Origin of the sequence: Inquilinus ginsengisoli, assembly GCF_050434925.1 — a bacterium.
Lineage (GTDB): Bacteria > Pseudomonadota > Alphaproteobacteria > DSM-16000 > Inquilinaceae > Inquilinus > Inquilinus ginsengisoli_B.
This window is the reverse complement of record NZ_JBNDJK010000001.1, coordinates 3468033-3691455: the sequence shown is the minus strand read 5'-3', so window position 1 is coordinate 3691455 and position 223423 is coordinate 3468033. Positions and strand designations below refer to the sequence as shown.

Here is a 223423-nt window from a genome sequence, read left to right as displayed (position 1 = left end):
GGGTAGGACTCCGGCGTGGTGCCGAGGCGCACCACCTCCTGCGCCGCGACGGGGCCGGCGAGACCCGCCAGGGCCACCACGGCCAGGCAGGCGGAAAGGATCGGACGGCTCATGCTCTTGCGCTCCCTGTTTCTTGCTTCGACGGTACCGGCCCCTCAGGGTTCGAGGGGGCCGGGCCTGGCGGTCGCGCTCGGCGAACCGCAGACCAGCTTCATCAGATCGTCGCCCGGGCGGGTCCGGCGATGCGCCCGGCGGGTCAGGACCACGCCCGGCTGCGGCGCCAGCACCGGCACCCCGCCCCCCTCCTCGCCCGGCCGGACCAGGATCGTCGCCAAGAGGTCTCCGGCCTCGACCCGGTCTCCCGGCCTGCGGGCGAAGGAGATTGCCCCGCCCGCCGGCGCCTTGATCATCTCGACCCAGTCGAGCGGCACGGCCGGTCCCGACCAGTCGGGCATCGGCCCCGCATCGCCGGCGATCACGCCCCGGCCCGCCAGGAAGCGGAACAGCCCGGCCGCGTCGGATTCGGCGAGGCCGGCATCGACATCGCCCATGCCACGCAGTTCGACGGTCGACACGGCCCGCCCGGCCAGATCGCCGCTGCGCAGCCAGGGATTGATGCAGGCATCGTCGAAGGCCCCACCGCCGTCGCCATCCCAGAGCAGGACGGTGTCCGCCCGCATCGCGGCGGCAAGATCGGTCATCGCCGGCCACACTGCCGAAGGGATGTAGAGGTAGAGCGGCGATTCATCGTCGCAATGCAGGTCGAGCACGATCTCGCAGGGCAGCGCCAGGCGCAGCAGCCGGGCCTTCAGCCGTTCGGTCGCGGTGACCGCGGCATCGTCGTCCGGCAGCAGCGACGGGTCGGGCCGGTCCAGCCGGGGGAAGCCGCGGTTGAAGTTGACCCGGCTGTCGAAATCGTACCGCCCCTGGCCGGAGCCGTGCAGCCATTGCTGCTGCCCGATCGGGTTGGCCCAGGGCACGATGGTGATGTCGCCGCGAATGTCGCCGGCGGCTTCGGCCCGGCGCAGCTTCGCGCACAGCGCATCGAGGGCGATGACGCCGGGCAGTTCCTCGGCATGCAACGCCGCCTGCAGATAGGCGGAGGGTCCACCGCCGCCGCCGCGGAAGCGCAGCACGGGGATGCGCCATTCGAGCCCCGGCATGTCGCCGGGAATTACGTCCCAGGATCGGTCCATGCCTGCCCTGCCCCGTGGTCGGATGGGACCTCGATCATGCCGCGCGCCTCAGCCGCCGTCGCTTGAAATCGGCCAGGATCTCACGCGCCGCGTTGTGACCCGGCGCCCCGGTGACACCGCCGCCCGGATGGGTCCCCGACCCGCACATGTAGAGGCCGGGCACCGGCGCCCGGTAGTCGCCATGGCCCAGCACCGGCCGGGCCGAGAACATCTGGTCCAGCGACAGCGCGCCGTGGAAGATGTCGCCGCCGATCAGGCCGAAGGTGCGTTCGAGGTCGAGCGGGCTGTTGATCTGCCGGCCCAGCACCGAGGCCTTGAAGTTCGGCGCCCAGGCATTGACCGTGTCGATGATCAGGTCGGCCGCCGTCTCGCGATGGTCATCCCAGCTGGCCCCGTCCGGTAGCTTCGGGTCGAAATGCTGGCAGAACAGGCTGGCGACGTGCTGGCCCGGCGGCGCCAGCGTGTCGTCCAGGGTCGACGGGATCAGCATCTCGACGATCGGCGTCTTCGACCAGCCGCCGGCCTTGGCGTCGAGATAGGCCTTGTCCATGTAGTCCAGGCTGGGGCCGAAGATGATGCCGCTGGTGTGGTGGTCGGCCAGCGCTTTGCCCGGCAGGCAGGTGAAGTCCGGCAGCTCCGACAGGGCGACGTTCATGCGGAAGGTGGCGGAGCCGCATTTGAAGCGGTCCATGCGCTCGCGGAAATCCTGCGGCAGCGCCGCCGGGTCGACCAGCTTGCCGTAGAGCAGCTTGGGGTTGAGGTTGGAGACGATGCAGCCGGCACGAACGATGTCGCCGGCCTCGGTCACCACCCCGACGGCGCGGCCGCCCTCGACGATCACCTCGCGCACGCCGGCATCGGTGCGGATCACCGCGCCGCGCGACGCCGCCGACTTCGCCATCGCCTGGGTGATCGCGCCCATGCCGCCGATCGCGTGGCCCCACACGCCTTTCTTGCCGTTCACCTCGCCGAAGACGTGGTGCAGCAGCACATAGCCGGTGCCGGCATGGCTGGGGCTGGCGTAGTTGCCGACGATGCTGTCGAAGCCGAACAGGGCCTGCACAACCGGCGTTTCGAACCAGCCTTCCAGGATGTCCGTCGCCGATTTGGTGAACAGGTCCAGCAGGTCGCGCCGCATCACCATGTCGAGCTTGCGCAGCCGGTTGCCGAGCGAGCCCGCCTTGATCAGTTCCGGCAGCGCGCCGGACCAGCCGCCGGACGCGACATTCGGCGGGGTGCGCAGCACGATGTCGCGCAGCACGTCGGCGATGACGTCGAGACGGTCGCCATAGGCGTCGTAGCGCTCGGCATCGCGGGCCGAGAATTTGGCGATCTCGGCCTTGGTCCGGCCCGGTCCGGACAGGAGATAGCGGTGGTCGTCGACCGGCAGGAAATTGGCCAGCCGCCGCTCCACCACCTTCAGCCCGTGGCCCGGCAGATCGAGGTCGCGGATCACCTTCGGGTTCAGCAGGCTGACCGTGTAGGAGGCCACGGAGTTGCGGAAGCCGGGATGGAACTCCTCGGTCACCGCGGCGCCGCCGACGACGCGGCGGCGCTCCAGCACCGTCACCTTCAGCCCGGCGGCCGCCAGATAGGCGGCGCAGACCAGCCCGTTATGGCCCCCGCCGATGATTGCGACGTCGAAGACCTGTGTGTTCGCCATGAAGATCCGCCCGGCTCTGTCGTTCTGAACGCTATTCCGCCGCGAAGGCCGGCGCCTGCGAGGCCTCGCGCCGCAGGCTCCAGCCCGGCGGCGGCGGCCGGTGCAGCCGGCTTTCCGGGATCAGCCGGCGCATCGCCCGGGCGAAGCTGCGCAGGCAGACCTCGGTGGTGCCGAGAGGGCCGACGGTGTAGCTGGAGGAGCCCATGCCGGCCTGCACCCGGTCGATCAGCGTCTTGTCCTCGAGGCTGACCGAGCGGTTGATCCGCCAGTTCAGGTAGCGCGCGGCCTTCATCTCGGGCCGATGGTCCGGATGGACATAGGCGATCTCGCGGATCATCGTCTCGGTCGGCGAGACCGGGATGAACTGCATGAAGTCGATCTGGTCCGGATAGATGTCGAAGGCGATGTTGGGCCAGAGCTTGAAATAGGTCCACAGCCGCTGCCGCTCCGGCGGCAGATGCGGCACCTCCGGCAGGAAGTGCTTATAGGCCCGCTCCGACAGCACGGCGGACGGCCGCTCCTGCAGCTGGCCCCACATCTTGTCGACCCAGGGCCTGGCTTCGACGCCGTAGCCGCGGCCGAACAGCCGGGTCAGCCCGGGATGGGCGACGGTGATGTGCAGCCCGTCGGAATAGTTGTCGGCGACGTTCTTCCAGTTGACCGCGCGCGGCCGCAACGTCACCCGGCCCAGCGGCACCATCTCCTCGATCCGGTAGGCCGCCATCTCCTCGCCATAGCCACCCATCATCTCGGTCACGCTTGGCGTGCCGGGGGCGAGGCGGATGAAGATGAAGCCGCAGAACACCTCGTGCTCGACCGGGACCAGGCCGTGGCTGCCGAAGTCGAAATCGCCGTAGCTGGAGCGCTGCGGCATGCCGATCAGCCGGCCGTCATGCTCATAGGTCCAGGCGTGATAGGGGCAGACGATGCGGCTGCCACACTGGCCCTTTGGCCCGTCGAGCAGCCGCGCGGCGCGGTGCCGGCAGACATTGTGGAAGGCGCGCACCTGCCCGTCGCGGCCGCGCAGCACCACCACATTCTCGCCCAGGAACTCGAAGGTGTGGAAGTCGCCCGCCTCCGGGATGTCGTTCAGATGGCAGACCACCTGCCAGGAGGTGCGGAACAGCGCCTCCTGCTCGACCGCGTAGAACTCCGGATCGCGGTAGATCCAGGCCGGCAGGCTGACATCGTCATCCGGCAAGCTCGCATCGGACGGCGGCGTCTCGGCACGCCGGTGCATCGCTTCGATCATAGGCTGGCCTCCCACGGCCTTCAGGCCACCTTGTTATACGACCGTATAACAGCTATCGAGGGGCGGTCAACCGTCAAGCCGACCGGCGCCGGGCAGAGCAATCGCTTTGAAGCGTGCGCCGTGTTGGGAAGGCGGATGACCTCTCCCGCAAGCGAGGCCTTTTCAGAATGTCCGCTGAATGATCCCAAAGGCCGATCTGGGACAAAGTCCCAAACTCAACGAGTTTCCCCTCTGGGTTCAAGCTCTCCCGAAAGGTCTCGCTTGCGAGAGAAGGCCGGCAATCTGTGGTGATTTCCTTCAAGCCATTGCCCGGCAGGCCGGTCTGGCCAGGCGCTGCCAGAAACGGCGACACATTGCTTTCCCCAATCCGCCTCAATTGATCAGTTTTTCGGTCTCCTTATCAAACAGTCGCAGGCAGTCGGCCTCCGCACCGAATGCGACCGCATCGCCGGGCTTGAAGGCAATGCTCGAAGGCGCGCGAGCGACGACGTGCCCTTGGGGCAGATCGAGCAACAGGAATGTTTCCGAGCCGTGCGGCTCCGCCACCCGCACCGTGCCCGCGATCCGGATGGGGAAATTGTCCTGCCCGTCGGCCAGCAGGGTGAGTTCCTGCGGTCTCACCCCCAGGACGATCGATCGGCCGGTGCCGATGTCCGAGGGCAAGCCCGGCACCTTGGACAGGCGAACCGACGCGGCGTTCGCTCCGAGGTTCACCTGCCCGCCATCGATCGTCGCCTCGATCATGTTCATTTCCGGCGTGCCGATGAAACGCGCCGTGAAGATATCCGCCGGCCGATTGTACAGCTCCATCGGCGCGCCGACCTGGAGGATGCGACCTTCGCGCATGACGACGATTCTGTCGGCGAGCGACATCGCCTCGACCTGATCGTGCGTGACAAAGACGATCGTGGTGCCGAGCCGCTGGTGCAACTGCTTGATCTCGAGCCGCATCTGCCCGCGCAATTGGGCGTCGAGATTGGAGAGCGGCTCGTCGAACAGGAAGGCCACGGGGTCGCGCACCATCGCCCGGCCGATGGCCACACGCTGCCTCTGCCCGCCGGAGAGCGCGGCGGGACGGCGCTCGAGATAGGGATCGAGACTTAGGATTCGGGCAGTTTCACGGATGCGCGCCTGCTTTTCCGCCTTGGGGAGCTTGGACCTGTAGAGCCCGAAGCCGATGTTCTGCGCCACGGTGAGATGCGGATAGATCGCGTAGTTCTGGAAGACCATCGCGATGTTCCGATGCTTGGGTTCGTGGTCGTTGACCACCTGGCCGCCGATGCGCAGCGTCCCGCCGGAAATCGCTTCCAGGCCCGCGATCATGCGCAGGGTCGTGGATTTGCCGCAGCCCGAAGGACCAACCAGCACGACGAATTCGCCGTCTTCGACGGTAAGGTCGATATCGTGCACGGTCCTGATGCTGCCGTAGCGCTTGGCGATCTTCTCGAGCTCGATCCTGGCCATCATCCACCTTTCGCGACGTCTTGAATGCGGCGTTTGAGTTCGTCCGCCGCAGCGGCCTCCCGCGCGGCGATCGCCGCGGCACGGGCCGCGAACGCGTCCAGCGCCACGCGGTAGCCCGCAAGGGCCGGGTCCATGGCGGCGGGGGCCGGACCGCCGAAGCGATCGCGCACCGCGACAAAGTGCTCGGGCGAGACCATCCGGGCGAATTCGGCCGCATCGGCCACTGGCTTGCGCCCGACATGGCGCTCGAAGGCCAAGACGAAGGCCGGATAGCCGTCCGTCGGCAGATCGCCCGACATGGCCACGACGGCGCGGGCGACCTCGGCGGCGATCTCATGCCCTTGTCGGAAGGACAAACCCTCGCTGCGCACGAGCCAGTCGGCCAGCTCGGTTATGGTGGCGCAGGACCGGCTTAGATTGGCGGCGACGCGTTCGGAATCGATGCGGCAGGCCTGGAGGGTGGCCGTCAGGAGATCGAGCACGCGCTGAGCGACGTCGAAGACCTGATAGCCCATCTCGTGCGTCTCGGCCTCGCTGTCGGTCATGTCGGTGAACGGCGTGTTGTGCATCACGTCGACGACCGCCCGAGCGCGCCCGACAGCCTGGCTGGACAGATGCCGCAGATGCTCGAGCGGCACCGGATTGCGCTTCTGCGGCATGATCGACGAAACCTGTACGAAGGCATTCGGCAGATAGAGTTGGCCGACCTCGAAGCTCGACCAGAACTGAAAATCCTGGATCGGGCGGCCGAGATGCAGGAACAGGAGCACGATCGCGCTGTAGACCGACGTCAGATAGTCCGTCGCGGCAATGCAGGAATAGGAATTCCGCTGCGGCGCCGCGAAGCCGAGAAGTTCGGCAACGCGTTGCCGGCTGATCGGAAAGCCCGAAGTGGTGATCGCCGCCGCCCCCATCGGGCAAAGATCGACGATCGCGCGGGCGGCTTCGAGCCGCTCCATGTCGCGGATCAGCACCTCGCTCATCGCGGCGAGGTAATGTCCGTGGGTGGTGGGTTGGGCCGGCTGGCCGTGGGTATAGGCGACGATCAGGACATCCCGGTCGCGAGCGGCCACCTCGATCAGCGTGGCCAGAAGCTTCCGACAGGCCGCCAGCAGGCGATCGACGCGGGGCTTGAGGCCGAGCTTGAGAAAGGTGTGGTCGATATCGTTGCGCGAGCGGGCGGTGTGCAGCCGGCCGCCGATGTCGGGCCCGACGCGTGCCTTCAACTCACGCTCCATATGGAAGAAATAGTCCTCGACGTCGCCGCCATAGGCGAGGTCGTCCAGGCGGATCTCGCGGTCCATCGCCTGCAACGCTCCGGCGATGGCGGCGCCCTGCGCCGCGCCGAGGATGCCGGTCTCGACCAGCATGACGAGATGAGCCCGGTCGATCCGGCGCAGCGCCTCGGCATGGTAGCGTCGGGCGCCGTCGAACAGCGGCCGCAGCACGGTCTCCCGGTAGACCGGGTCGGGGAAGCGTGACCCGTCCTTGGCCTGCAGAGTGCTCATCATTTAGCCTTTGACTCCCGCAAGCATCACGCCGCGCACGATGTAGCGTTGGAAAAACAGGAAGATCACCAATGTCGGGATGGTCGCGAGAGCCGCCCCGGTCATGATCAGCTCCCACTGGATGGATTGCTCGACCGCGAAGCTCGAAAGACCGACCGGCAAGGTGTAGAGCGACTGATCGGTGGTCACGATCAGGGGCCAGAAGAACGCCGTCCAGTTGCCGAGGAAGGTGAAGATCGCCAGCGCCGAAAGCGCGGGCGTGACCAGCGGTAGCGCGACCTTCCACCAAATCGCGAACTCATTGAGGCCGTCGACCCGCGCCGCTTCGAGGAAGTCGTTCGGGACCGTCTCGAAGAACTGTTTCATCAGGAAGACGCCGAAAGCGGTGATCATGCCGGGGAACATGATGCCCCAGTAGGTGTCGATCCAGCCGAGTTTGCTCGCCATCAGATACCAGGGGATGACCAGCATCTCGGTCGGAATCATCAGCGTCGACAGGATCGCCAGGAAGACCACCCGCCGGCCGGGGAAGCTGAATTTGGCCAGCGTGTAGGCGACGAGACTGTCGAAGAACAGGCACGACAGGGTGACGATCGTCGCGATCAGAGTCGAGTTCAGGAACCAGCGGCCGAAGCGCCCATCGGACAGAACCTTGACGTAGTTGGCGAGCGTCGGCTGATCGGGGATCAGGCGCAGGTCATAGACTTGGCCGGCCGATTTCAACGAGGTCGAGAACATGAACAGGAGCGGCGTTATCATAACGACGCCGCCGAGGAACAGGACCGTCCAGGCCACGACGCGGCCGGGACGGACGGCGCCGTAGGCGGAAGCGGGCTTCTCGTTGTCGCTGCTCAAGTCAACGGCTCCTCAGGATCCAGAGTTGCGCCATTGAGATCGCGAACAGAATGGTGAACAGCACGACGGTCTGGGCCGCCGCATAGCCCATCTGATAAGACGAGAATGCCGTCTGATAGATCATCAGGACCAACGGCTTGGTCGAGTTGAGCGGGCCGCCGGGATCATTGCTGGTCATGTTGTAGACTTGATCGAAGATCCGCAGGAACCCGATCGACGAGAACACGACGAGGAAAACCGTGGTCGGCTTCAGCAGCGGTATGGTGATGCGAGCCAGGATCGCCCCCTCGCCCAGCCCGTCGATGCGTGCCGCCTCATAATAGCTCGTCGGGATTGCGCGCAGCCCGGCCATGAAGATGATGATCTGGAAACCGAGATGCGCCCAGATCGCGGTCAGCATGATCGCCGGCAGCGCCTGGTCGACCGAGCGGAGGAAGGGCTGCGCCGGCACGCCGGCGAAGCCGAGGATGCTGTTGATGACGCCGATCGGTGGGGGCTGGTAGAACCAGCGCCAAACCCAGGCCATCGCTGCGGCGGCCGTGAGGTACGGCAAGAAGTAGAGTGCGCGGATCAGACCGTGCAAAAACCTCACGCGGTCTAGATAATAGGCGATGGCGAAAGACAGCAGGATCGCGATCGGCGTACCGAAGATCAGATAGGCGAAGGTATTGCGGAAGACCTGCCAGAATACCGGATCGGCGAACAGCTTCCGGTAGTTGTCGAAACCGACGAACCGCGCTTCGTTCAGCAGGTCCCAGTCGGTCACCGACAGGTAGAAGGCTTCCAGCGTCGGATAGAAGCGGACGACGGCGAAGAAGGACACGGGCAGGGCGAGAAACACCCAGGCCCAGACGATCTGCTTCGCCGATATGGTCAGCCGCCCCCAGATGCCGCTGGAGCCGGTGCCCCGGGGCGATAGCGTCGTCGCGGTCATATGCCCCCCCTACTTCGCCTTGAACTTATCGAGGATAGCTTGCTCGCGGGCGGCTGCCGCGCTCAGCGCGTCGTCGATCGGCTGGTCCTGCAGCAGCACGCCGTTGATCATATCGATCGAGACCTGGCGCTGGGCCGCCTCGTCGACCATCGGCGGCGTCGCCGCGTAGTCGAGCGCACGGATGAAGGGGCCGTAGATCGGGTCCTTGATATTGGCTTCGGTCAGCGCCACCGCGCGGCGGGCCGGCAGCTCGCCCACCTTCTCCAGCCAGATCGCCATCGCCTTCTCGGACGAGAGGAACGCAAGGAACTTCTCGGCCGCCGCCAGCCTCTCGCCCTCAGCCGACGCGCCGATGGCGTTGGCGAAATAGCTGCCGAAATTGGCCCGCTTGCCGTCATGGGTGGGCAGTTCCGCGACGCCCCATTCGAAGCCCTGGATCGTCTTGTAGGAGGCGACGCGGAATGTGCCGTCGACCACCATGCCGGCGAGGCCGGCGCGGAACGCCGCTTGGCCCTCGTCCATGAAACCCACCTGACCGACGTGATGCGCCTTCTGCAGACCCGTGTAGAATTCGAGCGACTTTCTACCGGCCTCGGTGTTGTAGGCGACCTTGCTGCCGTCCGCCGAATAGGACTCGCCGCCATACTGACGGACGAGGATCTCGCGCCACCAATTGTGGTCCTGCCGCGCAATATCGAGCGCGATGCCGACCTGCTGGTAGTTTCCGGCCGCGTCGCGCTTGACGATCGCCTTGGCGGCCGCGACGAGCTCGTCCAGCGTCTGCGGAGGCTTGTTCGGGTCGAGCCCGGCCTCTTGGAACAGGTTCTTGTTGTAGAAAAGCGCCATGGCGCGCACCGCCGTCGGCAGGCCGTAATATTGGCCGTCGCGCTTCATCGCCGAGACGATGGGGAAGAAGTCCCGTTCGATCTCCTCATCCCTGAACGCCGCCTTCGATAACGGCTGGATCAGCCTGCCCGCGATGAACGTGTCGAGCCAGCCATAGAAAAGCTGCATCACCTCAGGCCCGCGCCCGGCCATCTTGGCCGCGATCAGCCGCGTCTGGTAATCGGCGTAGGGAAAGGTCATCTGCTTGACCGTGATGTCAGGATTCTCGGCCTCGAATTGCTTGATCAGCTCAGTCATCGCCTGGACACGAGTGTCGAAGACGTACTGCCAGTACTGAATCTCGACCGCGTGCGCCCGGCTGGAGACGAACGCGAAGACGCCAAAGGCCGCGGCCAAGAGCGACCGACGAATCGAGGATCGGGCGATTGCCGACAAGCTCATCAGGGTTCCTCCCGTGCCAGAATCGTTTGCTCGCGTTTAAGCAAGCGCTTGCGTAACGCGAGGTATCGTACGTGAGCATTGGCGTTTGTCAACTGGGGCCACATCAGCTAGACCTGGCTCTTCGCTGGCCGTTTTGGCCGTATCCACAGACCGATTCCGTGGACGGCTCCAGGTGCATGAGAGAAACAAGCGCTTGCATAGAACCACGATGGATCTGAAGACGCTCGCCCTTGAGCTCGGTCTTTCGCAATCCACCGTGAGCCGAGCCCTACGGGCCCATCCCAGCATTCCGGAGACGACGCGGCGACGGGTCGTTGCCGCCGCCGAAGCCGCCGGGTACCGGCCGAACGCGCGGGCACGCAGCCTCGCGATCGGCCGGGCCGAGGCGATCGGGCTCGTCTTCCCGCTCGAGCGGCTTCAGCTGCCCGAGACCAATTTCGTGGATGTGTTGGCGGGCATTTCGACCGCTGTCACGCGCCGCAACTACAATCTGCTGCTGGCGCCGTTCGAGGATGATGAGGCGGCTATCCTGCGCAAGCTGGCGTCATCAAAGGCCGTCGACGGCGTCATCATCACGCGCCCCCTCGTCGACGATCCGCGCATCGCCCTGCTGAACCAACTTCGCCTGCCCTTCGTCGTGCATGGCCGCAGCGAGGTGAAGGAGCCCTATTCCTTCGTCGACACAGACAACGATACGTCGTTCGAACGCTTGACCAGTCTGCTCCTCGATTACGGACATCGGCGCATCGTGGCCGTGAATGGCCTCGAGAAGTTCCGTTACGCCGCGGCACGCGCCGCGGCCTTCCTGCGCGCCTTCGCCGCTCGCGGGCTGACCCCGCTGCCGGATGCCATCGAGTTCGTCTCGATGACGGAAGCCACGGGCTACGAGACCGCAAGGCGCCGGCTCGACGGCCGAGAGCGGCCGACCGCCTTTGTCTGCGGGTCGGTCTTTCAAGCCCGCGGCGTCTATCGCGCCATAAGGGAGCATGGGCTGAAGATCGGGGCCGACGTTTCGGTGGTCTGCCATGATGACGGCGTCAGGGGATGCAGCGCCGCCGAGTTTGTACCGCCGCTGACGGCAACTGCGACCTCGATCCGCGGCGCGGGCGAACGGCTCGCCCTGATCCTGATCGAGTTGATCGAAAAGAACGTCTCGGAACCTGTCCGCGAGATCCTGCCCTTCGAACTCATCCTGCGCGATTCCGTAGCCTTGGCGCAGCCGCAACCCTAGGGTCCGCTGCTTTATGCGGTGGAGTCGATGCCTGGGAGGTCACGCGCCGCCCCGCCCTCACCGCTCGCGGGCGGCGCCCTCCGGCGGACGGTCGATCAGGCGCTCGATCTCCGCCATCGCCTCGGCCGGCAGCGGCCCCTTCTCCAGGGCGCCGACATTCTCCCGCACCTGCGCCACCGACCGGAAGCCGGGGATCGGCAGGGTGCGCGGCGACTTGGCCCAGAGCCAGGCGAGCGCGCCTTGGGCCGGGCTGCGGCCGCCGGCGGAGAGCAGATGCCGGATCCGCTCCAGTTTCTCGGCGAAGCCGGGCACCACGCGGCCGTCCTTGAAATAATCCATCCAGTCGAAGGTGTTGACCCGGACGTCGCCCGCCGGCAGCGCCTGGCCGGCCGCGAACTTCCCAGTCAGCAGCCCCATGGCCAGCGGCGACCGGTTGATCGAGATCAACCCGTGCCGCTCGGCCACGCCGGACACGCTCGGCGCGTCGAAGAACAGGTTCATGCCGTGCTGCACGGCGACGAAGCCGTCCCGCCCGGCATGGGCGGCTGCCCGCTCGGGATAATCGGTGCTCCAGCCATAGGCGCCGATGGTGCCGGCGGCCCGAAGCTCGTCGAGCACGTCGAACACCTCGCCGGCCCGGTCGATCGCCATCGTGTTCAGGTGCAGTTGCACCAGGTCCAGCCGGTCGCGCCGCAGCCGGCGCCGGGAGGCGTCCACCGCGCTACGGATCTCACGGCGCAGGTCGCCCTCCTCGATACTCCCGCCATACTGCTTGGTGGCGGAATCGAAGCGGTTGCCGAGCTTGGTCGCGATCACGACCTCGTCGCGGCCCTCGAGCGCCTGGCCCAGCACCTCCTCGGAATGGCCGGCGCCGTAGACGTCGGCTGTGTCGAAGAAGCGGATGCCGAGGTCGACGGCACAGCGGATGGCCGCGGTGGATTCCGCGTCGTCGACCGTGCCGTATCCCAGCGGCGTGTCGCCGGCAAAGAACGGGCCGCCGATCGCCCAGCAGCCAAGGCCGAGGCGCGGCACCTCGCGCCCATCCCACAGGCGGATCACCGGGATCTGGTGCGTCTCGGCTCGGTCGGTCATGGCGTTTGCCTTTTCATCGTCGAAAAGAATGTGGATCTACCGGAGAAAGGCTATCGGCTATGATCCGACCCTGGAACAGACAGCACTGAAACAAGCGTTGCAGGAATGAAAAGCTCCGTCGACTGGGAGGACATCCGCCTGTTCCTGGCCGTGGCCCGCGGCGAGGGGCTGAGCGCCGCGGCCCGCCAGGCGGGCTCCAGCCCGGCCACGCTGGGGCGGCGGATGACGGCGCTGGAGCGCAGCCTGGGCCAGCGTCTGTTCGTGCGGGAACGGCTGGGCTACCGGCTGACCGAGCCCGGGCGCCAGTTCCTGGCCCAGGCCGAGGAGATGGAGGCGGCGGCCACCGGCATCGAACGCTGGCGCGACGGCCTGTCGCCGCGCCGCACCGTGCGGATCTCGGCCGGCACCTGGACCTCCTGGTTCCTGGCCCGGCACATCGACGCGCTGTGGTCGCCCGGCGAACCCTGGACGATCGACTTCGTCGCCGCCAATGCCCGGCTCGACATCGCCCGCGGCCAGGCCGATATCGGCGTGCGCAACCGGCGGCCGGAAGAGTCATGGCTGGTCGGGCGGCGCACCGGCGACGTTGCCTTCGCGGTCTACGGCCGGCGCGGCGATGCGCTGGAGGAGCGCTGGATCGGCGTCACCGGCGACGGTGCCGTCACCCCCTCGGCCCGCTGGGTGGCGGAGCGGCATGCCGCCGCCACCGTGGTGCGGGGCAACGACCCGCGGCTGATCCTGGACCTGCTGCGCCGCGGCGTCGGCCGGGCGGTGCTGCCCTGCTTCGTCGGCGACGCTGACCCGGAGCTCGGTCGGCTGCAGGAGATCGAGGAGCTGCGCCACCAGCAATGGCTGGTGCTGCACCAAGACGAGCGCCGCCATCCGGCGGTGCGCGCCGTGATCGAACGCATCGTCCGGCTGATGCGGCAGAATCGGGCGCTGCTGCGGGGCGAGAGCTAAGTGTCCGCCGCCAGCCCCATGGCGTTGCCGGAGAGGAGGCCGTCGACCCAGCCATTGGCGATGCGCACGGCATCGTCCGGCGTGAACACCGAGGGGTCGAGGCAGAGCTCGAGCCACAGGCCGTCGAGCATGGCGGTGAAGGCCAGTGCCGCCAGCGCCGTGTCGACCGGGCGCGACCCGGCGGCCTCGGCGATCAGCCCCTCGAGCCGCCGACGATAGGCGGCGTAGACGTCGCGGTGGATCTGGCGGATCGCCTCATCGCGGCGCACCAGGGCCCAGAAGGACAGCCAGATCGACAGCAGGTCGGGGTCCAGCACCGGCGGGCGGAAGCTGGCGTCGATGAAGGCGCGCAGCCGAGCTTCGGGCGTGGCGTCCGCCGCGTTCAGCGCGATGACCAGGGTCTCGGCAACATGGCTGCCGATGGATCGGTAGGTTTCGGCGATCAGGGCGTCGATGCCGCCGAAATAGTGGCGCACCAAGCCGGGCGACACGCCGGCACGGGCGCACACGTCGCGCACCGATGTGGCTGCGTGGCCGCGTTCGGCCAGGCATCGGGCGGTCGCTTCGATCAGCGCCCGGCGTCGTACCGCCGGCAGTTCGCGCGTGAATTTCGCGCGGGGCCCTGTTTTATCGTCGGGCACGCGATCAGGTGGGGCGGAGCGAGGCTCGGCCACGAAAGGCAACGGCCCGGGGTCGCCCCCGGGCCGTGTCCGTCGTCACAGCAGCTGGACGGCTTCCGCCATCGGGCCTTTCTGGCCCATGCGGACCGTCAGGCGAACCCGCTGCTCGCTGTTCAGGCTCGGCAGGCCGGCCTTCTGCAGAGCGCGCGAGGCGACGTAGACGTCCTTGCCGCCGTCATCCGGCGTCACGAACCCGAAGCCCTTCTCGGCATTGAAGAACTTCACCGTGCCCTCGACCTCGGTCGCCGGCCCGCTGAAGCCCCCGCGATCGCCGCCGAAACCGCCGCGATCACCGCCGAAGCCGCCACCGCCACCGAAGCCGCCACCACCGCCGAAGCCGCCGCGATCACCGCGGTCGCCGAAGCGGTTGGGCCGGAAGCCGCCGGCGCCGGCGCCGGCACCGCCGCCACCGGCGGGCGGTGCGCCGAGCTCCTCGACACGATGGATCACCGCGACCTGCGGGCCCTTCTGACCTTCCGCGATGTCGCAGACGATCTTCGTGCCCTCATACATCTCGCGATGGCCGGACTGTTCCACGACCGAGGCGTGCAGGAACGCATCCGGCGAACCGTCCGTCACCTGGACGAAGCCGAAGCCCTTCGTCGCATTGAACCACTTGACCACTGCCGTCACGTCACGGCGATATTCGCCGCCTCCGACGCGCGGCGGATGACGTCGGTTCATCATTGAACTGAAACTCCAAGAGAAAGTGCTGCACCAGGACCAAGGGTGCGGCTTCCGCGAGCGGAAACCAGAATCTGTCCGCTCGCAACCGGATTTGCGCCGGTGCTGGACGGTCTGAACGTTTTTGTCGAGACGACCATTCGTTACCTAGAGACAACCAGCCCGCGCGTGACGACCACCCGCGGGCGAAGTAACGTCTCTTTACCCCTCAGCCGAGCCTACAGAAGACACCCGGCCGAACTATAACCTCAGGCCGAGCGCCTTGACCATAGGCGTTCGGCCGGGGTCGGAGAGAATCTTTCGCAGGACAATTCGAGGATGACTCAGCGCGCGAGCCGCACCGGGGCGCCGGTCTTCACCGATTCCCAGGCCACGTCGGCGAGCAGCAAGGCGCGCTTGCCGTCCTCGCCGCCGGCCCGCGGCGCCCGCCCCTCCAGCACCGCGTCGATGAAGTCGTCGAGCTCGCGCCGATAGGCCTCGGCGTAGCGCTCCAGGAAGAAATGCAGTGGCTTGTCCCGCACCACCCCGTCGGCGCCGGCATATTCCACCGTGGTCGCGGCCCGGTTCTCGGCCCGCAGCATGCCGAGCGAGCCGAAGGCCTCGACCCGCTGGTCGTAGCCGTAGACGGCGCGGCGGCTGTTCGAGATCTGGGCGATGGCGCCGCCCGCGGTCTTCAGCGTCACCACCGCGGTGTCGACGTCCCCTTCCGCACCGATCGCCGGGTCGACCAGGTTGCTGGCCGTCGCATAGATCTCCACCGGCTCCTCGCCCAGCAGCCAGCGGGCGATGTCGAAGTCATGGATCATCATGTCCCGGAACAGCCCGCCGGAGACGCGGATGTAGCTGGCCGGCGGTGGTCCGGGGTCGCGGCTGGTGATCGCCACCAGTTCGACCTTGCCGATGCGCCCCTCGGCGATGCCGGCATGGACCGCCTCGAAGCTGGGGTCGAAGCGCCGGTTGAAGCCGAGCGCCAGCGGCACCCCGGCCCGGGCGACGATGTCGAGGCAGCCTTCGACGCGGGCGCTGTCGAGATCGATCGGCTTCTCGCAGAAGATCGCCTTGCCGGCCTTGGCGGCCGCCTCGATCAGGTCGGCATGGGTGTCGGTCGAGCTGGCGATCACCACCGCGTCGGCGCCGTCCAGCGCCGCCAGGCCGTCGCCGACCGCGGCGCCATGCTGCTTCGCCAGCGCCTCGGCCGACTCGCGATGCACGTCGACCACGGCGACCAGCTGGGTCCGCGGGTTCCGGGCGATGTTGTCGGCATGGATCTTCCCGATCCGTCCGGCACCGAACTGGCAGATCTTGAGCATTGAGTCCTCTCCCTCACGACGCGCCGGATCATCGGCCCGGCCGCGGTCGACCGCGACAGAAAAATCAGAATTCTGAGGTTGCAGTCAAATGGAATATTTGTTCTATTTGACCGAAATCGCCCTGGGAGGACCAGCAATGACCCGCCATCTGACCGGCCACCGCGGCGGCTTCGGCCCGGGGCTGACGCAGATCACCCGCTTCGACGAGCCCGAGGACGACACCGGCATTGCGGTGTCCGTGCTGAAGCTGGCGCCGGGCGAGAGCCGCGAGATCGAAACCGCGAACGAGACCGCCTGGCTGCTGATGTCCGGCACCGCCGAGGTGACCGCGGACAACCAGTCCGTGCGCTTCACGCGAGCCTCGCTGTTCGATGAATCGGCCAGCGCCGTGCATGTCGCCGCCGGCGCCCGGGTGCGGCTCTCGGCCGAGGCCGAGACCGAGGCCGAGGCCGAGTTCACCGTCTACGAGACGAAGAACGCCAAGCCCTTCCCGTCCCGCCTGTTCCAGCCGGCGGACGTACCGAACGAGCACCGCGGCAAGGGCCAGGTCGACGACGCCTGCTACCGCTATGTCCGCACCATCTTCGACCTGCGCAACAGCGACCCGAATGCCGAGCTGGTGCTGGGCGAGGTGGTCACCTTCCCCGGCCGCTGGTCGAGCTATCCGCCGCACCACCACCCGCAGCCGGAGATCTACCACTACCGCTTCACCGATCCGCGCGGCTACGGCCATGCCGAGCTGGGCGAGACGGTGCTGAAGGTGCGGGGGAACGACACCATCAAGATCTTCGACGGCTTCGATCATGCGCAATGCGCGGCGCCCGGCTACGGCATGTACTACGCCTGGGTGATCCGGCACCTGCCCGGCAACCCTTACACCGTGCCCGAGTTCACCGAGGAGCATCGCTGGACCATGGACGCCCAGGCCGGGTTCTGGCGCCCGGAGGGGGTTTCGCGTCATGGCTGAGCCCACGCTCGACGTGATCTGCATCGGCCGGTCCTCGGTCGACCTCTATGGCGAGCAGGTCGGCGGCCGGCTGGAGGACATGGCGTCCTTCGCCAAATATGTTGGCGGCTGCCCGACCAACATCTCGGTCGGCGGCGCCCGGCTGGGCCTGCGCACCGCCCTGCTCACCAGGGTCGGCGACGAGCATATGGGCCGCTTCATCCGCGAGCAGCTGGCGGCCGAGGGCGTCGACACCAGCCATGTGATCACCGACAAGCAGCGCCTGACCGCGCTGGTGATCCTGGGCATCCGCGACCGCCACACCTTCCCGCTGATCTTCTACCGCGAGGACTGCGCCGACATGGCGCTGTCCGAGGACGACATCGACGAGGCCTTCATCGCCTCGGCCCGGGCCGTCGTCGTCACCGGCACCCATTTCTCCACCCCCTCGGTCGCGGCGATGAGCCGGAAGGCGATGAGGCTGGCCCATGCCCATGGCCGCAAGGTGGCGCTGGACATCGACTACCGCCCGGTGCTGTGGGCCCTGACCGGCCACGGGCTGGGCGAGGAGCGCTTCGTCGAGAGCTCGGCCGTCACCACCCATCTGCAGGCGATCCTGCCGGACTGCGATCTGATCGTCGGTACCGAGGAGGAGATCCACATCGCCGGCGGCGCCACCGACACGCTGGCGGCGCTGCGCCGGGTGCGCGAGCTCAGCACCGCGACCATCGTGGTCAAGCGCGGGCCGATGGGCTGCGTGGTGTTCCCGGGAGCGATCCCGGACGACATCGAGCAGGGGGTGAAGGGCCCCGGCTTCCCGGTGGAGGTCTACAACGTGCTGGGCGCCGGCGACGGCTTCATGGCCGGGTTCCTGCGCGGCTGGCTGCGCGACGAGCCGGTCGAGGCCGCCTGCCGCTACGCCAATGCCTGCGGCGCCTTCGCCGTATCGCGGCATGGCTGCGCGCCCTCCTATCCGAGCTGGACCGAGCTGTCGCAGTTCCTGGCCGAAGGCAGCGCCCATCACCGGCTGCGCGAGGACCCGGCGCTGAACCAGGTGCATTGGGCGACCACCCGGATCCGCGACTGGCCGGAGGTCCACGCCATGGCCTTCGACCACCGGTCGCAGCTGGAAGAGATGGTCGCGCGCCATGGCGTCGATCCGGAGCGGATCGGCGACTTCAAGCTGCTGGCCTGGCAGGCGGCGAAGCAGGCCCATGGCGACCGGCCCGGCTTCGGCGTGCTGATCGACGGCCGGCTGGGCAGCGAGGCGCTGTTCGCCGCCGCCGGCAGCGGCGCCTGGATCGGACGGCCGATCGAGCTGCCGGGGTCGCGCCCGCTGCGCTTCGAAGGCGGGCCGGATGTCGGCGTCACCCTGCGCGAATGGCCGCTGGAGCATGTGGTCAAGTGCCTGGTGCAGTACCACCCGGACGACCCGCCGCAGATCCAGGCCGAGCAGGACCGCCAGCTGCTGGCCCTGTTCGACGCCAGCCGCGCCACCCGGCACGAGCTGCTGATCGAGGTCATCCCGCCGAAATCGATGCCGGCCGACGACCGCACCGTGGCCCGGGCGCTGGATCATCTCTACGGCATCGGCATCCACCCGGACTGGTGGAAGCTGCCGCCGCCGCCGTCCGAGGCGGCGTGGCAGGCGATCCAGGAGGTGATCGCCCGGCGCGATCCGCATTGCCGCGGCGTGGTGCTGCTGGGCCTCGAGGCGCCGGAGGAGGAGCTGACGGCCGCCTTCGCCCTGGCGGCGCGCCAGCCCTGGTGCCGCGGTTTCGCGGTCGGCCGCACCATCTTCGGCCGGGCGGCCGAGGACTGGATCGCCGGACGCATCGACGACGACGAAGCGGTGAGACGGATGGCCGCCAGCTATGGCAGCCTGATCGCCGCCTGGGAGAATGCCCGCGCCGCGGCGCAAGCCGCGGCCTGAAGGAGCGATAGGGATGGGAACCGTGCGTTTGACCATGGCGCAGGCCCTGGTGCGCCACCTCGCCGCGCAATGGACCGAGGACGACGAGGGCCGGCGCGAGCGCCTGTTCGCCGGCTGCTGGGCGATCTTCGGCCACGGCAATGTCGCCGGAATGGGTGAGGCGCTGTACGCCCATCGCGAGGAATTGCCGACGCTGCGGGCACACAATGAGCAGGCGATGGCCCTGTCCGCGGTCGCCTATGCCAAGGCCAAGTTCCGCCGCCGGATGATGGCGGTCACCACCTCGATCGGCCCAGGCGCCACCAACCTGGTGACGGCAGCGGCCCTGGCCCATGTCGACCGGCTGCCGGTGCTGCTGCTGCCCGGCGACATCTATGCCAGCCGCCGGCCGGATCCCGTCCTGCAGCAGGTCGAGGATTTCGGCGACGGCACGGTCAGCGCCAATGACTGCTTCCGCCCGGTGTCGCGCTATTTCGACCGGATCACCCGGCCGGAACAGATCCTGACCGCCCTGCCCCGTGCCCTGGCGGTGCTGACCGACCCGGCGGAGTGCGGGCCGGTGACGCTGGCGCTGTGCCAGGACGTTCAGGCCGAGGCCTATGACTATCCGGCCTGGTTCTTCGAGGACCAGGTCCACCGCATCCGCCGCCCCGGCGCGGACGAGGCCGAGCTGGCCCAGGCCGTCGCGGCGCTGAAGAAGGCCGAGCGGCCGCTGGTGATCGCCGGCGGCGGCGTGCTGTATTCCGGCGCCGCCAAGGCCCTGGCCGGTTTCGCCGAGCGCCACGGCCTGCCGGTGGCCGAGACCCAGGCCGGCAAGGGCAGCCTGCCCTGGAACCACCCGGCCAATGCCGGCTCGATCGGCGTCACCGGCTCGAGCGCCGCCAACGCGCTGGCCGCCGATGCCGATGTCGTGCTGGCGGTCGGCAACCGGCTGCAGGACTTCACCACCGGCTCCCGCGCCCTGTTCCGGGCGCCGGGGCGGACGCTGATCCAGTTGAACGCCGCCGTGTTCGACGCCGGCAAGCACGGCGCCCTGCCGCTGGTCGCCGATGCCCGCCGTGGCCTCGACGAGCTGTCCGAGGCGCTGGGCTCCTGGACCGCGCCGAAGGCCCAGTCCGACCGGACGAAGGGGCTGATCGCGGAATGGACCGCCTCGGTCGACCGCGCCACCGCCGCCAGCAACGCCCCCCTGCCCTCCGACGCCCAGGTGCTGGGCGCGGTCAACCGGGCGGCCGGGCGCGGCGCCATCGTGGTCTGCGCCTCCGGCGGCCTGCCGGGCGAGCTGCACAAGCTGTGGCGCACCGACGCGCCGGGCGGCTATCACCTGGAATACGGCTATTCCTGCATGGGCTACGAGATCGCCGGCGGCCTCGGGGTCAAACTGGCCCGGCCGGATCGCGAGGTCTATGTCCTGGTCGGCGACGGCAGCTACATGATGATGAACTCCGAGATCGCGACCGCGGTGCAGCAGGGCGTCAAGCTCACCATCGTCGTGCTCGACAACCGCGGCTTCGGCTGCATCAACCGGCTGCAGAACGCGACCGGCGGTGCCTCGTTCAACAACCTGTTCCGCGACATCGACGGCGCCCAGCCGATCGACTTCGCCCTGCACGCCGCCAGCATGGGCGCGGCGTCGGAGAAGGTGGCCGGGATCGCCGAGCTCGAGGGGGCGCTGCTGCGTGCCAAGGCGACCGACCAGACCAGCGTCATCGTCGTCGACACCGACCCGATGGTGACGACCGAAGCCGGCGGCGCCTGGTGGGACGTGGCCGTCCCCGAGGTCTCCGACCGCGACCAGGTGCGCCGGGCCCGCGCCGGCTACGAAGAACAGCTGGCCGGCCATCCCGTCACCGGGCACGACGCCTGATCCATCAACCATCCGACCGCACGAGACCGCCGCAATGACCGTCACCCTCGGCACCAACCCGATCGCCTGGAGCAACGACGACCTGCCGGAGCTGGGCGGCGAGACGCCGCTCGAGACCTGCCTGTTCGAGGCGCGCGAGGCCGGCTTCACCGGCATCGAGCTGGGCAACAAGTTCCCGCGCCAGGCCGACAAGCTGCGGCCGATCCTGGAGGTGCACCGCCTGTCCCTGATCTCCGGCTGGTACAGCGCCAACCTGCTCGACCGCTCGGTCGAGGATGAGATCACGGCGATGGAGCCACACCTCGCCCTGCTCGCCGCGCTCGGCTGCAAGGTGATGGTGTTCTGCGACACCTCCGGCGCCGTGCATGGCGACCGCGGCACGCCGCTGTCGCAGCGCCCGACCCTGCCGGCGGATGCCTGGCCGGAATTCGGCCGCAAGCTGACCGCCGTCGGCGACCACATGGCGAAGCGCGGCGTCCGGCCGGCCTATCACCACCACATGGGCACGCTGGTGCAGAGCGAGGCCGAGGTCGACCTGCTGATGCAGCACACCGGCCTGTCGGTCGGGCTGCTGCTCGATTCCGGCCACATGACCGTGGCCGGCGGCGATCCGGCGGCGCTGGCGAAGCGCTACGCCAGCCGGATCAACCATGTCCACGCCAAGGATGTGCGCCGCGACGTGCTGCAGAAAGTGCGCGACGAGGATTGGAGCTTCCTCGACGGCGTCATCGGCGGACTGTTCACCGTGCCGGGCGACGGCATGATCGACTTCCCGCGAATCTTCGACGCCCTGCCGAAGAGCTACAGCGGCTGGATGGTGGTGGAGGCCGAGCAGGACCCGGCCAAGGCGCATCCGCTGACTTATGCCCGGCTGGGCTATCGCAACCTGTGGAAGTTCGCCACCGGCGCCGGCTTCGAGGTGAAGAGCTGAGGCGGCTGCCCGTCAACACACTGTTTATGCAGATTTCTCCATCCGAGCGAAGCGGTTGATGTCATAGTGTCGCATCGAATCAACTCACCCGGATGGTGAAATGTCGGCCTTCTCCTCTTTCTTCGCCTTCTTCGCCCGCATCTTCCTCGCCGTCCTGTTCGTGTTCTCCGGCTGGGCCAAGCTGACCGGCTTCGAGGGCACCGTCGGCTACGTCGCCTCAAACGACCTGCCGGTGCCGCAGCTCTTCGCCGCGCTGACCATCCTGATCGAGCTCGGCGGCGGCATCCTCTTGGTCCTCGGCCTGTTCTCGCGCATTGCTGCCTTCATCATGGCCGGCTTCGTCCTGCTGACCATCGTCCTGGTGCATCATTTCTGGGCCATGGGCGACGCCGAGGCCGCGGCCAACCAGCTGGCGGCGATGAAGAACCTCGCCATCGCCGGCGGCCTGCTGATGGTCACCGCCTTCGGCCCCGGCGCCTGGGCGGTCGGCCCCGGCCGCGACTGACGCGCAGGCACTGGAATGACCGGAAACGGCGGGCTCTCGGGCCCGCCGTTTTCGTTCGGGTCAGCGGTGCTTGAACGCTGCTGGCCGCTTCTCGGCGAAGGCGGCCATGCCCTCGCGCCGGTCCTCGGTGGCGAAGGTGGCGTGGAACAGCCGACGCTCGAACAGGATGCCCTCGGCCAGCGGCGTCTCGTCGGCGCGGTGCACCGCCTCCTTCGCCATCATCGTGATCGGCAGGGAATAGCCGGCGATCGTCTCCGCCGCCTTCACCGCCACGTCCAGCAGCTCGGCCGCCGGCACCACGCGGGCGACCAGGCCCGACCGCTCGGCCTCCGCCGCATCCATCATCCGGCCGGTCAGCACCAGGTCCATCGCCTTCGACCGGCCGATCAGCTTGGTCAGGCGCTGGGTGCCGCCGGAACCCGGGATGGTGCCCAGCTTGATCTCCGGCTGGCCGAACTTGGCCGTGTCGGCGGCGATGATGAAGTCGCACATCATCGCGATCTCGCAGCCGCCGCCCAGGGCGTAGCCGGCAACCGCGGCGATGATCGGCTTGCGCAGCTTGGTGATGCAGGTCCAGTTCTCGATCAGGTTGCCGCGATAGGCGGCGATGAAGTCCTTCGACGCCATCTCCTTGATGTCCGCCCCGGCGGCGAAGGCCTTTTCCGACCCGGTCAGGACGACGGCGCCGACACCGTCATCCGCGTCGAAGGCCGTCAGGGCCTGGGCGAGATCCCGGAAGATCGCGTCGTTCAGCGCGTTCAGCGCCTGCGGCCGGTTCAGGGTGATCAGGCCGACCCGCCCCCGGGTCTCGACCAGGATGGTCTCGTAGCTCGCGGTCATGAAACGCTCCTCCGCATCTTCGATTGATCGAACGCCCGGTCAGCGCTGGCAGACCGGGCAGAAGAAGGTGCTGCGGCCCGACTGGACGAGACGCTGGACCGTGCCCCGGCACTTCGGCATGCGGCACGGCTCGCCCTCGCGGTCGTACACCGACCAGGAATGCTGGAAATAGCCGAGCTCGCCGTCGACCTGGACATAGTCGCGCAGGGACGACCCGCCGGCCTCGATGGCGCGGGCCAGCACCGCCTTGATCTCCGGCACCAGCCGCGCCGCTCGCACCCCGGCGACCGAGGCGGCGACTCGGCGCGGCGAGATATGCGCCGCCCACAGCGCCTCGCAGACATAGATGTTGCCGAGGCCGGCGACAACGCGCTGATCCAGCAGCGCCGCCTTGATCGGCGTGATCTTGCGGGCCAGCACCTGGTCCAGATAGGCGGCGTCGAACTCGTCCGACAGCGGCTCCGGCCCCAGCGCCTCCAGCGCCTTATGGGCGTGCAGCGCGTTCTGGCTGACCAGGTCCATCATGCCGAAGCGGCGGGCATCGTTGAAGGTGACGACCGATCCGGCCTCGGTCTCGAACACCACATGGTCGTGTGGGCTGACGATCTGCGGCCGGCCCTGGGTGACCATCATCCGCCCGGACATGCCGAGATGGATCAGCAGCACCATGCCGTCGTCGAGATGGATCAGCAGGTATTTGGCGCGGCGGTCCAGGCACACGACCCGGCGGCCGGTCAGCCGCTCCACCATCCGCTCGGGCAGCGGGAAGCGCAGGTCGGGGCGGCGCTGCTCGACACGGGCCAGGCGCTGGCCTTCCAGGACGGGCACAAGGCCGCGGCGAACGGTCTCGACTTCGGGAAGCTCGGGCATGGCCGGCACACTGGCACGACCCGGCGCCGGACGCTATGGTCCCGGCCATGAGCGACGCGCCCCACAATCCCGAGTCCCGCTGGTTCGGCGACACCGAGGTCGACCCGACGGAGAAGACCCACCGCGTCCACGGCGTCTTCAGCAGCGTGGCCCAGCGCTATGACCTGATGAACGACCTGATGAGCGGCGGCGTCCACCGGCTGTGGAAGGCCCAGCTCATCGCCGCGATCCGCCCCCGCCCGGGCGAGGTCCTGCTGGACGTGGCCGGCGGCACCGGCGACATCGCCTTCCGCTTTCTCGACCGCGCCGGCGTCGACAGCACAGGCCAGGGCGCCCGCGCCATCATCTGCGACCTGACCGAAGGCATGGTCGCGGTCGGCCGCGACCGGGCGATCGACCGCGGCCGGGTCGGCCCGATCCTGTACATGGTCGGCAACGCCGAATCGCTGCCGGTCGCCGACCGGTCGATCGACGTCTACACCATCTCCTTCGGCCTCCGGAACGTGACCCGGATCGATGATGCGCTGCGCGAGGCGCGGCGGGTGCTGAAGCCCGGCGGGCGCTTCTTCTGCCTGGAGTTCAGCAAGGTCGTGCTGCCGGGCCTGGACCGCGCCTACGACCTCTATTCCCGCGCCGTGATCCCGCGCATGGGCAAGGTGGTGGCCAAGGACGAGGACAGCTACCGCTACCTGGTCGAAAGCATCCGCCGCTTCCCCGACCAGCCGAGCCTGGCCGAGCGAATCGAGGCCGCCGGGCTGGAGCGGGTGCGCTGGACCAACCTGTCGGCCGGCATCGCCGCCATTCATACCGGCTGGCGGATCTGAAAGCTCCGGATCGGGGATGCAGGTCCCCGATGATTGCATCGGCCCAGGACTGCGCATAAACTTCACACATCTTATGCGCATCGAACGGATGAAGAGATGCTCACCCGCTATCGCGAAGACGCTCCGAAGAAGCCCGTCAACTGCAGCATGAACAGCGATCTCGTGGCCCGGGCGAAGGCCATGGGGATCAATGTCTCCGCTGCCGCCGAAGCCGGTCTCCTCACCGCCGTCGAACAGGCCGAGCGCCGTCGGATTCAAGAGGAGACCGATGCCTTGATGAGGTTCTGGAACGAGCATAGGGCCCAATTCGGGACGCCCGCGGACGAATATTGCGAAATCTGAACATCGATGCGGCAATTCGATGTGCATCGGAATCTGGGAACGACGAGAGCCGGATATCCCTATCTGGTCATCCTGCAGTCCAGCCTCTTCCGAGAATCAGATCGCCGCGTCGTCATCCCACTGGCTCGAACCGCACGCCGTTCTCCTGGAAGCGGGCAGTTGCACCCCGTGTTCGAGATCGAAGGCCAATCCTGTTCTCTGATGACATTGGATCTCCTGGCTGTTCCGACGGATCGCCTGGGGCCGCTGGTGACGAATCTCGTGTACGAGAGCGACGCCATTATCGCCGCTGTGGACTGGATGATGAACCGGGGCTTCGGCTAGTATTTCACTCCCCCTGTCGCGCATTTCGTCGCAAGCGGCGATTGTAGGGCTTGCCGAATCCGGCTGAGCGCCCTAAAGAACATTCATGCGATGTAGTTCGCCCTCTGCCGCCCCTGGGGACCTGCCGTGACGCTGACGCTGCGTGACCGCCGCATCCTGCTGGTCATCGCCGGCGGCATCGCCGCCTACAAGTCGCTGGATCTGATCCGGCGCCTGCGTGAGCGCGGCGCGCGGGTGCGCTGCATCCTGACCCAATCCGCGACCGAGTTCGTCACCCCCCTCGCCGTCTCGGCCCTGACCGAGGACAAGGTCTATGGCGCGCTGTTCTCGCTGACCGACGAATCCGAGATGGGCCATATCCGGCTGTCGCGCGACGCCGACCTGCTTGTGGTGGCTCCGGCCACGGCGAACATCCTGGCCCGGATGGCGGCCGGCCTGGCCGACGACCTGGCCACCACCGCCCTCCTGGCCACCGACAAGCCGGTGCTGGTGGCGCCGGCGATGAATGTCCGGATGTGGGACCACCCGGCCACCCGCGACAACCTGGCGCTGCTGCAGCGCCGCGAGGTGCGCCTGGTCGGCCCGAACCAAGGCGAGATGGCCTGCGGCGAGTTCGGCTTCGGCCGGATGGCCGAGCCGCTGGAGATCGTCGCCGCCGTCGAGGCCTATTTCACCGAATTCGACCGCTTCGGCACCGGCGGACCGCTGCAGGACCGCCACGTCATCGTCACCAGCGGCCCGACGCATGAGCCGATCGACCCGGTGCGCTACATCGCCAACCGCTCCTCCGGCAAGCAGGGCCACGCCATCGCCGCGGCGCTGCGCCAGGCCGGGGCGCGGGTGACGCTGGTGACCGGCCCGACGCACGAGCCGGCGCCGCACGGCGTCACATTGGTGCCGATCGAGACGGCGGACGAGATGCTGGCCGCCTGCCGCGCCGCCCTGCCCGCCGATGCCGCGGTCTGCGCGGCCGCCGTGGCCGACTGGCGCGTCGCCACGCCCTCCGGCCGGAAGATCAAGAAGGGCGCCGGCGGGCCGCCGGCCCTGGCCCTGGCCGAGAACCCCGACATCCTGGCGACGTTGAGCGCCCCCGGCCCCGACCGGCCGGCCCTGGTGGTCGGCTTCGCCGCCGAGACCGAGAACGTGATCGCCCACGCCCAGGCCAAGCGCGCCCGCAAGGGCTGCGACTGGATCCTCGCCAATGACGTGTCTCCCGGCACCCAGGCCTTCGGCGGCGATTCGAACATCCTGCATCTGATCACCGCCGAGGGCGCCCAGACCTGGCCGCGGCTGACCAAGGCCGATATCGGCACCCGCCTGGCCGGCGCGATCGCCCGCCATTTCGAGAAAGGCTGATCCCGAGCCGATGACCGAAGCCGTTTCCATTGCCGTCACCCGACTGCCGCATGGCGCCGACCTGCCCCTGCCCGCCGCCGCCACCGCGCAATCGGCCGGGCTGGACCTGCTCGCGGCGGTGACAGAGCCGGTGACGGTGGCGCCCGGCCGCCGGGCGCTGATCCCGACCGGCATCGCCATCGCCCTGCCGGGCGGCTGGGAGGCGCAGGTGCGCCCGCGCTCCGGCCTCGCCCTCAAGCACGGCATCACCATCGTCAACGCGCCCGGCACGATCGATTCCGACTACCGGGGCGAGATCGGCGTGGTGCTGATCAACCATGGCGACGAGCCGGTCGCCATCACCCGAGGCATGCGCATCGCCCAGATGGTCGTGGCCCGCCACGCGACCGTGGCCTGGGACGAGCGGCCGAGCCTCGACGCCACTGCCCGCGGCACGGGCGGCTATGGATCCACCGGAACGGGAGCCTGACGGATGTTCCGCCTGCCGAAGAAGATGCTGTTCGCGATCGAAGCGGTGCTCGACATCGCCTACAACGCCGTCGACACCCCGGTGCAGAGCGCCGAGATCACCAAACGCCAGGGCATCCCGCGCCGGTATCTGGAGCAGGTGCTGCAGCAGCTGGTCCGGGTCGACATCCTGACCGGGGTGCGCGGGCCGCGCGGCGGCTATCGCCTGGCGCGGGAACGCCGGCGGATCACCGTCGGCGAGATCGTCCGCGCCATCCGGTCGCTGGAGACCGCGGCCGATGACGAGGAGGCGCTGCCGCCGGGATCCCGGCTGGGCCAGGAGGTCGTCCGTCCGCTCTGGGCCGAGCTCCAGGAGGAGGCGGTCAAGAGGCTCGACGCCCTGAGCATCGAGGATCTGGCCAACCAGGCCCGCGAGAAAGGCATCCCGCGCGAGCGGGCTGCCCCCGTCGACTTCTCGATCTGAGTTCCGCCCGGGTTGATCCGAGCGGCTGGCCTTCCCCAGGGTCGGCGCGTATAAATGTCGATCAACCTATTTACGCTCCTGGAGAGTAATATGTCCGCTTCCACCGCCGGGAAGACCGAGTTCCGAGGCAAGATATACGACTCGATTCTCGACACCATCGGCGCGACCCCGTTGGTGCGGGTGAAGAAGCTGGCCGAGGCCCATGACGCCAGGGCCGACATCCTGGCCAAGCTGGAGTTCTTCAACCCGCTGTCGAGCGTCAAGGACCGCATCGGCCTGGCGATGATCGAGGCGCTGGAGGCCGCAGGCAAGATCAAGCCGGGCGTCAGCACCCTGATCGAGCCGACCTCGGGCAACACCGGCATCGCGCTGGCCTTCGTCGCCGCGGCCAAGGGCTACCGCCTGATCCTGACCATGCCCGAGACCATGTCGGTCGAGCGGCGCAAGATGCTGAAGCTGCTGGGCGCCGAGTTGCACCTGACCGAAGGCCCGAAGGGCATGAAGGGCGCCATCGCCAAGGCCGAGGAACTGGTCCAGAGCATCCCGAACGCGATCATCCCGCAGCAGTTCGAGAACCCGGCCAACCCGGAGGTCCACCGCCGCACCACGGCCGAGGAGATCTGGAACGATACCCAGGGCGGCGTCGACATCCTGATCTCGGGCGTCGGCACCGGCGGCACCATCACCGGCGTGGCCGAAGTGATCAAGCCGCGCAAGCCGAGCTTCAAGGCGATCGCGGTGGAGCCGGAGGACAGCCCGGTGCTGTCCGGCGGCAACCCGGGCCCGCACAAGATCCAGGGCATCGGCGCCGGCTTCGTGCCCGGCGTGCTGAACACCAAGGTCATCGACGAGGTCGTGCGGATCTCGAACGAACGCGCCTTCCAGATCGCCCGCCAAGTCGCCAAGCTGGAGGGAATCCCGGCCGGCATCTCCTCCGGCGCCGCCCTGGCCGCGGCGCTCGAGGTCGGCGCCCGGCCGGAGAACGAGGGCAAGAAGATCGTCGTGATCGTGCCCTCGATCGCCGAGCGCTACCTGTCGACCGCGCTGTTCGAAGGGCTGGATTAAGCTCCGCCTTCTCAGTGCGTGCGGGGGAAGCGGGCCTTCGGGCCCGCTTTTCATTTGTCCAATGCGACGACCCGGCCGATGCCGACGGCGGCGAGGAAGTCCGGGTCGTGGCTGGCCACCAGCAGCGCGCCGTCATAGCCGGCCACCGCCCGCTCGATCGCCGCGATCGAGTCGAGGTCGAGATGGTTGGTCGGCTCGTCCAGGATCAGCAGCCGCGGCGGCCGCGGCCCGTCCAGCACGCAGGCCAGCGCCGCCCGCAGCGTCTCGCCGCCGCTGAGGTCGCCGACCGGGCGCAGCGCCGCGTCAGCCCGGAACAGGAAGCGCGCCAGCGCCGCCCGGCAGGCATTGTCGTTGGCGTCCGGGTGCATCGCCCGGAAATTCTCCAGGATGGTGCGCTCCGGCCGTAGCCCGCCGGCCCTCTGGTCAAGCATGACGATGCCGCCGCCGAAGCGGCGGACCCGGCCCTCATCCGGCTCCATCTCTCCGGCCGCGAGGCGCAGCAGGGTCGACTTGCCGGCGCCGTTCGGCCCGGTCACCGCCACCCGCTCCGGCCCGGTCAGGGCGAACGACAGATCGCGCAGCACCGCCCGGCCCGTGCCTGACGGCGTCCAGGAGACATGCTCGAAGGCGAGGACGGAGGTGCCGGCAGCCAGCCCGGTCGATGGCAGCGACGCCGCCAGCATCTCGGTCCGCTCGACCGCGGCCCGCGCCTCGGCGAGCGCCACCTCTGCCCCCTCCTCCCGGCGGTCGCGCAGGGCAGTCTGGCGCCCCTGGCTCTGCCCGGCCTGCTCCTTCTTGAAGTCCAGCAGGATCTTGGCCTGGCCGCCACCGGCACGGGATTTCCGGCCGCGGGAATCGCTTCGGGCCTTGCGCTCCACGGCCGCTTGCCGCTCCCGCGCCAGCCGCGCCACCTCCTGCTCGGCCTGCGACAGGCCGCGTTGCGCCGCCTGGGCGTCGGCCTCGCGTCGGGCCCGATAGTCGTCCCAGTTTCCGCCGTAGCTGCGGGCGCCGAGGCTGGAGAGCTCGACGATCCGGTCCATCCCGCGCAGCACCCCGCGGTCATGGCTGACCACCAGGGCACCGCCGCGCCAGCTTTCCAGCACGGCGCAGACGGCATCGCGGCCATCGGCGTCGAGGTTGTTGGTCGGCTCGTCCAGCACCAGCATGTCCGGCGGGTCGACCAGCAGCCCGGCCAGGGCCAGGCGGGTGACCTCGCCGCCGCTCAGGGTGCCGAGCGGCCGGCGCAGGTCGAGGTCGGCGGGCAGGCCCAGCCTGGGCAGCGCCGCGGCCGCGCGCTCCTCCACCGTCCAGTCGGCGGCGGCAAGGTCCTCCTCGTCGCCCTCCCCCGCCAGCAGCCGGTCGAGCCGGGCCAGGGTCGGGGCGATGCCGAGCGCGTCGGCGGCGGTCATGCCGGGCAGGACCCGGACGGCCTGGGGCAGCAGGCCGATGCGGCCCTGGCGCAGGATCCGGCCGGATTGCGGCGGGATCTCGCCCAGCAGCAGGCGCAGCAGCGTCGACTTGCCGACGCCGTTTCGGCCGACGAGGCCCGTCCGCTCCGCCCCGAAGGCGATCGTCAGGTCCTCGAACAGCGGGCGATGGTCAGGGGTGTGGTGGGACAGCGACTCGGCGGCAAGGAGAGGCATGGCGGCTCGACGGAGGCAGCGTGACGGGGCGGGTGAAGTGCCGGTCCGTGCTGCGATCCATCGGGGCCTCTCCTGCTGTGTGAGGCCGGCAGCATAACCCGCAAAAATTCTTCCGGCAAACCAGGACACAGGCGCGCATCCTTGCGGCAGCATGGGAGGGAGGCCTGAGGTGGCGGATGAGGAAACGGTCCGGCGGGCCGCGCTGGCCCTGCCGGAAGTGACCGAAGAGGCGCATTGGGAGCGGCCGTCCTTCAGGGTCGGCGGCAGGATCTTCGCCGTGCTGCGCCCGGCGGAGCGCCGGGCGGTGCTGAAGCTGCCGCAAGACCATCAGGAGATGCTGTTCACGGCTCGACCCGAGGCTTTCACCCCGGCGCGCTGGGGCCGGCTGGTCTGGACCTTCGTCACGCTGTCCGCGGTCGATGACGAGCAGATGGCGGCGCTGGTCGCCGAGGCCTGGCGCGAGGTGGCGCCGAAGCGGCTGGTCCGGTAGCGGCCGGCCTGACCGGCATGGACAGACCAGCCCCGCCGCGCTAGCCCGAAGGACGACGCAGCCGAGGAGCCGACGATGACGCAAAAGCCGCGGGCCCGGGAGCTGGGCATCCCCTTCGACGGTGAGCCCGGCCCGCTCAACGCCATCACCGACATCGCCGGGATCGAGATCGGGTTCGCCACAATCGTTACCGGCGACGGCAAGCTGGAGATCGGGCGTGGGCCGGCGCGCACCGGCGTCACCGCCATCCTGCCGCGCGGCCGCGTCTTCGACCCAGTCTTCGCCGGCACCGCCGTGCTGAATGGCAATGGCGAGATGACCGGCACGATCTGGATCGAGGAATCCGGTTTCCTCGAAGGGCCGTTGATGATCACCAACAGCCACAGTGTCGGCACCGTGCGCGACGCCGTGATCGGCTGGCAGGGCCGAAACGGCCTGGTGGCGCCCCTGGCCAACGACCTCTATTGGTGCCTGCCGGTGGTGGCGGAGACGTATGACGGGACCCTGAGCGACATCAACGGCTTCCACGTCACGGCGCAGCATGTGGTCGAGGCCCTGGACGGCGCCCGGCCAGGCCCGGTGGCGGAGGGCAATGTCGGCGGTGGCACCGGCATGTCGCTGTTCGGATTCAAGGGTGGTACCGGCACCGCCTCGCGTCGGCTCTCACCCGAGGAGGGCGGCCACACGGTCGGCGTGCTGGTGCAGGGCAATTTCGGCCGACGCAAGAACCTGATGATCGCCGGCGTGCCGGTCGGGCGCGAGATCCCCGACCTGCTGCCTGACCTGTCCTGGGACCGCGACACCGGCTCGATCATCGTGGTGATCGCCACCGATGCGCCGCTGCTGCCGCATCAGTTGAAGCGCCTGGCCCGGCGGGCGCCGATCGGCATCGCCCGCACCGGCGGCTATGGCGCCAATGGCAGCGGCGACATCTTCCTGGCCTTCTCAACGGCCAATCCCGGCGCCTTCAGCCGCAGGGACAGCCGGCTGGTGCAGGTGCTGCCGAACGACGCCATGGACGGGCTGATCGAGGCCGCGGCCCAGGCAACCGAGGAGGCGATCATCAACGCCCTGGTCGCGGCCGAGACCATGACCGGCCGCGACGGCAACACGCTGCATGCCATCCCGCATGAACGGCTTCGGTATATCTTGAGGAAATACAATCGGTTGACAGAATAACCTGAAGTGGCGGCGCCTCAGTGCACCGCCATCTCGGCCCGGATCTTCTGGCGCAGCAAGTCAATCGGGGCCAGACGGTCGCGCTGCGCCTCGTAGTGCCAGAAGGTCCAGCCGTTGCAGGAGGGCGCGCCCTGCAGCGCCGCGCCGACCCGGTGGATCGACCCGGCATGGTCGCCCTCGCTGTTGCTGGCGATCAGCGTGCCGTCGGCCCGCACCTTGGCGACGTAGCGGCGCTGGGTGTCGAACAGCCGGTCGCCCGGCCGCAGCATGCCGCGCTCCAGCACCCAGCCGAAGGGCACGCGCGGCGCCTGGCGCTTCGATAGGGTGTCGAGCACGCTCGGGTCGGCCGGCGATTCGATCGCCGCGATGCGCTGGGCGGCGACGCGGGCATAGGTCTCCTCGCGCTCGACGCCGATGAACTTGCGGCCGAGGCGCTTGGCCACCGCGCCGGTGGTGCCGCTGCCGAAGAACGGGTCGAGGATGGTCTCCCCCGCCCGAGTCGAGGACAGCAGGACGCGCCACAGCAGGGCCTCCGGCTTCTGCGTCGGATGCGCCTTGCGGCCGTCGATCTTCAGCCGCTCGCCGCCGCTGCAGATCGGCAGCGTCCAGTCGCTGCGCATCTGCAGTTCCTCGTTCAGCGCCTTCATCGCGTCGTAGTTGAAGGTGTAGCGGCTGTCCGGCGACTTGGCGGCCCAGATCAGCGTCTCATGCGCGTTGGTGAAGCGGGTGCCGCGGAAATTCGGCATCGGGTTCGACTTGCGCCAGACGATGTCGTTCAGGATCCAGAAGCCGAGATCCTGCAGGATGGCGCCGACCCGGAAGATGTTGTGGTAGGTGCCGATCACCCACAGCGTGCCGTCGTCCTTCAGCGCGTGGCGCGCCGCCGTGAGCCATTCGCGGGTGAAACGGTCATAGGTGGCGAGGTCGCTGAACTTGTCCCATTCCGCATCGACGCCGTCGACCCGGCTCTCATCCGGCCGACGCAGTTCGCCCCCCAACTGCAAATTGTAGGGTGGGTCGGCGAACACGCAATCGACCGAGCCGGCGGGCAGCGACCGCATCGCCGAGACGCAGTCGCCGAGGACGATCCGGCAGCCCGGCGGCAGGCGCTCGGTGATGATGGGTGATTCGCTCATAGGGCGACGATGAGTCGCGAAGGACTCGGCGTCAATACCCCTTCGAATCAGCCGGTTATGGCGAGTCGCTGAAACACCGGGGCAAACGATCGGCGGTGATGCTCGCATATCCCGATCCGGTCGAGCGCGGCGATATGCTCGGGCGTGCCGTAGCCGGCGTTGCGTTCCCACCCATAGCCGCGATGGAGGGTGGAGAGACGCAACATCTCGTGGTCGCGCACAACTTTTGCGAGGATCGAGGCCGCCGCGATCGACAGCGACAGGGCATCGCCGCCGACCACCGCGCGGCCGTCGCAGGGCAACCCGTCGGGCACCTTGTTGCCGTCGATTAGGGCGAAATCGGGACGCTCCGGCAGGGCGTCCAACGCCCGCCGCATCGCCAGCATGCTGGCTTGAAGGATGTTGATTCGGTCGATCTCCTCGACCGAGGCCCAGCCGATGCCGACCTGCGCCACCGCCCGGATGCGCGGCACCAGCGCCTCGCGCCGCTGCGCCGTCAGCACCTTGCTGTCATCTATAAGACCCGCGAGATCGGGGTCGAGCGGCCGGGTCAGCACCACGGCTGCAGCCAGCACCGGGCCGGCCAGCGGCCCGCGGCCGACCTCGTCCAGCCCGGCGACGTTCCGCACCGGCGCGCCGCACTCGATCTCGAGACTCCAATCCGGCATGCCGCCCCTCCTGCCCCCAGGGCATAGCGCCGGCGGGGCGAAGAGCCAAGCCCGTAGCATCCTCCAGCCCGAATGCGGCTAAGCGGGCTGATCCGAAAGGTCGAGGCGACGCTCGATCCGGTCGAGCCGGTCATGGATGCGATCGAATCGTCCACCGATTTCGGCGCGGAACTCGGCACCGTCGCGCTCCAGATGCGCCAGATGCCGCTCGATCGCGGCAAGACGCACGCGCTGTTCGTGCTGTTCCGACCGCATCTCCGCCACGTCGGCACGGACGGCGCGCAGCAGCTCGATGACGACCGTCATCCAACCCTCCTCAGAACAAACTCATCTGATCCCCCGGCCGCGGCGGCGGGGAGAACTGGGTGGTGTCGAGGGTCCAGCGCTTGCGGTCGAGGCCGAGCCGGCGGACGGCATGGTTGAAGCGGGCGCGGATCAGGTCGGCCACCGGCCCCTCGCCGCGATGCCGCTCGCCGAAGCCCGACTTGTAGAGCCGGCCGCCGCGGGTCTGGCGGATCAGCGACATCACCCGCCCGGCCCGGTCCGGCGCATGCGCCTTGAGCCATTCCTCAAACAGGCCGGCGATCTCCAGCGGCAGCCGCAGCAGGGTCCAGCCGGCCGCCGTGGCCCCGGCCTTCACCGCCGCCTCCAGCACCTGCTCCAGCGAATGGTCGTTGAGGCCCGGGATCATCGGCGAGGTCAACACGATCACTGGGATGCCGGCCTGGGTCAGCTGGCGCATCGTCTCCAGCCGGCGCGGCGGAGTCGCCGCCCGCGGCTCCAGTGTCCGCGCCAGCTCGCGGTCCAGCGTCGACAGCGAGATGCAGACCGCCGCCAGCCCCTTCGCCGCCATCGGCGCCAGCAGGTCGATGTCGCGGGTGATCAGCGCCGATTTGGTGACGATGCCGAGCGGATGGTTGAAGCGCGACAGCACCTCGATCACCCGGCGGGTCAGCTTCAGCTCGCGCTCGATCGGCTGATAGGGGTCGGTGTTGGTGCCCATCGCCATCACGGCCGGGACATAGCCGGGGCGCCGCAGCTCCGCCTCCAGCAACTCCGGCGCGTCCGGCTTGTAGAACAGCTGGGTCTCGAAATCGAGGCCGGGCGACAGGCCCAGCCAGGCATGGGTCGGCCGGGCGAAGCAGTAGATGCAGCCATGCTCGCAGCCCCGGTAGGGGTTGATCGAGCGGTCGAACATGATGTCCGGCGAGTCGTTGCGGGTGATGATGGTGCGGGCGGTGTCGACATGCAGCTGCGTGCGCAGCGGCGGTTCCCCCTCATCCTCCGGCACCATCCCCACCCAGCCGTCATCGACCCGGTGCCGGGTCGCGGCCTCGAAGCGGCCGGTATGGTTGCTGACCGCGCCGCGGCCCTTGCGCGGCTGGTCCGGCAGTTCGTCGAGTTCGGGGGGCTTGATCGACATAGGAACAAACATAGAACATTGAAGCCGGCTTGCCAATCCCCGCCGAGCGGCCCACGCCTCCGCAGCGTGAGGCGCCGAGACTCGTCTTGACGCCCGGGCGCGGAGGGACTATCAAGCGCCCTCGATTTTCTTGGGGCCGTCGTTGGCCCGAACTGGGACCGACAATGGCCAACCACAAGTCCGCCGAGAAGCGCATCCGCCAGACCGAGCGTCGCACGGTCGTCAACCGCAACCGCATCAGCCGCATCCGCACCTTCGTCAAGAAGGTCGAGGTGGCGATCGAGTCCGGCGACAAGGCCGCCGCGGCCGAGGCCTTGAAGGCGGCGCAGCCGGAGATGCATCGCGGCGTCACCAAGGGCGTGCTGCAGAAGAATACGGTCGCGCGCAAGCTGTCGCGCCTGTCCGGCCGCATCAAGGCCCTCTAGGCCAGAATTATGTGAGGAGCCGTTCCGCGGCGGCAGCCGCGGAACGGCTTTTCTCATGTCCGGGGAACGGTGGATGCGGCACAACCTGCCGCGGTCCGGGACCGTTTTTTGCGTTTTGTGGTGGTCCGGATTTGTTCCGTTGCCAGCCCTCGCCCACCCTGCATATGATTGCCTTTCGCCTGCTGTCGGCAGGTTGAAGATCGCCTCAGGACACAACCTGCCCGACTACCGGCCTTCATCACGAAGACCGGCGGAAGTCCAAGAGCGCACCTCGGCGGTATTTATCTGACCTTTATTTGCATCTTCGTTAGCTTCGTAAGTGGCTGCGAGGAATTGTTCCTGCACGTCGGTCGTGATACTGTGATTATTACGGTTTGAGTTCTGGAGCATGGCAGCCGCGCATCGGACATCGGGTGCCGCTGATGGTAGGAACAGGTACAGTCCGGGTCGTGGATGGGCAGCGCGTCGCGGCCGCCGGAGTCAAAGAGGGGTCGGAAGGCAGCATGTCGTCGATGGGGGGAGTCATCGCATCGATCGAGCAGCAATGGGCCCGGGTCTGCGGCCGCATGCGCGACGAGGTGGGCGAAGGCGCCTTCAAGAGTTGGCTGCGCCCGGTCGTCGTCGTCGATCTCGAGGGCGGCGAGGTCCGCATCGCCGCCCCCACCCGCTTCATGCGCGACTGGGTGGCCGCCCATTACGCCGACCGCATCCGCAACCTCTGGCATTCCGAGAATCCGGACATCCACAGCGTGGACGTGATCGTGGTGCCCGACCGTCTGGCAGCTAAGCCGGTCGCCGCAGCCACGCCCGCCGCGACCGCACCGGCCTCGCGCGCCGAGTCGCCGGCGGCAAAATCGGAGCGCCCGCCCGAGTCGGCGGCGGAATTCGGCGCCGTGCTGGACCAGCGCTTCACCTTCGACAATTTCGTGGTCGGCAAGCCGAACGAGCTGGCCCATGCCGCCGCCCGCCGGGTGGCGGAGGCCAACAGCGTCACCTTCAACCCGCTGTTCCTCTATGGCGGGGTGGGGCTGGGCAAGACCCATCTGATGCACGCCATCGCCTGGCACATCCGGCAGAAGCATCCCGAGCGGCGCGTGCTCTACATGTCCGCCGAGAAGTTCATGTACCAGTTCATCCGTGCCCTGCGGTTCAAGGACACGATGACGTTCAAGGAGATGTTCCGGTCGGTCGACGTGCTGATGATCGACGACGTGCAGTTCATCTCCGGCAAGGACTCCACCCAGGAGGAGTTCTTCCACACCTTCAACGCCCTGGTGGACCAGAACCGCCAGGTGGTGATCTCGGCCGACAAGTCGCCCTCCGATCTCGAAGGCATGGAAGAGCGGCTGCGCTCCCGCCTCGGCTGGGGCCTGGTCGCCGACATCCACCCCACCACCTATGAGCTGCGGCTGGGCATCCTGCAGGCCAAGGCGGAGACCGCCCGGGTCGACATCCCGGCCAAGGTGATGGAGTTCCTGGCCCACAAGATCACCTCCAATGTGCGGGAGCTGGAGGGGGCGTTGAACCGCATCACCGCCCATGCCGAGCTGGTGCACCGGCCGATCACGATGGAATCGACCCAGGAGCTGCTGCACGACCTGCTGCGCGCCTCCGACCGCCGGGTCACCATCGACGAGATCCAGAAGCGGGTGGCGGAGCACTACAACATCAAGGTCGCCGACATGCATTCGGCCCGCCGCGCCCGCACCGTGGCCCGGCCGCGCCAGGTGGCGATGTACCTGTCGAAGCAGCTCACCCCCCGCTCGCTGCCGGAGATCGGCCGCAAGTTCGGCGGCCGCGATCACACCACGGTGATACACGCCGTGCGCCGGATCGAGGAGCTGTGCAGCGAGGACCGCTCCTTCGCCGAGGATGTCGAGCTGCTGCGCCGCATGCTGCAGGTCTGAGCCGGTCCCAACCTGGAGCTGGACCGGGCGGCCGGAGAATCTGTCCGAAGCCGTGTCCGGCCCTGCGCCTGCCTCTCGCCACCGCCGCAAGCTTTCGGCTATAGTGCGCCCCCGCCGCGTCGGCCGGGCCCCTGGCCCGCCCCGATGACCCAGTCCGGCGGCCGGCATCGTCGAAGTGGAATCGGGATGAAGCTGATCATCGAGCGCGCTGCCCTTCTCAAGGGCCTGAGCCATGTGCAGAGCGTCGTCGAGCGGCGCAACACCATCCCGATCCTGTCCAATATCCTGCTGCGCGCCGAGGGCGGCGCGCTGCGCCTGACGGCCACCGACATGGATCTCGAGATCGTCGAATCCGTGCCGGCGGAGATCCAGGCCCCGGGCGGCACCACCGCCCCGGCCCACACCCTGTACGACATCGTCCGCAAGCTGCCGGACGGCAGCCAGGTCGAGATCGAGACCAACCCCGACGGCGGGACGCTGACGCTGCGCGCCGGCCGGTCGAACTTCCGGCTCGGCTGCCTGCCGGTCGAGGATTTCCCGAGCATGGCGGGCGGCGAGCTGAGCCACCGCTTCACCATCGCCGCCGGCGACCTGCGGGTGATGATCGACCGGACCAAGTTCGCGATCTCGACCGAGGAGACGCGCTACTACCTGAATGGCATCTACCTGCACGCCGCCACGGCCGACACGGTGCCGGTGCTGCGCGCCGTCGCCACCGACGGCCACCGCCTGGCCCGGGTCGAGATGCCGCTGCCGGACGGCGCCGACGGCATCCCCGGCGTGATCGTGCCGCGCAAGACCGTGATGGAGCTGCGCAAGCTCTTGGACGAGAGCGGCGAGACGGTCGAGGTGCAGCTGTCCGAGACCAAGACCCGCTTCACCCTGCCGGGCAGCGCGGGCGACGGCGTGGTGCTGACCTCGAAGCTGATCGACGGCACCTTCCCGGAATATGAGCGGGTGATCCCGAGCGGCAACGACAAGATCCTGGAGGTCGACGCCAAGGAGTTCGCCAAGGCGGTCGACCGCGTCTCCACCATCTCGACCGAGAAGAGCCGGGCGGTGAAGCTGACGATCGAGAACGGCTCGCTGACGCTGTCGGCCAATTCGGCCGAGCAGGGCAGCGCCACCGAGGAGATCGAGGTCAGCTACGAGGCGGCGAAGATCGAGATCGGCTTCAACAGCCGCTATCTCCTGGATATCACCCAGCAGATCGAGGGCGACGGCGCCCGCTTCGCCATGGCCGATGCCGGATCGCCGACCATCGTCCGCGACACCGCCGATTCCAGCGCGCTGTACGTGCTGATGCCGATGCGGGTGTGACGGCTTGACCAAAGGACAGCGGGCGAGTGGAGCGAAGCATCCGCTTCGGATGCCTTGAGCCACATGTCCCAGGCCCCCATGCCGGAGCAGGCGCCTGCCTCCGGGCGTCTCGCCCGGATCGCGGTGACGCGCCTGACGCTGACCGAGTTCCGCTGCTACGGCCAGCTGCGGATCGAGCTGGACCCTCGCCCGGTGGTGCTGACCGGGCCGAACGGCGCCGGCAAGACCAACCTGCTGGAGGCCGTGTCCTTCCTGTCGCCGGGCCGCGGCCTGCGCCGGGCACCGCTGCCGGAGGTGACGCGCCGCCAGGCCACGGGCGGCGCCGGCTGGGCGGTGGCGGCCAAACTGCTGACCCCGACCGGCGAGATCGCGCTCGGCACGCAGCTGGAGCCCGGCGAGGGCCGCCGCGCCGTGCAGATCGACGGCCGGCCGGCGCCGAGCCAGGCGGCGTTCGGCGCCCGGGCGCCGATGGTCTGGCTGACGCCGCAGATGGACCGGCTGTTCGGCGACGCCGCCAGCCAGCGCCGCCGCTTCCTGGACCGGCTGGTGTTCGGCTTCCACCCGGACCATGCCGGGCAGCTCGGCGCCTATGAGCGGGCGATGCGCGAGCGCAATCGCCTCTTGAAGGAACTCCGCGCCGACCCGGCCTGGCTGGCGGCGCTGGAGGACACGATGGCGACCACCGGCACCGCCGTCGCCGCCGCCCGGCGCGAGCTGGTGGCGCGGCTGCGCGGCGCCGAGTCGCTGATGATCGAAGGCCCCTTTCCCCGCGCCGAACTGGCCGTCGAAGGCCGGATCGAGGCGTGGCTTGAGGATCGGCCGGCGGTCGATGCAGAAGAGGCTTTTCGTAACCTTTTGTGCGATAATCGCCGCATCGACGCTGCGGCCGGAGCCGCGACGGAAGGTCCGCACCGCAGCGACCTGTCCGTCCATCACCGGGCCAAGGCGATGCCGGCGGCGCAGTGCTCGACCGGCGAGCAGAAGGCGCTCCTGATCGGCATCGTTCTTGCCAATGCGCGCCTGCTCGCCGGGGAACGCGGCGCCCCGCCCCTGCTGCTCCTCGACGAGGTGGCAGCGCATCTCGACGAGGCCCGTCGGGCGGCGCTGTACGAGGAGATCCTGGCGCTCGGCGCCCAGGCTTGGATGACCGGCACCGATCCGGCGCTGTTCGCGCCGCTCGGGAACCGGGCCCGTCACCTCGGCGTCGACGACGCCCGGGTGACGGTCCGGGAAGCCGTTGGAAATGGATGAGAAGTATGTCGGACTCTGCGATCCCGAACAACGAAGCCGCCTATGATGCCGGCTCCATCACCGTGCTGCGCGGCCTCGAGGCGGTGCGCAAACGGCCGGGCATGTATATCGGCGACACCGATGACGGGTCCGGCCTGCACCACATGGTGTACGAGGTCGTCGACAACGCCATCGACGAGGCCCTGGCCGGATACTGCGACACCGTCACGGTGACGCTGAACGCCGACGGCTCGGTCCAGGTGACCGACAACGGCCGCGGCATCCCGGTCGCGATCCATGAGGAGGAGGGCATCAGCGCCGCCGAGGTGGTGATGACCCAGCTGCATGCCGGCGGCAAGTTCAACCAGAACTCCTACAAGGTGTCGGGCGGCCTGCACGGCGTCGGCGTCTCGGTGGTCAATGCGCTGTCGGAGACGCTGGACCTGCGGATCTTCCGCGACGGCCATGAATGGTTCATGCGCTTCCACGACGGCGAGAGCGAGGCGCCGCTGGCCGTCGTCGGGCCGCAAGGCCAGAACCGCGGCACCCACGTCACCTTCCTGCCCTCGACCAAGACCTTCACCAAGACCGAGTTCGATTTCGGCACGCTGGAGCACCGGCTGCGCGAGCTGGCCTTCCTGAACTCCGGCGTCGCGCTGACCCTGACCGATGCGCGCGGGCCGGAGCCGCGGGTCGTCGAGATGCATTACGAGGGCGGGCTGAAGGCCTTCGTCGCCTATCTCGACAAGGCCAAGCAGCCGCTGCATGGCGAGCCGATCACGGTGACGACGGAGCGCGACGGCATCACGGTCGAAGTGGCGATGCAGTGGAACGACAGCTACCACGAGACCATGCTGTGCTTCACCAACAACATCCCGCAGCGTGACGGCGGCTCGCACCTGGCCGGGTTCCGCGGCGCGCTGACGCGGCAGGTCAACGCCTACGCCACCGAAAGCGGCATCCTGAAGAAGGAGAAGGTGGCGCTGACCGGCGACGACGCCCGCGAGGGCTTGAGCTGCGTCCTGTCGGTGAAGGTGCCCGACCCGAAATTCTCCAGCCAGACCAAGGACAAGCTGGTCTCCTCCGAGGTCCGGCCGGTGGTCGAGTCGGTGGTCAGCGAGATGCTGGCGACCTGGTTCGAGGAGCACCCGAACGACGCCAAGCGGGTGATCCAGAAGGCGGTCGAGGCTGCCACGGCCCGCGAGGCGGCGCGCAAGGCGCGCGACCTGACCCGGCGGAAGGGCGCGCTCGACTTCGCCTCCCTGCCCGGCAAGCTGGCCGACTGCCAGAACCGCGACCCGGCGGAATCGGAGATCTTCCTGGTCGAGGGCGACAGCGCCGGCGGCTCCGCCAAGCAGGGCCGCGACCGCAAGTTCCAGGCCATCCTGCCGCTGCGCGGCAAGATCCTGAACGTCGAGCGGGCGCGGATCGACAAGATGCTGGGCTCGGCCGAGATCGGCACGCTGATCACGGCGCTGGGCACCAGCATCCGCGACGAGTTCAACGCCGACAAGGCGCGCTACCACCGCATCATCATCATGACCGACGCCGATGTGGACGGCAGCCATATCCGCACCCTGCTGCTGACCTTCTTCTACCGGCAGATGCCGGAGCTGATCGAGCGCGGTTACCTCTATATCGCCCAGCCGCCGCTGTACCGCGCCGCCCGCGGCAAGGAGGCGGTGTATCTGAAGGACGATTCCGCGCTCGAGGCCTATCTGATCGACAGCGGCATGCGCGACCTGGTGTTCACCCCGTTCGACGGGGCCCAGGTGGGCGGCAACGACCTGCGCGACCGGATCGTGCAGGCGCTGGAGGTGAAGCATCAGCTGACCCCGCTGATCCGCAAGGTCGGCAGCCGCATGGTGGTCGAGCAGGTGGCGATCGCCGGCGCGCTGGCCTCGCGCATCGTCAACGACCCGACGCTGGCCACGGAGACGGCGACCTACATCTCCAACCGGCTCGACGCGCTGGAGCCGGAGTTCGAGCGCGGCTGGCAGGGATCGCAGCTGCCGCCGCAGGGCAACCAGCCAGGCGGGCTGGCGTTCCGCCGCACCCTGCGCGGGGTGACCGAGGGCCGGATCATCGATTCCGACATCATCCGCTCGATCGAGGCGCACAAGCTCGACCGTTTGGCCGGGGAGCTGCAGGCGCTGTACAAGCGGCCTGGCGTGCTGACCTGGATGAACCCGAAGGGCGCCGCCCAGGAATGGCCGATCACCGGCCCGATCGACCTGATCGACCGGGTGCTGGAGCAGGGCCGCAAGGGCCTGGCCGTGCAGCGCTACAAGGGCCTGGGCGAGATGAACCCGGACCAGCTGTGGGAGACCACGCTGGACCCCAACGCCCGGGTGCTGCTGCGGGTCGAGGTCAAGCACGCCGACGACGCCGAGGAGGTGTTCTCCACCCTGATGGGCGACGTGGTCGAGCCGCGCCGCGACTTCATCCAGGAGAACGCGCTGAAGGTGACGAACCTGGACGTGTGAGATGATGAGGCCCGGCCTGCGCGAGGGCGCGGAATTCTTCCGGTTCCTGAAGGAGCGCAAGCCGGCCTGAGAGACCATTCCTCTCCCGCCTGGCGGGAGAGGTCGGGCTGGCGCAGCGAGACCGGGTGAGGGTGGGTCCCGGCCTCGACGCCCTCCCCTCACCCGGAGGCGCAAGCGCCTCCGACCTCTCCCGCAAGCGGGAGAGGCAAAACACTCGGTTCTCTTTGGAATAATTGGCGTTTCGCACGACGAACTGCGCCCTTACCCCGTATCCGGCGGCTTCGGCTTGCGGCGGCCGGCGCCGGCCGAGCGAGGCTCAGGCGGATCCTCCGGATCAGCCTCATCGCCATCCTCCGGCGGGATGAAGCCGTAATGCTCCATCGCCTCGTCGGCCATCTCCAGCCAGCGCTCCACATTCGGCGGGAAGCCCCAGCGCCGGCACAGGGCGGCCACCGCGACCTCCGGCCGGCTGGCTGCGATCAGCTCGGCCACCTCCGGCCGCTCGACCCGCTCGCAGACTTCGGCGACGCGGCGGTCGACCTCCTCATCGTCCTCGGACACCTCATAGGCGGCGGCCAGCATCGCCAGCTTCACCCGCAGGTCGTGCCAGTCCTCCTGGGCCGATTCGCGCTTCGCCGCGGCCTTGCGCCGCTCGTCGCGATGATTGGCGAACTTGTCCTCCAGCAGCAGGGTCAGCCGCAGCGACTTGGCGACCGCGGCGATCCGCTTGCAATAGTCGGCGCCGGGCTGCGGCGCCTCCACCGCCTCGGTGCGGGTCGCCTCCATGATCTCCATCTGGATCTCGGCCGCCCGGGCGAGCATGCGCAGATGCCGCGCCGCCCGCTCCTCCTGGGGAGTGGCCGGGGCTTCCGACATCCGATCGGTCTGCGCCTTGTCCATGGAACATAGCATGAACGAGGGCGTCAGTTAATACAACTGCACAATGTGTTAATTGACTCCGCCCGATCAATGTTCGCTCTTTGTTCTTGACGCGAGGCTGCGTCGAACCGCATCATTCGGGCAGAGTCGAAGAGTTGCGCCCGCCCGGCCCCGCCGCGGCGGGCTTTTTCATGCGAGGTCGAGATGCGGAAGACGATGAGGCGACGCAAACGGGGCTGGATCGGCCTCGCCGGGCAGCTGCGCGGCGGTGCCGGGGCGGTCATCTTCGCCCGCTTCGATCGCGGCAATGCCGGAAGGCGGGGCCGTGCGATGCCGAAGCGGCCCGACACTCTGATCCTGTGCTTCGCGGCGGCGGCGGGGCGGCAACGCCGGGGAGAGCCCGGGCCGAGGACGGTGCGCCGGCTGACCGACGCGGCCAAGGCCCGGCTGCGCCCGGTCGGCGCCCGCGCCACGGCCGACCAGTTGCGGCTGGATCGGGTGTATCGGCAGTTCCGCGGCGGCCAGGGGCCGGACGGAGAGGACGCGCCGGCCGCCCTGCCCCCGCCCGACCTGCCGCCCGCCTTCGAGCCGCTGCTGGAGCCGTCGCGCTACAAGGCCGCGTTCGGCGGCCGCGGCTCGGGCAAGTCGCATGCCTTCGCCGAGCTCTTGGTGCGGCGCTGCATCGAGGCGGCGCCGCTGCGGGCGGTGTGCATCCGCGAGGTGCAGCGCTCGCTCGACCAGTCGGTCAAGCGGCTGATCGAGGACAAGATCCAGGCGCTGGGCGTGGGGTCGGCCTTCACCGTGCAGGCCGACCGCATCCTGACGCCCGGCGGCGGCCGGATCATCTTCCAGGGCATGCAGAACCACACGGCGGAGAGCATCAAATCGCTCGAGGGCTATGACATCGCCTGGGTCGAGGAGGCGCAGGCGCTGTCGATCCGCAGCCTGGACCTGCTGCGCCCGACCATCCGCAAGCCGGGGTCGGAGCTGTGGTTCTCGTGGAACCCGACCCGGGCGGACGACCCGGTCGACGCGCTGTTCCGCGCCGGGACGCCGCCGCCCGGCTCCCTGCTGGTGCCGGTGAAATATTCCGACAACCCGCATTTCCCGGAGGTGCTGCGGGTGGAGATGGAGTGGGACCAGGCGCGCGACCCGGACAAGCACCAGCATGTCTGGCTCGGCGGCTACCAGACCTTCAGCGAGGCCCGGGTGTTCAGGAACTGGAAGGTGGAGGCGTTCGACACGCCGGCCGATGCCCGCTTCCTGTTCGGCGCCGACTGGGGCTTCGCCCGCGACCCGACGGTGCTGGTGCGCTGCTTCGTCCAGGGCCGGACGCTGTTCGTCGACCACGAGGCCCATCAGGTCGGCTGCGAGATCGACCGGACGCCGGCGCTGTTCGACACCGTGCCGGGGTCGCGGCGCGGCCCGATCATCGCCGACAGCTCCCGGCCGGAGACCATCAGCTACATGCAGCGCAACGGCTTCGGCAGCATCGCCGGGTCGACCAAGGGGGCCGGGTCGGTCAAGGACGGGGTCGAGTTCCTGAAGGCGCACGACATCGTGGTGCATCCGCGCTGCCGCCACCTGATCGACGAGCTGGCGCTGTACAGCTATCGCACCCATCCGAAGACCGGCGAGATCCTGTCCGAGCTGGAGGACCGCGAGAACCACGCCGTCGACGCTCTGCGCTATGCCGTCGAGGGGCAGCGGCACAGCACCTATGACAGCTCGATGAAGTGGGTGCGATGAGGGGGGCGCCGCCTGCTTCAGCGAAGGCGAGAAACTGCTGGAGTCCTGGGCTGGTCGGGCATTCACCCTCAGATCACTTATGCCGCCGTAATTCTGCTGTCTCGGTCCAGGGCGCAGTCCACGACTGTCTTGCCTGCATTTCAACCATACGCTATCAATATCATGCTAATCCGGCGTCGTAGGGTCCGGCCGGTTCACTTTCCGATCATTTACCACTTTTGAGGCCGCATTATGGCTACAGCTACTGAGATTGCTGCGGAATTACAGAAAAGCCTAATGTATGTCACAACAGGACTGGAAGGGGGACAAAGTCAGGAGAACAAGCAAAAGGGCATGACAGTTTTGATGAATCTTGCGTATAACGTAGGTTATAGCAATATAACGGATTACGACTCGTTACTATCTGCAATAAAGACGTCATATACGAGCGACTGAACGATATAAATACTGCACCACTGCAATTCTGTTCTGATAAAATCAGGATATCCGAACTATTGGCTTGGCAAACTGCAAATCGCCGTTGAGGCCGACTCTCCCACATCTTCCCGTCATGGCGAGCGAAGCGTGGCCATCCAGTCCCGAAGCCGGGACAGGCCCAGCCATCCTGGATGGCTACGCCCCTTCGGGGCTCGCGATGACCACGGCGGATTTCGTGCTGCAGGGGTGCGGAGGTGGAGGTCGGCCAGACTGGACTGCACCCCAGGACTGAGACAGAAGAATTAGGGTGACATGGGCGATCGGAGGCTGAATGCCCGACAAGCCCGGGTGGAGAAGGATAGCGATCTGCAAACGACCAACCTCGTCCAGCTAGGATGTCGGCGCGTCTTGCGCCAAAGGCCGAGTTTCGCTTGGCGGATCGCCTGGAACCCTGGCGATTCTTCGACGCGCGAGTAAACGCACCCACGGCGGGAGATGCGCGACAGCCATCAGCGCGTACATCGCCACCATGCCGCTCCATGGCGAGCCGCCGGCGGCGCCACACAGAACGTCGCGGGCGTCATTGCTTTGCGCCGCGATCAGCGCCATGAACGCAAAGACAGGAGTAGCGGCCAAGGTGAGGCTGTCAGCCGTCCGCATACTCCCGCGATGATCGTTCGAGCGCGCTTCTTCTGTCGGTGCCGACCTCATGATCGGTCGTACTCACCGCGTTTAAAAGCCTCGACGCCGGCGGAGGACACCTTGTCCCACTCGGGATCGATTTTGCCGTCAGGTGAGTAGCTGTCGTGCCAGTTCTGCCATTTGTAAGGAGGCGTCTGCGGATATCCCTTCGGCGAGTCTTCCCACACTTCCTGGCGACCGAGCGGCGCCATGTCGAGATAGCTCCAGAGCGTGCCGATGGCCTCGTCGCCGCGACCGTTGATGAAATAGGTGCGGTAGATGTTGGCGCCGTCCTGGATGAACGCGTTGTGGCCGTGCCATTGATCGACACCGAAATCGGCATCGAAATTGTCCGCGAGCGTGTACCAGGGAATCTGCTCCCAGCCCATGCGCGCCTTTTGCCGCTCGATATCCGCCTGGGGAGCGCGTGACACATAGGCGACGGTTACGTCGCGGGCGTTGACGTGCGCCAGATGAGACACCTGATCGGCAACCATCGAGCACCCGACACAGGCGTGGTCAGGCCAGCCGTGGACCTCAGATTCGAAGAAGGCGCGATAGACGATGAGCTGCCGGCGGCCTTCAAAAAGGTCGAGCAAGCTGGCCGGCCCGTTCGGGCCCTCGAATTTGTAGTTGCTCTCGACGGCCATCCACGGCATGCGGCGTCGCTCGGCCACCAACGCGTCGCGCACTTTCATCTGCGCCTTTTCCTTTACCAGCATGGCACGATGGGCTTTGCCCCACTCATCTCGCGACACGATCGGAGGATGATCCTTTGGGAACACTCCATGAGCATTGATTTGATCCGATTTATCATTCATTGGATGCCTCCATATCGCGTGCGGTTAAAACAGGGTGTCATCACGGCGTAATCGCCGACGACTGCATTCGGCATGTTTGCGGCGGCAATCTTCTCCACCCGGCGGCTTCGCAAGAGTCCGGAGCTTGGGAGTCGAGACCTGAACGTTCTGAAAGGGTATTTGTTGTCGAGGGTGACTGCCAATGTTGGGCGATTTTCTGCCAAAGGCGCCCGAGGCGTCCCTGAGGCCAGCGCTGAATTACCAGGCGGCGCCTGAGCCGGCGATTGCCGGGCCCTTATTCACTATGGATCCGAGTGCATATCCCGGAAGAGCCCCGGTGCAATACCGAAGCGCCGCTCGAAGGCATCCGCAAATCGGCTGGGCGGAGAGAGGCCAACCTTGGCGGCGACGGATTTGAGGGGAACGCTGCGCGACAGCAAAAGGCGCGCTTCATTGAGCCTCAGCTTCTCCACGAACTTCGCCGGCGTCGTCCCGGTCGCCTCGACGAACTTCCGGTGGAAGGAGCGATCCGAGAGATTGGCGCGGGCGGCAAGGGACCGAACATCCAGCGGTTCGTGAAGGTTTGCCCGTATCCAATCGATCAGGTCGGCGAAGCGGCCGTTCGCTCTCAGCTGCGCCTGCAGCACGGGGCTGAACTGAGACTGGTATCCGGGCCGTCTTGCATCGAGGACCAGGCGCTGCGCGATCTCAACGGCGATCGTCGAGTTAAGGTCGTTCGCGACCATCGCGAGCACCATATCGATCCCGCATGTGACACCTCCTGATGTCCAAAGCCTTCCATCGACGACGTAGAGCGCCTCGGGATCGACCGACACATTTGGAAAGAGCTTGGCGAGCGGGCCGGTCGCATCCCAGTGTGTGGCGACGCGGCGGCCGTCGATCAGCCCTAGCGCGGCCAGAAAAAATCCGCCGCTGCAAACGGAGCCAAACCTTTCGGCACCGGCGACCAGCCTCGGAATCTCGTCCATCAAGGTTGGATCGGACAGCGCAGGCTCGAGGTGTTCGCCTTCCGCTCCGGCAATGAGCAGGGTTTGCGCTTCAGCGGGCTGAAGACCAGCAAGCGACTGCGCCTCGATCGACACGCCGCTGCTGCTTCGCACTGGCCCAGGGTGAGGCGAAAACATGCCGACGTTGTAGAACGGCGACAATCCGCGCTGGCCTAGCGCGCGATTTGCGACATTGAACACCGATGCCGGACCCGACGCATCGAGGAGCTCAAAGCCCGGATAGACGATAATCGCGACGTGGTGCATCGGCAGAGAATACCGAAACCTCTCTATCTCTGCCAACTGGTCGAGATCATCGGAGCAATTCAGCGCCGGCTGAAGCTGCGGCTCTCCCGCTTGGACATCGGTTCTCCTTCTCAGAGAACTGTCCCTATTTTCACTGCCTCACCAGCGGGGTCCACTTCACTACAGTCGGGCATTCAGCCTCCGATCGCCCATGTCACCCTAATTCTTCTGCCTCAGTCCAGGGGTGTAGCCCAGTTCCTCCCAAACCGAGAGCACCATGGGTGCGACTCCAAGCAGTCCTTCCGGCGAATGCTTAGGCCTTCCCGTTTGTAGGCCGCAGAAAGCCGAGATCAATCTCCTGCCGGCTAACGCCAATGTCTTTCAGCAGATGGTCATCCATAGCCGAAAGTGCATGGGAAGCGCTCCGCGATGCCCTGCGGCCACTAAAAGCTCCGATGCCGACTCGCAATATTCTGAGTGGAACCCACTGCGCCCGGAACTGCGATTTTATTGCTGACGCCATCGTTGGTTTCTCCGGTGTGGTTGCCTGGATCTACGATCTTCTGGCAAAGAGCCGCAGTTGGGCCGTGCCTTTGCAGGACAAGGACGGCAGCGTCCCGCGCGGCGGTGTCCCGGCAGATGCTCCCAGTGAAGGAGCATCTGCAGAACCTGTGTGGATCGCTGCCGCTGAAGCGGGAAGGCGTGAGAGCGCCGCGGATCAGAGCCGTGCTTCGAGGATCAGGTTGAACGGCGTCTCGAAAGCACGACGAAAGCGGGTGAAGCCCGCCTTGCGGAATACGCCCGCCAGCCGGGCTTCGCCGGCCTGCGCGCCAAGCACCATACGGCCGCCGTCCGAAACCGCATGGGCACAGCAGATCGTGGTAGAGGCTGCGTAGTACATCCTCGCCACGGGCGAGATGTTGTCATCGACCTTGTCGTTGGCGAAGGGCTCGACAAGCATCACCGTGCCATCCGGCGCGAGCGCCTTGGCGGCCTGCGCCGCGGCGGCGACCGGATCACCCATGTCGTGCAGGCAGTCGAAGAAGCAGATCAGATCATAGCCCGATCCGGGATAGTTGTCCGCACGCGCGGTCGAGAAGCTCGTGCGGTCGGCAACGCCGGCGCCGGTGGCCACATCCTGTGCCTCGACAATGGATTCCTGGTGCGTGTCAAAGCCATGGAACTTCGAGGCGGGGAAGGCTTCCGCCATGAGCACGGTGGAATGGCCGTGGCCACATCCAACGTCGGCGACCAGCGCTCCGGCCTTCAACTTGGCAACAACGCCGTCGAGCGCAGGCAGCCATTCCGGGACCAGGCTTGCCTTGTAAGCATTGCGGTAGAAGGCGGCGACGCCGCAATAGAGCCGGCCGTCGTGGTCGCCCCAGGGGATTCCCGATCCGGTGCGGAAGGCTTCGATCGCCTTGTCCTCGTCCGCCCACATCGATGCGGGTACCGACCAAGCGTTGGGGATAAAGACCGGGCTGTCCTCATTGGCAAGAACGAGTGCCTGCTCCAGCGTGAGCTCATAGGTGTCGCTGATCGTGTGGTAGGTGGCGTAGCCTCCTGCCACCTGCGAGCCCAGCCATTCTCGAACGTAACGTTCGGCGCAGCCAGCCCGCTTGGCAAGCGCGCGGGACGTGACGGGGCCGGCTTCGGCCATCGCCTTGTAGAGGCCCAGCCGGTGCCCAAGGCTCACCATCACGCCGCCGTAGCCGGCAGATAGATCGCTTACCGCGCGCCCGACCATCGCATCGAGTTTGGCGGGATCGACCGTCCTGGATTGCACGAAGTCCATCTGCGTCTCCTTGTTTCCAAACCTCCAACTCGAGGTTGGCGGGAAGATCGCACCGGAAGAGACCGCACGGCAGAGCCGCGCTGACCAGAATCGGGCCATTTGCGCCAAGTCAGGCGAAAGATGCAGGTCCGGCAGGCGCCGATCAGGGCGGCATCGTGGCGGTGCTCAGGGTTTGCCGCTATTCTGCCACTCCAATCCGAGGCCGAAGATGCCGTCTCCCAACATTCAGACAGGGCCCGAGCCGCTCCACGTCAGCCTCGTGGCGATCCCCGAGGCCGTGGTGTCGACGCTCAGCGGTATCTTCGACGTCATGAATGCCTTTTCGATGATTGATGTACCGGGTCGCACTCCCCTACAGGCGCCTCCATTCCGTCTGGAAATAGTCGGCCAGCAGACCGGTCCGCTGCAACTGGCCAGCCGGGTGCCCGTCACTGTGGAGCGCCCCGTCACCGAAATCACCGCCACGGACATCGTCATCGTCCCATCGGTACTGCTCGGCCTCAACGGCTGGACCAAGGGACGGTATCCGGACCTGGTCGACTGGCTTCGCGCCATGCATGATCGTGGCGCTCTCCTGTGCTCGGCCTGCTCAGGCATCTTCCTGCTCGCCGAGACCGGCCTCTTCGACGGTGCCGATGCGACGGTCCATTTCGGCTACGCCGGCGCTTTCGAAACAGCCTTTCCGCAGGTTCCGATCCATCCGGAGCGAGTTTTGGTCGTTTCGGGGAAGCGGGATGAGCTGATCACGTCGGGCGCCTCCATGACCTGGCACGATCTCGTCCTTTACCTTATCGCGCGGCACGCCGGTGCAACGGCCGCCCAGACCGTAGCGCGAATCTTCGCGCTGCAATGGCACCAGGATGGGCTTGCGCCCTACATGGTCTTCGACGGCCGCAGGGATCATGGCGACGTTGCAATCCAGACAACGCAGGATTGGTTGGCCACACATTTCTCGGTAGCCAACCCGCTGGAGGAGATGATCAAGCGCGCCGGCCTCGCCGAGCGGACCTTCAAGCGCCGGTTTACCAATGCGACGGGCTTGAGCCCGATCGCCTATGTGCAGCGCCTGAGGATCGAGGAGGCCAAACGGCGGCTCGAGCGGACGGAGGCATCGGTCGACGAGATCAGTTGGCAGGTCGGTTACGAAGAATCGGCTTTCTTCCGCCGTCTCTTCAGGCGCGTTACGGGATTGGCGCCGGGGGCTTACCGCCGGCGGTTCGGAATTCCCGACTACGCGCAGACCCGGGTCAAGAATTAGCGAGTCGATCCGTATCATAGCCGAACCAAGCGCATCCTGCGTCCATTGCGCGCTGCGGTGAGACAGAGAAAATGGAGACAATTCTCGGCGAGGGCGGCAGCGGCCGGGGCGAGCGCGCCGCGACTTCATCCAGAGGAACGCGCCGGGGGTCACCGGCCCGGACGTGTGACCCGCCGGCCTCCCGTAACCCGGCGGCCCGCTTCGGCGAACCGGCTGTCGGGGCCCATGGGCCCGAACGGGAGATCCGGATCGTGATCAAGCGCTTTCCTTCCCTGCCGGCGCTGGCCGGCGCCCTGTCGCTGCTGGCGGTCGCCGCCGGGCTGGCGGTGACCCAATCCTCGGCCGAGGAGGCGCGGCTGGTGCCGCCGCCGGCGGTCGACGAGACCGCGGCCCCCGGCGGCGCGGCGTCGGAGACCGCGGTGCTGGCCGGCGGCTGCTTCTGGGGCGTGCAGGGCGTGTTCCAGCACGTCGAGGGCGTCACCGGCGCCGTCTCCGGCTATGCCGGCGGCGATGCGCAGTCGGCGCAGTACGAGACGGTCAGCGGCGGCGGCACCGGCCATGCGGAAGCGGTGCGGATCACCTACGACCCGCGCCGGATCAGCTATGGCCGCATCCTGCAGATCTACTTCTCGGTGGCGCATGACCCGACCCAGCTGAACCGCCAGGGGCCGGACAGCGGCACCCAGTACCGCTCGGCGATCTTCCCGGCGGATGCGGAGCAGGCGCGGGTGGCCAAGGCCTATGTCGAACAGCTGGACCGGGCGGGGGTGTTCGACGCGCAGATCGTGACCAGGATCGAGCCGGGGCACGCCTTCTATCCGGCCGAGGACTATCACCAGGACTACCTGACGCTGCACCCGACCAGCCCCTATATCGCGATCAACGACCTGCCGAAGGTCGAAGCCCTGCAGCGGCTGTTCCCGGACTCCTACCGCGCCGACCCGGTGCTGGTCTCGGCCCAGACCAACTGAGCGGCAGGCGGCGGGGCTGCGGCAATACCCGAGGTCCTGCCGCTACAGCACGAAGTCGCCGGACTGCGGCACGATGCTGCCGGTCAGGACGATGTGGAAGTCCGAGACCTTGTCGCCGTTGACGTCGCCGGCGATGGTGGTGACGCCGGGGCTGGTGAAGGCAAAGCGCAGTTGCCCCGCGACGCCGGTGTAGAGGCCGGTGCCGATGAAGCTGAAGGCCTGGTTTCCGGCAACCGTGGTGCTGGCGTCGATCGCCACCAGGTCGATGCGGTCGCCCTGGACGTGGCTGAAATCGGTGATCCGGTCGGCATTGGCTCCGACCGCGCTCTGGACGACGCCGGCGTAGACGAAGCGGTCGGCCCCGGCGCCGCCGCCGAGGGTATCGGCACCGTTGCCGCCGAAAAGAACGTCATCGCCGCCTTCGCCGAAGAGCTTGTCGGCCCCCTTGCCGCCGAACAGCTCGTTCGCCACCGCCGATCCGGTCAGCATGTCGTTGCCGCTGCCGCCGTCGAGATTCTCGATGTCGGCGCCGAAGCTGTCGCCCTGGGCATCGCCGCCGGACGCGGTGCGGATCGCGAGGTTCACCGTCACCGCGACGCTGCTGCCGAAATAGGAGATCGTGTCCTCGCCGGCGCCGCCGACGAACCGATCCGCCCCGGCGCCGCCGTCGAGGACATCGTCGCCGATGCCGCCGTCCAGCGCATCGTGACCGGCCGCGCCGACCAGGACGTCGGAGCCTTCGTCGCCGAACAGCGCATCCTGGCCGCCGCCCGCATGCACCTCGTCATCGCCGGCACGGCCGCGGATGACGTCGTCCAGATCCGTGGCCGCGGCGACGACGGTGTGGTCGGGTGAACTCTGCGCGCCGTCACCGGCGACGTGGATGAAGTCATTCCGATCGGTGCCCATCACGACGATCATGGTCGTTCCCTCCTTGCTCATGCGGCGGCGGTCACCGCGCTCGGTCCGCCATGCGACGAAGGCTTACCCCGCCCGGCGCCGGACGGTTGTCACCGCGGGAACAGGCCGCCGAATTCGACGGGCGACGATGCGGCCGGCGACAAATCGCCCCTGGCCAGGACGGCCGTCTTGTCCGACCCTGCCATAACCAGGAATGCACCGGCTGAAGGCCCGTGAGAGGACCGGCCGGCGGGCAAGGGACGGAGCTTCATGGGGCTGCTGAAGGCCGGCGGCATCGCGCTGGGAGTCGGGCTGCTGCTGATCGTGGGCGGCGCCGCGGGGCTGGCCGCCTATGCCTGGCGGCCGGCGATCGACCCGGTCGACCCGCCGGCGGCGGCCGGCTTCGACCCGGCGCTGGTGCAGAAGGGCGCCGAGCTGGCGGCGATCGGCAATTGCGGCACCTGCCACACCGCGTCGGGCGGCAAGCCCTTCGCCGGCGGACTGGCGCTGCCGACGCCGTTCGGCACCGTGTACAGCACCAACATCACCCCCGACCCCGAGACCGGCATCGGCCGCTGGCCGGAGGCAGCGTTCGGCCGGGCGATGCGCGAGGGCGTCGACCGCACCGGCCGGCACCTGTACCCGGCCTTTCCCTACGACCATTTCACCCTGGTGAGCGACGCGGACAACCGGGCGCTCTATGCCTTCCTGATGACGCGCCAGCCGGTGCAGGCCCGGGCGCCGGCCAACGACCTGCCCTTTCCGCTGAACCAGCGCTTTGTGCTGGCCGGCTGGAAGCTGCTGTTCCTGCGGCCCGGCCCCTACCAGCCCGACCCGGCGCATGACGCCGAATGGAACCGCGGCGCCTATCTGGCCGAGGGGCTGGCGCATTGCGGCGCCTGCCACACGCCGCGCAACCTGTTCGGCGCCGAGGAGACCAGCCGGCGCTTCGCCGGCGGCGACGCCGAGGGCTGGCACGCCGTGCCGATCGGCAGCGGGTCGCCGGCGCCGGTGCCCTGGACCCGGGAATCGCTGTTCCACTATCTGCGCGACGGCTGGCACGGGCAGCACGGCACGGCGCAGGGGCCGATGGCGCCGGTGGCCGACAGCCTGGCGGCGGTGCCGGAGCAGGACGTGCAGGCGATCGCCGCCTATGTCGCCGCGGTGATGGGGCTGCCGGATGCAGCGGCCCGCAAGCGCGGCGACGCCCTGGCGGCGGCCACCGCGAATCCGGCCGGTCCCGGCACCCGGCCGCAATCGGCCGGCAGCCAGACCATCGCCACCGCCGTTCCGGCCGAGGATGCCGGCGCCGCGATCTATGCCGGCACCTGCGCCGCCTGCCATGAGAGCGGCCGGCCCTCGCCCTTCGGCGGGCTGGACCTCCGGCTCAGCTCCGCCATCAGCGGCGACAGCCCGGCCAATCTGATCCGCATCATCCGCCACGGCGTCCCGGCGGCGAGCGGCGCCCGGGGCCCGATCATGCCGGGCTTCGCCGCTGCCCTGTCGGACCGGCAGCTCGGGACGCTGGTGGCCTATCTGCGCGGCCGCTTCAGCGACAAGCCGGGCTGGAGCGGGCTGAACGACGCCGTGCAGGCCGCCAAACGCTAGGGAGAGGTCATGATCGAGCTCAAGGTCAACGGCCGCCGGCAGAGCATCGCCGCCGATCCCGACACGCCGTTGCTGTACGTGCTGCGCGGCGAGCTGCAGCTCAACGCCGCCAAATTCGGCTGCGGCCTGGGCCAGTGCGGCTCCTGCGCCGTGCTGGTCGACGGCGAGGTGGTGTTCTCCTGCGTCGTCCCGGTGCTGCTGGCGGAGAACAAGGAAGTGACGACGCTGGAGGGGCTGGGCACCGAGGACGAGCCCGGCCCGCTGCAGCGCGCCTTCATCGCCGAGCAGGCGGCGCAGTGCGGCTACTGCATCCCCGGCATGATGATCCGGGCGCATGCGCTGCTGCGGAAGACCCTGACCCCGTCGGACGCCCAGATCCGCCAGGCGCTGCAGCCGCATCTCTGCCGCTGCGGCACCCATATGCGGATCCTGCGGGCGATCCGCCGCGCGGCGCAGGAGATGCGGAGCGCCTCGGCCGAGCCGCAGGGCCCGGCGCCGCGGGAGGCGGTGCTGTGAGCGCCGGCCTGTCCCGCCGCCTGGTGCTGCAGGGCGCCGGCGGGCTGGTGGTCGGCTTCGCCTTCGCCCCCGCCGGCCTGGCCCAGCAGGCGGCCGAGACGCCGCAGCTGGGCGGCGCCCTGCCCGGCAGCCTGGAGGATGCCCCCTTCCTCGATTCCTGGATCCGGGTCGATCCCAAGGGCGCGGTCACCGTCTTCACCGGCAAGGCCGAGCTGGGCCAGGGCATCGCCACAGCGCTGCAGCAGATCGCGGCGGAGGAGCTGGGCCTGAGCTTCGAGGCGCCGACCATCGTCACCGCCGACACCGAGCGGACCGCCAATGAGGGCTACACCGCCGGCAGCCATTCGATGCAGGACAGCGGCACCGCCATCCGCAACGCCGCGGCCCAGGTGCGCGAGATCCTGCTGGCCGAGGCGGCGCGGCAGATGGGCGCGCCGGCCAGCCAGCTGCGGCTCGAGGGCGGCAATGTGCTGGCGCCGGACGGGAACCGGCGGTCTTACGGCGCGCTGGCCGCCGGACTGTCGCTGCATGTCGAGGCCAAGCCGGAGTCGAAGCTGACCGACCCCGCCGCTTTCCGGGTGATGGGGCAGCCGCTGCCGCGGATCGACATCCCGGCCAAGGTGACCGGCGGCGAGGCCTATGTGCAGGATCTGCGCCTGCCCGGCATGCTGCACGGCCGGATCGTGCGGCCGCCCAGCGCCGGCGCCCGGCTGACGGCGCTGGACATGGCCGCGGCCGAGGCCCTGCCCGGGGTGGTGAAGGTGGTGCACGACGGCGACTTCCTGGCGGTGGTGGCGGAGCAGGAGTTCCAGGCGGTCAAGGCGATGCGGCTGCTGGCCGCCGCGGCGCAGTGGCAGGAGGATGCCACCCTGCCGGACCAGGACCGGCTGCCGGAGGCGCTGCTGGCGCTGCCGGCCCAGGATTTTCCGATCCTCGAGCAGTACGGCGCCACGCCGGCTGCCCCCGGCCGGACGCTGGAGGCCCGCTATTCCCGGCCCTATCTGCTGCACGGGTCGATCGGCCCGTCCTGCGCCGTGGCGCAGCAGGACCAGGACGGGCTGCTGACGGTGTGGACCCACACCCAGGGCGTCTATCCCGACCGCAAGGCGATCGCCGAGATGCTGGGCCGGCCGCCCGAGCAGGTGCGCTGCATCCATGTCCAGGGCTCCGGCTGCTACGGCCACAACGGCGCCGACGACGCCGCGGCCGATGCCGCGCTGCTGGCCGCCGCCCTGCCCGGCCGTCCGGTGCGGGTGCAGTGGATGCGCGAGCAGGAGCACGCCTGGGAGCCCTACGGCCCGGCGATGGTGGCCCAGGCCCGGGCCACGCTGGACGAGGCCGGCCGCATCGGCGACTGGGATTACGGGGTGTGGAGCAACACCCATTCGATGCGCCCCGGCCCGGCCGGCAGCCTGCTGGCCGCGCGGCACCTGGCCAAGCCCTTCCCGGTGCCGGCACCACGGCCGCTGCCGCAGCCGGAGGGCGGCGGCGACCGCAACGCCATCCCGCTCTACACCCTGCCCAGCGCCCGGGTGGTGCATCACTTCCTGCCGGACATGCCGCTGCGCATCTCCGCCCTGCGCTCGCTCGGGGCGCAGATGAACGTGTTCGCGATCGAGAGCTTCATGGACGAGCTGGCGCTGGCCGCCGGTGCCGACCCGGTCGAGTTCCGGCTGAAGCACCTGGACGACCCGCGCGGCCGCGACGTGATCGCCGCCGCGGCCGAGGCCTTCGGCTGGAGCCGGGGCAAGCCGGCCGCGCCGGGGCATGGCCGCGGCTTCGCCTTCGCCCGCTACAAGAACCTGGCCGCCTATTGCGCCGTGGCGGTCGAGGTCGCGGTCGAGCGCGAGACCGGCGCGGTCCGCGTGCCGCGGGTGGTCGCCGCGGTCGACACCGGCCAGGTGGTCAACCCCGACGGGGTGCGCAACCAGATCGAGGGCGCCGTGCTGCAGTCGATGAGCTGGACGCTGTACGAAAGCGTCGGCTTCGACCGGAGCAGGATCACCTCGGTCGACTGGTCGACCTATCCGATCCTGCGCTTCGACGCGGTGCCGGACAGCGTCGAGGTCCGCATCGTCGACCGGCCGGGCGAGCCCTTCCTGGGCTGCGGCGAGACCGGCCAGGGCCCCGCCAGCGCCGCCCTGGCCAACGGCATCGCCGACGCCACCGGCCGGCGGCTGCGCGACCTGCCGCTGACCGCCGCCAGGATCAAGGCCGCGATCGGGGTGTGAGGACGCCGGGCCACACCCCCTGCCCTTTGCCGCTGCCGTGGGAACGATATCGCAAGGTGCACCGTTTCCAATGCTGGTGGGAACAGGTACGGAGAACGCAATGCTGAAGCCAGCCATGATCATTCTCGCCGCGGCGCTGTCGCTCGCAGCGTGCGGCCGCGACCCCGGCACGCGGGCCCTTTCGGGCGGCGCGCTCGGCGCAGGACTCGGCGCCGGCACGGCCGCCATCACCGGCGGCAATGTCGGGACCGGTGCGATCATCGGTGGTGTCGGCGGCGCCGCCGTCGGCGGCCTGACGAACTGCCACGCCGTCGGCCGCTGCTGACCCTCGGGTCGATGTGAACGAATCGGGCCTGCGGAGGCATCCTCCGCAGGCCCGATCGTATTTCAGGTCACGTCAAACGATAACTGAATCAATAATACTGTCATGCCCGGGCTTGACCCGGGCATCCAGAGAGCGTCGACATCTTCTGGATTGCCGGGTCAGCCCGGCAATGACAATAAGGTAATCTCCCTCGTTTGGAGTGCTTATTCTCAAGCATTCCGTTTGCGGCCTGGAGCCTGTCAGGGCGTGCCGAGCAGCTTGCGCGCGGCTTCGACCTTGGTCATGCAGCCGGCCTCGTCGCCGTTCTGCGCCAACTGGCGGGCCTCCTGCAACTGTGCCGCGAACTGCTCCTGCGGCGACGCTTCTCCGGCGCCTTTCAGCGCCTCGCGCTGATGCGTGCTCGACGCCGCGTCGGGGGCGCTTCCGGTGCTCGGCATGGCGCCGGCGGTCCGCTCCTGCGGCTGCGTTCCCTGCATGGTCTGGGTCTGATGAGGGGTGGCCGCCGGTTGACCGCTCTGCGACTCGGTCTGCTTGAACTGAGTGTCGAGCTGGTCGATGTCCTGGCGGCAATCGGCCAAAGCGGGCGAGCTCAATGCCAAGCCCGCCGCCGTGGAGACGATCAAGGCCCACTTCATGGTGGTTCCTCCTGTGAGTTCAGCGTCCCCGGATCAACGGCGCGCCGGGATCGGTCGTCCCGCGGCGGGCGGTTAGACTTTGGACCAAGACCGTCGTGCTATCGCCGGACCTTCGCCGTCAATCCGGCGAGCCGATCGGCGGAAACGGCCGCGTCGAAGGCCGCCATGCGGAGAGCTTCGGATTCATACGCCTCATCCGGCGCTTCGTCCGCACCGGCCAGGATGACGGTGTAGTTCGTCACCAGGGCACCGGTCTCGTCGAACACGTCGACGATGCGCTCCGGCATGGCGGCCTCCGGCGTCCGTCAGCGCGGCAGCGGTCCTGTCCAGTACGGGCTGATGCCGTAATAGTCGTGGATGTCCTGCTCGTATTCGCGGTTCCAGCGCGGCTGTTCGTCGTCGGCATAGACCGGCGCCCCTTCCAGCTGCTCGCGCGACACGTTCACGACATAGCCGCCCTGGCTGGTGTCATAGGTCAGCGTCGACCACGGCAGCGGGTGATACTTCTCGCCGATGCCGAGGAAGCCGCCGAAGGACATGACGGCATAGGCGACGCGCCCGGACATCTTGTCGAGCATGACGTCGTGAATCTCGCCGAGATGGTCGCCCGCGGTGTTGTAGACCTCGGTCCCAGCAACCTTGTCGCCGGAAATGAGTGTGGTGGTCTCCTCACGATGTTCCATGACCCGTCTCCTCGCGTTTCCGATGCACGTATAACGGGAGGAGACGGGCACCTCGTTCCTATCAGGATTGTGCAAATTTGGAGCTTGCGAGGCTGTTTTCGAACGCAGCCCGGCCTCGGCTCACTCCGGCTGGAAATCCAGCGCCACACCGTTGATGCAATAGCGCAGCCCGCTGGGCGGCGGGCCATCCTCGAAGACATGGCCGAGATGGCTGCCGCAGGTGGCGCAATGCACCTCGACACGGGTCATGCCGAAGCTGCGGTCGACCGTGGTCTCGACCGAATCGGGCACCGGGTCGTTGAAGCTGGGCCAGCCGGTGCCGCTCTCGAACTTCAGCTTCGATTCGAACAGCCTGCTGCCGCAGCCGGCGCAGCAGAAGGCGCCCGGCCGATGCTCGCTGAGCAGGCTGCAGCTTCCCGGCCGTTCGGTGCCGTGCTGGCGCATCACCTGGTACTGCTCGGGCGTCAGGATCTGGCGCCACTCGGCATCGCTGCGGGTCACGGGATAGGGTTCAGGCATGCTCGATCTCCTGAGAAACCGTTTGTAAATGCTACTGGCGCGGCCGTCTGACGGCGGACTCGAAGCTTCCGGTGCTCACGCACCAATGTGCGCTGCGCTCCGGTTCTCGAAACCACCGCCATCCGACTCACGCCAGCGCATTTCCAAACGATCTCTGAGCCGGTCGGGGAGGCGCCGGCGTTCCGACCCTGATATAGGGTGGCATCGCGAGCCGATACAGGGAGGATGGCATGGGCGGGCAGGATTTTGCCGGGCGGCGGGTGCTGGTGACCGGCGCCGGCAAGGGCATCGGCCGGGCCACCGCGGTGCTGCTGCACCGGCGCGGCGCCGAGGTGATCGCCGCCACCCGCAGCCCCGAGGACCTGGCGAGCCTGGCGCAGGAGACCGGCTGCAGGACCATCGCCGTCGACCTGGGCGACGCCGAGGCGACGCGGCGGGCGGCGGCCGAGGCGCTGCCGGTCGACGCGCTGGTGAACTGCGCCGGCACCACCACGCTGGAATCCTTCCTCGACACCTCGGTCGAGAGCTTCGATGCGATCATGGCGGTGAACGCCCGGGCGCCGATGATCGTGGCCCAGGTGGTGGCGCGCGACCTGATCCGCCGCGGCCAGAAGGGCGCCATCGTCAACGTGTCGAGCGTATCGTCGATGATCGGCCTGCCGGACCACACCGCCTATTGCGCGTCGAAGGGCGCGCTGGACGAGATCACCCGGGTGATGGCGGTGGAGCTGGGGCCGCACGGCATCCGCACCAACAGCGTCAACCCGGTGGTGACGCTGACGCCGATGGCGGTGAAGGCGTGGAGCGACCCGGTCAAGTCCGGCCCGATGCTGGGCCGCATCCCGCTCGGCCGCTTCGCCCAGCCGGAGGAGGTCGCCGAGGTGATCCTGTACCTGCTGGGCGACGGCTCGGCGATGATGAACGGCGCCATCGTGCCGGTGGATGGCGGGTTCCTGGCGACCTAGAGCAGGATGGGTTTGGCCGGATCGAGCCATCCGATCGTGCCGAGGCGGCAGGGTGTTGCCTCTCCCGCTCGCGATGTCTTTTCACAATAGCCGCGACGCGATCTTCTTGAGTCCCCCCTCCCCTTGCGGGAGGGGGTTAGGGGGAGGGGTCTGCGCGCGTCCGCGCGCGAATGGGCGAAGGCCCTGATCTGCCGGACAGGCCGATTTGCTAAGATCCAGGCCGGCTCGATCCGAGAGAACCCCCTCCCCCTACCCCCCTCCCGCGAGGGGAGGGGGGACGCATTTTGCTTTCGTCATGAGCATCCCGGACGGGGAATCCCGATCGGACTCGATTCATCCTGCCCAAGGCTCAAGGCGCCTCGCGGCACACCGCCTCGATATTGTGGCCGTCGGGGTCGAGCAGGAAAGCGCCGTAATAGTCGGGATGATAGTGCGGCCGCAGCCCCGGCGCGCCGTTGTCGCGGCCGCCCGCGGCGAGGCCGGCCGCGTGGAAGCGATCGACCGCCGCCCGGTCCGGCGCCGCGAAGGCGACATGGGTGCCGGTGACGGCGCCGTCATGCAGGCCGATCCAGAAGAACGCCCTGCGGCCGACGCCGTAGCCGGCGAAGGTCTCGCCATCGCCGTAGAGCCGGGCGATGCCGAGCGCCGCCAGCTGCGCGTCGTAGAAGGCCTTCGACCGTTCGAAGTCGCCGACCCGGATGGTGACGTGATCCAGCATGAGTCTCCTCCCCTGTCCGTGTCACTATCCTACAGCCCCCAGAGGCCCGGCTCGAAGCGCCAGGCGGCGATGCCGGGTTCGGCCGCCGGAACAGCGACGGCCGCCGCCGCGCCTTCGGTCGGCGGCAGGTCGTGCAGATGCCAGTCCGCCTCGCCGACCAGACCCGGCGGCAGCGTCGGGCGGCTGGTCCGCTCGGCCGGGTCGGCGCTGACCGTGAAGCCGGTGAAGTCGAAGGAGAAGCCGCGGCCGATGCCCTTGGACAGCGCCTCCTTGCGGGTCCAGACCGCGTAGAAGGCGGCGGTCAGCGCCGGGCCGGACAGGCCGGCCAGGGCCGCCCGCTCCACCGCCGAATAGGCGATGTCCGCGACCTCCACCGGCGGCGGGTGCCGTGCCATCTCGACATCGACGCCGACCTCGATCCCCCGGCCCAGCGCCACCACGGCCCAGGGGCCGCTGTGCGAGAGGTTGAAGCGGAGGTCGCCCTCCGCCAGCTCGGGCTTGCCCCAGGCGTTCTGGCGGAAGCGCAGGCGGTCCGCGGGAAGGTCGAGAGCGCGGCCGAGCAGCAGCCGCAGCGCCGCATGGGCGGCGACGAAGCGGGCTCGCAGCAGGTTGGTGCGGAACCGGTCGGCGCGCTGCCGCTCCTCCGCCGACAGCACGGTGAGGCCGGCGGCCGGATCGCGCTCGGTGTTCAGGCGCCAGATATGGACCTGGCCCGGCGGCAGGTCGGGGAAGCCCGACGGCATGATCCAGGTGTCGGACATCGCGCCTCCTCGCCCGCCCCAACTGTCATGCCCGGGCTTGACCCGGGCATCCAGAGACTGTCGACATCTTCTGGATTGCCGGGTCAAGCCCGGCAATGACAATAAGAGAGAGGGCGACGACCGCTCCTACTCCCCGTAAGGCAGCCAGATGTTCTTCACCTGGGTGGCGCGGCGCAGATAGTCCCTGCCCTGCCCTTCCACATCCGACAGCCAGTCGCGGCGGCGGCCCTGGTTGGTCCAGGTCGCCTTGAGGTTGCCGGCGCTGGCCTTCTCCACCAGAGCACCGCCTTCGGCCGGGCCGACATACCAGAGGGCGGCGACGTCGTCGTGCTCGGCCAGGGTCCTGGCCAGCACGTCACGCTGGCCGGTGACGATGTTGACCACGCCGTCCGGCACGTCGGAGGTGTCGAGCACCTGGTACAGATCGGTCGCCGCCAGCGGGTGGCGCGGCGACGGCACCACCACGACGCGGTTGCCCATGGCGATCGCCGGCACCACCAGCGAGACGAAGCCGAGCAGCGGCGCCTCGTCCGGGCACAGCAGGCCCATCACGCCCCAGGGCTCGTTCATCGCCAGCGTCACCTGGCGGGCGCGGGCGTCATGCACCTGGCCGTCATATTTGTCGGCGAAGCCGGCATAGAAGAAGATCCGCCGCACCGCGGCCTCGACCTCCGCCGCGGCGGCCTTGACCGAGGCGCCGGTCATGGCGGTCAGGCGCCGGGCGAATTCGTCGGACCGCGCCGCCAGGTTCTCGGCCAGGAAGTACAGCACCTGGGCCCGGTTGTGCCCGGCCAGGCCGCCCCAGCCGCCGGCCTTGTGCGCGGCCTCGACGGCGTTGCGGATGTCCTTGCGGTTGCCGAGGCCGACCTGACCCAGCGCCCGGCCCTTCGGGTCGAGCACGCTATAGCTGTAGCCGCCATCGGGCCGCGCCTGCTTGCCGCCGACATAGAGCTTGGCGGTGCGGTCGATCGAGGGCAGGTCGTGGTCGCCGCCCAGCGGCACCGCCGCCAGCGGCGCCGCGGCCACCGGCTTCAGCGCCGGCGCGTCCTTCTCCCAGCCCGGCACCAGGTATTCGAACATGCCTTCCCGGCCGCCCTCGCGGCCGAAGCCGCTCTCGCGATAGCCGCCGAAGCCGACCGCGGCGTCGAACATGTTGGCGCAGTTGATCCAGACCACGCCGGCCTTGAGGCGGGCCGCGACATGCAGCGCCTGGTTCACCGTCTCCGACCACACCGAGGACGCCAGGCCGTAGCGCGAATTGTTGGCCAGGCTCACCGCCTCGTCGACGGTGCGGAAGGTCGAGGCGGTCAGCACCGGGCCGAAGATCTCGTCCTGGGCGATGGTCGAGGCCGGCTCGGCCCCGGTGAACAGGGTCGGCGGGAAGTAGAGGCCGCCCTTGGGCAGCGACGCCGAATCCTGCCAGCAAGAGGCGCCTTCGCGCTTGCCCAGTTCGACATAGTGTTTGATCCGGTCGAGCTGCACCTGGGCGACGATCGGGCCCATGTCGGTCGACTTGTCGAGCGGGTCGCCGACCCGCAGCGTCGCCATCCGGCGCTTCAGCTTGTCGTACATCCGGTCGGCCACGCTCTCCTGCACCAAGAGGCGCGAGCCGGCGCAGCAGACCTGGCCCTGGTTGAACCAGATCGAATCGACCACGCCCTCGACCGCGGCGTCGAGATCGGCGTCGTCGAAGACGATGAAGGGCGACTTGCCGCCGAGCTCGAGCGACAGCTTCTTGCCGGTGCCGGCGGTCGCCTCGCGGATCCGGCGCCCGACCTCGGTCGAGCCGGTGAAGGCGATCTTGTCGACATCGGCATGCTCGACGATCAGCGCGCCGGTGATGCCGTCGCCGGTGACGATGTTCAGCACGCCCGGCGGCAGCCCGGCCTCCTGCGCGATTTCGGCGAACAAGAGCGCGGTCAGCGGCGTGAACTCGGCCGGCTTCAGCACCACCGTGTTGCCGGCCGCCAGCGCCGGCGCCACCTTCCAGGCCAGCATCAGCAGCGGGAAGTTCCACGGGATGATCTGGCCGCAGACCCCGACCGGGCGGTAGCCGGGGAACTCGGTCTCGACCAGCGAGGCCCAGCCGGCGTGATGGTAGAAGTGCCGGGCGACCAGCGGGATGTCGATGTCCCGGCTCTCGCGGATCGGCTTGCCGTTGTCCATGGTCTCGATCACCGAGAGCAGCCGCTCACGGCGCTGGACATGGCGGGCCAGGGCGTAGAGGTGGCGGGCGCGCTCGGATCCCGGCAGCGCCGCCCAGGCCTTCTGCGCCCGGCGCGCGGCCTTGACCGCGGCGTCGACATCCTTGGCCGTGCCCTGCGCCACCTGCGCCAGCGCTTGGCCTGTGGCCGGGTTCAGCACCTCGAAGCGCCCGCCCTCGGCCGGGGCGACGAACTTGCCGTCGATGAAATGGCCGAAGCCCGCCTCATGCCGCACCAGCCAGTCGCGGGCGATGCCGCTGTCCTCGGGCGCCGGACCGTACTCCATGGTGTCGAGAATCTCCGCGATCCGGGGCATGACGGTGGCTCCTCAGGCGGAAGCGTGGCGGAAGCCGGCCGAATAGCGGCCGGTGACGAAATGCTCGATCTGGCGCTCGACATCGGCGAGCAGCGAGGAGGCGCCGATCCGGAACAGCTCCGGCTCCAGCCAGGGCCGGCCCAGCTCCTCCTTCATCAGGATCAGCCAGGCGATGGCGTCCTTGGCCGTGCGCAGGCCGCCAGCCGGCTTGAAGCCGACGCGCTCGCCGGTGCGGTCCTGGTAGTCGCGGATGGCGCGGACCATGACCAGGCTGACCGGCAGGGTGGCGTTGACGTCCTCCTTGCCGGTCGAGGTCTTGATGAAATCGGCGCCGGCCATCATGCAGACCAGGCTGGCGGCCTCGACATTGCGCAGCGTCCGCAGGTCGCCGGTGGCCAGGATGGTCTTCAGATGCGCCTCGCCGCAGGCCTCGCGCATCGCCCGCACCTCGTCATAGAGCGCGGACCATTCCCGGTTCAGCACCTGGGCGCGGTGGATGACGATGTCGATCTCGGCCGCCCCCTCCTCCACCGCATAGCGGATCTCGGCCAGGCGCTGCGGCAGCGGGGTGAGGCCGGCCGGGAAGCCGGTGGCGACCGAGGCGACCGGGATGCCGCTGCCGGCCAGCGCCTTCACCGCGGCGCCGACCATGGCCGGGTAGACGCAGACGGCGCCGACGGTGGGCGGCCGGTCGGACAGGCCCAGCGCCTCGACCAGATCGTCGCGCAGCGGGTGCCGGGCCTTGGCACAGAGGCGCTGCACCCGGCCCGGCGTGTCGTCGCCGGCCAGGGTGGTCAGGTCCATGCAGGTGAGCGCCTTCACCAGCCAGGCGGCCTGGTATTCCTTCTTCACCGTGCGCCGGGTGGTCATGGTGGCGGCCCGGCGCTCGGCGGCGCTGAGATTGACCCGCGCGGCCTCGACCCAGTCCAGCTCCAGCGCCATGCCCGGGTTGCGGTGGGTGTTGGCGGCCGGCACGATGCGGGCCACCGCCTCACCGGTGCCGTCTCGACGATGGTCGGGCATGGGCTTCTCCCTTGGAAATCTGCCGGAACAGAGCGCCGCCGGTACCGGGCTGTCAAGGCGGAGCGCGGAGCGATACCCTGGTCCGAACCAAGTCCGTCGGAGAGGAAAGCCCATGACCGAGAACGCGCGCATGCTGGCCGGCAAGTGCTATTGCGGCGCCGTCCACTACGAGGTGGCGGACGAGTTCCGCTACGCCCTGAACTGCCATTGCTCGAACTGCCGGCGGACGACAGGGTCGGCCTTCAAGCCCATCGCCGGCATCGAACGCGGCAAGCTGACGGTAACCCAGGGCCGGGATGCGCTGATGATCTATGGCGAGCCGGACCACAACAACACGCATTGCCGGGCCTGCGGGTCGCTGCTGTTCTCGGTCGTCCGCGACGGCGCCTATGTCCATGTCGCCATGGGCACGCTGGTCGACGACCCGACCATCCGGCCGACCGAGCACATCTTCGTCGGCTCCAAGGCGCCCTGGTACACCATCGCCGACGACCTGCCGCAATATGAGGAGTTCCCGGCGTAGAGCGGGATGGGTTTAGGCCAGATCGGGCCATCCCGATCGTATCAAGGCAGTAAAGTGTTGCCTCTCCTGCTTGTCGAAAGGGACCTCCGCTCTTCCGACTTAGACTTTTTATCCTCCCCTCCCGCAAGGGGAGGGGGAGGATTAAAGGCATAGGTTGAGTCGAGTGGCTCTGTTCTGAGGTTCCGCCTGCAGGAGAGGCAAAACAATTGCCCGACGCCCCGTCAGCCCCTGCCAGACGCGGTGACGTGACCCGACCGCTCAGCCCCTCGCCTGCCGCACCAGTGCCGCCAGCACCTCGGCCAACGGCGTGGTGCCGCGCCGGACCTCGCCGCCTTCGACCTCGATCCGGCCGGCATTGTGGGCGTCGTACAGGTCGGTGATCAACCGGACATAGCCCTCGGTCAGCCCGCCGGCCGCCAGCGCCTCGTCCCATTGGCCGCGCGGCAGGGCCATCGCCTGCACCGGCCGGCCGAGCGGCCCCGCCAGGCCGGTGGCGACCTCCAGGGCGGTATAGCGCTGTGGTCCCTCGGCATGGAGGATGCGCGGCGGCGCCTCGGCGGCGGCCAGCAGGTCGGCCGCGATCAGCCCGACATCGAGGGCCGAGACGGTCGGGAAGCGCTTGTCGAGCGGATGGTGCAGGCTGGCCAGCACGCCGGTGGCCGTCGCCGCTCGCAGCGACCGTGCCCAGTTCTCCATATGCTCGGCCGAGCGCAGGAAGGCGATGCCCGGCAGGCCGCCGAGCCGCTGCTCCAGGTGATGGAACAGCACGGTGATGCCGGTGCTGGCCGCGTGCTGGGCGCCGTAATCGGAGATGGCGACGGTGCGCGGCGGCCGCGCCGCCTCCAGCGCCCGGCCCAGGCTGGCGATCAGGCTGCGGGTCTCGGCCGCGGCGTCACCGCGCGACGGGGCCAGCGGCACGATTGCCAGCACGCCCTCGGCGCCCGTGAGCGCTGCGGTCAGCGCCCCGGTGTCGGCGATGTCGGCGACGGCGATGTCGCAGCCGGAATCGGCCAGGGTACCGGCCTTGCCCGGATCGCGGACCACCGCGCGCACCGCCCTGCCCCGCTGCCGCAGCTCGCGCGCCGCCGCCCCGCCGATCCGTCCCGTGGCGCCGATGATGACGAACATGCTCTCTCTCCCGCTGCGCCCCGGATGGGGCCGGGCGGGACCTTGCCGCGCCGCCGACCGGCGGTCGCGCCGGAACGGACGGGCGGGAGCAGGTTCGGACGGCGATCAGCCCCGCTCGCGCCGCAGGGCGCCGGGGGTGATGCCGAGGACCCGGCGCATCGCCCGGGCCATGTGGCTCTGATGCGCGAAGCCGGCGTCGAGCGCCACCTGCGCCATCGGCAGTCGGCCGTCCAGCAGCAGCACCCGCGCCCGCTCGACCCGGCGGCGGATCACGAACTGGTGCGGCGCCAGCCCGGTCGAGGCCTTGAACAGCGGCTTGAAATGCGACGGGCTGAGGCCGGCGGCCGCCGCCAGCTCGGCCAGAGCCAGGCGCCGGTCCAGCCGGGCCTCGATCAGCTCCAGCACCCGGGCGAGCTGGCGCCGCGACAACGCCTGGCCCGAAGCGGCCGCCGGGATCGGCGCCGCGTAGCGACGGAGCAGATGAGCCGCCAGGGCCAGGCCGATGCTGTCGGCGTAGAGTGGGTCCGATTCCGCCCCGGCCTCCAGCTCGGCCTTCAGGGCCCAGCCGAGATGTTCGATCCGCGGGTCGCGCAGCTGCAGCCGCGGCGCGATCTCCAGCCGGCCGGAGGCCAGCCCCAGCCCCTCTGCCGCGCTGCGCATCAGCGCCGGGCTGAGGCGCAGCAGCAGGAACCGGGCTGGCCCCTCATCCTCCCAGGTCCCGGCGGCGCCGGCCGGCAGCAGGTCGATGTCGCCCTCGCGCTGCAGCCGGTCCTGGACCAGCCCTTCGGCCCGGCAATGGGCGACCACCGGCGGCCCGACATACAGGCTGAGCCGCAGGTCGGGCGACGGCGCCGCCTCGACCGCATGGCCGGTGGCGGCGAACAGGCCGGCGGCGAAGCCGGTCCATTGCCCGGCCTTCTGCGGCACGATCGCGCCCGACCGGATCACCGGTTCATGTGTATCCATTCCGCCACACTCCTGGGACGACCTGCGGCGTCCGCGCCGCAGTCTACGACCCGGAGCTTGAGCCGGCGAGGCCTCGTCGCTATATGGGCGCGACCAGGCCGGGCCCCTCTGGCAGATCCTCCGGGAGCTGCGATGTCGGACTGGAGAACTCATCGAGTGGCCCGCCTGCCGACCCTGACACGCTCCCCCGGGATGGCACGCAGGCCGCTCCTCGCGACGAAGAGGACGGTTTTCGCATGGAACATCTGTTGACAGGCGAAGCGCTGGCGGCCCTGGCCCAGGTCATCATGATCGACCTGGTGCTGGCCGGCGACAACGCCATTGTCATCGGCCTGGCCGCGGCCGGGCTGCCCAAGGACCAGCGGGCCAAGGCGATCCTGATCGGCATCGCCGCCGCCACCCTGCTGCGCATCGGCTTCGCCCTGATCACGACGCAGCTGCTGGCCATCGTCGGCCTGCTGCTGGCCGGCGGCGTGCTGCTGCTGTGGGTGTGCTGGAAGATGTGGCGCGAGCTGCGCCACACGGCCAAGGAGGAGCACCAGGCCGAGGAGGCGCTGGCCGGCCACGACGCCAACGGCAACGGCGCGCCGCGCAAGACCTTCGCCCAGGCCGCCTGGCAGATCGTGATCGCCGACGTGTCGATGTCGCTCGACAACGTGCTGGCCGTGGCCGGCGCGGCGCGCGAGCACCCGGTGATCCTGGTGTTCGGCCTGGCGCTGTCGATCGCGCTGATGGGCTTCGCCGCCTCGTTCATCGCCAAGCTGCTGAACCGCCACCGCTGGATCGCCTATGTCGGCTTGGCGATCATCCTCTACGTGTCGATCGACATGATCTGGCGCGGCTCGGTGGAGGTGTGGCCGCATCTTCAGGGCGCGATGTAAGGCACAAGGGCCGGGCAATTGCGCGGCCCTCTGGCTTTGCCGGCAACGCGTTGGGTTCGCCTGCGGTGAACCCAACGCGTTCTGATAGCCCGACAAGCCGGCGAGGCCGCTCAAGGTGCGCCCGCTCTCGACAAAATATGCGAAATGCATATTATTATGCACTTCCCTACGGCGTGGATGATGCTCGTGGTGTGTTGATCCAGGCCGGTATCGCCCTTTCCGGAGGATATCTCTCATGGGCAGCTTCAACGACCGCACCCACAAAATTCTTTCGGACATCGGGGAAAAGGCTGCCACCAAAGCCGCCAGTGGCCGGTATCTCCGATCCCTGGAGTTCCGGCCGGGGATTCGCTACTGGGCGACATCCGCTCGCCAAAAAGATCTCTTCGGAGTGCAGTTTTTCGGCGAAGGATTGGATGATGCCGAACGGTATCGACGCGCATTGGCTAACAGAGGGTTTGCCAGCCGGACACCGCAACCGTCCCAACTGACGTTTTGCCGTGAGATCGACTTCCTGGCGGACGGACGGCCGGACATGGACGCGATTCGTGCCGCAAAAGCTGATCTCGACGGGATCATTCGCTCCGACGAACCGGTCGAGCGGCAACAGAGAATTGCCGAATTCCAGCGCCTCATCGACGAAGGTCTCAGGAGCGGCATCAGCGCAGATACCATGAGTGACCTGTTGATCGAGGCCCGCCGCCGCGCAGGGACGGCTGGAGGCGATGGCCTATAGGATCACGAAGGAGGCCGCTTCCGACATCGTCGACATCTATGTCTACGGGGCTCAGACATTCGGCGCTGTTCAGGCAGAACGCTATCATGCCGGGCTGGAAGCTGCCTTCGAGCGCATCGCGGCCCAGCCCCTTTTCATGCGCGAACGCACGGAAATCCGACCGCCGGTCCGTGTCTATCCCAAGGACGCCCATATTGTCGTCTATCTCATCGAAGAGTCTGGCGGCGTTCTGATCATTCGCGTTCTACATCACCGCCAGGATTGGGAACGCCACCTTTCAGCCTGATCGACGACCGGCATCGCGTCCGCACGTGATTGTCGGGGCAGGCGCGCGGTTCCCGCGGGTGTCCGGTTGAATTTTAGGGTTGTGGATAGAGCGACCGGCTTCAACCCTTATTGTCATTGCCGGCTTGACCCGGCAATCCAGGAGCCACCGAGAACCGCTCTGGCCGCCCCTGGATCCTCGGGTCAAGCCCGAGGATGACAGTAAATTAGAATAGAGACTCAAGATAAACACGCTTCAGTTGCTACTTCTCCTCAACCGGACACCATGCACGGAGTCCGGGCATGACAGTTTGAGGGGAGCGGCGTCCGCCCCTACTCCGCCAGCAAATCCCGCACCGCCAGCGCGATGACCTCGGTCGCCTTGTACAGGTCGTCCAGCTTCAGCCGCTCGTCGGCGCGGTGGGCGTTGGCGTCTTCGATGGTGCGGGGGCCGGCGCCGTAGAGGGCGATCGGCACGCCGGCGGCGGCGTAGTGCCGGGCGTCGGTGTAGAGCGGCACGCCCTTGACCGGGATCTCCTCGCCCAGCACCGGCCCGGCCCGGCGGCGGATCGCCTGTGCCAGGCGGTCGGTGCCCGGCAGCGGCGACAGCGGCTCGGCCAGCAGGATGCGGCGGACCGTGACCGTCGCCTTCGGGAACGCCTTGGCCGCGTCGTCGATCACGCCGCGCAGCTCCGCCTCCACCGCAGCACCGTTCTCCTCCGGGATCAGCCGGCGGTCGAGCCGGAAGGCGACGCGGTCGGGCACGACATTGGTGTTGATGCCGCCCTCGATCAGCCCGATGGTCAGCTGCGGCGAACCGATGCCGGTGACCTTCGACATCGTGGTCCGGTAAAGGCGCCGGTGCTCGTACAGCCGCAGCAGGATCGGCGTCGCCGCCTCCAGCGCGTCGATGCCGGTCGAGGGCAGCGCGGCATGGGCCGATCGGCCGCGCACCTCGACCTCGAGATGCAGGCAGCCGTTGTGCGCGGTCACCACCGCGTAGCTGAAGGCGGCGGCGATGGCGAAGTCCGGCTTCGACAGCCCCTGCTCCAGGATCAGCTTCGGCCCGATCTCGCCGCCCGATTCCTCGTCATAGGTGATGTGCAGCTCGACCGTGCCGCGGGTCAGCCGGCCGGCCTCCTCCAGCGCCTTCAGGGCGAAGGCGTAGCTGGCGATGTCGGATTTCGAGACGGCGGCGCCGCGGCCGTACATCCAGCCGTCGACCACCTCGGCGCCATAGGGGTCGTGGGTCCAGCCCTCGCCCGGCGCCACCACGTCGCCATGGGCGTTCAGCGCGATCACCGGCCCGTCGCCGAAGCGGCGGCGGACGATCAGGTTGCTGGCGCTGATCATGCCATGCGCCTTCGCCAGCTCGGCCGGCACCGGATGGACCTCGACCTCGAAGCCGAGCTCGCGCAGCAGCTCGGTGGTCCGCCTGGCATGCGCGTCGCAGTCGCCGGGCGGGTTGTCGGACGGGACCTTGACCAGCTCCGCCAGGAACCGGGCCTGCTGCTCGCGCGCGCCGTGGAGGTAGCTGTGGATGGCGGTGTCGATGCTGTCGGTCATCACGGGAGCTTTCGGGTCAGGCATGGTCGTACTGGCGGAGGAGGTCGAGCAGGATGCGGACGGCGAGGTCCGCATCCTCGACGGTGATGGATTCGGCCGGGTTGTGGCTGATGCCGCCGCGGCAGCGCAGGAACAGCATGGCCACCTGGGTCAGCGACGCCATGGCCATGGCGTCGTGGCCGGCGCCGCTGGGCAGGCGCCGGGCCGGCAGGCCGTGGCGGCGGATCGCCGTCTCCAGCCGCGCCATCAGCGCCTCGTCGCAGCGGACGGCGCCGGCGTCGTGGTAGCGGTCGAGCGTCAGCTCGACGCCGCGGCCGCGGGCGATGCCCTCCAGCGCCGCCGTCATCTCGGCCATCGCGGCCAGGCGGTCGGCATCGTCCGGCGCGCGGATGTCGATGGTGAAGCGCACCGCGCCGGGGATGACGTTGACGGCGCCGGGCTGGACGTCGAGCTGCCCGACGGTCGCCACCACCTCGCGCCCCGCCTGGGCGCAGCGCTCGACCGCCAGCACCATCGAGGCGGCGGCGGCCAGCGCGTCGCGGCGCAGATCCATCGGCACGGTGCCGGCATGGCCGGCCATGCCGCGGACCGTAGCGTTGTAGCGGGCGGCGCCGTTGATCGCGGTGACGATGCCGAGCGGCAGATCCTCGGCCTCCAAGACCGGCCCCTGCTCGATATGCAGCTCGACATAGCCCAGCACGCGGTCGCGCCGCCGGGCCTCGGCCTGCAGCCCGTCCGGGTCGCCGCCGAAGTCGCGCAGCAGGTCGCCCAGGCGCAGTCCGTTGTCGTCGACCGCATCGGCCACCGCCGGGTCGACGGTACCGGCGACGGTGGCGCTGCCGGTCAGGGTGACCGGGAAGCGCACCCCCTCCTCGTCGCCGAAGGCCAGCACCTCGACGGCAAAGGGCAGCCGCTCGCCGCGCCGGTGCAGCTCGCCGACCACGGCGATGGCGGCGAGCACGCCGAGATTGCCGTCGTATTTGCCGGCGTCGCGCACCGTGTCGATATGCGAGCCGAGCAGCAGGGCCGGCAGGCCCGGGCGGTCGCCCTCGTAGCGGCCGACGACATTGCCGGCGGCATCGGTCCGCGCCGCCATTCCGGCCTCGCGCATCCAGGCCAGCACCTGATCGGCCGCCTGACGGTGCGCCGGCGACAGGAAGGTGCGGGTCAGCCGGTCCGGGTCCTCGCTGAAGCGGGCCAGGGCGTCCAGCCGCTGCATCAGCGCGGGGCCGTAGGCGAGGGTGTTCTGCGTCGGCGCTGTCCCGAGGGTCACGGCAGCAGGTCCTTCAGTCGCAGCAGGGCGATGGTTTCCACCTCGGCCAGGGCCGTGGCGAATTCGGTGTCGCGCGGGTTGCCGACCCGGCGCTCGAAGGCGGCCAGGATCTCGGCCCGGCTGCGGCCCTTCACCGCCATGATGAAGGGGAAGCCGAAGCGCTCGACATAGGCGGCGTTGAGCTCCTGGAACCGGGAGAATTCCTCCGGCGTGCAGCGGTCGAGCCCGGCGCTGGCCTGCTCGGCGCTGGAGCTGGCAGTGAGCTCCCCCGCCACGGCCAGCCGCCCGGCCAGGTCGGGATGGGCGCAGAGCACGCCGAGCTGCCGGTCGTGGTCGGCGGCGCGGAACACGGCGCTGAGGGCGGCGTGCAGCCCCTCGGCCGTGTCCTGCTCATGGGTGAGCCCGGCCTCCCAGGCCGCTTCGGCGATCCAGGGCGAATGCTCGAACACGCCGCCGAAGCGGACGGTGAACAGGTCGCGGTCCATGGTGCTGGGACGTGGGGTGGTCATCGGATGATCCCATCCCACAGCCCAGCACAACCTAGTCCCCCCTCAGCTTTCCCGCGGGGTCTATCGGATTCAGGCGCCTTTGAAATGAGCTTTTTTAAGTCCCCCCTCCCCTTGCGGGAGGAGGGACTCACTCTGATTGCTGCGCTCGTGAGCATCTCAGCCGCCATACGGATGCTTCTCCCGCCAATGCCGCGCGATCTCGATGCGGCGGCAGAACCAGACGCCGTCATGCTGCTTCGCATAATCGAGGAACCGTTCCAGCGCCATGATCCGGCCCGGCCGGCCGACGATGCGGCAATGCAGCCCGACCGACATCATCCGCGGCGTCTCCGCACCCTCCCGGTACAGCGCGTCGAAGCTGTCCTTGAGATAGGCGTAGAACTGGTCGCCGGAGTTGAAGCCCTGGACCGCGGCGAAGCGCATGTCGTTGGCGTCCAGCGTGTAGGGCACGATCAGCTGCGGCGTGTCCCCCACCCGCTCCCAATAGGGCAGGTCGTCGTCATAGGCGTCGGCGTCGTACAGGAAGCCGCCATGCTCGGCCACCAGCCGCCGGGTGTTGGGGCTGGTGCGGCCGGTGTACCAGCCGAGCGGGCGCTGGCCCGACACCTGCTCCAGGATCTCCGCGGCCTTGCGGATATGCTCGCGCTCGGTGTCCTCGCCGACATACTGGTAGTTGATCCAGCGATAGCCGTGGCTGGCGATCTCGTGCCCGGCCTCGACCATGGCGCGGATCACCTGCGGGTGACGCTCCGCCGCCATGGCGACGGCGTAGATGGTCAGCGGGATCCCCTTGCGCTCGAACAGCCTGAGGATGCGCCAGACGCCGACCCGGGCGCCGTAATCGTAGAGCGATTCCATCGAGATGTGGCGCACGCCCGGGAGCGGCTGGGCGCCGACGATCTCGGACAGGAAGCTCTCGGAGGCTGCGTCACCATGCAGGATCGAGTTTTCGCCGCCCTCCTCGTAATTGAGGACGAACTGCAGCGCCAGCCGGGCGCCGCCCGGCCAGTCGGCCTGGGGCGGGTTCGGGCCGTAGCCGACCAGATTTCTCGGATAGACGGACACCGATCCTCCCTCGCACGCGTGATCCCAAGCACAGGATAGCGGCCCGGGCCGCATCCACTTTCGCTTTTGCGTTGAAAGTCTTTCCGCCGAACAGCCGTTGAGCAACAGGCAGGCCGGGTGAAACATGACAATCGCAACAAAACGACAAGCGCGTCTGGCCGGACAGGGCGATAATGCCCGGCGGCAGGACGGACCGCCAGGGACCGCCAAGGCGCCGGCAACACGGAGAGGCAGGATGGCCGAACACACGGCATCCCACCAGGGACGACTGACCACCCATGTGCTCGACACGGCGCATGGCCGGCCGGGCATGGGCATCGGCGTGGCGCTGTACCACCTCGACGGCGACCGCCGCACCCTGGTCGCCGAGACCCGGACCAACACCGATGGCCGCTGCGACGCGCCGCTGCTGGCCGGCGATGATTTCCGCCCCGGCACCTATGAGCTGGTCTTCGCCACCGGCACCTATTTCCGCACCGCCGGCGTGACCCTGACCGACCCGCCCTTCCTGGACGAGGTGCCGATCCGCTTCGGCATCGCCCATGCCGACCAGCACTATCATGTGCCGCTGCTGATCTCGCCCTGGTCCTACTCCACCTACCGCGGCAGCTGAGTCATGCGAGACCACATCCGTTTCCTCCTCGGCGACGAGCTGCGCGAGATCCGCACGGTCGATCCGACCCTGACCGTGCTGGACTGGCTGCGGCTGCAGGAGCGCCGGACCGGCACCAAGGAAGGCTGCGCCGAGGGCGATTGCGGCGCCTGCACCGTGGTGGTCGGCCGGCGCGACGGCGACCGGATGCGCTACGAGCCGGTCAATGCCTGCATCCGCTTCCTGGCGACGCTGGATGGCTGCCAGTTGCTGACGGTCGAGCATCTGAAGGCGGCCGACGGCGCGCTGCACCCGGTGCAGCAGGCGATGGTCGACTGCCACGGTTCGCAATGCGGCTTCTGCACCCCCGGCTTCGTCATGGCGCTGTTCGCCCTGTACCGCAACGACCCGACGCCGGGCGAAGGCCGGATCGACGACGCCCTGGCCGGCAATCTGTGCCGCTGCACCGGCTATGCTCCGATCGTCGCCGCCGGGCAGCGCATGTACGAGCTCGGCGCGCCCGAGGCGGACCGCTTCGCCGCGGCCGAGGCCGAGACGGCCCGGCGCCTCGCCGCGCTGGAGGATGACGAGACGGTCGCGGTCGGCGACGGCGCCCGCCGCTTCTACGCCCCGGCCACCACCGCGGCCTTCGCGGCACTGCTGCTGGAGCAGCTGGACGCCGTCATCGTCTCCGGCGCCACCGATGTCGGGCTGTGGGTCACCAAGCAGCAGCGGGTGCTGCCCGCGGTGATCTACACCGGCCGGGTGCGCGACCTGCGCGGCCTGCGCGAGACCGCGGATGGCTTCGAGATCGGCGCCGCCGTGACCTATGCCGAGGCGATCGGGCCGCTGGGCCGCGCCTATCCCGACCTGGGCGAGCTGATCCGCCGCATCGGGGCGGAACAGGTGCGCGCCGTCGGCACCATCGGCGGCAACATCGCCAACGGCTCGCCGATCGGCGACATGCCGCCGGCCCTGATCGCCGCCGGCGCCACGCTGGTGCTGCGCCGGGGTGACGAGCGCCGGTCGCTGCCGCTGGAGGAGTTCTTCATCGCCTATGGCCGGCAGGACCGGAAGCCGGGCGAGTTCGTCGAGAGCGTGTTCCTGCCGAAGCTGCGGCCCGGCGACCGCTTCCGCGCCTACAAGATCAGCAAGCGCTTCGACCAGGACATCTCCGCCGTCTGCGCCGCCTTCCGGCTGCGGGTGGAGGACGGCAAAGTGGCTGATATCCGCATCGCTTATGGCGGCATGGCCGGCACGCCGAAGCGGGCGGCCGAGACCGAGAAGGCGCTGGCCGGCCAGCCCTGGACCGAGGATGTCGTTCGCGCCGCCCTGCCCGCGCTGGCCCGGGACTTCACGCCGCTGACCGATTGGCGCGCCAGCGCCGGCTATCGCGCCAAGGTCGCCGCCAACCTGCTGCTGAAGCTGCATGCCGAAACCGCCGACCCTGCCGCCGAGACGCGGCTGGTCGGCGAGCGGAGCCTGGCCCATGCCTGACACCACCTTGTCCCAAGCCGGGGCCCAGGCCAAAGCCCAGCCGGCGGCCGACCGCATCGACGGCGCGGTGCACGACCCGCGCCGGCACGACAGCGCCCACAAGCATGTCAGCGGCGAGGCCGTCTATATCGACGACATCCCGGAGCCGGCGGGCCTGCTGCATGTCTGTCTGGGGCTGAGCGACCACGCCCATGCGCGGATCCGGTCGATCGACCTGGCCCAGGTCCGCGCTGCCCCCGGCGTGGTCCGGGTCTTCACCGCGGCGGACGTGCCCGGCGAGAACGACATCGGCTGCAACCATCTGGGCGACGAGCCGCTGTTCGCCACCGACCTGGTGCAGCATGTCGGCCAGCCGGTCTTCGCCGTGGCTGCCGAGACCCGCGACCAGGCCCGCCGCGCCGCCCGCCTCGCCGTGATCGACTATGAGGAGCTGGCGCCGGTCCTGGACTATGAGGCCGCGAAGGCCGCCGGCACGCTGGTGACCAAGCCGATGACGCTGAAGCGCGGCGACGCCAGGGCGGCGATCGCGGCGGCGCCGCGGCGGATCGACGGCCGGATGCGGATCGGCGGGCAGGAGCATTTCTACCTGGAGAGCCAGGTGGCCCTGGCCCTGCCGGGCGAGGATGGCGACGTCACCGTCCATTCCTCGACCCAGCATCCGAGCGAGGTGCAGCACATCGTGGCGTCCGTACTGGACGTGCCGGACGCGGCGGTGACGGTCGAGATCCGGCGCATGGGCGGCGGCTTCGGCGGCAAGGAGACCCAGGGCAACCTGTTCGCCGCCACGGCCGCCCTGGTGGCCAAGGCCACCGGCCGCGCCGCCAAGCTGCGGCCGGACCGCGACGACGACATGGTGATCACCGGCAAGCGTCACGATTTCGAGGTCGACTACAGCGTCGGCTTCGACGAGGAGGGCCGGATCGAGGGCGTCGAGATGCTGCTGGCGGCCCGCTGCGGCTGGTCGGCCGACCTGTCCGGCCCGGTCACCGATCGCGCCCTGTTCCACGCCGACAACGCCTATTACTACCCGGCGGTGCAGCTGGCCTCGCAGCCGCTGAAGACCAACACCCAGTCGAACACCGCCTTCCGCGGCTTCGGCGGGCCGCAGGGGGTGGTGGCGGGCGAGCGGCTGATCGAGGAGATCGCCTTCGCGGTCGGAAAGGATCCATTGGAGATCCGCAAGCTGAACTTCTACGGCACCGACGACCGCAACGTGACGCCGTACCACCAGACGGTCGAGGACAACATCGCGCCGGAGCTGGTGGCGGAGCTGGAGCGCGACAGTGACTACCAGGCCCGGCGCGCCGAGATCCGCGCCTGGAACAGGACCAGCCGCATCCTCAAGCGCGGCCTGGCGCTGACGCCGGTGAAGTTCGGCATCTCCTTCACCTTCTCGGCCTACAACCAGGCCGGCGCGCTGGTGCATGTCTACAAGGACGGGTCGATCCACCTGAACCATGGCGGCACCGAGATGGGCCAGGGCCTGTACGTCAAGGTCGCCCAGGTCGTGGCCGAGGAGTTCCAGGTCGATATCGGCCGCGTCCACATCACCGCCACCACCACCGGCAAGGTGCCGAACACCTCGGCCACCGCCGCCTCCTCCGGCGCCGATCTGAACGGCATGGCGGCCCAGGCCGGGGCGCGGACGATCAAGGAGCGGCTGGTCGCCTTCGGCGCCGAGCGCTGGCAGGTGACGCCCGACCGGGTGGTGTTTCGCCGCAATGTGGTGCAGATCGGCGACCAGGAGGTGCCGTTCCCGGACCTGGTGCGCGCCGCCTATTTCGGCCGGGTGCAGCTGTCCGCCGCCGGCTTCTACAAGACCCCGAAGATCCATTGGGACCGCGCCGCCGGCCGCGGCCGGCCGTTCTACTACTTCGCCTATGGCGCCGCGGTCAGCGAGGTCACGGTCGACACGCTGACCGGCGAGTACCGGCTGGACCGGACCGACATCCTGCACGACTGCGGCCAGTCGTTGAACCCGGCGATCGACCGCGGCCAGATCGAGGGCGGCTTCGTCCAGGGCGCCGGCTGGCTGACCATGGAGGAGCTGTGGTGGGACGCCAAGGGCCGGCTGCGGACCCATGCGCCGTCGACCTACAAGATCCCGGTGGCGAGCGACCGGCCGAAGATCTTCAACGTCCGGCTGGCCGACACGCGCAACCATGAGGAGACGATCTACCGCTCCAAGGCCGTGGGCGAGCCGCCGCTGATGCTGGGCGTCTCGGTGCTGCACGCGATTTCGGACGCGGTGGCGAGCGTCGCCGACCACAAGGTGTGCCCGCGCCTCGACCCGCCAGCGACACCGGAGAAGGTGCTGGACGCGGTGGAACGGGTCAGGGCGGCGGGAGGCGTGGGATGATGCAGCTCCTGCACGCGCCAGCCTTTTTTGAGTCCCCCCTCCCCTCGTGGGACTGCGGCGTTCACACATCGCCTCTTTCTAGTCCCCCCTCCCCTTGCGGGAGGGGATTAGGGGGAGGGGGTTCTCTCGGCTCGAGCTGGCCCAGACCGTCGCAAACCGGCATGGATAGCGAGTCCGGTGCCCTGCCCGTTCGCGCGCGGACGCGCGCAGCCCCCTCCCCCTGCCCCCCTCCCGCAAGGGGAGGGGGGACTCAATTGTGCGATGAGCGCCTACGGGAAAGCTATTGCGGATGCGATGCCGGAGGGTTCGCATGACCCCCCTCGCCCCCACCCTGCGGCTGTGGCTCGGCGATGGCGAGCCGGCGGTGCTGGTGACGCTGGCGGAGGCTCGCGGCTCGACCCCGCGCGAGGCCGGGGTGCACATGCTGGTCACCGCCGGCGCCGCCCGCGGCACCATCGGCGGTGGACGGATGGAGTGGGATGCGATCGCCGCCGCCCGGGCCCTGATCGCCGCCAAGGAGCAGTCGCAGCGGGTCGAGATGCCGCTCGGCCCGGCCATCGGCCAGTGCTGCGGCGGCTTCGTGGTGATCGAACTGGAATTGGCGGACGGCGCCACCCTGGCCCGGATCGAGGCCGAGGAGGCCGAGGAGGCCGCGACCCGGCCCAGTGTCCTGATCTTCGGTGCCGGCCATGTCGGCAAGGCGCTGGCCCGCGCCCTGGCGCCGCTGCCGGTGAAGATCCAATGGGTCGACGGCCGCGCCGACGAGTTCCCGGCCGAGATCCCGGAGGGCGTCGTCCGGCGGCTGACGCCGACCCCGACCGACGTCATTGCCGAGGCCCCGGCCGGCGCCGCCTATCTGGTCATGACCCACAGCCACGCCATGGATTTCGAGGTCACCGAGGCGGCCTTGCGGCGCGGTGACGCCGCCTATATCGGGCTGATCGGATCGGCCACCAAGCGCGAGCGCTTCGAGCGCTGGTTCCGGGCCCGCGGCAACGACCCGCGGCGCCCGGAATCCCTGACCTGCCCGATCGGGGCTGGCCTCGGGCGGGACAAGCGCCCGCCCGTCATCGCCGCCATGGTCGCGGCGGAATTGCTCATCGCCTTCGCCAAGGCTAAGGACGTGTCCGCCCCCGCCGACAAACCGGCGTCGGGGGCGGCTCCAGAACAGGAGGCTGCATGGACCGCAACCCGGGGGCCGGCCCCGCGCGCATCGAACTCCGCGGCATCACCAAGAGGTTCGCGAGCCTCGTCGCGAACGACGGGGTAAGCTTTTCCGTCCAGCCCGGCGAGATCCATGCGCTGCTCGGCGAGAACGGCGCCGGCAAGTCGACGCTGGTGAAATCGATCTACGGCCTGCTGCAGCCCGATGCCGGCGAGATCCTGTGGAACGGCCAGCCGGCCCGCCCCGCCAGCCCGCACGAGGCCCGGCGCCTCGGCATCGGCATGGTGTTCCAGCACTTCTCGCTGTTCGAGGCGCTGACTGTGGCCGAGAACATCGCGCTGGGCCTGGAGAGCCCGCCCGACCGGCGGGTCCTGGCCAAGCGCATCCGCGAGGTGTCCGAGGCCTATGGCCTGCCGCTGGACCCGCATCGCGAGATCCACACCTTGTCGGTCGGCGAGCGCCAGCGGGTCGAGATCGTGCGCTGCCTGCTGCAGGACCCGAAGCTGCTGATCATGGACGAGCCGACCTCGGTCCTGACCCCGCAGGAGGTGGAGCGGCTGTTCGAGACGCTGCGCCGCCTGGCATCGGAGGGCTGCTCGATCCTCTACATCAGCCACAAGCTGCACGAGATCAAGGCGCTGTGCGACGCGGCGACGATCATGCGCGGTGGCAAGGTGGTGGGCACCTGCGACCCGGCGGCCGAGACCGCGCGCAGCATGGCGCAGATGATGATCGGGGCAGAGCTGCGCACCCTGTCGCGGCGTGGCGCCCGCGGCGCGTCCGAGCCGAAGCTGGTTGTCGAGAACCTGAGCCTGCCCGCCGACGGCCCGTTCGGCACGGCGCTGAAGCAGATCGGCTTCACCGTCGGCGCCGGCGAGATCCTGGGCATCGCCGGGATTGCCGGCAACGGCCAGACCGAGCTGTCGCAGGCCCTGTCGGGCGAGCGCCGGGTCCGCCCGGCCGGGGCCATCCGCATCGGCGCCAAGCCGGTGGCGCATCTGAGCGCCGAGCAGCGCCGCCTGCTGGGGCTGTGCACCGTGCCGGAGGAGCGCAATGGCCACGCCGCGGTGCCGGAGATGAGCCTGGCCGGCAACACGCTGCTGAGCGCCCGCAACCGGATGAAGCTGGCGCCCGGCGGGCTGATCCGCGCCGGCCTGGCCCGCCGCTATGCCGAGCGGGTGATCCATGAGTTCGGGGTCAAGGCGCGCGATGCCGAGGCGCTGGCCGGCAGCCTGTCCGGCGGCAACCTGCAGAAATACGTGGTCGGGCGCGAGGTGCTGCAGACGCCCGAGATCTTCATCGTGTCGCAGCCGACCTGGGGCGTCGACGCCGGCGCCGCCACGGCGATCCACCAGGCGCTGATGACCCTGGCCCAGAACGGCACCGCGGTGGTGGTGATCTCGCAGGACCTCGACGAGCTGCTGCAGATCACCGACCGGCTGGCGGTGATCAATCTCGGCCGGCTGTCCGAGGCGCGGCCGACCGCCGAGATCTCGGTCGCCGAGATCGGCCTGATGATGGGCGGGCTGCACGGCGCCGAGCCGGACGCGGCCGAGGAAAGGGAGCATACAGCCCATGTCGCTTAGGATCGAACCGAGGCGCGAACCCTCCCGCGCGATGGTCTGGCTGACGCCGCTGATCGCCATCGCCCTGACCATCGCCAGCGGCTGGCTGCTGTTCCTGGCCCTCGGGCTGGACCCGGCCGAGACGCTTTACCAGTTCCTGATCGCGCCGGTCGAAAGCTTCTACGGCTGGACCGAGCTGGGGGTGAAGGCGGCGCCCTTGATCCTGATCGCCATCGGGCTCGGCATCGGCTTCCGCGCCAATGTCTGGAACATCGGCGCCGAGGGCCAGCTGATCATGGGCGCCATCGCCGCCGGTGCCGTCGCGCTCGGCTTCTGGGGCGAGGAGGGCTGGTGGATCCTGCCGGCGATGTGCGTCGCCGGCGCCCTGGGCGGCATGGCCTATGCCGCGATCCCGGCCCTGCTGAAGACCCGCTTCGACGTCAGCGAGATCCTGACCAGCCTGATGCTGACCTATGTCGCCTCGCTGGTGCTGGGGATCCTGGTGTTCGGGCCGTGGAAGGACCCGGACGGCTACAATTTCCCGCAGACCCGGATGTTCACCGACGCCGCGGTGCTGCCGATCCTGGTCGAAGGCACCCGGCTGCATCTCGGCGTGCTGGCGGCGGGGCTGGTCGCCGTCGCCGCCTGGTTCCTGATGGGCCGCACCGTGTTCGGCTTCCAGATCCGGGTGGTCGGCCAGGCCCCGGCCGCCGCCCGCTTCGCCGGCTTCAGCCGCAAGCGCGTGACCTGGTTCGCCCTGCTGCTGTCCGGCGCGCTGGCCGGCCTGGCCGGCACCTTCGAGGCCGCCGGCCCGATCGGCCAGCTGATCCCGCAGCTGACCCCGGGCTACGGCTTCACCGGCATCATCGTCGCCTTCCTCGGCCGGCTGCACCCGATCGGCATCGTCGCCGCCGGGCTGGTCATGGCCCTGTCCTATATCGGCGGCGAGAACGCCCAGGTCTCGGCCGGGCTGCCGACCGCGGCGACCGGCGTGTTCCAGGGCATGCTGCTGTTCTACCTGCTGGCCGCCGACGTGCTGGTCCGCTACCGCCTGCGCTGGGCCTCGGCCCAGGCCGCCTCCAAGCCCGCAACGGTGTCGTGATGGATATCCTGGTCCTGATCGCGGCGACGGTGATCACCGCCGCCACCCCCCTGCTCCTCGCCGCGCTGGGCGAGCTGGTGGTCGAGCGCTCCGGCGTCCTCAACCTCGGCGTCGAGGGCATGATGCTGATCGGCGCGGTCACCGGCTTCGCGGTGACCTTCACCACCGGCCAGCCGGCGCTGGGCATCCTGGCCGCGGCTCTGGCCGGCGCGGCGATGTCGCTGATCTTCGCCGTGCTGACCCTGACGCTGATGGCCAACCAGGTCGCCACCGGCCTGGCCCTGACCATCTTCGGCGTCGGCCTCAGCGCCCTGCTCGGCTCCGGCTTCGTCGGCCACCCGATCGCGCCGCTGCCGAAGCTGTCGCTGCCGGTGCTGACCGACCTGCCGGTCATCGGCCCGCTGCTGTTCGGCCAGGACGCGCTGGTCTACCTGTCGGTCGCCATGACCTTCGGCGTCGCCTGGTTCCTGAAGCGCAGCCGCGCCGGGCTGGTGCTGCGCGCGGTCGGCGAATCCGCGGAATCGGCGCATTCGATCGGCCATCCGGTGCTGCTGGTGCGCTATCTCGCCTGCCTGTTCGGCGGCGCCATGGCCGGACTGGCCGGGGCCTTCCTGTCGCTGTCCTACACGCCGCTGTGGATCGAGGGCATGACCGCCGGCCGCGGCTGGATCGCGCTGGCGCTGGTGGTGTTCGGGTCGTGGCGGCCATGGCGGGTGCTGCTGGGCGCCTATCTGTTCGGCGGCGTCACCATCCTGCAGCTGCACGCCCAGGGCATCGGCGGCATCGAGGTGCCGCCGCAGGTCTTCACCATGCTGCCCTACCTCGCCACCATTGCGGTGCTGGTGATCATCGCCGCCGGGCCGTGGCGCGGCCGGCTGCAGGCGCCGGCGGCTTTGGGCAAGCCGTTCCGGCCTTCGATCTAGGCCGGACAGGAGCGCGATCCCAATCGCGCTTCCAATCACGGATCGCTATCATCCGATGAATCACAACAAGGAGGTCTTCATGTCGATGCGCTTCTCCCGCCGGTCGGTGCTGGCGGGCTCCGCGGCCACCCTGGCGACGACGGTCCTGCCCGGCCGGGTCTGGGCAGCGGAGCCGCTGAAGGTCGGCTTCATCTATATCGGGCCGATCGGCGATTATGGCTGGACCCATGGCCACGACCTCGCCCGCCGCGAGATCGACGCGCATTTCGGCGACAAGGTGAAGACCAGCTATGTCGAGAGCGTGCCGGAAGGCCCGGACGCCGAGCGCGTGCTGCGCCAGCTGGCCCAGGCCGGCAACGAGCTGATCTTCACCACGTCGTTCGGCTACATGAACCCGACGATCCGGGCGGCCAAGGCGCTGCCGAAGGTGAAGTTCGAGCATGCCACCGGCTATCAGACCGCGCCGAATGTCAGCACCTACAACGCCCGCTTCCATGAAGGGCGCGCGGTGTGCGGCACCATCGCCGGCCACATGACCAAGACCGGCGTCACCGGCTATATCGGCTCGGTTCCCATCCCCGAGGTGGTGATGGGCATCAACGCCTACACCCTGGCGGCGCGGAAGATCCGACCGGACATGAAGGTGAAGGTGATCTGGGTCAACAGCTGGTACGACCCGGGCAAGGAGAGCGACGGCGCCAAGGCGCTGATCGACGGCGGCGCCGACATCCTGTGCCAGCACACCGACAGCCCGGCGGCGATCCAGGTCGCCGAGGCCCGCGGCGTCCACGGCTTCGGCCAGGCGTCGGACATGCGCAACTTCGCGCCCAAGGCGCAACTGACCTCGATCGTCGACAATTGGGGTCCGTATTACGTCGAGCGGGTGCAGGCCGTGCTCGACGGCAGCTGGAAGACCTCGAGCATCTGGTGGGGCTTCAAGCACGGCATGGTCACGCTGGCGCCGTACAACGAGGCGATCCCGGCCGAGGTGGTGGCCGCGGCGGAGAAGACCAAGGCCGACATCATCGCCGGCACGCTCGACCCCTTCGCCGGCCCGATCAAGAACCAGAAGGGCGAGCTGGTCGTGCCCGAGGGCAAGGCCCTGAGCGACGACGAGATCGCCAAGATGGACTGGTATGTCGAGGGCGTGGAAGCCTGAGGCGCGATCCTTCGCAGTCTGGGTTCGCCGTCAGCGAACCCAGACTGCGCGTTGTCTTGCTCTGGAGATACAAGCCAGCCGCAGGGGGAGTATTTTGAAGCCCATTCACACACCGGCCCTTATATTTGGGCTCGCACTGATTTCAGCTTGCTCAGATTCGGTCACCACACCGCCCGCGATCGCCTCCAGCGCTTCCAGCCCGCCTACGCCGGTCGCCGCCTCGACCCAGGCCTGCGACAGCTATCTCGGCCAGATGATCACGCCGGTCTCGTTCGACCGGGTCAGGGCGGCCCTGTCCCGGCTCCCGACCCAGCGCAACGAGTTTGAAACGACCCCACAGTTCGATGCCCGGGTTGCCAATGCGCTGGGTAATACAGATGGCACCTATATTGTTCAGGCGGCATTCAACCCGAAATACGCAACCTATGACGCGGATCGCCAGCAGTTTGCTGTCCAGACCTATGCCATCGGACATGGCCAGCCCTATTGGGACACCGTCTTCGGCTACGGCCATCCCCTCTATGGACAGGTGGAGTATGGCTCCTATGAGAACATCGGCCTTTCCGTCTCGAGCTCCGAAACTGCCGGCACTTATGTGGGAAGCAATGCTTTCGGCGTGACGGCGAGAGTCACCGAGACCACGCGCAATGAGAAGGCGATCTTCGACCGGAAGGCTGCATATGGGGAGGATCTGTATTCCCCACCGGGATCCGATGTCTACAGTACCAGGATCATCGCAGAGATTCCGGCCGACCCAGCCACCGCGCCTCGCCTCAAGAACACCATGAAGGCTGCCGTGGTGATCGCCCCCAGATCCCCATGGGTTGCAGCAGGGCGCGGGCACATCAACACCCCGACGATCAACAATCCTCAGACCGTGGAACAGGTGGTGAGCGCCGTGATCGCGGACATTCAGTGCGCGTTGATCACCGATGGCACGAACAAGGTGATCGCGGCGGTGACGACGCGGTAGCAATGTCGGCCATGACCGAGGTTCTCTATCTCGACCACCTCGCCTCCACCCCCCTAGCGCCGGAGGTGTTCGACGCGATGCGGCCGTGGCTCGACCCGGCGGCGGTCGGCAACCCGCACGCTGCCCGGCACCAGCCGGGCTGGCGGGCGGCGGAGGCGATCGAGGCGGCGCGGGCCGAGGTGGCGGGGCTGATCGGCGCCCGGCCGGGCGAGATCCTGTTCACCGGCGGCGCCACCGAGGCCAACAACCTGGCGCTGCTGGGCGGCACGCCCGCGGGCTGGCCGGCGGTCGCCTCGGCGATCGAGCATCCCAGCGTGCTGGCCTGCCTGCCGGAGCTCGCCGCGCGAGGGCACCGCACCGCGACCCTGCCGGTCGGGCCAGACGGCACCGCGGATCTCGACGCCCTACGTACGCTGCTGGCCGGCCGTCCGGCCCTGGTCTCGCTGATGGCGGCCAACAACGAGATCGGCACCATCCAGCCGCTGGCGGAGGCAGCCCGGATCTGCGCCGAGGCCGGTGCCCTGCTGCACACGGACGCCGTGCAGATGCTGTCGACCGGCGCGGTCGATGTTCGCGCCCTCGACCCGGCCTTCCTCAGCCTGTCCGGGCACAAGCTGTACGGCCCGATGGGAATCGGCGCCCTGTTCGTGCGCGAGGGTGTGACTTTGCGCCCCCTCCTCCACGGCGGCGGCCAGCAGCAGGGGCGGCGCGCCGGCACCCTGCCGACCGCCCTCTGCGTCGGACTCGGCGCCGCCTGCCGCCTGGCCGGGCAGCGCCGGACGGCCGATGCCCGGCGCCTGACCGACCTGCGCGAGCGGCTGTTCGGGGCGCTGCAACGCGAGCTGCCGGACCTGCGCCGCAACGGCTCTGTCGATCACGGCCTGGCCGGCTGCCTCAATGTCAGCCTGCCGGGGCTTGACGCGGCCGACCTGCTGCTCGACCTGCCGGATCTGGCGCTGTCCACCGGCTCGGCCTGCTCCACCGGCAGCCCGGAGCCGTCGCATGTGCTGCGCGCCATCGGCCTGTCGCCGGAAGAGGCTTATGGCAGCCTGCGCTTTGGCCTGGGCCGTGGCACCACCGAGGACGACATCGACCGGGCCGCGGCGCGGCTGGTCGCGGCGATCACAGCGCGAGGTCGGCGCTGAGCAGCGACCGCGTGTGCTCCACCAGATAATCCGAGAACACCCGCACCTTGGCCGGCAGGAAGCTGCGATGCGGGTACAGCACCGCCAGCATCACCGGCTCCGGCGGATGGTCGGGCAGCACCACCTGCAGCGCGCCGCTGCGCAGATGCGCCGCCACCTCCCACACCGGCTTCAGCACGATGCCGCGGCCGTCGACCGCCCATTGCGTCAGCACGTCGCCGTCATCGGCGTCGAAGCTGCCGCGCACCGGGACCTTCGACGGGCCGTCCTTGCCCTCCAGCGTCCACTGGTATTGCCGCGACCCGGGAAAGCGCAGCAGCAGGCAGTTGTGGCCGATCAGATCCTCCGGCGTCGCCGGCGTACCCCGGGCGTCGAGATAGCCGGGCGAGGCGCACAGCACCCGCCGGCAATCCGCGATCTTGCGCAGCACGAAGCTGGAATCCTTCATCTCCGCCATGCGGATCGCCAGGTCCACCGCCTCGCCCAGCAGGTCGAGCAGGTGGTCGGACAGGCGCAGCCGCAGGTCGACGCGCGGGTACAGCTCATGGAACTGCGGCACCAGCGGCGCCAGGATGCGGCGGCCGAAGCCCAGCGGCGCCGTCACCCGCAGGCTGCCGGACGGCACGCCGCTGGTGGTGGCCACGCTGGTCTCGGCCCGCTCCACCGTGTCGAGCACGACCAGGCAGTGGCGGTAGAAGGTCTGGCCGTGCTCGGTGGTCTGCACCTGGCGGGTGGTGCGGTTCAGCAGACGGACGCCGAGATGCTGCTCCAGCTGCTGGATGCGGTGGCTGACCACGGCCGGCGACATGCGCACCTGCCGGCCGGCGGCCGACAGGCTGCCGAGCTCGACCACGCGCACGAAGACCCGCATGTTCTCCAGCAGCGCCAATCCGTGCTCCCTGTTCCCGGATGCGAGTCTGGGTGCATCCGCCGGGCGGGATTATAGCCTTTCTTTTGAAAGTGCTGCGTGGCCGCATCGCTTCCCCAGCCGCGGCGATGTTCATTAGGCTGGCGGGAACGGATAATCAGCCAGACGGCGGAGGCGACGGCATGGAGCCGATCATCTGGGAATGGATCAACCTCGTGGCCCGCTGGGTGCACGTGATCACCGCCATCGCCTGGATCGGCTCGTCCTTCTATTTCGTCGCGCTGGACCTCAGCCTGAAGAAGCGCGAGGACCTGCCGAAGGGCGCCGGCGGCGAGGCCTGGCAGATCCATGGCGGCGGCTTCTACAACATGGTCAAGTACCTGGTGGCGCCGGACCGGCTGCCGAAGGAGCTGACCTGGTTCAAATGGGAGGCCTACTCCACCTGGATCAGCGGCTTCTTCCTGCTCTGCGTCCTGTACTATCGTGGCGCCGACCTGTTCCTGATCGACCCGCAGGTGTCGATGTTCTCGCCGAAGGAGGCGATCGCGATCAGCGTGGTCAGCCTGGCCCTGGGCTGGCTGGCCTACGACCTGCTGTGCAAATCACCGCTGGGCGAGAGCGACGTCAAGCTGGCCGCCGCTGGGTTCGTCGGGCTGGTGGCGGCGGCCTACGGCTTCTCCCTGGTGTTCAGCGGCCGCGGCGCGATGCTGCAGATGGGCGCGCTGATCGGCACCATGATGGTGGCCAACGTCTTCTTCCTGATCATCCCGAACCAGCGCAAGGTCGTGGACGCGCTGCTGGCCGGGCAGACGCCGGACCCCAATCTCGGCCGGCAGGCCAAGCAGCGGTCGCTGCACAACAACTACCTGACCCTGCCGGTGCTGTTCCTGATGCTCAGCAACCACTACCCGCTGGCCTTCGGGTCGCACTGGGCCTGGGTGATGACCGCGCTGGTGCTGGTGATGGGCGGGGTGATCCGGCACTTCTTCAACTCGCGCCACGCCGGCAAAGCGACGCCGTGGTGGACCTGGGGCGTCGCGACAGCCTGCATGGCGGCGATCATCTGGCTGTCGACCCTGCCGCCGCCGCGCGAGCACGAAGTGGCGACCGCGACCAAGCCGTGGATCGGCGTGCCGGCACAGGCCCCGGTGCAGACGGCCGCCGCGGCAGAGCCGAAGCCGGTGTCCTTCGCCCAGGTCACCGACGTCGTCGTGTCCCGCTGCAGCATGTGCCATTCGACCATGCCCGGCTGGGAGGGCATCAACGAGGCGCCGCGCGGCGTGCTGCTGGACTCGCCGGAGGAGATCCGGCGCCACGCCGGCCTGATCCGCCTGCAGGCGGTGCTGACCCATGCGATGCCGCCGGCCAATGTCAGCCAGATCACGCCGGAGGAGCGCGACCTCCTCGGGCGCTGGACGGCCGATCCCGACCAGGCCGTGCAGTGAGGCGGGATGTCCTTGGCCCTCCCTCTTTTGTCATCCTCGGGCTTGACCCGAGGATCCAGGGGCCATCGAGAGCGGTGCCCGTGGCCCCTGGATCGCCCGGTCAAGCCGGGCAATGACAGAAGAGGTGTCGTGACGACACCCGGCTGGAATCCCGGATGACCGGAGACCTGAGATGAGCATCACCATCGCCCTGCCCCCCACCGCCCTGCGCGGCCGTCTGCTGAGCTTTCTCGCCGCCCCCAAGGGCGCCGGCGACAACGCCAGCTATCGCTACATCCCGGACGGGCTGGTGGTCGTCGAGGCCGGCCGCATCACCCGGGTCGGCCCGGCGGCCGAGGTCCTGCCGACGCTGCCGGCCGGCACCGCGGTCGACCATTATCCGGACGAGCTGATCCTGCCCGGCTTCATCGACGCGCATCTGCACTTCCCGCAGACCCAGGTGATCGCGTCCTACGGCGCGCAGCTGCTGGAGTGGCTGCAGAAATACACCTTCGTGGCCGAGCAGCGCTACGCCGACCAGGCCTTTGCCGAGCGCCAGGCGCAATGGTTCCTGGCCGAGCTGCTGGGCAACGGCACCACCACCGCTGCGGTCTACGGCTCGGTGCATCCGGAGTCGGCGGAAGCCTTCTTCTCCCAAGCCGAGGTGATGGGCACCGCCATGATCGGCGGCAAGGTGATGATGGACCGCAACGCCCCGCCCGGCCTGCTGGACACCGCCCAGTCGTCCTATGACGACAGCAAGCGGCTGCTGCAGCGCTGGCATGGCAAGGGCCGGCAGCGCTACGCCGTCACCCCGCGCTTCGCCATCACCTCGACCGAGGCGCAGCTGGAGGCGGCGGGCGCGCTGGCCCGGGAATTCCCGGACGCCTATGTCCAGACCCACATCGCCGAGAACCTCAAGGAGATCGAGGCGGTGAAGGCGCTGTTCCCGGACAGCCGCGACTATCTCGACGTCTATGACAAATACGGGCTGCTGGGGCCGAAGACCTTGTTCGGCCACTGCATCCATCTCGAGGAGCGCGAGCGGGCGCGCATGGCCGAGACCGGCTCGGTCGCGGTGTTCTGCCCGACCTCGAACCTGTTCATCGGCAGCGGCCTGTTCCCGATGCGCGAGCTGCAGCGGCGCGACCCGCCGGTGCGGATCGCGGCGGCGACCGATGTCGGCGGCGGCACCAGCTATTCGATGCTGCGCACCCTCGGCGAGGGCTACAAGGTGCAGCAGCTGCAGGGCACCAACCTGTCAGCGCTGGAGGCCTTCCACCTGGTCACCGCCGGCAATGCCGAGGCGCTGGGCCTGCAGGACGAGATCGGTGCCATCGCCCCCGGCCGCTTTGCCGACCTGGTGGTGCTGGACGCCCGCGCCACCGCCGCCATGGCGCACCGGATGGAGGCGGTCGAGGCAGATCTCGAGGAAGAACTGTTCATCCTCATGACTTTGGGAGATGATCGGTCGATCAAGGCGACCTATATCCAAGGCCGCCGCATGCACGAACGGGAGGGTACGCGAAGCCGGTCACCGGCCTGAGCGTCCAGTCAGGAGCGCCATGGCCGAGATCGATCGCGACAGCGGCATCGACGAACCGAAGACCGGACAGGTCCGGTCCCTGCTCCGCGCGCTGCGGCTGCTCGACACCGTGGCTGCCCGGGCCGAGGGCATGAGCCTGACCGAGCTGGCCCGCGCCACCGACCTCTCCGCCCCCACCGTCCACCGCCTGCTGACCACGCTGGAGGAGGCGCATTACGTGCGCTTCGACCCAGCGACGCGGCGCTGGACGGTCGGGCTGCAGGCCTTCCTCTCCGGCCTCGCCTATGCCGACGGCATGGGGCTGCGCCGCCTGGCCGACCCGCCGATGCGCACCCTGTTCGGCCTGTGCCACGAGACCGTGAACCTCGCGGTCGAGGAGCGCGGCACCATCCTCTATCTGCACCAGTTGGGCGATCCGGGCGCCAGCCTGCCGGGGTCGACGCCCTTGCCGGTGCACGGCTCCGGCGTCGGCAAGGCGCTGCTGTCGGCCAAGACCGACCCGGTGCTGTCGCGCACCCTGCCCGCCCTGGCCCTGACCCGGCTGACCGAGAAGACCGTGCCGGACCTGCCCAGCCTGCGCGACCAGATCAGCCGCGCCCGCCGCTCCGGCTACGCCATCGACGACGAGGAGCACCTGTCCGGCGTGCGCTGCGTCGCCTCGCCGATCCTCGACCGCGGCGGCCGCCCGGTGGCCGCCCTGTCGATCTCCGCCCCGCGCGAGCGCATGGGCGACGACCGCATCGGCCAGATCGGCATGCTGGTGCGCCAGGCGGCGGAGAAGGTGACGCTGCAGCTCGGCGGCCGGCCGCACTGAGATGGCAGACGTCCTGCCGCTGGTCGGGGATGGTGACGATCTGGACCTGATCCGGGAGGTGGAGCGCGCCTTCGGCATCCGCTTCGCCGACCGAGACCTTGAATCCTGTCAGACCATCGGCGACCTGCACGCCCTGATCCTGGCCGCCGTCCCGCATGCGGAGAGGACCGACGCCACCTGCCTGGCGGCCATGGCATTCTTCAGATTGCGATGGGCGATCGAAGCCGAGCATCCGGGTCGGATTATCCAGCCTGCAACACCTTTGGCCGATCTGACCGGGCGGTTCGGAGCGGATTACTGGCTGGGTCGGCTGCGGCGCCGGACCGGCCAAAGGATGCCCACACCGGCGCTAGGTGCCACGGGCTGCGCCCTCAACCTCGCCGCCATCGCCGGCTCGGCGGCGTGCGTCGTGACCTGGGGCTGGCTTGGGCTGGTGCCTGCGCTGCCTCTCCTGTCAGCGTCCGTCGCTGTGTCCGGGCGCTGGCTGTCCGCCCTTCCGAAGCCGACTGCGACGGTGGGCGATCTTGCGCGGGTTGTCGCCGCCCTCAATGTGTCCGCCCTCGCCGACCGGGACCAGCCGGTCCGAACGCGCGAGATCTGGCCGGCCCTGCAAGCGATCATCCAGGACAATCTCGCCCTGACGGCTCCGGTGCAGCCGACGACGCGGTTCTTCAAGGAAAAGGGCTGACGCTCATCACGCAGCTCGGCGGCCGGCCGCACTGAGGTACTTCAAACATTCCGGACTCCGCTATTATCACAGGCGTCACAGCTCGGATTGACCATGCCACGCCGCGAGCCGACCACCGCCAGCGAGTTGACGCGTCGTCTTGAGGCTGATCCTGAATGGGTCGCTCGGCGGGCCGAGAGGAATCGTCTTCACGAGGAGCGGACCGCCGCCCTCAGGGAGAGCGAGGCTCCGCTGATCGCGGCGCTAAACGATGTCGGCGTCGATGTCAGATCCGCTTGGCTTTTGAACGCCAAGCATCCGAACTATCGATCCGCAGTTCCCGTTCTGCTCGCTCATATCGATGGTGAATACGACGACCGAATTCGAGAAGGAATTGTTCGCGCCCTCGGATATTCGGAGGCACGCCAACTTGCGTGGGATAGTGTGCTCGTTGCCTTAAAGCGCCAGAGATCGAGGCCTGGAAGCGGCTTCAGAGATGGATTGATGGCGGCCCTGGCCGGCATGGCTCGATCGGGAGATTTGCCTGCGCTTATCGAGCTGGTCGCTGATCCTACCCTCGGCCAGTCGCGCTTGCTGTTGATCTCCAAACTGTCTCGATCAAGGCAGCCAGAGGCGCGGGCCGTCTTGGAAAAACTGAGGGACGATCCTGACCTCTACAAAGAGATTTCATATCGCCTGAAATGATCGGCGAACGACAAGGCTAGGGCCTCTCGCGATTCGACGTTAGGCACGCAGGACCGTGTCACCGATCCAATTCAGCGATCGAACGACGCAAATGGGCTGCGTTGGCGGGTGAGCTGAGCAGGTAGGCGGTTTCGCGCAGGGACTCGAACTCGGCCAGCGGGACGATCACCATCGGCTCGTGGCCCGGCCGGATCACGACGAGCTTCGTGCGGTCGGCCTCAAGGCGGTCGAGGTGGCCGGCAAGATCGGCCAGCAGGTCGGTGAAGGTAACCTCGGGCATGGCCTGGTTCCCTTTCAGAGGTGAGGCCACCCCACATTGTCATTGCCGGGGCTGACCCGGCAATCCAGAAGATGTCGACGCTCTCTGGATGCCCGGGTCAAGCCCGGGCATGACAGGAAAGGGTTGGGCACGACCCTCTCCAGCGCTTCCACCAGGTGAAAAAGACCGATCCGGCCTGCCGCTTTTCACGTCCTGGAATGTTTCGGGCCTTCGCTGGCCCTGCCCTGCCCCGCCCGCCACCATCCTCCCGAGAACCTTCGAACGGGAGGGCATGATGCCCAAGATGACGGCGATGGAAGCGGCAGTGCATGTGTTGCGCAGCGAGGGGGTGGAGGTGGCGTTCGGCGTTCCCGGCGCGGCGATTCTGCCCTTCTACGAGGCGCTGAAGGACAGCGGCATCCGCCATGTGCTGGTCCGGCACGAGGAGGGCGGCACGCATGCCGCCGAGGGCTACACCCGCGCCCGGGCCGGCGCGATCGGCGTCTGCATCGGCACCTCCGGCCCCGCCGGCACCAACATGATCACCGGCCTGTACTCCGCCATCGCGGATTCGGTCCCGATCCTGTGCATCACCGGCCAGGCGCCGCGCGCCAAGCTGCACAAGGAGGACTTCCAGGCGGTCGACATCGCCGCCATCGCCCGGCCGGTGACCAAATGGGCGATCACGGTGATGGAGGGCGCCCAGGTGCCCTGGGTGTTCCGCCGCGCCTTCCAGATCATGCGCTCCGACCGGCCCGGCCCGGTGCATATCGACCTGCCGATCGACGTGCAGAAGGAGATCATCGACTACGATCCCGAGACCGATGCGCCGCTGCCGGTGTCGCGCCCGGCGCCGAACCCGAGCGCCATCGCCCGCGCCGTCGACATGCTGCTGGCGGCGGAGAAGCCGCTGATCGTCGCCGGCGGCGGCATCATCAACGCCGAGGCGTCCGACCTGCTGGTCGAGTTGGCCGAGCTGGTGAACGTGCCGGTGGTGCCGACGCTGATGGGCTGGGGCACGATCCCCGACGACCATCCGCTGAACGCCGGCATGGTCGGGCTGCAGACCCAGCACCGCTACGGCAACGCCACCTTCCTGCAGAGCGATGTGGTGCTGGGCATCGGCAACCGCTGGGCCAACCGGCACACCGGATCGACGGACGTCTATACGAAGGGCCGCAAGTTCATCCATGTCGACATCGAGCCGACCCAGATCGGCCGGGTGTTCTGCCCGGATCTGGGCATCGTCGCCGACGCCAGGCTAGCGCTGGAGGCGCTGATCGCCGAGGCGCGCGGCCGCCGCCTGCCGAAGCGCGACGCCTGGGTCGGCGCGGTACAGGAGCGCAAGCGGACCATGCTGCGCCGGACCGATTTCGACAACACGCCGATCAAGCCGCAGCGGGCGTTCCAGGAGATCAACGCCGCCTTCGGCCGCGACACCCGCTTCGTCACCGCCATCGGCCTGTACCAGATCGCGTCGGGCCAGTTCCAGAAGGTGTACAAGCCGCGCAACTACATCATCTGCGGCCAGGCCGGGCCGCTGGGCTGGGAGGTGTCGGCCTGCACCGGCGCCAAGCTGGCCGACCCGTCGGCCGAGGTGGTCGGCATCGTCGGCGATTATTCGCTGCAGTTCCTGATCGAGGAGCTGGCGGTGGCGGCGCAGTACCGCATCCCCTTCGTGCTGGTGGTGCTGAACAACGCCTATCTCGGCCTGATCCGGCAGGCGGAGCGCGGCTACAACATGGATTACGAGGTCCAGCTTTCGTTCCAGAACATCAACGCGCCGGAGATCGGCGATTACGGCGTCGACCATGTCAAGGCGGCGGAGGCCTTCGGCTGCATCGCCCGCCGGGTGTTCGACCCGACCGAGATCGGCGAGGCCCTTGCCTGGGCGCGCACCCGCGCCACCCAGGCCAGCCTGCCGGTCATGGTCGAGATCATCACCGAGCGGGTGACCAACATCGCCATGGGACCGGAGATCGACAAGGTCACCGAGTTCGAGGAGATCATCGACCTGGCCCCCGCCACGGCCCGCGAGCCGGAGACGGTGTAGGGCGAGCAAAGCCCAAGGCCGGTGCCACCCCCTCACCCGGAACCGCTGCGCGGTTCCGACCTCTCCCCGAGGGAGAGGTAAAAACCCCCTCTCCTCGGGGAGAGGGAGGGGCCCGGCCCGCTTGGGCCGGGAGGGTGAGGGGGCGGGCCGGGAACGGTCGATCCATCAACGGGAACCTGTGAGACCGCCATGCCGCGCTTCGCCGCCAACCTGACCATGCTGTTCAACGAGCATTCCTTCCTCGACCGCTTCGGCCGCGCCGCCGAGGCCGGGTTCACCGGGGTCGAGTACCTGTTCCCCTATCCCTATCCGAAGGAGGAGCTGGCCGAACGGCTGCAGCGCCACGGCCTGACCCAGGTGCTGCACAACCTGCCGGCCGGCGACTGGGCCAAGGGCGAGCGCGGCATCGCCTGCCTGCCCGACCGCAAGGGCGAGTTCCAGGACGGCGTCGGCCAGGCCATCGACTACGCCACCGCCCTGGGCTGCCGCCAGGTCAACTGCCTGGCCGGCAAGCGGCCGGCGGGCGTGGCCGACACGGTGCTGGGCGACACGCTGGTGGACAATCTCCGCTTCGCCGCCAAGGCGCTGGGCGAGGCCGGCATCACGCTGCTGGTCGAGCCGATCAACACCCGCGACATCCCGGGCTTCTTCCTAAGCGGATCGCAGCAGACGCTGGACCTGCTCGACGCGGTCGAGGCGCCGAACACCAAGCTGCAATACGACATCTACCACATGCAGATCATGGAGGGAGACCTGGGGCCGACCTTGCAGGCGCTGATGTCCCGCATCGGCCATATCCAGGTCGCCGACAATCCCGGCCGGCACGAGCCGGGCACCGGCGAGATCCACCACCCCTTCCTGTTCCGCCTGCTCGACGCGCTCGGCTATGCCGGCTGGGTCGGCGCCGAATACGTGCCGCAGGCCGGCACCGAGGCGGGCCTGGGGTGGTTTGCGCCGTACCGGGTCAGGGCCACCGTCGCGGCCTGAGCCATTCCCCCTCACCCTCCCACAAACGGCCTTTTCGGAATTCCCAACACCGTCATTGCGAGCGCAGCGAAGCAATCCACGGTGCAGCACGAGCGGAGGCATGGATTGCTTCGTCGGCTTCGCCTCCTCGCAATGACGGCGGGGGGTAGCTGCTCTGAAAAAGGTCTCGCAGGGGATTGCACAGAAAAGCTCTCCCCTTTTCCCTTGAGGAGTTCGTCATGAACGTCGCCTTCATCGGCCTCGGCATCATGGGCCGCCCCATGGCCGGCCACCTGAGCGCCGCCGGGCACAGCCTCTTCCTCCACGACATCACCGGCGTGCCGGAGGGGCTGGGCGGCACCGCCGTCGCCTCCGCCGCCGAGGCGGCGCGGCGCGCCGATATCGTCATCACCATGGTGCCCGACACGCCGCATGTGGAGGCGGCGCTGTTCGGCCCCGGCGGCGTCGCCGAGGGGCTGTCGCCCGGCAAGGTCGTGGTCGACATGAGCTCGATCTCGCCGATCGCCACCAAGGGCTTCGCCGAGAAGATCAACGCGCTGGGCTGCGACTATCTCGACGCCCCGGTCTCGGGCGGCGAGGTCGGCGCCAAGGCCGCCAGCCTGACGATCATGGTCGGCGGGCCGCCGGCCGCGTTCGACCGGGTCAAGCCCCTGTTCGAGGCGTTGGGCAAGAACGTCACCCTGGTCGGCGGCAATGGCGACGGCCAGACCACCAAGGTGGCCAACCAGATCATCGTGGCTTTGACCATCGAGGCGGTGGCCGAGGCGCTGCTGTTCGCCGCCAAGGCCGGCGCCGACCCGGCCCGGGTGCGCCAGGCGCTGATGGGCGGCTTCGCAGCCTCGCGCATCCTCGAGGTGCATGGCGAGCGCATGATCCAGCGCAACTTCGCGCCCGGCTTCCGCATCGCCCTGCACCAGAAGGACCTGGCCCTGGCGCTGGACGGCGCCAAGGCGCTGAGCGTGCCGCTGCCGAACACCGCGGCGACGCAGCAGCTGCTGCACGCCGCCATCGCCCAGGGCGGCGCCGGCTGGGACCATTCCGCCATCCTCAAGGTGCTGGAGCGCCAGGCCGATTTCGAGATCGCCGCGCCCGCGGCGGCGCGGCAGGACGCGGCGTGACGTCAACGCCGGGTTGAAGCACTTTCAAATCGCACAACCTCTCCCGTCCCCCTCATCCGGTGCTACGCTCCGGCAAACGGGCATGGGAGGGCATGATGCGGTTGTGGATCAAGGACCCGCTGGCGATCCTGGCGGAGGGCGCCGAGCGCGGCGTGGTGGTCGAGGATGGGCGGATCGCCGAACTGGTGCCGGCGGGGCGTGAGCCCAACGCGCCGGTCGACGGCGTGTTCGACGCAAGCGCCCATGTCGTGCTGCCCGGGCTGATCAACACCCACCACCATTTCTACCAGACCCTGACCCGCGCCTTGCCGGCGGCGCTGGACCGCGAGCTGTTCCCCTGGCTGCAGGCGCTGTACCCGGTCTGGGCCCGGCTGGACCCGGAGGCGCTGCGCAGCGCCGTCACCGTGGCGATGGCCGAGCTGCTGCTGTCCGGCTGCACCACCACCTCGGACCATCACTACGTCTTCCCGGACGGGCTGGAGCACGCCATCGACATCGAGGTCGAGGTGGCGCGGTCGCTCGGGATGCGCGCCGTGCTGACCCGCGGCTCGATGAACCTGTCGGTGCGCGACGGCGGGCTGCCGCCGGACAGCGTGGTGCAGGACGAGGATGCGATCCTGGCCGACAGCGAGCGGCTGGTCGCGGCGCATCACCAGCCCGGCGAGGGTGCCATGGTGCAGATCGCGCTGGCCCCGTGCTCGCCCTTCTCGGTCACCGGGTCGCTGATGCGGCGCACGGCGGAGCTGGCCGATCGGCTCGACGTCCGGCTGCACACCCATCTGGCCGAGACCGAGGACGAGAACCGCTTCTGTGTCGAGAAATTCGGCGGCCGGCCGCTGGACTATCTGGAGGAGTGCGGCTGGCTCGGGCCCCGCACCTGGCTGGCGCATGGCGTCCATTTCAACCCGGCGGAAATCGGCCGCATGGCCCGGGCCAGAACGGCGGTGACGCATTGCCCTTGCTCGAACCAGATCCTGGCCTCCGGCCACTGCCCGGTGCACGGCATGGAGCAGGCGGGGATGAAAGTCGGCCTCGGCGTCGACGGCTCCGCCTCCAATGACGGCTCGAACCTGATGCAGGAGGTGCGCGCCGCCTTCCTGCTGCAGCGGCTCAACTACGGCGTGACCGCGATCAGCCATCGCGACGCCCTGCGCTGGGCCACCGCCGGCTCCGCCGCCTGCCTCGGCCGGCCGGATCTCGGCGTGATCGCGCCGGGCAAGCAGGCCGATTTGGCCCTGTTCGCGCTGGACGAGCTGCGCTTCGCCGGCCATGGCGACCCGCTGGCCGCCTTGGTGCTGTGCGGCGCCCACCGGGCCGATTTCGTCATGGTCGGCGGAAGCTGGCGGGTGGAGCACGGCGCGATTCCCGGCCTCGACCTACCCCGGCTGATCCGCAGCCACCAGACTCTGGCCCAGCGGATGCAGAACGCATCCTGACTCCCACGCCCCTTGCCGAACGGCCATTCGATTCACTAAAATCTCCATTCGATAGAGTCGAACGGCCGATCGGGAGGTTGGCATGGACGACGGCATGGAGGGCCGGGTGCGGGCGCGGCTGCCGCAGGATGCGCGGCGCGAGCAGCTGATCGACGCGGCGATCACCGCGATCGCCGAGCACGGCCTGTCGAACGTCACGCTGAGCAAGGTGGCCAACCTGGCCGGGCTGACCGCCGGCATGGTCAATTTCCACTTCAAGTCGAAGCAGGACCTGCTGCAGGCCACGCTGGCGCGCATGGCCGAGGCCTATCGCAGCCTGTGCGAAAGCGCGGTCGCGGCGGCCGGCCGGGCGCCGGAGCAGGCGCTGATGGCGCTGGTCCGGGCCAGCTTCGACCCGCAGGTGGCGAGCCTGGAGCGGCTGGCCGTCTGGTACGCCTTCTGGGGCGAAAGCCGGGCCCGCGACGACTACATGGCGCTGGTCGGCGCCTCCGACCGCGCCTTCTACGATGCGGTGCACGCGCTGATGGCCGAGCTGGCCGAGCGCGCCGGTGCCCGGATCGAGCTGCGGGCCGCGGCGCTGGGCCTGTGCGGCCTGGTCGACGCGCTGTCGCAGGAGGCGCTGGTGCAGCGCGAGGCCTTCGACTGGGATGACGCGGTCGACACCTGCCGCCGCTATCTGGCCAACCTGTTCCCGGCGGAATTCGCCGCCCCGGCCCGGCTGCGCCTGGTGGCGGAGACTGAGCCCGACGCGCCCGCCCTGCCGCCGACCCTGCCCGGCTGGACCTATGCCGATCCCGGCATCCACGTGGCTGAGGTCGCACGCATCCACCGCCCGGCCTGGCATCTGGTGGCGCATGTCTCGGAGCTGCCGGCCCCCGGCGACTACGTCACCTTCGAGGCGCTGGGCGAGCGCACCTTCGTCATCCGCGGCGAGGATGGCGGGGTGCGCGCCTTCCACAATGTCTGCCGCCATCGCGCCCATGCCGTGCTGCAGGGCCGCGACGGCCATTGCAGCGGGCTGATCCGCTGCCCCTACCATGCATGGTGCTATGCCTGGGACGGCCGGCTGCGCGCGGTGGCGGCGGCGAAGACCTTTCCCGAGATCGACACCGCGGGCCTCGGCCTGCTGCCGCTGGACTGCGAGGTGTTCGCCGGCTTCGTCTTCCTGCGCTTCGAAAGCGGCGGCCCTTCGGTGGCCGAGCGCTATGCGCCCTATGCGGCGGAGCTGGCGGCGCACCGGATCGAGGAGATGGTGCCGATCGCCGATTACTGGATCGGCGAGATCGACGCCAACTGGAAGACCATCTGGGACAACTATCTCGAGGACTATCATTTCCCGACCGGCCATCCCGGCCTGTTCGGGCTGATGTCGGGCGCCTATGACCGCGAGCCGGACGACGCCACCCGCACCATCCGCCTGAGCCACGCGCTGCGCCGCGACCCCGACGGCGGCTGGTCGACCCGGGCCTATGCCAGGCTGCTGCCGGACGTGCCGCATCTGCCGGAGGCGCTGAAGCGGCGCTGGACCTACCTGTTCCTGTACCCGGCGGTGTCGCTGGAGCTGTATCCGGACATGCTGGATTATTTCCACATCCTGCCCGCTGGGCCCGGCCGATCGATCCTGCGCTGGCGCGCCTATGCCCGGCCGGACGACCGCCGCGCCATGCAGCTGACCCGGCGGCTGAACCTGCGGGTGAACAACCGGGTGCATGACGAGGATGCGGCGCTGATCCGCTCGGTCCAGCAGGGCCTGTCCGGCTCGGCCTATGGCAGCGGCGTGCTGGGCGAGAAGGAGATCAACCTCCGCGCCTTCCAGGGCTGGATCCGCAGGGATGTGCCAGAGGCCGGGCAGCCGCGATAGCTCATCGTCGCCTTGACAGATCCAGGTCAGTGGCCGTATTGAACCATATGGTTGCTTAACCAATCGGTTCAGAACGTGTCGATGGATCCCCTCAGCCTCACTTTGGCGGCGCTCGCCGACCCGACCCGCCGGGCCATCCTGGCACGGTTGGCCCGGGGCGAGGCCTCGGTCACCGAGCTCGGCGAGCCCTTCGCCATGAGCCTCACTGCCGTGTCCAAGCATCTGAAGGTGCTGGAGCGCGCCGGGCTGGTGACGCGCAGCCGCTCGGCGCAGTGGCGGCCCTGCCGGCTGCAGGCCGGGCCGCTGAAGGAGATCGCCGACTGGGTCGAGGGCTATCGCCCGTTCTGGGATGCCGGCTTCGACCGGCTGGATGACTATCTGCGCCAACTGCAAGGCAAGGACACCGACGATGACCGCACCCAGTGACAGCGCCACCCTGGAAGCAGGATCGGAGCTGGTGATCACCCGCCAGTTCGACGCGCCGCGCAGCGTCGTGTTCAAGGCCTGGACCGAGCCCGAGCATCTGGTGCGCTGGCTGGGGCCGAAGGATTTCAGCGCCTCCGCAGTGCGGATCGACCTGCGTCCGGGCGGCGCCTGGAGCGCCGTCATCACCTCGGCCGAGGGCAAGAGCTACGGCATGGCGGGGATCTATCGCGAGATCGCGCCGCCGGACCGGCTGGTCTTCACCTTCGCCTGGGACGAGGACAAGGCGGAGCAGATGCTGATCGCCCTCACCTTCCGGGAACGTGACGGCCGGACCGAGATGACCTTCCGCCAGACCGGCTTCCGGTCGGTGGAGAGCCGCGACAGCCACCGGGGCGGCTGGAACGAGTGCTTCGACAAGCTGCCGGCCGCTCTGGCGCAGGCTTGAACCATCGGGAGAGGAAGCGCGATGAAACGCACCTATCACGGCAGTTGCCACTGTGGCGCAGTGCGCTTCGAATGCGATGCCGACCTGGCGGCCGGCACCAGCCGCTGCAACTGCTCGATCTGCGGCAAGGGGCGGTTCTGGAAGGCGATCGTGACGGCGCCGGATTTCCGCCTGCTGCAGGGCGAGGATGCGCTGTCGGACTATCGGTTCGACGGCGCCGCGGGCGGCACCATCCATCACCTGTTCTGCCGACGCTGCGGGGTCAAGCCGTTCGGGCGCGGCCATTTGGAGGCGCTGGGCGGCATCTTCTATGCCGTCAACGTCGCCTGCCTGGACGATGTCTCGCCCGCGGAGCTGGCCGGGCTGCCGGTCCAGTTCGAGGACGGCCGCGCCGACCATTGGGAGAGGGCGCCGGCGGAGACGCACCACCTGTAGAGACCGTCTGCAAATGCTACTGGCGCGGCCGTCTGACGGCGGACTCGAAGCTTCCGGTGCTCACGGACCCGAACGTCCGCTGCGCGCCGGTTCTCGAAACCACCACCAGCCGACTCACGCCAGCGCATTCTCACACGGTCTCTGGGGCTGCGCGCCCCGCCGTGGCTTACCCTCAGTAAGCCGGCGTCACGACGGTGGTGCGCGGCGGCGGCGTCACCACGGTCGCCGACGGCGCCGGCTGGGTGACCACGGTGGTATCCGGCTTGTCCGGGGTGTTGTTCACGGTGCAGGCGGCCAGGAGCGGCAGCCCGAGAAGCGTGATGGCCAGGATGGTGGAGCGCATGTCCAATCCTCCATTTCGGGTGGAAGCGGTCTGAGTCGGCACCGCGCTCAGTCAGCAACAGGACGACGCGGCGCCGTGTTCCCCGGAAGGTCCGGGTCTCGAGGGTCGGGCCGGCACGGAGGCCTTCGGGAAGCGGATGCCCGATCAGGCGCCCTGGCGGCCGAAGCCGCGGGGCCGCCGTGCCGGCTCGACCTTTCCGGCCGGCCTCAGTAGGCCGGCGTCACCACCGTCGTGCGCGGCGGCGTGACATAGGTGGTGGTGCCCGGCATGACCACGGTCGGGGCGGGCTGAGTGACCACGGCCGGCGGCGGCTGGGTGAGCACGGTGGTCCGGGCGGGCGGGGCGGTGTTCACCGTGCAGGCGGCCGCCAGCATCGACAGGCCGGCCAGGGCGAAAGCCGTGGAGATGGAACGCATAGCACGTCCTCCAGTTCAGTGAAGCGACCCGAATCCAGGCCGCAACGAACACCCAACGGGACGAAGCGGAAACGGGTTCCTTGATCCGTATTTACGCAAAATTTGATGGTGATCTTTATGCCGAACCGCCCCCGGCCGAGGCGCGGCTGTCGCGGGCCTTGCGGGCGTCGCGGCGGTTCAGGATCACGGCGCTGGCGATGACGAAGCTGGCCACCACCAGGATGATGATCGTGGCCAGCGCGTTGATGTCCGGCGTCAGCCCCAGCCGGACCTTGGAGAAGATCAGCATCGGCAGGGTGTTGGCGCCTGGGCCGGAGGTGAAGGTGGCGATCACCAGGTCGTCCAGCGACAGGGTGAAGGCCAGCAGCCAGCCCGACACCATGGCCGGGGCCAGCAGCGGCAGGGTGATGTCGACCATCACCTGCCAGGGCCGGCTGCCGAGATCGGCCGCCGCCTCCTCGATCGACGCATCCATGTCGGCCAGGCGCGACTGCACCACCACGGCGACATAGGCCATGCAGAAGGTGACATGGGCGATGGTGATGGTCATGGCGCCGCGCCCGGACGGCCAGCCGAACGTATCCTCCAGCGCCACGAACAGCAGCAGCAGGGACAGGCCGGTGATCACCTCGGGCATCACCAGCGGCGCCGTGACCATGCCGGCCAGCAGCAGCCGGCCGCGGAACCGGCCGAGCCGCGCCAGGGCGATGCCGGCCATGGTGCCGAGCGCCGTGGCGACGGTGGCGGAGACCGCGGCGATCTGCAGGCTGAGGAGCGCCGCGTCGACCACCTGCCGGTTGCCCCACAGCGCGACGTACCACTTGGTCGAGAAGCCGCCCCAGACCGTGGCCAGCCGCGACGCGTTGAACGAGAATACGATCATCGAGGCGATCGGCCCGTAGAAGAACACGAAGCCGGCCACCAGCCAGAGCGTGAGGAAGCGGGACCGGCCCCTCATGCCTGCCCTCCCCGCGCCTGGCGGTTCTGGAACCACAGGATCGGCAGCACCAGGACCAGCAGCAGCACCACCGCCACGGCCGAGGCCACCGGCCAGTCGCGGTTCGAGTAGAACTCGGCGAACAGCACCTGGCCGATCATCGGGCTGGACGGGTTGCCGAGCAGCGCCGGGATCACGTATTCGCCGGTCGCCGGGATGAACACCAGGAGCGACCCGGCGATGATCCCAGGCAGCGACAGCGGCAGGGTGACGTCGACGAACACCCGCCAGGGCCGCGAGCCGAGGTCCATCGCCGCTTCGACCAGGCTCTGGTCCAGCTTCTCCAGCGTCACGTAGAGCGGCAGGATCATGAAGGGCAGGTAGGAGTAGACGATGCCGAGATAGACCGCGAAGTCGGTGTTCATCATCTCGACCGGCCGGTCGAGGATGCCGCTCCACACCAGGAAACCGTTGAGGATGCCCTGCTTGTTGAGCAGCCCCATCCAGGCATAGATGCGCAGCAGGAACGAGGTCCAGAACGGCAGGATCACGAACAGCAGCAGGATGTTGCGCGCGCCCGGCGAGGACCGGGCGATGCCGTAGGCGATCGGATAGCCGCAGAGGAGACACAGTGCGGTCGAGATCAGCGCGATCTTGACCGAGTTCAGGTAGCCGGCGAGGTATAGCCAGTCCTGGGTCAGGAACACGTAGTTGCGCAGCGAGGCGGTGATCGCCGGCCACGCCCCTTCGCCCCAGTCCAGCAGCGCCGAATAGGGCGGCCGGCCAACGATGCTCTGGGCCAGGCTGATCTTCAGCACGATCAGGAACGGCACCAGGAAGAACAGCAGCAGCCAGACCGTGGGCACGCCGATGATCAGGCCGCGCCAGGCGTCGCCGACCCGGCGCAGGGCCCGGACCAGGAGCGGCGCGGCCGGCCTGGCTCCTCCTGGCTCTGGGATCGCGGTCATTCGGTCAGCAGCAGCGCCGCGGCGGGGGACCAGGACAGCCAGACCCGGTCGTCCCAGTCGACCGGCCGGTCCTCCTCCCGCCCGCGGCGCTCGTTCTGCCGGCTGACCGAGACCAGCCTTCCGTTGCCGAGCTGCACCCGGAACAGCGAGCGGTCGCCGAAATAGCCGAGGTCGTAGACCATGCCCTGCAGCGTGTTGGCGGCGCCCTGCGGCGGCTCGCGCCCGATCGCGATCTTCTCCGGCCGCACCGCGACCGAGACCGGCGTGCCTGGCGCCACCGCCCCGGCATGGGCGACGACCAGCGGTCCGGCCTGTTCCGTCGCCACCGTCACCCGCCCGTCGGCCGCGCTCTCCACCGTGCCCTCGAACAGGTTGATCGAGCCGATGAAATCCGCCGAGAAGCGGCAGTTCGGATATTCGTAGATGTCGGTCGGCGTGCCGGTCTGCACGATCCGGCCGCGATTCATCACCGCGATCCGGGTCGACAGCGCCATCGCCTCCTCCTGGTCGTGGGTGACGACGATGAAGGTGACGCCGACCTGGTACTGGATAGTCATCAGCTCGAACTGGGTCTGCTCGCGCAGCTTCTTGTCCAGCGCCGCCAGCGGCTCGTCGAGCAGCAGCAGCTTCGGCTTCTTGGCCAGCGCCCGGGCCAGGGCGACGCGCTGGCGCTGGCCGCCGGACAGCTGGTGCGGCTTGCGCGGGCCGAAGCCCTGCAGCTGCACCAGCTCCAGCAGCTCGGCCACCCGGTCGCGCCGCTCGGCCGGGGTCATCGCCTCGTGCTTCAGCCCGTAGCCGATGTTCTTCTCCACGCTCATATGCGGAAACAGGGCGTAGGACTGGAACATCATGTTGACCGGCCGCTCATAGGGCGGCGTCCGGGTGACGTCCTGGCCGTCGATCAGGATGCGGCCGGCGCTCGGCGTCTCGAAGCCGGCCAGCATGCGCAGCAGCGTGGTCTTGCCGCAGCCGGAGCCGCCGAGCAGGCAGAACAACTCCTTGCGGTGGATCTCGAGGTCGACGGCGTCGACCGCGGTGAAGTCGGCGAACTTCTTGGTCAGGCCTTCGATACGAAGGATCGGTTTGGCCTGCGGGTCGAGCCAGGGCCGGTCCTTGGTGTCCGGATAGCGCTCGGCGGTGGGCATCTAGGGTTGGCGCCCTACTGCCCGGCCTTGATCTGGCTCCAGGCCCGGGTGCGCAGGCGCAGAGCCTCCTGCGGCAGGTCGGCCGGGACGTAGAGCTTCGCCCGCGTCGCCGCGTCCGGATAGATCGCCGGGTTCTCCAGGATCTCCTTGTTCACGAACTCCGCGGCCGCCTTGTTGGCGTTGGCGTAGTTGGTGAAGTTGGTGGCCGCGGCGATCACCTTCGGCCGCAGCATGTAGTCGATGAAGATCAGCGCGTTCCCGGGATGCGGCGCGTCGGACGGGACCAGCCAGCCGTCGAACCACGCCGGGCCGCCGCTGTCCGGCACCGAATAGGCCAGGTTCACCTTCACCCCCGCCTCTTCCGCCCGGCTGGCGGCGGTGGCATAGTCGCCGGACCAGGAGAAGGCCAGGCACAGCTCCTGGTTCGGCAGCTGGTTCAGGTAGTTGGCGGAATCCACCGCCTTGACGTATTGCCGGATCGGCTTGAACAGCGCCGCCGCGGCCTCGTAATCCTCGGCCTTCTGCGAGTTCGGATCGCGGCCCAGGTAGGACAGCGCCAGCGGGATCATGTCGGTCGGTGATTCCAGGATCGAGATGCCGCAATCCGCCCATTTCGCCGCCAGCTCGGGCTTGAACAGCATGTCGAGCGAGGTGACCGGCGCGTCGGCCATCCGCTGCTTGATCATGTCGACATTGTAGGCAAAGCCGACCGTACCCCACATATAGGGCACGAAGTATTCGTTGCCCGGGTCGTGGTCGGCGACGACCTTCAGGATCTCGGGGTCGAGATTGCCGTAGCCGCTCAGCTTCGACTTGTCGATCTTGGCGAACACCCCGGCCTTGACCAGCGGCGGGATCAGGTGCGAGCCGTGCAGGACCACGTCGTAGCCGGAATGGCCGGCCATCATCTTGGCGTCGACGGTCTCGGAGGCGTCATAGGTGTCGTAGACCACCTTGATGCCGGTCTCGGCCTCGAAATCCTGGATCGTGGTCTCGCCGATATAGTCGACCCAGTTGTAGACGTTGAGAACCTTCTCCTCCTCGGCCTGCGCCGTGGCGGCGCCAAGGAAGATGGCGGCCGCGGCCAGCAGCCCGATGGCCAAGGGGGAACGCGTCATCGCCTGGCTCCCTATGTCGCCTTACCTGCCGGCCGGTTGTCTGTCCGCCGCGGCCATCGGCGTCTCTATTCAGAGCCCGCTTCGCCGGGATTCTCCAGCGGAATTTTGACAGAACAATTAACCCGAAACCCAGCTGCGGAATCCCCATTCCATCATTGCGAGCGCAGCGAAGCAATCCATGCAGCCGCTCGTGCGGGACGATGGATTGCTTCGTCGGCTTCGCCTCCTCGCAATGACGGCGGGGGAGGCTCCTTATTCGGCGTGCAAGCCTTCATCCCCCGATCGTCCCCTTCAACCCGCGCTTCAGCAGGCTGCCGGCGATGATCAGGCGCTGGATCTCGCTGGTGCCCTCCCAGATCCGGTCGACCCGCAGCTCGCGGTTGAAGCGCTCGGCCACGTTCTCGCGCATGTAGCCGCGGCCGCCGAAGATCTGCACCGCCCGGTCGGCCACCCGGCCGGCCATCTCCGAGGCCAGCAGCTTGGCCACCGAGCAGCGGGCGTGCAGCGCCTTGACGTCCAGGCCGCGGTCATGCGCGTCCGCCGCCTCATAGGTCACCAGGCGGGCGGCGTGCAGCTCGGCGACGCTGTCGGCCAGCATCACCTGGATCAGCTGGAACCGCGCCATCGGCTCGCCGCCGATCCTGCGTTCCGCCGCGAAATCCGTCGCCGCCTCGATCAGCCGCTCGGCCGCGCCGCAGCAGCGCGCCGCGATCATCAGCCGCTCGCGCCGGAACCAGGCATGGATGAAGCCCATCCCCTGGCCCTCGGCGCCGATCCGGTTCGCCGCCGGCACCCGCACCCCGTCGAAGCGCAGGATCGGGTGGTGGTGGCGATAGCTGTGGGTGTAGGCCGGGCTGCGCACGGTGCTCAGCCCCTCGGCCGGCATCTCGACGAAGAACAGGACATGCATGCCGTCGGCGTGGCCGCCATCCGTCTTGGCCTGGACGATCACCGTGTCGGCCAGGTTGGCGCTGGTGACGTGCCACTTCTCGCCGTCGATGACGTAGCCGTCGCCGTCGCGCCGCGCGGTGGTGGCGATGTCGTCGACGTCGGAGCCGGCGCCCTCCTCCGTCACTGCGGTGCAGATGTGCCGTTCGCCGCGCATCAGCGGCAGGATGAAGCGGTCGATCTGGTCGGGCGAGCAGGCCTCGAACATCCAGGACTGCGCCTCGCCATAGCACCAGGCCAGGGCGTTGGTGACCCGGCCGGTCTGCTCCGCGATCGCCACCTGGTCGAGCAGCGGCAGCTGCAGCCCGCCATGGCGCTTTGGCGCGTCGATCCGCGGCAGGCCCAGCTCCAGCGCCAGCCGCTCGTTCCGGGCCACGATTTCGGCCGGGATCTCGCCGCCGGCCAGCTCCGCCCGCTCCTCCCACGGGATCAGCTCGACCTCGACGAAGCGGCGGACCCTGTCCTGCCAGTCGCGGGCGCTGTCGGGGAGCGTGAAGCTCATGGCGTGCCTCTCAGGCCTGGATGGGGCCATCCCGGGTGAAATGCCTGGGGAAGACCGAGACCAGCATCTCGACCGCGCAGGCCCGGGCGTCCTCGCGGCCGAACTCCTTCGGCCCCATCATGACATGCAGCCACAGCCCCTCCAGCAGCCCGTTCAGGCTGCGCGCCAGCAGGTCCGGCGACTGCCCCGCCGCCGCCAGCTCGCGGCACAGATTCAGCAGGGTCAGGTGGTAGTCCTGGTCGTTGGCGCTGCACAGCGCGCGGTAATGCGGCCGGGTCTTGGCTTCGCCCCAGAAGGCGCACCAGGCGGCGATCTTGCGCGGGTTGCAGATCTTCCGGTCGAAATCGGCCAGGACCAGCGCCCACAGCTTCTCCGCCGCGGCCGGCCCGGCCTCGTGCAGGGCGCGACGCCAATGGGCACGGTACTCGTCGGACATGTAGCGCAGCGTCTCAACGAGCAGCTTCTCCTTGCTCTCGAAATGGAAGTTGACGATGCCGCGCGACAGGCCGGCGCCGTCCGCGACCACGGCCATCGTCGTCTCCTCGTAGCCGCGCTTCGCGATGGCGTCGATCGTCGCCTCGATCAGCTCCTGCCGCCGCAGTTCCTTCGACTGCCGCCGCCCCCCATTCACCTTGCGCGCGGCCTGGCCTTCGGCCATCGGGACCCCCGTAAATTCTTCATGAAAGCCTAGCATCGGCACGGGTCTCTGGAAAGATGCTGAATGAACATCCAGCAAGCTTCTAATTGAACGTTCATTCAATACCGTAGACAGAATCGGCCCCGCCATGCCATTCTGGGACTCGAAATCGCGGCCCCAGAACCGCCGGACCAACGACACAAGGACCCGCTGCCATGACCCGCAGCCTGGCGCGCAGCAACGCGCAGTTCCGTCGGGCGTCGACCCGCCTGCCGCTCGGCGTCGCCTCCAACTTCCGCTACTGGGGCGACGACCGGACCATCTATGTGAAGCGCGGCCAAGGCGGCCGGATCTGGGACCTCGACGACAACCCCTATGTCGACTACCGGCTCGGCTACGGCCCGGCGATCCTGGGCTATGCCGACCCGCGGGTGGACGAGGCGGCGCGGCAGGGCATGGAGGTCGGCGGCGTCTTCGCCTTGTCGACCGAACGCGAATTCACCGTGGCCGAGCGCATCGCCAGGATGATGCCGGCGGCGGAGCTGGTGCGCTTCTCCAACTCCGGCACCGAGGCGGTGATGGCGGCGCTGCGCCTGGCCCGCGCCCACACCGGCAAGGAGTCCTATGTGCTGGTCGAGGGCAGCTATCACGGGCTGTTCGACGCGGCGATGTGGATGGTGGCGCTAGACCAGTGGGACCCTGAGAAGATCGGCCAGGACCCGGCCGTCGTGCCCTACTCCAAGGGCGTGCCGGAGGCGGTGCGGCCGCTGGTGCATCTGACCCCGATGAACGACGCCAACCGGCTGGAAGACCTGCTGCGCCGCCGGTCGCACGAGATCGCGGCGATGCTGATCGAGCCGATCATGGGCAATTGCTGCGGCATCACCGCCGATGTCGCCTATGTCCGCGCCGTGCGCGAGCTGTGCGACCGCTACGGCGTGCTGCTGATCATCGACGAGGTGAAGTCCGGCTTCCGCGTCGCCCGCGGCGGCACGCAGGAGCTGATGGGCGTGAAGGCCGACATCACCACCATGGCCAAGGCGATGGCCAACGGCTATCCGATCGCCGCCATCGGCGGGCGTGAGGACATCATGCGCCGCTATGGCCGCGGCGTCGCCCATGGCGGCACCTACACCGCCCATTCCGTGGCGCTGGCTGCGGCCGAGCGGACGCTGCAGATCCTGGACGAGACCCCGGCGCTGGAGACCATCGCTGCCTATGGCCGCCGGCTGCAGGCCGGGATCAAGCGGATCCTGGACGCCCGCGGCGTGGTCCATTGCTTCGCCGGCCACCCGTCGATGGGCGGGCTGTTCTTCGCCCCGACGCCGCCGCGCGACTATCGTGACTGGAAGCGCTCCGACTACAGCTTCTACGACGCGCTGGCCCGCGAGCTGCACGAGGAGGGGGTGCTGTGCGAGCCGGATTCGCGCGAGCCCTGGTTCGTCTGCGAGGCGCATGACGACAGCTGCCTGGCCGACACGCTGGCCGGCTTCGAGCGCGCCGTCGACCGCACGCTCGAGACTGGCGGCGACGACGCCAAGCGAGCCATGGCACACTGATCGCGGGACCGGGGGAGACGGAGCCCATGGGGGGAATTCAGCGCGGCAAGCCATCCTTGTCCCCCCTCCCCTCGCGGGAGGGGGCTAGGGGGAGGGGGTTGCCGATCAAAGAGAAGCGGCGATGCGAAGCCGGTTGGCGGCGGTTTCCGTTTCGGGATTCCAACCGCCTGATCCTGCGGCGCGAGCCCCCTCCCCCTCCCCCCCTCCCGCAAGGGGAGGGGGGACTCGATAGTGCCGGCAGCGTCGGTAGTGCCAGTCCGTCCAATCCATCATCGGACGAACTCTCCCCATGAAGACCTGGGACGTCATCGTCGTCGGGGCCGGGCACAATGGGCTGGTGGCGGCCGGCTACCTGGCCCGGGCCGGGCTCGAGGTGCTGGTGGTAGAGAAGAACGACTGGGTCGGCGGCGCGGCCGTGAGCCGGTCGCTGCATCCCGGCATCCTCTACTCCAACTGCTCCTATGTCTGCAGCCTGCTGCGGCCGGAGATCATGCGCGACCTGGAGCTGCCGCGGCACGGGCTGCAGGTCATCCCCTATGAGGGCGGCGCCGTGTTCACCCGCGACGGCGATGCGCTGGCGACCTATCGCCAGCACGACGCGCACCGGCGCGAGATCCAGCGCTTCTCGCTGCGCGACGCCGAGGCCTATGACCGCTACTCCGCCGACGTCACCCGGCAATGCCGCTTCATCCGCCCGCTGCTGCTGCGCACCCCACCGGACCCGGCGTCGCTGCGGCCGCGCGATTTGCAGGAGATGCTGTATCTCGGCCGCAAGTTCCATGGCCTGACCGAGACCGAGATGGCCGACACCATCCGGTTCTGGACCATGAGCATCGCGGAATATCTGGACGAGTACTTCGAGAACCCGGTGGTGAAGGCCAGCTTCGCCCTGTCCGGCATCATCGGCACCGCGCTCGGCCCCTGCTCGCCCGGCTCGGCCTATGTGCTGCTGCACCACTATATGGGCGATGTCGACGGCGCCACCGGCGCCTGGGGCTTCGCCCGCGGCGGCATGGGCGCCACCACCCAGGCCATGGCGGGGTCGCTGCGCGCCGCCAGGGGCGAGATCCGCACCGGCGCCGCGGTCGAGCGCATCCTGGTCGAGCACGGCAAGGCCGCCGGCGTGGTGCTGGCGGGCGGCGAGGAGATCCGCGCCCGGCAGGTCGTCTCCAACCTCGACGTCAAGCGCACCTTCCTGACGCTGGTGGAGGAGCAGGCGCTGCCGGCGCCCTTCGTCAAGCGCGTCCGCAACTTCAAGATCCGCGGCTCCTCCGGCAAGGTGAACATCGCGCTGGACGCCCTGCCCCGCTTCCCGGCGCTGCCCGAGGGGTCGCCCTGCCTGCGCGGCGACATGCACTTCACCGACAGCGTCGAGCGGATGGAGCGCGGCTATGACGACTGGAAGGCCGGGCGCTGGTCGGCCGATCCGTTCCTGGACATGATGATCCCGACCACGCTGGATCCGACCATGGCGCCGCCGGGGCAGCACTTCATGAGCTGCTTCGTGCAGTACTGCCCGCCCAAGGTCGAGGGCCGCGACTGGACCGATGCCGACCGCGACGCCTTCGGCAGCACCGTGATCGACCAGATCGCCGAGTATTCGCCCGGCTTCCGCGACCTGATCCTGCACGCCGAGATCCGCACCCCGCGCGAGCTGGAGGCCGAGGTCGGGCTGACCGAGGGCAACATCTTCCAGGGCGAGCTGACCTTCGACCAGATCCTGTTCAACCGGCCGGTGCCCGGCTATGCCCAGTACCGGTCGCCGGTGGCGGGGCTGTACATGTGCGGATCCTCCACCCATCCCGGCGGCGGGGTGATGGGCGCGCCGGGCCGCAATGCGGCGTCGGAGATCCTGCGCGACCTGAAGCGCAGGCCCGCGGTGATGAGCGACGCCTATGACGTCCTGTGACGCCATCGTCATCGGGGGCGGCCATAACGGCCTGGTCTGCGCCGCGCTGCTGGCCAGGAAGGGCCGCAGGGTGGTGGTGCTGGAGGCGGCGGAGGAGGTCGGCGGCGCCGCCCGGACGGTGGAGTTCGCGCCGGGCTTCCGCGTCTCCCATGTCGCCCATGTGCTGAACCAGCTGCATCCGGAGGTGATCCGGGCGCTGGACCTGCCGCGGCATGGCCTGGCCCTGGCCGCGACCAACATCCCGACCACGGCGCTGTCGGCCGATGGCCGGCCGCTGACTCTGCACGGCGCCTTCGGCGAGCGGCTGGAGGGCGACCTGCCGGCCGGGGAGGCCGAGGCCTGGGCTGCCCTGCGGGGCCGGCTGCTTCGCTTTGCCGGCACCCTCCAGCCTTTCCTGACGCAGGTGCCGCCCCGGCTGCGCAATGGCGACCGCGGCGACGCCCTGGCGCTGGGCAGGCTCGGCTGGGCCATCCGCCGCCTGGGCCGCGAGGAGATGCGCGAGTTCCTGCGCATGATCCTGATGGATGTGGCCGACGTGCTGGAGGAGGAGCTGTCGGACCCGCGCCTGATGGGGCGCTGTCGCCTTCGACGCCGTGCTGGGCACCCATCTCGGCCCCCGTTCCCCGACCTCGCTGCTGGCGCTGCTGCACCGTCTGGCCGGCCAGGCCGACGGCGTGCCGGCGGCGCTGGCCCTGCCCAAGGGCGGCATGGGGACGGTGGCCGCCGCCATCGCCGCCGCGGCCCGGGCCGCCGGGGTCGAGATCCGCACCGGGACGCCGGTGGCGAAGATCCTGGTCGAAGCCGACCGCGCCTCCGGCGTGGCGCTGGCAGAGGGGGCGGAGATCCGGGCGCCGATCGTCGTTTCCGGCGCCAACCCAAGCACCACCTTTCTCGACCTGCTGGGGCCGCGGGCGCTGGATGCCGGCTTCGTCCGCCGTATCGGCCATATCCGCATGCGCGGCAACGCCGCCAAGCTGCATCTGGCGCTGGATGGGCTGCCGGCGGGGCCGGACCTGGCGCTGCTGGCCGGGCGGCTGGTGATCGCGCCGGGCATCGACGCGGTCGAGGCGGCGTTCAACCCGGCGAAATACGGCGAGGCCTCGCCCGAGCCGGTGCTGGAGGCGGTGATCCCGTCCCTGACCGACCCGTCGCTGGCCCCGGTGGGAAAGCACGTCATGTCGATCGTGGCGCAATACGCCCCGGCCGGGCTGCGCGGTGGCTGGGAAACCGGCGGCCCGACCTTCCGCGACCGCATCCTGGCGATGCTGGAGCGGCACCTGCCCGGCCTGTCGGCCCGGGTGCTGACGGCGGAGCTGCTGACCCCTTCCGACCTCGAGGCGCGCTACCGCATGCCCGGCGGCCACTGGCACCATGGCGAGCTGGCGGTCGACCAGCTGATGATGCTGCGCCCGGTGCATGGCGCCGGCCAGTACGCGACGCCGGTGCCCGGCCTGTATCTGTGCGGCGCCGGCAGCCACCCCGGCGGCGGGGTGATGGGCGCCGCCGGCCTGAACGCCGCACGCCGGATCCTGGCGGGAGGGCACGATGGGTGAAATGAGCGCACTTTTCAATCCCCCCTCCCCTTGCGGGAGGGGGGTAGGGGGAGGGGTCTGCGCGCGTCCGCGCGCGAATGCGCCAAAGAACACGTCCTGCGGCCAGAGCCGGATTTCAAAGTTTAGGCCGGTCTTAGCGGCGAAAACCCCCTCCCCCTACCCCCCTCCCGCGAGGGGAGGGGGGACTCTATTAGAGCATGCTCCTCGGAATGAGCCGTGGCCGTCGGCAGAGGCCCCGTGATGCGCCGTCCCCTGCCCCGCGACCATTTCCGCCGGCCGCTGCTGCAGACGCCGTTCCATCCGCGCCTGGCCGCGCTGATGCAGGCCGAGGACTGGTATAACTGGGGCGGCTATGTCTCCGCCCGCACCATCCGCGACGCCGAGCAGGAATACTTCGCCATCCGCAATGCCGCGTCGCTGTTCGACCTGACGCCGATGGTGAAGTACCGCATCGCCGGCCCCGAGGCCGAGGCCTTCCTGGACCGGCTGACCGTGCGCGACGTGTCGAAGCTGGCGGCCGGCCGGGTGCATTACACCTGTTGGTGCGACGATGACGGCCATGTGCTGGATGACGGCACGCTGTTCCGGCTGGGCGCCGCCGAGTTCCGGCTGTGCTGCCAGGAGCGGCACCTGAACTGGCTGCTCGATTCCGCCATCGGCTTCGAGGTCGAGATCGCCGAGGAGACCGAGCAGGTGGCCGCCCTGGCGCTGCAGGGCCCGACCAGCCGGGCGCTGCTGACCCGCGCCGGCTTCGACGGCATCGAGACGCTGAAACCGTTCCAGATCCGCGATGTCCACCTCGACGAGGGCCGGGTCACCGTGTCCCGCACCGGCTTCACCGGCGACCTGGGCTACGAGCTGTTCACGGAGCCCGAGGCGGCGCTGGCGCTGTGGGACCGGCTGTGGGCGGCCGGTCCATGGCACGGGCTGCAGGCGATCGGCTTCGAGGCGCTGGACCTGGCGCGGCTGGAGGCCGGCTTCATCATCGCCAACAGCGACTTCATCACCGCCGAGACCGCCATCCGCGTCGACCGCCGCCGCACCCCGGACGAGATCGGCCTGGGCTGGCTGGTCGACGAGAAGAAGGCCGCCTACTGGACCGGCAAGCGCACGATCCTGGCCCAGCGCCGCGTCCGGTCGGCCCGTTGGTGCCTGGTCGGGCTGGACATCGACGGCAACGTCCCGGCCGACCACGCCATCGTCTATCACAAGGGCAAGGCCGAGGCCGGGCAGATCAGTGCCGCCGCCTGGTCACCCTCGGCCAAGCGCAACATCGCCCTGGCCTCGCTGCGCCGGCCCTATGGCGATACGGTCAAGGACGAGCTGTGGGTCGAGATCTACGCCCTGCGCGAGCTGGTCTACCACAAGCTGATGGTGCGGGCCCGGGTGGTCGACCGCCCCTTCTATGACCCGCCGCGGCGCCGGGCCACGCCGCCGGCCGAGACCTGAGGGGCCCCCGACGGCCAGCCCGCGATCACCAGTGGCGGCCGCGCCGGCCGCGATAGCCCCAGCCGTCATTGTACCAGCGCCGGCGGCGCCAGCCGTCGTCATAATCATTGTCCGAGGCAGCCGCGGCGATGGCGAGGCCGCCCAGCGCCAGCACGCCGACGGCCAGCGCCGTGTTGGTGTCCTGCTGCTGCCGCTCATACTGGGCCTGGTACGACAGCTGGCCGAGCGCGTTGCAGGCATAGGGATCGCCGTAGGAGCATTGCTGCGAGGCGTAATTCAGCTGCATCTCCGACGGGGTCGGCCCGCAGGCCACCAGCAGCGCCAGGGCACCGATTCCGCCGACACGCCACACACCGGTCATCGCGTCGTCTCCTGCCGACACCCGATCGGCCAGAGGCGACGCTGACTCCGAATTGAAGCAAGAATATGGTGCTATGCGTCCCCTCAGGCCGCCTGCTCGGCCAGCGCCGCAAAGGCCCGCAGGACACCGGTCCAGCCGCCGTCGGAGTCGAGCGAACGCCGCGCCGCCGCCTCGGCCTCGCCGAACTTCTCGATGTCGCGGTGCTCGACCTCGATCCGCGTGACCGCGTCGGATTCGGCCAGGAACAGGATCTCCAGCGCGGTCTCGAAACCGGGGTCGAAGCGCCATTCGCCGGTCAGCTGCCAAGCCAGCAGCACGCGGCCCGGCGGCTCCCAAGACACCACCCGGCCCCAATTGCATTCGCTGCCGTCGACGGCGCGCTCGTACCAGCGGCCGCCGGCCTGCGGCTCCATCACCACATCGGCGCGCGGCGCCTGCAGCAGGCTGTGCGAGGGCGGCCACCACCGGCCCATGCCGGTGGTGAAGATGTCGAAGGCCTTCTGCCGGCCGGCCTTGATCCGCAGGCTCTTGCGGATCGCCGCAGGCTTGATGCTCAGGGTCATGATTCCTCCTCCCGTTCGGCTTCTGCCTTGAATGCGTCCAGGGCGTGGTCCCAGAACCGGTCGAGCCAGGCACGCAGCGGGCCGAGCCCGGCGGGGTCGATCTGATAGACCCGCCGCGCGCCCTCGGCCCGGTCCACCACCAGCCCGGCGGATTTCAGCACGGCGAGGTGCTGCGACACCGCCGGCCGGCTGACCGGCAGGCCGTCCGCCAGCTCGCCCACCGCCTGCGGCCCGCGCGCCAGCCGCTCGAACACGATCCGCCTTGTCGGATCGGCCAGCGCCGCGAGGGCCTTTTCTTCGTTAGCCATGGCTTACGGTAAGCAGAAACTTACACAGAGTCAACCCGCCGCGCCCGAACATCCCTCTTTTCCCGAACATACAGTGGTGTACTGTACCGGCAGGATCGGGAGATGCCGGGCAAACCCGGCGAAGACGGGGCGGACGGATGCAGCGGTATTCCTTCCTGTCGCTGGCGCGGAAGGCGCTGGGCGGCCATCGCGGCTGGGAGCCGGCGTGGCGCAAGGCGACGCCGAAGAAAAGCTACGACGTCGTCATCGTCGGCGGCGGCGGGCACGGCCTGGCCACCGCCTACTACCTGGCCCGCAACCACGGCATCACCAATGTCGCCCTGGTCGAGCGCGGCTGGATCGGCGGCGGCAATGTCGGCCGCAACACCACCGTGGTGCGCTCGAACTACCTGCTGCCGGACAACCAGCATTTCTACGAATGGTCGCTCAAGCTGTGGCATGAGCTCAGCGAGGACCTGAACTACAACGTCATGTTCTCGGCCCGCGGCTCGATGTTCCTGGCGACCTCGCTGGGCGGGGCCATGGCGCTGCGCCGCCGCGGCAACGGCATGCGCCTGGCCGGCATCGACGCCGACTGGCTGGAGCCGGACGACCTGCGCCGGATCGCGCCGAACCTGGACTATTCCGACGAGGCCCTGTTCCCGCTGTACGGCGCGCTGATCCAGCGCCGCGGCGGCACCGCCCGGCACGATGCCGTGGCCTGGGGCTTCGCCCGCGCCGCCAGCGACCTCGGCGTCGACATCATCGAGGATTGCGAGGTGCTGGATTTCCAGCGCGACGGCGAGCGAGTCACCGGGGTGATGACGACCAAGGGTCCGATCAGCGCCGACCGGATCTGCCTCGCCACCGCCGGCTCCGCCTCGATCCTCGCCGGCAAGATCGGGCTCAAGCTGCCGATCGAGAGCCACCTGCTGCAGGCCTTCGTGTCGGAGGGGCTGAAGCCGGTGGTCAACTCCGTGCTGTCCTGGGGCGGCAGCGGCCATTTCTACATCAGCCAGTCCGACAAGGGCGGGCTGGTCTTTGGCGGCGACCTGGACGGCTACAACTCCTACGCCCAGCGCGGCAACCTGCCGGTGGTCGAGGACATCGCCACCGCCGCCATCGCGCTGATGCCGAACCTGTCGCGCACCCGCATCCTGCGGCACTGGGCCGGGGTGATGGACATGTCGATGGACGGCAGCCCGATCATCGGCCTGGCGCCGGTCGACGGGCTCTATCTCAACATGGGCTGGTGCTATGGCGGCTTCAAAGCCATCCCCGGCTCCGGCTGGGTCTGCGCCCACACCATCGCCAACGGCGCGCCACACGAGCTGAACCGGCCCTTCGCGCTCGACCGGTTCGAGCGCGGCCGGATCATCGACGAGAACGGCGTCGGCCCGATCGCGAACCGGCACTGAGGAGCGGACATATGCGAATCCCCTGCCCCTGGTGCGGCCCGCGCGACCTGTCCGAGTTCTTCTATGGCGGCGATGCTGAGACGCCCCGCCCGGCGCATGAGGAGACGGCGGCAGCGCCCTGGTTCGACCATGTCTATCGCCACGACAATCCGCGCGGGTCGCACCGCGAGTACTGGCAGCACAACTATGGCTGCCGGTCCTGGATCCTGGTCACGCGCGACACGCTGACCCATGAGATCACGGCGGCCGAGCCGCTGCGCCGCCCCGCGTCGGAGGCTGGCCGATGACTTCGCATCGCCTGGCCCAGGGCGGGCTGATCGACCGGTCGGCACGGCTCGGCTTCCAGTTCGACGGACAGCGCTATGAGGGCCATCCCGGCGACACGCTGGCCTCGGCCCTGCTGGCCAACGGCGTCCGGCTGGTCGGCCGCAGCTTCAAGTACCACCGGCCGCGCGGCATCCTGTCCGCCGGATCGGAGGAGCCGAACGCGCTGGTAGAGCTGCGCATAGGCGGGCGGCACGAGCCCAACACCCGCGCCACCATGGTCGAGCTGTATGACGGGCTGGTGGCACAGAGCCAGAACCGCTGGCCGTCCCTGAGCTTCGACGCGCTGGGCGTGGTCAACAGCGTGCTGGCCCCGGTGTTCCCGGCCGGCTTCTACTACAAGACCTTCATGTGGCCGGCCTCGTTCTGGGAGCCGGTCTATGAGCGGATCATCCGCCGCGCTGCCGGCCTCGGCACCGCGGCGACGGCGACCGACCCCGACCGCTACGAGCGCCGCCACGCCTTCTGCGACGTGCTGGTGGTGGGCGGTGGGCCGGCGGGGCTGAGCGCCGCGCTGGCCGCGGCAGAGTCCGGCGCCCGGGTGATCCTATGCGACGAGGGCGACCGCTTCGGCGGCACCCTGCTCGGCGAGGACGAGCCGGTCGGGGGCCGACCGGCAACGGAGTGGGTGGCCGAGCGGCTGGCGGCGCTGCAGGGCTTCGGCGACCGGGTGACGCTGGTGCCGCGCGGCACCGCCTTCGGCCTCTATGACCACGGCACAATCGGGCTGGTCGAGCGCGTCGCCGACCATCTGGCGGAGCCGCCGCCGCACCTGCCGCGCCAGCGCTTCTGGACCATCCGGGCCGCGGCGATCGTGGTCGCGGCCGGGGCGATCGAGCAGCCGCTGGTGTTCCCGAACAACGACCGCCCCGGCGTGATGCTGGCCGGCGCGGCGCATCGCTATGCCCATCGCTTCGCCGTGGCGCCGGGCCGGCGGGTGCTGGTGGCCGGGATCGACGACGGCGCCGCCCGCACCGCCCTGGCGCTGAAGCGGCACGGGGTCGAGGTCGCCGGGCTGGTCGACAGCCGCGCCGCCCTGCTCGGCCCGCTGGCGGATGAGCTGCGCGCCGCCGGCATCGCGGTCCATGCCGGGTCGGCCGTTCGCAGCACCAAGGGACGCCTCGGCGTCGAGGGTGCCCGGATCGGCACGGCCGACGGCAGCGGCAAGGCGCCCGCGATCGATTGCGACGCCATCGCCATGTCCGGCGGCTGGATGCCGACCACGCATCTGCTGAGCCAGCGCGGCATCCGCCCGAAGCTGGACTGGACCCGCGGCGGCTTCGTGCTGCCGGACCTCGACGGCCCGCTGCTGGCCGCCGGCGCCTGCGCCGGCCGCGCCACCACCGAGGCCGCGATCGCCGACGGGCTCGCGGTGGGGCGGCAGGCGGCGCGGTTCCGGCAAATTATGAGAGTCCCCCCTCCCCTCGCGGGAGGGGGCCAGGGGGAGGGGGTTGGTGCAGCCGGAGCAGAATCCGCCGCACCGAGCCCTTCATCGACACCCCCCTCCCCCTACCCCCCTCCCGCAAGGGGAGGGGGGACTGGATGGGAGCGCCCCACCCCTGCCCCGGCGACCGCCCCGGTGGTCGCGGACCCGCAGGTCGGCGGCAAGGCGTTCGTCGATTTCCAGAACGACGTCACCGCCGCCGATATCCGCCTGGCGGCGCGCGAGGGCTTCACCTCACCCGAGCACATGAAGCGCTACACCACCCAGGGCATGGCGACGGACCAGGGCAAGACCTCGAACGGCCCGGCGATGGACATCCTGGCCGATGCCCGCCGGCTGCGGCGGGGCGATGTGGCGGCGCCGACCTTCCGGCCGCCCTACACGCCCGTCGCCTTCGGCGCCATCGCCGGCCGGTCGGTCGGCTGGCACGCCTACCCGACCCGGCGGCCGCCCTTCCACGAGATCCAGCGCGCCGAAGGCGCCGTCTTCATCCGCTCCGGCGGCTGGCTGCGGCCGCATTACTACCCGCGGCCGGGCGAGGGCCTGGGCGAGGCGTCGCTGCGCGAGGCCCGCCACGTCCGGTCGAATGTCGGCGTGTTCGACGTCTCGACCCTGGGCAAGGTCGATGTCAGCGGTCCCGACGCGGCGGCGTTCCTGGAACGGCTCTACGTCAACCGGATCGAGACCCTGCCGGTCGGCCGCTCGCGCTACGGCATCATGCTGCGCGACGACGGCATCGTGCTGGATGACGGCACCGTCACCCGGCTGGCCGAGGACCGCTTCTACGTCACCACCACCAGCGCCAAGGCGCATGACGTGGTGCGGATGATGGAGCGGCTGACCGAGGTCGACTGGCCGGAGCTGCGGGTGGCGGTGACCGAGCTGACCGAGGCCCGGGCCGCCTTGGCCTTGACCGGACCTGACGCCCGCGCGGTGCTGGCCCGGCTGGTCGGCGACGCCGCGGATGTCTCGAATGACGCCCTGCCGTTCATGGCGGTCCGCGACGTGATGGTCGACGGCCTGCCGGTCCGCATCCTGCGCGTCAGCTTCACCGGCGAGCTGGGCTACGAGCTGCATGTCGAGGCGCAGCACGCCCACGCTCTGTGGCACCGGCTGATTGCGGCCGGCGAGCCGATCGGGCTGCAGCGCTTCGGGCTGGAGGCGCTGGAGCTGCTGCGGATCGAGAAGGGCTTCCTGACCGGCGCCGAGATCAACGGCCAGGTCACCCTGGCCGACCTGGCGCATGAGCGCTTCGCCAAGCGCGAGGGCAACTACATCGGCAAGACGATGGCCCAGCGCGAGGGCCTGGCCGACCCGGACCGGCCGCGGCTGGTCGGGCTGGTGTCGGAGACCGGCGAGCCGCTGGTCGCCGGAGCCCATCTGGTCGAGGGCGGCATGTACCGCCCGAACGAGCCGACCCAGGGGCACGTCACCTCGACTTGCACCGGCCCGGTGACCGGGCTGCCGATCGGCCTCGGCTTCCTGGCCCGCGCCAAGGAGCGGATGGGCGGCACCATCTTCGCCACCGACCCGCTGCGCGGCAGCCATATCAAGGTCCGCGTTACCGAGCCCTGCCTATATGACCCGAAGGGGGAGCGCGTCCGTGGCTGATCTGAACCCGATCGAGGCGCTGTCGACCCTGGACGCCGAGGGCCTGAGCTTCCGCCCCTGGCGCCCCGCCGCGATCCTGCAGCTCGCCGCCTGGAGCGAGGACTCCGCCGCCGCGTTGGCGACCTGGGAGCGCGGCGTGTTCGGCGCCGCCGTCGCCGAGGCAGGCGCGACGCTGACGGCGGGCGGCCTGCGGCTGTGGCCGACCGCCCCCTGGCGCCGGCTGCTGATCGCCGAGACCGATGCCCTGCCCGACCTGCCGGCGGAGGTCGCCGCCGTGCCCTGCACCGGCGGCTTCACCGGGCTGCGGCTGGACGGACCGCGGTCGCGCGATCTCTTGGCCAAGCTGGCGGCGGTCGACCTGCACCCGGACATGCTGGCCGAGGGCGACTTCGCCACCGCCCGGCTGGAGCATGTGCGGGTGCATCTGCAGCGCGCCGGCGCCGACGCCTTCGACCTGCTGCTGCCGGTGTCGTACGCCGAGTTCACCCTCGGCGCCCTGGCCGACGCCGCGCTGGAATTCGGCGCTCGGATCGACCCGGCGCTGCTGCACCGCCCGACCCCACCCCAGGAATCGCCGCGGGCGTTCAGCCTGAAGTAGAGCCTGCCCTCGCCGTCATTGCGAGGAGGCGAAGCCGACGAAGCAATCAGGGGCCACGCCAAGCGGCCCTGGATTGCTTCCCCCGGCTCAAGGCCGGGGTCGCAATGACGATGTTGAGAGCCTAAAGGTCCCGATCAGGCGAAAGAGGCCACCGCCTCGTCCTCGCTGCCGTGAATCTCGAACATGGTGCCGAGCCGGGCGATCGTCAGGACCTCCTGGACCTTGGGCTGGACCGAGACCAGCTTCAGCTTGCCGCCGCGGTCGGACACCGCGGCGTGGCTGCTGGCCAGCACGTTGATGCCGGACGAGTTGAGGAAGTCGACCCCGCCGAGATTCAACGCGATCTTGGTCGCGCCGCCGTCGAGCGCCTGGCGCACCGCGCCGCGCACGCCCGGATCGTCCCCGCCGCTGACGAGCCCGCCGACGACGTCCACGATGGTGACGCCGTCCCGGATGCGGGTGGTGACCTTCGCCATGATCTTTCCTTTCCTCTGGTTTCAGTGATCCGGGTGGGGCGTGACCCCGCCCAGCCGCCGGCGCAGGGTGGCGACGGTGCCCCCCGATAGGCCGGGCCCATGGCCGACTTCGTCCATCAAGGCCCGCATCAGCAGCAGGCCCCGGCCGCCCGGCCGAGCCAGGTTCTCCGGCAGCAGCGGATCGGCGACGCCGGCCGGGTCGAAGCCGGCGCCCCGGTCCGCGACGCGGATGACGAGGTCTTCGCCGTCGCAGGCGAGCTGGACCTCGACCGGCCGGCCGGGGTCCCGGCGATTGCCGTGGACGATGGCGTTGACCACCGCCTCATGCGTCGCCAGGCCGATCCGGTGGCAGGCGTCGTCGTCGAGGCCGAGCCGCCGGAGCGCCGCGTCCACCTGGGCCTGGACGGCGTCCATCGCCTCCAACCGGCTGGGGATCGCGAGATCGAGCAGCACGTCCTGCACTGGCAAGCCTGTGGCCGGGGTGGCAAGAAGGGCGCGAAAGGCGCCACGGATGTTAACGCCATTGATCATATCCGATCATCGGCAATTAGGAATTGCAACTTACAAACCGAATTATTCGGCACTTCTATTTTAATCAAATAAAAATAGAATCTATATTATCGAGGGCGATTTCATAATCGGGCATTTTTTGACCGAAGTCGTTCCGGCGACCTGGGAATGGGGCAGGCCCGGAACCGCAATTTTCTCCAAGCGGCGACCACCCGGCACGGCCTAATCCAGACCATCCCGATACCACCGGAGTCCTCGCCATGCCCGCCTTCCCGTCCCTGCAAGCCGCCCTGTTCGCCGACGGCCCGGCGCCCGATCGGGCCGAGAAGATGGCCCTCTATGGCTGGCTGATCGGCGACTGGGAGATGGACACCCGCCTGTTCGCCGAGGACGGTAGCGCCACGCCCGGCCGCGGCGAGATCCATTTCGGCTGGGCACTGCAGGGCCGCGCCATCCAGGATGTCTGGATCCTGCCGGGCGCCTTCTTCGGCACGACGCTGCGGATCTACGACGCCGGTCTCGACGCCTGGCACATCCTGTGGCACGACCCGCTGAAGCAGTACTACACCCGCCAGCTCGGCCGGGCCGAAGGCCGCGACATCGTCCAACTGGGCAGCGACGAGAGCGGCGCCACCTCCCGCTGGAGCTTCCGCGAGATCACGCTTGATGCCTTCGTCTGGCGGGCCGAGCTATCGTCCGATGGCGAGCGCGACTGGCGCCTGCTGGCCGAGTTCCGGGCCCGGCGGATCGGCTCCTAGGGGCTGGCCGCACGGCCGGTTCCGGCTAGATTGGTTCCGTCCCGCAACCGGAGAGGCCTGCGATGACGGAAGACGAGCGCGTGATCCGCGACCTGGTCGACACCTGGATGGCGGCCAGCAAGGCTGGCGACACTACGACCGTCCTCAGCCTGATGTCGGACGATGTCGTGTTCATGGTCCCCGGCCACGAGCCCTTCGGCAAGCAAGCCTTCGCCGCCGCCGCCGGCCAGTCGGAGTTCCGCATCGACGGAAGCAGCGAGATCCGCGAGCTGCAGGTGCTGGGCGACTGGGCCTGGCTGCGCAGCCATCTCGACATCACCATGATCCCGCCGGTCGGCCAGCCGGTGCGGCGCACGGGCTGGACCCTGACCATCCTGCACAAGCAGCCGGACGGACACTGGCTGCTGACCCGCGACGCCAATTTGCTGACAGTGCAGCCGACTGCTGCCCAAGCAACACCGCGGTAATCCACAAAAAATCGTCATGGCGAGGTGCGAAGCACCGTGGCCATCCAGGGGCCGGTGCCGCCGGATGGCCACGCCCCTTCGGGGCTCGCCATGACGGGTCAATGCTTCATCCGGCCGGAATGATGTCATTGATACCTGACAGATATCAAAACGAGCAGAAGCGATATTTGATCGATCAGAGGCGGATCGCCAAACAGGACCGGAGCCCACCAGCCCGGAGGAAACCGTGTCCATCCTGCGCGCATCCCGAGCCGCCGTCCTGGCCGCCGCCCTTGCCGCGGGGTCGGCCGAGGCGGCTCCCGACCTCATCCGCGAGGAGTTGCGGGTCACCACCGCCGACGGCATCGGCATCCGTGTCCGCGAGGTCCGGCCCCGCGCCGGCGCCGCCGGGGAGCCGATCATCCTGGTGCACGGCGCCAGGGTGCCGGGGATCGCCTCCTTCGACCTCGACGTGCCCGGCTCGTCCGCCGCCGATCCCGACCACCCGGGCCGGCTGAGCCCGAAGCTCGGCGGCTACCGGCTGACCACCGCCGCCTCACTGTTCCCCTCCTGGGACGAGTCGATCCCGGCCGAGGACAAGGCGAGCTGGCGCGATCCGGCCGTCGCCGAGGCCTATGCCCGGGCGGCGCTGGCCAGCGATCCTGCGTCGGAGACGCGCGATCCCCCGGCCTTCCGCGCCCCGGCCGGCGCCGCCGAGGACAGCTTCTACCAGGCGGCCGGCCGCCGGCTGTTCGATGCCGGCTCGATCACCGCCCCGGTCCTGCTGGTCCGCTCCGAGCATGATTTCTGGAGCCGGCCGGAGGATATGGCCGCCTTCGCCCATGACACGGTGCGGTCCGAAGGCGTGCGCAGCATGACCCTGCCCGGCGCCACCCATTACGTGCATCTCGACCGCCCCGAGCGCGGCCGGGACGCGCTGATCGCGGAGATCGCTGCGTTTCTGGGACCGCAGACGGATCAGGCCGCTCCGAACAACAACTGACTCAAAAAGATTGTCATGCCCGGGCTTGACCCGGGCATCCAGAGATTGTCGACATCTTCTGGATTGCCGGGTCAAGCCCGGCAATGACAAATAAGAAGCTTCTCCTTATTTGGAGCACTTGTTCTCAAGCATCTCCTCAATACGCCAGCCGCCCATACATGTCGTCGAAGGGCATCATCACATGCTGGCGATAGGCCGGCCGCTCGACCAGGCGGGCGTACCAGGCGCGGACATGCGGCACGGCCGGCGTCTCCAGCCCCATGCCGAAATAGCGGTACAGCACGGTGCCGGCCGGGATGTCGGCCAGGCCGAAGCCGTCGCCCGCCAGGAAGGGCCGGCCGGCCAAATGCTCGTCGAGCAGCCGGAAATGGCCGGCGCAGGCGTCCTGCCTGCGGGCGACCAGCTCGCGGTTGCGCTCGGCCTCCGGCGTCCGCCAATGGCCCCAGAACAGATCCATGAAGTCGCGCTGCAGAGCCGACAGCGACCAGTCCATCCAGCGGTCGGACAGCGACCGTTCGGCTGGGTCCGCCGGCCACAGCCGGCCGTCCCGAGCGGCGAGGTAGCGCAGGATCGAGTGCGATTCCCACACCACCGTGCCGCCATCGTCGATCACCGGCACCCGGCCATGCGGGTTCATCGTGCGGAAGGCCGGATCGTCCAGCCCGCCGAAATCGCCGCCTGCCGGGATGTGCTCGTGCGGCAGGTTCAACTCGCCGACCAGCCACAGCACCTTCTGCACGTTGAAGGCGTTGCGCCGGCCCCAGATCGTCAGCATGGCTCCGATTCCTTGAACGGTCGTCCGGTCAATACGTCGTCATAGATCGTCAGGTAGCGCAGCCGCTCCGGCCGCGGCTCGCGGAAGGCCATGGCGTAGTAGCCGATCTGGTGGAAATAGCTGACCCGGGTGCGGATCAGCGCCTCGTCGCCGGCATAGCCCATCTGGTCGAAGGCCCGGCGCAGCAGGCCCATGCGGTGGTCGTCGGCGTCCTGCACCGCCCGCGCCACCTCCTTCGCGGCGCGGCCCCAGTCGCGCACCGCCATGTCCAGCGCCGGGCTGAACGGGTCCTCGTCGACCCAGACGTTGCGGAAGGCGCGGAACAGGGCCGTGCCCTCGAGGTCGATACGGCTTTCCAGCGCTTCGAAAGGCGCGCAGTTGCGGCGGCGCCATTCCACCAGCAGCGCCGCCAGCAGGTCCTTGCGGCCGTTGAAGTGAAAGTAGAAGCTGCCGCGCGTCACCTTCAGCGACGTCGCCAGCCGGTCGACCTTGACGCTGGCGACGCCGCCCTTCTCCAGCACCTTCAGCGCGGCGCGGATCCAGTCCTCGCGGCTCAGCGTCCGGCGGCCGTTTCCCGCTTCCGCCGTCGCTTTGCTGTTCTTCGCTGTCGCCAATGCGTCCGTCCTCGATCGGTGCCGGCTGTAGCCTTGCGTCACCAGCCAGATGCCGACCCCACCCTGTATGCCCGAACCGGGCAAGGCAAGAGGGAGCCGGACGCCGCGTCGGAGACCAAGCCCGCCATGACCCATCCACCGATCGACCCGAAATCGGTCGCCGGGAAGACCCCGGAGGTCGAACGCCATGTCCAGCTTCTCGTCATCGGCGCCGGCCCGGCCGGCATCGCCGCCGCGGCCGAGGCGGCGGAGCGCGGGCTGGAGGTGCTGCTGGTCGACGAGAACCCGGTCGACGGCGCCCTGATCGGCATGGATGTGCCGCTGCATTTCGGCGGCCGCGCCACCGCCGCGGTGAACACGCCCGGCCGGCTGCTGGAGACGTTCCTCGAAGCCCAGCCGGAGCTGGTGGAGCTGTTCGACAAGGGCGTCGAGGTGCTGCTGCAGACCACGGTCTGGGGCCTGTTCGCCAACGCCCCCGGGGTGCAGTGGATGCCAGGCCCCGTGGCCGGCCTGGCCGACACCGACCGGTCCTGGCTGGTCGGCTTCGACCGGGTGGTGGTGGCGGCCGGCCGGCGCGACCTGGGCATGTCCTTCCCGGGCTGGGACCTGCCCGGGGTGATGGGCGTGACCGCGGCGCACCGGCTGATCGCCGGCTATGACGCCTTCGCCGGCCGGCGCCTGCTGATCCTGGGCACCGGCGCCGAGGCGCTGGACCTGGCGCTGACGGCGCTGGGCCGCGGCCTGGAGGTGGCCGGGCTGGTCGAGGTGGCGGACCAGCCGGTCGGTCCTGCCGCGCTGGTCGAGGCGGTGCAGGCGCGTGGCGTGCCGGTGCTGACCGGCCATGTGATCAAGGCGGCTTCGGGCAATGTCGAGGGCGTCACCACCGCGACGCTGGTGCGGGTCGATGGCGGCCTGTCGCCGGTGCCGGGCACGGAGCGCGACATCGCCTGCGACACCATCGCGCTGGGCATCGGCACGGTGCCGAACATCGAGCTGCTGGCCGCGCTGGACGCGAAGCTGGTGCATGACCTCGATCGCGGCGGCCACGTGCCGGTAATCGAGGCGGACGGCCGCACCGCACTGCCCTTCGCCTTCGCCGTCGGCGACTGCGCCGGCATCCATGCCGCCAAGTCGGTCGACGCCGCGGTGGCGCGGCAGGAGGGCCGGGTGGCGGCGATCGCCGCGGCTGCGTCGCTGGGCCAGGCGGCCGAGGGCGACGTGGCGGCGGCGCGGGCCGGGCTGGCGCAGCCGGTCCAGGGCCAGGGCGACCATCGGATGACCTGGCTGAAGGCGCTGCTCAACACCGGCGGCCTCGACGTCATGGTCTGCCAGTGCGAGGAGGTCAGCCGCGGCGAGTTGCTGGATGTCAGCCCGCCGCGCTATCTCGAGCGCAAGTCGAACAAGATGGGCACGCGGTCGCTGACCACCCTCCTGGAGGACGGCCCGGTCAACCAGGACCAGGTCAAGCGCCTGACCCGCGCCGGCATGGGCCTGTGCCAAGGCCGCCGCTGCCGCGAGCAGGTGGCGATGCTGCTGGCCCTGTCCTCGCGCATCGATGTCGGCCAGGTGCCGCTGGCCAGCTACCGCCCGCCGGTGCGGCCGCTGCCGCTGAAGGTGCTGTGGCCGCAGGACGAGGCCGCGGTGGTGCGGCAGGAATGGGATTCCTGGTTCGGCATCGAGAGCCAGTGGGTGCCCTGGTGGGACATCCCCGCCGGCACGACGAAGCAGGGCTGAGGCGGAGGGCGGATCATGGCAGAGACGAAGAACGGCGCCTCGGTCGTCATCATCGGCGGCGGCGTCACGGGCTTGAGCACCGCGTGGTGGCTGGCGCGCGGCGGCGTCGACGTGCTGGTGCTGGAGAAGGGCATCGTCGGCTGGGAGGCGTCGGGCCGCAACGGCGGCGGCTGCACCCACCCGCAGAGCCCGCTGTTCCCGGAGGAGCAGCGGCTGTGGCCGCAGATGGACGAGCTGCTGGGCTATCCGACGGAGCACCAGCCGCGCCGCCTGAAGATCGTGCTGCATGAATCCGACGTCGAGTTCATGCTCGGCTGGGTGCGGATGGGCGAGAAGCAGGGCTTCCACTACGACACCCTGGACGGCAAGCAGATCCGCGAGCTGGCGCCGCTGGCCGGCGACACGGTGGAGCGCGGCTACCTGCTGAAATACGGCGGCCACGCCAACCCGCAGCGCACCAGCCAGGCCTATGCCTGGGCGCTGCAGGACCATGGCGGCCGCATCCTGCAGCATTGCACCGTGACCGGCTTCGACACCGAAGGCGGCAAGGTGACGGGCGTCCGCACCGACCGCGGCGATTTCGGCTGCGACCATGTCGTGATCGCGGCCGGGCCGCAGACCGGCCTGCTGGCCGAGCTGCTGGGCGTCGACCTGCCCGTCGCCTCCGGCCGGGCCGAGATGATCGTCACCGAGCCGCTGCCGGCGATGCCGATGAGCGGGGTCGACGGCAACGGCCTGTACGGCCGGCAGACGCTGCGCGGCAACCTGGTCTATGGCGGCGGCCCGCATGAATGGCTGCCGCCGGTCGGGCTGGCGACGCCGCCGAAGCCGTCCAGCCCGCTGCTGCGCAACATCGGCCGGCGGCTGATGGAGCTGTTCCCGAAGGCCGCCCATGTGCGGATGATCCGCAGCTGGTCGGGCGTGATCGAGAACACGCCGGACGGGCGCGCGGTGATCGACTGGATGCCCGGCTTCGACAACGCCATCGTCGCCACCATGTCGAGCGTCGGCTTCGGCCTGTCGCCGGCCAGCGGCCACGCCATCCGCGACCTGATCGTCGACGGCGCCTGCAGCTTCGCCGACCTGTCGTCGATGCGCCTCGACCGCTTCGCCGGCCTGCCGAAGGACTGGCGCGAAGCCCAGGGCTGGCTGCCGCCGGTCGCGGCGTGACCGCTCCCCTCCACTGTCATCCTCGGGCTTGACCCGAGGATCCAGGGGCGGCCAAAGCGGCTCTTCGTGGCCCCTGGATTGCCGGGTCAAGCCCGGCAATGACAGATAGAGTGGGTTGCGGCAAAGATCGCAGAGTCTTCGGGAGGACCGCACATGACCGACCTGACCGCCCGGCTGGAGGCCTGCTATTCCGGCGCCGTCTATGACGTGCTGCGCGACCTCGGTCACGCCAATTGCGTGCTGCCGCGCACCATCCTGGCAGTCGACCCGGACACCAGCGTCTGCGGCCGTATCTTCACCATCCGCGGCCGGCCGGACGACACCGTCGACGCGCATCAAAGCCTGCTGGCCTGGACCGAGCTGCTGACCGTGGTGCCGAAGGACCATGTCGCGATCTGCCAGCCGCAGGACGATGTGCGGGCGCTGATGGGCGAACTGTCGGCCGAGGCGCTGCAGTCGCGCGGCGTGCGCGGCTACATCGTCGATGGCGGGTCGCGCGACAACGGCTTCATCCGCAAGCTGGGCTTCCCGGTCTTCGCCCGCTTTCGCACCCCGCGCGATATCGTCGCCGCCTGGATGCCGGAGGCCTATGGCGAGCCGATCACCATCGGCCAGGTGCGGATCGCCACCGGCGACTGGGTGGTGGCCGATATCGACGGCATCGTCGTCATCCCCGCGGCCCTGGCCGAGGAGACGGTGGCGAAGGTCGAGGATGTGATGCGGCAGGAGAACCTGGTTCGCAAGGCGATCCTCGACGGCGTGTCGCCGCAGGAAGCCTATCTGCGCCACGGCAAATTTTAACTCTTCCCCTGAAGCGGCCCGGACCCCACATCGAAGGTCCAGCACACAGCAGGGCCGAGCGCCATGAGCGAGAAGCCGAGGAAGATCCCCGGGCCCGACCACCCGATCACGGTCACGCCGAACCCGGCGCGAGTGGTGGTCACGGTGGCCGGCAAGGTCGTCGCCGACAGCCGCAACGCGCTGACGCTGCGCGAGGCGAGCTACCCGCCGGTGCAGTACATCCCCCGCCAGGACGTGGACATGGCGGCGCTGCAGCGCACCGACCACGCCAGCCATTGCCCTTACAAGGGCGACGCCGCCTATTACAGCATCCCGGCGGGCGGCGAGCGGACGGCGAACGCGGTCTGGACCTACGAGGCGCCCTACGACGCCGTCGCCGAAATCAAGGACCACGTCGCCTTCTACCCCAACCGCGTCGATTCGATCACCGAGCAGCCGGCCTGACCGGCTCCCGACTAGAGTGAGATGATCGCGCCAAGGCGGTGAGTTTTGCCTCTCCCGCGTGGCGGGAGAGGCCGGAGACGCGAAGCGGCTCCGGGTGAGGGTCCTTTGTCGAGGCCCGGGCCAGCCCTCACCCGGTCTCGCTGCGCGGCCCGACCTCTCCCGCCACGCGGGAGAGGCAACGCGAAGCGCTCGATATTCTGTCAGGCCCTGACCTCAATTCATCCCGCTCTACGGAAACAGCCCCGGCGCGTCCGAGCGGTGGCAGACGCAGCACAGCTTGTTGCCGTCCGGATCGCGCACATAGGCGCCATAATAGCTGGGATGGTAGTGCGGCCGGGTGCCGGGCGCACCCTCGTCCACCCCGCCCGCGGCCAGCGCCGCCCTGTGGAAGATGTCGACCTGGGCCCGGTCGCGCACGTTGAAGCCGATGGTGACGCCGTTGCCGAAGGTCGCCTTGCCGCCGTCGATCGGGCGGCAGATCAGGAATTCCGGGCCGCTGTCACCCTCCGGCACGTAGCACAGCCAGCCGGCGACCCGGTCGTCGAGCTGGCAGCGCAGGCCGATCGCCGCCAGCACCTTGTCGTAGAACTGCTTGGCCCGATCGATGTCGTTGGTGCCCACCGTGATGTGACTGAACATGGCCCTCCCCCGCGGCCCTAGGCCTTTAGCGCCCGCGCGTCGGGCTCGCCAACCGGCGCGACAGGATTCGTCCTAGCATAGCGCCCGCGGTCGTCCGAACGAAGCGGCAACATCTCCAGGATTCCCATGGTTCCCGGCGGGAATGCCTCTGCACGGCCGGAACCGGCGCTGTCCGGCCGCTATTGATGCCCATACCAACACAGAACGGCCCCTGCCCCGGAGCGCCGCCGCGGAGGATGCAGATGGACACGATCGGCCCCCTGACCCAGCAGATCCACAACGATCTCCTCGCGCTGATCGGCGAGCGATCCGAGGATTATGCCGCCGAGGCCGGCGGCGACCCACACGCGGTCAGCGGCGCGCTGATCGGCGCCCTGGCCTTCCTGACCGGGCAGATGATCGCCGCCGCCGTCGAGGCCGAGGGCGTATTGCCGATGCTCGAGCGGGCCAGCGCCAACATGCGCGTCGGCGCCGAGGCCGGCATCGCGCCGGTGCGGACCATCGACACCGGCATCACCGTACATTGAGCCCCTACCCGTCCGCCTCCGCCATCCGCCGCACCTCTTCGCGGATCGAGCCCAGGATGCGGTGGCGCAGGCGGATGAATTCGTCGGTCTCCGCGATCTCCGGCGCCCGCGGGCGCGGCAGCTTGATCGGCACGATCTCCTTGATCCGGCCCGGCCGGCTGGACATCACCGCCACCCGGTCGGAGAGATAGACCGCCTCGTCGACATCGTGGGTCACGAACAGCACCGCCAGGCGGTGCGCCTCCCAGATATCGGTCAGCAGCTCCTGCATCTGCTGCCGGGTCAGGGCGTCGAGCGCGCCGAAGGGCTCGTCCATCAGCAGGATCTTGGGCCGGTAGCACAGCGCCCGGGCGATGGCCACGCGCTGCTTCATGCCGCCCGACAACTGGCTGGGCCAGGCATCGGCGAAGCGGGCCAGCCCGACCAGCGCCAGATGCTCGCGCGCCGTCTGCTTCACCTGTGCCGCCGGCAGGCCGAGGCCGCGCAGGGCGAATTCGACATTGCCCAGCGCCGTCAGCCAGGGCATCAGCGTGTAGCCCTGGAACACCACGCCGCGGTCGCGTCCCGGCCCGGTGATCGGCCGGCCGTCGACCAGCACCGAGCCCTGGTCGAACTCCTGCAGCCCGGCGACGATCGACAGCAGGGTGGACTTGCCGCAGCCCGAGGCGCCGACCAGCGACACGAACTCGTTCTCGCCCAGCGTCAGGTCGATGCCCTGCAGCACCTGCAGCCGATCCTGCTTCTGCCGATCCTGCCGTTGGACGAAGCTCTTCGAGACGGACTGGATCTGGAGCTTCGCCGTCATCGCCGTGCGCGCTCATAGGGGAACAGGCGCTGCGCCAGGGCCTTCATGCCCTGGTCGGTGACCAGGCCGAGCACGCCCAGCACCAGGATGTAGCCGATGATCGTGTCGGTCTGGAAGAACCGCTGCGCCGTGTTGATGCGGTAGCCGAGGCCGGAGGTGGCGGCGACCAGCTCGGCCAGCACCAGCCAGGTCCAGGCCCAGCCCAGGCTGATCCGCATCGAATCCCAGATCCCGGGCAGCGCCGCCGGGACCACGATCGACATCAGGATCCGGCGCGGCTTCATCTCCAGCGTGCGGCCGACATCGATGAAGTCCCAGGGCACGCGCTTGACGTTGTCCATGATCAGCAGGACCTGCTGGAAGAAGGTGCCGATCCAGATGATCAGGAACTTCTGCAGGTCGCCGGTGCCAGTCCACAGGATGGTCAGCGGCACGAAGGCAACCACCGGCATGTAGCGGACGAAATCCACCACCGGCTCGATCAGCGCCTCCCACACATGGTAGCGGCCGATCAACACCCCGATCGGCACCGCGACCACGGTGGCCAGCAGGAAGCCGACCAGGATGCGGTAGATGCTGATCGCCGCGTCGTCCCACAGCTGGCCGGACTGCGCCAGCGCCCACAGCCGGGCCGCCACCTGCACCGGCGAGGGCAGGAACAGCGGCCGCACCAGCCCCGTCAACGTCACCGCCGCCCACAGCAGCAACAGGCCGAGGAACACCAGCGCGGCGATGCCGGCGAAGCGCGCCGGCGTCAGCCTGGTGTCGAGGCGGAAGAGGCGCGGCCGGCCGGCGGTCATGCGGTCACGGGGCGACGACGGCGATGAAGCGCGGATCGATCAGCCCGGCGGCGTCGACATCGCCCTGCAGCAGCCCCGCGGCCTCGGCCGCCTTCTTGACGTCGAGAATGACATGCTGGGCGAAGGCGCCGGTCAGTTGGGTCCTGTTGTCCGGCAGGGTATAGAAGGTGACGCCGTCGAAGGCGGTCGACAGCTCCTCCGGCGACGCGCCCACCGCCTTGGCGATGATGGCGCGGCCGCCGGCCATGTCCTTGGCGTAGTCGTCATGGGCGGCCTGCCAGGCCCGCAGCAGCGCCGCGATCTGACCCGGCTTCTCCTTCAGCACCTCCTCGCGCACCACGAAGACGTCGGAGACCAGCCCCGGATCCTCGGCCGCGGTGTAGAGCAGCCTGACCGCCGGGTCCTGCGCCCGCGCCAGGGTCAGATAGGGCTCGTAGGTCACCGCCACCGGCACGCGCTTGGCGATCAGCGCCGCGCCGGCGTCCGAGGCCGGCATCGGCACCGATTTGACATCGGCCAGCGTCAGCCCGTTGGCCGCCAGCGCGTAGTTCAGCAGGATGTGGCTGGTGGTGCCCTCCTCATAGGCGACTTCCTTGCCCTTGAGGTCGGCGATGCTCTTGATGTCCGCCCCGGCCAGGATGGCGTCGGCGGTCATGCTGACATCGAGCACGGCGACGATCTTGATCGGCAGCCCGGCCGCCGCCATCACCAGCGCGGTGTGGGTGGCGATGTTGGCGCCGTCCAGCTGGCCGCTGGCCAGGGCGGCGTTGACGTCCTTGTCCTGGGTGAAATTGACGATCTCGACATCCGACAGGCCCTGGGCCTCGAACAGCTTCTTCTCGGCCGCGACATGCCACAGGCCGTAGCCCAGCCAGGGCTCGATGCCCATCTTGAAGCCGCCGGCCTCCGGCTTCGCCGGCACCGCCTGCGCCGCCGCCGGGCCGGCCCAGGCCAGACCCGCCATGATCGCGGCCGTCAGAACCAGGCCGCGCGTCCCGCCATGATGTCCCATAGCCATTCCCCTGCTGAAGGCACGGCCGTTGGCCGCCGCGCTGTTTTTGCGGAGCGACAATTCATAAAGTGGCGGCTCGCAGAGTCAATCGACGCTCCGTATAAAGTCAGACGTATTTTCGCCATCGCGGGACCAAGGCCATGAGCGACGCCATCCAAATCCACGACCTGTCGACGCTGTCCGCGGCCGAGCGCCATGCCCTGCTGGCCCGGACCGAGGCCGATCTCGGCCCCTTCCTCGACGCCGTCCGGCCGATCGTGGCGGCGGTCAAGGCCGAGGGCGACGAGGCCGTGGCCCGCTTCACCCGCGACTTCGATAAGGCGCCGGTCGCGGCCGACGGCCTGCGCGTCGGCCAGGACGCGCTGGAGGCCGCGCCGGGCCTGCTGGAGCCCGAGGTGATGGCCGCGATCGACTTCGCCGCCGACAGCATCCGCCGCTTCCACGAGGCGCAACTGCCGGAGGAGATGTGGTGGAAGGAGGTGCGCCCCGGCGTCTTCGCCGGCGACCGCATCCGGGCGATCCCGTCGGTCGCGTGCTACGTGCCGCGCGGCAAGGGCGCCTTCCCGTCGGTGGCGATGATGACCACGATCCCGGCGCTGGCGGCGAAGGTGCCGAATGTCGTGATCATCACCCCGCCCGGCCCGGACGGGCAGGTCGACGCCGCGACGCTGGCGGTGGCGAAGCGGGTTGGCGTCACCCAGGTCTTCGCCGCCGGCGGCGCCCAGGGCGTGGCGGCGGTCGCTTACGGCACCGCGACGATCCCGAAATGCGACAAGATCGTCGGCCCCGGCAGCCCCTATGTCGTCGCCGCCAAGCGCCTGCTGGCCGATGCGATCGACACCGGCACCCCGGCGGGGCCGAGCGAATCCATCATCCTGGCCGATGACAGCGTCGACGGCGCGCTGGCGGCGCTGGACCTGATCATCGAATCCGAGCACGGGCCTGACAGCTCGGCCTGGCTGGTCACCGACAGCCGCCGGGTGGCGGAGCAGGCGGCGGCGGCGCTGCCAGGGCATTGGGCGGAGATGAGCACAGGCCGCGCCGGCTTCTCCCGCACCGTGCTGACCGGGCCGCGCGGCGGCATCGTGCTGGCGCCGGACTGGGATGCGGCGATCGGCTTCGTCAATGACTACGCGCCGGAGCATCTGCAGATCCTGTCGCGCGATCCCTTCGCCGATGCGGCGCGGATCGACCATGCCGGCGAGATCCTGCTGGGGCCCTACACGCCGGTGACGATCGGCAATTTCGTGCTGGGCCCGAACGCGGTGCTGCCGACCGGCGGCCACGCCCGCACCGCCTCGCCGCTCTCGGTGTTCGACTTCCTGAAGCGGACCTCGATCGGCTATGTCAGCGCCGCGGGCTATCCCGCCCTGGCCGAACAGGCGCGGACGCTTGCCACCTACGAAGGCTTCGACGGCCACGCCCGCGCGGTGTCGGAGGTGCGGGACCGGCTGCTGAAGCGGGGGTGAGCATGGCCGAGACCGTCACGCTGTGGCGCCCGGTCGGGCCGGAAGAGCTGCGGCTCATCCGCGAGGCCGGCATGCGCACCTTCCCGCCCCGCCTGCCGGAGCAGCCGATCTTCTATCCGGTGCCGTCGGAGGATTACGCCATCAAGATCGCGCGCGACTGGAACGTGCCGGCCAGCGGCTCGGGTTATGTCACCCGCTTCCGGGTGCGGCGCGATTTCCTCGACCGCTACCAGGTCCAGGAGGCCGGCGGCCGCAGCCATCTCGAATACTGGATCCCGGCCGAGGACCTGCCCGCCTTCAACACCGCCATTATTGGCGAGATCGAGGTGACGGCGGAGTTCACTTGATCATGTGGAAATCGGGGTGGCCGAGCCAGGCCCGCAGGAACGTGGTGTCCCCGACATGCCTGCCCCAGACTCGTCCGTTCCCAAGCTCATAGGGGATCGCGATGACCTTGCCGGGCAGTCCGATGAGGTATCGGGCGGGCAACCAGCTTGATCTCCTCCCATGAGGGATGCTCATGCCAGCCTTCATTCGGAAGCAGCAGTCCGTTGAAGTCGATGACACCATCTAGTCGTTCGGCGATTGCAAGCGCCAGTTCAGCAAGAACCCGATGAGCGTCGCTTCCTTTCGTCATGGCGCAGACGCCGACGGCGGCTAAGGGGACACAACCGAACGCCGCCTCGATGTCGGCTAGGTCGTCGCGTCCACCGTCGAGGTTTTCGGGCTCGACGAGGAAGGGAAGTGAAGGGTAGCCATCAAAGTTGCCATCGAATGAGCCGCCGAGCGGCCGGGTGGTGACGACCTGCAGGGGATCCTCGTCGAGCGAGCAGGTCACTGCCGCGACGAGATCACGCAACAGTTGAACTCGGTCCGCTGAAAAGGGCTGCCACAACAGGATTTCCAGCGTGGGTCCGGCCACAAGCTCCTCCTGAACTCAAATCGACGCCAGATACCCGCCGTCGACGTACAGCACCTGCCCGGTGACATAGGCGGCGGCGTCGGAGCACAGGAACACGGCGGGGCCGACCAAATCCTCCATCCGGCCGAAGCGGCCGGCCGGGATGGCGGACAGCATGCGCTGCTGCCAGGCCTCGTCGCGGTAGAACACCTCGGTCAGGGCGGTGCGGAAATAGCCGGGGCCGATGCCGTTGACCCGGATGCCGTCCTTCGCCCATTCCGTCGCCAGAGCCCGGGTCATGCCGACCAGGCCGGTCTTCGAGGCGCCGTAGGGCACGGCGCCGGGCACCCCGACCTCCGAGGTCAGCGAGCACAGGTTGAGGATGGCGCCGCCGCCGCGCGGCTTCATCAGCAGCGCTGCGGCGCGGGCGCAGAAGAAGGCGCCCTTCAGGTTGGTGTCGACGATCCGGTCCCACAGCGCCTCGTCGACCGCCAGCGACGGCCGCACCTCCTCCACCCCGGCGTTGTTGACCAGGATGTCGAGCCCGCCCAGCGCCGCCGCGGCGACGGCGAAGGCGCGGTCGATGCCGCGTGTGTCGGCGACGTCGAGCACCATCGGCACGGCCTGGCGGCCCCGCTCCCGCACCGCCTCGGCCACCCGGTCCAGCGCCGCGCGATCGCGGCCGGCCAGGGCAATGTCGGCGCCGGCCGCGGCCAAGCCGAGGGCCAGCGCCTCGCCGATGCCGCGGCCGGCCCCCGTCACCAGCGCCTTCCGACCCGCGAGCGGCCCCGAAGCCGGATCCACCATGCCTTCCTCCTGCCGAATGCAGCGCAGGCTTGCGCGGCGCCCGCGGCGGGTCAAGATCTCGGCGGTTGCCAACACGATCCCGAGCGGTTAACCATGGGGCATGGTCACCACGCGCTCCCTGCGAATTAGCCACTAGGCCCCGGGTCGGCCACGCCGGCTCCCCCGGGGTCTTCGCCGTTGCTGTTCGCATTCCCCGGGAGAAGACGATGACCACCCCTCGCGACGACGCGCAGGTTGTTTTCCACATAGCCGGCCTGGCCGACGTCAACCTGCTGCCCCGCCTGCTCGAGCATTTCTGCCTGCGCGACATCGTGCCCGAGCGCGTCTCGGCCGAACGCCATGGCGACGAGATGGGCGTGACCATCGCCATCCGCCGCGACGCCTGCCCGGAATGGGAGGCCGTGGCCCGCAAGCTGGGCCAGATCTTCGTGGTGAGGAGCGTGCTGGCCTCGGTCGCCGACGAGGCGGAAGAGCTGCAGGCCGCCGCGGGCTGAGCCCAACCATGCCGTCTGCGCATGCGTTGGCGTGACGGGGCCGTGCTATCGGGAGTCAGGTCGCCCGCCAGGCGGGCCGGCCCCTCCCCTTACCATCCGGCCGGCCCATGATCACGTCCCCGCGCCAACCCGTGCTGATCGCGCTGCTGGTCGCCGGCGCCTTCTTCATGGAGAACCTGGACGCCACCGTGATCGTCACGGCGCTGCCGGACATGGCGGCGTCCTTCGGCGTCCGGGCGGTGGATCTGAATGTCGGCCTGACGGCCTATCTGCTGACGCTGGCCGTGTTCATCCCTGCCAGCGGCTGGGTCGCCGACCGGTTCGGCGCCCGCTCGGTCTTCGCCGCCGCGATCGTCGTCTTCACCCTGGCCTCGGCCCTGTGCGCCGCCAGCGACAGCCTGTGGAGCTTCACCGCCGCACGCATCCTGCAAGGCATCGGCGGCGCCATGATGGTGCCGGTCGGCCGGCTGGTGGTGCTGCGCAACACCGCCAAGCAGGATCTGATGCGGGCGATCGCGTACATTACCTGGCCGGCGCTGGCGGCACCGGTGCTGGGGCCGCCGGTCGGCGGGCTGATCACCAGCATCGCCTCCTGGCGCTGGATCTTCCTGCTCAACCTGCCGCTCGGCGCCATCGCCCTGGTCCTGGCGCTGCGGCTGATCCCGAACGACCGCAGCGAGGATCGCCGACCCTTCGACGGGCTCGGCTTCATCCTGTCCGGCGTCGCCTGCCTGGCGCTGATGCTGGGGCTGGACCTGATCGGGCACGAACAGATCCCCTGGGCGATGGTCGGGCTGCTGCTGGCCGCCAGCCTGCTGCTGGGCGCCTGGGCGGTGCGCCATGCCCGGCGCCATCCGCACCCGCTGGTCGGGCTGGCCGCGCTGGCGATCCACACCTTCCGGGTCACCGTCCGCGGCGGGTCGCTGTTCCGAGCCGTGGTCAGCGCCGTGCCCTTCCTGCTGCCGCTGATGTTCCAGCTCGGCTTCGGGCTGGACCCGGTCAGCTCCGGCCTGCTGGTGCTGGCGCTGTTCGCCGGCAATCTCGGCATGAAGCCGATGACCACCTGGGTGCTGCGCAGCTTCGGCTTCCGCACCGCCCTGCTGGCGAACGGCGCGGTGCTGGCGGCGACGCTGTTCGCCTGCGCCCTGCTGACGCCGTCGACACCGGTGGCCCTGACCGCAGCGCTGCTGGTGGTCAGCGGCGCCGCCCGGTCGATGCAGTTCACCAGCCTGAACACCCTCGCCTTCGTCGACGTCCCCAGGCCGGAGATGAGCGCCGCCAACACCCTGTTCAGCGTGATCCAGCAGATCTCGGTCGGGCTGGGCGTGGCGCTGGGCGCGATCGCGCTGCGGGCGGCCGAGGCGTCGGGACTGGCCGGCGGCTCCATCGTCGCCGAATATCAGATCGCCTTCGCCCTGCTCGGCGTGGTGGCGCTGCTGTCGCTGATCGACTGCCTGCCGCTGCGCCGCGACGCCGGCACCGAGGTCAGCGGCCATCGCCAGCAGCATTCCGGCTGACTACGTCGGACATAACCGCTAGGGTCCGTTTGGACACGGGGCCGACCCCGGCGATCGATACGGGAGAGACGCAGATGACGAGCAAGGTGGCGCTGGTGACGGGGGCCGGGTCGGGCGTCGGCCGCGCGGTGACCCTGGCCTTCCTCAAGGAGGGCTACACGGTGGTGCTGGCCGGCCGCCGGCAGGATGCGCTGGCGGAGACGATCCAGCTGTCGGGCGTCGCCGCGGACCAGGCCGTGGCGGTGCCGACCGACGTCACCGATCCCAAGAGCGTCCGAGCCCTGTTCGACGCCGCCAAGGCCCGCTTCGGACGACTGGACGTGCTGTTCAACAATGCCGGCGTCAGCGCCCCCGGCGTGCCGCTGGAGGACCTGAGCTTCGAGCAGTGGAAGGCGGTGGTCGACACCAACCTGACCGGGCCGTTCCTGTGCACGCAGGAGGCGTTCCGGATCATGAAGGACCAGGACCCGCAGGGCGGCCGGATCATCAACAACGGCTCGATCTCGGCCCATGTGCCGCGGCCGAACTCCGCCCCCTACACCGCGACCAAGCACGCCATCACCGGCCTGACCCGGTCGACCTCGCTGGACGGTCGGAAATACGGCATCGCCTGCGGCCAGGTCGACATCGGCAATGCCGCCACCGACATGGCCTCGAAGATGGCCAAGGGCGTGCCCCAGGCCGACGGCTCGATCAAGCCGGAGCCGCTGATGGACGCGGCCCATGTCGCCAGCACCGTGCTGATGATGGCGTCCCTGCCGCTCGACGCGAATGTTCAGTTCGTCACGGTCATGGCGACCAACATGCCGTTCATCGGACGAGGGTGATACCCGACTCTTGACCGCTCCTGGGCTGCCCGACCAAGCTAGGCGATGATAGTCAAGGGCACGGCCCGTTCCATCCAGGCAACGGGGCCGTGCCTCACCGCCAGAAGGGCCCGGGATGAGCCAGGAGGCCGAAGATTTCCTGAGGGAACTGCGGGCCTCCCTGCTCTTCGCGCCGGATTTTCCCAAGCGTGTGAGTTGCTCCATTGCTGACTGGGAGCTGCTGACGGAAGGGGAGAGGCGGGCGCTTGACCAAGTCTCTCTCGAGGCTATGCAACGCGCACGCGCCGCGTATCGCCCCTGGGAAGAGGCCGTGCGAACGCTCGGCGAGGCGCGCTACACGCCAGCAATCCCGCTGTTGGCGCAGCTTTGGCAGGATTGCGCGCTGATGCCGGTGCGGGTGAGCGCAGGCCATGCGCTTCTGGCTATGGACGATCCAGCCTCCTATGACGCGCTGGAGTGGCTGATCGAGGACCGGGAACCCATTTCCGTCCACCTCGGCATACGCGCCGTCTTCCGCCGCAATCCTTTCGCCGCTTTCGACCGGTTTGCGCCGCTGTTCGCGGAGCAGGACATCACCACGGTGACGATCGGCCAGGAGGTGCTGTCGCTGTTCGCGCCATCGATGGTGCTGGCGAACGGCTCCCCCCGCTGGACCGAGAGCAAGGCGCCGTCCTGGTTCGAGCAGGATCCCCGTTGGGCGGCACTCTGTGCCGGGCTATGCCTGGACGAGAGGCTCGGCGCCCCGGCCCGCATGGCGCTGCGCCACGCCGATCCGGGCAGTGCTCTGCCCGCGCTGGAGGCCGCCGGCGCCAGACGTCCGCTCCCACCCATACCGGTTACGCGTGCCATCGGCGACCTCGTGGCGCGCTATCGGGCCGGGGATCATCTGGGCACGTGGCGGGAGGCCCGCACCTTCCCGGCTATTGCCGGAGATTTGCGTGCGGAAGTCGCCGCGCTGGCGGGCGAAACCATGGTGCGCGCGGCCCACAACGTCGCGCTGATATCCGAAAGACTGCAGCGGGCGGGATGGCAGTCTCTCGGCCCCATGCGAACGCTGCCGGAGCCCGCTGACGCGGCGCGGATTGCGGCGATCGAGCAGATGACGGGCGCATGGCTGCCGCCATCCCTGGACGCGTTCTGGCGCGTGGTCGGGGGCGTGAACTGGGTATGGGATTGCGACCAGGGCGCAGGCCCCGTCGTCGCCGATCTGCCTTTGGCACGCATCGATACGGATGCCCTGTCGATCGAATCCTGCTGCGCCATCGAATCGCTTTGCTTCGAGGTGTGGGAGGAACAGAAGGACGTGTTCCACCCGGATCTGATCGGTCCTTACCTGCTGGATCTGGCGCCCGACCGGCTTCACAAGATGAATGTCAGTGGCGGCCCGCCTTACGCGATCGAATTGCCTTTCTCGGGCGCCGACCCGCTGTTCCGGCAGGAAAGCCACGCCCTCCCCTTCGTCGAGTATCTGCGCGACTGCTTCGCCTGGGCCGGGTTTCCACACTTGAAGCACCATACCGACCAAGCCGCCGTGCGACGCTTCGTCGGCATTCTGGGCCGAGGGCTGGAGCCGTTCTGATATTGGGGCGAGTTTTCAGACGGCAGGCCGCTCACGCCTCCCGCACGTAAGGCGTCGTCGTCGTCAGCGCCCGGAAGCCGAGCCGTTGAAGGATCGGCCGGCTTTCGGACGAGGCGTCGACGGTGAGGAAGCGGAAGCCCCGCTCCTTCGCCTCGGCGGCGCGCTTGGCCACCAAAGCGCGGTAGATGCCGCGGCCGCGCCAATGCGGCCGGGTGGCCCCGCCCCACAGATCGGCGAAGCCGGTGCCGGGATGGAACCGGATCCAGCCGGCCGAGACGCAATGGCCGTCGGCCGTGGCGAGATAGACCGACAGCCGGTCCGGCGCCGCCGCGAGCTCGGCGCCCAGCACCTCCGACCGCCAGTCGTCGTCGGTGCCGTAGACCGCTGCCATCAGGTCGTCGATGGCGCCGAACCGCACCGGGTCGACCACCCGTTCTATCGTCACGCCCGCCGGGTCGACCGGCGGCGGCAGCGGGCCGTCGAGGTCGAGCACGACCAGCGTCTCCGGCTCCTCCGGCACGAAGCCGGCGACCTCCAGGCGCCGGCCGAGATCGGCCGGCGTGTCGTGGCCGTACAGCTTCCATTCAACCGACCGGCCCTGGCTCGCGAAGAAGGCGGCCTCCCGGGTAATCGCCGCACCGGCCGAAGCGGCGTCGAGCCGGCTCCACTGCACGAAGTTGTCATGCGCCCCCGGCCCGGGGCCGACGATGCGGGTGACGTCGGGCAACTGCTCCACGCGATAGGCCGGATCGGCCTGCGCCGGGGCCCGCCGCAGCTCGGCGTCGAAGCGCCTCAGGATCTCCGCCTCGTCCATCCCGTCCTCCGCCCGATCCGCCGGGCTTGCCCCGGGCGTCCCTTATGGCCGATTTTGGCGCCGGCTGCGACCGCAGCCCTGCCTTTTCGGAGAGCAATCGTGAACGGCACCCTGCTTCTGGCCTCCGGCCTCGCCGGCTTCGTCTACGGCATCTCGCCGGGGCCGGCGGTGCTGGCCCTGTTCGGCATCTCCGCCGGCCAGGGGCGGCGGGCCGGCGCCACCTTCCTGTGCGGCCATCTGGTCGGCGACGCGCTGTGGTCGGCGCTGGCGCTGACCGCGATCATCGGCGCCCAGGCGATCGGCCCGGTGGTGTTCGACACGCTCGGGCTGATCTGCGGCGCCTATCTGCTGTGGCTCGGCTGGTCGGCGGTGACCGTGCGCCGCGGCGCCGACGGGACGATCGACACCTCGGTCCGCCGGCCGTTGCTGCGCGGCCTGCTGTTCGGCGTCAGCAACCCGAAGGGCTATCCGGTGGCGGTCGCGACCTTCACCGCGCTGCTCACCAGCTACTCCGCCAGCCTGACCTGGTCCGAGCTGCCGGCGCTGGTCGCCGCCGCCTGCCTCGGCGCCGTCGGCGCCTATGCCATCCTGGTCGGCGTCACCGGCGCCGCGGCGGTGCGCGGCTTCTACCGCCGGCACGAGATCTGGTTCGTCCGCGCCTCCGGCCTGCTGTTCCTCGGCTTCGCCCTGCACGCGCTGTTCGAGTCGATCACCGGCTTCGCCGCCCGCCGCAGCTAGAGTCATCCATCCCATGTCCGTTCCGCTGACCGTCGCCTTCGACGCCGACGACACCCTGTGGCACAGCGAATCCATCTTCGAGGAGACGCATGGCCGGCTGATCGCCCTGCTCTCCCCCTGGGTCGACGCCGAGACGCTCGAGCGCACCCTGCTCGACACCGAGGCGCGCAACCTGAAGACCTTCGGCTACGGCGTGAAGGGCTTCACCCTGTCGATGATCGAGACCGCTATCGAGATCACCGAGGGCCGGGTCGGCGCCGCCCAGATCCGCACGATCCTCGAGCTCGGCAAGGCGATGATGGACCATCCGGTCGAGCTGATCGACGGCGTGGTCGAGACGCTGGACGCGCTGGCGCCGGAGGCCGAGGCGGGCCGCATCCGGCTGATCGTGATCACCAAGGGCGACCTGTTCCACCAGGAGAGCAAGGTCGCCCGCTCCGGCCTCGCCGAGCGGTTCGAGAGCGTCGAGATCGTGGCCGAGAAGGACGAGGCGACCTATCGCCGGATCCTGCAGCGCGGCGGCGCCACGCCGGATCGCTTCCTGATGATCGGCAACTCGATGCGCTCGGACATCCTGCCGGTGCTCGATCTCGGCGGCCAGGCGGTGCACATCCCCTACCGCATCACCTGGGCACATGAGGCGGTGAGCCGGCCGGAGGTGGCCCCGCCCGGCTTCCACACCCTCGACTCGATCCGCGAGGTGCCGGTGCTGGTGGCCAGGCTGGCCGGCTGAGGCGGCTACCGCACGCCGCAGGGCCCGACCACCTGCTTCAGCCTCGCGGCATCCTCCGGTAGCCGGAAGGTCAGCGCCAAGGCGGGCTTGCCGGCGTCGGGCGGGCGGATCTCGGCCGCCAGCGTCTGCCCCGGCCGCGCCAGCCAGCGAGCGGCTTCCGGCTTCGACAGGGCGAAGCTGAAGGTGAACACCGTGTTCTCGCTCCACCAGCCGGAGACGAGGCGCGGCGCCGACCGGTCGCCGGCGAAGGCGATGGTCAGCCGCTTCTGGCGCTCGCCGATGCCGTCCGGCCCCTCGAAGGGGTCGGTGTCGAAGCCCAGCGTCTCCGGAATCGTCAGTTGCGCCGTCATGTCGGCATCGGGGCGGCAGCCGATGACCAGCTGGGCCGGCGAGGAGTGCTCGCCGGCGCGGGCGGTGCCGGCCAGGGATGCCGTCTGCAACGGATTGTCCGGTTGGGGTTTGGCGATGGTCCAGCCGGTCTCCGCCGCCACGGCGCCTCCCGACAGCGTCGCAAGGACCAGGCCGATCGCCGTCAGGCGCCTTGAACGTGACATGCTTCCCCTCCCCTTCACCATCAGGCCGGCCGCCGCGGCACGACCATGTTTGCGATCATGATCTGCACCGGCTCATCCGCCTGGTTCAGGGTGGTGATCCGGGTCTTGACCATGCCGCGGTCGGGGCGCGACTGGGACGGCCGGATCTCCAGCACCTCGCTCTCCACCCGCAGCACGTCGCCGGGGCGGACGGGCCGCGGCCAGCGCATCTCGTCGGTGCCGCCGCCGATCAGTCCGTTGGCCGGCAGGAACTCGCCGCCGACCAGGAGCTTCATGGTCAGCGCCGCGGTGTGCCAGCCACTGGCGGCGAGGCCGCCGAAGAAGGTCGCCTTCGCCGCCTCCTCATCGAGATGGAAGGGCTGCGGGTCGAACTGGGCGGCGAAGGCCTTGATCGCCTCCGGCGTGACGGTGACGGTCCCCGAGCCGAAACGCTGCCCGATCTCGAGATCCTCGAGATAGAGGCGGCGGGCGGCGGCGTTGTCGGGCGGCATCGGCATGTCCTCCATGGCTGCGCCCAGCATGGCGCGGCGGAGCCGAACGCGAAAGAGCGCGATGGCACTGGCCGGCCCGGCCGTGATGGTCTACATCCCGCGCATGACCGACACCGGAATGGCCACGCGCAAGGCCGCCGTCGAATTGCTGCGGGCCGTTCTGGCGCAGCGGCGCCCGATCGACGAGGCCCTCGATTCCCATCTCGCCCTGCAGGGCATGGAACCGCGCGACCGCGCCTTCACCCGCTTGCTGCTGACCACGACGCTGCGCCGCCTGGGCCAGATCGACGCGCTGATCGACAGCGCGCTGAAGACGCCGCTGGCCCGCGGCGCCGCCACCGTGCGCGACGTGCTGCGCCTGGGCCTGGCCCAGCGCCTGTTCCTGGCGACGCCGTCCCACGCCGCGGTCGACACCTCGGTCGAACTGGCCGGCCTGACCGGATTCGCCGGCATGAAGGGGCTGGTCAACGCCGTGCTGCGCCGCCTGGCCGAGGACGGCCCCGCCCTGCTGGCCGGGCAGGACGCGCCCCGGCTGAACACGCCGGACTGGCTGTGGTCGCGCCTGGCCGATTCCTATGGCGCCGACACCGCCGCCGCCATCGCCGAGGCGCATCTGCGCGAGGCGGCGCTCGACTTTTCGGTCAAGGCCGACCCCGATCTCTGGGCCGCGCAGCTCGACGCCCGGCCGCTGCCGACCGGGACGCTGCGGCGCGAGGCCGGCGGCATGGTGCCGGAGCTGCCCGGCTTCGCCGAGGGCGCCTGGTGGGTGCAGGACGCCGCCGCCGCGATTCCCGCCCGGCTGTTCGGCCCGGTCGAGGGCCGGCGCATCCTCGACCTCTGCGCCGCGCCGGGCGGCAAGACGGCGCAGCTGGCCGCCGCCGGCGCCGCGGTGACCGCGATCGACCGCTCGACCCGCCGCCTCAAGCGGGTGGCGGAGAATCTCGGCCGGCTCGGCTTGGCCGCCGAGATGCACACCGCCGAAGCCGAGACCTTCACCGGCGGCGCCCCCTATGACGGCGTGCTGCTGGACGCGCCCTGCAGCGCCACCGGCACCATCCGCCGGCACCCGGACGTGCCGCGGCTGAAAGGGCCGGAGGACGTGGCCAAGCTGGCCGCGGCCCAGGCGCGGATGCTGCGCCGCGCGGTCGAGCTGGTGCGGCCCGGCGGCATCCTGATCTGGTGCACCTGCTCGCTGCTGCCCGAGGAAGGCGAGGCGCAGATCGACCGGCTGCTGACGGAGGACGACCGCCTGGCCCGCGTGCCGGTGGCGGCGGCGGAGATCGGCGGGTCGACCGAGCTGCTGACCCCGGCCGGCGACGTCCGCACCCTGCCCTCGCACTGGCCGGATCACGGCGGCCTGGACGGCTTTCACATCGCCCGGCTGAAGCGGCGATCCTGAGCCTTCCGCTGTTGATACAATAATCAGACAAAAACAATTTGCACTCCGCCGCGCTCTCTTTCACAGTTCCGCCCGAACGAGGCCGGGTTCACCGGGCCGGGGAGGAACGGGGCGGATGGCGCTTCTGGAATTGCGTGACGTTACCAAGCATTTCGGGGCGATCCACGCCCTGAACGGAGTCAGCTGGTCGCTCGATCCGGGCGAGGTGGTCGGGCTGATGGGCGACAACGGAGCCGGCAAGTCCACCCTGGTCAAGGTCATGGCCGGCAACTTCCCGCCGACCTCCGGCGAGGTGCTGCTCGACGGCAAACCGGTGCATTTCCACAAGCCGGTCGATGCCCGCGAGGCCGGGATCGAGGTGGTCTACCAGGACCTCGCCTTGGCCGACAACCTGACCGCCGCCGCCAATGTCTTCCTCGGCCGCGAGCTGAAGACCGGGGTCTGGCCGCTGCGCCGCCTCGACCACGGCGCCATGAACCGCAAGGCCCAGGCGCTGTTCGCCGAGCTGAAATCCGAGACCCGCGCCAGCGATTTGGTGCGGCTGATGTCGGGCGGCCAGCGCCAGGCCGTGGCCATCGCCCGCACTCGCCTGGCCAACGCCAAGCTGATCCTGATGGACGAGCCGACCGCGGCGATCAGCGTGCGCCAGGTGCATGAGGTGCTGGAGCTGATCCGCCGGCTGCGCGACAGCGGCATCGCCGTGATCCTGATCAGCCACCGCATGCCCGACGTGTTCGATGTCTGCGACCGGGTGATCGTGATGCGCCGCGGCCGTAAGGTCGCCGACAAGCGCATCGCCAGCAGCTCGCCCGAAGAGGTGACGGGCCTGATCACCGGCGCTCTGGAGGCGGCGTGATGGCGGCGGCGGCGATGAATTTCGACAATGTCCGGCGGCAGGGGCCGCTGCACCGGATCATGTCGTCCCAGATCACCTATGTGCTGGCCGCGCTGGTGATCCTGATGGTGGTCATGGCGATCGCGTCGGACAAGTTCCTGACCGGGCGCAACCTGCAGAACGTCGCCCAGAACTTCTCCTACATCGCCATCGCGGCCTTGGGGCAGACGCTGGTGATCATCCTGGCCGGCATCGACCTGTCGGTCGGCTCGGTGATGGCGCTCGGCGCCGTCGCCACCAGCCTGGCGATGGGCTGGAGCGCGGACTGGCCGATCTTCGCCGACTGGCCGGGCCTGGCGCTGGCCTTCGGCGTGCTGGCGGGCGTCGCGGTCGGCGGCGTGGTCGGGCTGGTCAACGGCCTGTTGATCGCCCGGCTGGGCCTGTCGCCCTTCGTCACCACGCTGGGCATGCTCAGCGTCTGCCGCAGCCTGGTCTATGTCGTCACCCAGGGCCGCGGCTCGCCCACCGCCGGGCCGGCCAAGGACCTGTTCCGGACCCTGGGCAACGAGCCCGTCTTCGGCACCGTGCCGCCATCGCTGATCTACATGGCGGTGCTGGCGGTGATGATCTGGTACCTGCTGCGCCATATGCAGTGGGGCCGGCACGTCTTCGCCATTGGCGGCAACGAGAAGGCGGCGGCGCTGACCGGCGTGCCGGTCGAGCGGGTCAAGATCTCGGTCTATGTGTTCTGCAGCGCGCTGGCCGGCTTCACCGGCGTGCTGCTGCTGGCCTGGCTCGGCTCCGCCCCCGCCAACACCGCGGTCGGCTACGAGCTGCGGGTGATCGCCGCCTCGGTGATCGGCGGCGCCAACCTGACCGGCGGCATCGGCGGGCCGCTCGGCGCCATCACCGGCGCGGCGCTGATCGAGGTCATCCGCAACGGTCTGATCTTGGGCGGGGTGCAGCCCTACTGGCAGGATTTCTTCGTCGGCGTTTTCATCATCCTGGCGGTGCTGCTGGACCGCATCCGGTCCAAGCGCGCGGCCTGAGCCGCCGGACGGCAACGAGTTCAACAAGGGGAGGACCATTATGAAGAAGCTACTTTTGGCAGCCGTAGCACTGGGTGCCGTCATGGCCATGGCCGGTGGGGCGAACGCGCAGGACAAGCTGCGCTTCGCCCTGGTGCCGAAGGCCATGAACAATCCCTATTTCGACCTGTCGCGCGACGGCTGCATGGATGCCGCCAAGAAGCTCGGCGTCGAATGCGTCTATATCGGCCCGGTCGAGCATGAGCCGGCCAGCGAGGCGCAGATCGTGCAGGACCTGATCACCCAGGGCATCGACGGTCTGGCGATCTCGGTCGCCGATGTCGACGCCATGACCAACGTCATCAACCAGGCGGTCGAGGCCGGCATCCCGACCATCACCTTCGACGCCGACGCGCCGGGATCGAAGCGCCAGGCCTTCGTCGGCACCGACAACTACGCCATGGGCAAGGCGATCGGCGAGATGGCGGCCAAGCTGAAGCCCAGCGGCGGCACCTACGCCATGGTCTCGGGCGGCCCGGCCGCGGCCAACCTGAACGACCGCGTGCGCGGCGTGATCGACGGGCTGGGCGCCGGCTGGACCCAGGTCGAGGGCTCGCCGCTGTACTGCAACGACGACGCCGCCCTGGCGGTGCAGCAGCTGCAGGACACGCTGACCGCCCATCCGGACATCGACGCGCTGCTGCCGGTCGGCGGCTGGCCGCTGTTCGTGCCGGACGCCTTCCGCAGCTTCGCCGAGCCGATCAAGGCCAAGCTGGCCTCCAAGGAAGTCGTGCTGGTCTCGGCCGACACGCTGAAGTCGGAGCTGGAGCTGCTGCGCGACGGCTACGCCAACGGCCTGATCGGCCAGCAGCCCTATGAGATGGGCGCGCTGGCGATGGAGCTGCTGCAGAAGCTGAAGAAGGGCGAGAAGGTCCAGGAGATCACCACCGTCGGCCTCGACACGGTGACCCCGGACAATGTCGCCGAGTTCCTGGCCAAGGCGAAGTAAGCCTTTCGGGCGAAAAATGGCCGGGGTGGTACCCCGCTCCGGCCGATCCTTTGGCCCCCGCGGCTTCGTCACGGTTGTGACGCGGTCGGCCAGTTGTTATGAGGACGATCATGGTCAAGCCGGTCGTGATCGCCCCCTCCATCCTCTCCGCCGACTTCGCCCGCCTGGGCGAGGAGGCCCGTGCCATGACCGAGTCGGGGGCCGACTGGCTCCACCTCGACATCATGGACGGGCATTTCGTGCCCAACATCACCTTCGGCCCGAGCGTGGTGAAGGCACTGCGGCCCTGCTCTGCCTTGCCCTTCGACACCCATCTGATGATCGGGCCGGCCGATCCCTACATCCCGGCCTTCGCCGAGGCGGGAGTCGACCGCATCAGCTTCCACCCCGAGGCCGGGCCGCACCCGCACCGCACCGTCCAGCTGATCCGCTCGCTCGGCAAGTCGCCGGGCGTGGTGCTGAGCCCCGGCACGCCGGTCGCCATGGTCGAGGAGTTGCTGGGCGACATCGACTTGGTGCTGGTGATGACGGTCAATCCGGGCTTCGGCGGGCAGAGCTTCATCGAGAGCCAGCTCGACAAGATCGCCCGGCTGCGCGCCCTGATCGACCAGAGCGGTCGCGACGTGCGGCTGGAGGTCGATGGCGGCATCACGCCGGAGACGGCGCCTCGCGTCATCGCCGCCGGCGCCGACACGCTGGTCGCCGGCACCGCGGCCTTCCGCGGCGGGCCCGGGGCCTATGCCGCCAACATCGCCGCGATCCGCGGCAAAAGCTGAGTGATGCGGAGCCCGCGCAGCCTCACCCGCAACGTCCAGGACCAGCTGGCGCGGTTCGCCTATTCGAACCCGCTCTACTCCGTGGCGCTCGGGCGCAAGGGGCCGCGCGACCTGCTGATGGTGCCGCCCGATCCCTGGCCGGGCGATGCCGAGCGCGGCACAGCCCTGATCGCCGGGACCTACCGGCTGGGCGGCCAGACCTATGAGGCGGCCACGGCCGCGCCGTGGGAACCGTTCGGCGCCGCCCCCGACTTCATCGCGGCGCTGCACGGCTTCGAATGGCTGCGCGACCTGCGCGCGGCCGGCGGCGACCAGGCCCGGCGCCAGGCGCGGCGGCTGATCGACCACTGGATCGAGCGCTACGACCGCTGGCATCCGCTGACCTGGCAGCCGGACATCCTGGGCCAGCGCATCGCCAGCTGGCTCGGCGCCCACGATTTCTTCTGCGCCAGCGCCGATGACGATTTCCGCACCCGCGTCTTCGCCAGCCTGTCGCGGCAGTTGCGCCACCTGACCCGCGTCGCCGACGGCGACCCGATCGACCCGCGCCAGATCCAGACCGTGCGCGGGCTGGTCTACGGCGCTGTCGCCCTGCCCCAGGGCCGGCCGCGGCTGGACCAGGCCCAGCGCATCCTCGGCAAGTGCCTGCCGCGCCAGATCCTGCCCGATGGCGGCCACATCCAGCGCAACCCGGCGGTGCACCTGACCGTGCTGCGCCAGCTGATCGACATCCGCGCCGCCTTCCGCGCCGCCCAGGCGCATGTGCCCGACGCGCTGCACCTGGCGATCGACCGGATGGCCCCGGCGCTGCGCCTGCTGCGCCATGGCGACGGCGGCTTCGCCCTGTTCAACGACGCGCAGGAGGGCGAGCCGGTGCTGATCGACGCCGTCCTGTCCCAGGCCGATTCCAAGGCCCGGGCGCCCAAGAGCGCGCGGCACAGCGGCTTCGAGCGGGCGATGGCCGGCCGCACCCTGCTGCTGCTCGACGTCGGCGCGCCGCCGCCGGCCGGCGCGGATGACGGCGCCCATGCCGGGCTGCTGTCCTTCGAGATGTCGGTCGGGCGCGAGCGCATGATCGTCAATTGCGGCGCCTGGCCCGGCCGCGGCAGTGCCGAGGACAGCGCCTGGCACACCGCGCTGCGCGGCACGCCGGCCCATTCCACGCTCAGCGTCGCCGGCCGCGATTCGGCCGAGATCCTGCGCGACGCCGGCATCGGCAAGCGGCCGCATGGCATCGAGGTCGACCGGCAGGAGACGCCGCAATCGGTGCTGATCGACGCCTGGCACGACGGCTACCGCGAGGCGCTGGGGCTGATCCACCGCCGCCGGCTGGAGCTGTCGGCCAATGGCGACGAGCTGCGCGGCGAGGACATCCTGTTCGCCGAGACCGACACCGCCCGCGGCCTGCCCTTCGCCATCCGCTTCCACCTGCACCCGGCGCTGCAGCTGTCGCCGGTGCAGGGCGGCAGCTCGGTGATCATCCGTCTGCCCGGCGGCGACGGCTGGCGGCTGCGCGGCTATGGCGGCGAGGTGGCGCTGGAGGAAGGCATCTATGCCGGCCGCGGCACCGACCGCCGCAAGACGACCCAGGTGGTGATCTGGGGCGAGGTCGGGGCGGAAAGCACCGGCGTGCAATGGATCCTGCGCCGCGAGCGCCGGCTGGCCTAGAGGCGCGATTGACTGCGCAGATCCACACCCGGCGGGCGCTGGCCGCCCAGCTTCGCCAGATCGGCCTCGGGGCCGGTGATTCGGTGATGGTGCATGCCGCCCTTCGCTCGGCCGGCCGGATCCTCGGCGGGCCCGATGCGCTGATCGACGCCCTGCACGACGTGCTCGGCCCGGGCGGCACGATCCTGGTCTACACCGACTGGAGCGACGACTATCATGACCTGCTGGACGATGACGGCACCGTCCCCGCGGAGATCCGCGACGATATCCCGCCCTTCGATCCGGCTGCGTCCCGCGCCCGCCGCGCCAACGGCGCCATCGCCGAGCTGGTGCGCACCCGGCCGGGCGCTCGGCGCAGCGCCAATCCCGGCGCCTCCTTCGCCGCGGTCGGCGGCCGGGCCGACTGGTTCACGGCCGATCATGCCCTCGACTACGGCTATGGCGAGCGCTCCCCCTTCGCCAAGCTGGTGCAGGCCCGCGGCAAGGTGCTGATGCTCGGCGCCCCGCTCGATGCGATGAGCCTGTTGCACCATGCCGAGCACCTGGCCCGGATCCCCGGCAAGCGCGTCGTCCGCTACGAGACCCCGATCCTGGTCGCGGGGCGAAAGGTCTGGCGCCGGATCGAGGAGTTCGACACTTCCGACCCCGTCGTCGACGGGCTGCCGGAAGGCTATTTCGGCACCGTGGTCGAGGATTTCCTGGCCGCGGGCGGCGGCATTCGCGGCAGCATCGGCGACGCGCCCTCGGTTCTGGTTCCGGCGGCCGAGATGACGGATTTCGCCGTCCGCTGGCTGGAAGACCGCGCCGCTTCGCGCTAGACGGGTCGACATCCCGTCCAGCCGGGTCTAAAGACGGGCCACTTCTGCCCCCGGAGCCTGCCATGACCGAAGCCGCCCTGCCGATCCGCCGCGCGCTGATCTCCGTCTCCGACAAGACCGGCATCGTCGAGTTCGCCCGGTTCCTGGCCGATCGCGGGGTCGAGATCCTGTCGACCGGCGGCTCCTACAAGGCGATGGCCGACGCCGGCATCCCGGTCAAGGAGGTGTCGGCCCATACCGGCTTCCCCGAGATCATGGACGGCCGGGTCAAGACCCTGCATCCGAAGATCCATGGCGGCCTGCTGGCCCGGCGCGACAGCGACGAGCATCTCGAGGCGATGACCGATTACGGCATCGCGCCGATCGACCTGCTGGTGTCGAACCTGTACCCGTTCGAGGCGACGATCGCGCGTGGCGCCAGCTTCGAAGACGGCATCGAGAACATCGACATCGGCGGCCCGGCGATGACCCGCGCCGCGGCCAAGAACCACGCCTTCGTCGCCGTCGTCACCTCGCCGGTCGACTACGAGCCGCTGCGGCTGGAGATCGCGGCCAATGGCGGCACGCTGGGCCCGACCCGCCGCCGCCTCGCCGCCGCCGCCTTCGCCCGCACCGCCGCCTATGACGCCGCCATCGCCGGCTGGTTCGCCGAGGTCGAGGGCGAGACCTTCCCGCCGCGCCTGTCGCTGTCCGGCAAGCTGGCGGAGACGCTGCGCTACGGCGAGAACCCGCACCAGGCCGCCGCCCTGTATCTGAGCGGCCCATCGGTGCCCGGCCCGGCCACGGCCGAACAGGTTCAGGGCAAGGAGCTGAGCTACAACAACATCCTCGACGCCGACGCGGCCTTCGAGGCGGTGTCGGAATTCACCGAGCCCGCGGTCGTCATCGTCAAGCACGCCAACCCCTGCGGCGTCGCCGTCGCCGGCTCGCTCGGCGAGGCCTATGCCAAGGCGCTGGCCTGCGACCCGATCAGCGCCTTCGGCGGCATCATCGCCGCCAACCGGCCGATCGATGCCGCCACGGCCCAGGCGATCACCGCGCTGTTCGCCGAGGTGGTGATCGCCCCGGACGTCGAGCCGGAGGCCGCCGCCGTCTTCGCCGGCAAGGCCAATCTGCGGGTGCTGAAGACCGGCGGCATGCAGGACCCGGCGCAGCGCCGCCGCATCCTGCGCAGCGTCGCCGGCGGCTTCCTGACCCAGACCCGCGACGATGCGGCGCCGGCGGCGTCGGAGCTGAAGCTGGTGACCCGCAAGGCGCCGACCCCGGCGCAGATCGAGGATTTGCTGTTCGCCACCCAGGTGGCCAAGCATGTCCGCTCCAACGCCATCGTCTTCGCCAGGGGCCGCAGCACGGTCGGCATCGGCGCCGGGCAGATGAGCCGGGTCGACAGCGTCAAGATCGCCGTGGCGAAGTCGGCCGAGGCCGCCAAGGCCGCGGGAGAGACCGGCTCGCGCATCGCCGGGTCGGTGGCGGCGTCGGAGGCGTTCTTCCCCTTCGCCGACGGCCTGCTGGCCCTGGTCGAAGCCGGCGCCACCGCAGTGATCCAGCCCGGCGGCTCGATGCGCGACCGCGAGGTGATCGACGCTGCCGACCAGGCCGGCATCGCCATGGTGTTCACCGGCCGCCGGCATTTCCGGCACTGAGGCGCGGGCCGGCGTCCAGTGCGCCGCCGATCGCCAGGGTCTCGCAGCTCGCCTTCAGCACCGTGTGGCCGAGCACGATGAAATTGATCGTCGGCGCCAGCGCCACATAGATCCCGATGCCGACGACGGAGGCCGAGTTGGCGCCCGGCCGCGGCATGCGCGTCCGCCACACCTCCAGCCATTCGATGATGGTCGGGAACAGCAGGGCGACGAAGAACACCACCGTGATGACCGTGAGCAGGATCGCCGGCCCCAGCACGTCGCCGAGGCGCAGGCGGCTGTCCAGCGTCAGCCCGGCGACGTTGATGCTGGCGGACCAGGTGCGGAACTCCCGCACCCGGTACCACACCAGCGAGATGCCCAGCGTCGGCACGGCCAGCAATAGGGTCAGCACCCAGGGCCAGATCAGCGTCGCCCCTCGCGCCTCCATGTGGAACGGCACGGTGCCGTAGCGCGTGTTGTCGACCATGGTCCGGGCCTGCCAGGTCCGCAGCAGCGGCAGGCAGATGCCGAGCGTCGCCACCGTCAGCAGCGAGTAGCCGATGGTACACAGGACGAAGCGGCCGGTCGTGCCGTCGAGGCCGAAGCGGATGCCGCGCCACAGCGTGCGCGACAGGCGGTAGCGCATGGCAAGATGGACCGCGGCGACCGCAAGCACTGCCAGGATCAGATAGACCGCCGCAAGCACCAGTTGCAGCCCCAGCCCGGAACGCACCAGCACGCTCGCCCAGCCGAGGACGAGCAACGCCAGGCCGATGGCGATCAGGAGAGCGATGGCCTTGAGGAAGCAGAAGAGCAGCTCCTGACCGGTGCCGGTGTATTCAAAGCGCTCGCCGTCGACGCTGACGGCATTCCAGACCGCCCGCCGGATCTCCGTCCGGCCCCAGAAGTTGTAGACGCCCAGCGTCATTAGCGACAGCAGCACCGTCTTCAAAAACAGAAAGCCGATCCCGAAGCGGCTGCCGTCGTAACCGACGCGCCCCGTCCCGGGGTGCCCCATCGGCAATCGACATCTGAAAATGACTCCCGAGAATTCCGACAACAGTCCTGGAGGCCGGCAGATCTGTCAAATTGTATGTATCAGCCCCGTGCCGGTTCCCGCACCGTCGCCACGATCAGCCCGCCGAGCGCGAACAGGGCGATGACCGTCGCCATGCCGGCGCGCTGGGTGGCGAAGAGGGCGGTGGCGCCGGCGAACAGCCAGGGGCCGAGGAAGCCGGTGGCGCGGCCGGTCAGGCCGTAAAGCCCAAAGGCCTCGCCCTCGCCGCCTGGCGGCGCCATCCGGCCCATCAGGGTGCGGCTGGCCGCCTGGGCCGGCCCGAGGAACAGGCCCAGCACCAGGGCGAGACCGATGAACCAATAGGGATCGGTGACCAGAATGATCGGCACGCCGAGAAGGACGAGCCCGATGATCGAGACCAGGATCGTCGGCTTCGACCCGATCGCGTCGTCGACCCAGGCGAACAGGATCGAGCCGATGCCGGAGGTGACGTTGAGCCCGATCGCGAACAGCACCAGCTGGCCGAAATCGAGCCCCAGCGCGCCCGCGGCGTAGATGCCGCCGAAGGCGAACAGCATGTTGAAGCCTTCACGGTAGATCGCGCTGCCGACCAGGAACCGCACCAGGTTGCCCTGCTCCGGCAGCGACTTGAGCGTGCGCCAGAGATCGGCCAGTCCGCGGCGGATCGCGGCCCCGATCGGGGCGCCGCCCGGCTTTTCGCGGACCAGCAGCAGGAGCGGCAGGGCGAACACAACCCACCATAGCGCCACCAGCGGCCCGGTGGCGCGCGGGCCGGCGGAGTCCACCGCCGGCAGCGGCAGCAGCGGCGCGGCGCCGCCGAAGCCGATCAGCCCGAACAGCGCGATCACCAGGCACACTAGCCCGCCGAAATAGCCGAGGCCCCAACCCCAGCCGGAGACGCGGCCGAGCATCCCCGGCGGCGCCACGTCGATCAGCAAGGCGTTGTAGAAGACGTAGGACAGCTCGAAGGCGATGGAGGCGAGGCCGACCAGCAGCATCGCCGGCACGATCCAGGACGGGTCCGGCGCCATGAACCACAGCAGCGCCGTCGGCACCACCGCCGCCGCGACGCAGCCGGCCAGCCAGGCCTTGCGCCGCCCGCCATGGTCGCCGACCGCGCCCAGCACCGGGCTGAGCAGCGCCACCACGATGCCGCCGGTGCCGACGGCGACACCCCACAGCGCCGCGCCGTGGTCGGCGTCGCCGACGATGCCCTTGGTGAAATAGACCGAGAAGACGAAGGTGCCGATGACCGTGTTGAAGGCGCTCATCGCCCAGTCGTAGAGGCACCACCCGAAGATCGGGCCTCGCGAGCTTGTGCGGGGAACGGCGGCGGCCTCGGCGGTCATGGACAATGCCTCCGATGCGCCGGAACGGATGCTTTAGATCCTCCCCCTCCCCTCGCGGGAGGGGGCAGGGGGAGGGGGGTCACGACGGGATAGCGATGCCCACAAGCATGGGACGAAGCGATGAGTCGACCAGGTCTGAAGCGCCGGTGATCTTCGCTCGACGGCCCCCTCCCCCTACCCCCGGGGAGGGGGAGAATCAAATCTTTACCCCCACGGCCCGCGGCCCTGGGCCGAGGCGACGCCCGCCATCCGCTGCAGCGCGGCGACGCGGTTGGCAGTCTTGGGGTGTGTCGAGAACAGGCTGTCGACCGCATGGGCGTGGAGCGGATTGATGATGAACATATGGGCGGTGGCGGGATTCCGCTCCGCCGCAACGTAGTCGATCCGCTTCGAGAACGCCTCGATCTTTTCCAGCGCCGAAGCCAGCCACAGCGGCCGGCCGCAGATCTCGGCCCCGACCCGGTCGGCCTCGTACTCGCGCGACCGGCTGATCGCCATCTGCACAAGCATGGCGGCCAGCGGCGCCAGGATCACGGTCAGGATCACGCCGATGAAGCCGAGCGGGTTGTTGCGGTTGTCGCCGCCGCCGAAGAACAGGCCGAAATTGGCCAGCATCGACAGCGCGCCGGCGATCGTCGCCGTGATCGTCATGATCAGCGTGTCGCGGTTGCGGACATGCGCCAGCTCATGCGCCATCACCCCCGCCACCTCCTCCGCCGACAGCCGGCTCAGCATGCCGGTGGTGGCGGCGACCGCGGCGTTCTGCGGGTTGCGGCCGGTGGCGAAGGCGTTCGGCTGGTCGGTGTCGATGATGTAGACCCGCGGCATCGGCAGCTGCGCCTGCTCGGCCAGCCGGGCGACGAGGTTGTAGAAGTCGGGCGCGGTGCGGGCATCGACCTCCCGCGCATTGTGCATGCGCAGCACCATCTTGTCGGCGTTCCAGTAGGCGAACAGGTTCATGCCCACCGCCACCAGCAGCGCGATCATCATTCCGCCCCGCCCGCCCAGCAGCCAGCCCGCTGCCATGAACAGCGCGGTGAGGGCCGCCAGCAGCATCGCCGTGCGGATATAGCCCGACATCAGGTCCTCCTTAGGTCTCGTCCCGGGATGAAATGGCCCCGGCCCGCTTCCGATCAAGCCTGGACTCCGCGGCCCCGCCTCGCCATATCCAGGCAATGAGCGAGACACAGACCCCAGCCGCCAAGCCCCTGTCGCCCGAGGAACTGGCGGAGCGCATCGACCCGCGCACCGGCGCGCCGGTCGAGATCGTGCCGCAGAAGCCGGGCGAGATCGGCGGCCCCAAGGGGCTGGAGCCGACCCGCTACGGCGACTGGGACGTCAACGGCCGCTGCTCGGATTTCTGACACCGACGGTGCCCGCCCGGCGCGTACTCTCCGCGCTCAATCCCGGGTTGCCTCGCGCGCGGCCTCCGCCATCTGCCGGCGCAGCCAGGCATGGGCCGGGTCGTCCTGCCGCCGCTCGTGCCAGATCATCGACACGGTCAAGGGCTCGATCTCGAGCGGCAGTTCGAGCACCTCGATCGGCGCGGTGGCGGCGATGCGGCGCGCCAGCCGGCGCGGCAGCGATAGGATCATGTCGCTCTCGGCCACCAGCATCGGCGCGGCGATGAAATGCGGCATCCGCAGCGCCACCCGCCGGGTCGGCCCATGCCGGGCCAACGCCACGTCGACCGGTGCCTCGCCGCGGCCGGTGATGATCATCAGCAGATGCGACAGGGCGGCGAAGCGCTCCAGCGTCAGCCCCGCCGCAATCACCGGATGGCCGCGGCGGACGGCACAGACCAGGTCCTCGTCGTACAGCGCCCGGCGGAAGAAGCCGGCCGGCAGCGTGTCGTAGACGCCGAGCGCCAGGTCGGCGGTATCCGCCGCGATCAGCTCGGCATGGTCGCCGGCCAAAGGCGGGATCTCCAGATCCAGTCCCGGCGCCAGGCGCGACAGTCGCGCCACCAAAGCAGGCATCACCAGCAGGGTGGTGTAATCCACGCCGACGATGGTGACGCGGCCGCGGGCCGTCGCCGGATCGAAGGCCGCCAGCGCCACGATCGCCCGGGCACCGTCCAGCAGCCGCGCCACCGGCTCGGCCAGGGCGGCGGCCCGCGGCGTCAGCTCCAGCCCCTGCGGCGTCCGCACCACGATCCGGTCGGCCAGCAGCCGGCGCAGCCGACCCAGCGCCCGGCTGGCGGCCGGCTGGGCCGAGGCCCTGTCGCATGGCGGCTTCTCGGCCCGCAGCATCGCCGGCTTCACCGAGATGATGCGGGGCCTCAACAGCGGCCATGTCGATTTCGCCAGCGATCCGGCAGCCGAGCCGCGCCGCGGCCGGGAACCGATCGACAGCGTCGTCGCCGCGCTGGCGCGGGCGGCCTGAGGTCGAGGGCGAGGGGCCGAGGCCCCTCGCCCGCCGATCACGTCAGCTTCGAAGGGCCACAGTCGCCGCTGCCGTAGGCCGAGCCGGCCCGGCCGAGCGCGTCATGGATGGCGTCGGCCAAGGCTGGCCGGATGCCCCATCCGGCCAGCGCCACCAGAATCGGCACGATGATGTACTTCATATCAACCACCACTTCGGATGCCGCGGCCGGACGATCCGGCCGCGCCCCTGCATCCATGGCGGCGATTCTAGAGGCTGGCGCCGGGCCGCCAGTGACCGCGCGCACAGACGAAAATGACGCGAGCCCTGCACTGAACGAATTCCTGCGTCCAATTGTCCGGTCTTTTCGCCGCCGTTTTGTCGGCGCAGGCTGTAATTCTGCCGCCCAAAGAAGAAACGCCCGCCGGAAGCCCTCCCCATGTTCCGCTTTTTTGAAGCCCGCGTGCTGCCGACCGCCACGGGCATGCCTGGCCAGCCGCCGGGCAACCTGCTGCGGTTCTACTGGTTTTTCCTGCGGCAGGTCCGCTGGTACTACGCCGCCCTGCTCGGCGCCGGGCTGACCGTCGCGCTGCTCGACGCGCTGATCCCGGTGTTCATCGGCCGGGTCGTCACCCTGCTCGGCACCGTCTCGCCCGATGCCCTCTTCGCCGACCATTGGCACCTGCTGGCCGGCATGGCGGCGGTGCTGCTGGTGTGCCGCCCCGCCGCCCTGTTCCTGCAGGCGCTGATCACCAACCAGATCATCGCCTCGGGCTTCACCAACCTGGTCCGGTGGCAGAGCCACTGGCATGTCGTGCGGCAGAGCTGGACCTTCTTCCAGAACGACTTCGCCGGCCGCATCGCCAACCGGGTGATGCAGACCGGCGTGGCCCTGCGCGACAGCACGGTGACCTCGATCGTCGCGGTCTGGTACCTGACGGTCTACGGCACCAGCGCGCTGGTGCTGCTGGCCAGCGCCGATCTGTGGCTGGCGCTGCCGACCATGGCCTGGTTCGCGATCTACATCCTGCTCCTGACCTATTTCGTGCCGCGGCTGAAGCAGCGCTCGCTGGAGATGTCGGAGGCGCGGTCGCTGCTGACCGGCCGGATCGTCGACAGCTACACCAACATCCTGACCGTGAAGCTGTTCGCCCGGGCGAAGGAGGAGGACGAGTACGTCCGCGAGGCGGTGGACGGCCACACCACGATCTTCCGCGGCCAGCTGCGGCTGATCACCCTGTTCAACCTGTGCCTGTCGACCACCAACGCGACACTGGTGGTGTCGACCGCGGCCATCGCCATCGTCCTGTGGCGCCAGGGGCAGGTGGCGCTGGGCGCCGTCGCCATGGTCCTGCCGCTGACCTGGCAGATCGTCAACATGGCCGGCTGGGTGGCGCAGCAGGTGACCACGATCTTCGAGAATATCGGCGTGGTGCAGGAGGGCATGATCTCGATCGCCAACCCGCTGCGCCTGGTCGACAAGCCGGACGCCAAGCGGCTGAAGGTGACCGCGGGCGGCATCCGCTTCGACCAGGTCAGCTTCAACTACGGCCGGCCGGGCGGCGTGATCGAGAACATGAACCTCGACATCCGCCCGGGCGAGAAGATCGGCCTGGTTGGCCGCTCCGGCGCCGGCAAGTCGACGCTGGTCAACCTGCTGCTGCGCTTCTTCGACCTCGAGCGCGGCCGCATCCTGATCGACGGCCAGGACATCGCCGGGGTGACGCAGGAGAGCCTGCGCGAGCAGATCTCGGTGGTGACCCAGGATACCTCGCTGCTGCACCGGTCGATCTTCGAGAACCTGAACTACGGCCGGCCGACCGCGACCAAGGCGGAGGTGGTGGCCGCGGCCAAGCAGGCCCATGCCCACGACTTCATCCTGGATGTCGAGGACTGGCGCGGCCGGCGCGGCTACGAGGCCCATGTCGGCGAACGTGGCGTGAAGCTGTCCGGCGGCCAGCGCCAGCGCGTGGCGATCGCCCGGGTGGTCTTGAAGAACGCGCCGATCCTGATCCTGGACGAGGCGACCTCGGCGCTCGATTCCGAGGTCGAGGCGGCGATCCAGGAGCAGCTCGAGGACCTGATGGAGGGCAAGACGGTGATCGCCATCGCCCACCGGCTGTCGACCATCGCCCGGATGGACCGGCTGGTGATCCTGGACCGCGGCCGCATCGTCGAGATCGGCAGCCACGAGGAGCTGCTCAAGGCCAACGGCCACTACGCCTCGCTGTGGCGCCGCCAGTCCGGCGGCTTCCTGGGCGAGGAGGAACAGGCGGCGGAGTAGGTGCCCTAGTTCAGGCTGCTTCGGTGATGTCGAGGCGGACCGTCAGCCCGGCGCGGCTTGCGAGATTGATCAGCGCATCCAGGCTGAAATTGCTGATCCGGCCACGCAGCAGGTCGTTCAGCCGCGGCTGCGTGATCTGGAGCCGCCGGGCGGCTTCGGCCTGGGTGACGTCCCAGCCCTGCACCTGCTGGCGGAGCGCGATCAGCAGATCCGACCGCATCGTCATGTTCGCGGATTCGGCCGCCGTGTCCTCCAGCGCATCCCAGATATTGTCGAAGCTCTGGCGTTCCATGGCAGCCCCATCAGATCTGCTGCAACCGTGCAGCAGCCAGGTCCAAATCCTTCTTCGCGGTCTGCTGCGTCTTCTTCTGAAACGCATGGAGCACGTAGACCGCCTCGCTCCGCCTGACGACGTAAATCACTCGGTACGCTCCGGCTTTGTCGCGAATGCGGATCTCGCGAACGCCAAGCCCGATCGTCTTCATCGGCTTCCAATCCGATGAGTCCAGCCGAGCTGGACTTGGCGCAGCTCGACACCGGCCTCGCGACGCGCCGTGTCCGGAAACTCCCGAAGGCGATCCTGGGAGTCTCCGAGGAAGACAACCGGCGTCGTCATGCCAAGCCACTTATATCAAAATCAGTATAGACAACGACAAGACGTGACCGGCCTCCCCTACTTCGCCGCCGCCCTTTCCTCCGCCGCCGGCAGCACCTCGACCGTGGCGGTCATGCCGGAGGCCAGCAGAACGCCGTCCGGCACCTTGTCGATGGCGATCCGGACCGGGATGCGCTGGGCCAGGCGGACCCAGCTGAAGGTCGGGTTCACGTCGACGATCTGGAAGGTCGGATTGAGCGCGATCTCGCGGTCGGCGATGGCGCGGTCGATGCTCTCGACATGGCCTTCCAGCGGCGTCGAGACGCCCATCAGCCGGATCTCGACCTTGTCGTTCGGCCGGATGCGCGGGATCTTCGTCTCCTCGAAATACCCCCGCACATGGAAGCTGTCGGAGTCGACGATCGCCATCACCTGCTTGCCCGCCGCGGCGTAGTCGCCCTGGCGCAGGATCAGCGTCGAGATGTAGCCGTTGGCCGGCGACCGGACCGTGGCGCGTTCGAGGTCCAGCTTCGCCGTGTCCAGCGCCGCCTGGTCCTGGTCCACCTCCGCCCGGGCCGCCCTGGCCGCCGATTCCGCCTGCTGCTGGGCCTCGACCGAGATGGCGTTGAGGCCGAGCTTGGCCCGGCGCGCGGCATCCGCCTCCAGCTGGTCGGCCTGCGCCATCTGGCTGTCGAGCGTGGCCTGGGCGCGCTGGATCGCCAAAGTGAAGCGGTCCGGGTCGATCACGAACAGGACATCGCCCTTGCGCACCTCCTGGTTGTTGACGACGTGCAGCTGGGTGACGAGGCCGGACACGTCCGGCGCCACCAGCACGATCTCCGCCGCCACCCGCGCGTCCCGGGTCCAGGGGCTGTCGATGTAGTACTGCCACAGCAGCACGCCGGCGGCGACGGCACCGGCCGCCATGACCAGGGTGATGACGACGCGGAGCGCGAGGGTTGCGTACTTCATATGTCTTTCCCTCACATCGTCAGCGCGACAAGGGCGGTCATGATGATCACGAGCACGGACAGGTCGAACAGCGCCGGATGCCAGATCCAGCGATAGGCGCCGATGCGCCCGAGGACGAAGCGCAGCAGCCCGGTGATGGCCAGCGCGACCAGCAGGTAGCCGAGCATCGGCGACAGGTACAGGCCGGCGAGGTCGATTTCCTTGATCATGTCGGCACAATCAGGTCGCGGATGAGGGCCGGGCCATCGGCCCGCGGCATGGCGAAGAACTCGGACTGGAAGGACAGGGTCGCCCAGATCGCGGTGACCGAGACCAGGGCGGCGACGGTGTTGCGGTCGGTGTCCAGTCCCTGCAGCGCCTCACCGGCCCGGGCCAGCGCCGCCGTCGCCTCGGGGCCGCTGGCACTGCGCCGACGCCAGGCCTGGCCGAAATGCGCGGCCAGCGCGGTCAGCGCCGCATCCACTGCCCTGGCCCCGGGCGGCGGCAGCCGGGGGGAGAGGCGGCGCAGGATCATGATGTTGTGGCCGACGCGCAGGCTGGCCAGGCTGCCGTGCAGGATCGGCCGGTCGCCGGGCGCGGCATGGTCGAGCCGCGAGAACAGCCCGTTGATGCGGTCGAACATCCGGCTCTCGAACTCGGCCTGCGACAGGTCGGTGTCCGAGGCGATGCGCGCCAGGTCGGCCATGATGCCGGTGACGAAGCGCTGCGCCATCCAGCGCACGCCGAACGGCCGGGTCAGCCGGAACAGCAGCACGGCGAGAGCGATGCCGGCCAGGGTGGCGAGGCCGTTGTTGACCGCGCCGGCGAAGTCGAGCGAGGCGCGGTCGGACAGCGACAGCATGGTCAGGAAGTTGATGCACAGCAGCAGCGCCGAGGTGCCGACCTTGGGCACCGACATCAGGCTGCCGGCCGGCACCAGCACCAGGGCCAGCGCCGCCGCCAGCATGGCGAAGCCGTCGAGCCGGGGCAGCACCAGCGCGAAATAGATCAGGTAGATGACCAAGGCGACCACCGCCATCCGCAGGAATTCCTTGGCCGGCAGTGCAGGCTCATCGGCGCCGGAGAAGAAGCCGAACACCACCACCAGGATGGTCGCGGCGGCGGCGCCGTTGGGCCAGGCGGTGAGGATCCAGAAGCTGCAGCTGACCACCAGCGCGATGCAGGCGGTGATCCCGGCCATGATGGCGGCGGCCTGGTCGCGATGCCGGCTGAGCGACGGCGCCGACCGCATGGCGCGCGGCCGGGTGCCGGCGGCGACATGGTCGCGCAGCCGGCGGCAGTCGTCGCGCAGCGTCAGCACGTCCTGCAGCCGGTCCAGCAGGATGCGCACGATCATGGCGGTCTGGCTCTGCCGCAGCTCCTCCAGCGTCGGCTGCAGCGAGTCGATCAGGCGCCGGGCGGCGCCGATGCTGTCGTCGTCATCCGGCTGGGCGGGTCCCAGCGACCGGTCCGTGATCCGCGCCACCGCCTCGAAGGCCGGGCGGATCGCCTGCCACCGCGCCGGGTCGCGGAAGCGCAGCAGCCGCCCGCGCTCCTGCATCGACACCAGCACGGCGAGGAAGGTGAACAGCCGCCCCTGCAGCTGGCGCACGACGTCGTTGGCCAGGCGGATCGCCCTTGTGTCGAACACGGCGTGGGCGCGCAGCGTCTCCAGCGCCACCGCATCGGCGATCAGCCGGGCGCGGTCCGCCTGCGGCGGCTCCTCCGTGCCTTCGGTGCGCAGGATGCCGACCGCCCATGCCGCCGTCGCCGCCAGCAGCGCCTCGATCCGGCCCAGCAGCACCGGGCCGACCGGACGCGGCAGCACGACGGCGCTGAGCACCCCGGCGCAGGAGATCGCCAGCAGGATCTCGACGCAGCGGTTGGTGGCGATGTCGAACACGGTCAGCGGCGCGGTGATTGCCGGGAAGCCGATGATCGCCGCGGTGTACCCGGCCAGCAGCGGGGCATAGGCGCCGGGCGCGTCACGCAGCATCACCGAGACGTAGATGCAGCAGCCGAACCACAGCGCGCTGGCCAGCACGAACAGCTCGCGCGCCTGGGCGAACAGGGCGACGAAGGTGACGCTGGCCAGCACCCCGGCGGCGGTGCCGAGCACGCGGTAGACGCTCTTCGACAGCATCATCCCGGTCAGCGGCTGCGACACGATGTAGACAGTCAGCATCGCCGTGCCGGGCGAGGACAGGTTCAGTTGCAGCGAGATCCAGGCGGCGAGGATCGCGGCGCAGAAGGTGCGCAGCGAGAACACGCCGTCACGCCAGGTCGGCCAGTCCATATCGCGTCCTCGACGGGCCTAGCGGCCACCCTCCGGCGCCGGCCGGCCGGCGGCGATGTTGCCCTCGATCCGGCCCAGCAGGCCGAGACAGAGCATCATATCCTCGTCGGGGACGCCAGCCAGCAGACGCTCGCGCACCTCGGCCGCGACGCCGCGGATGCCCTCGACCAGGGTGCGGCCGTCCTCGGTCAGGTGCACCGCCTTGGCGCGGCGGTCGGACTCGTCCTCGCGCCGCTCGATCAGCCCCTGGCTCTCCAGCGAATCGAGCAGCCGGACCAGCGACGGCCCCTCGATCCCGAGCGATTCCGCCAGGTCACGCTGCCGGATGCCCTCGCCGAGGCGGAAGACGTGCAGCAGCGGCTGCCAGGTGGCGTCGCTGAGCCCGTAGCGGCCCAGCGTCTCGTCGACCTCGCGCCGCCACGCCCGGGCGATGAGGAACAGGCGGAACCCGAAATCGTCCCGCGCGGTGGAAGGGGTATTGGACATGGGGAATTTATTAGGATGCTAATTATTAGACCCGCAGCGCATTTGCCGAATGCCAGCCCTCGACGAAGATCGAGTCACGGACCAGGAGGCGCCGGAGAATCCGGCATTCGGCGCGGCCCCTCGATTCACTGCCGCTCCTCAGACCGCTCGAACTTCGGCAAGCCGCTTGATTGCGTATTCGTCGTCCCAGCAGACGGCGGCTTGCCATGCGGCCGACGCTTGCGCGGCGATGTCATGTGCGCCGCCGTCGAGACCGGCGGCGTTGTGGGGCAGAACCAGGTCGAGGTCGGGGACGTCGACATGCGATTCGTCCCAGTCGATCAGCGCCACGCGATTTGCGGTCATGCGGATGTTGCGAGGATTGGGGTCGCCGTGGACGACGCATGTCCGACGTCCGATGAGCCGCGCCCACGCGGCCCGGCATCGGGCAACGCCCTCGGGCGGCATCGCGGCGAGGTCGATCTTCGTCCCGGTCTCGGCGTGCAGGAGGTCGGTCGACGATCGCCAGCCTGGGCGCTGCGGCCAGCCCTGCGTCAACCGATGCAGCCGGCGGAGCGTGTCGGCCACGCGACGCCAATCGGCCGCCGTCTCGGGCGGTCCGCCCTCCACATATGTCATCACCACCAGACCATCCGCGAACAGCCGGCCATCCGTCGTCGGGATTGGCACTGGCACGGTCAGCCCCGCACGGTCGAGGTGTTGGAGGAGCTCGGTCTCCCACGCGAGATCAGCGTCGCTCCTGGCACCGAGACGACCAACCGCGAGGTGCCCGTGGATACGCACGCTCCACACGTCATTGGCAACTCCGCCAGCGAGCGGCTCGAGGCGAGCCACGTCTGCACCCCACTGCCCGAGTGCCTCCCATCCTACTGGCGACATCTTCGACCAACCCGATTGCTGCTTGATTTTAACTTGAACGCAAGGGAACGGCAGAGGCGCATCGCGCGTCAGGCTGCAGCGACGTTCGTTGTCCCCGCCTCCATCGCCCGGCGGATGCGGACCGCCTCGGTCTCCTCGATCGCGACGTCGTCCCAGCGCACCACCTGCCCGGCCGCCACCGGCCGCAGCAGCCGGACCTTGTGGGCGAGGCCGATCGGCAGGGCGCCCGCCGCCAGCGAATCCTCCGCCCGCATGAGCCGGCCCCAGACCGTGTAGCCGCCCTCGCCGTCCAGCACCTCGCCGGCGGCAAGCGGCTTCTTGGCCACGGCGACCGCATCGGCACGGAACCCGGTCGGGCTGCCGGTCGCCTCGTGCCGCAGCGCCGCCGAGGCGACGCTCACCCCGAGCTCGAGGCCGATGAAATGCACCGTGCGGTACAGCGCGCCGTAGCGGCCGGAAGGATCGGTGGTGATCGCATATTCGCGGAAGCAGCGGCGGGTATAGGCGGCGCGTGCATCGTCGTCGCCGGCCTCGAACACCACATAGACACCCCAACGCAGGTCGTTGACCACCGGCCTTCCGTCGCGCTCCAGGCTGGTCACCACCTCGACCATGCCGCGGCGTTCGAGCACGCCGCCGGCCTCGCGCGGCCGCAGCACCCGGGCGAGGTCATGCGCCCCCGCCGGCGGGAACAGCAGGCCGTCGCGCGGCGCTGCCAGCCCCGTGGCATTGGATATCGCCGCCATCTCGATCGCCGATTTGGTGCCGTCGATGAAGGAGTTGAACATCTGCGGGTTCATGCCGCCGGTCCGCGCCTCCTCATCGGTGATGCCGAAATGGCCCCAGACCGTGTCTGGCGTCGACTGGTGATAGCTCGGCAGGTACTTGGTGCCCTTGCCGGCGGCCACCACCCGGAAGCCGCAGGTCTCGGCCCAGTCGACCATCTCGCAGACCAGCGCCGGCTGATCGCCATAGGCCAGGCTGTAGACCAGCCCTGCCTGGCGGAACTGCTCGGCCAGCCAGGCGCCGGCCAGCACATCGGCCTCGACATTCACCATGACGATGTGGCGGCCGTTCTCGGCCGACAGCAGCGCGTGGCGGATGCCGGCGGCCGGGCTGCCGGTGGCGTCGACCACGACGTCGAGCCCGTCGGCGCGGATCAGCGCCTCGGCATCCTCGGTGACATGGGTCCGCCCGGTCTTGCGGGCGTCGTCGAAGGATGAGGCCAGGGCCGCCTCGACATCCCAGCCGGTGTTGACCATCGCCTGGCGCGCCCGCTCCGCCGACAGGTCGGCCACGCCCAGCAGATGCAGGCCGATGGTGGTGCGCAGCTGCGCCAGGAACATCGAGCCGAACTTGCCGGCGCCGATCAGGCCGACCCGGACCGGGCGGCCCTCGGCAGCGCGCTGCCGCAGCTTGGTCGCGAGATTCATGAGGACCTCCCCGGCACCGTAAGAAGGATCAGTGGCTGCGGCCGTCGATCGGGATCGTGGTCACGGTCGTGAGGTCGAGGCCGTCCAGGCAGCGGACATTGATCGCGACCATCTCGGTGCCGTCCGGCTTGCGGCCGCGGGCGAAGGATTCGATGCCGCAGGTCGGGCAGAACAGGTGATGGATCACCTTCTTGTTGAACTGGTAGTCGGCCAGCCCGTCGCCGCCCGACAGCAAGGTGAAATGGTCGGGCGTGACGAAGGTCAGCATCAGGCCGCGCTTCTGGCAATGCGAGCAGTTGCAGCTCAGCACCTGCGCCAGGTCGGTCTCGGCCCGGTAGCGCACGGCGCCGCAATGGCAGCCGCCGTCATAGGACTTCGTCTCGGGCATGGGGCGTTCCTCCGGCTTTTGGATCGCCGCGAGTCACGGCGGCGTTGGGAGAGGAGGGTCGTCCGGGATGAGCGCTATGTCCACCCGCGATCGTGGTCCCAAAGTGCCATCGGCTCTACACATTGCCTCTCCCGCTTGCGGGACCTTTTCAGAATGACCCCCGGGCCATCCTGAACGCCAGCAACGACATCGACGGAAAGAAAAAAGAGTCCCCCCTCCCCTCGCGGGTGTTTAGACCGGGGAGATGGTGGACACCTGTTCGGGGACATGGTGAACATGGCTGCGATAGCACAGATCGAAGAGGCCGTCGGTGTCGGTGGCGCGCAGTGCGACGTGGCGGCCGGCGAAGGCCTTCGAGCAGTTGATCTTCTGCCCTTTGAAGCTGATCCAGCCGGTGTCCTGCACCTTGCGGATCTGGGCTTCGGGCTCGTAGTCGGGCGGGGTGATGGCCTCGGGCATTGTGCGCGGGCTCACTTGGTAGCGCTTGGAAGGCGTCTCGAGCTCGATCGCCTGGTGCGGCCGGTGGGTGTTGTAGACCTCGCGCCAGGCATCGAAGGCGGCCTGGGCCTGGGTGAGGTCCCGGAACCGGTAGCCGTCGAGCACCTCGGACTTGAGCGTGCGGTGGAAGCGCTCGTCCTTGCCTTGGGTTTGGGGATGGTAGGGCCGGCCGTGGCTCACCGCGACGCCCAGGTCGAGCAGCCAGACGGTCAGCACCGTGTACTGCGCCGACCCGCCCGTGCCCCAGGGCGGGCCATTGTCCATCAGCATCCGCCAGGGCAGGCCGTAGCGTCGGAACACCCGGACCAGTCGCTCCTGCACGGTCTCGCTCGTCTCGTTGCCGCAGGCGCCGATCTCCAGCGAATAGCGGGAGTGGTCGTCCAGCACCGTCAGCGGATGGCAGCGCCCCGCCTCCAGCGCGAAGTGGCCCTTGAAGTCCATCTGCCACAGGTCGTTCGGCGCCGCATGCTCGAACCGCACCCAGTCGCGCCGCTCCCCCGCCCGCGGACCGTCCAGCTTCCCGTGCCGCCGCAGAATCTCGGTGATCGTCGAGACCGCCGGCGGCACAAGTCCCTCCCGCTCCAGCACTCGGCGGATCTTCCGGCCGCCCCAGGCCGGATGCGCCGCACGCTCCGCCAGCACCCGCGCCTCCAGCTCCGCCGGTGTCTTCCCCGGACTGCCTCGCGGCCGACGCGACCGCTCCGCCAAGCCCTCGGCTCCTTCCTCCCGATAGCGCTCCAGCCATTTGTACCCTGCTGTCCGACCGACACCGAACCGACGGCACAGCTCCGATATGTTCGCATCCGGCCTCAGCGCCAGCCGGCAGAACTCTTCCCGTTGCGACATGCGCGAACACTCCCGAAACGGCATACGGCCTCCTTCGCCTCATGCCGTAAGTGTTCACCATGTCCCCGAACACCTGTTCACCATCTCCCCGGTCCATACACCTTCGCGGGAGGGGGGACTAGAAAGGAGCGGGTTCAGCTATTCTGAAAAGATCCCGCTTGCGGGAGAGGTCGGAGACGCGAAGCGGCTCCGGGTGAGGGCTCTTTGTCGAGGCCCGGGCCAGCCCTCACCCGGTCGTCCTGCGGACGCCCGACCTCTCCCGCCAGGCGGGAGAGGCAACGCAAAGGGCTCCGGCGCGACGTTTCAGCCCTCGCCCACCCCATACTCCAGCGCCGCATCGGCCAGCCAGTCCCAGAGATACTGGGCGAAGGAGCGGCGGACGTAGATCCGCAGCCGCGGCGCGCCGTCCGCATCGTCGGTGCGGTGCAGGATGACGTCGGCGTGGCAGACCATGCTCTGCGCCACCGACCCGGCCGGGAAGGCGCGGGGATGCAGGTCCAGCGGGCAGCCCTTGGCCAGCACGTCCAGCGCCTTCGGCCCAGCCAGCGCGATCACCGTCCAGTTGTCGGTGGCGTTGGTGACGGCGGCATGGCGGCCGGCCAGCGCGCCCTGCAGCCGGGCGGCGAGGTCGGCCTCGCGGTCCACCCCGCCGACCACCAGCCATTCGGTCGGGCCGAGCCACAGCGCCGCGACGCCCTCGGCCGCGGCGATGCCCGGCCGCGCCGGCAGGTCGAGCCCGAGGGCTTCGGCCACGGCCGCGCCGAAGCCGGGATCGGCCAGGTCGCCGCGCAGGTTCAGCTTGGCCTCATGCGCGATCTCGGCCAGCCGGAGTCCGGGGTTGGCCGGCGCCACCAGCGGCCGGACCAGCCCCGCGGTCGCCGAGCGCCGGACGGGGGTCGCGGCCGGGGTGCCGGCCTGGAGGGACACGGTGTCAGGCATGCAGGCGCCCTCCCTCGGGGTCGACGAAGACCGGCTTCACCACGCGGGCGGCAATGGTGCGGTCGGGCATGGCGATGTGGACGGTGCCGTCGAGCCGGCCCGAGCCGCCCTTGACCATCGCCAGCGCGATCGACCGGTCCAGGTTCGGGCTCCAGTAGCTCGAGGTCACATGGCCCAGCATCGGCACCGGCGGGGCGCCCGGGGTGGCCCCCACTAGTGTTGAGGCATCGATGATGTGCGCCCCCTCCTCCAGCACCAGCTTCGGGTCGTCGGTCAGGAGGCCGACCAGTTGCTTGCGGTCGGCCCTGGCCGTGTCCGCCCGGTCGAGCGAGCGCTTGCCGATGAAGTCCGGCTTCTTCTTGCCGACGATCCAGTCCATGCCGAGGTCGCCCGGCGTGGTGGTGCCGTCGGTCTCCTGGCCGACGATGATGAAGCCCTTCTCGGCGCGCAGCACGTGCATCGCCTCGGTGCCATAGGGCACCAGGTCCAGCCCCTGCCCTGCCCGCTCGATCGCCTCCATCAGCGCCAGGCCGTAGGCGGCCGGGACGTTGATCTCGTAGGACAGCTCGCCGGTGAAGGAGATGCGGAACACCCGCGCCGCCAGCCCGGCCACGGTGCCCTCGCGCATGGTGAGATGCGGGAAGGCCTCGTTCGACAGGTCGATGTCGGTCAGGCGCGACAGCAGCTCGCGGCATTTCGGGCCGGAGATGGTGGCGACCGCCCATTGCTCGGTGGCCGAGGTCAGGAACACCTTCAGGTCCGGCCATTCGGTCTGCAGCCATTCCTCGAGCCAGGCGAGGATGTTGGCGGCGCCGCCGGTGGTGGTGGTCATGTGGAAATGGTCGTCGGCGAGGCGGGTGGTGACGCCGTCATCCTTGACCATGCCGTCCTCGCCCAGCATCAGGCCGTAACGGCAGCCGCCGATCGCCAGCTTGGCCCAGGCGTTGGTGTAGACGCGGTTCAGGAACTCCGCCGCGTCCGGCCCGCGGACGTCGATCTTGCCGAGGGTGGTGGCGTCCATCACGCCGACCGAGGTGCGCGCTGCCTTGACCTCGCGGTTCACCGCGGCGTGCATGTCCTCGCCCGGCTTCGGGAAGTACCAGGCGCGCTTCCAGCCGCCGCCGACATTCTCGAACACCGCGCCGTGCTTCTCGGCCCAGCCGTGCATCGGGGTGCGGCGGATCGGGGCGTACAACGCCTTCACCCCGCGCCCGGCGATGGCGCCGAAGGTGACCGGGGTATAGGGCGGGCGGAAGGTGGTGACGCCGATCTCCGGAATGGTCTTGCCCATGGTCTGGGCGACGATTCCCAACGCGTTGACGTTGCCGGTCTTGCCCTGGTCGGTGGCCATGCCCGTCGTGGTGTAGCGCTTGACGTGCTCGACCGAGACCATGCCCTCGCGCAGCGCCAGCCGCAGGTCCTTGGCAGTGACGTCGTTCTGGAAGTCGACGAAGGCGCGCACGGAATTGGCCGGACGGTCCGACGGGACGTACCACAGCGGCCGGTCGTCGCTGGCCTGCGGCTCCTCCTGCGCGGTCTCGACCGGCGGCACCGGCACCGGCAGCGGGGACAGCCCGGCAGCCGAGGCCGCGGCGGCGCCGGCCACCAGGCCCTCCTGCAGCGCATCGGCGAAGCGCAGCGTGCCGGCGCAGCCGCCGGCCGAGCGCTCGGCCTGGAAGGACTGGCCGGGCATGAAGGTCGACCGCGCCTCGTCCCAGCGCAGCTTGCCGCGCGACTGCGACTGCAGGTTCAGGACCGGGTTCCAGCCGCCGGACATGGCGACCGCGTCGCAGGAAATGGTGGTCTCGGCGCCGCGCCGCACCGACTGGCCGTCGGCGGCCAGCGGCATCAGCCGCACCTCGTTCACCCGCAGGCGGCCGGAGGTGCCGACCACGGCATGGCCGGAATAGACCGGCAGGCCGGCGGCCCGCGCCGCCCGCACCAGCGGCCCGTCCGGATCCGGCCGGGTGTCGACGATCGCCGGCACGGCGACGCCGGCAGCGGCGAGGTCCAGCGCGGTGGCGTAGGCGCTGTCGTCGCCGGTGGCGACCACGACCTTCTCGCCGACCTTGACGCCCCAACGGTTCAGATAGGACCGGGCGGCGCCGGCCAGCAGGATGCCGGGCCGGTCGTTCTCGGCGAACACCAGGCTGCGCTCGATCGAACCGGTGGCCAGCACCACCTGCTTGGCCCGCACCTTCCACAGCCGCTGCCGCGGCGTGCCCACCGGCACCGCATGCGGCGCGATGTGGTCGCTGGCGCGCTCCAGCAGGCCCAGCCAATTGTGGCCGTAATAGCCGAAGGCGGTGGTGCGCGGCAGCACCCGGACATCGGGCATCGACGCCAGCTCGGCCACCGTCGCCGCGACCCAGTCGAGCGCGCCTGTGTCACCGACCGACGCCGTCGGCTCCGACCGCAGCCAGCCGCCGAAGCGGGGCTGGTCCTCGGCCAGGATCACCCGGGCACCGGCACGGGCCGCGGCCAGGGCGGCGCCGAGGCCGGCGATGCCGCCGCCGACCACCAGCACGTCGCAATGGACGTTCATATGATCGTAGCGGTCGGGATCGGGCTGGCGCGGCGAGACGCCGAGGCCGGCGGCCTTGCGGATGAAGCGCTCATAGACCATCCAGGCCTTGGGCGAGCGCGGCCACATGAAGGTCTTGTAGTAGAAGCCGGCCGGGATCAGCGGCGCGAAAACGTCGTTGATCGCATTGAAGTCGAAGCGCAGCGACGGCCAGCGGTTCTGGCTGCGCGCCACCAGCCCGTCGAACAGCTCGACCTGGGTGGCGCGGCTGTTCGGGTCGGTCCGCGCCGCGTCCGGCCCCAGCTGGACCAGCGCGTTCGGCTCCTCCGGCCCGGCCGAGATCACGCCGCGCGGCCGGTGGTACTTGAAGCTGCGGCCCATCAGGTGGACGCCGTTGGCCAGCAGGGCCGAGGCCAGCGTGTCGCCCTCATAGCCGCGATAGGACGTGCCGTCGAAGGCGAAGGCGACGCCCTGGGTGCGGTCGATATCGGCGCCGCGGCCGACCAGGCGGAAGCGTTGGGTCATGGGGTCTGCGAGCCGGAAGCGCTGGCGGGATCGACCAGCGGCGCGTTGGCGGTGCCCCGCGCCGGCTCGCCGGACGGGGTGGGGATGGACTGGCCGTCGATCGCCGGCGGCGGGTCGCCGGGGCCATAGACCGCCAGGATCTCGTCGGTCGCGGTGTTGCGGGCGACGTTGAACCAGCGCCGGCAGCCATGGATGTGGACCCAGCGCTCATAGTGCAGCCCCTTGGGGCTGGAGCGCATGAAGACGTAGTCGCCCCACTCCGCATCGCTCAGCTCGGCCGGGTTGGCCGGGCGCCGGATATGGGCCTCGCCGCCGCAGCGGAACTCACGCTGGTCCCGCGGGCCGCACCAGGGGCAGTCGATCAGGAACATCAGCGGGGTCCTCAGTGCGCCACGGCGGCGGCGCCGTGCTCGGCCACCAGCGCGCCGGAGCTGAAGCGGTCCAGCGCGAAGGGCGCCGCGATGGCGTTCGGCTCGCCGCGGGCGACGGTGTGGGCGAAGACATGGCCCGAGCCGGGCGTCGCCTTGAAGCCGCCGGTGCCCCAGCCGCAGTTGATGAACAGGTTCTCGACCGGGGTCTTGCCGATGATCGGGCTGGCGTCCGGCGCCACGTCGACGATGCCGCCCCATTGCCGCAGCATGCGCATGCGGCTGAAGATCGGGAACATCTCGACGATCGCCGCCAGGGTCTCCTCGATCACCGCGAAGCCGCCGCGCTGGGAATAGGAGACGTAGCCGTCGATGCCGGCGCCGATCACCAGCTCGCCCTTGTCGGACTGGCTGACATAGGCGTGCACCGCATTCGACATGACGACGCAGTCGATCACCGGCTTGATCGGCTCGGACACCAGCGCCTGCAGCGGGTGGCTCTCCAGCGGCAGGCGGAAGCCGGCGAGGTTGGCCAGCACCGAGCTGTGGCCGGCCGCCACCACGCCGACCTTGCCGGCGCCGATGTAGCCGCGCGTGGTCTCGACCCCGACGACGCGCCCCTGCTCGGTGCGGAAGCCGGTGACCTCGCAGTTCTGGATGATGTCGACGCCGCGGCTGTCGGCGCCGCGGGCATAGCCCCAGGCGACGGCATCGTGCCGCGCCGTGCCGGCCCGGCGCTGCACCGTGCCGCCATAGACCGGGAAGCGGATGGTCGGGTCCGGGTTGAGGGCCGGGCAGAACTCCAGCACCTGCTCGCGGGTCAGCCAGTCGCTGTCGATGCCGTTCAGCCGGTTGGCATGCAGCCGGCGCATCAGCTCGCGCGCCTCATGCGGGTCGTGGCAGATGTTCATCACGCCGCGCTGGCTGAACATGACGTTGTAATTGAGGTCGGCCGACAGGCCTTCCCACAGCTTCAGCGCGTGCTCGTAGATGAAAGCCGAGGCGTCGTAGAGATAGTTGGAGCGGACGATGGTGGTGTTGCGGCCGGTGTTGCCGCCGCCGATCCAGCCCTTCTCCAGCACCGCGACATTGGTGATGCCGTGCTCCTTCGCCAGGTAATAGGCGGTGGCCAGGCCGTGGCCGCCGCCGCCGACGATGACCACGTCATAGGCGGGCTTGGGATCGGGCGAACGCCACGCCTTCTGCCAGCCTTCGTGGTGCGACAGCGCGTTGCGGACGAGGGAGAAGACTGAATATCGGGACATCGATCCGGGCGGGTCCAGGGTGAGCGTGGGCATGGTGCAGAGCCGGCCGGCCCGACGCGAGCTTAGGCGCGACACGCAGGCGTCGCCCTGCGCCAAGGGGATTCCAACTCAGACCAGGCTCACGGCCAGATGCTTGCCCACGGCGGATGCCGCCTTCACCAGCGTGTCGAGCTGAATCCGGTCGTTGTTCGGGTCGAGCAGACGGCTGAGTTGGGTCGCGCTCGTTTTCATGCGTCGGGCCATCTCGGATTTGGAGATCTTCTGCGCGGCCATCTCGTGCTCGATCTGGAGCGCGAGGGTCCGCTTGATGGCAGTCGTCGTGACCTCGTCGTAAATGCCGTCCTCGCGCAGGAAGCTCTCGAAGCTTTCGCCGATATGGGGGTTCTTAGTCTTCATAGCGCTGCACCTCCTTCATGCGGGTTGCCGCCACTTTGAGTTCCTTGTCCGGCGTCTTCTGCGTTTTCTTGATGAACCCGTGCAGGAGCACCATCTGGTTGCCAGCCAGGACGAAGAACACGCGGGCAATCCGTCCCGATGAGATATTGGAGCGGATCTCATAGAGGCCCTTGATCCCCCTGATCGAGGATCATTTGGGCATGCCGACCGGCCAGCAGAATTCCAGCGTGGCAACATCCATGCCGATGGCTTTCCGGTCTTCCGGCGACAGCTCCATGAGCCATTCCCGCACAGGCCGCTTCCCTGTGTCCGTGGCATAGAAGCTGGCTTGCAGTCGCTTGGCGGGCGCCTTCATTCTCACCTCACAAGGCATACCTTGTGAGGTGAGTCATCAAGCCTGCTTCGCCAGTCCGCGCCTCAATCCGCCGGGATCTCCCGCCCGCGGCCGACGCGGCGCAGCATGGCGACCAGGTCGGGCTGCTCGTCCCGGACGCGGCGGTATTGCGGGCGCAGCGCGTCGCGCAGCCGGCCCTTGGTGCCCAGCGCCGCCTCGGCGTAGTCGATCATCACCGTGTTCGGCCAGGCCTGCGGCCGGATCGCCGCCAGCCGCGCCACCGAGGCCTCCTCCTCGCCCGGATGGCGCTGGGCGATCAGCATCAGCATCGAGGCGGAGGAGCGCGAGACGCCCATGTGGCAATGCACCAGCAGGTGGCGCAGGCTTTCGCCCTCCAGCGCCATGGCCTCGCCGAACTCCAGGATCTCGGCGACATGGCCGGGGGTCGGAAAGACGTGGCCCGGCATCTCGTCGATGATGTCGTGGAAGCGCAGGTCGAGGCGGCGATGCGGCGCGAAACCGTCGAAATAGGTCTCGGCCGGGGTGCCCGGATCGGCGATCGACAGCACATGGGTGACTCCGGCGGCGCGGAAGGCCGCGATCTCCTCCAGGCCGCAGACGGTGAGATGGCGGTCGGGGTGCAGCAGCATCGGATCGTCCTCGGAAGCGGGCGAGGCACTCTCCCGCCCGGCCGCTTCCCGGTCAAACGCCGATGCCGGGCCTCAGCCGTGCGAGCGGGTCATGCGCTGCACCTGTCCGAACCGCTGAAACGACAACGGCGCCGAACCTGCAAAGGTCGGCGCCGGGCCGGACATGCCGTGTGGGACGTCGCGGCGGGTTCAGCGAACCGCAGCCGGGAGCTCGATGCCGATCACGTCGATCCGGACAGCGTGGGAAGCATCGCCGTTCAGGAAGGTACCGGCCCGAGCGGGCATCGAAACGGCAGCGACGGTGGCGGCAAGGGCGACGGTGGCGATAAGACAGCGCATTGTCTTTCTCCAGATGCAAAGGGTTCGGGTCCGTCGGGCGTTCGCTTGAGGCAAATGCCCTTGCCGCCCCGGTAGGTCCTTATCGTCGAACCGCTCACGCTATTTAAGTTGCAACAAAGAGCATAGCGATGCAGCGCGCGGTGCAACCCGTATGCAACCGTTGCATTCCATGCTAGGCGTCGCTGCAGTGCAGCATCGCTGGTCTTTCGGGATCTCCATGAGTCGCCTACCGACCGATCTGTCCAGCAAGCTCGACCTCGCCCTCAAGCGCGCCAATATGAGCAAGGGACGCCTTGCGTCGGAGGCGAGAGTCGACAAATCGCTGGTCGGCCGGTGGGCGCGAGGTCTGGTCGTGCCGTCGGAGCACAATCTTGCGATCGTCACCGAGATTCTGGCGCGCAAGTTTCCCGGCTTCGATCTCGCATCCTGGCAAATGCCGATGGACGCCTTCGCTGTCAGCATCGGCGGCCTGATCCCACTCGCCCCACCGCAAGATCCGCTCGCGACCCTGCCAACCGGTCCGGGGCATTTTCTGGCGCGCGCGCTCGCGGAAAGCGCCGCCACGATGGGACGCGAGGGCCAGAACTGCCTCGGCGTCTATCTCGGCTTCCGGCACGGCATCAGCATGGGCGGGCGGCTGATCTGCGACCTCTACATCATCTGGCGCGAGTCCGGCGCTCTCTGTTTCAGGCAATACGGCATCTCCTTCGCCCATATCGGCCCGGTCTGTGTCCTGCGGTCGCAGGTCTACCTGATGGGCGAAGATATCGACGTGATCCACGGCATTTTTTTCGCCATTCTGAATGGCGTTCTCGGAGGGCGAGCGGTGCGGATGGACGGCCTCCTGCTGACCGTCTCGGGCAATCATCGGCTGAACACGCCATCCTCGACGGCCATGGTGATGCAGCGCATCGCGGACCTGCCGCCTGGCGACGGCTGTCCGGACAAGGCGCTTCTGGATCGGCTGATCCGGCGTGTCAGGACCCAGGTCGCGGATGACGCGTTCCGATCGCTGATCGCTCCCGAAATCCTCGCCGCGATTTCGGTCCCCGCCGGCGTCGATCGCGCTGCCGGATCGGGAGAGCACACCCTGCGGGTGCCCGCCGAACGATCGCTCAGCCGCAACGAGATCGAATGCGACGAGCCGGCCGCCCGCTATGTGAAGAGATTGCGCGAGATCTTCATCGCCGAGGATGCGGCCCTGTTGCCGATGGCCCCGCTGGCCGGCGCGCCCGGGCTGGCGCTTTAGAACAGCCCCTCGATCCGCCCTCCCCCGTCCAGCCGGATGGCGTTGGCCGCCGGCGTTCTCGGCAAACCGGGCATGGTCATGATCTCGCCGCAGATCGCCACCAGGAACTCCGCCCCCGCCGACAGGCGCAGCTCGCGCACCGGCACGACATGGTGCGACGGCGCGCCCTTCAGCGCCGGGTCGGTGGAGAAGCTGTACTGGGTCTTGGCGACGCAGACCGGGAAATGGCCGTAGCCCTTCTGGTACTGGGCGAACTGGTCGCGCACCCGCTTGTCGGCGATGATGTCGTCGGCGCCGTAGATCGAGGTCGCGATCGTCCGCATCTTCTCCCACAGCGGCAAGTCGTCGTCGTACAGGGTGCGGAACTGGGAATGATCCTCGGCCAGGGCCGCCACCTTGTGCGCCAGCTCGACCGTGCCGGCGCTGCCGTCCAACCAATGGGAGCAGACCTGGGCCTCGACCCCGTGCTCGGCGCAATAGTCGCGCACCGCCTGCAGCTCGGCCTCGGTGTCGGCGACGAAGCGGTTGACCGCGACCACAGCCGGCACGCCGAACTGGCCGACATTGCGGATGTGGCGGCCGAGATTGGCCAAGCCCTTCTTCAGCGCCGCCACATTCTCCTGCCCCAGCTCCTCCTTGACCACGCCGCCATGCATCTTCAGCGCCCGCACGGTGGCGACGATCACCACCGCCGCCGGCTTCAGCCCGGCCTTGCGGCACTTGATGTCGAAGAACTTCTCGGCCCCGAGATCGGCGCCGAAGCCGGCCTCGGTGACGACGTAGTCGGCCAGCTTCAGCGCCGTCTTGGTCGCCATCACCGAGTTGCAGCCATGGGCGATGTTGGCAAAGGGGCCGCCATGGACGAAGGCCGGGTTGTTCTCCAGCGTCTGCACCAGGTTCGGCATGAAGGCGTCCTTCAGCAGCACGGTCATCGGCCCGTCCGCCTTCAGGTCCTTCGCCGTCACCGGCCGGCGGTCGAGCGACTGGCCGACGATGATATTGCCCAGCCGCTGCTCCAGGTCCTCCAGGCACTTCGCCAGGCAGAAGATCGCCATCACCTCCGATGCCACGGTGATGTCGAAGCCGTCCTCGCGCGGGAAGCCGTTCTGGGCGCCGCCCAGGCTGGTAACGATCGAGCGCAGCGCCCGGTCGTTCATGTCCATCACCCGGCGCCAGGTCACCCGGCGGGTGTCGAGGCCGAGCGCGTTGCCCCAGTAGATGTGGTTGTCGAGCAGCGCCGACAGCAGGTTGTGGGCGCTGCTGATGGCATGGAAGTCGCCGGTGAAGTGCAGGTTGATCTGCTCCATCGGCACCACCTGGGCGTGGCCGCCGCCGGCGGCGCCGCCCTTGATGCCGAAGCACGGCCCCAGCGACGGCTCGCGCAGGCAGATCGCCGCCTTCTTGCCGATCCGGTTCAGCCCGTCGCCGAGCCCGACCGTGGTGGTGGTCTTGCCCTCCCCCGCCGGGGTCGGGGTGATGGCGGTGACCAGGATCAGCTTGCCGTCGGGCCGGCCCTCGAGCCCGTCGATGAAGCCGGGCGTCAGCTTGGCGATATGCGGCCCGTAGGAGTACAGGGCCTCGGCGGGGATGCCGAGCCTCGCGCCGACCTCGGCGATCGGCCGCAGCGTCGCCGCCCGCGCGATCTCGATATCCGACGGTGCCGCCATCTCCCAAGCCCCCCAGGCCGTTTTTGCGTCGATCGTCCCATAGCATCCGGCGAGCCATCTCGTCTGCGGCGACGTGGTTCGCTCCGGCTGCGACGCGGCCGGCCGCGGCGGCGCGAGCCATGCGTCCAGCGGATCGCACTATCTGCTGACCGTCGCAAGCAGCCTCTTTGTCGAATTTGCGACCCGTGCTACCGATTCGTGAACAAGGCGCACCCCTTCATCGCATGAGGGCCGCCGGGAGGCACAGAGAGCATGGGCCAGGATCCAGCCTTCGACACCGAGACGATCGGCTTCCTGCTGATTCCGCAATTCTCGATGATCGCCTTCACCTCGGCGGTCGAGCCGCTGCGCATCGCCAACCGCATGGCCGGCAAGCCGCTGTACCGCTGGACCGTGCTGTCCAAGGACGGCCAGGCGGTGAAGGCCAGCAACGGCATCAGCGTCGGCGTCGACACCTCGCTGGCCGAGCTCAGCCGCCAGTCCGGCCTGTCCAAGCCGCTCGACATGATCTTCGCCTGCTCCGGCCTCGGCATCGAGCGCTACCGCGACGACGAGGTCTTCGCCTGGCTGCGCCGGGCCGAGCGGCAGGGCGTGGGCATCGGCGCGCTGTGCACCGGCTCGCACCTGCTGGCCCGGGCCGGCCTGCTCGGCGGCTATCGCTGCGCCATCCATTGGGAGAACCTGCCCGGCTTCGCCGAGACCTTCCCCGAGATCCCGGTGTCGAGCGATCTGTTCGAGGTCGACCGCAAGCGCTACACCTGCTCCGGCGGCACCGCGGCGATCGACATGATGATGCACCTGATTGCGCTGCGGCAGGGCCGCGACCTGGCGACCAAGGTGTCCGAGCAGTGCCTGGTCGACCGCATCCGCAGCCCGCATGACCGCCAGCGCCTGCCGCTGCGAGCCCGGTTGGGCGTGCACAACCCGAAGCTGGTCTCGGCGATCGAGCTGATGGAGGCGAACATCGCCGAGCCGCTGCCGCAGGAGGAGCTGGCGGCCCATGTCGGCCTGTCGCGCCGGCAGCTGGAGCGGCTGTTCCGCAAGCAGCTCGGCCACAGCCCGGCGCATTACTACCTCGAGCTGCGGCTGGAGCGGGCGCAGCATCTGATCAACCAGAGCGACCTGCCGATCGTCGACCTGGCGCTGGCCTGCGGCTTCGTCTCGGCCTCGCATTTCTCGAAATGCTACCGCCAGCTCTATGGCCGTTCGCCCCGGGAAGAGCGGGCGAACGCCATCCTGCGCGGCGTGCCGATGCCCGAGCGGCCGGTCCGCCAGAAGATCCTCGCTTGACGACGCATTCCAGCTTTGCTGCGCTGCAGTAACTGGGGACTCGCATCGGAGGACCGATCTGTGCATAGTCCGCGACTTCGCGTAACGGCATCCCGGACCCGAATGCCCGTAGACCGGACCTGGCAGGCCCTTCCGGCCGCCGACCGCCTCGCCGCCGAGACCTTTAGCACCCCATGACCCGATTCTATGTGACCGGCACCGACACCGGTGTCGGCAAGACCCTCGCCTGCGCCTGCCTGGCCACCGCCTGGGACGCCGACTATTGGAAGCCGATCCAGACCGGCCTGGCCGAGAAGCCGGCGGACACCGCCACCATCGCCGCCCTGACCGGCCTGCCGGCCGACCGGCTGCAGAAGCCGACCTATGCCTTCCAGGCGCCGCTGGCCCCGGTGGCCGCCGCGGCGCTGGAGGAGAGCGAGATCGACCCGGCCGCGCTGACGCCGGACTTCTCGACCCGGCCGCTGCTGATCGAGGGCCCGGGCGGCGGGCTGATGGTGCCGCTGGACTGCTCGACGCTGGCGATCGACCTGCTGGCCGTGTGGCGCTACCCGACCATCGTGGTGGCCCGCAGCGGCCGCGGCACGATCAACCACACGCTCCTGACCATCGAGGCCTTGCGCAGCCGCAAGATCCCGATCGCCGGGGTGGTGATGAACGGCCCGCTCAACGCCGGCAACCGCGCCGCGATCGAGAAGCATGGCGGCGTGCCGGTGATCCTGGAGATCCCGGAGCTGCCGAAGGTCACCCGCGCCGTGGTCGAGGAACTGGCCCACGCCGTCCCGCCCCTCGGCGAGATCGTCTCCGAGGCCGTGGCCGCCTGATATCGTCCGAGTGCATCGCGTTGCCTCTCCCGCCCAGCGAGACCTTTCAGAGCTGCCTGACTTGAGCCAGCCCACGCCTTCCATCCTCCCCTCCCCTCGCGGGAGGGGGTAGGGGGAGGGGGCTGTCGATGAAGATCTGTGTGGCGGAGTGTCTGGGACGACCGCCGGGTTCGGCGATCCTCCGATATTGGTCCTGACGGCGCCAAACCCCTCCCCCTTCCCCCCCTCCCGCAAGGGGAGGGGGAGAGTGGAAATTAGCGCCGTCGCCCCTCATCCCCGCTGTTGACCTTTTCCTCGGCCTTCTCCAGAAGATGTTAAGATATAACATTCTATGGAGATCGGGATGCGGGTCGCGCATCTTCTCGCCGCGGCCGGGGTGGCGTTCGGGCTCCTGGCCGGCGCCGCTTCGGCGCAGGAGCGGCCGCTCAAGGTGGTCGGCCCGTGGGAGATCGCCGGGATCGACCCGGCGCAGTCGGGCTACATCTTCAGCCGCATGCAAGTGGCCGAGACCCTGGTCACGGCCGATTCCACGGGCACCCTCTCCCCGGCCCTGGCCGAATCCTGGTCCGCCGGCGACGACGGGCTGACCTGGCGCTTCCGGATCCGCGGCGCCGCCGTCTTCCACGACGGCACGCCCGTCACCGCCGAGGCGGCGGCGGCGAGCCTGCGGCGGGCCCGGGCCGGCGCCGGCATCCTGTCCCAGGTGCCGATCGCGGAGATCGGCCATGACGGCGGCGACGTCGTCATCCGGCTGGAGCGGCCCTTCGCCGCCCTGCCCGCCTTCCTGGTGAATTACGGCGCGATCATCCTCGCCCCGGCCTCGTACGACGACTCCGGCCGGGTCGCCCGGATCATCGGCTCGGGCCCGTACCGGGTGAAGGCGCTGACGCCGCCCCTGAAGCTGGAGCTCGAAGAAGCCGGCGGCTGGTGGGGCGGCGAGCCCGGCATCCGCGAGGTCCAGTATCTCGCCGTCGGCCAGGGCGAGACCCGGGCGCTGATGGCGGAGAGCGGCGAGGCCGACCTGGCCTTCTCCATGCTGCCGGTCTCGGTGGTGCGGCTGAAGCGCGACCCCGATCTCGACGTGCGCGCGGCGACCATCCCTCGCACCCGACTGCTGAAGCTCAACGCGGCCTCGCCCTTCTTCGACGACGTGCGGGAGCGCCGGGCGCTGAGCTATGCCATCGACCGCGCCGGCATCGCCAAGGCGATTCTGCGCAACCCCGACCTGGCCGCGACCCAGCTGTTCCCGCCCACCCTCGCCGGCTGGCACGTTCCCGACCTGCCGCCGCTGCGGCGCGACCTGGACGAGGCGCGGCGGCTGCTGGCCGAGGCCGGATGGACGCCGGGCGGCGACGGCATCCTGGAGCGGGACGGCCGGCGCTTCAGCCCGACGCTGGTCACCTACTCGAACTGGCCGGAGCTGCCGCCGATCGCCACCGCCCTGCAGGCCCAGCTCCGTGAGGTCGGCGTCGACCTGAAGGTGACGGTCGGCAACAGCTCGGAGATCGTCAGCCGCCACCAGGACGGCACGCTGGAGATCGGCCTGGTCTCGCGCCTCTACTCCGTCGTGCCCGATCCGGTCGGCGCCTTGGTCCAGGATTACGGCCCGAAGGGCGGCGACTGGGGCGCCATGGGCTGGTCCGACCCGGAGCTGCTGGGCATCGTCGACCAGCTGATGGCAACCAGCGACCCGGACCGGCAGCAGCCGCTGCGCCGGCGCGCCGCCGAGATCCTGCAGGAGCAGCTGCCGGGCATCCCGGTCACCTGGTCCGAGCTCGCGATCGTCGCCAACAAGCGCATCACCGGCGTCGAGGTCGATCCGTTCGAGGTGAATTACCGCCTCGCCTCGATCCGCTGGGCGGATTAGATGAGACGGCTTCTCCTCGCCCGGCTGGGCCAGGCCGGCCTGGTGGCGCTGGTCGTCGGCGCCCTGTGCTTCGTCCTGATGCGCGTCCTGCCGGGCGACCCGGCGATGCGGATCGCGGCCGGCCGCTACGGCCCCGACGCGATGACCGCGGAGGCGGCGGACAAGGTGCGGGCCGAGCTCGGCCTCGACCGGCCCTGGCCGGCCCAGTTCGCCGAGTGGATCGCCAACCTGGCCCGGCTCGACCTCGGCCGCTCGCTGGTCACCGGGGCGCCGATCGTCGAGGAGCTGGCGGTCCAGCTCGGCTATTCGCTGTGGCTCGCGGCCGCGGCGCTGGGGCTGTCGCTGCTGGTCGGGCCCGCGATCGGCGTGGCCGCCGGCCTGCGGCCGCAGGGCTGGGTCGACCGGCTGGGGCTGGCCGGCTCGGTGGCCCTGCGCGCCCTGCCGCCCTTCGTGCTGGGCCTCGTGCTGATGCTGGTCTTCGCCATCCGGCTCGGCTGGCTGCCGCCGGCCGGCTTCGGCACCTGGCGCGAGATCGCGCTGCCGGCCCTGACGCTGGGCCTCGGCCTCGCCGCGGTGTCGAGCCGGGTGACGCGGGATGCGGTCACCGGCGCCGTGGCGTCGCCCTGGTTCGCCTTCGCCCGCCACAAGGGGCTGTCGGAGGCCGTGGCGGTGCGCCGCCACGGCCTGCGCAACGCGGCGATCCCCGTCGTCTCCTATCTCGGCCTGCAGGCGATCTACCTGGTGGAGGGCGTCGTCGTGGTCGAATCGATCTTCGCCTATCCGGGGATCGGCCACGCCCTGGTCCACGCCATCGTCGAGCGCGACGTCCCGATGGTCCAGGGCACGGCCCTGGCCATGGGCCTGATCTTCGTCGCCATCACCGCCGCGGTCGAGGCCGCCACCGCCTGGCTCGACCCGCGCCCGAGGACCGTGCGATGACCCTCATCCTCCCCTCCCCGTCGCCGCGCCTCGCCACCCCGCGCGCCGTCGGCGGCACGCTGCTGCTGGCGCTGGCGGTCTTCGCCGTGCTCGGGCCCTGGCTGATCGACGCCGATCCGGCCGGGCAGGATCTCGGCGCCAGCCTGGCGCCGGCCGGCGGCGACTACCTGCTCGGCGCCGATCATTACGGGCGCAGCCTGCTGGCCCGGCTGGCTCATGGCGCGCGGCTGTCCTTCGGCATGGCCGTCCTGACCATGGCGACGGCGGCCGTGCCCGGCGTGCTGCTCGGCCTCGCCGCCGCCTGGCGCGGCGGGTGGGTGGGGCGGCTGGCCGACCTCGCCTCGACCATCGTCCTGGCGCTGCCGGGGCTGATGCTGGTCCTGCTGCTGCTGGCCTTTGCACCCGGGAATTTCGGGCCGCTCTATCTCGGCCTGGCGCTGACGCTGTGGGTCGAGTTCTACCGCGTCACCCGCGCCGCCGCGGCCACGGTCCTGAAGCAGCCGCATGTCGAGGCCGCGTCCCTGCTCGGCTTCGGCCCGAGCTACATCCTGCGCCGCCACGTCCTGCCCGTGATCGCCCCGCTGATCGGCACCCTCGCGGCCTTCGCCATGGCGACGGCGATCATCGCCATCTCGACCCTGAGCGCGATCAGCGTCGGCCTGCAGCCGCCGACGCCGGAGCTCGGCAGCATGATCGTCGAACTGCTGCCCTACTACGCCGAGGCGCCGGTGCATGTGCTGCTGCCCGCCGCCCTGATCGTGCTGCTCGTCCTCGGCCTGCAGCTCGTCGCCCAGAGGAATTCCCGATGACCGGCCTCTCCGTCTCCGGGCTCGGCGTCGCCTCGGCCGCCGGCCCCGTCGTCACGGATGTCTCCTTGTCGCTGCAGCCCGGCCGGCCGCTGACCCTGCTGGGCGAAAGCGGCTCCGGCAAATCCCTGGTCGCCCAGGCGATCATGGGCACGCTGCCGCCGGAGCTGCGGGCGTCCGGCACGATCCGCCTCGACGGCGCCGACCTGCTCGCTTTGCCGCCCGCCGAGCGCCGGAAGCTGTGGGGTCGCGCGATCTCGCTGCTGCCGCAGGAGCCCTGGCTCGCCCTCGACCCGACCATGCGGGTCGGCGCCCAGGTGGCGGAAGTGCACCGTTTCGTGCATCGCCGCCCCCGGAGGGAGAGCGAGGCGCGCGGCCGCGAGCATCTGGCGGAGGTCGGGCTCGGTGGTGCCGGCGCGCTCTACCCGTTCCAGATCTCGGGCGGCATGGGCCAGCGCGTGGCGATCGCCATCGCCCATGCCGGCGACAGCCGGCTGCTGATCGCCGACGAGCCGACCAAGGGCCTCGACGCCCAGCTGCGCGACGGCGTCGTGGCGCGGCTGAAGCGGGAGGTGGAGGCCGGCCGCCTGCTGCTCACCATCACCCATGACGTCGCGGTCGCCGAGGCGCTCGGCGGCACCGTCGGCGTGATGCTGGACGGCCGGATCGTCGAACACGGCGCGGCCGAGACCGTGCTGCGGGCGCCGGGCCACGCCTACAGCCGGGCGCTGCTCGCCGCCGATCCGCGGCGCTGGCCCGATCGGGCGCCGCGGCCTTCCGGTGGCCCGGTCCTGGTCGGCCGCGGCCTCGCCAAGGCCTTCGGTCCGCGCCGGCTGTTCGCGGGGATCGACATCGAGGTGCGGGCGGGCGAGATCGTCGCCATCGCCGGCCCCAGCGGCTGCGGCAAGACCACGATCGGCAACATCCTGCTCGGGCTCGCCGCCCCCGACAGCGGCACGGTGGAACGGCCGGGCGGCCAACCGCGGCTCAGGTTCCAGAAGCTGTACCAGGATCCGCCGGCCGCCTTCGTGCCGCACCAGCCGATCCGGCGGGCTCTGCGCGACCTGGCCCGGCTGCACCGGCAGCCCTGGGACCGGGTGGCTGGGCTGATGGCCCGGCTGCGCCTTGCGGACAGCCTGCTCGACCGCCTGCCGGGCCAGGTCTCGGGCGGCGAGCTGCAGCGCTTCGCCCTGGTGCGGGCGCTGCTGCTGGACCCGGTGTTCCTGTTCGCGGACGAGGCGACCTCGCGCCTCGACCCGGTGAGCCAGCGGGAGGTGGTGGAATTCCTGCTCGAAATCGTGTCGGAGACCGGCCTGGGCGTGCTCCTGGTCACCCACGACCTCGCCCTCGCCGAGAAGCTCTCGGCGCGGGTGCTCCGGCTGGCCGGACCGGATGGCGGCGCCCCGGCCCGCGACAGAGCGGAGCTGGCAGTGCCGGCTTAGGGCACACCGAGAATAACCCTCAGATAAGAGCAATTCCTTTATTGTCATTGCCGGGCTTGACCCGGCAATCCAGAAGATGTCGACAGTCTCTGGATGCCCGGGTCAAGCCCGGGCATGACAGTCTTTGATTCAGCTATTGATGGAAATGACCGTAGAGGCCGGCTTAGTCCAGCGCTTCGTCCATGGCGAAGCCGCCGCGGCCGTCGAGGGTGAAGCGGCCGTCCTGCATCGCCTTGACCCAACGGGCCGAGCGCTCCAGCCCGCCGAAGGCGAACAGGTGCAGCTGGGCGATGCCGCAGCCGGCATCCTTGGCGCGGTAATCCGCCAGCTCGGTCAGCAGCCGGTCCGGCATCGACACCGAGGCCAGCTTGGCGATGTTCATCGCCTGCCGGGTCAGGAACCGCATCGACGGGCCGACGCCGCACATCGCGGCGTAGTGGATCAGGCTCTTCAGCTTGGCCGGGCCGGCCAGGCCGAGATGGATCGGCAATTCGTTGCCGGCGCGGCGCAGCTCGCGGTCCCAGGCGATGATCGCCTCGGCGTCGAAGCAGAACTGGGTGGCGATGTACAGCTCGGTCCCGGTCGCCCGGGCATAGGCGTTCTTCTCGGCGACCGAGCGGGCGATCTCCTCGGCCGGGATGTCCTTGCTGCCCTCGGGATGGCCGGCGACGCCGATGGTCTTGATCCCGTGCTGCTGCAGCAGGCCGGTCTCCAGCACCTGCATGGTGCGGTCGAACGGGCCGACCGGGGTGGACACGCCGCCGCCAATCACCAGCACCTGGTCGACCCCGGCCTCGCCGGCGAGGCGGCGGAGATAGTCGTCGAGCTGAGCCCGGCTCTCCAGGCTGCGGGCGGCGATGTGCGGCACCGGCACCAGGCCTTCGCCGCGCAGCCGCGCCGCGGTGTGCACGATTTCGCCGAGATCGGCGCCCGGCAGCATGGTGACATAGACCGGGGTGCCGGCCGGCAGATGCGCGCCGTAGCTGGCGGTCTTGGCGGCGATGCCGGGCGCGGTCTCGATCGAGAGGCCGCGGAACAGGTCGACCACCGCCGTCTTCGGCGTCGGCAGCGAAACAACCTTGGCGGTCGACCGATTGAACCCCAGCATTCACCGTCCTCCATGGGCACGGCGCCATCACCGGCGCTTGGATGACAAAATGGTGATGCCGGGGCGTTGGCGCTGCATCGCCGACGACCGGAACTGTCCGGAAGGCGACACCGCGGCGTGATTGCGACAAGGTGTGCCGGCACGGCGTCTCGGACAGCCCTCGCGCAGGTGCCAGGACGGCGGTCCTTTGGCATACTGGACATGGAAGCGCGCCCTGCATGAGGCCGCCCAACATCGAAGGGGGATCCATGTCCAAGACAGCGCTGTGCGCCTGCCTGGCCGTCCTGCTGCCCACCGCCCTGCTGCCGCTCGGCGGCGCTTCCGCCCAGGACGCGGCCTGGCCCACCCGACCGGTCACCATCATCGTGCCCTTCGCCCCCGGCGGGAACACCGACCTGTTCGGCCGCCTGCTGGCCGACGAGATGAGCAAGACCTTTGGCCAGCCCTTCGTGGTCGAGAACAAGCCGGGCGCCGGCGGCGGCATCGGCACCGAGCAGCTGGCCAAGGCCGAGCCGGACGGCTACACCCTGGGCATGGGCACGGTCGGCACCCATGCGATCAACCCCTGGGTGTTCAAGGACCTGAGTTACGACGCCGAGGCCGATTTCGCGCCGATCTCGCTGGCCGCGACGCTGCCGAACCTGCTGGTGGTCAACCCGTCCTTCCCGGCGAAGTCGGTGCCGGAGCTGATCGCGCTCTTGAAGGCCGAGCCGGACGGCCACAGCTACGCCTCGTCCGGCTTCGGCACCTCGATCCATCTCGCCGCCGCGGCGTTCGAGATCCATGTCGGCTCGCACATGACCCATGTGCCCTACAAGGGCAGCGCCCAGGCGCTGGGCGACGTCGTCGCCGGCCATGTCGACATGATCTTCGACAACATCCCGACCGCGATGGAGCAGGCCCGCGCCGGCACCGTGCGGCCGCTGGCGGTGACCGGGCTGGAGCGCACGCCAACTTTGCCGGACGTGCCGGCGATGGCCGAATTCTTCCCCGGCTTCGACATCACCTCCTGGCAGGGCCTGCTGGCCCCGGCCGGCACGCCGCCCGCCATCGTCGAGAAGCTGAGCGCCGAGGTGCAGCGGGTCATGCGCCTGCCGGAGATCAAGGCCCGGGTCGAGCCCCTTGGCGCCAAGCCGATCGGCAGCACCGCGGAGGAGTTCACGGCCTACATCAAGACCGAGAAGGCGAAGTACAAGCCGATCGTCGAAGCCTCCGGCGCAACTGCGCAGTAGCGGCTACCGCTGCTCCGTCGCGATGCGCAGCCCGAGCCCGACCAGAAGCACGCCGGTGACGCCCTCGATGGCGCGGCGGATGCGCGGCCGGCGCAGCACGTCGCCGGCCTTGGCCACGGCGACGGCATAGGCGGCGAGCCAGGCGAAGGTCATCAGGCTGAACACCAGGCCGAGGGCCAGGAAGACGGTGAAGGCCGGCTGGCCCCCCGGCACGAATTGCGGCAGCAGGCTGGCGAAGAACACCGCCATCTTCGGGTTGCCGAGATCGCTGACCAGCCCCTGGCGGAACGCCGCGCCGCGGCCGAGGCGCCTGGCCGGCTTGGCGGCGGCAGCGCCCTCCCCGCTGTCGCCCGGCCGCCAGGCGGCGCGCAGCGCGTGCAGGCCGAGCCAGACCAGATAGGCGGCGCCGGCATATTTCACCGCCAGGAACAGCGGCTCGGACGCCACCAGCAGGGCGACGATGCCGAGGCTGGTGGCGAAGGCCCAGATCGCCTGGCCGACCGAGACGCCGAGGGCGGTGCAGATGCCGCCGGCGCGGCCGCCGAGCAGCGCATTGCGCACGGTGACCGCGGTGTCGGGCCCGGGCGTGACGATGACCAGCGCCGACACCCCGAGAAACGCCAGGACCGAACTCGCCAGCATCGCCGCTCTCCTGTTCTGCTCGCCACTCTAGCGACGGTAGCGGTGGGGCCTGTAGAGAGTCGAGTCGGCCATCCCCCAACCGTCATTGCGAGGAGGCGAAGCCGACGAAGCAATCCATCGTCCCGCGCGAGCTGACCGATGGATTGCTTCGCTGCGCTCGCAATGACGATGGAAGGGGTGGCGCAGCCCCTCACCGCCCCCCGGGCCGCACCCCGAAGCTGGCCAGGAATCCCAGCGTCCCCAGCAGCGCGGCGATGCCGAACACCCAGGTGGCGGCGTGGGTGATCGCGTCCGGCGCCAGCGCCGCGGCCATGCCGGCCTCGTTGGCGATCAGCCCGGCGACCGCGGCGCCGATGGCGTAGCCGCCGGACTGCAGCGTCGGCAGCAGGGCCGAGGCGGAATCGCGCTCGCCCGGCCGCGCCGCCTCCATCACCGCCTGGCTCAGGAAGGCCCAGGAGATGCCGAAGCCGGCGCCGATCAGCACCTGGCACAGCATCAGCAGCCAGGGCTGGCCCGTCGCCAGCGCCGCCATCACCCCGAGCAGGCCGAGCGCCAGCAGGAACGGCCCGATCCGGATCAGCCGGCGCTGCCCCTCCGGCCGGACGATGCCGGCCACCAGCACGGCCGAGCCGCTCCAGGACAGCGCCATCAGCGCGCTGACATAGCCGGCCATGGTCGGGCCGTAGCCCCAGAGATGCTGGATGGTGATGTTGAGATAGACCGTGGTCGCGGCCTGGGCCAACGGCATCAGCAGCACCACCCAGAGCCCGGCGCCGACGGTCGAGCGGAAGGTGAAGGCGTCGGACGGGAACAGCCGGTCTCGGCTGCGCCGGTCGGCCAGCACCACCGCCGCCAGCACCAGCATCGCGGCGGCGACGCACAGCGCCGCCTGCCAGCTCTGCGGCACGATGCCGGCGACCGAGACCAGCATGATGCCGGCGGCGCAGCCGAGCAGGCGCAGCACCGGCACCGTGCCGCCGCCGCCGCGGCTCCGCTCGGCCGGCACCACGATGCCGACCAGCAGGGCGAAGATCGCGATCAGCGGCACATTGACCAGGAAGGCGGCGCGCCAGGACACGGTCTCGGTCAGCACGCCCGACAGCAGCGGCCCGCCGAAGGCGGCGGCGGCCCAGACGATCGCCTCGGCCCCGAACACCTTGGGGATCAGCCGCGACGGGAACATCTCCGGGATCAGCGCGTAGCAGACCGCGGCGATCACCCCCTCCCCCACGCCCTGGGCCAGGCGGCCGACCAGCACCATCGGCATCGACGTGGCGAAGCCGCAGACCAGCGTGCCGGCCAGGAAGGCCAGGGCGGCCAGCAGCAGCGCCGGCCGGGTGCCGAACCGCTGCTTCAGCATCGCCGCGGCGGCGCCGCCGACAATGGCGGCGACGAGGAAGACGGTGAAGGCCCAGCTGATCAGCCCGACGCCGCCGAGCTCGACCACCGCGGTGGGCAGCGAGGTCGAGACCAGGAAGGCGTTGAGCGCGTACAGCGCCACGCCCAGGCACAGCGTGGCGACGGTCGCGGCATAGCGCCGGGTCAGCAGCTCGCCCCACCGGCCGTCGATCGCTTCCTCCATGACCCGTCCTTTTTTGCAAGTTGGGCCTTGCTATATCGCGGAGGTTTAAAAAACAATGGCTTTGAAAATTCACACTGCTTCCGCCCGGCATCCTTGAGGGGTCGGTATATGGAACGACTCATACCAACGATCGAACATTGACTCGTCATCCCGTGCACGCTGCGGCGCGAAGTGCCGCTGCGCAGACACGGGATGACGGGTATTGCCTATGATGCTTGGAATTGCGCCTTGGCGGCGTTCTGCGCCGCTGCGAAGACGTCGCGTGCGGACGTCGTCCCCGCTATGTGCTGCGTATCCTCGGCTCCGAGGTCCATCCATCCCGCATTCACGGCCTCGTACATTTCTTCGGCAGGTCCGCTGCGGCCCTTCGGGATGCCGAATTGCTCTAACGCTTCCGCCCACCCTGCACGCGGGATTGCAAAGGCTTTGACGTCGAGATTCAGGACTTCGCCCAATTGCTCCGCGACTTCATCCGCGCTGACCATCGAACCAATCTCGACGATGCGCCGCCCTGACCACGCTGGCCCGGTCAGAAGGGTTGCGACCTCCGCGCCTATGTCGCTCGTCGCGACCATGGTCGATTTCCGGTTTGTCGGATTGTAGAAGACCGGTAACGTTCCGCCCTGCGCGACCTGCAAGCCGAACAGAAAATTTTCGAAGAATCCGCCTGCGCGAACAAATGCGATTGGCGATATCAGGTCGCGAAAGCCTTGCTCCAGAAGCGACAAGGCCGTGATCACCCCGTGCCCGCTGGTTCGGTTCGCGCCCATCGACGAAAGCGCAACCACTCGCGGCGGCGCTGCCTTGGTGAGCGCCTCGACATAGTTTGCGATCACGCCCTTTGCTTCTTTGTAATCGGGCGACGGCGCCCAGACAGGGGGCAGCATGACAAACACGCCTTCGACGCCTTCGAGCGCCTGCACGATGGCTGCCGAATCATTCCAATCGCCGTCAACCAGTTCCACGCCCTGGTTCGCCCAGCTCAGCGCCTTCTCGCGATTGCGGACGAGCGCGCGTACCTGCTTGCCGTGCGCCAGCAGATGTTTTGCCGTTGCGCCGCCGACTTTTCCCGTGATTCCCAATACTAGAAACATGCGTTTTCTCCTGATCTATAGGGACGGAACATGCCCCGGTCGGGTCAACGGGTGAGCGGCAGAATGGCCCGGATCCGGGGATCGCGTGCATAGAGGCCGCCCCATGCCATCACGCCCAGAAGCAGCGAAATGATTTCCGGCTGCGATCCCAACTCACCGATGCGGACATGGGCGCAGATTGCGCCGCCCAGAAAGCCGGTCACCAGGACCGCCCCGAGGACGGAGGTGGCCGGAATGGCGTACAGGATGGCGCAGACGAGTATGATCGGACCCACGGTACGGGTCAGGTCCATCGCGAACCCGGTTTCCTGCAGCATGCTCGCGACCTGTCCCGGCACGAAAAGCTGAGCAGCCCCGTCCGCCGCCAGAGCGACAACGACAATCGCGCTCATGATCCGGCCGGCCCACAGGCTGCTGCGATGCAAGGTCATGGCTTCAGGCACCTGATGCAGGTTCATGGTTTCGGACACGTGTCGTTCTCCGATGGGGTGACCGGTTTCGAGTCTTACTGTGCCTTTTGGATATGATAAACGCCAAAAAATCGAACATACTGTTCTCTTTGTGGCGAACAATATCGAGACACGAAAATGCGGAATCTCGAACCCATCCTCATATTCATCACGGTCGCGGATATGGGGAGCTTCACCCACGCGGCCGACAGCCTGGGCATCCGGAAGGGGAGGGCCTCGACGGCGGTCCGGAAGCTGGAAGAAGATATCGGTGTCAGGCTCCTGCACCGGACGACGCGCAGCGTGCAGTTGACGGAGGACGGACGCGCATTTCATGCCCGTGCCCGCCATCTGCTTGCCGAAGTCGACGACCTGCACTCGATGTTCGCAGGCGATCGCGTGGCGCTTCGCGGCCGTTTGCGGGTCGATCTTCCGACCGAGGTGGCGCGCACGACGATCGTGCCGGCCTTGCCTGATTTCATGGCGGCTCACCCCGAGTTGGAGCTGGAGGTGTCGAGCACGGATCGGCAAGTCGATCTGGTTCAAGAGGGGTTCGACTGTGTATTGCGGCTTGGATCCATAGGGGACGAGACGCTGATCGCCCGTCCACTGGGACAGTTGCGCATGGTCAACGCTGCCAGTCCCGCTTATCTGGCGCGCTATGGCGTCCCGCGATCGCTGGAGGATCTCCAGCATCAGGACCATCGGACAATTCATTTTTCGACGATGCTGGGCGCAAGACCCTATGGATGGGAATATCCGGACGGCGACAGCTACGCGACGCTTCAGTTGCCGGGGGCGCTGCACGTCAACAGCGCGCAGACCTACGAAGCCGCTGCCCTCGCCGGCCTCGGCCTGATTCAGGCGCCACTCCTGGGGATCGGCCGATACTTGGAGAGTGGAGCGCTTGTGGAGATCCTACCCGATTTTCGTCGCCGGCCGCTCGCCGTGTCCCTCGTTGTCGCCCATCGGAGCAATCTGTCGCGCCGGGTCCGCGCATTCATGAAATGGATCGAAGACGTGCTGACGCCGTATCTGGAATAGCGAGACGAACATCTTCGTCCCGAGGCCGACGCAAACGGGTCAGGATGCAAGCATGACTAGCCATGCGGGCCCGATCCGTGCAGGATCCCGATATTGGCTGACCAAACTATTCGCCCCGAACAGCCGAAGGGGAACGACAGCCTGGCACCGACTTATTCAAGACATCGACCGCAATTCATAAAATAATATTCAGGGAGAGTTCAGTGTTTGCGGCAAGAAACCGGCGCCTGGGCGCCGCGCCATCGGCCGATCGGCCCTGAGGCGCGCCATGGACATCGGCACCATCACCACCATCCGCCGCCCGCATTCCACCAGTGAGATCGGCGACTGGCGGCCCTCCTGGGCCTGGCTCGCCGGCGGCACCTGGCTGTTCTCCGAGCCGCAGCCGGACACCGACACGCTGATCGACCTGCACGGCCTCGGCTGGCCGGAGCTGCAGGCCGGGCCGGACGGGCTGACCATCGGCGCCACCTGCCGCATCGCCACGCTGTACCGCTTCACGGCGCCCGAGGCCTGGACCGCGGCACCGCTGTTCCGGTCCTGCTGCGAGGCGTTCCTGGCCGGGTTCAAGATCTGGAACGTCTCGACCGTCGGCGGCAATCTGTGCATGTCGCTGCCGGCCGGGCCGATGATCTCCCTGACCGCGTCGCTGGACGGCATCTGCACGCTGTGGCCGCGCGACGGCGCCCCGCGGCAGGTCGCGGTCAGCGATTTCGTCACCGGCAACCACGCCAATGTCCTGCAGCCCGGCGAGCTGCTGCGCAGCATCCACCTCCCCACCTCGGCCCTGTCGCGGCGGGCGGCGATGCGGGTGATGTCGCTGACCAAGCTCGGCCGCTCCGCCGCCCTGGTGATCGGCACCAGCGGCGCCACCAACGGCGACGGCGGCGACCTGCATCTCTGCCTCACCGCCGCCACCGACCGCCCGGTCCATCTTCGCTTCCCCGCGATGCCCGACGCCGCCGCGCTGCAGGCGGCGCTGGACGAGCAGATCCCCGAGGCCCGCTGGTTCGGCGACGTCCACGGCTCCGCCCCCTACAAGCGCCACGTCGCCCGGCACCTCGCCGAGGAGGTGCGCCGCGAGCTCGCCGAAGGAGTCCGGGCATGAGCTGCATCATCGACGGCCAGCCGGTCGACGCCGCGCCCCGGCCGGGCCAGTGCCTGCGCACCTTCCTGCGCGACCAGGGGTCCTTCGGCGTCAAGAAGGGCTGCGACGCCGGCGATTGCGGCGCCTGCACGGTGTGGCTGGACGGCGAGCCGGTGCATTCCTGCCTGCTGCCCGCCTTCCGCGCCGAGGGCCGCACGGTCACCACCATCCAGGGCCTGGCCGAGGGCGAGACGCTGCACCCGGTGCAGCAGGCCTTCCTCGACTCCGCCGGCTTCCAGTGCGGCTTCTGCACCGCCGGGATGATCATGACCGTCGCCGCGCTGGACCAGCACCAGCGCGCCGACCTGCCCCACGCCCTGAAGAACAACCTGTGCCGCTGCACCGGCTACCGCGCCATCGCCGACGCCATCCACGGCGTCGGCGTGCCCGGGGGCGAGGCCGAGGAGGACGTCGCCGGCCAGGCCTGCGGCGCCAGCCTGCGCAACCCGTTCGGCCGCGACATCGTCACCGGCCACGCCGCCTACACCATGGATGTGGCGATGGACGGGCTGCTGCACCTGAAGGTGCTGCGCTCGCCCCACGCCCATGCCCGCATCCGCGGCATCGACCGCGGCGCCGCCGCCATCCCGGGCGTGGTCGCGATCTTCACCTGGGAGGACGTCCCTCGCCGGCTCTACAGCACGGCGACCCATGAGGACCATCTGGTCGACCCCGACGACACCTATATGCTTGACCAAATCGTGCGCTTCGTCGGCCAGCGCGTCGCCGCGGTGGTGGCGGAGAGCGAGGCGATCGCCGCCGCCGCCTGCCGGGCCCTGGTGGTCGATTACGAGCCCCTGCCCGCCGTGTTCGACCCCGAGGCGGCGATGCTTCCGGACGCGCCGGTGCTGCACCACCGCGGCGTCACCGGCGGCAGCAATGTCTATGCCCGCATCAAGGGCGAGGTCGGCAGCGTCGCCGAAGGCTTCGCCGAGGCCGATGTGGTGCAGGAGGCGACCTATTCCACCTCCCGCGTCCAGCACGTCCATCTCGAGACCCATGGCTCGATCGCCTGGCAGGATGCCGCCGGCCGGGTGCATGTCCGCACCAGCTCGCAGGCGCCGTTCATCGTGCGGCAGAAGCTGAGCCATGTCTTCGCCCTGCCGGTGCACGACCTGCATGTCTTCACCGGCCGGGTCGGCGGCGGCTTCGGCGGCAAGCAGGAGATGATCACCGAGGATTTGTGCGTCCTCGCCACGCTGCGCACCGGCCGGCCGGTGAAATGGGAGTACACGCGCGAGGAGCAGTTCACCGCCGCCACCACGCGCCACCAGATGACGACGCAGGTGAAGCTGGGCGCCAAGCGCGACGGCACGCTGACCGCGATCGAGCTGCGCGTCGTCTCCAACACCGGCGCCTATGGCGGCCACGCCAGCGAGACGCTGGCCGCCGCGCTGGGCACCCCGATCTCGGCCTACCGCCCGGCCAACAAGAAGGCGGACGGCGCCGCGGTCTACACCAACATCGTCCCCGGCGGCGGCTTCCGCGGCTACGGCGCCTCGCAGACCACCTTCGCGGTGGAATCGGCGATCGACGACCTCGCCCGCGGCCTCGGACTCGACCCCTTCGCGATCCGCCGCCGCAACATGATCCGCCCGACCGACTGGATCGAATCGATCTGGTCGGAGACGTCCGACGTGGATTTCGGCAGCTACGGCCTCGACCAGTGCCTCGACCTGGTCGAGCAGGCCCTGGCCAGCGGCCGTGGCGCGCCCCGCCCCGAAGGCCCGGACTGGGCGGAGGGCACCGGCATGGCCATGGCGATGCTGGAATGCGGCCCGCCGACCGAGCACCGCTCGGGCGCCGAGATGAGCCTGACGGCGGCGGGCGGCTATCACCTCGCCGTCGGTTCCACCGAGATGGGCAACGGCTCGGCCACCGCCCACCGCCAGATCGCGGCCGGGCTGCTGGAGTGCCGGGCCGGGCAGATCGGCATCGCCATCGCCGACACCGACCGCACCCCCTATGACACCGGCACCTTCGCCAGCACCGGCACCGTGGTGGCCGGCCAGGCCGTGGCCCTGGCCGCCGCGGCGCTGCGCGACTCGATCCTCGACTACGCCGCCCGCCACACCGGCATGGACCGCGCCGAATGCCGGCTGGAGGCCGATGCCGTGGTCTGCGGCAACCACCGCATCGCGCTGGCCGAGTTGCACGCCGCCGGCACCGCCGACGGCCACCGCTTCATCGTCCGGCGCAAGGCCTATCTCACCCCGCGCAGCGTCGCCTTCAACGTCCAGGGCATCCGCCTGGCGGTGCACCGCGCCACCGCCGAGGTCCGCATCCTGCACAGCGTCCACGCGGCGGATATCGGCCGGCCGATCAACCCGATGCAGTGCCGCGGCCAGATCGACGGCGCCATCGGCATGGCGATCGGCTGGGCGCTCTGCGAGACCATGGTGCATGACGGCGCCGGCCGGGTGGTCAACCCCAGCCTGCGCAACTACCGCATCCCGTCCTTCGCCGACATCCCGGCCAGCGAGGTGATGTTCGCCGACACCTATGACCGGATCGGCCCGCTCGGCGCCAAGTCGCAGGGCGAATGCGCGATCAACCCGGTGGCCCCCGCCATCGCCAACGCCCTGGCCGACGCCACCGGCGTGCGCTTCGCCCATCTGCCGCTGACGCCGGACCGGATCTACGACCGGCTGGGGGACGCCGCCCGATGACCGCCGCCTCTGCCGCCGCGGCCGACGCCCCGGTCACCCTGATGGTGCAGACCCGCATCCGCGATGGGCAGGAGGATGCGTTCGGCCGCTGGCAGGCGAGGATCAGCGCCGCGGTGGCCGGGCAGCCGGGCTTCCTGGAGCAGTCGGTGATGCCGCCCAACCCGCCGGCCCAGCCGGACTGGGTGATCCTGCAGCGCTTCAGCAGCCAGTCGGGCGCGGTGGCCTGGCTGCGGTCGGACAAGCGCCAGGCGCTGGTGGCCGAGGCCCAGGGCCTGCTGGCCGGTCTGGACGACGTGCATCTGGTGCCCGACGGCGCCGGCGGTGCCCTGCCCGCCCCTGCCTCGGCGGTGATCGCCACCAAGGTCAAGCCGGGGCAGGAGGCTGCCTTCCGGCGCTGGGAGCAGCGCATCGCCGCCGCCCAGGCCCGCGCGCCCGGCTTCCAGGGCTACCGCTTCCAGCCGCCGGTGCCGGGGGTGCAGGAGGACTGGCTGGCGATCCTGCGCTTCGACAGCGACCGCACCCTGCAGGGCTGGATGGACAGCCCGGAGCGGCAGGCGCTGCTGGCCGAATCCGCCGCCTTCACCGAGGCATTCCACGCCCGCATCGTCCGCACCGGCTTCGAGCCCTGGTTCGCGGGCGGCGGCGCCGCCGCCGGCCAAGCGGTGCCGCCGGCCTGGAAGCAGAACATGGTGGTGATCGCGCTCCTGTACCCGGTCGTCTTCCTGTTCGGCGCCGCGGTCCAGACCCCGTTCCTGATACGGGATGCGGGCCTGCCCTTCTGGTTCGCCCTGTTCATCGGCAATGTCGTCAGCGTCCTGCTGCTGTCCCGGCTGGTGCCCTGGGTCGGCAAGCGGCTCGGCTGGTGGCTGACCCCGGGCGGGCGGCGGGACTGGCGCCGGGATGTCGCGGGCGCGGGGGTCATGCTGGGGATCTATGCGGCCTGCCTGCTGGTGTTCTCGCAGGTATAGGGAGGCGCATTGGGACTTCCGCTTTCGGGTAGCCTCCCGTCGGCCGGCTGACCGCGGAGGGCGGAAAGCAGTCGGCAGCAATGGGAGCATTCCAGATTGAACTCGATATCGACTGGCCGACCTAACGCATTGTGCAGCCGCTTTGACACAGCCGACTGACCCAACCGGGTGATACCGCGACCCGGCGCCTTATGGTATACTGTCGACCATTCAAGGCGCGCCTTTACCGATATTTTCCTGTTTCAAGGCGACGATTTGGAAACGCGAGCGGCGCCGCGAAGAAGCGCGCTTCGTCCCGCTGCGCAACCGGCGGGACCCTGCACGGCCGGGAAGCCTGCGGCCGGATCGGTACGCTCAACACAGGCTCCAAAAAGGAACATCCATGGGCGGCTACTGGCTCAACGCCGAGATCGACCGCACGACTGACACCTTCAACTTGCGGATTGGCTATGGCTTCGATCCGCCTCCCTACCCCGAATATGTCGTGACCACCAATTGGGGTGTGAGCTATTCCCGCACCGGGGGCCCGCTCCTCGGGTCCTGGACTGGGTCCGACACGTGGAGCGGCCAAGCCTTTGCCGATCTCGGGCTGGAGCCCGGGCCAGGCCTGAAGACCTATGTCATCGAGTTCTACGCGGGGGACGTCAATAGCCTTGAGGGGGTCTCGAACACCTGGAACGTGTTCTCGGCGGCCTACGATACCACGCCGCAGTCAATCCTGGGCTCCACGATCGACGATATCATCATCGGCGGCGCCGGAGGCGACGTGCTGCGCGGCTTCGACGGCGCCGACCTGGTCGATGCCGGGGCCGGGAATGACATCATCGACGGTGGGAGCGGCAACGACATCATCTATGGCGGCAGCGGCAACGACCAATTGAACGGTCTCGACGGCGATGACGATCTGGTCGGCGGCACCGGCGACGACCTCGTCACCGTCGATGCCAACGACAGGGTGATCGAGCTCGCCGGCGAGGGCCATGATCGGGTGTTCGCGCTCACCAGCGTCACGCTCGCCGACAATGTCGAGGAACTGATCCTCCTCAGCATCGGCGATCTCAGCGGCACCGGCAACTCGGCCAACAACCTGATCTTCGGCAACAACGGCGCCAACACGCTCAGCGGCTCCTACGGAGACGACATCCTGATCGGAAACGGCGGTGACGATCTGCTTCTCGGCGGCGCCGGGGCCGACACGCTCAACGGCGGCGCCGGCATCGATACCGTGACCTACACCGACAGCAGCATCGGCATCGTGGCCAACCTCACCGGCTTCGGGTCCGGCGGCATCGCCCATGGCGATGCCTATGTCGAGGTTGAGAATATCGACGGTAGCCAGCGCGCCGACACGCTGATCGGGGATGGGGGCGGCAACACCCTGAGCGGCCTCAACGGCGACGACATTCTGGACGGAGGCGGCGGTCACGATATACTGTGGGGCGGACAAGGGGCCGACACGCTCAACGGCGGCGCCGACTTCGACACCGTGACCTACACCGACAGCAGCGTCGGCATCGTGGCTAACCTCGCCACTGGCCTCGGGTCCAGCGGCGCCGCCTACGGCGACACTTATATCGAGGTCGAACGTATCGACGGCAGCCAAGGCGCCGACACTTTGGTCGGCGATGCGGGCCGCAACACTCTGCTCGGCGTTGGCGGCAATGACGTGCTTTACGGCGGCGCCGGGGCCGACGTGCTTGTTGGCGGCACCGAGATCGACACCGCTAGCTACTACACCAGCTCGACGGGTGTTTCGGTTAACCTGACCGCGCAGGTCGGCAGCGGCAACGAGGCCCAGGGTGACCTCCTGTTCGAGATCGAGAACCTCTCCGGCAGCCAAGGCAACGACAGCCTCACCGGGACTGCCTACGCCAACACGCTGCAGGGCTGGAACGGCAACGACGTGCTCACCGGCGCCGGCGGCAAGGACATGCTGACCGGAGGGGCCGGGGCGGACCGCTTCGCCTACACCACCGTGGCGCAGAGCGTGGTCGGCGCCAATGCCGACCGGATTACCGATTTCAATCACGTCCAGGGCGACAAGATCGACCTGTCGGCGATCGACGCCGACACCGGGACTGCGGGCGACCAGACCTTCAGCTTCATCGGCAGCGCCCTGTACACCGGCGTCGCGGGGCAGTTGCGCTACCACTCCAACGGCACCATCACCACCATCGCCGGCGACATCAATGGCGACAGCGCCTCGGATTTCCACATCCAGCTCACGGGGTCCATCGGCGTGGTGGCCGGCGACTTCGTGATATAACGGCGATGCTTCGTCGTCGGGTCGAATGCGACAGAAGGGTTCCGGGTTGATCGGCTGCCCGCGGAGGTCGATCGAAGTGGGCCAGTGTGCGGCTGAAGCCGTCGTCCGAACGCAAGGCTTGAAGGACGGTTTGGGATCGAATCGGATGATGCCCACTTTCCGGAGCCAAGGGCGACGGCAGCTTCCGGGCTGCTCGCCGTCAGCCTGGTCGACCGGGATGGTGAAGGGTTTCGGATGCCGGCCCGTCGAGACCTATCCGGCCGGGTTGAGGGCCGGTGTCCGAAACCCTTCACCTTTGCGGACGTCCGTGGCCCGCGAGCGCCACTGAAGCGGACACCCGCCTTGGCCCGTTCTCTTCGCGGGGTGCCGCCCCTGTATTTAGGAAATAAAGGATCAATACAGGCATAATTTACTAGTAATTATTTTAATAGCCCAACCGCAAGAATCAAATCATATCACCTTTACATGCGAACTGCCCGTGGAGGCCTGTCCGCCGTAAAGCGCATTTCGGGCTCCGAAGCCTGGCGACAGGGCCGCGGGTGCATGCACCGGAGGCGGCGGACCTGCAGCGCCCCTCCCGCCCGGTCGGCGGGATCCCAGCCCATCCATTTCCAATCGACCCGTATCCGGCGGCTCCGATCGCTGGAGAGCGAAGCTTTGGCCGCGGCGCCGCGGGCGTGGCGCCTCAGACATCAGAAGGGAATCGACCATGGCCGTCATTAACGGAACCCAGAACCCTGACACTCTTCAAGGCACGGCTGGTGCCGACACGATCAATGGCCTCGCCGGCAATGACTGGCTGATCGGCCTCGCGGGCGCCGACCATCTCGTCGGCGGCGATGGCATCGATATCGCGACCTATTTCGAATCGGCCGCGGCCGTGTCGGTCAACCTCGCCACCGGCCTGGGCGGCGGCGGCGACGCCGCCGGCGACACCCTCGACGGCATCGAGCATGTCGGCGGCTCCAATCACAACGACGTTCTGATCGGCAATGCGGGTGCGAACCAGCTCCGCGGCTACAACGGCAACGACATCCTCGAAGGCGGCGCCGGCGCGGACACGATCTACGGCGACGTCTTCGACGGCGTGAACCACGGGGGCACCGGCATCGATACGGTGCAATACAGCGGCTCGTCCGCCGCCGTCGTCGTCAACCTCCTCACCGGCACGGCGAGCGGGGGCGATGCCGCCGGAGATGTCCTAGTCGACGTCGAGAACCTCACCGGCTCCAATTTCGACGACACCCTGGTCGGCAACGACGGTGCGAACCGGCTCGACGGCGGCGTCGGCCAAGACACCCTGTGGGGCTATGCGGGCGTGGACGTTCTCAACGGCGGCGCCGGCAATGACGGCTTCCAAGGCGGCGCCGGCGCCGACGTGCTCAATGGCGGCGATGGCATCGACCATGCCAGCTACACGGCCTCTGCCGCAGCTGTCGTGGTCAATCTCGCGACCGGCGCGGCCACCGGCGGCGACGCCCAAGGCGACACCTTCTCCAGCATCGAGTCGATCGACGGCTCCAATTTCGACGATACCCTGACCGGCGATGCCGGTGCGAACCGGCTCGATGGCCGCGGCGGCAACGATGTCCTCGACGGCGGCGCCGGGGCGGACTGGCTGGTCGGCGGCGCGGGCGCCGACCATCTCATCGGCGGCGACGGGATCGATATCGCGACCTATCTCGACTCGTCCGCCGCCGTATCGGTCAGTCTTGCCACCGGCCTGGGCAACGGCGGCGAAGCCGAAGGCGACACCCTCGACGGCATCGAGCGGATCGGCGGCTCCAATTTCAATGACACCCTGATCGGTGATGCGGGTGCGAACCAGCTCCGTGGCTTCGGCGGCAATGACGTCATCGAAGGCGGCGCGGGCGCGGACACGATCTACGGCGACGTCTACGACGGCACCAACCACGGCGGCACCGGCATCGACACGGTGCAGTACAACGGCTCGGCCGCCGCCGTCGTGGTCAACCTCCTCGCGGGCACGGCAAGCGGCGGCGATGCCGCCGGCGATGTCCTGGTGGATGTCGAGAACCTCGCCGGCTCCAATTTCGACGATACCCTGGCCGGCGATGCCGGGGCGAACCGGCTCGATGGCCGCGGTGGCAACGATATCCTCGAAGGCGGCGCCGGGGCGGACATGCTCAACGGCGACGACGGCGATGACGTACTGCGCGGCGGCAGCGGGGCGGACAGCCTGAATGGCGGCAACGGCGCCGACACGGTGAGCTACTACAGCAGCTCCGTCGGCGTCACGGCGAACCTGGCGACCGGCACCGGATCCGGCGGGGATGCCGCGGGTGACACCTATGCCTCCGTCGAGAACATCAACGGCAGCCAGGGCAATGACAGCCTCGACGGCAATGCCGGCGCCAACGGGCTGCATGGCTGGGGCGGCGACGACGTGCTGCGCGGTGGTGCCGGTGCCGACGTCCTGGACGGCGGCGCCGGAACGGACCTGGTCTCCTATTGGCACAGCGGGGTCGGGGTGACTGTCAGCCTGCTGACCGGTCTGGGCAGCGGCGGCGAGGCCCAGGGCGACAGCTATGTCGCGATCGAGAACGTCAATGGCAGCCAGGGCGCCGACACCTTGGTCGGCAACGGCGGCGTCAACGTGCTGAACGGCTTTGCCGGGGCCGACACGCTCCGCGGCGGCGGCGCCATGGACCAGCTGACCGGCGGCGCCGGGGCCGACAGCTTCGTCTACGGCGCGATCGGGGACAGCCCGTCATCGGCGGCGGGCCGCGACCTGGTCACCGATTTCAGCCATGCCCAGAGCGACCGGATCGACCTGTCGCTGATCGACGCCAACACCGGGGTCGCCGGCGACCAGGCCTTCACCTATATCGGCACCGCGCCGTTCACCGGCGTCGCCGGGCAGCTACACACCTGGATCGATGCCGGCCAGACCATCGTCTCGGGCGACGTCAACGGCGACAAGGTGGCGGATTTCGCCATCGCTCTCACCGGCATCATAACTCCGGTGGCCGGCGACTTCGTGCTCTGACCCAGGCCAGGGCGGCTGGCCCCGGGGTCAGCCGCCCGGCAGGGCACGGCGAATACGGCCCGGTCCCCTCCGAAAGCCGCAGATGTCCTCGCAATCCGGCAGTTAACGCAATGTTCATTGCGCGGCTGGATTGTTCTCGTTCATGCTACGTTCCATGAAGAAGGCGCACTCCGACTCCAACCCGCAGCCCGCCGCACCGGCCTCCGCCGATGCCGAGCAGGCGGCGCGCATGCTCGACCGGCTGGCCGAGATGGCGATGGAGCGCGCCGAGGCCATGCATGCCGCCTCCCTGGCCGCGATCAAGGCCGGCGACGCCGCCGCGGCCAAGGAGCTGGAGATCTCGCTCGACCGCATCGCCCGCGGCATCCGCCGCACCCTGGCGCTGAAGCTGCACCTCGCCCGGAAGCGCCAGGACATGGCGCAGAAGGCCGCCGCCCAGGCCCGCGACCGGGCCGAGGAGAAGACGCAGCGCAGGCGCCAGGTGGCCCGCGCCGTCTCCTGCTCGATCGGCGGCGACGACTCGGTCGGCGCCGAGAAGGGCGAGGCGCTGCTGGCCGATCTGTGGGAGCGGCTGATCGAGGATGAGGACATCGACGCCGCCCTCGCTCTCGCCGACCATCCGCTCGAGGAGATCGTCATCCATCTCTGCCGCGACATGGGCATCCATCCGGACCCGGCCTGGCTGAACCCCGACTATTCCGGCGCCGACTGGTCCTATGGCCGCGACGCGGAGGGGGAAGAGCCCGAACCCGAGCCCGAATCCGAATCGCGAATGTGGCCCGAGACCGGCCCGGAGGCGGGCCGGTATTTCTACTTCAAGGGCAGCCGGAAAACCCCTCCCGGCTGGATCGACCTCTTCACCGAGAAGCGGCTCGACCGCCCACCCTGGGAGCTGAAACCGGGCGGCCGCTGAGCGCTGCCCGTCGCCCTCCGACCTTTGCCGATGACCAGCCGGCCCAGCCTTCCACTCTCCCCCTCCCCTTGCGGGAGGGGGCCGGGGGGAGGGGGCGGCGCGCGTCCGCGCGGGTAAGGCCTGTCGGAAGACTGGATCGAATCCGTACTGCCGGCTCAGGCGGCGACACCCCCTCCCCCTGCCCCCTCCCGCAAGGGGAGGGGAGAATGAGAGGTGGGCGATGCCGGCTCTTCCTGGAGGCCGCCCCTACCCCGGCCGCACGATCCGGTACAGCACATGCAGGCGCAGAGGGTCGCCGGGCGGGACGGTGACATCCTCGAAATCGGCGACGGGGGCCAGGCCCAGCCGCTCCATGGCGCGGCGCGACGGGGTGTTGATCGCCGAGGTGTAGCCGATCACCGCCGGCAGGCCGAACCGGGCCCAGGCGGCGAGCTTCCGGAATTACTCGAGCATGCCGAGGGCCTGCTTGTAGAGATCGAGCAGCTCTTCCTGCTCGCGGCGGTCGTCCTGCTCCATCTTCCGCAGGCGGATGATCTGGCGGATGATCTTGGCGTCGAAGCCGGTGCCCTTGGCTTCGGCATAGACATCCTTGATGTCGCCCGCGATCCCGGCCTTCTCCTCTTCGAGCCGCTCGATGCGCTCGATGAACGACTTCAGGCGATCCGCGGCGATACCACCGACATCCGACATGGCTGGTCCTCAACAGGGTCTTTCAGGGCGCGGGACCATAAAGCGGCCGGGCCGGGCCGGCAAGCGGCCTGTCCCGGCCCAACGCCGCCGCGGGAGTCGGGGTGGTGGGGGGTGCTGTTTCCTGGCGCGATTCGGGACGGCCTCGCCGAGATCCGCAGCAAGCGCCGACGGAAGAACAATGAGTCCCCCCTCCCCTCGCGGGAGGGGGCTAGGGGGAGGGGGTTCTCCCGGCCCGAACGGGCCCGGACTACGGCGATCCGGTCTGCGCGGCGCGTTCCGTCCCCTGCCCGTTCGCGCGCGGACGCGCGCAGCCCTCCCCCTGCCCCCCTCCCGCGAGGGGAGGGGGGACTTCTTTAGCTTTCTCGGCGGGGTTTCGACCCTCAGTGCTTGTGCGAGGCCTCGAAATCCTTCTTCTGGCCGGCCGAGGCGTCCTTCTGGTGCTTGGCCTTCCAGCTGTCATAGGGCTCGCCATAGACGACCTCGCGCGCCTCGGCATCCGGCAGCGGGATGCCGCGCTGCTCCGCCGCCTCGCGATACCAGCGCGACAGGCAGTTGCGGCAGAAGCCGGCCAGGTTCATCAGGTCGATGTTCTGCACGTCGGTGCGCTGGCGCAGATGCTCGACCAGGGTGCGGAAGGCGGCGGCCTCCAGCTCGGTGCGGGTCTTGGCGTCGATCTCGGTCATGGTGGTTCCCTCGACGTTGCTCTGACTGGATATGGGAGTTGATCGCCGGGACAATCAGCCCCGTCGGCGGCTATTGCGGGTGGGCCGTGGGCAACAGGAGGCGATCGAGCCCCTGCCGGCTCGATCGCAGATCCGGCTTCAGGGCCAGGGCGGCACGGTAACCGGCGATGGCGTCTTCGGTCTGTCCCAACCGCTCGTAGACCTGGGCTCGCACATCGAGATCGACGGCATCGCCCGAGCGCATGGCCAGCAGCTTTTCCGCATAGGGCAGCGCCTGGTCCGGCTGGTTCAGGGCCAGATAGGCCTGGACCAATCCTCGATAGGCATTGGCCATGGACGGGGCCAGCTGCGTGGCGCGGAGAAATGCGACGCGGGCGGCATCGTGCCTGCCAAGGGCAGCATAGCCGGCCCCCCGGTTGGCATAGGCAATTCCGTTGTTGGGATCGAGCTCGATCGCCCTGTCCGCGTCCCTCAGCGACTCCTCCGGCTTTCCTTGGAGCAGCAGCACGTAGCTTCGGTCGCTGTAGGCGGCCCCGTTCTCCGGGGCGATTTCGATCGCCTTCGTCTGGTCCGCATAGGCGTCGTCCAACCTGCCTGCGTCGCCTTCCACACGTGCCCGGCTCAGATAGGCATGGACACGGCGGGGATCGGCGGCGATCGCATTCCCGAACGCGGCTAGGGCGTTATCGGGCTGACCGAGATCCAGGTATTCCCAGCCCATGTCGTCATAGGCCTCGGCCCGCGCTTCCTGCTCTTTCAGGGGGATGAAGGAGAGGGTGTCGGACAGGAGTTGGATCGCCCCGGCCTTGTCTCCCTTGGCATGGTGGACGAAGGCTCGGCCCCTGCGGGCCTGCCACATCCTGGGATCGAGCTGGACCGCCCTGTCGAAATCTAGGAGGGCTCGGTCGAGATCACCCTGCGATTGGTAGAGTGCGCCGCGCGTGAAATAGACGGTCGCCGAAGGCTTCAACCCGATCGCCTTGTCGTAGTCCGACAGAGCCGCTGCGGTACGGCCGGCATTGCGGTGAATGTCGCCGCGAATGGCATAGGTGACCGCATCGTGCGGGTCGAGGGCGACGGCCCTGTCGGCATCGGCAAGGCCGAGATCGAGCAGGCCCATGTCGCGGTGGAGGCTTCCCCTCGCCTGGTAGGACAGGCTTCTGCCGGGGTCGAGCGTGACCGCGCGGTCGAGCGCGGCCAGAGCGGGTGCGTGGTCGCCGTTCCGTGCCAACAGGTCGCCGAGATTGCCATATCCGAGCGGATCGTCCGGCTTCAGCTCGATCGCCTTCAGGAAATCGGAGATCGCCTCCTGAAATTCCTGCAGATTCCGATGGGCGATGCCCCGGTTGATGTAGAGGCCCTCATGGGTCGGATCGAGCTCGATCGCGCGGCTGAGATCGGCAATCGCCAGATCGTTTTCGCCGACATCCAGGTAGGCGAGGCCGCGGTGGCCGTGGGGGACACTCCACCAAGGCGCGGCCGCGATCGCGCGGGATGCGTCATCGATCGCCCCCACCTCGTCGCCGCGGGACCGGCGCCACGACGCCCGGTTGCTCAGCGCAACGGGATCGTTCGGATCGAGCTCGATCGCGACGGAGTAGTCCGCCAAGGCGCCGTCCGCATCTCCCGCAAGCTCACGCTGGACACCCCGATTGAGGAAGGCGGCCGCATACCGCCCGTCCTTGCCAATCGCGGCGGAATACTCCTCGGCTGCCTGCCGGCGATTGCCCAGATGCTCATAGGCCAGCCCCCTGCGGTAATAGGCCGTGACCATGTCGGGATCGAGCTCGATCGCCCGGCCGTAGCTGCTGACCGCCAGCCCGTACTCGCCCGATTCGGCGAAACGCAAGCCGCGACGGAAATGGCGGGCAGCCGCATCCGGATCGCCGGGCTCGGCCTTCTGCGGCTCGCGGGGAGGCTCGCGGCGAGAGATCCCCTTCAGCCAGTCGTCGATCGCCGTGCACCGGTCCGTCGCGGCATGGGCCTCCACCGCCCGACCCCAGGCCACATACAGAGCGGCGAGTGCGTGACAGGCCTGCCCGTCATACGGGGCGATCGCGAGCGCCCGCAGCAGCGCCTCTTCCGCCTGCGGCCGATGTCCGAGCCTCTGCTCGGCCCTGCCGCGCAGCGCGAAGCCGGGAGCGAAATCGGGATCGGCCGCGGCCGCAAGGCCGGCGTCGTCGAGCGCCCCCTCGGCATCTCCCAATGCCAGCCGGAGGATGCCGCGCACATCGAACCGTTCGGGGTCGTCCGGCCCCAGTTCGATGGCGCGCGAATAGGCGATCAGCGCTGCCCTTCCATAACCGAGCCGGGCTTCGGCATGCCCCAGCCGGTCATAGGTCTCGGGCGACTCGTCGCCCAGGTCGATCGCCGTCGCGAAATCGTCGACCGCCCCGGCGAGATCTCCGAGCCGGAGGCGGGAATGGCCGCGCTTCAGATACGCCGTGGTCATGCCTGGCGCGAGCTGGATCGCGCGGGAGTAGTTGGCGACGGCCAGGGCGTCGTTCCTGATGGTCGGATTGCTGTCGGACTGGTGGACCGCCAGGTCGAAAAACATCTGCGCCGTCTTCCCCCGCGCCATGCCTGGCAGCCCAGCCGACAGGGAGGAAGCTTGCCCGGGCGAAGCGGCCTCCCCCGCCGGTGCCTCGCGGCCGATCGCGGACGTAGGGATCAGCAGAAGCCCTGCGATGCAGAGAGCTTTCAGCACGCTCAAGATATACTCTCCCAGGCAGCGGTTCTGACCGATATCAGGATGCGGCGACGCAGGGCTGCTGCGGCTGCTCGCCTGACAGCCCCTCCTTGGTCTCCAGGATCAGCCGGTCGACCACGCGGCGTAGCGCCCCGGCCTCGTCGGCGCCCTCGGCCAGGGCCTGGTAATAGGCGGCGAGCTGGCGGTGGGCCGAGGTGCCTTGCGCCAGGATGGTGCGGGTGTGGGCGATCTCGGCCTCGCAGCCCAGCGCCGCCGCATCCTCCGCCACCATCGCCAGCACCTCCTCCAGCAGCTCGGCATAGGGCACCAGCTTGCCCTTGCCCCAGTCGATCAGCCCTTCCTCGAAGCCGTAGCGCATGGCGCGCCAGCGGTTCTCCTCGATCAGCACGCTGCGGTAGCGGCGCCAGGCGATGTTCCGGGCCCTGAGGCGCCACAGCATGCGCAGCAGGCACTGGTAGAGGGCGGCGACGGCCAGCCCGTCCTCGACCCGGGTGCAGACATCGGTGACCCGCATCTCCAGCGTCGGGAACCGGGCCGAGGGGCGGATGTCCCACCAGATCTTGCTGCCGTCCTCGATCACTCCGGCCTGGACCAAGGCCGCCAGCGCCGCCTCGTACTCGCCGTAGCTCTGGAACTCCTCCGGCATGCCGGTGCGCGGCAGCTCGGAGAACACGGCCAGGCGGTAGGATTTCAGCTTGGTGTCGGTGCCCTGCCAGAACGGCGAGGAGGTGGTCAGCGACAGCAGATGCGGCAGGAAGTAGCGGACCTGCCGCATCAGGTCGATGCGCAGATTCGGGTCCTCGATCCCGGCATGGACATGGGTGCCGCAGATCAGCAGGCGCCGCACCGGCACGCCGAGGTCGCGCGCCAGCTGGTCGTAGCGGCTGCGGTCGGTGTGCTTCTGCGGCCGCCAGGTGCCGAAGGGATGGGTCGAGGCGGCGATCAGCGCCAGGCCGTGCCGCTCCGCCTCCTCCACCACCGACCGGCGCAGCCGGGTCAGCTCGGTGCGCGCCTCGGCGATGCTGCGACAGACCGGGGTGCCGACCTCGACCTGGCAGCGGAAGAACTCGCGGGCGACGGCGCCCTCGTGCCGGTTCTCCAGCGCCTCCACCAGCTCCGGCGGCGGGTCGGGCACCAGGTCGCGGCTGACCGGGTCGACCAGCAGGTATTCCTCCTCGATGCCGAGGGTCAGCGCCGGTTCGGTCATGCGACGGCCTGCAGGGGTTGGTACAGATCCCGGTCGGCCAGGATCGGGGCGAACAGCTCGGCCATCCGGTCGGCCCAGGCCGCGGCCGCGGCGTCGGCCGCGATCAGGTCCTGCCGCATCTCGATCAGCACATGCGGCAGGCCGCGCGGCTCGGCATGGTGGTGGATGGTGTAGCCATGCTCGTTGCGGCCGGAATAGGGCTGGTTGTCGCCGACCGTGATCTCCGGGTCGCGGCGCAGCGCCTCCATCAGCGGCAGCGGGATGCGGCCGTCGTCGCGCCACAGCACCCCGACCTGCCAGGGCCGGGCGAAGCCGCGCATGACCGGCGTGAAGCTGTGCAGCGACAGCAGCGCCGGCGCCGGGCAGCGCGCCGCGATCCGGTCCAGCTGTCCGGCGATCGCGTCGTGATAGGGGTGGAAGAAGGCGGCGGCCCGCGCCGCCTCGTCCTCCCGGCTCAGCCTGGCATTGCCCGGCACGATCACGCCGTCGCTGATGGCGCAGATCGAGGTCGGGTCGTCGAGCTGCCGGTTCGGATCGAGGATCAGCCGCGAATAGCGGTGCAGCACCAGCGTCGCGTCCAGCCGCTCGGCCAGGCGGCGCGAGAAGGCGTCGATGCCGATATCGTAGGCGACATGGCGGTCCAGCGCCGCCGGATCGAGGCCGAGCGAGCCGAGCGAAGTCGGGAAGGCCCGGCCGGCGTGGTCGGCGACCAGCAGGGCGCAGGCCTTGCCGTCGGGGTTCACCAGCTCGAAGGGCGGCGGGTCGTCGGGTCCGAGAAGCGTCATCCCGCGAACCCTAGCAGGGCGCCGCGACGCTGTGGAGGGCGGGCGCGACGCAACGCCAGGGTGCGCGGCGGCGAATTGTCGGACATCATAGGAGTCATCAACGCCATTCGAGGTAAGCCGATGACCGCCCCTTCCCTTCCCGTCTTCCCGGATCTCGCCGGCAAGGCCGTCCTGATCACCGGCGCCAGCACCGGCATCGGCGCCGCCGCCGCCCGCGCCTTCGGCCAGAACCGCGCCAAGGTGGCGGTGAACTACAACTCCAGCCGCGCGGCCGCCGAGGCCGTGGTCGCCGACATCAAGGCCGGCGGCGGCGAGGCGATCCTGGCTCCGGGCGACGTGACCAGGCCGGAGACGGCGCAGGCCCTGGTGGAGCAGACCGTGGCCGCCTTCGGCCGGCTGGACGTGCTGATCAACAATGCCGGCGCCCTGGTCAAGCGCACCCCCGTCGCGGACTACACCGACGAGTTCGTCGATGCGGTGCTGGACGTCAATGTCCGCCACGTCGTCCGCTTCATGCGCGAGGGTTCGGCCCAGATGCGTCGGCAGGGCGGCGGCGGGTCGATCATCAATCTCAGCTCGATTGCGGCACGCCACGGCGGCGGCCCCGGCTCGGTGATCTACGCCGCCGCCAAGGGCTTCGTCGCCGTCGCCACCCGCGGCTGGGCCAAGGAGCTGGTGAAGGACGGCATCCGGGTCAACGCCGTCTCGCCCGGCGTCATCACCACCCCGTTCCACGAGCGCTTCTCGACCCCGGAGCAACTGGCGGCGATGCAGGCGACGATCCCGATGAACCGGCTGGGCGCGTCCGAGGACTGCGCCGCCGCCTTCCTGTATCTCGCCTCGGAGGCTGCCAGCGGCTACGTCACCGGCCAGATGGTCGAGATCAACGGCGGCCAGTACATGCCGTAGCTACTTCCAGTCAACGGTGCTGCTCTCGCCGTTCAGGAAGGGCAGCACCGTCGCCGGCAGCTGCGGCGACAGGAAGATGTCGTAATGGGTCGCGCCGGGCAGGATGGCCAAGCGATTCTGCGACATGTGCTCGCGCTGCCAGCCGGCGTCGCGCAGCCCGCCGCCGAGCAGTTGGTAGAACTTCACCACATGCTCCGGCCGGTACATGTCGCTGTCGCCGAAGACCAGCATCACCGGCATGGTCAGCTTCGGCACATCCGCCGAAAAGTCGTAGGGCTTGCGCATCATCGCGCCCATGGCGTCGAGCAGCCGCGGGAAGTCCTCCGGCTTGGGCGCCACCGCGACATAGGACGTGTACATCGGCGTGCCCTTCATCATCTCGGCCATGCCGGCGCCGACCGCGGCCTGCTGCGGCAGCATCTCCGGATAGAAGCCGTCCTGGGCATAGCCGGCCGAGACCAGGGCCAGGCGGCGCACCATCTCCGGATGCTGCACCGCCAGCTGGAAGGCGACGCCGCCGCCCAGCGAATAGCCCAGCACATCCGCCTTCTCGACGCCGAGCTGCTGCAGGATCGTCGCCATGTCGGCGCCCATCGCCGCCAGGTCGATCGGCCGGTCGCCCAGCGGCGTGCGGCCATGGCCCTGCAGGTCGACGGCGATGACCCGGCGCTTCGCCGCCAGCGCCGGCAGCAGCGGTCGGAACATGTCGATCGAGCCGAGCCCGCCATGCAGCAGCAGCAGCGGCTCGCCCTGGCCCTGGACCTCGTAATAGTAGCTGATGCCGCCGGCCTCGGCATGGCCGCTGCGGACCGTCTGGGTCTGGGCGGCGGCGGGCACGGCGACGAGAGTCGCGGCCGCGAGAACACCGGTCAGGATCGTCTTCAGCATGTCGGGCTCCATCCCTGGCTGGCGGGTTGCTGTCCGCCATGATGCGCTGGCCCAAGGATGCCGTCACACAGGCGGCCCCGACATCGCCGCCCTAAAAAAGTCAGAGACCGTTTCGAAATGCGCTGGCGTGAGTCGGATGGTGGTGGCTTCGAGAACCGGCGCGCAGCGGACGTTTGAGTCCGTGAGCACCGGAAGCGCAGAAGCCGCCATCAGACGGCCGCGCCAGTAGCATTTCCAAACGATCTCAGGGCGTCTCGTAGACGAAGATCCGCGACTGCCCGTCCTCCGGCATCGCGGTCAGGCGCAGGCCGTCTTGCGTCGCCTCGACCAGCACCGGGTTGCGGGTCATGGCGGTGCCGTCCTCGGTCCACAGCAGCACCGGCACCTGGAAGGTCGGTCGGCCGGCGGCGAGGTCGACGATCTCGATCCCGCCCAGGCCGAACACCGGCGCATCCGGCGTGCGGCGGAACTCGGTGATGCCGGTGCAGATCGCACGGCCGACCGGCAGGTAGGCGCAGTCCTGGTAGTCGAGATAGTGCTCCGGGTTCAGCGTCACCGCCGGCGGAGCGGAGGCATCGACCTTGCCCTCCGCATCCAGGCGCCAGGTGTAGAAGCGGCGCGAGCCCCAGCTGACGCCGTGCAGCGTGTTGTGATCGGTGTCGTGCACCAGCCCGCCGATATGGTCGTCGACCCGGCCGACCGCGACCGCCTCCAGCGTCTGCGGGTCGACCCGGTACAGGATCGAGCGGCTGTTCGGCCGATACTCGGCCACCGGCACCCACAGCCAGCGCCCGTCATAGTCGATGCCGCCGGGGTGGTAGATCGAGCCCTCGCCCAGCGTGACATGGCCGACCTGCCGACCCTGGGCGTCGAGCTTGAACAGATGGCCGACGCCCTGGCCGGCGTCGCGGTCCATGCCGTCCTGCGGCTGGGCATAGCGCTTGGTCGGCACGGTGATCTCGACCGAGGAGGCGAAGATCGCATCGCCGGCCCGGGCGAAGCCTTGCGGGTGGTAGGTGTCGAACGGCACCTTGATGGTCTCGACCAGCCGCCACTGGGTCGAGCGCGACAGCCCCTCGATCCGCTGGGCCAGATCGTCCGGCGCCGCGACGGCGGCACCGGCGGCGACGGTGAGGGCGATGGCGAATCCGGCACGGCGAAGCATGGCAGTTCCCCCTTGAGTGGCGGCGCGCATCCTGCCGCGACGCCGTGACGGTTTGATGATACCGCACTGTCGGGCCGGCCCGCGCGGCGCGCCGGTCTCCCCTGCGCGGCCTGCCATGGATCGCGGCGAGCCCGGCGGACTAAGCTCCGGCCCACCATGAGCGATGCCGTGCTGTCCCCTTCCCCCGCCCAGCGCCTGGCGCTGCCCGCCCTGATCCTGGGCGGGCTGGCGATCGGCAGCTCACCGATCTTCGTGCGGCTGTCGGAGGTCGGGCCGATCGCGACGGCGGTCTGGCGCGTGGCCCTGGCGCTGCCGATCCTGTTCCTCTGGTACCGGGCCGAGCGCGCGAAGGGCGAAGCGGCGCGGCCGCGGAGCCTGGCCGATTGCGCCGCCCTGGCCCTGCCCGGCCTGTTCATCGCCGCCGACCTGGTGGCCTGGCACTGGGCGCTGGCCATCACCTCGGTCGCCAATGCGACGCTGCTGGCCAATCTGGCGCCGATCTTCGTCACCCTCGGCGCCTTCGTCCTGTTCCGCACCCCGATCCGCCCGATCTTCGCAGCGGGGCTTGCGGTGGCCATCGCCGGCGTGGTGGTGCTGAAAGGCGGCGGCTTCGGCGACGGCGCCCTGGCCGGCGATGCCCTGGCCGCGCTGGCCGCCGTGTTCTACGGCGGCTACATCCTGGCGGTCGGCCGGCTGCGCGACCGCTTCTCCGTCGCCACCATCATGCTGTGGACCAGTGCCGTCGCCGCCGCGGCGACGCTGCCGCTGGCGCTGCTGATGGAGCCGACCCTGCTGCCGCCGACGCTGTATGGCTGGGCCATCCTGATCGGCCTGTCCTGGGTCTCGCAGGTCGCCGGGCAGAGCCTGATCACCTATGCGCTGGCCTGGCTGCCGGCGGCCTTCTCCTCCCTCACCCTGCTGATCCAGCCGGTCGCGGCCGCGGCCCTGGCCTGGATTGTCCTGGCCGAGCCGCTCGGCCCGGCCCAGGGCCTGGGCGGCGCCCTGGTGCTGGCCGGCATCCTGCTGGCCCGGAGAGCCTGAGCGCATGACCGAGGCCCGCCTCACTCTCAGCCTGCTGCCGGAGACCCTGGCCGTGGCCCGGCTGCCGGCGGGATCGCCGCTGCCCGGCTGGATCGACTGGTCCGATCCCTTCGTCACCGTCAGCTGCACCCGCGACGAGCTGTCGGTGGTGTGCCTCGAGGCGCGGGTGCCGGCGGACGCGCAGGCCGAGCGCGGCTGGCGCGGCTTCAAGGTCAAAGGGCCGCTCGACTTCGCCCTGACCGGCATCCTGGCCCGACTCGCGGCTCCCTTGGCCGAAGCCGGCATCAGCATCTTCGCGATCTCGACCTACGACACCGACTACCTGCTGGTCCGCGTAGGCGACCTGGAGGCCGCCACCGCGGTGCTGCGGCGGGAAAACATGGTGCGTGTCTGACCCGCAACACCGGCCCCGAAGGCGGGCATTTCCGCGGCAAACCGAGCCAAAGCGAAATATTAAGTCCGCGTAATATCCGAATCTCCGCGCACATTCGACGTTGGCGAAGGGCCGCGGATGTGATTTCTTCCCGCCCGTCGGCGCAGTCGGGTCTGCCTGGGCTCAGCAATGCCGGCACGTGATCCGGGAGTCCAGCCATGCCGAAGAAGCGCCCGTCGTTCCGCCGCACGCGCCAAACCAAGATCGTCGCCACGCTGGGCCCCGCCACCAGCTCGGCCGAGGCGATCCGCACGCTGTTCGAGGCGGGCGTCGACGTCTTCCGCCTGAACTTCAGCCATGGCAAGCAGGAGGACCACGCCGCCCGGCTGGCCCTGATCCGCGAGGTCGAGCGGGAGTTCGACCACCCGATCGCGGTGATGGCCGACCTGCAGGGGCCGAAGCTGCGCCTCGGCACCTTCACCGACGGCCCGGTCAAGCTGACCGAGGGCCAGAGCTTCCGCCTGTCGCTGCAGCCACGCACCGGCGACGCCACCGGCGTGGCCCTGCCGCATCCCGAGATCTTCGCCGCGATCGAGCCCGGGCAGGCCCTGCTGCTGGATGACGGCAAGGTGCGCCTCAAGGTCGTCGATTGCGGCCCGGATTTCGCCGACACCGTGGTCGAGGCCGGCTCGCGCCTGTCCGACCGCAAGGGCGTCAACGTGCCGAATGCGGTGCTGCCGCTATCGCCGCTGACCGACAAGGACCGCGACGACCTGCGCTTCGCCCTCGACATCGACGTCGACTGGGTGGCGCTGTCCTTCGTGCAGCGGCCGGAGGACATCGCCGAGGCGCGCAAGCTGATCGCCGGCCGGGCCCAGGTGATCGTCAAGCTGGAGAAGCCGGCGGCGATCCAGCACCTGGACGAGCTGGTCGAGCTGACCGACGCCGTGATGGTCGCCCGCGGCGATCTCGGCGTCGAGATGCCGGCCGAGGACGTTCCGTCGCTGCAGAAGCGGATCATCCGCGCCTCGCGCCAGGCCGGCAAGCCGGTGATCGTGGCGACCCAGATGCTGGAAAGCATGATCATGTCCCCGACCCCGACCCGGGCCGAGGCCTCCGACGTCGCCACCGCGGTGTTCGACGGCGCCGATGCGGTGATGCTGTCGGCAGAGACCGCCTCTGGCGAGTACCCGGTCGAGGCGGTGACGATGATGGACCGCATCGCCCGGCGGGTGGAGAAGGACCCGATCTACCGCACCATCCTGGATGCGGTGCATTACGACCCGGAGAACACCTCGGCCGACGCCATCAGCGCCGCGGCGCGGCAGGTGGCGCACACCATCGGCGCGGTGGCGATCGCGACCTACACCACCTCGGGCTCGACCACGCTGCGCGCGGCGCGCGAACGGCCGGAAGTGCCGATTCTCTGCCTGACCTCGAACCTGCAGACCGCCCGCCGCATGGGGCTGTGCTGGGGCGTGCATGCGGTGCACACCGAGGATGTCAACAACTTCACCGAGATGGTCGGCAAGGCCTGCCGCCTGGCCAGGCATGACGGCTTCGGCAGTGCCGGCCAGCGCATCGTGGTCACGGCCGGCGTGCCCTTCGGCACCCCCGGCAACACCAATGTGCTGCGCATCGCCTGGATCGAGGATTGACCGGCCGCCAATGACCAGCTCCCCGATCGCCGCCAACCAAGCCTTTTACGCTGCCCTGGCGCAGGGCGACGCGGCGGCGATGGAGACGCTGTGGTCGCGCCGCCAGCCGGTCGCCTGCATCCATCCGGGCTGGCCGGTGCTGGCCGGGCGCGAGGCGGTGATGAAGAGCTGGGCGGCGATCCTGAAGGACCCGCCGCGCATTGCCGTCGACGCGGCGCGGGTGCTGGATTACGGCGACACCGCCATCGTGCTGTGCATCGAGAAGATCGGCGACAACCGCCTGGCGGCAACCAACGTGTTCAGCCGCGAGCCCGAGGGCTGGCGCCTGGTGCATCACCATGCCGGCCCGACCCGCGAGACCGCCCCCGCCCCTGCCAAGCCGACCGGCACCATCCACTGACGGGCGCGCGGCCCTCGGCCGGGATCAGACGTCCGCCAGGGGCAGGCCGGGCAGCAGCTTGTCGAGGGTGATCGGGAAATCCCGCACCCGCACACCGGTGGCGCTGTGGACGGCATTGGCCACCGCCGCCCCGGCGCCGCAGACGCCGAGCTCGCCCAGGCCCTTGGCGCCGAGCGGGTTCGCCTTCTCGTCGGGCTGTTCCAGGAACACGACCTCGAGCTCCGGCACGTCGGCATGGACCGGGACGTGGTATTCGGCGAGGTCGCGGTTGACGAAGCGGCCGTGGCGGGGATCGAGATGCGTCTCCTCCATCAGCGCCGCGCCGAGGCCCCAGGTCATGCCGCCGATCACCTGCGACCGCGCCGTCTTGGCGTTGAGCACACGGCCGGCGTCGATCACCGCCAGCATGCGGCGCAGCCGGACCTCGCCGGTGTCGATGTCGACCGCGACCTCGGCGAACTGGGCGCCGTGGGAGTGCTGGGAGAAGGCCTTGTAGTCCGGGTTCGCGGTCATCGGGGTCGACGCACCCTCGGCCTCGAGCCCGTCCGGGGCGATACGGGCGAGGAGATCCGCCGACGGCATGCCGTCCGGCGTGCCGTCGGCGATCCCCGCGGCCTCGGCGATCTTCGCGCGGAGGGCGAAGCAGGCCTGGTGCACGGCGGAGCCGGAGCTGGCGGCGCCCCATGAGCCGCCGGATCCCGCGGTGCGCGGGAAGCGGGTGTCGCCGAGCTCGACCGTCACCGCCGAGAGCGGCACGCCGAGCCGCTCGGCCGCGATCTGGGCCAGGATGGTGTAGGTGCCGGTGCCGATATCGGTCATGTCGAGCTGCACGGTCACCCGGGCGCGGGCATCGATCGCCACCCGGGCGGTCGCGGCGCCGAGATAGTTCGGCCGGATCGCCGCCGCCACGCCCATGCCGATCAGCTTGCGGCCCTCGCGACGCTGCCCCGGCTCGGCGCTGCGGCGGTCCCAGCCGAAGCGGCGCGCGCCCTCGCGCAGGCAGCCGACCAGGTTGCGGCTGGCGAACGGCACGCCGCGCTCCGGATCCTGCGCCGGCTCGTTGCGGATCCTGAGCTCGATCGGGTCGAGTCCGAGCCGATCGGCCAGCTCGTCCATGCCGCATTCGAAGGCCATCAGCCCCGGCGCCTCGCCCGGCGAGCGCATCCATTCGCCGCGGCGGAGATCGACCGGGATCAGACGGTGCCGGGTCAGCCGGTTCGGGGCGGCGTAGAGCGACCGGGTGACGACCGCGGTCTGCTCGCAATACTCCTCGACCCGGGAGGTGGCCGAGCAAACGTCGTGGCCGAGGGCGGTCAGCCGCCCGTCCCGGTCCGCGCCGAGGCGCACCAGATGCATCATCTCCGCCCGATGCCCGGCATTGCCGAACATCTGCTGCCGGGTCAGGGCGATCTTGACCGGGCGCCGCAGGACGCGCGCAGCCAGGGCGGCCAGCACCGTGTCGGCATGCACCGTCAGCTTGGCGCCGAAGCCGCCGCCGGTGAAGGGGCTGACGATCCGGACGTTCTCCGGTGGGATGCCGAGGGTGTTGGCGATGCCGGCCCGGAAATTCGCCAGAGTCTGCGCCCCGGTGCGGATCGTCACCATGTCGCCGGACCATTCGGCCAGCGTGGCGTGCGGCTCCATCGGGTTGTGGTGCTCATAGGGCGTCCGGTACAGCGCCTCGACCTGGACCGGTGCGGCGGCGTAGGCGCCTTCGAAATCGCCGACGGCGCTGTCGGTCTGCAACCCGGCATTCGCCCGCGGCGGCGCATAGGCCTCGGCCAGGCGCCCGGCGAGATCGAAGGCGCCGGCCTCCTCTTCATAGCGGACCCGGATCAGGCCGGCGGCGGCGCGGGCGGCCTCGAAGCTCTCGGCCACCACCAGCGCCACCGGCTCGTCATGGAAGCGCACCCGGTCGTCGGCGAGCATCGGCCGGGCGCGGGTGAACACCTCCGGCGGCGTCGGGGTGACCAATGGGCCGAAGGCGGCCTGGGGCGGCGCGTTGCGATGCGTCATCACATGCAGCACGCCCGGCGCCCGCTCCGCCTCCGCCGTGTCGATCGCGACGATGCGCCCGCGGGCGATGGCGGCGCCGAGGATGACGCCGTAGGCCGGCGCCTGGTCCGGCACATGCTCATAGGCGTAGGTCGCGCGGCCGGTGACCTTGAGGGGGCCGTCGATCCGGTCGACCGGCTTGCCGATCACGGCGCTGTCGTTTGCCATCATTCCCTCACGCGCGCTCGACGGCCGCGGCCAAGGTGTGCCGCAGCGTCCGTTGCGCCAGCTGGATCTTGAAGTCGTTGCCCGGCCGCCCTCGCGCATCGGCCAGGGCGGCTGCGGCGGCGGCGCGATAGCCGTCGTCCGCCGCGGCGGCGCCGGCCAGCGCGCGCTCCGCCTCCTCGGCGCGCCAGGGCCTCGGGGCCAGCCCGCCCAGAGCGATGCGGACGCTGCGGATGCGGCCGCCCTCGGCCTCGACGATGGCCGCGACCGAGACCAGGGCGAAGGCATAGGAAGCGCGATCCCGCACCTTGCGGTAGAGCTGCCGGCCCGGCGGCGACGGGGGCAGGACCACCGCCGTGATCATCTCGCCGGGGCCGAGCGTCGTCTCGACATCCGGAGTCGTGCCGGCTGGCCGGTGCAACTGGCCCACCGGGATCGCGCGGGTCCCGCCGCCGGGCCGGATGGTCTCCACCCGGGCATCGAGCGCGGCCAGGGCCACGGCCATGTCGGAGGGGTGGACGGCGATGCAGTCATTGCCCGCGCCGAGCACGGCGTGCATGCGGTTGAAGCCGTCCAGCGCGGCGCAGCCGGAGCCGGGGCTGCGCTTGTTGCAGGGCAGCGCCAGGTCCTGGAAATACGGGCAGCGGGTGCGCTGCAGCAGGTTGCCGCCGGTCGAGGCCTTGTTGCGGATCTGCCCCGACGCCCCGGCCAGCAGCGCCTGCGCCAGCACCGGGTAGCGCTGCCGCACCGCCGGGTCGGCGGCGAGGTCGCCGTTCCGCACCTGCGCCCCGATGCGCAGGCCGCCCTGCGGTGTCGGCTCGATCCGGTCCAGCGGCAACCGGCTGATGTCGACCAGATGGGTCGGCCGCTCGATTCCCAGCTTCATCAGGTCGAGCAGGTTGGTGCCGCCGGCGATGAAGCGGGCCCCGGGCCGGGCCGCCACCGCCGCGGCCGCCCCCTGCAGATCCATCGCGCGCTCATAGGTGAAGGGCTGCATCGCTCACGCCTCCCCCACGTCGCGGATCGCCGCGACGATGTTGGGATAGGCGGCGCAGCGGCAGATGTTGCCGCTCATGCGCTCGCGGATCTCGGCGTCGCTGAGCTCGGCGGTGGCGGCGACATCGGCGCCGGCGTGGCTCGGCCATCCGGCCGCGATCTCGTCCAGCATGCCGACGGCGGAGCAGATCTGCCCGGGCGTGCAGTAGCCGCACTGGAAGGCGTCGCGGGCGACGAAGGCGGCCTGCATCGGGTGCAGCGCCTCGTCCTGCGCCAGGCCTTCGATGGTGGTGATCTCGTCGCCCTCATGCATCACCGCCAGGGTCAGGCAGGCATTGATCCGCCGGCCGTTGACCAGCACGGTGCAGGCGCCGCACTGGCCGTGGTCGCAGCCCTTCTTCGACCCGGTGAGGCTGAGCGTGTTGCGCAGCGCGTCGAGCAGTGTCGTCCGCGTGTCCAGCTCGACCGCCCGCTCCTGCCCGTTGATCGACAGGCGCAGCGCCGCCGTCCGGATCGGCGCGGGCTGCTGCGCCGCGGCGGGCGCGGCGGCGGTGAAGATCAGGCTGGCCGCGGCACCGGCCTCCAGCACGGAACGGCGCGTCGGCCCGGTGTTGCCGTCAGCTGCGGCCATGGAGCATCCCCGTCTGCGGGACGAGACCGGAACCGGTCGTCGTCGATGTCGGGGAGGTGGGGGCGGCGCCCGCCTGCCGCTGTCAGGAAACCGGCCGGCCTGTCAGGATTCAGGAAGAATCCGCGCCCGGTGGTCTCGGGGGCTGATGCCGCGGAGGCGCCGGAAGGTGGCGGTGAAGTGGCTCTGGCTCGAAAAGCCGAGGCGGATGGCGATGGTCCCGATCGGCAGGGCGGCGTCGGCCAGCAGCGCTTCGGCCCGGCGGATCCGCTCCTCCAGCACGAAGGCATAGGGCGCCACACCGGTCGTGGCCTTGAAGCGGCGGGCGAAGCTATCCGTGCCCATGCCGGCGGCTTCGGCCATGCCGGTCAGCGAGATCTCGTCGGCGATGTGGGCGGCCACATGGTCCTGGACCCGCGCCAAAGCCCGGCGGCCGAGCCGCCCATGGCGCGATGGCGGCGGCGGGGCATGGTCCAGCGCCGCCAGCCGGTATCCCAGCAGGGCCAGCAGGTGCTCGACATAGGTGGCATCGGGCCGGCAGCCGAGCGCGATCTCGGCCTGCAGCGCCCCGATCAGTGTGCCGATCACGGCATCGCTGCGGTTCACCAGGATCGGCAGGTCGGCCAGGCGGCCGGCACGATCCCAGGCGGGGTCGATCCACAGGGCGGAATAGGAGAGATCGGCATCGCGATAGACGCCGGTCCGCTCGGCGCCGGCCGGGACGAAGGTGAAGACGCCCGGCCGGTCGGGACCGTCGAACAGGAGCCTGCCGTCCGCCTGGATGCGGGTGCCGGCGGTCCGGCCGGCATCGGTCACGACCAGGAGGTGCCGCGGCGCGGACCAGCGCATCTCGACCTCGCGGCACACCCAGCGCCGGTGGTCGAACAGCACCCTGGAGCCGAACCAGGAGGCTTGGTGCAGCTGGACCGTCGCGTCCTCGCAGGCCCGGAGCTGCCCGTCGCCGAAGATGGGGCGGATCGACATCGCGGCTGAACCTCCGGTGGCGGCGCGGATCGTCTCGATGTGGGGGCT

219 protein-coding genes and 1 pseudogene (1 of these 220 running past the window's edge) are annotated in these 223423 nt (G+C 69.5%); 111 read left to right on the top strand and 109 right to left on the bottom strand.

Features of this window, described 5'->3' with window-relative positions:
- From QFZ27_RS17595 to QFZ27_RS17555, 9 genes are all read right to left on the bottom strand, one after another.
- Positions 1 to 113 carry the 5' portion of an ABC transporter substrate-binding protein gene (locus QFZ27_RS17595; protein WP_429227678.1) on the bottom strand. It extends 667 nt beyond the left edge of the window, so the window shows 113 of its 780 coding nt (coding positions 1-113); it begins with the start codon at positions 111 to 113; its stop codon lies off the left edge, out of view.
- A 42-nt stretch (positions 114 to 155) separates the two neighbouring features.
- On the bottom strand, positions 156 to 1196 hold the full coding sequence (locus QFZ27_RS17590) for a M14 family metallopeptidase (protein ID WP_429227677.1): 1041 nt from the start codon (positions 1194 to 1196) through the stop codon (positions 156 to 158).
- Between the two features lie 34 nt (positions 1197 to 1230).
- Entirely contained in the window at positions 1231 to 2859 is a 1629-nt protein-coding gene (locus tag QFZ27_RS17585; RefSeq protein ID WP_429227676.1) for a phytoene desaturase family protein, read from the bottom strand.
- A 31-nt stretch (positions 2860 to 2890) separates the two neighbouring features.
- Positions 2891 to 4111: an aromatic ring-hydroxylating oxygenase subunit alpha gene (locus QFZ27_RS17580; protein ID WP_429227675.1), complete on the bottom strand. Its 1221-nt coding sequence runs from the start codon at positions 4109 to 4111 to the stop codon at positions 2891 to 2893.
- Positions 4112 to 4483: 372 nt separating this feature from the next.
- Positions 4484 to 5578, bottom strand: coding sequence for an ABC transporter ATP-binding protein (locus QFZ27_RS17575; protein ID WP_429227674.1), 1095 nt, complete (start codon positions 5576 to 5578; stop codon positions 4484 to 4486).
- Positions 5575 to 7023: an argininosuccinate lyase gene (gene argH / locus QFZ27_RS17570; RefSeq protein ID WP_429227673.1), complete on the bottom strand. Its 1449-nt coding sequence runs from the start codon at positions 7021 to 7023 to the stop codon at positions 5575 to 5577. Before argH ends, QFZ27_RS17575 begins: the two co-directional genes overlap by 4 nt.
- 63 nt (positions 7024 to 7086) lie before the next feature.
- Positions 7087 to 7938: a carbohydrate ABC transporter permease gene (locus QFZ27_RS17565; RefSeq protein WP_429227672.1), complete on the bottom strand. Its 852-nt coding sequence runs from the start codon at positions 7936 to 7938 to the stop codon at positions 7087 to 7089.
- A gap of 1 nt (position 7939) precedes the next feature.
- A complete protein-coding gene (locus QFZ27_RS17560; protein WP_429227671.1) occupies positions 7940 to 8872 on the bottom strand; it encodes a carbohydrate ABC transporter permease in 933 nt (310 codons plus the stop codon).
- 9 nt (positions 8873 to 8881) lie between these two features.
- Positions 8882 to 10159 carry a sugar ABC transporter substrate-binding protein gene (locus tag QFZ27_RS17555; protein ID WP_429227670.1) on the bottom strand — a complete coding sequence of 426 codons (1278 nt, stop codon included), beginning with the start codon at positions 10157 to 10159 and terminating at the stop codon, positions 8882 to 8884.
- 208 nt (positions 10160 to 10367) lie between these two features.
- Here QFZ27_RS17555 and QFZ27_RS17550 point away from each other — a divergent pair, with 208 nt between their 5' ends.
- Positions 10368 to 11390, top strand: coding sequence for a substrate-binding domain-containing protein (locus QFZ27_RS17550; RefSeq protein ID WP_429227669.1), 1023 nt, complete (start codon positions 10368 to 10370; stop codon positions 11388 to 11390).
- A gap of 57 nt (positions 11391 to 11447) precedes the next feature.
- Here the strand turns inward: QFZ27_RS17550 and QFZ27_RS17545 are convergent, their stop codons facing one another.
- On the bottom strand, positions 11448 to 12482 hold the full coding sequence (locus QFZ27_RS17545; protein WP_429227668.1) for an aldo/keto reductase: 1035 nt from the start codon (positions 12480 to 12482) through the stop codon (positions 11448 to 11450).
- Positions 12483 to 12587: 105 nt separating this feature from the next.
- Between QFZ27_RS17545 and QFZ27_RS17540 the strand changes: the two genes are divergently transcribed.
- Complete coding sequence (locus QFZ27_RS17540) at positions 12588 to 13442, top strand: LysR family transcriptional regulator (RefSeq protein WP_429227667.1); 855 nt, start codon at positions 12588 to 12590, stop codon at positions 13440 to 13442.
- Here the strand turns inward: QFZ27_RS17540 and betI (QFZ27_RS17535) are convergent.
- From betI (QFZ27_RS17535) to iolG, 3 genes are all read right to left on the bottom strand, one after another.
- Positions 13439 to 14083, bottom strand: coding sequence for a transcriptional regulator BetI (betI, locus tag QFZ27_RS17535; RefSeq protein WP_429227666.1), 645 nt, complete (start codon positions 14081 to 14083; stop codon positions 13439 to 13441). The two genes, QFZ27_RS17540 and betI (QFZ27_RS17535), sit on opposite strands and share 4 nt — an antisense overlap.
- A 75-nt stretch (positions 14084 to 14158) precedes the next feature.
- Positions 14159 to 14755, bottom strand: a complete 597-nt coding sequence (locus QFZ27_RS17530) for a cold-shock protein (RefSeq protein WP_429227665.1) — start codon at positions 14753 to 14755, stop codon at positions 14159 to 14161.
- A gap of 374 nt (positions 14756 to 15129) precedes the next feature.
- Complete coding sequence (gene iolG, locus QFZ27_RS17525) at positions 15130 to 16116, bottom strand: inositol 2-dehydrogenase (protein ID WP_429227664.1); 987 nt, start codon at positions 16114 to 16116, stop codon at positions 15130 to 15132.
- A 136-nt stretch (positions 16117 to 16252) separates the two neighbouring features.
- On the opposite strand from iolG, the gene QFZ27_RS17520 reads away from it, so the two are divergent.
- The 5 genes from QFZ27_RS17520 to QFZ27_RS17500 all read left to right on the top strand — a co-directional run bounded on the left by QFZ27_RS17520 (position 16253) and on the right by QFZ27_RS17500 (position 22298).
- Positions 16253 to 17083: a 5-deoxy-glucuronate isomerase gene (locus QFZ27_RS17520; RefSeq protein ID WP_429227663.1), complete on the top strand. Its 831-nt coding sequence runs from the start codon at positions 16253 to 16255 to the stop codon at positions 17081 to 17083.
- Positions 17076 to 18995, top strand: coding sequence for a bifunctional 5-dehydro-2-deoxygluconokinase/5-dehydro-2-deoxyphosphogluconate aldolase (locus tag QFZ27_RS17515; protein WP_429227662.1), 1920 nt, complete (start codon positions 17076 to 17078; stop codon positions 18993 to 18995). The genes QFZ27_RS17520 and QFZ27_RS17515 overlap by 8 nt, the downstream gene beginning before the upstream one ends.
- A 13-nt stretch (positions 18996 to 19008) precedes the next feature.
- Complete coding sequence (iolD, locus tag QFZ27_RS17510; RefSeq protein WP_429227661.1) at positions 19009 to 20862, top strand: 3D-(3,5/4)-trihydroxycyclohexane-1,2-dione acylhydrolase (decyclizing); 1854 nt, start codon at positions 19009 to 19011, stop codon at positions 20860 to 20862.
- A gap of 34 nt (positions 20863 to 20896) precedes the next feature.
- Positions 20897 to 21793, top strand: coding sequence for a myo-inosose-2 dehydratase (gene iolE / locus QFZ27_RS17505; protein ID WP_429227660.1), 897 nt, complete (start codon positions 20897 to 20899; stop codon positions 21791 to 21793).
- Between the two features lie 100 nt (positions 21794 to 21893).
- On the top strand, positions 21894 to 22298 hold the full coding sequence (locus QFZ27_RS17500; RefSeq protein ID WP_429227659.1) for a DoxX family protein: 405 nt from the start codon (positions 21894 to 21896) through the stop codon (positions 22296 to 22298).
- A 60-nt stretch (positions 22299 to 22358) separates the two neighbouring features.
- Here QFZ27_RS17500 and QFZ27_RS17495 read toward each other — a convergent pair whose 3' ends face one another.
- Positions 22359 to 23138, bottom strand: coding sequence for an enoyl-CoA hydratase (locus QFZ27_RS17495; protein ID WP_429227658.1), 780 nt, complete (start codon positions 23136 to 23138; stop codon positions 22359 to 22361).
- Positions 23139 to 23177: 39 nt separating this feature from the next.
- The gene (gene mutM, locus QFZ27_RS17490) at positions 23178 to 24008 is read right to left on the bottom strand and encodes a bifunctional DNA-formamidopyrimidine glycosylase/DNA-(apurinic or apyrimidinic site) lyase (protein WP_429227657.1); all 831 of its coding nucleotides are present in this window, start codon (positions 24006 to 24008) and stop codon (positions 23178 to 23180) included.
- 47 nt (positions 24009 to 24055) lie between these two features.
- Here mutM and QFZ27_RS17485 point away from each other — a divergent pair, with 47 nt between their 5' ends.
- The 7 genes from QFZ27_RS17485 to cysK all read left to right on the top strand — a co-directional run bounded on the left by QFZ27_RS17485 (position 24056) and on the right by cysK (position 28850).
- Positions 24056 to 24832, top strand: coding sequence for a class I SAM-dependent methyltransferase (locus tag QFZ27_RS17485; RefSeq protein ID WP_429227656.1), 777 nt, complete (start codon positions 24056 to 24058; stop codon positions 24830 to 24832).
- 96 nt (positions 24833 to 24928) lie between these two features.
- Positions 24929 to 25174, top strand: a complete 246-nt coding sequence (locus QFZ27_RS17480) for a type II toxin-antitoxin system CcdA family antitoxin (RefSeq protein WP_429227655.1) — start codon at positions 24929 to 24931, stop codon at positions 25172 to 25174.
- Between the two features lie 6 nt (positions 25175 to 25180).
- Complete coding sequence (locus QFZ27_RS17475) at positions 25181 to 25498, top strand: CcdB family protein (protein ID WP_429227654.1); 318 nt, start codon at positions 25181 to 25183, stop codon at positions 25496 to 25498.
- 126 nt (positions 25499 to 25624) lie between these two features.
- Positions 25625 to 26854, top strand: coding sequence for a bifunctional phosphopantothenoylcysteine decarboxylase/phosphopantothenate--cysteine ligase CoaBC (coaBC, locus tag QFZ27_RS17470; RefSeq protein ID WP_429227653.1), 1230 nt, complete (start codon positions 25625 to 25627; stop codon positions 26852 to 26854).
- 10 nt (positions 26855 to 26864) lie between these two features.
- On the top strand, positions 26865 to 27323 hold the full coding sequence (dut, locus tag QFZ27_RS17465) for a dUTP diphosphatase (protein ID WP_429227652.1): 459 nt from the start codon (positions 26865 to 26867) through the stop codon (positions 27321 to 27323).
- A gap of 3 nt (positions 27324 to 27326) precedes the next feature.
- On the top strand, positions 27327 to 27785 hold the full coding sequence (locus QFZ27_RS17460) for an RrF2 family transcriptional regulator (RefSeq protein ID WP_429227651.1): 459 nt from the start codon (positions 27327 to 27329) through the stop codon (positions 27783 to 27785).
- A 90-nt stretch (positions 27786 to 27875) separates the two neighbouring features.
- Positions 27876 to 28850, top strand: a complete 975-nt coding sequence (gene cysK, locus QFZ27_RS17455; protein WP_429227650.1) for a cysteine synthase A — start codon at positions 27876 to 27878, stop codon at positions 28848 to 28850.
- A gap of 50 nt (positions 28851 to 28900) precedes the next feature.
- On the opposite strand, the gene QFZ27_RS17450 is transcribed toward cysK, so the two are convergent.
- On the bottom strand, positions 28901 to 30493 hold the full coding sequence (locus tag QFZ27_RS17450) for an ABC-F family ATP-binding cassette domain-containing protein (protein WP_429227649.1): 1593 nt from the start codon (positions 30491 to 30493) through the stop codon (positions 28901 to 28903).
- Positions 30494 to 30662: 169 nt separating this feature from the next.
- On the opposite strand from QFZ27_RS17450, the gene QFZ27_RS17445 reads away from it, so the two are divergent.
- Together QFZ27_RS17445 and QFZ27_RS17440 are read left to right on the top strand one after the other, a co-directional pair.
- Entirely contained in the window at positions 30663 to 30983 is a 321-nt protein-coding gene (locus QFZ27_RS17445) for an MmcQ/YjbR family DNA-binding protein (RefSeq protein WP_429227648.1), read from the top strand.
- Positions 30984 to 31058: 75 nt separating this feature from the next.
- A complete protein-coding gene (locus QFZ27_RS17440) occupies positions 31059 to 32162 on the top strand; it encodes a DmpA family aminopeptidase (protein ID WP_429227647.1) in 1104 nt (367 codons plus the stop codon).
- 17 nt (positions 32163 to 32179) lie between these two features.
- On the opposite strand, the gene QFZ27_RS17435 is transcribed toward QFZ27_RS17440, so the two are convergent.
- From QFZ27_RS17435 to QFZ27_RS17420, 4 genes are all read right to left on the bottom strand, one after another.
- Positions 32180 to 33298 carry a site-specific DNA-methyltransferase gene (locus QFZ27_RS17435; RefSeq protein WP_429227646.1) on the bottom strand — a complete coding sequence of 373 codons (1119 nt, stop codon included), beginning with the start codon at positions 33296 to 33298 and terminating at the stop codon, positions 32180 to 32182.
- Between the two features lie 47 nt (positions 33299 to 33345).
- Entirely contained in the window at positions 33346 to 33966 is a 621-nt protein-coding gene (rnhB, locus tag QFZ27_RS17430; RefSeq protein ID WP_429227645.1) for a ribonuclease HII, read from the bottom strand.
- A gap of 78 nt (positions 33967 to 34044) precedes the next feature.
- Entirely contained in the window at positions 34045 to 34272 is a 228-nt protein-coding gene (locus QFZ27_RS17425) for a hypothetical protein (RefSeq protein ID WP_429227644.1), read from the bottom strand.
- A 10-nt stretch (positions 34273 to 34282) separates the two neighbouring features.
- A complete protein-coding gene (locus QFZ27_RS17420; RefSeq protein ID WP_429227643.1) occupies positions 34283 to 35389 on the bottom strand; it encodes a PA0069 family radical SAM protein in 1107 nt (368 codons plus the stop codon).
- 164 nt (positions 35390 to 35553) lie between these two features.
- Here QFZ27_RS17420 and rpsT point away from each other — a divergent pair, with 164 nt between their 5' ends.
- From rpsT to gyrB, 5 genes are all read left to right on the top strand, one after another.
- The gene (rpsT, locus tag QFZ27_RS17415) at positions 35554 to 35814 is read left to right on the top strand and encodes a 30S ribosomal protein S20 (protein ID WP_429227642.1); all 261 of its coding nucleotides are present in this window, start codon (positions 35554 to 35556) and stop codon (positions 35812 to 35814) included.
- Between the two features lie 512 nt (positions 35815 to 36326).
- The gene (gene dnaA / locus QFZ27_RS17410; protein WP_429227641.1) at positions 36327 to 37721 is read left to right on the top strand and encodes a chromosomal replication initiator protein DnaA; all 1395 of its coding nucleotides are present in this window, start codon (positions 36327 to 36329) and stop codon (positions 37719 to 37721) included.
- A 186-nt stretch (positions 37722 to 37907) separates the two neighbouring features.
- On the top strand, positions 37908 to 39041 hold the full coding sequence (dnaN, locus tag QFZ27_RS17405) for a DNA polymerase III subunit beta (protein WP_429227640.1): 1134 nt from the start codon (positions 37908 to 37910) through the stop codon (positions 39039 to 39041).
- Positions 39042 to 39104: 63 nt separating this feature from the next.
- The gene (gene recF, locus QFZ27_RS17400) at positions 39105 to 40292 is read left to right on the top strand and encodes a DNA replication/repair protein RecF (protein WP_429227639.1); all 1188 of its coding nucleotides are present in this window, start codon (positions 39105 to 39107) and stop codon (positions 40290 to 40292) included.
- A 5-nt stretch (positions 40293 to 40297) separates the two neighbouring features.
- Complete coding sequence (gene gyrB, locus QFZ27_RS17395) at positions 40298 to 42757, top strand: DNA topoisomerase (ATP-hydrolyzing) subunit B (protein WP_429227638.1); 2460 nt, start codon at positions 40298 to 40300, stop codon at positions 42755 to 42757.
- Positions 42758 to 43018: 261 nt separating this feature from the next.
- Here gyrB and QFZ27_RS17390 read toward each other — a convergent pair whose 3' ends face one another.
- Positions 43019 to 43657 carry a hypothetical protein gene (locus QFZ27_RS17390; protein WP_429227637.1) on the bottom strand — a complete coding sequence of 213 codons (639 nt, stop codon included), beginning with the start codon at positions 43655 to 43657 and terminating at the stop codon, positions 43019 to 43021.
- 183 nt (positions 43658 to 43840) lie between these two features.
- On the opposite strand from QFZ27_RS17390, the gene QFZ27_RS17385 reads away from it, so the two are divergent.
- Positions 43841 to 45385: a PBSX family phage terminase large subunit gene (locus tag QFZ27_RS17385; protein WP_429227636.1), complete on the top strand. Its 1545-nt coding sequence runs from the start codon at positions 43841 to 43843 to the stop codon at positions 45383 to 45385.
- 1124 nt (positions 45386 to 46509) lie between these two features.
- Here the strand turns inward: QFZ27_RS17385 and QFZ27_RS17380 are convergent.
- The 4 genes from QFZ27_RS17380 to QFZ27_RS17365 form a co-directional block, all read right to left on the bottom strand.
- Positions 46510 to 47304 carry a DUF899 domain-containing protein gene (locus QFZ27_RS17380; RefSeq protein WP_429227635.1) on the bottom strand — a complete coding sequence of 265 codons (795 nt, stop codon included), beginning with the start codon at positions 47302 to 47304 and terminating at the stop codon, positions 46510 to 46512.
- A 281-nt stretch (positions 47305 to 47585) separates the two neighbouring features.
- On the bottom strand, positions 47586 to 48557 hold the full coding sequence (locus QFZ27_RS17375) for a GlxA family transcriptional regulator (protein WP_429227634.1): 972 nt from the start codon (positions 48555 to 48557) through the stop codon (positions 47586 to 47588).
- A gap of 292 nt (positions 48558 to 48849) precedes the next feature.
- Entirely contained in the window at positions 48850 to 49059 is a 210-nt protein-coding gene (locus tag QFZ27_RS17370) for a DUF1127 domain-containing protein (protein WP_429227633.1), read from the bottom strand.
- Positions 49060 to 49254: 195 nt separating this feature from the next.
- A complete protein-coding gene (locus tag QFZ27_RS17365) occupies positions 49255 to 50331 on the bottom strand; it encodes a class I SAM-dependent methyltransferase (protein ID WP_429227632.1) in 1077 nt (358 codons plus the stop codon).
- A 208-nt stretch (positions 50332 to 50539) separates the two neighbouring features.
- Between QFZ27_RS17365 and QFZ27_RS17360 the strand changes: the two genes are divergently transcribed.
- Positions 50540 to 51589 (top strand): GlxA family transcriptional regulator, encoded by a 1050-nt coding sequence (locus QFZ27_RS17360; RefSeq protein WP_429227631.1) that lies wholly within the window; start codon positions 50540 to 50542, stop codon positions 51587 to 51589.
- Positions 51590 to 51840: 251 nt separating this feature from the next.
- Positions 51841 to 52560, top strand: a complete 720-nt coding sequence (gene msrA, locus QFZ27_RS17355; protein ID WP_429227630.1) for a peptide-methionine (S)-S-oxide reductase MsrA — start codon at positions 51841 to 51843, stop codon at positions 52558 to 52560.
- 42 nt (positions 52561 to 52602) lie between these two features.
- On the opposite strand, the gene QFZ27_RS17350 is transcribed toward msrA, so the two are convergent.
- A complete protein-coding gene (locus QFZ27_RS17350) occupies positions 52603 to 53481 on the bottom strand; it encodes a calcium-binding protein (RefSeq protein ID WP_429227629.1) in 879 nt (292 codons plus the stop codon).
- Between the two features lie 249 nt (positions 53482 to 53730).
- Here QFZ27_RS17350 and QFZ27_RS17345 point away from each other — a divergent pair, with 249 nt between their 5' ends.
- The 4 genes from QFZ27_RS17345 (at position 53731) to QFZ27_RS17330 (ending at position 58140) form a co-directional block, all read left to right on the top strand.
- Entirely contained in the window at positions 53731 to 55068 is a 1338-nt protein-coding gene (locus tag QFZ27_RS17345; RefSeq protein ID WP_429227628.1) for a c-type cytochrome, read from the top strand.
- A 9-nt stretch (positions 55069 to 55077) separates the two neighbouring features.
- Entirely contained in the window at positions 55078 to 55584 is a 507-nt protein-coding gene (locus tag QFZ27_RS17340; RefSeq protein WP_429227627.1) for a (2Fe-2S)-binding protein, read from the top strand.
- Complete coding sequence (locus QFZ27_RS17335) at positions 55581 to 57815, top strand: xanthine dehydrogenase family protein molybdopterin-binding subunit (protein WP_429227626.1); 2235 nt, start codon at positions 55581 to 55583, stop codon at positions 57813 to 57815. The genes QFZ27_RS17340 and QFZ27_RS17335 overlap by 4 nt, the downstream gene beginning before the upstream one ends.
- Before the next feature lie 100 nt (positions 57816 to 57915).
- The gene (locus QFZ27_RS17330; protein ID WP_343718376.1) at positions 57916 to 58140 is read left to right on the top strand and encodes a YMGG-like glycine zipper-containing protein; all 225 of its coding nucleotides are present in this window, start codon (positions 57916 to 57918) and stop codon (positions 58138 to 58140) included.
- Positions 58141 to 58379: 239 nt separating this feature from the next.
- Here the strand turns inward: QFZ27_RS17330 and QFZ27_RS17325 are convergent, their stop codons facing one another.
- The 4 genes from QFZ27_RS17325 to msrB all read right to left on the bottom strand — a co-directional run bounded on the left by QFZ27_RS17325 (position 58380) and on the right by msrB (position 59977).
- Positions 58380 to 58775 carry a hypothetical protein gene (locus tag QFZ27_RS17325; RefSeq protein WP_429227625.1) on the bottom strand — a complete coding sequence of 132 codons (396 nt, stop codon included), beginning with the start codon at positions 58773 to 58775 and terminating at the stop codon, positions 58380 to 58382.
- Between the two features lie 98 nt (positions 58776 to 58873).
- Positions 58874 to 59062 (bottom strand): hypothetical protein, encoded by a 189-nt coding sequence (locus QFZ27_RS17320; RefSeq protein ID WP_429227624.1) that lies wholly within the window; start codon positions 59060 to 59062, stop codon positions 58874 to 58876.
- Between the two features lie 18 nt (positions 59063 to 59080).
- Positions 59081 to 59458 (bottom strand): PRC-barrel domain-containing protein, encoded by a 378-nt coding sequence (locus QFZ27_RS17315; protein ID WP_429227623.1) that lies wholly within the window; start codon positions 59456 to 59458, stop codon positions 59081 to 59083.
- A gap of 120 nt (positions 59459 to 59578) precedes the next feature.
- Entirely contained in the window at positions 59579 to 59977 is a 399-nt protein-coding gene (gene msrB, locus QFZ27_RS17310) for a peptide-methionine (R)-S-oxide reductase MsrB (protein WP_429227622.1), read from the bottom strand.
- Positions 59978 to 60207: 230 nt separating this feature from the next.
- Here msrB and QFZ27_RS17305 point away from each other — a divergent pair, with 230 nt between their 5' ends.
- On the top strand, positions 60208 to 60942 hold the full coding sequence (locus QFZ27_RS17305; RefSeq protein WP_429227621.1) for an SDR family oxidoreductase: 735 nt from the start codon (positions 60208 to 60210) through the stop codon (positions 60940 to 60942).
- A 349-nt stretch (positions 60943 to 61291) separates the two neighbouring features.
- Here QFZ27_RS17305 and QFZ27_RS17300 read toward each other — a convergent pair whose 3' ends face one another.
- The 4 genes from QFZ27_RS17300 to deoC form a co-directional block, all read right to left on the bottom strand.
- Positions 61292 to 61660: a VOC family protein gene (locus QFZ27_RS17300; RefSeq protein ID WP_429227620.1), complete on the bottom strand. Its 369-nt coding sequence runs from the start codon at positions 61658 to 61660 to the stop codon at positions 61292 to 61294.
- Between the two features lie 29 nt (positions 61661 to 61689).
- Positions 61690 to 62421, bottom strand: coding sequence for a 4'-phosphopantetheinyl transferase family protein (locus QFZ27_RS17295; protein WP_429227619.1), 732 nt, complete (start codon positions 62419 to 62421; stop codon positions 61690 to 61692).
- A 126-nt stretch (positions 62422 to 62547) separates the two neighbouring features.
- The gene (locus tag QFZ27_RS17290) at positions 62548 to 64941 is read right to left on the bottom strand and encodes an aldehyde dehydrogenase family protein (RefSeq protein ID WP_429227618.1); all 2394 of its coding nucleotides are present in this window, start codon (positions 64939 to 64941) and stop codon (positions 62548 to 62550) included.
- Positions 64942 to 64953: 12 nt separating this feature from the next.
- Positions 64954 to 65964 (bottom strand): deoxyribose-phosphate aldolase, encoded by a 1011-nt coding sequence (gene deoC, locus QFZ27_RS17285; protein ID WP_429227617.1) that lies wholly within the window; start codon positions 65962 to 65964, stop codon positions 64954 to 64956.
- A gap of 112 nt (positions 65965 to 66076) precedes the next feature.
- Between deoC and QFZ27_RS17280 the strand changes: the two genes are divergently transcribed.
- Complete coding sequence (locus tag QFZ27_RS17280) at positions 66077 to 66487, top strand: GFA family protein (protein ID WP_429227616.1); 411 nt, start codon at positions 66077 to 66079, stop codon at positions 66485 to 66487.
- A 258-nt stretch (positions 66488 to 66745) separates the two neighbouring features.
- On the opposite strand, the gene QFZ27_RS17275 is transcribed toward QFZ27_RS17280, so the two are convergent.
- Both QFZ27_RS17275 and QFZ27_RS17270 read right to left on the bottom strand, forming a co-directional pair.
- Positions 66746 to 67615, bottom strand: coding sequence for an NAD(P)H-binding protein (locus tag QFZ27_RS17275; protein WP_429227615.1), 870 nt, complete (start codon positions 67613 to 67615; stop codon positions 66746 to 66748).
- Positions 67616 to 67720: 105 nt separating this feature from the next.
- Positions 67721 to 68581, bottom strand: a complete 861-nt coding sequence (locus QFZ27_RS17270; RefSeq protein ID WP_429227614.1) for a helix-turn-helix transcriptional regulator — start codon at positions 68579 to 68581, stop codon at positions 67721 to 67723.
- Positions 68582 to 68817: 236 nt separating this feature from the next.
- On the opposite strand from QFZ27_RS17270, the gene QFZ27_RS17265 reads away from it, so the two are divergent.
- The 3 genes from QFZ27_RS17265 (at position 68818) to QFZ27_RS17255 (ending at position 70484) form a co-directional block, all read left to right on the top strand.
- Positions 68818 to 69462 carry a TerC family protein gene (locus QFZ27_RS17265; protein WP_429227613.1) on the top strand — a complete coding sequence of 215 codons (645 nt, stop codon included), beginning with the start codon at positions 68818 to 68820 and terminating at the stop codon, positions 69460 to 69462.
- A gap of 235 nt (positions 69463 to 69697) precedes the next feature.
- Entirely contained in the window at positions 69698 to 70198 is a 501-nt protein-coding gene (locus tag QFZ27_RS17260; protein WP_429227612.1) for a hypothetical protein, read from the top strand.
- Complete coding sequence (locus QFZ27_RS17255; RefSeq protein WP_429227611.1) at positions 70188 to 70484, top strand: type II toxin-antitoxin system RelE/ParE family toxin; 297 nt, start codon at positions 70188 to 70190, stop codon at positions 70482 to 70484. Before QFZ27_RS17260 ends, QFZ27_RS17255 begins: the two co-directional genes overlap by 11 nt.
- A 311-nt stretch (positions 70485 to 70795) precedes the next feature.
- On the opposite strand, the gene QFZ27_RS17250 is transcribed toward QFZ27_RS17255, so the two are convergent.
- The 4 genes from QFZ27_RS17250 to puuE form a co-directional block, all read right to left on the bottom strand.
- Positions 70796 to 72028, bottom strand: coding sequence for an ArgE/DapE family deacylase (locus QFZ27_RS17250; protein WP_429227610.1), 1233 nt, complete (start codon positions 72026 to 72028; stop codon positions 70796 to 70798).
- 16 nt (positions 72029 to 72044) lie between these two features.
- On the bottom strand, positions 72045 to 73301 hold the full coding sequence (locus tag QFZ27_RS17245; protein WP_429227609.1) for an allantoate amidohydrolase: 1257 nt from the start codon (positions 73299 to 73301) through the stop codon (positions 72045 to 72047).
- Positions 73298 to 73810, bottom strand: coding sequence for a 2-oxo-4-hydroxy-4-carboxy-5-ureidoimidazoline decarboxylase (uraD, locus tag QFZ27_RS17240; RefSeq protein ID WP_429227608.1), 513 nt, complete (start codon positions 73808 to 73810; stop codon positions 73298 to 73300). The genes QFZ27_RS17245 and uraD overlap by 4 nt, the downstream gene beginning before the upstream one ends.
- Positions 73811 to 73966: 156 nt before the next feature.
- Positions 73967 to 74875 (bottom strand): allantoinase PuuE, encoded by a 909-nt coding sequence (gene puuE / locus QFZ27_RS17235; protein ID WP_429227607.1) that lies wholly within the window; start codon positions 74873 to 74875, stop codon positions 73967 to 73969.
- Positions 74876 to 75110: 235 nt separating this feature from the next.
- On the opposite strand from puuE, the gene uraH reads away from it, so the two are divergent.
- From uraH to QFZ27_RS17185, 10 genes are all read left to right on the top strand, one after another.
- Positions 75111 to 75488 (top strand): hydroxyisourate hydrolase, encoded by a 378-nt coding sequence (uraH, locus tag QFZ27_RS17230; protein WP_429227606.1) that lies wholly within the window; start codon positions 75111 to 75113, stop codon positions 75486 to 75488.
- Between the two features lie 3 nt (positions 75489 to 75491).
- Positions 75492 to 76964: a xanthine dehydrogenase small subunit gene (gene xdhA, locus QFZ27_RS17225; RefSeq protein WP_429227605.1), complete on the top strand. Its 1473-nt coding sequence runs from the start codon at positions 75492 to 75494 to the stop codon at positions 76962 to 76964.
- Complete coding sequence (gene xdhB, locus QFZ27_RS17220; RefSeq protein WP_429227604.1) at positions 76957 to 79323, top strand: xanthine dehydrogenase molybdopterin binding subunit; 2367 nt, start codon at positions 76957 to 76959, stop codon at positions 79321 to 79323. The genes xdhA and xdhB overlap by 8 nt, the downstream gene beginning before the upstream one ends.
- A gap of 310 nt (positions 79324 to 79633) precedes the next feature.
- Positions 79634 to 80593: a xanthine dehydrogenase accessory protein XdhC gene (gene xdhC / locus QFZ27_RS17215; RefSeq protein WP_429227603.1), complete on the top strand. Its 960-nt coding sequence runs from the start codon at positions 79634 to 79636 to the stop codon at positions 80591 to 80593.
- Positions 80503 to 82074 (top strand): ABC transporter ATP-binding protein, encoded by a 1572-nt coding sequence (locus QFZ27_RS17210; protein WP_429227602.1) that lies wholly within the window; start codon positions 80503 to 80505, stop codon positions 82072 to 82074. Before xdhC ends, QFZ27_RS17210 begins: the two co-directional genes overlap by 91 nt.
- The gene (locus tag QFZ27_RS17205) at positions 82064 to 83155 is read left to right on the top strand and encodes an ABC transporter permease (protein ID WP_429227601.1); all 1092 of its coding nucleotides are present in this window, start codon (positions 82064 to 82066) and stop codon (positions 83153 to 83155) included. The genes QFZ27_RS17210 and QFZ27_RS17205 overlap by 11 nt, the downstream gene beginning before the upstream one ends.
- A complete protein-coding gene (locus QFZ27_RS17200; RefSeq protein WP_429227600.1) occupies positions 83155 to 84078 on the top strand; it encodes an ABC transporter permease in 924 nt (307 codons plus the stop codon). The genes QFZ27_RS17205 and QFZ27_RS17200 overlap by 1 nt, the downstream gene beginning before the upstream one ends.
- Positions 84079 to 84157: 79 nt before the next feature.
- A complete protein-coding gene (locus tag QFZ27_RS17195) occupies positions 84158 to 85237 on the top strand; it encodes a BMP family ABC transporter substrate-binding protein (RefSeq protein WP_429227599.1) in 1080 nt (359 codons plus the stop codon).
- A 94-nt stretch (positions 85238 to 85331) separates the two neighbouring features.
- Complete coding sequence (locus QFZ27_RS17190; RefSeq protein WP_429227598.1) at positions 85332 to 86210, top strand: hypothetical protein; 879 nt, start codon at positions 85332 to 85334, stop codon at positions 86208 to 86210.
- Positions 86211 to 86221: 11 nt separating this feature from the next.
- Positions 86222 to 87355, top strand: a complete 1134-nt coding sequence (locus QFZ27_RS17185) for a cysteine desulfurase family protein (protein WP_429227597.1) — start codon at positions 86222 to 86224, stop codon at positions 87353 to 87355.
- Here the strand turns inward: QFZ27_RS17185 and QFZ27_RS17180 are convergent.
- Positions 87333 to 88244, bottom strand: coding sequence for a LysR family transcriptional regulator (locus QFZ27_RS17180; protein WP_429227596.1), 912 nt, complete (start codon positions 88242 to 88244; stop codon positions 87333 to 87335). The genes QFZ27_RS17185 and QFZ27_RS17180 overlap by 23 nt on opposite strands.
- Positions 88245 to 88405: 161 nt before the next feature.
- Here QFZ27_RS17180 and QFZ27_RS17175 point away from each other — a divergent pair, with 161 nt between their 5' ends.
- From QFZ27_RS17175 to QFZ27_RS17155, 5 genes are all read left to right on the top strand, one after another.
- Complete coding sequence (locus QFZ27_RS17175) at positions 88406 to 89668, top strand: urate hydroxylase PuuD (protein ID WP_429227595.1); 1263 nt, start codon at positions 88406 to 88408, stop codon at positions 89666 to 89668.
- Positions 89669 to 89840: 172 nt separating this feature from the next.
- On the top strand, positions 89841 to 91193 hold the full coding sequence (gene guaD, locus QFZ27_RS17170; protein ID WP_429227594.1) for a guanine deaminase: 1353 nt from the start codon (positions 89841 to 89843) through the stop codon (positions 91191 to 91193).
- 19 nt (positions 91194 to 91212) lie between these two features.
- Positions 91213 to 92007, top strand: coding sequence for an IclR family transcriptional regulator (locus tag QFZ27_RS17165; protein WP_429227593.1), 795 nt, complete (start codon positions 91213 to 91215; stop codon positions 92005 to 92007).
- A gap of 1 nt (position 92008) precedes the next feature.
- Positions 92009 to 92695: an acyl carrier protein gene (locus QFZ27_RS17160; RefSeq protein ID WP_429227592.1), complete on the top strand. Its 687-nt coding sequence runs from the start codon at positions 92009 to 92011 to the stop codon at positions 92693 to 92695.
- 93 nt (positions 92696 to 92788) lie between these two features.
- Positions 92789 to 93379, top strand: coding sequence for a hypothetical protein (locus QFZ27_RS17155; protein WP_429227591.1), 591 nt, complete (start codon positions 92789 to 92791; stop codon positions 93377 to 93379).
- 58 nt (positions 93380 to 93437) lie between these two features.
- On the opposite strand, the gene QFZ27_RS17150 is transcribed toward QFZ27_RS17155, so the two are convergent.
- The gene (locus tag QFZ27_RS17150; RefSeq protein ID WP_429227590.1) at positions 93438 to 93659 is read right to left on the bottom strand and encodes a type II toxin-antitoxin system Phd/YefM family antitoxin; all 222 of its coding nucleotides are present in this window, start codon (positions 93657 to 93659) and stop codon (positions 93438 to 93440) included.
- Between the two features lie 274 nt (positions 93660 to 93933).
- Here QFZ27_RS17150 and gcl point away from each other — a divergent pair, with 274 nt between their 5' ends.
- The 8 genes from gcl (at position 93934) to QFZ27_RS17110 (ending at position 102399) form a co-directional block, all read left to right on the top strand.
- Positions 93934 to 95691 (top strand): glyoxylate carboligase, encoded by a 1758-nt coding sequence (gene gcl, locus QFZ27_RS17145; protein WP_429227589.1) that lies wholly within the window; start codon positions 93934 to 93936, stop codon positions 95689 to 95691.
- Positions 95692 to 95880: 189 nt separating this feature from the next.
- Complete coding sequence (gene hyi, locus QFZ27_RS17140) at positions 95881 to 96678, top strand: hydroxypyruvate isomerase (RefSeq protein WP_429227588.1); 798 nt, start codon at positions 95881 to 95883, stop codon at positions 96676 to 96678.
- A gap of 218 nt (positions 96679 to 96896) precedes the next feature.
- Positions 96897 to 97796, top strand: a complete 900-nt coding sequence (locus QFZ27_RS17135; protein WP_429227587.1) for a 2-hydroxy-3-oxopropionate reductase — start codon at positions 96897 to 96899, stop codon at positions 97794 to 97796.
- A gap of 95 nt (positions 97797 to 97891) precedes the next feature.
- Positions 97892 to 99232, top strand: coding sequence for an 8-oxoguanine deaminase (locus QFZ27_RS17130; RefSeq protein ID WP_429227586.1), 1341 nt, complete (start codon positions 97892 to 97894; stop codon positions 99230 to 99232).
- 82 nt (positions 99233 to 99314) lie between these two features.
- Entirely contained in the window at positions 99315 to 101093 is a 1779-nt protein-coding gene (locus QFZ27_RS17125; RefSeq protein ID WP_429227585.1) for an SRPBCC family protein, read from the top strand.
- A gap of 81 nt (positions 101094 to 101174) precedes the next feature.
- Complete coding sequence (locus QFZ27_RS17120) at positions 101175 to 101519, top strand: ArsR/SmtB family transcription factor (RefSeq protein ID WP_429227584.1); 345 nt, start codon at positions 101175 to 101177, stop codon at positions 101517 to 101519.
- Positions 101503 to 101964, top strand: coding sequence for an SRPBCC family protein (locus QFZ27_RS17115; RefSeq protein ID WP_429227583.1), 462 nt, complete (start codon positions 101503 to 101505; stop codon positions 101962 to 101964). The genes QFZ27_RS17120 and QFZ27_RS17115 overlap by 17 nt, the downstream gene beginning before the upstream one ends.
- 21 nt (positions 101965 to 101985) lie before the next feature.
- Positions 101986 to 102399: a GFA family protein gene (locus QFZ27_RS17110; protein WP_429227582.1), complete on the top strand. Its 414-nt coding sequence runs from the start codon at positions 101986 to 101988 to the stop codon at positions 102397 to 102399.
- Between the two features lie 172 nt (positions 102400 to 102571).
- Here QFZ27_RS17110 and QFZ27_RS17105 read toward each other — a convergent pair whose 3' ends face one another.
- From QFZ27_RS17105 to betI (QFZ27_RS17070), 8 genes are all read right to left on the bottom strand, one after another.
- Complete coding sequence (locus QFZ27_RS17105) at positions 102572 to 102742, bottom strand: hypothetical protein (RefSeq protein ID WP_429227581.1); 171 nt, start codon at positions 102740 to 102742, stop codon at positions 102572 to 102574.
- A gap of 206 nt (positions 102743 to 102948) precedes the next feature.
- The gene (locus QFZ27_RS17100) at positions 102949 to 103158 is read right to left on the bottom strand and encodes a hypothetical protein (protein ID WP_429227580.1); all 210 of its coding nucleotides are present in this window, start codon (positions 103156 to 103158) and stop codon (positions 102949 to 102951) included.
- Between the two features lie 115 nt (positions 103159 to 103273).
- Complete coding sequence (locus QFZ27_RS17095) at positions 103274 to 104116, bottom strand: ABC transporter permease subunit (protein WP_429227579.1); 843 nt, start codon at positions 104114 to 104116, stop codon at positions 103274 to 103276.
- Entirely contained in the window at positions 104113 to 105063 is a 951-nt protein-coding gene (locus QFZ27_RS17090; protein WP_429227578.1) for an ABC transporter permease subunit, read from the bottom strand. The genes QFZ27_RS17095 and QFZ27_RS17090 overlap by 4 nt, the downstream gene beginning before the upstream one ends.
- The gene (locus tag QFZ27_RS17085; RefSeq protein ID WP_429227577.1) at positions 105060 to 106208 is read right to left on the bottom strand and encodes an ABC transporter ATP-binding protein; all 1149 of its coding nucleotides are present in this window, start codon (positions 106206 to 106208) and stop codon (positions 105060 to 105062) included. Before QFZ27_RS17085 ends, QFZ27_RS17090 begins: the two co-directional genes overlap by 4 nt.
- Positions 106209 to 106222: 14 nt before the next feature.
- Positions 106223 to 107326 (bottom strand): polyamine ABC transporter substrate-binding protein, encoded by a 1104-nt coding sequence (locus QFZ27_RS17080; RefSeq protein WP_429227576.1) that lies wholly within the window; start codon positions 107324 to 107326, stop codon positions 106223 to 106225.
- A 271-nt stretch (positions 107327 to 107597) separates the two neighbouring features.
- The gene (locus QFZ27_RS17075) at positions 107598 to 108776 is read right to left on the bottom strand and encodes an acyl-CoA dehydrogenase family protein (RefSeq protein ID WP_429227575.1); all 1179 of its coding nucleotides are present in this window, start codon (positions 108774 to 108776) and stop codon (positions 107598 to 107600) included.
- Positions 108777 to 108786: 10 nt separating this feature from the next.
- Positions 108787 to 109434: a transcriptional regulator BetI gene (gene betI, locus QFZ27_RS17070; protein WP_429227574.1), complete on the bottom strand. Its 648-nt coding sequence runs from the start codon at positions 109432 to 109434 to the stop codon at positions 108787 to 108789.
- Between the two features lie 194 nt (positions 109435 to 109628).
- Between betI (QFZ27_RS17070) and QFZ27_RS17065 the strand changes: the two genes are divergently transcribed.
- From QFZ27_RS17065 to QFZ27_RS17045, 5 genes and pseudogenes are all read left to right on the top strand, one after another.
- The gene (locus tag QFZ27_RS17065) at positions 109629 to 110972 is read left to right on the top strand and encodes an aspartate aminotransferase family protein (protein WP_429227573.1); all 1344 of its coding nucleotides are present in this window, start codon (positions 109629 to 109631) and stop codon (positions 110970 to 110972) included.
- Between the two features lie 289 nt (positions 110973 to 111261).
- Positions 111262 to 112881, top strand: coding sequence for a phytoene desaturase family protein (locus QFZ27_RS17060; protein WP_429227572.1), 1620 nt, complete (start codon positions 111262 to 111264; stop codon positions 112879 to 112881).
- Positions 112868 to 113278 (top strand): annotated as a pseudogene (locus tag QFZ27_RS17055) (phytoene desaturase family protein); the annotation flags it as partial. The gene QFZ27_RS17060 and the pseudogene QFZ27_RS17055, both read left to right, overlap by 14 nt.
- 196 nt (positions 113279 to 113474) lie before the next feature.
- Entirely contained in the window at positions 113475 to 114434 is a 960-nt protein-coding gene (locus QFZ27_RS17050; protein ID WP_429227571.1) for a phytoene desaturase family protein, read from the top strand.
- 240 nt (positions 114435 to 114674) lie between these two features.
- A complete protein-coding gene (locus tag QFZ27_RS17045; RefSeq protein WP_429227570.1) occupies positions 114675 to 115883 on the top strand; it encodes an aminomethyl transferase family protein in 1209 nt (402 codons plus the stop codon).
- 25 nt (positions 115884 to 115908) lie between these two features.
- Here QFZ27_RS17045 and QFZ27_RS17040 read toward each other — a convergent pair whose 3' ends face one another.
- The 3 genes from QFZ27_RS17040 to QFZ27_RS17030 form a co-directional block, all read right to left on the bottom strand.
- Positions 115909 to 116244, bottom strand: coding sequence for a hypothetical protein (locus QFZ27_RS17040; protein WP_429227569.1), 336 nt, complete (start codon positions 116242 to 116244; stop codon positions 115909 to 115911).
- 83 nt (positions 116245 to 116327) lie between these two features.
- Entirely contained in the window at positions 116328 to 116807 is a 480-nt protein-coding gene (locus QFZ27_RS17035) for an SRPBCC family protein (RefSeq protein ID WP_429227568.1), read from the bottom strand.
- On the bottom strand, positions 116804 to 117115 hold the full coding sequence (locus tag QFZ27_RS17030; protein ID WP_429227567.1) for an ArsR/SmtB family transcription factor: 312 nt from the start codon (positions 117113 to 117115) through the stop codon (positions 116804 to 116806). The genes QFZ27_RS17035 and QFZ27_RS17030 overlap by 4 nt, the downstream gene beginning before the upstream one ends.
- 137 nt (positions 117116 to 117252) lie before the next feature.
- Between QFZ27_RS17030 and QFZ27_RS17025 the strand changes: the two genes are divergently transcribed.
- From QFZ27_RS17025 to QFZ27_RS17010, 4 genes are read left to right on the top strand one after another with little or no spacing between them, the layout of a single operon-like run.
- Positions 117253 to 118512, top strand: a complete 1260-nt coding sequence (locus QFZ27_RS17025; protein ID WP_429227566.1) for a sarcosine oxidase subunit beta family protein — start codon at positions 117253 to 117255, stop codon at positions 118510 to 118512.
- 11 nt (positions 118513 to 118523) lie between these two features.
- A complete protein-coding gene (locus QFZ27_RS17020) occupies positions 118524 to 118799 on the top strand; it encodes a sarcosine oxidase subunit delta (RefSeq protein ID WP_429227565.1) in 276 nt (91 codons plus the stop codon).
- Positions 118796 to 121891, top strand: a complete 3096-nt coding sequence (locus QFZ27_RS17015; RefSeq protein WP_429227564.1) for a 2Fe-2S iron-sulfur cluster-binding protein — start codon at positions 118796 to 118798, stop codon at positions 121889 to 121891. The genes QFZ27_RS17020 and QFZ27_RS17015 overlap by 4 nt, the downstream gene beginning before the upstream one ends.
- Entirely contained in the window at positions 121884 to 122489 is a 606-nt protein-coding gene (locus tag QFZ27_RS17010) for a sarcosine oxidase subunit gamma (RefSeq protein ID WP_429227563.1), read from the top strand. Before QFZ27_RS17015 ends, QFZ27_RS17010 begins: the two co-directional genes overlap by 8 nt.
- A gap of 134 nt (positions 122490 to 122623) precedes the next feature.
- Here QFZ27_RS17010 and QFZ27_RS17005 read toward each other — a convergent pair whose 3' ends face one another.
- The gene (locus QFZ27_RS17005) at positions 122624 to 122965 is read right to left on the bottom strand and encodes an STAS domain-containing protein (RefSeq protein ID WP_429227562.1); all 342 of its coding nucleotides are present in this window, start codon (positions 122963 to 122965) and stop codon (positions 122624 to 122626) included.
- Positions 122966 to 122986: 21 nt separating this feature from the next.
- Positions 122987 to 123427, bottom strand: coding sequence for an ATP-binding protein (locus QFZ27_RS17000; RefSeq protein WP_429232467.1), 441 nt, complete (start codon positions 123425 to 123427; stop codon positions 122987 to 122989).
- Between the two features lie 308 nt (positions 123428 to 123735).
- Here QFZ27_RS17000 and QFZ27_RS16995 point away from each other — a divergent pair, with 308 nt between their 5' ends.
- The 3 genes from QFZ27_RS16995 to QFZ27_RS16985 all read left to right on the top strand — a co-directional run bounded on the left by QFZ27_RS16995 (position 123736) and on the right by QFZ27_RS16985 (position 125682).
- Positions 123736 to 124233 (top strand): hypothetical protein, encoded by a 498-nt coding sequence (locus tag QFZ27_RS16995; RefSeq protein WP_429227561.1) that lies wholly within the window; start codon positions 123736 to 123738, stop codon positions 124231 to 124233.
- A gap of 62 nt (positions 124234 to 124295) precedes the next feature.
- Positions 124296 to 124700: a YybH family protein gene (locus tag QFZ27_RS16990; protein WP_429227560.1), complete on the top strand. Its 405-nt coding sequence runs from the start codon at positions 124296 to 124298 to the stop codon at positions 124698 to 124700.
- Between the two features lie 226 nt (positions 124701 to 124926).
- Complete coding sequence (locus QFZ27_RS16985) at positions 124927 to 125682, top strand: alpha/beta fold hydrolase (protein WP_429227559.1); 756 nt, start codon at positions 124927 to 124929, stop codon at positions 125680 to 125682.
- A gap of 136 nt (positions 125683 to 125818) precedes the next feature.
- Here QFZ27_RS16985 and QFZ27_RS16980 read toward each other — a convergent pair whose 3' ends face one another.
- Both QFZ27_RS16980 and QFZ27_RS16975 read right to left on the bottom strand, forming a co-directional pair.
- Positions 125819 to 126457, bottom strand: coding sequence for a glutathione S-transferase family protein (locus tag QFZ27_RS16980; protein ID WP_429227558.1), 639 nt, complete (start codon positions 126455 to 126457; stop codon positions 125819 to 125821).
- Complete coding sequence (locus QFZ27_RS16975; RefSeq protein ID WP_429227557.1) at positions 126451 to 127071, bottom strand: TetR/AcrR family transcriptional regulator; 621 nt, start codon at positions 127069 to 127071, stop codon at positions 126451 to 126453. Before QFZ27_RS16975 ends, QFZ27_RS16980 begins: the two co-directional genes overlap by 7 nt.
- A 126-nt stretch (positions 127072 to 127197) precedes the next feature.
- Here QFZ27_RS16975 and QFZ27_RS16970 point away from each other — a divergent pair, with 126 nt between their 5' ends.
- The 4 genes from QFZ27_RS16970 (at position 127198) to QFZ27_RS16955 (ending at position 131220) form a co-directional block, all read left to right on the top strand.
- Positions 127198 to 128805, top strand: a complete 1608-nt coding sequence (locus QFZ27_RS16970; RefSeq protein ID WP_429227556.1) for an FAD-dependent oxidoreductase — start codon at positions 127198 to 127200, stop codon at positions 128803 to 128805.
- 15 nt (positions 128806 to 128820) lie between these two features.
- On the top strand, positions 128821 to 129975 hold the full coding sequence (locus tag QFZ27_RS16965) for an NAD(P)/FAD-dependent oxidoreductase (protein ID WP_429227555.1): 1155 nt from the start codon (positions 128821 to 128823) through the stop codon (positions 129973 to 129975).
- 153 nt (positions 129976 to 130128) lie between these two features.
- Positions 130129 to 130776, top strand: a complete 648-nt coding sequence (locus QFZ27_RS16960; RefSeq protein WP_429227554.1) for an RraA family protein — start codon at positions 130129 to 130131, stop codon at positions 130774 to 130776.
- Positions 130777 to 130839: 63 nt separating this feature from the next.
- Positions 130840 to 131220 (top strand): DUF427 domain-containing protein, encoded by a 381-nt coding sequence (locus QFZ27_RS16955; RefSeq protein ID WP_429227553.1) that lies wholly within the window; start codon positions 130840 to 130842, stop codon positions 131218 to 131220.
- Between the two features lie 228 nt (positions 131221 to 131448).
- On the opposite strand, the gene QFZ27_RS16950 is transcribed toward QFZ27_RS16955, so the two are convergent.
- Complete coding sequence (locus tag QFZ27_RS16950) at positions 131449 to 131859, bottom strand: VOC family protein (protein ID WP_429227552.1); 411 nt, start codon at positions 131857 to 131859, stop codon at positions 131449 to 131451.
- 242 nt (positions 131860 to 132101) lie between these two features.
- Between QFZ27_RS16950 and QFZ27_RS16945 the strand changes: the two genes are divergently transcribed.
- Entirely contained in the window at positions 132102 to 132386 is a 285-nt protein-coding gene (locus QFZ27_RS16945) for a hypothetical protein (RefSeq protein ID WP_429227551.1), read from the top strand.
- Positions 132387 to 132390: 4 nt separating this feature from the next.
- On the opposite strand, the gene QFZ27_RS16940 is transcribed toward QFZ27_RS16945, so the two are convergent.
- Genes QFZ27_RS16940 through QFZ27_RS16930 form a run of 3 tightly spaced genes read right to left on the bottom strand, consistent with a single transcriptional unit; the run spans position 132391 to position 135003 of the window.
- Positions 132391 to 133191, bottom strand: a complete 801-nt coding sequence (locus tag QFZ27_RS16940; RefSeq protein ID WP_429227550.1) for an ABC transporter ATP-binding protein — start codon at positions 133189 to 133191, stop codon at positions 132391 to 132393.
- Positions 133188 to 133991, bottom strand: coding sequence for an ABC transporter permease (locus QFZ27_RS16935; RefSeq protein ID WP_429227549.1), 804 nt, complete (start codon positions 133989 to 133991; stop codon positions 133188 to 133190). Before QFZ27_RS16935 ends, QFZ27_RS16940 begins: the two co-directional genes overlap by 4 nt.
- 4 nt (positions 133992 to 133995) lie before the next feature.
- On the bottom strand, positions 133996 to 135003 hold the full coding sequence (locus QFZ27_RS16930; RefSeq protein ID WP_429227548.1) for an ABC transporter substrate-binding protein: 1008 nt from the start codon (positions 135001 to 135003) through the stop codon (positions 133996 to 133998).
- Between the two features lie 140 nt (positions 135004 to 135143).
- On the opposite strand from QFZ27_RS16930, the gene hisD reads away from it, so the two are divergent.
- Positions 135144 to 136472, top strand: a complete 1329-nt coding sequence (gene hisD / locus QFZ27_RS16925; RefSeq protein ID WP_429227547.1) for a histidinol dehydrogenase — start codon at positions 135144 to 135146, stop codon at positions 136470 to 136472.
- Between the two features lie 2 nt (positions 136473 to 136474).
- Positions 136475 to 136819: a hypothetical protein gene (locus QFZ27_RS16920; RefSeq protein ID WP_429227546.1), complete on the top strand. Its 345-nt coding sequence runs from the start codon at positions 136475 to 136477 to the stop codon at positions 136817 to 136819.
- On the opposite strand, the gene QFZ27_RS16915 is transcribed toward QFZ27_RS16920, so the two are convergent.
- Genes QFZ27_RS16915 through QFZ27_RS16905 form a run of 3 tightly spaced genes read right to left on the bottom strand, consistent with a single transcriptional unit; the run spans position 136812 to position 138180 of the window.
- A complete protein-coding gene (locus QFZ27_RS16915; RefSeq protein ID WP_429227545.1) occupies positions 136812 to 136994 on the bottom strand; it encodes a DUF6368 family protein in 183 nt (60 codons plus the stop codon). The two genes, QFZ27_RS16920 and QFZ27_RS16915, sit on opposite strands and share 8 nt — an antisense overlap.
- Positions 136906 to 137394: a DUF6368 family protein gene (locus tag QFZ27_RS16910; protein ID WP_429227544.1), complete on the bottom strand. Its 489-nt coding sequence runs from the start codon at positions 137392 to 137394 to the stop codon at positions 136906 to 136908. Before QFZ27_RS16910 ends, QFZ27_RS16915 begins: the two co-directional genes overlap by 89 nt.
- A gap of 15 nt (positions 137395 to 137409) precedes the next feature.
- Positions 137410 to 138180: an SDR family NAD(P)-dependent oxidoreductase gene (locus QFZ27_RS16905; RefSeq protein ID WP_429227543.1), complete on the bottom strand. Its 771-nt coding sequence runs from the start codon at positions 138178 to 138180 to the stop codon at positions 137410 to 137412.
- Between the two features lie 206 nt (positions 138181 to 138386).
- Here QFZ27_RS16905 and QFZ27_RS16900 point away from each other — a divergent pair, with 206 nt between their 5' ends.
- The 4 genes from QFZ27_RS16900 to QFZ27_RS16885 all read left to right on the top strand — a co-directional run bounded on the left by QFZ27_RS16900 (position 138387) and on the right by QFZ27_RS16885 (position 142597).
- The gene (locus tag QFZ27_RS16900) at positions 138387 to 138674 is read left to right on the top strand and encodes a hypothetical protein (RefSeq protein ID WP_429227542.1); all 288 of its coding nucleotides are present in this window, start codon (positions 138387 to 138389) and stop codon (positions 138672 to 138674) included.
- 107 nt (positions 138675 to 138781) lie between these two features.
- Entirely contained in the window at positions 138782 to 140191 is a 1410-nt protein-coding gene (locus QFZ27_RS16895) for an MFS transporter (protein ID WP_429227541.1), read from the top strand.
- Positions 140192 to 140265: 74 nt separating this feature from the next.
- On the top strand, positions 140266 to 141018 hold the full coding sequence (locus QFZ27_RS16890) for an SDR family oxidoreductase (protein WP_429227540.1): 753 nt from the start codon (positions 140266 to 140268) through the stop codon (positions 141016 to 141018).
- 115 nt (positions 141019 to 141133) lie between these two features.
- Positions 141134 to 142597: a hypothetical protein gene (locus QFZ27_RS16885; protein WP_429227539.1), complete on the top strand. Its 1464-nt coding sequence runs from the start codon at positions 141134 to 141136 to the stop codon at positions 142595 to 142597.
- Positions 142598 to 142628: 31 nt separating this feature from the next.
- On the opposite strand, the gene QFZ27_RS16880 is transcribed toward QFZ27_RS16885, so the two are convergent.
- Positions 142629 to 143411 (bottom strand): GNAT family N-acetyltransferase, encoded by a 783-nt coding sequence (locus QFZ27_RS16880; protein WP_429227538.1) that lies wholly within the window; start codon positions 143409 to 143411, stop codon positions 142629 to 142631.
- 99 nt (positions 143412 to 143510) lie between these two features.
- On the opposite strand from QFZ27_RS16880, the gene QFZ27_RS16875 reads away from it, so the two are divergent.
- Together QFZ27_RS16875 and QFZ27_RS16870 are read left to right on the top strand one after the other, a co-directional pair.
- On the top strand, positions 143511 to 144149 hold the full coding sequence (locus QFZ27_RS16875; protein WP_429227537.1) for a LysE family translocator: 639 nt from the start codon (positions 143511 to 143513) through the stop codon (positions 144147 to 144149).
- A gap of 13 nt (positions 144150 to 144162) precedes the next feature.
- Positions 144163 to 144882, top strand: coding sequence for an HAD family hydrolase (locus QFZ27_RS16870; protein WP_429227536.1), 720 nt, complete (start codon positions 144163 to 144165; stop codon positions 144880 to 144882).
- Between the two features lie 5 nt (positions 144883 to 144887).
- Here the strand turns inward: QFZ27_RS16870 and QFZ27_RS16865 are convergent, their stop codons facing one another.
- Complete coding sequence (locus QFZ27_RS16865) at positions 144888 to 145436, bottom strand: hypothetical protein (protein WP_429227535.1); 549 nt, start codon at positions 145434 to 145436, stop codon at positions 144888 to 144890.
- Positions 145437 to 145456: 20 nt separating this feature from the next.
- The gene (locus QFZ27_RS16860) at positions 145457 to 145927 is read right to left on the bottom strand and encodes a MaoC family dehydratase (protein WP_429227534.1); all 471 of its coding nucleotides are present in this window, start codon (positions 145925 to 145927) and stop codon (positions 145457 to 145459) included.
- Positions 145928 to 145988: 61 nt separating this feature from the next.
- On the opposite strand from QFZ27_RS16860, the gene QFZ27_RS16855 reads away from it, so the two are divergent.
- From QFZ27_RS16855 to purH, 8 genes are all read left to right on the top strand, one after another.
- A complete protein-coding gene (locus QFZ27_RS16855; RefSeq protein WP_429227533.1) occupies positions 145989 to 147326 on the top strand; it encodes an RsmB/NOP family class I SAM-dependent RNA methyltransferase in 1338 nt (445 codons plus the stop codon).
- A 115-nt stretch (positions 147327 to 147441) separates the two neighbouring features.
- The gene (locus QFZ27_RS16850; protein ID WP_429227532.1) at positions 147442 to 148182 is read left to right on the top strand and encodes an ATP-binding cassette domain-containing protein; all 741 of its coding nucleotides are present in this window, start codon (positions 147442 to 147444) and stop codon (positions 148180 to 148182) included.
- Positions 148182 to 149210 carry an ABC transporter permease gene (locus QFZ27_RS16845; protein ID WP_429227531.1) on the top strand — a complete coding sequence of 343 codons (1029 nt, stop codon included), beginning with the start codon at positions 148182 to 148184 and terminating at the stop codon, positions 149208 to 149210. The genes QFZ27_RS16850 and QFZ27_RS16845 overlap by 1 nt, the downstream gene beginning before the upstream one ends.
- A 40-nt stretch (positions 149211 to 149250) precedes the next feature.
- Complete coding sequence (locus QFZ27_RS16840) at positions 149251 to 150198, top strand: sugar-binding protein (protein ID WP_429227530.1); 948 nt, start codon at positions 149251 to 149253, stop codon at positions 150196 to 150198.
- A gap of 110 nt (positions 150199 to 150308) precedes the next feature.
- Positions 150309 to 150974, top strand: coding sequence for a ribulose-phosphate 3-epimerase (gene rpe, locus QFZ27_RS16835; protein ID WP_429227529.1), 666 nt, complete (start codon positions 150309 to 150311; stop codon positions 150972 to 150974).
- Between the two features lie 3 nt (positions 150975 to 150977).
- A complete protein-coding gene (locus QFZ27_RS16830) occupies positions 150978 to 152642 on the top strand; it encodes a heparinase II/III family protein (RefSeq protein WP_429227528.1) in 1665 nt (554 codons plus the stop codon).
- A gap of 8 nt (positions 152643 to 152650) precedes the next feature.
- Positions 152651 to 153460, top strand: a complete 810-nt coding sequence (aac(3), locus tag QFZ27_RS16825) for an aminoglycoside 3-N-acetyltransferase (RefSeq protein ID WP_429227527.1) — start codon at positions 152651 to 152653, stop codon at positions 153458 to 153460.
- A 62-nt stretch (positions 153461 to 153522) separates the two neighbouring features.
- Positions 153523 to 155103, top strand: a complete 1581-nt coding sequence (gene purH, locus QFZ27_RS16820; RefSeq protein ID WP_429227526.1) for a bifunctional phosphoribosylaminoimidazolecarboxamide formyltransferase/IMP cyclohydrolase — start codon at positions 153523 to 153525, stop codon at positions 155101 to 155103.
- On the opposite strand, the gene QFZ27_RS16815 is transcribed toward purH, so the two are convergent.
- From QFZ27_RS16815 to htpX, 3 genes are all read right to left on the bottom strand, one after another.
- Positions 155075 to 156103 (bottom strand): DUF898 family protein, encoded by a 1029-nt coding sequence (locus QFZ27_RS16815; RefSeq protein WP_429227525.1) that lies wholly within the window; start codon positions 156101 to 156103, stop codon positions 155075 to 155077. The two genes, purH and QFZ27_RS16815, sit on opposite strands and share 29 nt — an antisense overlap.
- A gap of 80 nt (positions 156104 to 156183) precedes the next feature.
- On the bottom strand, positions 156184 to 157473 hold the full coding sequence (locus QFZ27_RS16810; RefSeq protein ID WP_429227524.1) for an MFS transporter: 1290 nt from the start codon (positions 157471 to 157473) through the stop codon (positions 156184 to 156186).
- 204 nt (positions 157474 to 157677) lie between these two features.
- On the bottom strand, positions 157678 to 158553 hold the full coding sequence (gene htpX, locus QFZ27_RS16805; protein WP_429227523.1) for a zinc metalloprotease HtpX: 876 nt from the start codon (positions 158551 to 158553) through the stop codon (positions 157678 to 157680).
- Between the two features lie 95 nt (positions 158554 to 158648).
- On the opposite strand from htpX, the gene QFZ27_RS16800 reads away from it, so the two are divergent.
- Entirely contained in the window at positions 158649 to 158837 is a 189-nt protein-coding gene (locus QFZ27_RS16800; RefSeq protein WP_429227522.1) for a DUF1674 domain-containing protein, read from the top strand.
- A gap of 36 nt (positions 158838 to 158873) precedes the next feature.
- Here QFZ27_RS16800 and QFZ27_RS16795 read toward each other — a convergent pair whose 3' ends face one another.
- Positions 158874 to 159725 (bottom strand): LysR substrate-binding domain-containing protein, encoded by an 852-nt coding sequence (locus tag QFZ27_RS16795; RefSeq protein WP_429227521.1) that lies wholly within the window; start codon positions 159723 to 159725, stop codon positions 158874 to 158876.
- Positions 159726 to 159895: 170 nt separating this feature from the next.
- Entirely contained in the window at positions 159896 to 160039 is a 144-nt protein-coding gene (locus QFZ27_RS16790; protein WP_429227520.1) for a hypothetical protein, read from the bottom strand.
- Between the two features lie 237 nt (positions 160040 to 160276).
- Between QFZ27_RS16790 and QFZ27_RS16785 the strand changes: the two genes are divergently transcribed.
- Entirely contained in the window at positions 160277 to 162121 is a 1845-nt protein-coding gene (locus tag QFZ27_RS16785; protein ID WP_429227519.1) for an ABC transporter ATP-binding protein, read from the top strand.
- A 10-nt stretch (positions 162122 to 162131) separates the two neighbouring features.
- Here the strand turns inward: QFZ27_RS16785 and QFZ27_RS16780 are convergent, their stop codons facing one another.
- The 19 genes from QFZ27_RS16780 to QFZ27_RS16690 form a co-directional block, all read right to left on the bottom strand.
- Positions 162132 to 162413: a helix-turn-helix domain-containing protein gene (locus QFZ27_RS16780; RefSeq protein WP_429227518.1), complete on the bottom strand. Its 282-nt coding sequence runs from the start codon at positions 162411 to 162413 to the stop codon at positions 162132 to 162134.
- A gap of 10 nt (positions 162414 to 162423) precedes the next feature.
- A complete protein-coding gene (locus tag QFZ27_RS16775) occupies positions 162424 to 162747 on the bottom strand; it encodes a type II toxin-antitoxin system RelE/ParE family toxin (RefSeq protein WP_429227517.1) in 324 nt (107 codons plus the stop codon).
- Between the two features lie 47 nt (positions 162748 to 162794).
- Positions 162795 to 163688: an efflux RND transporter periplasmic adaptor subunit gene (locus QFZ27_RS16770; RefSeq protein ID WP_429227516.1), complete on the bottom strand. Its 894-nt coding sequence runs from the start codon at positions 163686 to 163688 to the stop codon at positions 162795 to 162797.
- Positions 163689 to 163699: 11 nt separating this feature from the next.
- Positions 163700 to 163897, bottom strand: a complete 198-nt coding sequence (locus QFZ27_RS16765) for a DUF1656 domain-containing protein (RefSeq protein ID WP_429227515.1) — start codon at positions 163895 to 163897, stop codon at positions 163700 to 163702.
- Positions 163894 to 165963: an FUSC family protein gene (locus QFZ27_RS16760; RefSeq protein WP_429227514.1), complete on the bottom strand. Its 2070-nt coding sequence runs from the start codon at positions 165961 to 165963 to the stop codon at positions 163894 to 163896. Before QFZ27_RS16760 ends, QFZ27_RS16765 begins: the two co-directional genes overlap by 4 nt.
- A gap of 18 nt (positions 165964 to 165981) precedes the next feature.
- A complete protein-coding gene (locus QFZ27_RS16755; RefSeq protein WP_429227513.1) occupies positions 165982 to 166449 on the bottom strand; it encodes a MarR family winged helix-turn-helix transcriptional regulator in 468 nt (155 codons plus the stop codon).
- Between the two features lie 138 nt (positions 166450 to 166587).
- Positions 166588 to 167283, bottom strand: coding sequence for a phosphotransferase enzyme family protein (locus tag QFZ27_RS16750; protein WP_429227512.1), 696 nt, complete (start codon positions 167281 to 167283; stop codon positions 166588 to 166590).
- A gap of 113 nt (positions 167284 to 167396) precedes the next feature.
- Positions 167397 to 168761, bottom strand: coding sequence for an NAD(P)H-dependent oxidoreductase (locus tag QFZ27_RS16745; protein ID WP_429227511.1), 1365 nt, complete (start codon positions 168759 to 168761; stop codon positions 167397 to 167399).
- Positions 168762 to 168789: 28 nt separating this feature from the next.
- Complete coding sequence (locus tag QFZ27_RS16740) at positions 168790 to 169149, bottom strand: GFA family protein (protein WP_429227510.1); 360 nt, start codon at positions 169147 to 169149, stop codon at positions 168790 to 168792.
- A 231-nt stretch (positions 169150 to 169380) separates the two neighbouring features.
- Positions 169381 to 170517 carry an IS481 family transposase gene (locus QFZ27_RS16735; protein ID WP_429227509.1) on the bottom strand — a complete coding sequence of 379 codons (1137 nt, stop codon included), beginning with the start codon at positions 170515 to 170517 and terminating at the stop codon, positions 169381 to 169383.
- Between the two features lie 279 nt (positions 170518 to 170796).
- Positions 170797 to 171432, bottom strand: a complete 636-nt coding sequence (locus QFZ27_RS16730; RefSeq protein ID WP_429227508.1) for a sarcosine oxidase subunit gamma — start codon at positions 171430 to 171432, stop codon at positions 170797 to 170799.
- Positions 171425 to 174481, bottom strand: coding sequence for a sarcosine oxidase subunit alpha family protein (locus QFZ27_RS16725; RefSeq protein ID WP_429227507.1), 3057 nt, complete (start codon positions 174479 to 174481; stop codon positions 171425 to 171427). The genes QFZ27_RS16730 and QFZ27_RS16725 overlap by 8 nt, the downstream gene beginning before the upstream one ends.
- On the bottom strand, positions 174478 to 174852 hold the full coding sequence (locus QFZ27_RS16720) for a sarcosine oxidase subunit delta (protein WP_429227506.1): 375 nt from the start codon (positions 174850 to 174852) through the stop codon (positions 174478 to 174480). Before QFZ27_RS16720 ends, QFZ27_RS16725 begins: the two co-directional genes overlap by 4 nt.
- Positions 174853 to 174863: 11 nt before the next feature.
- Entirely contained in the window at positions 174864 to 176114 is a 1251-nt protein-coding gene (locus QFZ27_RS16715; protein WP_429227505.1) for a sarcosine oxidase subunit beta family protein, read from the bottom strand.
- Positions 176115 to 176222: 108 nt separating this feature from the next.
- Entirely contained in the window at positions 176223 to 176510 is a 288-nt protein-coding gene (locus tag QFZ27_RS16710) for a helix-turn-helix domain-containing protein (RefSeq protein WP_429227504.1), read from the bottom strand.
- Positions 176500 to 176685, bottom strand: coding sequence for a type II toxin-antitoxin system RelE/ParE family toxin (locus tag QFZ27_RS16705; protein ID WP_429232466.1), 186 nt, complete (start codon positions 176683 to 176685; stop codon positions 176500 to 176502). The genes QFZ27_RS16710 and QFZ27_RS16705 overlap by 11 nt, the downstream gene beginning before the upstream one ends.
- A gap of 15 nt (positions 176686 to 176700) precedes the next feature.
- Positions 176701 to 176865, bottom strand: a complete 165-nt coding sequence (locus QFZ27_RS16700; RefSeq protein WP_429227503.1) for a hypothetical protein — start codon at positions 176863 to 176865, stop codon at positions 176701 to 176703.
- 62 nt (positions 176866 to 176927) lie between these two features.
- A complete protein-coding gene (locus QFZ27_RS16695; protein WP_429227502.1) occupies positions 176928 to 177494 on the bottom strand; it encodes a tyrosine phosphatase family protein in 567 nt (188 codons plus the stop codon).
- 189 nt (positions 177495 to 177683) lie between these two features.
- Positions 177684 to 177833: a hypothetical protein gene (locus QFZ27_RS16690; protein ID WP_429227501.1), complete on the bottom strand. Its 150-nt coding sequence runs from the start codon at positions 177831 to 177833 to the stop codon at positions 177684 to 177686.
- 217 nt (positions 177834 to 178050) lie between these two features.
- Here QFZ27_RS16690 and QFZ27_RS16685 point away from each other — a divergent pair, with 217 nt between their 5' ends.
- Positions 178051 to 179082 carry a helix-turn-helix domain-containing protein gene (locus QFZ27_RS16685; protein ID WP_429227500.1) on the top strand — a complete coding sequence of 344 codons (1032 nt, stop codon included), beginning with the start codon at positions 178051 to 178053 and terminating at the stop codon, positions 179080 to 179082.
- Here QFZ27_RS16685 and QFZ27_RS16680 read toward each other — a convergent pair.
- Positions 179079 to 180749 carry a formate--tetrahydrofolate ligase gene (locus QFZ27_RS16680; RefSeq protein ID WP_429227499.1) on the bottom strand — a complete coding sequence of 557 codons (1671 nt, stop codon included), beginning with the start codon at positions 180747 to 180749 and terminating at the stop codon, positions 179079 to 179081. The genes QFZ27_RS16685 and QFZ27_RS16680 overlap by 4 nt on opposite strands.
- Before the next feature lie 252 nt (positions 180750 to 181001).
- Here QFZ27_RS16680 and QFZ27_RS16675 point away from each other — a divergent pair, with 252 nt between their 5' ends.
- The 6 genes from QFZ27_RS16675 (at position 181002) to QFZ27_RS16650 (ending at position 187914) form a co-directional block, all read left to right on the top strand.
- Complete coding sequence (locus QFZ27_RS16675) at positions 181002 to 182039, top strand: GlxA family transcriptional regulator (protein ID WP_429227498.1); 1038 nt, start codon at positions 181002 to 181004, stop codon at positions 182037 to 182039.
- Between the two features lie 173 nt (positions 182040 to 182212).
- Positions 182213 to 182860 (top strand): dethiobiotin synthase, encoded by a 648-nt coding sequence (gene bioD / locus QFZ27_RS16670; protein WP_429227497.1) that lies wholly within the window; start codon positions 182213 to 182215, stop codon positions 182858 to 182860.
- A 343-nt stretch (positions 182861 to 183203) separates the two neighbouring features.
- A complete protein-coding gene (locus tag QFZ27_RS16665) occupies positions 183204 to 184727 on the top strand; it encodes an ABC transporter substrate-binding protein (RefSeq protein WP_429227496.1) in 1524 nt (507 codons plus the stop codon).
- Positions 184728 to 185666, top strand: a complete 939-nt coding sequence (locus QFZ27_RS16660) for an ABC transporter permease (protein ID WP_429227495.1) — start codon at positions 184728 to 184730, stop codon at positions 185664 to 185666.
- The gene (locus QFZ27_RS16655) at positions 185663 to 186475 is read left to right on the top strand and encodes an ABC transporter permease (RefSeq protein WP_429227494.1); all 813 of its coding nucleotides are present in this window, start codon (positions 185663 to 185665) and stop codon (positions 186473 to 186475) included. The genes QFZ27_RS16660 and QFZ27_RS16655 overlap by 4 nt, the downstream gene beginning before the upstream one ends.
- The gene (locus QFZ27_RS16650; RefSeq protein ID WP_429227493.1) at positions 186472 to 187914 is read left to right on the top strand and encodes an ABC transporter ATP-binding protein; all 1443 of its coding nucleotides are present in this window, start codon (positions 186472 to 186474) and stop codon (positions 187912 to 187914) included. The genes QFZ27_RS16655 and QFZ27_RS16650 overlap by 4 nt, the downstream gene beginning before the upstream one ends.
- Before the next feature lie 163 nt (positions 187915 to 188077).
- Here QFZ27_RS16650 and QFZ27_RS16645 read toward each other — a convergent pair whose 3' ends face one another.
- On the bottom strand, positions 188078 to 189022 hold the full coding sequence (locus QFZ27_RS16645; protein WP_429227492.1) for a methylenetetrahydrofolate reductase: 945 nt from the start codon (positions 189020 to 189022) through the stop codon (positions 188078 to 188080).
- Positions 189023 to 189270: 248 nt separating this feature from the next.
- Between QFZ27_RS16645 and QFZ27_RS16640 the strand changes: the two genes are divergently transcribed.
- Positions 189271 to 190254: a Bug family tripartite tricarboxylate transporter substrate binding protein gene (locus tag QFZ27_RS16640; protein ID WP_429227491.1), complete on the top strand. Its 984-nt coding sequence runs from the start codon at positions 189271 to 189273 to the stop codon at positions 190252 to 190254.
- 3 nt (positions 190255 to 190257) lie between these two features.
- Here QFZ27_RS16640 and QFZ27_RS16635 read toward each other — a convergent pair whose 3' ends face one another.
- From QFZ27_RS16635 to QFZ27_RS16620, 4 genes are all read right to left on the bottom strand, one after another.
- A complete protein-coding gene (locus tag QFZ27_RS16635) occupies positions 190258 to 190896 on the bottom strand; it encodes a LysE family translocator (RefSeq protein WP_429227490.1) in 639 nt (212 codons plus the stop codon).
- Positions 190897 to 191086: 190 nt separating this feature from the next.
- The gene (locus QFZ27_RS16630) at positions 191087 to 192478 is read right to left on the bottom strand and encodes an MFS transporter (protein ID WP_429227489.1); all 1392 of its coding nucleotides are present in this window, start codon (positions 192476 to 192478) and stop codon (positions 191087 to 191089) included.
- 206 nt (positions 192479 to 192684) lie between these two features.
- Positions 192685 to 193572: an NmrA family NAD(P)-binding protein gene (locus QFZ27_RS16625; RefSeq protein ID WP_429227488.1), complete on the bottom strand. Its 888-nt coding sequence runs from the start codon at positions 193570 to 193572 to the stop codon at positions 192685 to 192687.
- A gap of 44 nt (positions 193573 to 193616) precedes the next feature.
- Positions 193617 to 194042, bottom strand: coding sequence for a DoxX family protein (locus tag QFZ27_RS16620; protein WP_429227487.1), 426 nt, complete (start codon positions 194040 to 194042; stop codon positions 193617 to 193619).
- Positions 194043 to 194159: 117 nt separating this feature from the next.
- Between QFZ27_RS16620 and QFZ27_RS16615 the strand changes: the two genes are divergently transcribed.
- The 7 genes from QFZ27_RS16615 (at position 194160) to QFZ27_RS16585 (ending at position 206038) form a co-directional block, all read left to right on the top strand.
- Complete coding sequence (locus QFZ27_RS16615) at positions 194160 to 195065, top strand: LysR family transcriptional regulator (protein WP_429227486.1); 906 nt, start codon at positions 194160 to 194162, stop codon at positions 195063 to 195065.
- Between the two features lie 268 nt (positions 195066 to 195333).
- The gene (locus QFZ27_RS16610) at positions 195334 to 196173 is read left to right on the top strand and encodes an FAD binding domain-containing protein (protein ID WP_429227485.1); all 840 of its coding nucleotides are present in this window, start codon (positions 195334 to 195336) and stop codon (positions 196171 to 196173) included.
- Positions 196170 to 198881: a molybdopterin-dependent oxidoreductase gene (locus QFZ27_RS16605; protein WP_429227484.1), complete on the top strand. Its 2712-nt coding sequence runs from the start codon at positions 196170 to 196172 to the stop codon at positions 198879 to 198881. Before QFZ27_RS16610 ends, QFZ27_RS16605 begins: the two co-directional genes overlap by 4 nt.
- Positions 198878 to 199849: an antibiotic biosynthesis monooxygenase gene (locus QFZ27_RS16600; protein WP_429227483.1), complete on the top strand. Its 972-nt coding sequence runs from the start codon at positions 198878 to 198880 to the stop codon at positions 199847 to 199849. Before QFZ27_RS16605 ends, QFZ27_RS16600 begins: the two co-directional genes overlap by 4 nt.
- Before the next feature lie 382 nt (positions 199850 to 200231).
- The gene (locus tag QFZ27_RS16595) at positions 200232 to 202115 is read left to right on the top strand and encodes a calcium-binding protein (protein ID WP_429227482.1); all 1884 of its coding nucleotides are present in this window, start codon (positions 200232 to 200234) and stop codon (positions 202113 to 202115) included.
- Between the two features lie 709 nt (positions 202116 to 202824).
- Positions 202825 to 205125: a beta strand repeat-containing protein gene (locus QFZ27_RS16590; RefSeq protein WP_429227481.1), complete on the top strand. Its 2301-nt coding sequence runs from the start codon at positions 202825 to 202827 to the stop codon at positions 205123 to 205125.
- Positions 205126 to 205279: 154 nt separating this feature from the next.
- Complete coding sequence (locus QFZ27_RS16585; protein ID WP_429227480.1) at positions 205280 to 206038, top strand: hypothetical protein; 759 nt, start codon at positions 205280 to 205282, stop codon at positions 206036 to 206038.
- A gap of 246 nt (positions 206039 to 206284) precedes the next feature.
- Here the strand turns inward: QFZ27_RS16585 and QFZ27_RS16580 are convergent, their stop codons facing one another.
- The 6 genes from QFZ27_RS16580 to QFZ27_RS16555 all read right to left on the bottom strand — a co-directional run bounded on the left by QFZ27_RS16580 (position 206285) and on the right by QFZ27_RS16555 (position 212113).
- A complete protein-coding gene (locus tag QFZ27_RS16580) occupies positions 206285 to 206437 on the bottom strand; it encodes a GNAT family N-acetyltransferase (protein WP_429227479.1) in 153 nt (50 codons plus the stop codon).
- A gap of 42 nt (positions 206438 to 206479) precedes the next feature.
- Positions 206480 to 206728: a DUF2312 domain-containing protein gene (locus QFZ27_RS16575; RefSeq protein WP_034834984.1), complete on the bottom strand. Its 249-nt coding sequence runs from the start codon at positions 206726 to 206728 to the stop codon at positions 206480 to 206482.
- Positions 206729 to 207108: 380 nt separating this feature from the next.
- The gene (locus QFZ27_RS16570) at positions 207109 to 207411 is read right to left on the bottom strand and encodes a DUF1244 domain-containing protein (RefSeq protein ID WP_429227478.1); all 303 of its coding nucleotides are present in this window, start codon (positions 207409 to 207411) and stop codon (positions 207109 to 207111) included.
- Positions 207412 to 207481: 70 nt separating this feature from the next.
- Entirely contained in the window at positions 207482 to 210118 is a 2637-nt protein-coding gene (locus QFZ27_RS16565) for a tetratricopeptide repeat protein (RefSeq protein ID WP_429232465.1), read from the bottom strand.
- 40 nt (positions 210119 to 210158) lie between these two features.
- A complete protein-coding gene (locus QFZ27_RS16560) occupies positions 210159 to 211328 on the bottom strand; it encodes a carboxylate-amine ligase (RefSeq protein WP_429227477.1) in 1170 nt (389 codons plus the stop codon).
- Positions 211325 to 212113, bottom strand: coding sequence for an N-formylglutamate amidohydrolase (locus tag QFZ27_RS16555; RefSeq protein WP_429227476.1), 789 nt, complete (start codon positions 212111 to 212113; stop codon positions 211325 to 211327). The genes QFZ27_RS16560 and QFZ27_RS16555 overlap by 4 nt, the downstream gene beginning before the upstream one ends.
- A 120-nt stretch (positions 212114 to 212233) precedes the next feature.
- Between QFZ27_RS16555 and QFZ27_RS16550 the strand changes: the two genes are divergently transcribed.
- Positions 212234 to 213022, top strand: a complete 789-nt coding sequence (locus tag QFZ27_RS16550; RefSeq protein ID WP_429227475.1) for an SDR family NAD(P)-dependent oxidoreductase — start codon at positions 212234 to 212236, stop codon at positions 213020 to 213022.
- Here QFZ27_RS16550 and QFZ27_RS16545 read toward each other — a convergent pair whose 3' ends face one another.
- Positions 213023 to 213910, bottom strand: a complete 888-nt coding sequence (locus QFZ27_RS16545; RefSeq protein WP_429227474.1) for an alpha/beta fold hydrolase — start codon at positions 213908 to 213910, stop codon at positions 213023 to 213025.
- Positions 213911 to 214154: 244 nt separating this feature from the next.
- Positions 214155 to 215075 carry a DUF6454 family protein gene (locus QFZ27_RS16540; RefSeq protein ID WP_429227473.1) on the bottom strand — a complete coding sequence of 307 codons (921 nt, stop codon included), beginning with the start codon at positions 215073 to 215075 and terminating at the stop codon, positions 214155 to 214157.
- 168 nt (positions 215076 to 215243) lie between these two features.
- Between QFZ27_RS16540 and QFZ27_RS16535 the strand changes: the two genes are divergently transcribed.
- The 4 genes from QFZ27_RS16535 (at position 215244) to QFZ27_RS16520 (ending at position 218547) form a co-directional block, all read left to right on the top strand.
- Positions 215244 to 216116 carry a DMT family transporter gene (locus QFZ27_RS16535; protein ID WP_429227472.1) on the top strand — a complete coding sequence of 291 codons (873 nt, stop codon included), beginning with the start codon at positions 215244 to 215246 and terminating at the stop codon, positions 216114 to 216116.
- 4 nt (positions 216117 to 216120) lie between these two features.
- On the top strand, positions 216121 to 216510 hold the full coding sequence (locus tag QFZ27_RS16530) for an ACT domain-containing protein (RefSeq protein ID WP_429227471.1): 390 nt from the start codon (positions 216121 to 216123) through the stop codon (positions 216508 to 216510).
- A 197-nt stretch (positions 216511 to 216707) separates the two neighbouring features.
- The gene (gene pyk / locus QFZ27_RS16525) at positions 216708 to 218147 is read left to right on the top strand and encodes a pyruvate kinase (RefSeq protein ID WP_429227470.1); all 1440 of its coding nucleotides are present in this window, start codon (positions 216708 to 216710) and stop codon (positions 218145 to 218147) included.
- A 10-nt stretch (positions 218148 to 218157) separates the two neighbouring features.
- Positions 218158 to 218547, top strand: coding sequence for a nuclear transport factor 2 family protein (locus tag QFZ27_RS16520; RefSeq protein WP_429227469.1), 390 nt, complete (start codon positions 218158 to 218160; stop codon positions 218545 to 218547).
- A 24-nt stretch (positions 218548 to 218571) separates the two neighbouring features.
- Here the strand turns inward: QFZ27_RS16520 and QFZ27_RS16515 are convergent, their stop codons facing one another.
- The 4 genes from QFZ27_RS16515 to QFZ27_RS16500 form a co-directional block, all read right to left on the bottom strand.
- Complete coding sequence (locus tag QFZ27_RS16515; protein ID WP_429227468.1) at positions 218572 to 220770, bottom strand: xanthine dehydrogenase family protein molybdopterin-binding subunit; 2199 nt, start codon at positions 220768 to 220770, stop codon at positions 218572 to 218574.
- A 7-nt stretch (positions 220771 to 220777) separates the two neighbouring features.
- Positions 220778 to 221764, bottom strand: coding sequence for an FAD binding domain-containing protein (locus QFZ27_RS16510; protein WP_429227467.1), 987 nt, complete (start codon positions 221762 to 221764; stop codon positions 220778 to 220780).
- 3 nt (positions 221765 to 221767) lie between these two features.
- Positions 221768 to 222394: a 2Fe-2S iron-sulfur cluster-binding protein gene (locus QFZ27_RS16505; protein WP_429227466.1), complete on the bottom strand. Its 627-nt coding sequence runs from the start codon at positions 222392 to 222394 to the stop codon at positions 221768 to 221770.
- Between the two features lie 102 nt (positions 222395 to 222496).
- Entirely contained in the window at positions 222497 to 223375 is an 879-nt protein-coding gene (locus QFZ27_RS16500) for a helix-turn-helix domain-containing protein (RefSeq protein WP_429227465.1), read from the bottom strand.
- Between the last annotated feature and the right edge of the window lie 48 nt (positions 223376 to 223423).

Coding starts and splice junctions, on each gene's coding strand:
- QFZ27_RS17590 (WP_429227677.1), bottom strand. CDS start 1,196: ATGGACCGATCCTGGGACGTAATTCCCGGCGACATGCCGGGGCTCGAA.
- QFZ27_RS17585 (WP_429227676.1), bottom strand. CDS start 2,859: ATGGCGAACACACAGGTCTTCGACGTCGCAATCATCGGCGGGGGCCAT.
- QFZ27_RS17580 (WP_429227675.1), bottom strand. CDS start 4,111: ATGATCGAAGCGATGCACCGGCGTGCCGAGACGCCGCCGTCCGATGCG.
- QFZ27_RS17575 (WP_429227674.1), bottom strand. CDS start 5,578: ATGATGGCCAGGATCGAGCTCGAGAAGATCGCCAAGCGCTACGGCAGC.
- QFZ27_RS17560 (WP_429227671.1), bottom strand. CDS start 8,872: ATGACCGCGACGACGCTATCGCCCCGGGGCACCGGCTCCAGCGGCATC.
- QFZ27_RS17555 (WP_429227670.1), bottom strand. CDS start 10,159: ATGAGCTTGTCGGCAATCGCCCGATCCTCGATTCGTCGGTCGCTCTTG.
- QFZ27_RS17550 (WP_429227669.1), top strand. CDS start 10,368: ATGGATCTGAAGACGCTCGCCCTTGAGCTCGGTCTTTCGCAATCCACC.
- QFZ27_RS17545 (WP_429227668.1), bottom strand. CDS start 12,482: ATGACCGACCGAGCCGAGACGCACCAGATCCCGGTGATCCGCCTGTGG.
- QFZ27_RS17540 (WP_429227667.1), top strand. CDS start 12,588: ATGAAAAGCTCCGTCGACTGGGAGGACATCCGCCTGTTCCTGGCCGTG.
- iolG (WP_429227664.1), bottom strand. CDS start 16,116: ATGCTCAAGATCTGCCAGTTCGGTGCCGGACGGATCGGGAAGATCCAT.
- QFZ27_RS17520 (WP_429227663.1), top strand. CDS start 16,253: ATGACCCGCCATCTGACCGGCCACCGCGGCGGCTTCGGCCCGGGGCTG.
- QFZ27_RS17515 (WP_429227662.1), top strand. CDS start 17,076: ATGGCTGAGCCCACGCTCGACGTGATCTGCATCGGCCGGTCCTCGGTC.
- iolD (WP_429227661.1), top strand. CDS start 19,009: ATGGGAACCGTGCGTTTGACCATGGCGCAGGCCCTGGTGCGCCACCTC.
- iolE (WP_429227660.1), top strand. CDS start 20,897: ATGACCGTCACCCTCGGCACCAACCCGATCGCCTGGAGCAACGACGAC.
- QFZ27_RS17500 (WP_429227659.1), top strand. CDS start 21,894: ATGTCGGCCTTCTCCTCTTTCTTCGCCTTCTTCGCCCGCATCTTCCTC.
- QFZ27_RS17495 (WP_429227658.1), bottom strand. CDS start 23,138: ATGACCGCGAGCTACGAGACCATCCTGGTCGAGACCCGGGGGCGGGTC.
- mutM (WP_429227657.1), bottom strand. CDS start 24,008: ATGCCCGAGCTTCCCGAAGTCGAGACCGTTCGCCGCGGCCTTGTGCCC.
- QFZ27_RS17485 (WP_429227656.1), top strand. CDS start 24,056: ATGAGCGACGCGCCCCACAATCCCGAGTCCCGCTGGTTCGGCGACACC.
- QFZ27_RS17480 (WP_429227655.1), top strand. CDS start 24,929: ATGCTCACCCGCTATCGCGAAGACGCTCCGAAGAAGCCCGTCAACTGC.
- QFZ27_RS17475 (WP_429227654.1), top strand. CDS start 25,181: ATGCGGCAATTCGATGTGCATCGGAATCTGGGAACGACGAGAGCCGGA.
- dut (WP_429227652.1), top strand. CDS start 26,865: ATGACCGAAGCCGTTTCCATTGCCGTCACCCGACTGCCGCATGGCGCC.
- QFZ27_RS17460 (WP_429227651.1), top strand. CDS start 27,327: ATGTTCCGCCTGCCGAAGAAGATGCTGTTCGCGATCGAAGCGGTGCTC.
- cysK (WP_429227650.1), top strand. CDS start 27,876: ATGTCCGCTTCCACCGCCGGGAAGACCGAGTTCCGAGGCAAGATATAC.
- QFZ27_RS17450 (WP_429227649.1), bottom strand. CDS start 30,493: ATGCCTCTCCTTGCCGCCGAGTCGCTGTCCCACCACACCCCTGACCAT.
- QFZ27_RS17440 (WP_429227647.1), top strand. CDS start 31,059: ATGACGCAAAAGCCGCGGGCCCGGGAGCTGGGCATCCCCTTCGACGGT.
- QFZ27_RS17435 (WP_429227646.1), bottom strand. CDS start 33,298: ATGAGCGAATCACCCATCATCACCGAGCGCCTGCCGCCGGGCTGCCGG.
- rnhB (WP_429227645.1), bottom strand. CDS start 33,966: ATGCCGGATTGGAGTCTCGAGATCGAGTGCGGCGCGCCGGTGCGGAAC.
- QFZ27_RS17425 (WP_429227644.1), bottom strand. CDS start 34,272: ATGACGGTCGTCATCGAGCTGCTGCGCGCCGTCCGTGCCGACGTGGCG.
- QFZ27_RS17420 (WP_429227643.1), bottom strand. CDS start 35,389: ATGTCGATCAAGCCCCCCGAACTCGACGAACTGCCGGACCAGCCGCGC.
- rpsT (WP_429227642.1), top strand. CDS start 35,554: ATGGCCAACCACAAGTCCGCCGAGAAGCGCATCCGCCAGACCGAGCGT.
- dnaA (WP_429227641.1), top strand. CDS start 36,327: ATGGGGGGAGTCATCGCATCGATCGAGCAGCAATGGGCCCGGGTCTGC.
- dnaN (WP_429227640.1), top strand. CDS start 37,908: ATGAAGCTGATCATCGAGCGCGCTGCCCTTCTCAAGGGCCTGAGCCAT.
- recF (WP_429227639.1), top strand. CDS start 39,105: ATGTCCCAGGCCCCCATGCCGGAGCAGGCGCCTGCCTCCGGGCGTCTC.
- gyrB (WP_429227638.1), top strand. CDS start 40,298: ATGTCGGACTCTGCGATCCCGAACAACGAAGCCGCCTATGATGCCGGC.
- QFZ27_RS17390 (WP_429227637.1), bottom strand. CDS start 43,657: ATGGACAAGGCGCAGACCGATCGGATGTCGGAAGCCCCGGCCACTCCC.
- QFZ27_RS17385 (WP_429227636.1), top strand. CDS start 43,841: ATGCGGAAGACGATGAGGCGACGCAAACGGGGCTGGATCGGCCTCGCC.
- QFZ27_RS17380 (WP_429227635.1), bottom strand. CDS start 47,304: ATGAATGATAAATCGGATCAAATCAATGCTCATGGAGTGTTCCCAAAG.
- QFZ27_RS17375 (WP_429227634.1), bottom strand. CDS start 48,557: ATGCACCACGTCGCGATTATCGTCTATCCGGGCTTTGAGCTCCTCGAT.
- QFZ27_RS17370 (WP_429227633.1), bottom strand. CDS start 49,059: ATGGCGTCAGCAATAAAATCGCAGTTCCGGGCGCAGTGGGTTCCACTC.
- QFZ27_RS17365 (WP_429227632.1), bottom strand. CDS start 50,331: ATGGACTTCGTGCAATCCAGGACGGTCGATCCCGCCAAACTCGATGCG.
- QFZ27_RS17360 (WP_429227631.1), top strand. CDS start 50,540: ATGCCGTCTCCCAACATTCAGACAGGGCCCGAGCCGCTCCACGTCAGC.
- QFZ27_RS17350 (WP_429227629.1), bottom strand. CDS start 53,481: ATGATCGTCGTGATGGGCACCGATCGGAATGACTTCATCCACGTCGCC.
- QFZ27_RS17345 (WP_429227628.1), top strand. CDS start 53,731: ATGGGGCTGCTGAAGGCCGGCGGCATCGCGCTGGGAGTCGGGCTGCTG.
- QFZ27_RS17340 (WP_429227627.1), top strand. CDS start 55,078: ATGATCGAGCTCAAGGTCAACGGCCGCCGGCAGAGCATCGCCGCCGAT.
- QFZ27_RS17330 (WP_343718376.1), top strand. CDS start 57,916: ATGCTGAAGCCAGCCATGATCATTCTCGCCGCGGCGCTGTCGCTCGCA.
- QFZ27_RS17325 (WP_429227625.1), bottom strand. CDS start 58,775: ATGAAGTGGGCCTTGATCGTCTCCACGGCGGCGGGCTTGGCATTGAGC.
- QFZ27_RS17320 (WP_429227624.1), bottom strand. CDS start 59,062: ATGCCGGAGCGCATCGTCGACGTGTTCGACGAGACCGGTGCCCTGGTG.
- QFZ27_RS17315 (WP_429227623.1), bottom strand. CDS start 59,458: ATGGAACATCGTGAGGAGACCACCACACTCATTTCCGGCGACAAGGTT.
- msrB (WP_429227622.1), bottom strand. CDS start 59,977: ATGCCTGAACCCTATCCCGTGACCCGCAGCGATGCCGAGTGGCGCCAG.
- QFZ27_RS17305 (WP_429227621.1), top strand. CDS start 60,208: ATGGGCGGGCAGGATTTTGCCGGGCGGCGGGTGCTGGTGACCGGCGCC.
- QFZ27_RS17300 (WP_429227620.1), bottom strand. CDS start 61,660: ATGCTGGATCACGTCACCATCCGGGTCGGCGACTTCGAACGGTCGAAG.
- QFZ27_RS17295 (WP_429227619.1), bottom strand. CDS start 62,421: ATGTCCGACACCTGGATCATGCCGTCGGGCTTCCCCGACCTGCCGCCG.
- QFZ27_RS17290 (WP_429227618.1), bottom strand. CDS start 64,941: ATGCCCCGGATCGCGGAGATTCTCGACACCATGGAGTACGGTCCGGCG.
- deoC (WP_429227617.1), bottom strand. CDS start 65,964: ATGCCCGACCATCGTCGAGACGGCACCGGTGAGGCGGTGGCCCGCATC.
- QFZ27_RS17280 (WP_429227616.1), top strand. CDS start 66,077: ATGACCGAGAACGCGCGCATGCTGGCCGGCAAGTGCTATTGCGGCGCC.
- QFZ27_RS17275 (WP_429227615.1), bottom strand. CDS start 67,615: ATGTTCGTCATCATCGGCGCCACGGGACGGATCGGCGGGGCGGCGGCG.
- QFZ27_RS17270 (WP_429227614.1), bottom strand. CDS start 68,581: ATGGATACACATGAACCGGTGATCCGGTCGGGCGCGATCGTGCCGCAG.
- QFZ27_RS17265 (WP_429227613.1), top strand. CDS start 68,818: ATGGAACATCTGTTGACAGGCGAAGCGCTGGCGGCCCTGGCCCAGGTC.
- QFZ27_RS17260 (WP_429227612.1), top strand. CDS start 69,698: ATGGGCAGCTTCAACGACCGCACCCACAAAATTCTTTCGGACATCGGG.
- QFZ27_RS17255 (WP_429227611.1), top strand. CDS start 70,188: ATGGCCTATAGGATCACGAAGGAGGCCGCTTCCGACATCGTCGACATC.
- QFZ27_RS17250 (WP_429227610.1), bottom strand. CDS start 72,028: ATGACCGACAGCATCGACACCGCCATCCACAGCTACCTCCACGGCGCG.
- uraD (WP_429227608.1), bottom strand. CDS start 73,810: ATGACCACCCCACGTCCCAGCACCATGGACCGCGACCTGTTCACCGTC.
- uraH (WP_429227606.1), top strand. CDS start 75,111: ATGGCCGAACACACGGCATCCCACCAGGGACGACTGACCACCCATGTG.
- xdhA (WP_429227605.1), top strand. CDS start 75,492: ATGCGAGACCACATCCGTTTCCTCCTCGGCGACGAGCTGCGCGAGATC.
- xdhB (WP_429227604.1), top strand. CDS start 76,957: ATGCCTGACACCACCTTGTCCCAAGCCGGGGCCCAGGCCAAAGCCCAG.
- xdhC (WP_429227603.1), top strand. CDS start 79,634: ATGACCCCCCTCGCCCCCACCCTGCGGCTGTGGCTCGGCGATGGCGAG.
- QFZ27_RS17210 (WP_429227602.1), top strand. CDS start 80,503: ATGGACCGCAACCCGGGGGCCGGCCCCGCGCGCATCGAACTCCGCGGC.
- QFZ27_RS17205 (WP_429227601.1), top strand. CDS start 82,064: ATGTCGCTTAGGATCGAACCGAGGCGCGAACCCTCCCGCGCGATGGTC.
- QFZ27_RS17200 (WP_429227600.1), top strand. CDS start 83,155: ATGGATATCCTGGTCCTGATCGCGGCGACGGTGATCACCGCCGCCACC.
- QFZ27_RS17195 (WP_429227599.1), top strand. CDS start 84,158: ATGTCGATGCGCTTCTCCCGCCGGTCGGTGCTGGCGGGCTCCGCGGCC.
- QFZ27_RS17185 (WP_429227597.1), top strand. CDS start 86,222: ATGACCGAGGTTCTCTATCTCGACCACCTCGCCTCCACCCCCCTAGCG.
- QFZ27_RS17175 (WP_429227595.1), top strand. CDS start 88,406: ATGGAGCCGATCATCTGGGAATGGATCAACCTCGTGGCCCGCTGGGTG.
- guaD (WP_429227594.1), top strand. CDS start 89,841: ATGAGCATCACCATCGCCCTGCCCCCCACCGCCCTGCGCGGCCGTCTG.
- QFZ27_RS17165 (WP_429227593.1), top strand. CDS start 91,213: ATGGCCGAGATCGATCGCGACAGCGGCATCGACGAACCGAAGACCGGA.
- QFZ27_RS17160 (WP_429227592.1), top strand. CDS start 92,009: ATGGCAGACGTCCTGCCGCTGGTCGGGGATGGTGACGATCTGGACCTG.
- QFZ27_RS17155 (WP_429227591.1), top strand. CDS start 92,789: ATGCCACGCCGCGAGCCGACCACCGCCAGCGAGTTGACGCGTCGTCTT.
- QFZ27_RS17150 (WP_429227590.1), bottom strand. CDS start 93,659: ATGCCCGAGGTTACCTTCACCGACCTGCTGGCCGATCTTGCCGGCCAC.
- gcl (WP_429227589.1), top strand. CDS start 93,934: ATGCCCAAGATGACGGCGATGGAAGCGGCAGTGCATGTGTTGCGCAGC.
- hyi (WP_429227588.1), top strand. CDS start 95,881: ATGCCGCGCTTCGCCGCCAACCTGACCATGCTGTTCAACGAGCATTCC.
- QFZ27_RS17135 (WP_429227587.1), top strand. CDS start 96,897: ATGAACGTCGCCTTCATCGGCCTCGGCATCATGGGCCGCCCCATGGCC.
- QFZ27_RS17130 (WP_429227586.1), top strand. CDS start 97,892: ATGCGGTTGTGGATCAAGGACCCGCTGGCGATCCTGGCGGAGGGCGCC.
- QFZ27_RS17125 (WP_429227585.1), top strand. CDS start 99,315: ATGGACGACGGCATGGAGGGCCGGGTGCGGGCGCGGCTGCCGCAGGAT.
- QFZ27_RS17120 (WP_429227584.1), top strand. CDS start 101,175: ATGGATCCCCTCAGCCTCACTTTGGCGGCGCTCGCCGACCCGACCCGC.
- QFZ27_RS17115 (WP_429227583.1), top strand. CDS start 101,503: ATGACCGCACCCAGTGACAGCGCCACCCTGGAAGCAGGATCGGAGCTG.
- QFZ27_RS17110 (WP_429227582.1), top strand. CDS start 101,986: ATGAAACGCACCTATCACGGCAGTTGCCACTGTGGCGCAGTGCGCTTC.
- QFZ27_RS17105 (WP_429227581.1), bottom strand. CDS start 102,742: ATGCGCTCCACCATCCTGGCCATCACGCTTCTCGGGCTGCCGCTCCTG.
- QFZ27_RS17100 (WP_429227580.1), bottom strand. CDS start 103,158: ATGCGTTCCATCTCCACGGCTTTCGCCCTGGCCGGCCTGTCGATGCTG.
- QFZ27_RS17095 (WP_429227579.1), bottom strand. CDS start 104,116: ATGAGGGGCCGGTCCCGCTTCCTCACGCTCTGGCTGGTGGCCGGCTTC.
- QFZ27_RS17090 (WP_429227578.1), bottom strand. CDS start 105,063: ATGACCGCGATCCCAGAGCCAGGAGGAGCCAGGCCGGCCGCGCCGCTC.
- QFZ27_RS17085 (WP_429227577.1), bottom strand. CDS start 106,208: ATGCCCACCGCCGAGCGCTATCCGGACACCAAGGACCGGCCCTGGCTC.
- QFZ27_RS17080 (WP_429227576.1), bottom strand. CDS start 107,326: ATGACGCGTTCCCCCTTGGCCATCGGGCTGCTGGCCGCGGCCGCCATC.
- QFZ27_RS17075 (WP_429227575.1), bottom strand. CDS start 108,776: ATGAGCTTCACGCTCCCCGACAGCGCCCGCGACTGGCAGGACAGGGTC.
- betI (WP_429227574.1), bottom strand. CDS start 109,434: ATGGCCGAAGGCCAGGCCGCGCGCAAGGTGAATGGGGGGCGGCGGCAG.
- QFZ27_RS17065 (WP_429227573.1), top strand. CDS start 109,629: ATGACCCGCAGCCTGGCGCGCAGCAACGCGCAGTTCCGTCGGGCGTCG.
- QFZ27_RS17060 (WP_429227572.1), top strand. CDS start 111,262: ATGAAGACCTGGGACGTCATCGTCGTCGGGGCCGGGCACAATGGGCTG.
- QFZ27_RS17045 (WP_429227570.1), top strand. CDS start 114,675: ATGCGCCGTCCCCTGCCCCGCGACCATTTCCGCCGGCCGCTGCTGCAG.
- QFZ27_RS17040 (WP_429227569.1), bottom strand. CDS start 116,244: ATGACCGGTGTGTGGCGTGTCGGCGGAATCGGTGCCCTGGCGCTGCTG.
- QFZ27_RS17035 (WP_429227568.1), bottom strand. CDS start 116,807: ATGACCCTGAGCATCAAGCCTGCGGCGATCCGCAAGAGCCTGCGGATC.
- QFZ27_RS17030 (WP_429227567.1), bottom strand. CDS start 117,115: ATGGCTAACGAAGAAAAGGCCCTCGCGGCGCTGGCCGATCCGACAAGG.
- QFZ27_RS17025 (WP_429227566.1), top strand. CDS start 117,253: ATGCAGCGGTATTCCTTCCTGTCGCTGGCGCGGAAGGCGCTGGGCGGC.
- QFZ27_RS17020 (WP_429227565.1), top strand. CDS start 118,524: ATGCGAATCCCCTGCCCCTGGTGCGGCCCGCGCGACCTGTCCGAGTTC.
- QFZ27_RS17015 (WP_429227564.1), top strand. CDS start 118,796: ATGACTTCGCATCGCCTGGCCCAGGGCGGGCTGATCGACCGGTCGGCA.
- QFZ27_RS17005 (WP_429227562.1), bottom strand. CDS start 122,965: ATGGCGAAGGTCACCACCCGCATCCGGGACGGCGTCACCATCGTGGAC.
- QFZ27_RS16995 (WP_429227561.1), top strand. CDS start 123,736: ATGCCCGCCTTCCCGTCCCTGCAAGCCGCCCTGTTCGCCGACGGCCCG.
- QFZ27_RS16990 (WP_429227560.1), top strand. CDS start 124,296: ATGACGGAAGACGAGCGCGTGATCCGCGACCTGGTCGACACCTGGATG.
- QFZ27_RS16980 (WP_429227558.1), bottom strand. CDS start 126,457: ATGCTGACGATCTGGGGCCGGCGCAACGCCTTCAACGTGCAGAAGGTG.
- QFZ27_RS16970 (WP_429227556.1), top strand. CDS start 127,198: ATGACCCATCCACCGATCGACCCGAAATCGGTCGCCGGGAAGACCCCG.
- QFZ27_RS16965 (WP_429227555.1), top strand. CDS start 128,821: ATGGCAGAGACGAAGAACGGCGCCTCGGTCGTCATCATCGGCGGCGGC.
- QFZ27_RS16960 (WP_429227554.1), top strand. CDS start 130,129: ATGACCGACCTGACCGCCCGGCTGGAGGCCTGCTATTCCGGCGCCGTC.
- QFZ27_RS16955 (WP_429227553.1), top strand. CDS start 130,840: ATGAGCGAGAAGCCGAGGAAGATCCCCGGGCCCGACCACCCGATCACG.
- QFZ27_RS16950 (WP_429227552.1), bottom strand. CDS start 131,859: ATGTTCAGTCACATCACGGTGGGCACCAACGACATCGATCGGGCCAAG.
- QFZ27_RS16945 (WP_429227551.1), top strand. CDS start 132,102: ATGGACACGATCGGCCCCCTGACCCAGCAGATCCACAACGATCTCCTC.
- QFZ27_RS16940 (WP_429227550.1), bottom strand. CDS start 133,191: ATGACGGCGAAGCTCCAGATCCAGTCCGTCTCGAAGAGCTTCGTCCAA.
- QFZ27_RS16935 (WP_429227549.1), bottom strand. CDS start 133,991: ATGACCGCCGGCCGGCCGCGCCTCTTCCGCCTCGACACCAGGCTGACG.
- QFZ27_RS16930 (WP_429227548.1), bottom strand. CDS start 135,003: ATGGGACATCATGGCGGGACGCGCGGCCTGGTTCTGACGGCCGCGATC.
- hisD (WP_429227547.1), top strand. CDS start 135,144: ATGAGCGACGCCATCCAAATCCACGACCTGTCGACGCTGTCCGCGGCC.
- QFZ27_RS16920 (WP_429227546.1), top strand. CDS start 136,475: ATGGCCGAGACCGTCACGCTGTGGCGCCCGGTCGGGCCGGAAGAGCTG.
- QFZ27_RS16915 (WP_429227545.1), bottom strand. CDS start 136,994: ATGAGCATCCCTCATGGGAGGAGATCAAGCTGGTTGCCCGCCCGATAC.
- QFZ27_RS16905 (WP_429227543.1), bottom strand. CDS start 138,180: ATGGTGGATCCGGCTTCGGGGCCGCTCGCGGGTCGGAAGGCGCTGGTG.
- QFZ27_RS16900 (WP_429227542.1), top strand. CDS start 138,387: ATGACCACCCCTCGCGACGACGCGCAGGTTGTTTTCCACATAGCCGGC.
- QFZ27_RS16895 (WP_429227541.1), top strand. CDS start 138,782: ATGATCACGTCCCCGCGCCAACCCGTGCTGATCGCGCTGCTGGTCGCC.
- QFZ27_RS16890 (WP_429227540.1), top strand. CDS start 140,266: ATGACGAGCAAGGTGGCGCTGGTGACGGGGGCCGGGTCGGGCGTCGGC.
- QFZ27_RS16885 (WP_429227539.1), top strand. CDS start 141,134: ATGAGCCAGGAGGCCGAAGATTTCCTGAGGGAACTGCGGGCCTCCCTG.
- QFZ27_RS16880 (WP_429227538.1), bottom strand. CDS start 143,411: ATGGACGAGGCGGAGATCCTGAGGCGCTTCGACGCCGAGCTGCGGCGG.
- QFZ27_RS16870 (WP_429227536.1), top strand. CDS start 144,163: ATGTCCGTTCCGCTGACCGTCGCCTTCGACGCCGACGACACCCTGTGG.
- QFZ27_RS16865 (WP_429227535.1), bottom strand. CDS start 145,436: ATGTCACGTTCAAGGCGCCTGACGGCGATCGGCCTGGTCCTTGCGACG.
- QFZ27_RS16860 (WP_429227534.1), bottom strand. CDS start 145,927: ATGCCGCCCGACAACGCCGCCGCCCGCCGCCTCTATCTCGAGGATCTC.
- QFZ27_RS16855 (WP_429227533.1), top strand. CDS start 145,989: ATGGCACTGGCCGGCCCGGCCGTGATGGTCTACATCCCGCGCATGACC.
- QFZ27_RS16850 (WP_429227532.1), top strand. CDS start 147,442: ATGGCGCTTCTGGAATTGCGTGACGTTACCAAGCATTTCGGGGCGATC.
- QFZ27_RS16845 (WP_429227531.1), top strand. CDS start 148,182: ATGGCGGCGGCGGCGATGAATTTCGACAATGTCCGGCGGCAGGGGCCG.
- QFZ27_RS16840 (WP_429227530.1), top strand. CDS start 149,251: ATGAAGAAGCTACTTTTGGCAGCCGTAGCACTGGGTGCCGTCATGGCC.
- rpe (WP_429227529.1), top strand. CDS start 150,309: ATGGTCAAGCCGGTCGTGATCGCCCCCTCCATCCTCTCCGCCGACTTC.
- QFZ27_RS16830 (WP_429227528.1), top strand. CDS start 150,978: ATGCGGAGCCCGCGCAGCCTCACCCGCAACGTCCAGGACCAGCTGGCG.
- purH (WP_429227526.1), top strand. CDS start 153,523: ATGACCGAAGCCGCCCTGCCGATCCGCCGCGCGCTGATCTCCGTCTCC.
- QFZ27_RS16815 (WP_429227525.1), bottom strand. CDS start 156,103: ATGGGGCACCCCGGGACGGGGCGCGTCGGTTACGACGGCAGCCGCTTC.
- QFZ27_RS16810 (WP_429227524.1), bottom strand. CDS start 157,473: ATGACCGCCGAGGCCGCCGCCGTTCCCCGCACAAGCTCGCGAGGCCCG.
- htpX (WP_429227523.1), bottom strand. CDS start 158,553: ATGTCGGGCTATATCCGCACGGCGATGCTGCTGGCGGCCCTCACCGCG.
- QFZ27_RS16800 (WP_429227522.1), top strand. CDS start 158,649: ATGAGCGAGACACAGACCCCAGCCGCCAAGCCCCTGTCGCCCGAGGAA.
- QFZ27_RS16795 (WP_429227521.1), bottom strand. CDS start 159,725: ATGCTGCGGGCCGAGAAGCCGCCATGCGACAGGGCCTCGGCCCAGCCG.
- QFZ27_RS16790 (WP_429227520.1), bottom strand. CDS start 160,039: ATGAAGTACATCATCGTGCCGATTCTGGTGGCGCTGGCCGGATGGGGC.
- QFZ27_RS16785 (WP_429227519.1), top strand. CDS start 160,277: ATGTTCCGCTTTTTTGAAGCCCGCGTGCTGCCGACCGCCACGGGCATG.
- QFZ27_RS16780 (WP_429227518.1), bottom strand. CDS start 162,413: ATGGAACGCCAGAGCTTCGACAATATCTGGGATGCGCTGGAGGACACG.
- QFZ27_RS16770 (WP_429227516.1), bottom strand. CDS start 163,688: ATGAAGTACGCAACCCTCGCGCTCCGCGTCGTCATCACCCTGGTCATG.
- QFZ27_RS16765 (WP_429227515.1), bottom strand. CDS start 163,897: ATGATCAAGGAAATCGACCTCGCCGGCCTGTACCTGTCGCCGATGCTC.
- QFZ27_RS16760 (WP_429227514.1), bottom strand. CDS start 165,963: ATGGACTGGCCGACCTGGCGTGACGGCGTGTTCTCGCTGCGCACCTTC.
- QFZ27_RS16755 (WP_429227513.1), bottom strand. CDS start 166,449: ATGTCCAATACCCCTTCCACCGCGCGGGACGATTTCGGGTTCCGCCTG.
- QFZ27_RS16745 (WP_429227511.1), bottom strand. CDS start 168,761: ATGAATCTCGCGACCAAGCTGCGGCAGCGCGCTGCCGAGGGCCGCCCG.
- QFZ27_RS16740 (WP_429227510.1), bottom strand. CDS start 169,149: ATGCCCGAGACGAAGTCCTATGACGGCGGCTGCCATTGCGGCGCCGTG.
- QFZ27_RS16735 (WP_429227509.1), bottom strand. CDS start 170,517: ATGCCGTTTCGGGAGTGTTCGCGCATGTCGCAACGGGAAGAGTTCTGC.
- QFZ27_RS16730 (WP_429227508.1), bottom strand. CDS start 171,432: ATGCCTGACACCGTGTCCCTCCAGGCCGGCACCCCGGCCGCGACCCCC.
- QFZ27_RS16725 (WP_429227507.1), bottom strand. CDS start 174,481: ATGACCCAACGCTTCCGCCTGGTCGGCCGCGGCGCCGATATCGACCGC.
- QFZ27_RS16720 (WP_429227506.1), bottom strand. CDS start 174,852: ATGTTCCTGATCGACTGCCCCTGGTGCGGCCCGCGGGACCAGCGTGAG.
- QFZ27_RS16715 (WP_429227505.1), bottom strand. CDS start 176,114: ATGTCCCGATATTCAGTCTTCTCCCTCGTCCGCAACGCGCTGTCGCAC.
- QFZ27_RS16710 (WP_429227504.1), bottom strand. CDS start 176,510: ATGAAGACTAAGAACCCCCATATCGGCGAAAGCTTCGAGAGCTTCCTG.
- QFZ27_RS16700 (WP_429227503.1), bottom strand. CDS start 176,865: ATGAAGGCGCCCGCCAAGCGACTGCAAGCCAGCTTCTATGCCACGGAC.
- QFZ27_RS16695 (WP_429227502.1), bottom strand. CDS start 177,494: ATGCTGCTGCACCCCGACCGCCATCTCACCGTCTGCGGCCTGGAGGAG.
- QFZ27_RS16690 (WP_429227501.1), bottom strand. CDS start 177,833: ATGCGCTGTCTTATCGCCACCGTCGCCCTTGCCGCCACCGTCGCTGCC.
- QFZ27_RS16685 (WP_429227500.1), top strand. CDS start 178,051: ATGAGTCGCCTACCGACCGATCTGTCCAGCAAGCTCGACCTCGCCCTC.
- QFZ27_RS16680 (WP_429227499.1), bottom strand. CDS start 180,749: ATGGCGGCACCGTCGGATATCGAGATCGCGCGGGCGGCGACGCTGCGG.
- QFZ27_RS16675 (WP_429227498.1), top strand. CDS start 181,002: ATGGGCCAGGATCCAGCCTTCGACACCGAGACGATCGGCTTCCTGCTG.
- bioD (WP_429227497.1), top strand. CDS start 182,213: ATGACCCGATTCTATGTGACCGGCACCGACACCGGTGTCGGCAAGACC.
- QFZ27_RS16665 (WP_429227496.1), top strand. CDS start 183,204: ATGCGGGTCGCGCATCTTCTCGCCGCGGCCGGGGTGGCGTTCGGGCTC.
- QFZ27_RS16660 (WP_429227495.1), top strand. CDS start 184,728: ATGAGACGGCTTCTCCTCGCCCGGCTGGGCCAGGCCGGCCTGGTGGCG.
- QFZ27_RS16655 (WP_429227494.1), top strand. CDS start 185,663: ATGACCCTCATCCTCCCCTCCCCGTCGCCGCGCCTCGCCACCCCGCGC.
- QFZ27_RS16650 (WP_429227493.1), top strand. CDS start 186,472: ATGACCGGCCTCTCCGTCTCCGGGCTCGGCGTCGCCTCGGCCGCCGGC.
- QFZ27_RS16645 (WP_429227492.1), bottom strand. CDS start 189,022: ATGCTGGGGTTCAATCGGTCGACCGCCAAGGTTGTTTCGCTGCCGACG.
- QFZ27_RS16640 (WP_429227491.1), top strand. CDS start 189,271: ATGTCCAAGACAGCGCTGTGCGCCTGCCTGGCCGTCCTGCTGCCCACC.
- QFZ27_RS16635 (WP_429227490.1), bottom strand. CDS start 190,896: ATGCTGGCGAGTTCGGTCCTGGCGTTTCTCGGGGTGTCGGCGCTGGTC.
- QFZ27_RS16630 (WP_429227489.1), bottom strand. CDS start 192,478: ATGGAGGAAGCGATCGACGGCCGGTGGGGCGAGCTGCTGACCCGGCGC.
- QFZ27_RS16625 (WP_429227488.1), bottom strand. CDS start 193,572: ATGTTTCTAGTATTGGGAATCACGGGAAAAGTCGGCGGCGCAACGGCA.
- QFZ27_RS16615 (WP_429227486.1), top strand. CDS start 194,160: ATGCGGAATCTCGAACCCATCCTCATATTCATCACGGTCGCGGATATG.
- QFZ27_RS16610 (WP_429227485.1), top strand. CDS start 195,334: ATGGACATCGGCACCATCACCACCATCCGCCGCCCGCATTCCACCAGT.
- QFZ27_RS16605 (WP_429227484.1), top strand. CDS start 196,170: ATGAGCTGCATCATCGACGGCCAGCCGGTCGACGCCGCGCCCCGGCCG.
- QFZ27_RS16600 (WP_429227483.1), top strand. CDS start 198,878: ATGACCGCCGCCTCTGCCGCCGCGGCCGACGCCCCGGTCACCCTGATG.
- QFZ27_RS16595 (WP_429227482.1), top strand. CDS start 200,232: ATGGGCGGCTACTGGCTCAACGCCGAGATCGACCGCACGACTGACACC.
- QFZ27_RS16590 (WP_429227481.1), top strand. CDS start 202,825: ATGGCCGTCATTAACGGAACCCAGAACCCTGACACTCTTCAAGGCACG.
- QFZ27_RS16585 (WP_429227480.1), top strand. CDS start 205,280: ATGAAGAAGGCGCACTCCGACTCCAACCCGCAGCCCGCCGCACCGGCC.
- QFZ27_RS16575 (WP_034834984.1), bottom strand. CDS start 206,728: ATGTCGGATGTCGGTGGTATCGCCGCGGATCGCCTGAAGTCGTTCATC.
- QFZ27_RS16570 (WP_429227478.1), bottom strand. CDS start 207,411: ATGACCGAGATCGACGCCAAGACCCGCACCGAGCTGGAGGCCGCCGCC.
- QFZ27_RS16560 (WP_429227477.1), bottom strand. CDS start 211,328: ATGACCGAACCGGCGCTGACCCTCGGCATCGAGGAGGAATACCTGCTG.
- QFZ27_RS16555 (WP_429227476.1), bottom strand. CDS start 212,113: ATGACGCTTCTCGGACCCGACGACCCGCCGCCCTTCGAGCTGGTGAAC.
- QFZ27_RS16550 (WP_429227475.1), top strand. CDS start 212,234: ATGACCGCCCCTTCCCTTCCCGTCTTCCCGGATCTCGCCGGCAAGGCC.
- QFZ27_RS16545 (WP_429227474.1), bottom strand. CDS start 213,910: ATGCTGAAGACGATCCTGACCGGTGTTCTCGCGGCCGCGACTCTCGTC.
- QFZ27_RS16540 (WP_429227473.1), bottom strand. CDS start 215,075: ATGCTTCGCCGTGCCGGATTCGCCATCGCCCTCACCGTCGCCGCCGGT.
- QFZ27_RS16530 (WP_429227471.1), top strand. CDS start 216,121: ATGACCGAGGCCCGCCTCACTCTCAGCCTGCTGCCGGAGACCCTGGCC.
- pyk (WP_429227470.1), top strand. CDS start 216,708: ATGCCGAAGAAGCGCCCGTCGTTCCGCCGCACGCGCCAAACCAAGATC.
- QFZ27_RS16520 (WP_429227469.1), top strand. CDS start 218,158: ATGACCAGCTCCCCGATCGCCGCCAACCAAGCCTTTTACGCTGCCCTG.
- QFZ27_RS16515 (WP_429227468.1), bottom strand. CDS start 220,770: ATGGCAAACGACAGCGCCGTGATCGGCAAGCCGGTCGACCGGATCGAC.
- QFZ27_RS16510 (WP_429227467.1), bottom strand. CDS start 221,764: ATGCAGCCCTTCACCTATGAGCGCGCGATGGATCTGCAGGGGGCGGCC.
- QFZ27_RS16505 (WP_429227466.1), bottom strand. CDS start 222,394: ATGGCCGCAGCTGACGGCAACACCGGGCCGACGCGCCGTTCCGTGCTG.
- QFZ27_RS16500 (WP_429227465.1), bottom strand. CDS start 223,375: ATGTCGATCCGCCCCATCTTCGGCGACGGGCAGCTCCGGGCCTGCGAG.